The 230686-nt window shown below is 36.6% G+C and carries 222 protein-coding genes, 1 tRNA gene, 1 other RNA gene, 5 pseudogenes and 1 riboswitch (2 of these 230 cut by a window edge); of the genes and pseudogenes, 52 read left to right on the top strand and 177 right to left on the bottom strand.

Annotated elements, in window-relative coordinates; translation table 11 throughout:
• From EGX95_RS24245 to EGX95_RS24320, 16 genes are all read right to left on the bottom strand, one after another.
• On the bottom strand, positions 1-1087 hold the 5' portion of the coding sequence (locus EGX95_RS24245) for an ABC-F family ATP-binding cassette domain-containing protein (protein ID WP_000054842.1). The gene continues 461 nt to the left of window position 1, outside the view; 1087 of the gene's 1548 nt are visible here — the first part of the coding sequence; the start codon lies at positions 1085-1087; its stop codon lies beyond the left edge, outside the window.
• A gap of 436 nt (positions 1088-1523) precedes the next feature.
• Complete coding sequence (speG, locus tag EGX95_RS24250; protein WP_000076825.1) at positions 1524-2039, bottom strand: spermidine N1-acetyltransferase; 516 nt, start codon at positions 2037-2039, stop codon at positions 1524-1526.
• A 142-nt stretch (positions 2040-2181) separates the two neighbouring features.
• Positions 2182-2586, bottom strand: a complete 405-nt coding sequence (psiE, locus tag EGX95_RS24255; protein ID WP_000834704.1) for a phosphate-starvation-inducible protein PsiE — start codon at positions 2584-2586, stop codon at positions 2182-2184.
• A gap of 49 nt (positions 2587-2635) precedes the next feature.
• A complete protein-coding gene (locus EGX95_RS24260) occupies positions 2636-3595 on the bottom strand; it encodes a nuclease-related domain-containing protein (RefSeq protein ID WP_000635752.1) in 960 nt (319 codons plus the stop codon).
• A gap of 327 nt (positions 3596-3922) precedes the next feature.
• The gene (locus EGX95_RS24265; protein WP_000590066.1) at positions 3923-4675 is read right to left on the bottom strand and encodes an iron ABC transporter ATP-binding protein; all 753 of its coding nucleotides are present in this window, start codon (positions 4673-4675) and stop codon (positions 3923-3925) included.
• On the bottom strand, positions 4672-5736 hold the full coding sequence (locus EGX95_RS24270) for an iron chelate uptake ABC transporter family permease subunit (RefSeq protein WP_000631129.1): 1065 nt from the start codon (positions 5734-5736) through the stop codon (positions 4672-4674). The genes EGX95_RS24265 and EGX95_RS24270 overlap by 4 nt, the downstream gene beginning before the upstream one ends.
• Positions 5733-6749 carry an ABC transporter permease gene (locus EGX95_RS24275; RefSeq protein WP_000041830.1) on the bottom strand — a complete coding sequence of 339 codons (1017 nt, stop codon included), beginning with the start codon at positions 6747-6749 and terminating at the stop codon, positions 5733-5735. Before EGX95_RS24275 ends, EGX95_RS24270 begins: the two co-directional genes overlap by 4 nt.
• 19 nt (positions 6750-6768) lie before the next feature.
• Positions 6769-7782, bottom strand: coding sequence for a siderophore ABC transporter substrate-binding protein (locus tag EGX95_RS24280; protein ID WP_000753432.1), 1014 nt, complete (start codon positions 7780-7782; stop codon positions 6769-6771).
• A gap of 346 nt (positions 7783-8128) precedes the next feature.
• The gene (locus EGX95_RS24285) at positions 8129-8806 is read right to left on the bottom strand and encodes a response regulator transcription factor (protein WP_001250236.1); all 678 of its coding nucleotides are present in this window, start codon (positions 8804-8806) and stop codon (positions 8129-8131) included.
• A gap of 577 nt (positions 8807-9383) precedes the next feature.
• A complete protein-coding gene (locus tag EGX95_RS24290; protein WP_000576402.1) occupies positions 9384-11237 on the bottom strand; it encodes an FtsX-like permease family protein in 1854 nt (617 codons plus the stop codon).
• A gap of 15 nt (positions 11238-11252) precedes the next feature.
• A complete protein-coding gene (locus EGX95_RS24295) occupies positions 11253-12014 on the bottom strand; it encodes an ABC transporter ATP-binding protein (protein ID WP_000047325.1) in 762 nt (253 codons plus the stop codon).
• Positions 12015-12056: 42 nt separating this feature from the next.
• Positions 12057-12416 (bottom strand): YxeA family protein, encoded by a 360-nt coding sequence (locus EGX95_RS24300; RefSeq protein WP_000709439.1) that lies wholly within the window; start codon positions 12414-12416, stop codon positions 12057-12059.
• Positions 12417-12667: 251 nt separating this feature from the next.
• Complete coding sequence (locus EGX95_RS24305; RefSeq protein WP_000718089.1) at positions 12668-14176, bottom strand: sensor histidine kinase; 1509 nt, start codon at positions 14174-14176, stop codon at positions 12668-12670.
• A complete protein-coding gene (locus tag EGX95_RS24310; protein WP_000032498.1) occupies positions 14160-14864 on the bottom strand; it encodes a response regulator transcription factor in 705 nt (234 codons plus the stop codon). The genes EGX95_RS24305 and EGX95_RS24310 overlap by 17 nt, the downstream gene beginning before the upstream one ends.
• A gap of 41 nt (positions 14865-14905) precedes the next feature.
• Positions 14906-15505 carry a DedA family protein gene (locus tag EGX95_RS24315; RefSeq protein ID WP_000418900.1) on the bottom strand — a complete coding sequence of 200 codons (600 nt, stop codon included), beginning with the start codon at positions 15503-15505 and terminating at the stop codon, positions 14906-14908.
• Positions 15505-16083 (bottom strand): class I SAM-dependent methyltransferase, encoded by a 579-nt coding sequence (locus tag EGX95_RS24320; RefSeq protein ID WP_001159674.1) that lies wholly within the window; start codon positions 16081-16083, stop codon positions 15505-15507. The genes EGX95_RS24315 and EGX95_RS24320 overlap by 1 nt, the downstream gene beginning before the upstream one ends.
• 511 nt (positions 16084-16594) lie before the next feature.
• On the opposite strand from EGX95_RS24320, the gene EGX95_RS24325 reads away from it, so the two are divergent.
• The gene (locus EGX95_RS24325; RefSeq protein ID WP_000459140.1) at positions 16595-17491 is read left to right on the top strand and encodes an exosporium leader peptide-containing protein; all 897 of its coding nucleotides are present in this window, start codon (positions 16595-16597) and stop codon (positions 17489-17491) included.
• A gap of 385 nt (positions 17492-17876) precedes the next feature.
• Here EGX95_RS24325 and EGX95_RS24330 read toward each other — a convergent pair.
• Positions 17877-18352, bottom strand: a pseudogene (locus tag EGX95_RS24330) (ABC transporter permease); the annotation flags it as partial.
• A pseudogene (locus tag EGX95_RS30845) lies at positions 18339-18440 on the bottom strand (ATP-binding cassette domain-containing protein); the annotation flags it as partial. The pseudogenes EGX95_RS24330 and EGX95_RS30845, both read right to left, overlap by 14 nt.
• Between EGX95_RS30845 and EGX95_RS24340 the strand changes: the two are divergent.
• Positions 18424-18603: pseudogene (locus EGX95_RS24340) on the top strand (spore germination protein); the annotation flags it as partial. The pseudogenes EGX95_RS30845 and EGX95_RS24340 sit on opposite strands and share 17 nt — an antisense overlap.
• Before the next feature lie 757 nt (positions 18604-19360).
• On the opposite strand, the gene EGX95_RS24345 reads toward EGX95_RS24340, so the two are convergent.
• Positions 19361-19729, bottom strand: a complete 369-nt coding sequence (locus tag EGX95_RS24345) for a DUF3888 domain-containing protein (protein WP_000911826.1) — start codon at positions 19727-19729, stop codon at positions 19361-19363.
• Between the two features lie 322 nt (positions 19730-20051).
• Here EGX95_RS24345 and EGX95_RS24350 point away from each other — a divergent pair, with 322 nt between their 5' ends.
• A complete protein-coding gene (locus tag EGX95_RS24350) occupies positions 20052-20246 on the top strand; it encodes a hypothetical protein (RefSeq protein ID WP_000464520.1) in 195 nt (64 codons plus the stop codon).
• Positions 20247-20529: 283 nt separating this feature from the next.
• Positions 20530-20634, top strand: a complete 105-nt coding sequence (locus tag EGX95_RS31180) for an exosporium leader peptide-containing protein (RefSeq protein ID WP_372684180.1) — start codon at positions 20530-20532, stop codon at positions 20632-20634.
• A gap of 133 nt (positions 20635-20767) precedes the next feature.
• On the opposite strand, the gene EGX95_RS24355 is transcribed toward EGX95_RS31180, so the two are convergent.
• The 4 genes and pseudogenes from EGX95_RS24355 to EGX95_RS24370 all read right to left on the bottom strand — a co-directional run bounded on the left by EGX95_RS24355 (position 20768) and on the right by EGX95_RS24370 (position 24195).
• Entirely contained in the window at positions 20768-20962 is a 195-nt protein-coding gene (locus EGX95_RS24355; RefSeq protein WP_000237383.1) for a hypothetical protein, read from the bottom strand.
• Positions 20963-21101: 139 nt separating this feature from the next.
• A pseudogene (locus EGX95_RS24360) lies at positions 21102-21317 on the bottom strand (deoxyuridine 5'-triphosphate nucleotidohydrolase); the annotation flags it as partial.
• Positions 21318-21894: 577 nt separating this feature from the next.
• Positions 21895-22740: an AraC family transcriptional regulator gene (locus EGX95_RS24365; RefSeq protein ID WP_000383877.1), complete on the bottom strand. Its 846-nt coding sequence runs from the start codon at positions 22738-22740 to the stop codon at positions 21895-21897.
• A 348-nt stretch (positions 22741-23088) separates the two neighbouring features.
• Entirely contained in the window at positions 23089-24195 is a 1107-nt protein-coding gene (locus tag EGX95_RS24370) for an ArsR/SmtB family transcription factor (protein ID WP_000510642.1), read from the bottom strand.
• A 111-nt stretch (positions 24196-24306) separates the two neighbouring features.
• Here EGX95_RS24370 and EGX95_RS24375 point away from each other — a divergent pair, with 111 nt between their 5' ends.
• The 3 genes from EGX95_RS24375 to EGX95_RS24385 are packed head-to-tail and all read left to right on the top strand — an operon-like array spanning position 24307 to position 27532.
• A complete protein-coding gene (locus tag EGX95_RS24375) occupies positions 24307-25203 on the top strand; it encodes a ThiF family adenylyltransferase (protein ID WP_000917705.1) in 897 nt (298 codons plus the stop codon).
• Positions 25200-26141 (top strand): methionyl-tRNA formyltransferase, encoded by a 942-nt coding sequence (locus tag EGX95_RS24380; protein ID WP_000615897.1) that lies wholly within the window; start codon positions 25200-25202, stop codon positions 26139-26141. The genes EGX95_RS24375 and EGX95_RS24380 overlap by 4 nt, the downstream gene beginning before the upstream one ends.
• A complete protein-coding gene (locus EGX95_RS24385) occupies positions 26141-27532 on the top strand; it encodes an MFS transporter (protein WP_000370711.1) in 1392 nt (463 codons plus the stop codon). Before EGX95_RS24380 ends, EGX95_RS24385 begins: the two co-directional genes overlap by 1 nt.
• 123 nt (positions 27533-27655) lie before the next feature.
• Here EGX95_RS24385 and EGX95_RS24390 read toward each other — a convergent pair whose 3' ends face one another.
• Positions 27656-28480: an isocitrate lyase/PEP mutase family protein gene (locus EGX95_RS24390; protein ID WP_000997902.1), complete on the bottom strand. Its 825-nt coding sequence runs from the start codon at positions 28478-28480 to the stop codon at positions 27656-27658.
• A gap of 97 nt (positions 28481-28577) precedes the next feature.
• Here EGX95_RS24390 and EGX95_RS24395 point away from each other — a divergent pair, with 97 nt between their 5' ends.
• On the top strand, positions 28578-29261 hold the full coding sequence (locus EGX95_RS24395; RefSeq protein WP_000355289.1) for an ArsR/SmtB family transcription factor: 684 nt from the start codon (positions 28578-28580) through the stop codon (positions 29259-29261).
• Positions 29262-29808: 547 nt separating this feature from the next.
• On the opposite strand, the gene EGX95_RS24400 is transcribed toward EGX95_RS24395, so the two are convergent.
• Positions 29809-30747, bottom strand: coding sequence for a DUF418 domain-containing protein (locus EGX95_RS24400; protein ID WP_001168473.1), 939 nt, complete (start codon positions 30745-30747; stop codon positions 29809-29811).
• Between the two features lie 264 nt (positions 30748-31011).
• Here EGX95_RS24400 and EGX95_RS24405 point away from each other — a divergent pair, with 264 nt between their 5' ends.
• Positions 31012-31662 carry a CPBP family intramembrane glutamic endopeptidase gene (locus EGX95_RS24405; protein WP_033670318.1) on the top strand — a complete coding sequence of 217 codons (651 nt, stop codon included), beginning with the start codon at positions 31012-31014 and terminating at the stop codon, positions 31660-31662.
• A gap of 263 nt (positions 31663-31925) precedes the next feature.
• On the opposite strand, the gene ssrA is transcribed toward EGX95_RS24405, so the two are convergent.
• The 7 genes from ssrA to EGX95_RS24440 form a co-directional block, all read right to left on the bottom strand.
• Positions 31926-32280: a transfer-messenger RNA gene (ssrA, locus tag EGX95_RS24410) on the bottom strand.
• A 126-nt stretch (positions 32281-32406) separates the two neighbouring features.
• The gene (gene smpB / locus EGX95_RS24415) at positions 32407-32874 is read right to left on the bottom strand and encodes an SsrA-binding protein (RefSeq protein ID WP_001123901.1); all 468 of its coding nucleotides are present in this window, start codon (positions 32872-32874) and stop codon (positions 32407-32409) included.
• A gap of 125 nt (positions 32875-32999) precedes the next feature.
• A complete protein-coding gene (gene rnr / locus EGX95_RS24420; RefSeq protein WP_000391093.1) occupies positions 33000-35420 on the bottom strand; it encodes a ribonuclease R in 2421 nt (806 codons plus the stop codon).
• Between the two features lie 142 nt (positions 35421-35562).
• On the bottom strand, positions 35563-36303 hold the full coding sequence (gene estA / locus EGX95_RS24425; protein ID WP_000761976.1) for a carboxylesterase: 741 nt from the start codon (positions 36301-36303) through the stop codon (positions 35563-35565).
• 161 nt (positions 36304-36464) lie between these two features.
• Entirely contained in the window at positions 36465-36698 is a 234-nt protein-coding gene (gene secG, locus EGX95_RS24430; RefSeq protein WP_000557262.1) for a preprotein translocase subunit SecG, read from the bottom strand.
• 94 nt (positions 36699-36792) lie between these two features.
• Positions 36793-37485 carry an LrgB family protein gene (locus EGX95_RS24435; RefSeq protein ID WP_000078304.1) on the bottom strand — a complete coding sequence of 231 codons (693 nt, stop codon included), beginning with the start codon at positions 37483-37485 and terminating at the stop codon, positions 36793-36795.
• Positions 37482-37850, bottom strand: coding sequence for a CidA/LrgA family holin-like protein (locus tag EGX95_RS24440; RefSeq protein WP_000673222.1), 369 nt, complete (start codon positions 37848-37850; stop codon positions 37482-37484). Before EGX95_RS24440 ends, EGX95_RS24435 begins: the two co-directional genes overlap by 4 nt.
• 426 nt (positions 37851-38276) lie before the next feature.
• Here EGX95_RS24440 and EGX95_RS24445 point away from each other — a divergent pair, with 426 nt between their 5' ends.
• Entirely contained in the window at positions 38277-39227 is a 951-nt protein-coding gene (locus tag EGX95_RS24445; RefSeq protein WP_001125031.1) for a nucleoside hydrolase, read from the top strand.
• 51 nt (positions 39228-39278) lie between these two features.
• Here the strand turns inward: EGX95_RS24445 and eno are convergent, their stop codons facing one another.
• From eno to EGX95_RS24490, 9 genes are all read right to left on the bottom strand, one after another.
• Entirely contained in the window at positions 39279-40574 is a 1296-nt protein-coding gene (gene eno / locus EGX95_RS24450) for a phosphopyruvate hydratase (RefSeq protein ID WP_000103957.1), read from the bottom strand.
• A 30-nt stretch (positions 40575-40604) separates the two neighbouring features.
• Positions 40605-42134: a 2,3-bisphosphoglycerate-independent phosphoglycerate mutase gene (gene gpmI / locus EGX95_RS24455; RefSeq protein ID WP_001231150.1), complete on the bottom strand. Its 1530-nt coding sequence runs from the start codon at positions 42132-42134 to the stop codon at positions 40605-40607.
• Complete coding sequence (gene tpiA / locus EGX95_RS24460; RefSeq protein WP_001231037.1) at positions 42131-42886, bottom strand: triose-phosphate isomerase; 756 nt, start codon at positions 42884-42886, stop codon at positions 42131-42133. The genes gpmI and tpiA overlap by 4 nt, the downstream gene beginning before the upstream one ends.
• 32 nt (positions 42887-42918) lie before the next feature.
• Positions 42919-44103: a phosphoglycerate kinase gene (locus EGX95_RS24465; protein ID WP_001036343.1), complete on the bottom strand. Its 1185-nt coding sequence runs from the start codon at positions 44101-44103 to the stop codon at positions 42919-42921.
• Between the two features lie 139 nt (positions 44104-44242).
• A complete protein-coding gene (gap, locus tag EGX95_RS24470; protein WP_000161231.1) occupies positions 44243-45247 on the bottom strand; it encodes a type I glyceraldehyde-3-phosphate dehydrogenase in 1005 nt (334 codons plus the stop codon).
• Positions 45248-45273: 26 nt separating this feature from the next.
• A complete protein-coding gene (cggR, locus tag EGX95_RS24475) occupies positions 45274-46302 on the bottom strand; it encodes a gapA transcriptional regulator CggR (RefSeq protein ID WP_001258187.1) in 1029 nt (342 codons plus the stop codon).
• Positions 46303-46437: 135 nt separating this feature from the next.
• A complete protein-coding gene (locus EGX95_RS24480) occupies positions 46438-46683 on the bottom strand; it encodes a glutaredoxin family protein (RefSeq protein WP_000869738.1) in 246 nt (81 codons plus the stop codon).
• A 9-nt stretch (positions 46684-46692) separates the two neighbouring features.
• Entirely contained in the window at positions 46693-48000 is a 1308-nt protein-coding gene (gene rpoN / locus EGX95_RS24485) for an RNA polymerase factor sigma-54 (protein WP_000647983.1), read from the bottom strand.
• 258 nt (positions 48001-48258) lie between these two features.
• Positions 48259-48334, bottom strand: a tRNA-Arg gene (locus tag EGX95_RS24490).
• 203 nt (positions 48335-48537) lie between these two features.
• Between EGX95_RS24490 and EGX95_RS24495 the strand changes: the two genes are divergently transcribed.
• From EGX95_RS24495 to clpP, 8 genes are all read left to right on the top strand, one after another.
• The gene (locus EGX95_RS24495; RefSeq protein ID WP_000216164.1) at positions 48538-48744 is read left to right on the top strand and encodes a DUF1657 domain-containing protein; all 207 of its coding nucleotides are present in this window, start codon (positions 48538-48540) and stop codon (positions 48742-48744) included.
• Positions 48745-48837: 93 nt separating this feature from the next.
• On the top strand, positions 48838-49323 hold the full coding sequence (locus EGX95_RS24500; protein ID WP_001170597.1) for a YhcN/YlaJ family sporulation lipoprotein: 486 nt from the start codon (positions 48838-48840) through the stop codon (positions 49321-49323).
• A gap of 29 nt (positions 49324-49352) precedes the next feature.
• Positions 49353-49829, top strand: a complete 477-nt coding sequence (spoVAC, locus tag EGX95_RS24505; protein WP_000095403.1) for a stage V sporulation protein AC — start codon at positions 49353-49355, stop codon at positions 49827-49829.
• Complete coding sequence (gene spoVAD / locus EGX95_RS24510; RefSeq protein WP_123805763.1) at positions 49830-50846, top strand: stage V sporulation protein AD; 1017 nt, start codon at positions 49830-49832, stop codon at positions 50844-50846.
• Complete coding sequence (gene spoVAE / locus EGX95_RS24515) at positions 50843-51193, top strand: stage V sporulation protein AE (protein ID WP_000575919.1); 351 nt, start codon at positions 50843-50845, stop codon at positions 51191-51193. The genes spoVAD and spoVAE overlap by 4 nt, the downstream gene beginning before the upstream one ends.
• A 9-nt stretch (positions 51194-51202) precedes the next feature.
• Entirely contained in the window at positions 51203-51409 is a 207-nt protein-coding gene (locus tag EGX95_RS24520) for a DUF1657 domain-containing protein (RefSeq protein ID WP_000215908.1), read from the top strand.
• 20 nt (positions 51410-51429) lie between these two features.
• Positions 51430-52299 carry a DUF421 domain-containing protein gene (locus EGX95_RS24525; RefSeq protein WP_097648714.1) on the top strand — a complete coding sequence of 290 codons (870 nt, stop codon included), beginning with the start codon at positions 51430-51432 and terminating at the stop codon, positions 52297-52299.
• A 241-nt stretch (positions 52300-52540) separates the two neighbouring features.
• The gene (clpP, locus tag EGX95_RS24530; protein WP_001049162.1) at positions 52541-53122 is read left to right on the top strand and encodes an ATP-dependent Clp endopeptidase proteolytic subunit ClpP; all 582 of its coding nucleotides are present in this window, start codon (positions 52541-52543) and stop codon (positions 53120-53122) included.
• Between the two features lie 314 nt (positions 53123-53436).
• Here clpP and EGX95_RS24540 read toward each other — a convergent pair whose 3' ends face one another.
• From EGX95_RS24540 to EGX95_RS24655, 24 genes and pseudogenes are all read right to left on the bottom strand, one after another.
• The gene (locus EGX95_RS24540; protein ID WP_000250307.1) at positions 53437-53685 is read right to left on the bottom strand and encodes an HPr family phosphocarrier protein; all 249 of its coding nucleotides are present in this window, start codon (positions 53683-53685) and stop codon (positions 53437-53439) included.
• A 23-nt stretch (positions 53686-53708) separates the two neighbouring features.
• Positions 53709-54659 (bottom strand): DNA-binding protein WhiA, encoded by a 951-nt coding sequence (gene whiA / locus EGX95_RS24545; RefSeq protein WP_000006561.1) that lies wholly within the window; start codon positions 54657-54659, stop codon positions 53709-53711.
• 89 nt (positions 54660-54748) lie between these two features.
• Positions 54749-55702 carry a gluconeogenesis factor YvcK family protein gene (locus EGX95_RS24550; protein ID WP_000712175.1) on the bottom strand — a complete coding sequence of 318 codons (954 nt, stop codon included), beginning with the start codon at positions 55700-55702 and terminating at the stop codon, positions 54749-54751.
• A gap of 3 nt (positions 55703-55705) precedes the next feature.
• Entirely contained in the window at positions 55706-56587 is an 882-nt protein-coding gene (rapZ, locus tag EGX95_RS24555) for an RNase adapter RapZ (protein WP_000138457.1), read from the bottom strand.
• A 20-nt stretch (positions 56588-56607) separates the two neighbouring features.
• Positions 56608-57066, bottom strand: a complete 459-nt coding sequence (locus tag EGX95_RS24560) for an NUDIX hydrolase (RefSeq protein ID WP_001190080.1) — start codon at positions 57064-57066, stop codon at positions 56608-56610.
• A gap of 228 nt (positions 57067-57294) precedes the next feature.
• A complete protein-coding gene (locus tag EGX95_RS24565; RefSeq protein ID WP_000455203.1) occupies positions 57295-58101 on the bottom strand; it encodes a DUF368 domain-containing protein in 807 nt (268 codons plus the stop codon).
• Between the two features lie 165 nt (positions 58102-58266).
• Positions 58267-59223, bottom strand: a complete 957-nt coding sequence (trxB, locus tag EGX95_RS24570; protein WP_001288072.1) for a thioredoxin-disulfide reductase — start codon at positions 59221-59223, stop codon at positions 58267-58269.
• A gap of 84 nt (positions 59224-59307) precedes the next feature.
• Positions 59308-60819 carry a tetratricopeptide repeat protein gene (locus EGX95_RS24575; protein ID WP_000517735.1) on the bottom strand — a complete coding sequence of 504 codons (1512 nt, stop codon included), beginning with the start codon at positions 60817-60819 and terminating at the stop codon, positions 59308-59310.
• Between the two features lie 145 nt (positions 60820-60964).
• Positions 60965-61471, bottom strand: coding sequence for an acyltransferase (locus tag EGX95_RS24580; protein WP_001255080.1), 507 nt, complete (start codon positions 61469-61471; stop codon positions 60965-60967).
• Between the two features lie 23 nt (positions 61472-61494).
• Entirely contained in the window at positions 61495-62145 is a 651-nt protein-coding gene (gene ppaX / locus EGX95_RS24585; RefSeq protein WP_000700963.1) for a pyrophosphatase PpaX, read from the bottom strand.
• Between the two features lie 67 nt (positions 62146-62212).
• Positions 62213-63025 carry a prolipoprotein diacylglyceryl transferase gene (lgt, locus tag EGX95_RS24590; protein WP_000924232.1) on the bottom strand — a complete coding sequence of 271 codons (813 nt, stop codon included), beginning with the start codon at positions 63023-63025 and terminating at the stop codon, positions 62213-62215.
• Between the two features lie 24 nt (positions 63026-63049).
• On the bottom strand, positions 63050-63979 hold the full coding sequence (hprK, locus tag EGX95_RS24595) for an HPr(Ser) kinase/phosphatase (protein WP_001127250.1): 930 nt from the start codon (positions 63977-63979) through the stop codon (positions 63050-63052).
• Positions 63980-64135: 156 nt separating this feature from the next.
• Positions 64136-64516 carry a phage holin family protein gene (locus tag EGX95_RS24600; RefSeq protein ID WP_001267308.1) on the bottom strand — a complete coding sequence of 127 codons (381 nt, stop codon included), beginning with the start codon at positions 64514-64516 and terminating at the stop codon, positions 64136-64138.
• A gap of 112 nt (positions 64517-64628) precedes the next feature.
• Positions 64629-65010: pseudogene (locus EGX95_RS24605) on the bottom strand (DUF4275 family protein).
• A gap of 58 nt (positions 65011-65068) precedes the next feature.
• Positions 65069-67945, bottom strand: coding sequence for an excinuclease ABC subunit UvrA (gene uvrA / locus EGX95_RS24610; RefSeq protein WP_000045568.1), 2877 nt, complete (start codon positions 67943-67945; stop codon positions 65069-65071).
• Positions 67946-67950: 5 nt separating this feature from the next.
• A complete protein-coding gene (gene uvrB, locus EGX95_RS24615; protein WP_000441048.1) occupies positions 67951-69927 on the bottom strand; it encodes an excinuclease ABC subunit B in 1977 nt (658 codons plus the stop codon).
• Between the two features lie 275 nt (positions 69928-70202).
• Positions 70203-70823, bottom strand: coding sequence for a hypothetical protein (locus EGX95_RS24620; RefSeq protein WP_000062166.1), 621 nt, complete (start codon positions 70821-70823; stop codon positions 70203-70205).
• Complete coding sequence (locus EGX95_RS24625) at positions 70820-71581, bottom strand: MerR family transcriptional regulator (RefSeq protein WP_000260367.1); 762 nt, start codon at positions 71579-71581, stop codon at positions 70820-70822. Before EGX95_RS24625 ends, EGX95_RS24620 begins: the two co-directional genes overlap by 4 nt.
• Positions 71582-71681: 100 nt before the next feature.
• Positions 71682-71909 (bottom strand): hypothetical protein, encoded by a 228-nt coding sequence (locus EGX95_RS24630; RefSeq protein ID WP_000524119.1) that lies wholly within the window; start codon positions 71907-71909, stop codon positions 71682-71684.
• A 16-nt stretch (positions 71910-71925) separates the two neighbouring features.
• The gene (locus EGX95_RS24635; protein ID WP_000043107.1) at positions 71926-72318 is read right to left on the bottom strand and encodes a hypothetical protein; all 393 of its coding nucleotides are present in this window, start codon (positions 72316-72318) and stop codon (positions 71926-71928) included.
• Positions 72315-72536 (bottom strand): hypothetical protein, encoded by a 222-nt coding sequence (locus EGX95_RS24640; protein ID WP_001150191.1) that lies wholly within the window; start codon positions 72534-72536, stop codon positions 72315-72317. Before EGX95_RS24640 ends, EGX95_RS24635 begins: the two co-directional genes overlap by 4 nt.
• Before the next feature lie 18 nt (positions 72537-72554).
• Positions 72555-72944 (bottom strand): hypothetical protein, encoded by a 390-nt coding sequence (locus EGX95_RS24645; RefSeq protein WP_001000179.1) that lies wholly within the window; start codon positions 72942-72944, stop codon positions 72555-72557.
• 11 nt (positions 72945-72955) lie between these two features.
• The gene (locus tag EGX95_RS24650) at positions 72956-73153 is read right to left on the bottom strand and encodes a helix-turn-helix transcriptional regulator (protein WP_000538359.1); all 198 of its coding nucleotides are present in this window, start codon (positions 73151-73153) and stop codon (positions 72956-72958) included.
• A 242-nt stretch (positions 73154-73395) separates the two neighbouring features.
• The gene (locus EGX95_RS24655; protein WP_000438457.1) at positions 73396-74418 is read right to left on the bottom strand and encodes a YeiH family protein; all 1023 of its coding nucleotides are present in this window, start codon (positions 74416-74418) and stop codon (positions 73396-73398) included.
• A gap of 151 nt (positions 74419-74569) precedes the next feature.
• Between EGX95_RS24655 and EGX95_RS24660 the strand changes: the two genes are divergently transcribed.
• From EGX95_RS24660 to EGX95_RS24675, 4 genes are read left to right on the top strand one after another with little or no spacing between them, the layout of a single operon-like run.
• On the top strand, positions 74570-75463 hold the full coding sequence (locus EGX95_RS24660; RefSeq protein ID WP_123805765.1) for a LysR family transcriptional regulator: 894 nt from the start codon (positions 74570-74572) through the stop codon (positions 75461-75463).
• A 51-nt stretch (positions 75464-75514) separates the two neighbouring features.
• Entirely contained in the window at positions 75515-75883 is a 369-nt protein-coding gene (locus EGX95_RS24665) for a MerR family transcriptional regulator (RefSeq protein ID WP_001219201.1), read from the top strand.
• Positions 75884-75887: 4 nt separating this feature from the next.
• Positions 75888-76433 carry a flavodoxin family protein gene (locus tag EGX95_RS24670; RefSeq protein WP_000497632.1) on the top strand — a complete coding sequence of 182 codons (546 nt, stop codon included), beginning with the start codon at positions 75888-75890 and terminating at the stop codon, positions 76431-76433.
• Between the two features lie 2 nt (positions 76434-76435).
• Positions 76436-76795, top strand: coding sequence for a hypothetical protein (locus tag EGX95_RS24675; protein ID WP_000186327.1), 360 nt, complete (start codon positions 76436-76438; stop codon positions 76793-76795).
• Between the two features lie 248 nt (positions 76796-77043).
• Here the strand turns inward: EGX95_RS24675 and EGX95_RS24680 are convergent, their stop codons facing one another.
• The 16 genes from EGX95_RS24680 to EGX95_RS24755 form a co-directional block, all read right to left on the bottom strand.
• Positions 77044-77355, bottom strand: coding sequence for a YbjQ family protein (locus tag EGX95_RS24680; protein WP_000637525.1), 312 nt, complete (start codon positions 77353-77355; stop codon positions 77044-77046).
• 67 nt (positions 77356-77422) lie between these two features.
• Complete coding sequence (locus EGX95_RS24685; RefSeq protein WP_000944630.1) at positions 77423-79138, bottom strand: ABC transporter ATP-binding protein; 1716 nt, start codon at positions 79136-79138, stop codon at positions 77423-77425.
• A gap of 273 nt (positions 79139-79411) precedes the next feature.
• On the bottom strand, positions 79412-80614 hold the full coding sequence (locus EGX95_RS24690) for a PDZ domain-containing protein (protein ID WP_033670100.1): 1203 nt from the start codon (positions 80612-80614) through the stop codon (positions 79412-79414).
• 91 nt (positions 80615-80705) lie between these two features.
• Positions 80706-82190 carry a S41 family peptidase gene (locus EGX95_RS24695; RefSeq protein ID WP_001998618.1) on the bottom strand — a complete coding sequence of 495 codons (1485 nt, stop codon included), beginning with the start codon at positions 82188-82190 and terminating at the stop codon, positions 80706-80708.
• Positions 82191-82260: 70 nt separating this feature from the next.
• Positions 82261-83154, bottom strand: a complete 894-nt coding sequence (gene ftsX / locus EGX95_RS24700; RefSeq protein ID WP_000645019.1) for a permease-like cell division protein FtsX — start codon at positions 83152-83154, stop codon at positions 82261-82263.
• Entirely contained in the window at positions 83144-83830 is a 687-nt protein-coding gene (gene ftsE / locus EGX95_RS24705; protein ID WP_000594317.1) for a cell division ATP-binding protein FtsE, read from the bottom strand. Before ftsE ends, ftsX begins: the two co-directional genes overlap by 11 nt.
• Positions 83831-84119: 289 nt before the next feature.
• Positions 84120-84443 carry a cytochrome c551 gene (cccB, locus tag EGX95_RS24710; protein WP_000727968.1) on the bottom strand — a complete coding sequence of 108 codons (324 nt, stop codon included), beginning with the start codon at positions 84441-84443 and terminating at the stop codon, positions 84120-84122.
• A gap of 443 nt (positions 84444-84886) precedes the next feature.
• Positions 84887-85985, bottom strand: a protein-coding gene (gene prfB, locus EGX95_RS24715; RefSeq protein ID WP_096334510.1) for a peptide chain release factor 2 whose coding sequence is annotated in 2 segments (ribosomal slippage) — positions 84887-85912 and positions 85914-85985 — 1098 coding nt in all. Because the reading frame shifts where the segments join, the coding sequence is not laid out codon by codon here.
• A gap of 144 nt (positions 85986-86129) precedes the next feature.
• Entirely contained in the window at positions 86130-88637 is a 2508-nt protein-coding gene (secA, locus tag EGX95_RS24720) for a preprotein translocase subunit SecA (RefSeq protein WP_000579382.1), read from the bottom strand.
• A gap of 275 nt (positions 88638-88912) precedes the next feature.
• Entirely contained in the window at positions 88913-89455 is a 543-nt protein-coding gene (gene hpf / locus EGX95_RS24725; RefSeq protein ID WP_000671191.1) for a ribosome hibernation-promoting factor, HPF/YfiA family, read from the bottom strand.
• Between the two features lie 320 nt (positions 89456-89775).
• Complete coding sequence (gene cspC / locus EGX95_RS24730; protein ID WP_001162041.1) at positions 89776-89973, bottom strand: cold shock protein CspC; 198 nt, start codon at positions 89971-89973, stop codon at positions 89776-89778.
• Between the two features lie 126 nt (positions 89974-90099).
• Positions 90100-90804, bottom strand: a complete 705-nt coding sequence (locus EGX95_RS24735) for a ComF family protein (RefSeq protein WP_002028884.1) — start codon at positions 90802-90804, stop codon at positions 90100-90102.
• A complete protein-coding gene (comFA, locus tag EGX95_RS24740) occupies positions 90804-92153 on the bottom strand; it encodes an ATP-dependent helicase ComFA (protein WP_000900493.1) in 1350 nt (449 codons plus the stop codon). The genes EGX95_RS24735 and comFA overlap by 1 nt, the downstream gene beginning before the upstream one ends.
• A 126-nt stretch (positions 92154-92279) precedes the next feature.
• A complete protein-coding gene (locus EGX95_RS24745) occupies positions 92280-93737 on the bottom strand; it encodes a C40 family peptidase (RefSeq protein ID WP_000499503.1) in 1458 nt (485 codons plus the stop codon).
• Between the two features lie 147 nt (positions 93738-93884).
• A complete protein-coding gene (locus EGX95_RS24750) occupies positions 93885-94199 on the bottom strand; it encodes a winged helix-turn-helix transcriptional regulator (RefSeq protein WP_000400857.1) in 315 nt (104 codons plus the stop codon).
• Between the two features lie 173 nt (positions 94200-94372).
• Positions 94373-95215 (bottom strand): DegV family protein, encoded by an 843-nt coding sequence (locus EGX95_RS24755; protein ID WP_000844764.1) that lies wholly within the window; start codon positions 95213-95215, stop codon positions 94373-94375.
• A gap of 239 nt (positions 95216-95454) precedes the next feature.
• Between EGX95_RS24755 and EGX95_RS24760 the strand changes: the two genes are divergently transcribed.
• Both EGX95_RS24760 and EGX95_RS24765 read left to right on the top strand, forming a co-directional pair.
• Positions 95455-96090 (top strand): YigZ family protein, encoded by a 636-nt coding sequence (locus tag EGX95_RS24760; protein ID WP_000926695.1) that lies wholly within the window; start codon positions 95455-95457, stop codon positions 96088-96090.
• A gap of 74 nt (positions 96091-96164) precedes the next feature.
• Positions 96165-97298 (top strand): LCP family protein, encoded by a 1134-nt coding sequence (locus EGX95_RS24765; protein WP_000392774.1) that lies wholly within the window; start codon positions 96165-96167, stop codon positions 97296-97298.
• Positions 97299-97331: 33 nt separating this feature from the next.
• On the opposite strand, the gene wecB is transcribed toward EGX95_RS24765, so the two are convergent.
• Positions 97332-98447: a non-hydrolyzing UDP-N-acetylglucosamine 2-epimerase gene (gene wecB, locus EGX95_RS24770; RefSeq protein WP_000140134.1), complete on the bottom strand. Its 1116-nt coding sequence runs from the start codon at positions 98445-98447 to the stop codon at positions 97332-97334.
• 74 nt (positions 98448-98521) lie between these two features.
• Positions 98522-99892 carry a UDP-glucose dehydrogenase family protein gene (locus tag EGX95_RS24775; protein WP_000287647.1) on the bottom strand — a complete coding sequence of 457 codons (1371 nt, stop codon included), beginning with the start codon at positions 99890-99892 and terminating at the stop codon, positions 98522-98524.
• A 489-nt stretch (positions 99893-100381) separates the two neighbouring features.
• Here EGX95_RS24775 and EGX95_RS24780 point away from each other — a divergent pair, with 489 nt between their 5' ends.
• The 3 genes from EGX95_RS24780 to EGX95_RS24790 all read left to right on the top strand — a co-directional run bounded on the left by EGX95_RS24780 (position 100382) and on the right by EGX95_RS24790 (position 105173).
• Positions 100382-101455 (top strand): glycosyltransferase family 4 protein, encoded by a 1074-nt coding sequence (locus EGX95_RS24780; RefSeq protein ID WP_000378309.1) that lies wholly within the window; start codon positions 100382-100384, stop codon positions 101453-101455.
• A 200-nt stretch (positions 101456-101655) separates the two neighbouring features.
• Positions 101656-102393, top strand: a complete 738-nt coding sequence (locus EGX95_RS24785) for a polysaccharide deacetylase family protein (protein ID WP_000597163.1) — start codon at positions 101656-101658, stop codon at positions 102391-102393.
• Positions 102394-102497: 104 nt separating this feature from the next.
• Complete coding sequence (locus EGX95_RS24790) at positions 102498-105173, top strand: sigma-54-dependent transcriptional regulator (protein ID WP_000820982.1); 2676 nt, start codon at positions 102498-102500, stop codon at positions 105171-105173.
• A gap of 177 nt (positions 105174-105350) precedes the next feature.
• Here EGX95_RS24790 and exsM read toward each other — a convergent pair whose 3' ends face one another.
• Entirely contained in the window at positions 105351-105764 is a 414-nt protein-coding gene (exsM, locus tag EGX95_RS24795) for an exosporium regulatory protein ExsM (RefSeq protein ID WP_000207029.1), read from the bottom strand.
• Between the two features lie 189 nt (positions 105765-105953).
• Between exsM and EGX95_RS24800 the strand changes: the two genes are divergently transcribed.
• Positions 105954-107135: a chromate transporter gene (locus EGX95_RS24800; RefSeq protein WP_000429772.1), complete on the top strand. Its 1182-nt coding sequence runs from the start codon at positions 105954-105956 to the stop codon at positions 107133-107135.
• Between the two features lie 38 nt (positions 107136-107173).
• Here EGX95_RS24800 and chbG read toward each other — a convergent pair whose 3' ends face one another.
• The 5 genes from chbG to EGX95_RS24825 form a co-directional block, all read right to left on the bottom strand.
• Positions 107174-107878 carry a chitin disaccharide deacetylase gene (chbG, locus tag EGX95_RS24805; protein WP_000593482.1) on the bottom strand — a complete coding sequence of 235 codons (705 nt, stop codon included), beginning with the start codon at positions 107876-107878 and terminating at the stop codon, positions 107174-107176.
• A 49-nt stretch (positions 107879-107927) separates the two neighbouring features.
• Positions 107928-109253, bottom strand: coding sequence for a 6-phospho-beta-glucosidase (gene celF / locus EGX95_RS24810; RefSeq protein ID WP_000145767.1), 1326 nt, complete (start codon positions 109251-109253; stop codon positions 107928-107930).
• Between the two features lie 3 nt (positions 109254-109256).
• Positions 109257-109580: a PTS lactose/cellobiose transporter subunit IIA gene (locus tag EGX95_RS24815; RefSeq protein ID WP_000989050.1), complete on the bottom strand. Its 324-nt coding sequence runs from the start codon at positions 109578-109580 to the stop codon at positions 109257-109259.
• Between the two features lie 183 nt (positions 109581-109763).
• Positions 109764-111071, bottom strand: coding sequence for a PTS cellobiose transporter subunit IIC (celB, locus tag EGX95_RS24820; RefSeq protein ID WP_001168828.1), 1308 nt, complete (start codon positions 111069-111071; stop codon positions 109764-109766).
• Positions 111072-111087: 16 nt separating this feature from the next.
• On the bottom strand, positions 111088-111390 hold the full coding sequence (locus EGX95_RS24825; protein WP_001023567.1) for a PTS sugar transporter subunit IIB: 303 nt from the start codon (positions 111388-111390) through the stop codon (positions 111088-111090).
• A 383-nt stretch (positions 111391-111773) separates the two neighbouring features.
• Here EGX95_RS24825 and EGX95_RS24830 point away from each other — a divergent pair, with 383 nt between their 5' ends.
• Positions 111774-112883, top strand: a complete 1110-nt coding sequence (locus EGX95_RS24830; RefSeq protein WP_046951906.1) for a polyamine aminopropyltransferase — start codon at positions 111774-111776, stop codon at positions 112881-112883.
• Between the two features lie 27 nt (positions 112884-112910).
• A complete protein-coding gene (gene speD, locus EGX95_RS24835) occupies positions 112911-113282 on the top strand; it encodes an adenosylmethionine decarboxylase (RefSeq protein WP_000456819.1) in 372 nt (123 codons plus the stop codon).
• A gap of 92 nt (positions 113283-113374) precedes the next feature.
• Here speD and EGX95_RS24840 read toward each other — a convergent pair whose 3' ends face one another.
• From EGX95_RS24840 to EGX95_RS24860, 5 genes are all read right to left on the bottom strand, one after another.
• A complete protein-coding gene (locus EGX95_RS24840) occupies positions 113375-113779 on the bottom strand; it encodes a DUF3021 domain-containing protein (protein WP_000460270.1) in 405 nt (134 codons plus the stop codon).
• Between the two features lie 3 nt (positions 113780-113782).
• Entirely contained in the window at positions 113783-114232 is a 450-nt protein-coding gene (locus EGX95_RS24845) for a LytTR family DNA-binding domain-containing protein (protein ID WP_000868207.1), read from the bottom strand.
• Between the two features lie 133 nt (positions 114233-114365).
• On the bottom strand, positions 114366-114683 hold the full coding sequence (locus EGX95_RS24850; RefSeq protein WP_000379638.1) for a PTS sugar transporter subunit IIA: 318 nt from the start codon (positions 114681-114683) through the stop codon (positions 114366-114368).
• A 9-nt stretch (positions 114684-114692) separates the two neighbouring features.
• A complete protein-coding gene (gene celB, locus EGX95_RS24855) occupies positions 114693-115994 on the bottom strand; it encodes a PTS cellobiose transporter subunit IIC (RefSeq protein WP_000617774.1) in 1302 nt (433 codons plus the stop codon).
• A 14-nt stretch (positions 115995-116008) separates the two neighbouring features.
• Complete coding sequence (locus EGX95_RS24860) at positions 116009-116311, bottom strand: PTS sugar transporter subunit IIB (RefSeq protein WP_001023546.1); 303 nt, start codon at positions 116309-116311, stop codon at positions 116009-116011.
• Between the two features lie 223 nt (positions 116312-116534).
• On the opposite strand from EGX95_RS24860, the gene EGX95_RS24865 reads away from it, so the two are divergent.
• The 3 genes from EGX95_RS24865 (at position 116535) to EGX95_RS24880 (ending at position 119581) form a co-directional block, all read left to right on the top strand.
• A complete protein-coding gene (locus EGX95_RS24865; RefSeq protein ID WP_000649370.1) occupies positions 116535-117752 on the top strand; it encodes a dicarboxylate/amino acid:cation symporter in 1218 nt (405 codons plus the stop codon).
• A gap of 248 nt (positions 117753-118000) precedes the next feature.
• Positions 118001-119158 carry an acyltransferase gene (locus EGX95_RS24875; protein WP_000194311.1) on the top strand — a complete coding sequence of 386 codons (1158 nt, stop codon included), beginning with the start codon at positions 118001-118003 and terminating at the stop codon, positions 119156-119158.
• Positions 119159-119200: 42 nt separating this feature from the next.
• On the top strand, positions 119201-119581 hold the full coding sequence (locus EGX95_RS24880) for a VOC family protein (protein WP_000609840.1): 381 nt from the start codon (positions 119201-119203) through the stop codon (positions 119579-119581).
• A 53-nt stretch (positions 119582-119634) separates the two neighbouring features.
• Here the strand turns inward: EGX95_RS24880 and EGX95_RS24885 are convergent, their stop codons facing one another.
• The 4 genes from EGX95_RS24885 to EGX95_RS24905 all read right to left on the bottom strand — a co-directional run bounded on the left by EGX95_RS24885 (position 119635) and on the right by EGX95_RS24905 (position 127743).
• Positions 119635-120453, bottom strand: a complete 819-nt coding sequence (locus tag EGX95_RS24885; RefSeq protein ID WP_000827782.1) for a class C sortase — start codon at positions 120451-120453, stop codon at positions 119635-119637.
• Positions 120454-120571: 118 nt separating this feature from the next.
• Positions 120572-122266, bottom strand: a complete 1695-nt coding sequence (locus tag EGX95_RS24890; protein WP_063246823.1) for a SpaH/EbpB family LPXTG-anchored major pilin — start codon at positions 122264-122266, stop codon at positions 120572-120574.
• Between the two features lie 23 nt (positions 122267-122289).
• The gene (locus tag EGX95_RS24895) at positions 122290-125217 is read right to left on the bottom strand and encodes an isopeptide-forming domain-containing fimbrial protein (protein WP_001028699.1); all 2928 of its coding nucleotides are present in this window, start codon (positions 125215-125217) and stop codon (positions 122290-122292) included.
• 525 nt (positions 125218-125742) lie between these two features.
• Complete coding sequence (locus EGX95_RS24905; protein WP_123805767.1) at positions 125743-127743, bottom strand: YhgE/Pip domain-containing protein; 2001 nt, start codon at positions 127741-127743, stop codon at positions 125743-125745.
• A 135-nt stretch (positions 127744-127878) separates the two neighbouring features.
• Between EGX95_RS24905 and EGX95_RS24910 the strand changes: the two genes are divergently transcribed.
• Entirely contained in the window at positions 127879-128763 is an 885-nt protein-coding gene (locus EGX95_RS24910; RefSeq protein WP_000421897.1) for a LysR family transcriptional regulator, read from the top strand.
• Between the two features lie 47 nt (positions 128764-128810).
• On the opposite strand, the gene EGX95_RS24915 is transcribed toward EGX95_RS24910, so the two are convergent.
• Complete coding sequence (locus EGX95_RS24915) at positions 128811-129896, bottom strand: hypothetical protein (RefSeq protein WP_001231568.1); 1086 nt, start codon at positions 129894-129896, stop codon at positions 128811-128813.
• A 91-nt stretch (positions 129897-129987) separates the two neighbouring features.
• Complete coding sequence (locus EGX95_RS30570) at positions 129988-130137, bottom strand: hypothetical protein (RefSeq protein WP_000283184.1); 150 nt, start codon at positions 130135-130137, stop codon at positions 129988-129990.
• 253 nt (positions 130138-130390) lie between these two features.
• Between EGX95_RS30570 and cydA the strand changes: the two genes are divergently transcribed.
• The 3 genes from cydA to EGX95_RS24930 all read left to right on the top strand — a co-directional run bounded on the left by cydA (position 130391) and on the right by EGX95_RS24930 (position 134452).
• The gene (cydA, locus tag EGX95_RS24920) at positions 130391-131746 is read left to right on the top strand and encodes a cytochrome ubiquinol oxidase subunit I (protein ID WP_000381967.1); all 1356 of its coding nucleotides are present in this window, start codon (positions 130391-130393) and stop codon (positions 131744-131746) included.
• Positions 131739-132764, top strand: a complete 1026-nt coding sequence (locus EGX95_RS24925) for a cytochrome d ubiquinol oxidase subunit II (protein WP_000544181.1) — start codon at positions 131739-131741, stop codon at positions 132762-132764. The genes cydA and EGX95_RS24925 overlap by 8 nt, the downstream gene beginning before the upstream one ends.
• Before the next feature lie 329 nt (positions 132765-133093).
• Complete coding sequence (locus tag EGX95_RS24930) at positions 133094-134452, top strand: arsenic transporter (protein WP_000021134.1); 1359 nt, start codon at positions 133094-133096, stop codon at positions 134450-134452.
• Between the two features lie 254 nt (positions 134453-134706).
• On the opposite strand, the gene thiC is transcribed toward EGX95_RS24930, so the two are convergent.
• Positions 134707-136467 carry a phosphomethylpyrimidine synthase ThiC gene (thiC, locus tag EGX95_RS24935; RefSeq protein ID WP_000814468.1) on the bottom strand — a complete coding sequence of 587 codons (1761 nt, stop codon included), beginning with the start codon at positions 136465-136467 and terminating at the stop codon, positions 134707-134709.
• A gap of 113 nt (positions 136468-136580) precedes the next feature.
• Positions 136581-136696, bottom strand: a riboswitch (TPP riboswitch).
• A gap of 71 nt (positions 136697-136767) precedes the next feature.
• Positions 136768-138426: an L-lactate permease gene (lldP, locus tag EGX95_RS24940; protein WP_001099317.1), complete on the bottom strand. Its 1659-nt coding sequence runs from the start codon at positions 138424-138426 to the stop codon at positions 136768-136770.
• A gap of 296 nt (positions 138427-138722) precedes the next feature.
• Between lldP and EGX95_RS24945 the strand changes: the two genes are divergently transcribed.
• A complete protein-coding gene (locus EGX95_RS24945) occupies positions 138723-139040 on the top strand; it encodes a magnetosome magnetite crystal formation protein family (protein WP_001014100.1) in 318 nt (105 codons plus the stop codon).
• Between the two features lie 68 nt (positions 139041-139108).
• On the opposite strand, the gene EGX95_RS24950 is transcribed toward EGX95_RS24945, so the two are convergent.
• Complete coding sequence (locus tag EGX95_RS24950) at positions 139109-139600, bottom strand: metal-binding protein (protein ID WP_001139068.1); 492 nt, start codon at positions 139598-139600, stop codon at positions 139109-139111.
• Positions 139601-139650: 50 nt separating this feature from the next.
• Complete coding sequence (locus EGX95_RS24955) at positions 139651-140016, bottom strand: YkvA family protein (RefSeq protein WP_000435502.1); 366 nt, start codon at positions 140014-140016, stop codon at positions 139651-139653.
• Positions 140017-140561: 545 nt separating this feature from the next.
• Between EGX95_RS24955 and EGX95_RS24965 the strand changes: the two genes are divergently transcribed.
• From EGX95_RS24965 to EGX95_RS24990, 6 genes are all read left to right on the top strand, one after another.
• Complete coding sequence (locus EGX95_RS24965) at positions 140562-142490, top strand: LTA synthase family protein (RefSeq protein WP_000665330.1); 1929 nt, start codon at positions 140562-140564, stop codon at positions 142488-142490.
• 476 nt (positions 142491-142966) lie between these two features.
• On the top strand, positions 142967-143851 hold the full coding sequence (locus EGX95_RS24970) for a D-amino-acid transaminase (RefSeq protein WP_002028859.1): 885 nt from the start codon (positions 142967-142969) through the stop codon (positions 143849-143851).
• A gap of 210 nt (positions 143852-144061) precedes the next feature.
• Complete coding sequence (locus tag EGX95_RS24975) at positions 144062-145810, top strand: C40 family peptidase (protein WP_000760283.1); 1749 nt, start codon at positions 144062-144064, stop codon at positions 145808-145810.
• 345 nt (positions 145811-146155) lie between these two features.
• Positions 146156-147367: a NupC/NupG family nucleoside CNT transporter gene (locus EGX95_RS24980; protein ID WP_001051014.1), complete on the top strand. Its 1212-nt coding sequence runs from the start codon at positions 146156-146158 to the stop codon at positions 147365-147367.
• A 247-nt stretch (positions 147368-147614) separates the two neighbouring features.
• Positions 147615-148370, top strand: a complete 756-nt coding sequence (locus EGX95_RS24985) for a GGDEF domain-containing protein (RefSeq protein ID WP_000654292.1) — start codon at positions 147615-147617, stop codon at positions 148368-148370.
• A complete protein-coding gene (locus EGX95_RS24990) occupies positions 148367-149668 on the top strand; it encodes a glycosyltransferase family 2 protein (protein ID WP_000988772.1) in 1302 nt (433 codons plus the stop codon). The genes EGX95_RS24985 and EGX95_RS24990 overlap by 4 nt, the downstream gene beginning before the upstream one ends.
• A 146-nt stretch (positions 149669-149814) precedes the next feature.
• Here the strand turns inward: EGX95_RS24990 and EGX95_RS30975 are convergent, their stop codons facing one another.
• Both EGX95_RS30975 and opuD read right to left on the bottom strand, forming a co-directional pair.
• A complete protein-coding gene (locus EGX95_RS30975; protein ID WP_000833067.1) occupies positions 149815-149949 on the bottom strand; it encodes a hypothetical protein in 135 nt (44 codons plus the stop codon).
• 741 nt (positions 149950-150690) lie between these two features.
• Entirely contained in the window at positions 150691-152208 is a 1518-nt protein-coding gene (opuD, locus tag EGX95_RS25000) for a glycine betaine transporter OpuD (RefSeq protein WP_001230133.1), read from the bottom strand.
• Positions 152209-152872: 664 nt separating this feature from the next.
• Between opuD and EGX95_RS25010 the strand changes: the two genes are divergently transcribed.
• Both EGX95_RS25010 and EGX95_RS25015 read left to right on the top strand, forming a co-directional pair.
• A complete protein-coding gene (locus tag EGX95_RS25010) occupies positions 152873-153745 on the top strand; it encodes a cell wall-binding protein EntA (protein ID WP_000733323.1) in 873 nt (290 codons plus the stop codon).
• A 79-nt stretch (positions 153746-153824) separates the two neighbouring features.
• Positions 153825-154127: a DUF3910 family protein gene (locus EGX95_RS25015; RefSeq protein ID WP_001102547.1), complete on the top strand. Its 303-nt coding sequence runs from the start codon at positions 153825-153827 to the stop codon at positions 154125-154127.
• Between the two features lie 40 nt (positions 154128-154167).
• On the opposite strand, the gene EGX95_RS25020 is transcribed toward EGX95_RS25015, so the two are convergent.
• From EGX95_RS25020 to EGX95_RS25030, 3 genes are read right to left on the bottom strand one after another with little or no spacing between them, the layout of a single operon-like run.
• On the bottom strand, positions 154168-155547 hold the full coding sequence (locus EGX95_RS25020) for a zinc ribbon domain-containing protein (RefSeq protein ID WP_000666872.1): 1380 nt from the start codon (positions 155545-155547) through the stop codon (positions 154168-154170).
• Between the two features lie 13 nt (positions 155548-155560).
• Complete coding sequence (locus tag EGX95_RS25025; RefSeq protein ID WP_000271606.1) at positions 155561-157117, bottom strand: hypothetical protein; 1557 nt, start codon at positions 157115-157117, stop codon at positions 155561-155563.
• A gap of 5 nt (positions 157118-157122) precedes the next feature.
• The gene (locus tag EGX95_RS25030; protein WP_001281743.1) at positions 157123-157611 is read right to left on the bottom strand and encodes a zinc ribbon domain-containing protein; all 489 of its coding nucleotides are present in this window, start codon (positions 157609-157611) and stop codon (positions 157123-157125) included.
• A gap of 157 nt (positions 157612-157768) precedes the next feature.
• Here EGX95_RS25030 and EGX95_RS25035 point away from each other — a divergent pair, with 157 nt between their 5' ends.
• Complete coding sequence (locus tag EGX95_RS25035; protein WP_000939163.1) at positions 157769-159388, top strand: SWIM zinc finger family protein; 1620 nt, start codon at positions 157769-157771, stop codon at positions 159386-159388.
• Positions 159372-162128 carry a DEAD/DEAH box helicase gene (locus EGX95_RS25040; protein ID WP_000610072.1) on the top strand — a complete coding sequence of 919 codons (2757 nt, stop codon included), beginning with the start codon at positions 159372-159374 and terminating at the stop codon, positions 162126-162128. The genes EGX95_RS25035 and EGX95_RS25040 overlap by 17 nt, the downstream gene beginning before the upstream one ends.
• 24 nt (positions 162129-162152) lie before the next feature.
• Here the strand turns inward: EGX95_RS25040 and EGX95_RS25045 are convergent, their stop codons facing one another.
• Positions 162153-162638 (bottom strand): VanZ family protein, encoded by a 486-nt coding sequence (locus EGX95_RS25045; RefSeq protein ID WP_001080714.1) that lies wholly within the window; start codon positions 162636-162638, stop codon positions 162153-162155.
• A 110-nt stretch (positions 162639-162748) separates the two neighbouring features.
• Here EGX95_RS25045 and EGX95_RS25050 point away from each other — a divergent pair, with 110 nt between their 5' ends.
• Positions 162749-162973, top strand: a complete 225-nt coding sequence (locus EGX95_RS25050) for a DUF1659 domain-containing protein (protein WP_000257702.1) — start codon at positions 162749-162751, stop codon at positions 162971-162973.
• A gap of 67 nt (positions 162974-163040) precedes the next feature.
• Positions 163041-163256: a DUF2922 domain-containing protein gene (locus EGX95_RS25055; protein ID WP_001197595.1), complete on the top strand. Its 216-nt coding sequence runs from the start codon at positions 163041-163043 to the stop codon at positions 163254-163256.
• A 19-nt stretch (positions 163257-163275) separates the two neighbouring features.
• Here the strand turns inward: EGX95_RS25055 and EGX95_RS25060 are convergent, their stop codons facing one another.
• Positions 163276-163674: a DUF4359 domain-containing protein gene (locus EGX95_RS25060; protein WP_000747726.1), complete on the bottom strand. Its 399-nt coding sequence runs from the start codon at positions 163672-163674 to the stop codon at positions 163276-163278.
• A gap of 194 nt (positions 163675-163868) precedes the next feature.
• Here EGX95_RS25060 and EGX95_RS25065 point away from each other — a divergent pair, with 194 nt between their 5' ends.
• The gene (locus tag EGX95_RS25065; RefSeq protein WP_001001401.1) at positions 163869-164375 is read left to right on the top strand and encodes a competence protein ComK; all 507 of its coding nucleotides are present in this window, start codon (positions 163869-163871) and stop codon (positions 164373-164375) included.
• A gap of 55 nt (positions 164376-164430) precedes the next feature.
• Here the strand turns inward: EGX95_RS25065 and EGX95_RS25070 are convergent, their stop codons facing one another.
• From EGX95_RS25070 to nuoA, 51 genes are all read right to left on the bottom strand, one after another.
• On the bottom strand, positions 164431-164901 hold the full coding sequence (locus EGX95_RS25070; RefSeq protein WP_000801289.1) for a sigma-70 family RNA polymerase sigma factor: 471 nt from the start codon (positions 164899-164901) through the stop codon (positions 164431-164433).
• A 216-nt stretch (positions 164902-165117) separates the two neighbouring features.
• Complete coding sequence (locus EGX95_RS25075) at positions 165118-165786, bottom strand: YknW family membrane protein (protein ID WP_063246634.1); 669 nt, start codon at positions 165784-165786, stop codon at positions 165118-165120.
• Positions 165787-165899: 113 nt separating this feature from the next.
• Positions 165900-167102, bottom strand: a complete 1203-nt coding sequence (locus tag EGX95_RS25080; RefSeq protein ID WP_000054372.1) for an ABC transporter permease — start codon at positions 167100-167102, stop codon at positions 165900-165902.
• Positions 167099-167779, bottom strand: a complete 681-nt coding sequence (locus EGX95_RS25085; protein WP_000631616.1) for an ABC transporter ATP-binding protein — start codon at positions 167777-167779, stop codon at positions 167099-167101. The genes EGX95_RS25080 and EGX95_RS25085 overlap by 4 nt, the downstream gene beginning before the upstream one ends.
• Positions 167776-168969 (bottom strand): efflux RND transporter periplasmic adaptor subunit, encoded by a 1194-nt coding sequence (locus EGX95_RS25090; RefSeq protein ID WP_000249049.1) that lies wholly within the window; start codon positions 168967-168969, stop codon positions 167776-167778. Before EGX95_RS25090 ends, EGX95_RS25085 begins: the two co-directional genes overlap by 4 nt.
• Before the next feature lie 240 nt (positions 168970-169209).
• Entirely contained in the window at positions 169210-170544 is a 1335-nt protein-coding gene (locus EGX95_RS25095; RefSeq protein WP_000477605.1) for an MFS transporter, read from the bottom strand.
• A gap of 19 nt (positions 170545-170563) precedes the next feature.
• Positions 170564-171598 (bottom strand): ABC transporter substrate-binding protein, encoded by a 1035-nt coding sequence (locus EGX95_RS25100; RefSeq protein ID WP_001225634.1) that lies wholly within the window; start codon positions 171596-171598, stop codon positions 170564-170566.
• Positions 171595-172377 (bottom strand): DUF3919 family protein, encoded by a 783-nt coding sequence (locus EGX95_RS25105; protein WP_000826595.1) that lies wholly within the window; start codon positions 172375-172377, stop codon positions 171595-171597. The genes EGX95_RS25100 and EGX95_RS25105 overlap by 4 nt, the downstream gene beginning before the upstream one ends.
• A gap of 66 nt (positions 172378-172443) precedes the next feature.
• Positions 172444-173874, bottom strand: coding sequence for a HAMP domain-containing sensor histidine kinase (locus EGX95_RS25110; RefSeq protein ID WP_000054047.1), 1431 nt, complete (start codon positions 173872-173874; stop codon positions 172444-172446).
• Between the two features lie 11 nt (positions 173875-173885).
• A complete protein-coding gene (locus EGX95_RS25115) occupies positions 173886-174557 on the bottom strand; it encodes a response regulator transcription factor (RefSeq protein WP_063246636.1) in 672 nt (223 codons plus the stop codon).
• Positions 174558-174671: 114 nt separating this feature from the next.
• Entirely contained in the window at positions 174672-175508 is an 837-nt protein-coding gene (locus EGX95_RS25120) for an SGNH/GDSL hydrolase family protein (protein ID WP_063246637.1), read from the bottom strand.
• A 98-nt stretch (positions 175509-175606) separates the two neighbouring features.
• Positions 175607-176515, bottom strand: a complete 909-nt coding sequence (locus EGX95_RS25125; RefSeq protein WP_063246638.1) for a polyisoprenyl-teichoic acid--peptidoglycan teichoic acid transferase TagU — start codon at positions 176513-176515, stop codon at positions 175607-175609.
• A 127-nt stretch (positions 176516-176642) separates the two neighbouring features.
• Positions 176643-177668, bottom strand: a complete 1026-nt coding sequence (locus tag EGX95_RS25130) for a GDP-mannose 4,6-dehydratase (RefSeq protein ID WP_063246639.1) — start codon at positions 177666-177668, stop codon at positions 176643-176645.
• Positions 177643-179019, bottom strand: coding sequence for a UDP-glucose dehydrogenase family protein (locus tag EGX95_RS25135; RefSeq protein ID WP_063246640.1), 1377 nt, complete (start codon positions 179017-179019; stop codon positions 177643-177645). The genes EGX95_RS25130 and EGX95_RS25135 overlap by 26 nt, the downstream gene beginning before the upstream one ends.
• 547 nt (positions 179020-179566) lie before the next feature.
• Positions 179567-181072, bottom strand: coding sequence for a polysaccharide biosynthesis protein (locus EGX95_RS25140; RefSeq protein WP_063246641.1), 1506 nt, complete (start codon positions 181070-181072; stop codon positions 179567-179569).
• 261 nt (positions 181073-181333) lie between these two features.
• Entirely contained in the window at positions 181334-182185 is an 852-nt protein-coding gene (locus tag EGX95_RS25145) for an ATP-grasp fold amidoligase family protein (RefSeq protein WP_064774827.1), read from the bottom strand.
• Between the two features lie 259 nt (positions 182186-182444).
• Complete coding sequence (locus EGX95_RS25150) at positions 182445-183590, bottom strand: hypothetical protein (protein ID WP_063246642.1); 1146 nt, start codon at positions 183588-183590, stop codon at positions 182445-182447.
• Positions 183591-183768: 178 nt separating this feature from the next.
• The gene (locus tag EGX95_RS25155) at positions 183769-184860 is read right to left on the bottom strand and encodes a glycosyltransferase (RefSeq protein ID WP_063246643.1); all 1092 of its coding nucleotides are present in this window, start codon (positions 184858-184860) and stop codon (positions 183769-183771) included.
• A complete protein-coding gene (locus tag EGX95_RS25160) occupies positions 184857-186077 on the bottom strand; it encodes a glycosyltransferase family 4 protein (RefSeq protein ID WP_161484622.1) in 1221 nt (406 codons plus the stop codon). The genes EGX95_RS25155 and EGX95_RS25160 overlap by 4 nt, the downstream gene beginning before the upstream one ends.
• 85 nt (positions 186078-186162) lie before the next feature.
• Positions 186163-186813, bottom strand: a complete 651-nt coding sequence (locus tag EGX95_RS25165) for an acetyltransferase (RefSeq protein ID WP_063246645.1) — start codon at positions 186811-186813, stop codon at positions 186163-186165.
• On the bottom strand, positions 186810-187469 hold the full coding sequence (locus tag EGX95_RS25170) for a sugar transferase (protein WP_063246646.1): 660 nt from the start codon (positions 187467-187469) through the stop codon (positions 186810-186812). Before EGX95_RS25170 ends, EGX95_RS25165 begins: the two co-directional genes overlap by 4 nt.
• Positions 187469-188584 (bottom strand): DegT/DnrJ/EryC1/StrS family aminotransferase, encoded by a 1116-nt coding sequence (locus tag EGX95_RS25175; protein WP_063246647.1) that lies wholly within the window; start codon positions 188582-188584, stop codon positions 187469-187471. The genes EGX95_RS25170 and EGX95_RS25175 overlap by 1 nt, the downstream gene beginning before the upstream one ends.
• A gap of 23 nt (positions 188585-188607) precedes the next feature.
• Positions 188608-190419, bottom strand: coding sequence for a polysaccharide biosynthesis protein (locus EGX95_RS25180; protein WP_063246648.1), 1812 nt, complete (start codon positions 190417-190419; stop codon positions 188608-188610).
• Between the two features lie 59 nt (positions 190420-190478).
• On the bottom strand, positions 190479-191360 hold the full coding sequence (gene bpsC / locus EGX95_RS25185) for a UTP--glucose-1-phosphate uridylyltransferase BpsC (RefSeq protein WP_063246649.1): 882 nt from the start codon (positions 191358-191360) through the stop codon (positions 190479-190481).
• Between the two features lie 246 nt (positions 191361-191606).
• Positions 191607-192374: a tyrosine-protein phosphatase gene (locus EGX95_RS25190; protein ID WP_063246650.1), complete on the bottom strand. Its 768-nt coding sequence runs from the start codon at positions 192372-192374 to the stop codon at positions 191607-191609.
• A gap of 110 nt (positions 192375-192484) precedes the next feature.
• Entirely contained in the window at positions 192485-193186 is a 702-nt protein-coding gene (locus EGX95_RS25195) for a CpsD/CapB family tyrosine-protein kinase (RefSeq protein ID WP_001207186.1), read from the bottom strand.
• Positions 193176-193919 (bottom strand): YveK family protein, encoded by a 744-nt coding sequence (locus EGX95_RS25200; RefSeq protein WP_063246651.1) that lies wholly within the window; start codon positions 193917-193919, stop codon positions 193176-193178. The genes EGX95_RS25195 and EGX95_RS25200 overlap by 11 nt, the downstream gene beginning before the upstream one ends.
• A gap of 276 nt (positions 193920-194195) precedes the next feature.
• Positions 194196-194873, bottom strand: coding sequence for a CpsD/CapB family tyrosine-protein kinase (locus EGX95_RS25205; RefSeq protein ID WP_063246652.1), 678 nt, complete (start codon positions 194871-194873; stop codon positions 194196-194198).
• A 366-nt stretch (positions 194874-195239) separates the two neighbouring features.
• Positions 195240-195674 carry a 3-hydroxyacyl-ACP dehydratase FabZ gene (fabZ, locus tag EGX95_RS25210; protein WP_000931956.1) on the bottom strand — a complete coding sequence of 145 codons (435 nt, stop codon included), beginning with the start codon at positions 195672-195674 and terminating at the stop codon, positions 195240-195242.
• 423 nt (positions 195675-196097) lie between these two features.
• On the bottom strand, positions 196098-197099 hold the full coding sequence (locus tag EGX95_RS25215) for a rod shape-determining protein (protein WP_000457987.1): 1002 nt from the start codon (positions 197097-197099) through the stop codon (positions 196098-196100).
• 161 nt (positions 197100-197260) lie between these two features.
• Positions 197261-197533 (bottom strand): sporulation transcriptional regulator SpoIIID, encoded by a 273-nt coding sequence (gene spoIIID / locus EGX95_RS25220; RefSeq protein ID WP_000544012.1) that lies wholly within the window; start codon positions 197531-197533, stop codon positions 197261-197263.
• A 307-nt stretch (positions 197534-197840) separates the two neighbouring features.
• On the bottom strand, positions 197841-197975 hold the full coding sequence (locus EGX95_RS25225) for a hypothetical protein (RefSeq protein WP_000008903.1): 135 nt from the start codon (positions 197973-197975) through the stop codon (positions 197841-197843).
• 141 nt (positions 197976-198116) lie between these two features.
• Positions 198117-199022, bottom strand: coding sequence for a stage II sporulation protein SpoIIQ (locus EGX95_RS25230; RefSeq protein WP_001214942.1), 906 nt, complete (start codon positions 199020-199022; stop codon positions 198117-198119).
• 161 nt (positions 199023-199183) lie between these two features.
• Positions 199184-199888 (bottom strand): ABC transporter permease, encoded by a 705-nt coding sequence (locus EGX95_RS25235; protein ID WP_000144475.1) that lies wholly within the window; start codon positions 199886-199888, stop codon positions 199184-199186.
• Positions 199888-200730 (bottom strand): ABC transporter ATP-binding protein, encoded by an 843-nt coding sequence (locus EGX95_RS25240; protein WP_000170838.1) that lies wholly within the window; start codon positions 200728-200730, stop codon positions 199888-199890. Before EGX95_RS25240 ends, EGX95_RS25235 begins: the two co-directional genes overlap by 1 nt.
• Positions 200731-200911: 181 nt before the next feature.
• Positions 200912-201919: a LytTR family transcriptional regulator DNA-binding domain-containing protein gene (locus tag EGX95_RS25245; RefSeq protein ID WP_001185954.1), complete on the bottom strand. Its 1008-nt coding sequence runs from the start codon at positions 201917-201919 to the stop codon at positions 200912-200914.
• Between the two features lie 98 nt (positions 201920-202017).
• Positions 202018-203037 carry a stage II sporulation protein D gene (gene spoIID, locus EGX95_RS25250; protein WP_000672637.1) on the bottom strand — a complete coding sequence of 340 codons (1020 nt, stop codon included), beginning with the start codon at positions 203035-203037 and terminating at the stop codon, positions 202018-202020.
• Positions 203038-203245: 208 nt separating this feature from the next.
• Positions 203246-204550, bottom strand: coding sequence for a UDP-N-acetylglucosamine 1-carboxyvinyltransferase (murA, locus tag EGX95_RS25255; protein WP_000411260.1), 1305 nt, complete (start codon positions 204548-204550; stop codon positions 203246-203248).
• Positions 204551-204589: 39 nt separating this feature from the next.
• The gene (locus EGX95_RS25260) at positions 204590-205294 is read right to left on the bottom strand and encodes a YwmB family TATA-box binding protein (RefSeq protein ID WP_000767904.1); all 705 of its coding nucleotides are present in this window, start codon (positions 205292-205294) and stop codon (positions 204590-204592) included.
• A 51-nt stretch (positions 205295-205345) separates the two neighbouring features.
• A complete protein-coding gene (locus EGX95_RS25265) occupies positions 205346-205582 on the bottom strand; it encodes a DUF1146 family protein (RefSeq protein ID WP_000940742.1) in 237 nt (78 codons plus the stop codon).
• Between the two features lie 213 nt (positions 205583-205795).
• A complete protein-coding gene (gene nuoN, locus EGX95_RS25270; protein ID WP_002081244.1) occupies positions 205796-207310 on the bottom strand; it encodes an NADH-quinone oxidoreductase subunit NuoN in 1515 nt (504 codons plus the stop codon).
• A 7-nt stretch (positions 207311-207317) separates the two neighbouring features.
• The gene (locus EGX95_RS25275; RefSeq protein ID WP_000998915.1) at positions 207318-208820 is read right to left on the bottom strand and encodes an NADH-quinone oxidoreductase subunit M; all 1503 of its coding nucleotides are present in this window, start codon (positions 208818-208820) and stop codon (positions 207318-207320) included.
• Complete coding sequence (gene nuoL / locus EGX95_RS25280) at positions 208817-210679, bottom strand: NADH-quinone oxidoreductase subunit L (protein ID WP_000568208.1); 1863 nt, start codon at positions 210677-210679, stop codon at positions 208817-208819. Before nuoL ends, EGX95_RS25275 begins: the two co-directional genes overlap by 4 nt.
• A gap of 29 nt (positions 210680-210708) precedes the next feature.
• Positions 210709-211023, bottom strand: a complete 315-nt coding sequence (nuoK, locus tag EGX95_RS25285; RefSeq protein WP_000100084.1) for an NADH-quinone oxidoreductase subunit NuoK — start codon at positions 211021-211023, stop codon at positions 210709-210711.
• Positions 211016-211540 (bottom strand): NADH-quinone oxidoreductase subunit J, encoded by a 525-nt coding sequence (locus tag EGX95_RS25290; protein WP_001012803.1) that lies wholly within the window; start codon positions 211538-211540, stop codon positions 211016-211018. The genes nuoK and EGX95_RS25290 overlap by 8 nt, the downstream gene beginning before the upstream one ends.
• Positions 211537-211956 (bottom strand): NADH-quinone oxidoreductase subunit NuoI, encoded by a 420-nt coding sequence (gene nuoI / locus EGX95_RS25295; protein ID WP_000677191.1) that lies wholly within the window; start codon positions 211954-211956, stop codon positions 211537-211539. The genes EGX95_RS25290 and nuoI overlap by 4 nt, the downstream gene beginning before the upstream one ends.
• A gap of 25 nt (positions 211957-211981) precedes the next feature.
• Positions 211982-212983, bottom strand: a complete 1002-nt coding sequence (nuoH, locus tag EGX95_RS25300) for an NADH-quinone oxidoreductase subunit NuoH (protein ID WP_000573430.1) — start codon at positions 212981-212983, stop codon at positions 211982-211984.
• Positions 212983-214083: an NADH-quinone oxidoreductase subunit NuoD gene (gene nuoD / locus EGX95_RS25305; RefSeq protein ID WP_000621449.1), complete on the bottom strand. Its 1101-nt coding sequence runs from the start codon at positions 214081-214083 to the stop codon at positions 212983-212985. The genes nuoH and nuoD overlap by 1 nt, the downstream gene beginning before the upstream one ends.
• 3 nt (positions 214084-214086) lie before the next feature.
• Positions 214087-215352, bottom strand: coding sequence for an NADH-quinone oxidoreductase subunit C (locus tag EGX95_RS25310; RefSeq protein WP_001283193.1), 1266 nt, complete (start codon positions 215350-215352; stop codon positions 214087-214089).
• The gene (nuoB, locus tag EGX95_RS25315) at positions 215349-215867 is read right to left on the bottom strand and encodes an NADH-quinone oxidoreductase subunit NuoB (RefSeq protein WP_000236331.1); all 519 of its coding nucleotides are present in this window, start codon (positions 215865-215867) and stop codon (positions 215349-215351) included. Before nuoB ends, EGX95_RS25310 begins: the two co-directional genes overlap by 4 nt.
• The gene (nuoA, locus tag EGX95_RS25320; protein WP_000179273.1) at positions 215858-216226 is read right to left on the bottom strand and encodes an NADH-quinone oxidoreductase subunit NuoA; all 369 of its coding nucleotides are present in this window, start codon (positions 216224-216226) and stop codon (positions 215858-215860) included. Before nuoA ends, nuoB begins: the two co-directional genes overlap by 10 nt.
• 268 nt (positions 216227-216494) lie before the next feature.
• Here nuoA and EGX95_RS25325 point away from each other — a divergent pair, with 268 nt between their 5' ends.
• Positions 216495-219224, top strand: a complete 2730-nt coding sequence (locus EGX95_RS25325; RefSeq protein WP_000744974.1) for a putative bifunctional diguanylate cyclase/phosphodiesterase — start codon at positions 216495-216497, stop codon at positions 219222-219224.
• 74 nt (positions 219225-219298) lie between these two features.
• Here the strand turns inward: EGX95_RS25325 and EGX95_RS25330 are convergent, their stop codons facing one another.
• The 15 genes from EGX95_RS25330 to glyA all read right to left on the bottom strand — a co-directional run.
• Positions 219299-219952 carry a DUF975 family protein gene (locus EGX95_RS25330; RefSeq protein ID WP_000622456.1) on the bottom strand — a complete coding sequence of 218 codons (654 nt, stop codon included), beginning with the start codon at positions 219950-219952 and terminating at the stop codon, positions 219299-219301.
• 49 nt (positions 219953-220001) lie between these two features.
• Positions 220002-220796, bottom strand: a complete 795-nt coding sequence (locus tag EGX95_RS25335) for a DUF975 family protein (protein WP_000578800.1) — start codon at positions 220794-220796, stop codon at positions 220002-220004.
• A gap of 132 nt (positions 220797-220928) precedes the next feature.
• Positions 220929-221330 (bottom strand): F0F1 ATP synthase subunit epsilon, encoded by a 402-nt coding sequence (gene atpC, locus EGX95_RS25340; protein ID WP_000847211.1) that lies wholly within the window; start codon positions 221328-221330, stop codon positions 220929-220931.
• Between the two features lie 20 nt (positions 221331-221350).
• Entirely contained in the window at positions 221351-222757 is a 1407-nt protein-coding gene (gene atpD / locus EGX95_RS25345; protein ID WP_001032591.1) for a F0F1 ATP synthase subunit beta, read from the bottom strand.
• Between the two features lie 119 nt (positions 222758-222876).
• Positions 222877-223737 (bottom strand): F0F1 ATP synthase subunit gamma, encoded by an 861-nt coding sequence (atpG, locus tag EGX95_RS25350; RefSeq protein WP_000157696.1) that lies wholly within the window; start codon positions 223735-223737, stop codon positions 222877-222879.
• 408 nt (positions 223738-224145) lie between these two features.
• Positions 224146-225654 carry a F0F1 ATP synthase subunit alpha gene (atpA, locus tag EGX95_RS25355; protein WP_000027518.1) on the bottom strand — a complete coding sequence of 503 codons (1509 nt, stop codon included), beginning with the start codon at positions 225652-225654 and terminating at the stop codon, positions 224146-224148.
• An 11-nt stretch (positions 225655-225665) separates the two neighbouring features.
• Positions 225666-226208 carry a F0F1 ATP synthase subunit delta gene (gene atpH / locus EGX95_RS25360; protein WP_000064683.1) on the bottom strand — a complete coding sequence of 181 codons (543 nt, stop codon included), beginning with the start codon at positions 226206-226208 and terminating at the stop codon, positions 225666-225668.
• On the bottom strand, positions 226205-226711 hold the full coding sequence (gene atpF / locus EGX95_RS25365; RefSeq protein ID WP_001142617.1) for a F0F1 ATP synthase subunit B: 507 nt from the start codon (positions 226709-226711) through the stop codon (positions 226205-226207). The genes atpH and atpF overlap by 4 nt, the downstream gene beginning before the upstream one ends.
• 129 nt (positions 226712-226840) lie before the next feature.
• Positions 226841-227059 (bottom strand): F0F1 ATP synthase subunit C, encoded by a 219-nt coding sequence (gene atpE / locus EGX95_RS25370; protein ID WP_000052064.1) that lies wholly within the window; start codon positions 227057-227059, stop codon positions 226841-226843.
• Positions 227060-227115: 56 nt separating this feature from the next.
• On the bottom strand, positions 227116-227835 hold the full coding sequence (gene atpB / locus EGX95_RS25375; RefSeq protein ID WP_000399870.1) for a F0F1 ATP synthase subunit A: 720 nt from the start codon (positions 227833-227835) through the stop codon (positions 227116-227118).
• Between the two features lie 7 nt (positions 227836-227842).
• Positions 227843-228235, bottom strand: a complete 393-nt coding sequence (locus tag EGX95_RS25380) for an ATP synthase subunit I (RefSeq protein WP_000567600.1) — start codon at positions 228233-228235, stop codon at positions 227843-227845.
• On the bottom strand, positions 228235-228459 hold the full coding sequence (locus EGX95_RS25385; RefSeq protein ID WP_001171223.1) for an AtpZ/AtpI family protein: 225 nt from the start codon (positions 228457-228459) through the stop codon (positions 228235-228237). The genes EGX95_RS25380 and EGX95_RS25385 overlap by 1 nt, the downstream gene beginning before the upstream one ends.
• A 26-nt stretch (positions 228460-228485) precedes the next feature.
• Positions 228486-228599, bottom strand: coding sequence for a DUF4024 domain-containing protein (locus tag EGX95_RS25390; RefSeq protein WP_000232961.1), 114 nt, complete (start codon positions 228597-228599; stop codon positions 228486-228488).
• 378 nt (positions 228600-228977) lie between these two features.
• Positions 228978-229607, bottom strand: a complete 630-nt coding sequence (gene upp / locus EGX95_RS25395) for a uracil phosphoribosyltransferase (protein ID WP_000517539.1) — start codon at positions 229605-229607, stop codon at positions 228978-228980.
• Between the two features lie 271 nt (positions 229608-229878).
• A protein-coding gene (glyA, locus tag EGX95_RS25400) for a serine hydroxymethyltransferase (protein ID WP_000349817.1) crosses the window boundary here: on the bottom strand, positions 229879-230686 show its 3' portion. It continues 434 nt past the right edge of the window; only the last 808 of its 1242 coding nucleotides appear in the window; the start codon falls outside the window, past its right edge; its stop codon occupies positions 229879-229881.

The following is a 230686-nucleotide window of genomic DNA, read 5'->3' on the forward strand; positions in this document are numbered from 1 at the left end:
ATAAAGTAGATTTCCCTACTCCATTGAAACCTGTAATAACAAGTTTTTGCCCACCCATTACTGAAAAATTCAACTTTGGTAAGAGCGCGAAATCGTAGCCAACTTCAAGGTTCTTTACTTCAAGAACTGTCTGAACTGAAATGGGAAGTTCCTGAAAATGAATAGACGGCTTATGAGTAAAACTTGGCGGCGCAATTCTTTCCATACGTTGCAATTGCTTTCTACGTCCTTGTGCTATTTTTGAATTCACTCCAGCAATATTTCTACGAATATACTCTTCCGTTTTTTCAATTTTCTTTTGCTGTGCATAATATTGGCGAATATAATCTTTTCGCAAATGCTCCTTTTGTCTTACAAAATCTGAGTATTTGCCGTAATACTTCTTCACCGTTCCAAACTCTACATCACATATGCAAGAAGTCACTTTTTCTAGAAACTCAAAATCATGTGACACGACAATAAACGCCCCTTCAAAATTCATCAAATAATTAGCAAGCCATTCAACATGCTCTTTATCAAGAAAGTTTGTCGGTTCATCTAGTAATAAAATATTAGGCTCTTCTAATAAAAGCTTTGCTAAAATTACCTTTGCACGTTGTCCTCCGCTTAATTCACCAATAACACGATTCATCCCAATCGCATCAATACCTAAACCGGCTGCCACCTTATTTATGAAGCTGTCTACTGAATAAAAATCACGAGCCTCGAGCAGTCCTTGCATTTCTGCCGCTTTTAATAGTTGATTTTCATCTCCAGTCATCGCACTTTCTTCATATAACTTGTTCATTCTATCTTCCATTTCATACAAATCATTAAAGGCTCTCTTTAAATATTTTGAAATGGTATAACTCTCATCAATTTCTGCGTATTGATCAAGATGTCCGATTTGAATATTAGGTTGCCACTTAATGCTCCCCTTATCAGAAATAATTTCCCCCACCAATATTTTCATTAACGTACTTTTTCCTGCACCATTCTGTCCAACAATCCCCATATGTTCCCCTTTATGCAAATCAAAAGAAGCATTTTCGTATAATACTTTATCTATAAAACTATGTGATAAATTTTCAACTTTAAGTAAACTCATTTTTATTCCTCTTTTCCTGAAATTAAAAAAGCAGAGAGATAGCGTCATTCGACACTAGCCCTCTGCTTCGTGGTTTTTTCCATACTACTCCAATTTACAGTAAAAACTCATTGGAATAATATACACAAAGGGCCATAGACAAAGCATTGTCTATGGCCCCTTAATCTATTTTATACATCAGCTAAATAACCATAACGAAATAAGCATAGGTAGACTATACTTTTTTCAAAAAATTATTCAGCCGATGAATATAGAGGTTTTATCCCCCTTGATTAAGCTCCGTACAACGCTTCACCGTATACATTTGTGCGGAGCAAAGTTTTCTAATGAGTTTTACAAATTTTATATAAAGCATGTTCTGCACCTTCCTTAATACTTAAAAGGGATTTTAGCATACAGTTTTATGAAGCGTCAACATTACTTCAAAATCATTCAACTACTTATTTTCAAAATATTGCTTCTGAAACATACACATTCTTATGGCATTATGATAGTTACCATCAACGAAAAACTCGTCTAACAGTTCACCTTCTACCATAAATCCAACCTTTTTATAAACATGTACCGCTTTTTCATTTTCCTTATCCACCACTAAATAAATCTTATGCATATTTAATACAGAAAAAGCGTAATCCATCGCTAACCGCGTCGCTTCCGCTGCATAACCGTATCCTTGATAATTCGGGTCAATAATGATTTGGAATTCTGTTCTACGGTGAATATAATCGATTTCCACTAACTCAACTAACCCAACCATTTCATTATCTTTTTCAACGATAAATCGGCGTTCACTTTGATCGTGTATATGTTTATCGTATAAGTCTTGCAGCTCCACAAATGCCTCATACGGCTCTTCAAACCAATACGACATAATATGTGCATTATTATTCAGTTCGTGTACAAACTTTAAATCTTCTCGCTCTAATGGACGCAATTTCAATTCCTGACTCATTTCTATAACCTCCAAGTAAAAGAAACCTCTTCATTTAATTTCTCAATTTTTTTCAATTTCAAACGCCCTAATTTCATTGTAAACTTTCAAGTAACTTTAAGGTCAAGGTATAAAAAAGTAGTGCAAACTTATGTCTGCACTACTACTCTTTTCTCAAATCTCTCATATTCGATATGTATAAAGCAATAACTAAAACAAGAATTGCTCCTGCGTATAATAACGTCTCCATCGGTTCCTCATGAGACACAATAATCAATCGAATTAAGGCTGTAATTCCGATATAAATAAAATAACGTAACGGGAAATGATAGTTCGATTTAAAATACTTAATGATTAATGCTATGAACTCGAAGTATAAGAAATAGACGATGATACTTTCAACTAATTTATATGACGTATACTTCTTTGCTGAAAATATGTATTGAATAAAAGTAATCGTCTCATTAATTAAAAAGATAGATAAGACAATGGATAATATAATTAGCGCTATATTTAATATCCACTGTAAAACACTCGCGATAAAATGATCAATATTGAATGATTTCATTTTCTCATTAAACTCCCCTTCGTATAAGTACTTATTCATTATAGCAAAATTATAATTGGAGGTGGGTTAAATCATAGGTTCGTCCTTTGTTGGTGCCGGTGTGTGGGATGTTCATTGTTTGGAGGAGTCTTTTGACAGTCGCACTCGATTGAACGTTAAGAAATTTCTTCAACTGCATATTTGTACAAGTGTCACCAATAAGAAGTACGTAATCTTTTAAAGCAAACTCATGCGCCACTTTAGAGATAGCTTTACAGTTCGAACAATACCAGCCTTTTTTCAATTTAAACATTGGTAGTACAGAACATACCTCACATTGTACACCGTGTAACAACTCTTCTTTTTTAATTTTAAATTGTTCAAGAATATTTTGCCGTAATGGAGCATGGTTGGCTACTATTTGACGAATAAGAATATCTACATTTTTTATAGCTTTTTTCTTATATTTACTCTCAAACCATTTGATTTTATTAGGTAAATTTGCACTGTGGATAATTATATTAAGGAGATTATCATCTGAAGCTTTAATAATAGTTCGGGGGTTACTAATCACAACAAGTGATTCAATTGGAAAACGAGAAAATCCATTTAGACTCAACCATTTCCTAAGCTGTTCCTCTTGTCTTTTCACTTGTAGAATTGGATCTGGAAAGCCTTCTGAATTTCCCTCTGATATTCTAATAAGTTGATTAAACTTTGAATCAAATAGTAACGTACCTGCTATATTTTTTATTTCGAGGAAAAGAAGAAAATATGCTGAAATGATAATCGTATCAATTTGAAAATGGTAATTTTGATCAAACAACCTTATATCGTGCAAAATACGATATTTTTCCTCCGAGAGAAAACTTAGCGGATAATTAATAGCTTGTTCACCTTTATAACCAGCCTTATGCTTCGCCAAACTTTCTACAATCATATCTCGTTTCGGATGATGAGCTGGTAATCGCCTAAATAACGCTTCTAATTGCCGTAAATAAATCGGCATTTGCCGTTCTTTCACAATCATCTTTAGCCCTCCCCAAAATATATCGACGATTTTTCAAATATATCGACGATAACTCACAATATATCAACGATTTTTTCATTATATCGACGATTCGACATAGAATATCGACTTACCGACAAAAAACGACACAACAAGTACTCATAAACAGTATATCACCACATCTAAAATCGCACTGTAAGCATAATGTTACTCCTCTCTTTTGATTACGACATTTTAAAAACGAGAGAATCACATTCACCTTATGTAAAATAACTTTTTTATAAATGCAATCGCAAAAAAACTGCTGCCTACAAAATATAGACAGCAGCTACAGTATACATTTTATAACTAATAAACAGCAATCGGCCCATAAGGACCTTTAATAATCTCTATTTTTGTTTCAAAAATATCTGTCAAAAGTGTTGAGTCCATAACTTCTTCTACTGTTCCAAAAGCAGCAATTTGTCCATCTTTCATCGCACAAATTTTATCAGAGTATTTAGCTGCAAAATTTATGTCATGCATAACAGTCAAAATTGTTCTTCCAAATTCATTAGCCGCACGTCTCAAATGCTCCATCATTTGAACAGATCGAGCAACATCAAGGTTATTTAGCGGCTCATCCAAAAGTACATATTCAGTCTCTTGGCACAATACCATCGCTACATATGCCCTTTGTCTTTGACCACCAGAAAGCTCATCTAAATATCTATTCTCTAAATTCGTTAAATCTAGGAAGTCGATATATTTAGAAATTATAACTTCATCCTCTTTCGTTAATCTTCCTTTTGAATAAGGAAAGCGCCCAAATCCAACTAATTGTCTAACAGTAAGCCTCGTTACAAAATGATTTTCTTGTCGCAATATAGTCAAAACTTTTGCTAAGTCTTTTGATTTGGATTCAGAAACATCCATATTTGCTACTTGGATTTGACCTTCATCCATATCTAAAAGTCTTCCTATCATCAAAAGTGTCGTAGACTTTCCAGCACCATTTGGTCCAATTAAAGAAGTAAAGCCCGCTTTTGGTATTTCAATATCCAAAGGTCCTATTTTTACCTTATCAGTATAGAACTTTTTAACATTATCAATTTTTATCATAAAGCCCTCTTCCTTAAAACTATAGTTAAGAATATAATTCCACCAAATAATTCAATAATAACTGAAACTACACCTTGAGCATGGAATACATGATACATTAAAAAGTATGCGCTCGTCATTATTAAAAATCCGATTGCAAAAGCCATTGGGAAAATATATCTGTGATCATACGTCGATGCCGCCTGATAACTCAAAGTTGCTACTAAAAATCCATAGAAAGTAAGTGGCCCAATTAGAGCTGTTGAAATAGACATTAAAATAGCTACTAATACAAGCGTATAAATTACACTAGGTTGATATTTAACTCCAAAAGAAGTAGCAACATCCTTTCCTAGCGACAAAACATTCAAATTCTTAGAATGAGCAAAAATTAATACTGCTACAATTATGATCATCGGAATTACAATAGGAAAATAGGCAGGATCTGCATGATTAACAGAGCCAAATAATTTCGCTTGCAAAATATCAAACTCTGAAGGCGCTAGTAGTTTTCTCATGAAAGTTGACATAGAATTTAGTCCAGTGCCAATGATAATCCCAACTAAAAGCATAAGTTGTAAATTCCCGTATTTACCGGAAAGTAGCCATCCATAAAGTATCAAACTCATGAGGACCATAACAACGACTTGAAATAAAAATGATCCAATTCCATTAAAATTGATCAATGCACTAGCACCAAAGAAAAATATTGTGCTCGTATGAATTGCTGAATACAGTGATTCGAAACCTAAAAGCGAAGGAGTAATAATCTTATTATTCGTAATGGATTGGAAAGCAACTGTCGACAAGCTATGGCAAACAGCTGCAATAATCATTGCAACAATAGCTACAATCCTTCTCTTAACAACTGGGATAAAAGAAGGTGAATCTATCGGAACTGGATTGTTATACACTAAAAGTCCATATGAAGAAAGGAGGCCTAAAGCAATCAATGTTATCAGTACAATCCAATAACGTCTTGCTTCCTTCTTAGAACGAAAAGCGCTAGCTGATCTACTTTCATTATGAAGGCTAGAATCGACTTCGACATTTTCTTTATTTCTATAATCTAATGTGATCATCGTAGCCTCCTTGGTTTTCTTTTTCTCAATAAAATAGTAATAAACACGACTGCTCCTACTGATGCAAGTATTAAAGAAACAGGTAATTCAAAAGGCTTTATAATTGTTCGAGAAATGATATCACAGGCAGTTATTGTCCCCATTCCGATCAGACACACCCAAGGTAAATTACTTCTAAGATCATCACCTCTAAACATGGAAACAATATTTGGAACAATTAACCCTAAGAAAGGTAAATTTCCAATAACAGCTGCAACAATTCCAACGGCAAAAGAAATAAGGGCCGTTCCAAAAAGAACAATTCGGTTGTAATTAACTCCAAGGCTTGTTGCAACATCTTCTCCTAGTCCAGCTAAAGTCAATCTATTCGCATACATAAAAATAAGCAAAGTAACGATAACAATCAGCCATAAATATTCGTATCTTCCCACCTGAATGTTAGCAAATGAACCTACAAACCAAGTTTCAATACTTTGCGTCATTTGAAAAAGGAGTCCCAAAAAAGTAGACACTGCAGAAATAACTGCTCCAAGCATCAATCCAATAATCGGGACAATTAAAGACGAACGGAGCTTAACTCTTCTTAAAAATAGAAAGAAAATCATAGTTCCTATAAAAGAAAAAATGATTGCACCAGTCATTCTTTGAACTAAAGTTGGGGCAGGAAATAGTAAATACACAAAAAGCAGGCCTAAGCCTGACCATTCAATAGTCCCCGTTGTAGTAGGTTCAACAAATCGATTTTGTGTAATAAGTTGCATGACGAGCCCTGCCATCGCCATTGCAGCTCCAGTAAGCATTAATGCAACTGTTCTCGGAACACGAGTGATGAAAAACATCTCCATTCCGTCCTCTTGTCCACGTATATCATAAACGCCAGTAAACAGTGATATAATCCCTAAAATTATAACAACTATAATCGCTATTATAAAAGATTTTGTCCATAATTTATTGTGATTATAAAACTGGGGTTGAGAAATATTCTCAACCCTAGAAATTATATTTTTTGACACTGCTTCGTACTCCTTTACACTACTTAGCTAAAGTTTTTGCAAGATTTCCAAATAACTCTATATAAGTTTGAATTGATTCATTTGTGTAAGTATCTGCTGGTGCATAAATAACTTGTTTTTTAGAAACAGCAGTTGTGTTTTGAAGAGCTGGTGATTTAGAAATAACATCCTGAGCAGGAGCTGACTTAGCTGCATCAGATGTTGCAGCATCACGATCTAATACGAACAGCCAATCAGGATTTGTTTGTGCAATAGCTTCAACAGAAACGTCGTCACCTTTATGACCTGCAGTAGAATTAGAAACTTCTAATGCTGGAGTCCAACCGAAAATTTCATACATTGGTCCCCAAACACGGCCAGAGTGCGGCGCAGCAAAACCGATATTACCACCAGTAACGATAACACTCATAACTTTATCTTTTCCATTATAAGCAGATTTTGCATTTTCAATAGATTTATCAAAATCAGCTACTAATTTTTTAGCTTCTTTCTCTTTATCAAAGATTTTTCCTAAAGTAACAGTAGAATCCTTAAGTCCTTTTACTAAGTTTTCTCCAGGCTTAGTAGCCTTCTCAGAAACATCAACATTAAGATCAATAACTGCTGCATTTGGTACTAATTTTTTGATTTCTTCGTAATGGCTAGCAAATCTTTGACCAACAATTACAAGGTCAGGGTTTGCAGCGGCAATAATTTCAAGATTTGGCTCACGGTGATTCCCAATATTTTGAACTTTTTCATCCTTTTTATATGCTGAATCAGCAGGCATGATATCCTTTGGAGCAGCCGCTAATTTAATTCCCCAATCAGCTAAAGTTTCAAACGTTCTATTATCTAAAGCAACTACATTCTTTGGATTTACAGGAACAGTAACTTTTCCATGCGCATCAGTGATTTCAACCGTTTTTGGCTTATCACTACCATTATCTTTAGTAGCCTTCGAAGTTTCTTTACCTGAATCTGAGCAAGCTACTAACATTAAAGTGAAAATTGCTAGAATACTTACTAATTTTAAAAGCATAGTTTTTTTCATACGTATACTCCTTATTATGTAATTTATTTCGAAAATGATGACTTCCAAAGATTGAATTAGATAATAACTGCTATTCACCTAAATCAATATTGATAATCATTTTCATTTGAATATCCTGTAAATAAGTATAGTCATTAATTATGTGAAAATCTTGTGAATGGTGTGAGTTAATAAAATTAAAAATAAATTTGATACAGTCTCAACTAATGCGCAGCAGATCCATCCCCCACACCTTATAAAACATGGTTTCTACTGCAAAAAAATGACTATTTCCTGATAGCAATCTTCTTTTTATAGTTTCTGTCTTTTCATATTTCACAGAAACTACTTTATGATCTTATTTTTATCATTCAACCATTGAATAGCCTCTGCCATGTATTGTTTGAATATATCTATTTTTCTTCTCACACTTTAACTTTTTTCTTACATACCCAATATATAAGTCTACTACATTTGGATTTACGACTACGTTATGTCCCCAAACTTGGTTCAAAAGCATTTCACGGCTCAATATTGTATTTTTATTCTTGATTAAAAATACAAGTAAATCGTACTCACGCTTCGTAAGCGAGAGATTTTTACCACCTTTTTTCACAATATTGCTAGATGCATCAACAAAGAGATCTTTAAACTGATAAAAGGTTATCTCATTTTGCTGGTTACAGTTACTTCTCCTTAAAATAGCTTGCACCCTTGCTACTAATTCTTCTTTCGCAAATGGTTTTCTTATATAATCATCAGCTCCAGCTTGTAACCCTGCTACGCAATCCTTGCTAGAAATATTGTCGGTCACAATAATGATGGGTGTCATTTTAACAAGTCGTATTTTCCTGCAAATTTCCGGTCCAGATATGCTTAATGAATCCCAATCTAATATAATAATATCCCAATCTTGTTCATATGCTATATTTAAACCTTCGTTTTCATTGTGAAGTTTTAAAATGAAATGGCCTTCTTCCTTTAAACCGCTTACGATTTTCTTTGCTAAAGACCGTTCATTTTTAATTACTAACACCTGCCTCACCGATGGTTCACCTCTACTTCAATATAACTTAGTTACATAAAAAATTATTTAAGATTTATAAATATTAAACCCCTAAAAAATCCATTAAAACAGCTTATTAGGAGAACTCTATATAATCTTACAATAGGTATAGATAGAAACACAAAACATATTAAGATTTGAATAAATTGATTTTATTGATAAAAACTCACCAATCGGGCGTTTACGATCAGCTATAGTATCTACCTGCTTATCATCCATAACCATTTCTTCATTTTCTATTTCAAGAAACCAGCCCCATTGCAGAAAACTAAAAAACAAACATTTGACTGGGTGGTGCAAAAGAAAAATCAACCGTAATTTTCTCTAAACTAATTGGGAAAGAATATAAAAATATATCTGTTGCGTAGTGAGATACACGTTTTTCTACTTCTAAAAACAAAAAGAACTATAACCTCACCAACCTGGCAAAGTTATAGTTCATATCATACAAAATGTAACTCTACCCAAAAGTTACCACAAGTACAATAAAACAATACTGTTATTCTGTCACCTCCAACCATAAAAATACCGAGTAGGATATACTCGGTATTTTTTACTATCGTTCTTTCGGAAGAACAATTCCTTTATATAATTGAACTGTTACAAAATAGTAAATGGAATAAATAACTACAAAAATCAGAATTGGTAACCAAATACGGAAATATGGATCGATTAATATAAATCCTAAAATTTTCATACCTAGTAGAACATGTACAATTCCTACTATAGCTGGGAACAAGAATACAAAGAATAACTCTTTATAGATAGACTTTGTTAATAATTCATGGCGAACACCAATTTTACGTAGCATTTCATAGCGCACAATGTCTTTTGAAGCACCGGAAAGTATCTTAAACATTAAACAACTTGCCATCATCGCAAGGAAAGCAATACCTAAGAAGAAGCCCATAAATATCGTTCCGCTAGCACTAGCATTTACTATATTATACATTTGATATTTACTAAATATATCCTCAAGTTTGACGTTTTTATATTTAACTAGCTGCAACTCGTCAATTTTTTTCCATTTGTCTAAATATGATTCAAAATCATCCGTCTTTCCAATTAACACTATGTTTTCTTTTTCTTGTATTTTATCGTACATTTTTTTATCTACTATTTTTTGTATTTTGTCATTATAACCTAAATAACTTGGATAAATGCTATATAAGGCTTGATTCCACTCATCTGGAATGATACTTATATTCTCTTTATTTTCTACAGCGTATTTGGGAATTGCTCCTACGGGAAGATTTTGAGAAACTCGTTTTACTTTCCCTCTATCTTCTTTTTTATTTCCAAGATTCACAAGTGGACTTTTTTTCTCTAGATCTTCTTTTAAACTATATATATATTTCTCATCCACTTTATAACGATATTCATTCTTTTCATTAAATGTAATACCATCTACAATTTTCTTTTCTTCTGTTGTTGGATTATGAATGACTACATCGTATATCACAATATCATCAGTTGATTTCATTATATTATTTTTGAACGCCATTCCACCTGAAATTGCTCCGGCACCAAGTGCTACTAACATTGCTACTGTCGCAAGTACCTTCGTTAAACTGTTAATACGGAAGTTTAATTGAGCAAATGTAAAAGCATTAAGGCCTTTTTCACTATAATTTTTATTGCTTTTCAACTTCTTAATAATAAGCGGAAGAACAGAAGCAAATAACATATACGTTCCTGCGGTAGTTGTTAACATTGCAATCATAAAGCCTTGCTCTTCAAGTTTATTTATATAAATCATGGAAGCATAGCCCGCTCCTAATAAAAGAACAGCAAAAAATGAAATTACCCAAGTCCACTTTCCATTGCTTATTGTACGTTCTGCTGAAGCGTCTGCATGTACAAGTTGCAGAACAGAAGTTCTTGATAATTTCACACTATTCATAATGGCAGATAGTACGAATATCACCAAGAAAAACATAAAGGTAACTAACATCGATGGTAGGTAAAACGCTTGATAACCATCTATAGTGAAATCTAATTGCTTCATAAGGAGCTTACCTACCCCTTGCGAAAACCCTATTCCTACTGTTAGTCCAATTACTAAGGATACTGCGCCGATTACAATTGTTTCCAGAAACATAAGCGTTGTAACCTTATGCTTTTTTGCCCCTAACATCATATACATCCCAAATTCTTTTTGGCGAAGAGACATTAAAAAAGAATTTGCATATAGAACATAAAAGAATGTAATGATTGCTAATAGGACTGTGCCAGTTTGGAAAACAGGCTCAATTGACCGAAAAGAAGTACTTGCTTTAACAAATGCCTTATTTAAAGCTAACGTTTGAAACATGTAAAAAATTGAAATTGACATAACAAGACCAACTAATAAGACAATATAATCTTTTAGTTTACTTTTTAATCCTGACATAGAAAGTTTAAATATCATAATGTAGTTCCTTTCTTATTCTTTAGATGTACCAAAATCCGCCAGTACATCTAAAATTTCTTTATAAAATGATTCTCGTGTACTATTACGATGAATCTCTTTGTACAACTTACCGTCTTGAATAAATAATATACGCTGGCAATAACTCGCACTATATGCATCATGAGTAACCATCATAATGGAAACATCTTGTTTTTCGTTTAAATTTTTCATTGCTTCTAAAAGACTTGTTGCATTTTTTGAATCAAGCGCTCCTGTCGGCTCGTCCCCTAATATAATTGCTGGTTCATGCACAAGTGCACGTGCTGCTGCCGAACGTTGCTTTTGTCCACCAGATACTTCAGATGGATACTTTCGAAGAATTTCTGTAATCCCTAACATTCCCGCTACTTTTTCTACTTTTGGTCCAATCTTTTTAGAAGCAATACCTTGTAATGAAAGTGGCAATGCAATATTTTCATAAATTGATAGATTTTCGAGCAAGTTAAAATCTTGAAAAATAAAACCTAATTTTTGAGAACGGAAATCTGAAAGTTCTCCTTGTTTCATTTTTGTGATATCGATACCAGCAATCTCAATAATACCTCCAGTTGCTGCATCTAACGTTGAAATTACATTTAATAATGTTGTTTTTCCTGATCCGGATGGTCCCATGATTCCAACAAATTCACCTTCTTGAATCGAGAACGATACATCTCGTAAAGCATGCGACTGATTCTCGCCTTTTTTACCGTACACTTTTTGAACATTTTTTACGTTTACAACTGATTTGCTCATTATATTCTCCTACCTTTTCTTTTTACTTGAAATATCCATTATTTATTGTTTTAGTTTTTCCTTTGCTTTTTCAGGAACTTTTTCTTCTTGTACTTCTTCGTATTTATAAACATACTTTCCTTTTACATGAACTTTTAAATAGTTATCTGGAAACTCATCTTTTCCATTAACACCCACTTTAATTGTGTTCTCATTACCTGATTCATCAACCCCGTTTAACACATAATAGAATCTTCTACCCTCGTGTTCAGGATCAGGTTTCGCTTTACCTTCTGTATGAACGTATACATCTTTTTCTTTTACCAGTGGATTAAATCTATCTATTGTCTCTCCACCTACATAAGTTAATAATCCACCTCCTACAACAATTAATCCTGAAACTGCAATCAATGCTTTTTTCATTTTCTTTTCCACCTTTTTTCTTATTTGATTTATTTTGTTATCATCTATTCTTTTAGAATGAATATACTCTCTAACACATTTTTTAGTATAAAGAGTGTTTCTTAACAAAAAGTGAGATAGTTTCTTAAGTTTTTCTTAACAAAAAATTTCACATTAAAAAAAAGAACTCTTTTTATAAGAGTTCTTTTTTTGCAATACAAGTACATATTTAATTTGTTTCGGCTATCTTGAATAATAATAGAAATACGCTGTTAATCTGCAGCAATAGGTAGCGAAATAATAAATTGTACCAGTCCATCTTCATATTTTGCTCGAATATCTCCACCTTGCATATCAACTATGCTTTTAGCAATCGCTAGTCCCAGGCCAGACCCCTCCGCGACTCTACTTCTTGACTGATCCTTTTTATAAAAGCGTTCAAATAAATGTTCCAGCTCTTTTTTTGTAAATTCTTCACTTGGATTTTTCACAGAAATTTGAATGGTTTCTTTTTGTCGTTGTAGAGAAACTTTAATTTCTCCTTCATCCTTACTGTATTTAATTGCATTCATTAATAAATTATCAAATACACGAACAATTTTCTCCGGATCAACTACAGCATGTATTCGTTCTTCTGGAAACTCTTTCGTAATTGAAAGACCATGTTCTTCAGCTTGGGGAACCAACTCTTCAATTAATTGATCTAACATTTCATTGATACATATCTCTTGTTTTTCTAGCACAATATTCTCATTCGTTAATTTTGTATACTCAAATAAATCTTCTATTAAATTTTTGAGTTGTTCAGATTTTGAAAAAGCAATTTTTATATACTCGTCATATTGTTCCCTGTTTTCATACTTTGCATCTTGTAATAAACGTAAATATCCCATGATAGAAGTAAGCGGTGTGCGTAAATCATGCGAGACATTTGTAATCAATTCATTTTTTTGTCGTTCAATTTCTCTCTCTTTTTCTATATTCACCATAAGTCCTTTGGCCATTTGATTAATATTTTTTGTTAACAAAGCCATTTCGTCTTGTCCCTTCTCTTCAATTCGATATGCTAAGTTTCCTTTTGCAATTTCATTTACGCCTTGTACCATTACTTCAATCTCTTTCATTTTTTTCTTAGTCATATAAAAGAAAGAAAAAATAAATACAATAACTCCTAAAAGTGTTGGGAAAACTCCCTCTTTTATATCATAAGTAATAGATCCTTCTGGGATTCCGCTTACAAACATATATAAATTTTTACCTTCAACCGTTATTGGATAAAAGGTGAGGAACTCTTTACGCATTTCCTCTTTATTTGAAGCATCTTTATTAAATCTAACTTGATTTACTGCAAAATTCATTACATTGCTAATTGTATTATGCAAATTAATTTCTACTTCTTGTGCTTGCTTCGTTTTATATAAAACCTTTCCAGTTTCATCTGTAATCAATACTTTTAAAGCAGTTGTATCCTCTTCAGCCTTACTATTAATTATTTCTTGTAGGCTATTTATTTTATTCTCGCTTATTGCTTTTTCTGCAATTTGCTTTGCTTGAAAGTTAATAATCTTCATACCAGTACTGTAGTCAACATAAGCTGTTGAATTTACTCCTTCAGCAAGTGGAGCTGCGGCCCTTGATACAACAAACCCTAGTAATGCACAGAGAAAAAAGGTTGTAATGAGCTGTATTCTAATACTTTTTAAAATATAACATTGCAATTTTTTAAACATCCTTTTAATTTTATTATTCAAAGGATGAAATAATTTAAATATCTTTTTCAATTTTATATCCTACTCCCCAAACAGTTTTAACGTACCGAGGTTTTCTCGGGTTTTCTTCAATTTTTTCACGTATTTTCCGAATATGTACCATCACGGTATTATCAGATTGAAAAGCTTCCTCTTTCCACACTCTTTCATAAATTTGTTCTGCACTCATTACCATTCCTTGATTGCGAGCAAGTAATTCTAAAATAGCAAACTCCCTCGGCGTTAATTTTACTACTTGATCAGCGATAGTTACTTTATGTGTCGTTACATTGATTTTCATATCTCCAATTTCAACTTCGTTTTCATTTTGTACGCTTATTCCACCATTCATTTTCATGTATCTTCTAAGCTGTGACTTAATTCGAGCAATGAGTTCTAATGGATTAAAAGGCTTTGTAACATAGTCATCTGCACCTGTTGTTAGTCCTAAAATTTTATCCATATCTTGCGTTTTTGCAGATAACATAATAATAGGCATTTCTGCTATTTCTCTCACCTTCATACACATGTGGATGCCATCAATTTTGGGCATCATAATATCAAGGACAATTAAGTGCACCTCGTTTTTCTTTAGTAGTTCTAACCCTTCTTCTCCATCTTCAGCTTGCAAGACCCTATATCCCTCATTTTTTAAATAGATGGCGATGAGTTCTCGAATCTCCTTCTCATCATCCACTACCATTATTGTTTCTTTACTCATAAAATCTCCTCCGATGTAAATTCCAAAACTTATGCTTTTCTCTATTTACTTACCGTAGTACTTCGTTTTTGTATATATACATACCAAATACAAGCAACGATAAGGACAATACCCCCAAAATAAATACCATATTCTGTCGTAATTTCTACAATTGTTTCTATATGATTTCCAAATAAGGAACCAAGTAAAAAATAAACAAGTGTCCACACAAAACCCGTTGTATATGAATATAGAGCATATTTTCTATAGGACATGTTGTTCATGCCTACTAAGTAAGGGATAATGTGTCTAACGACAGGTATAAAGTAGCTGGTTACTAATGCATAATGTCCGTATTTATCAATCATTTTTTGTGATTGTAGCAAATACTTTGCCTTTTTCTTTTTCATTAATTTATCAAGTACCTTGGTACCAAATACTTTGCCCAATAGATAACCTAAAGAAAGTCCAGAGACAACTCCTAAATAAGTTAACAAAAAGGCTGGAATTACACTTAATATACCCACTGATGATACAAAACCACCGCTCATAACAATCATTTCATCTGGAATTGGCATACCGACAATACCGAGCCATAAACAGAAGAATAAAGCGGTGTAACCATACTGCTCAATATAAGACAATAATTCATGTAATTCCATTATGCATATGCTCCCCTCACCGATTTTTTACAACTAAAGACATAGGCTGGTGGGAAGTTAAACCAAACTTTTTTTAATTGGATATCTGGAAAAAAGGCTTCAATAAATCCTTTTTTGACCAGTGAATATTGAAAGGTAATAAACTTTCCATTCTCACGTAACGACTCCATCACGTTATTTAAAATACGTGATGATTCTTCTTTTGGCAAGGAAGTGAAAGGTAATCCTGATAATACATAATCCACACCGTTTATTTGTAACTCTTCCACATACTTTTGAATATTTTCAGCTGATCCATGTATGACTACGATACTTGCATCATCCTCATATTGCTTCTGTAACTTTTTGAAAAAAACTTCATTAATTTCAATTAGAATAAATGTTGTTCTTTTCTTTTTCCTCTTCATAATCTCTTTCGTAAAAGATCCTGTTCCTGGCCCTAATTCTACAATACATTTTGCCACGTCAAAATCGATTGCATCTACCATTGCTTTTGCTAATATATTAGAGCTTGGTGCAATTGCCCCTGTGTTTTTCGGATGTTTTATAAATTCACTTAAAAATGTAATAAATTGCATCTCTATCTCCTCGTTCATTTGATTTGGTGTGAAGTAGATTTCAGTATAAATTTTAATTCTTAACAAATATCGAGGAGGATTCTTAAGTTTTTCTTATTTTTTTAATTTGTACTAAAAAAAGCATTCATCTAATTAATAGATGAATGCAAAAAGGAAAATGTAAACATATAAACTACAACTCTTACAGTAGTTCTTATTTAAGTACAAGAAAACAGTTAGTTCGTTGACAAATTGTGCTTAAACGAACAATTTGCTTTATTTGACAAGGTAATCCATTGCCCATCAACTCATGGATATAAAATCGCTTTATTTGATAGGCATGTTGTGAAATGCTCACAAGAACAAGCTTTATTAAAAGTCTATATACCTCTTTCAAATGGGTGCACTCTTTGCTTCAGAACCAGATTTACTATTGATACAGAAATACTATCATTGAATCATCATGAAACACACAATAGTAAAGATATAGCATATTATATGGTAATAAAGTATATCTGTAGGAGGTAGTTTCGTGTTTGATGAAAACAAAATACTTCAAGCTAATATATTTAATTCAAATTTAATTGGCCCTACACTTCCACCAATTCCACCATTTACTCTACCAACAGGCCCAACGGGAGAGACAGGCCCAACTGGGGCAACAGGCTCAACTGGGGCAACAGGCTCAACTGGAGCAACAGGTACAACTGGGGCAACAGGCTCAACTGGGGCAACAGGCTCAACTGGAGCAACAGGCTCAACTGGGGCAACAGGCTCAACTGGAGCAACAGGCTCAACTGGGGCAACAGGCTCAACTGGAGCAACAGGCTCAACTGGAGCAACAGGTCCAACTGGGGCAACAGGCTCAACTGGAGCAACAGGTCCAACTGGGGCAACAGGTCCAACTGGGGCAACAGGCTCAACTGGGGCAACAGGCTCAACTGAAGGTTGCCTTTGTGATTGCTGTGTTTTACCTATGCAGAATGTGTTACAACAACTTATTGGGGAAACTGTGATTCTTGGCACTATTGCAGACGCACCCAACGTTCCCCCTCTTTTCTTTTTATTTACTATCACTTCCGTAAATGATTTTTTAGTTACAGTTACAGATGGTACCACATCCTTTGTGGTCAATATTTCTGATGTAACAGGTGTAGGATTTTTACCACCAGGGCCATCTATAACATTACTTCCGCCTGTAGACTCAGGATGCGAGTGTGATTGTCGTGAACGACCAATTAGAGAATTACTAGATACGCTTATTGGTTCTACAGTGAATCTTTTAGCAAGTACTGGTTCTACTGCAGCAAGTTTTAACGTGGAACAAACAGGTCTTGGTATAGTTCTAGGTACTTTACCTATAAGTCCAACTACAATCGTTAGATTTGCTATTTCAACCTGCAAAATTACAGCTGTGAACATTCTCTAAAATCTAGAGATGTATAGTGAAAATGGAAGCAAATACTCATCAGGTTAAAATTTTATTACACCCCCAGAACGAAATTTTTAGGCTTTCTTATAACGAAAAAGCTTATTTCTCGTTTTGGGGCTTGATGGATGGGTGGTGCTACCCATTCTAGTGAAGGTCCTTGCGTGAACCTACTTACACAGGTCTTTACGTACTCAAAAAAACAGTCTATTGAAATAGTCCGTTCTTAGGTAAACGATATAATTTTAGATTTTTTACACTAGAACCAATTGTTTATGGATCGTAGTGCGAGTCCATTTCTTATTTCCAGTTTTCTTGTCCTCCTTCAAAATGATCAATAAATGGGAGCGGATGATGTTGACACTCCATATAAATCATATTTACGTTAATCTTCTTTCGGAAGTAAAATTCTTTTATACAATTGAACTGTAATCAAGTAGTAAATTAAGTAAATCACTACGAAAATGACAAGTGGTAACCAAATTCGGAAGTACGGATCAATCAAAAGCGGAGCGAACATGTTCATACCAACTAATATATGTACAATACCCACAATTGCCGTTACTAAGAATATGAAGAATAGCTCTTTATAAATCGATTGTGTTAATAATCCCCGGCGGGCACCGATTTTACGAAGCATTTGATAACGTGTGCTGTCTTTCGATGCGCTAGATAGAATTTTAAACATTAGGAAACTTGCCATCATTGCTAAGAACGCAATTCCAACGAAGAAGCCCATAAACATGAATCGCTGGCCATACCATGACTCTGATTATACATTTGATACGTAATACCTAATTCTTCCGCTTTTACATTTTTATATTTCGCTACCTGTAATTCATTAAGTTTTTTCCATCGTTGAAATTACATTTAATAATGTCGTTTTACCAGAACCAGATGGTTCCATAATTCCGATAAACTCACCCTCTTGAAGTAACGGTTCTTTCAACTTAGGTGATTATTATAACGTTTCTCCAAAATAAAATACAAAAGCTTATAATGGTTCAGGTGCATCTAACGTTGCTTTTGTTCTCAATACATTTAACGGTGTTAGTGTTACAAACACATTCGACTCTGATGTTGCCGTTCAAAGCCAAGTTGGAACTGCCTAAATTTATTCATTTCTTTCTTCTAACCTTGAATTAAACTCACTATTCCGTTAATGCTGTAAATACAGTTTCTGATTTCCCTTCATACCCGAGGGCTTAGCGGCTAGTTTTTACTAGCTGCTCTTTTATTCGGTTATTGCTTCTGTTTCTTAAAGAAATTCTTTAACTATATTTCCCTATTAAGGACAAATTCTTTAATAAGTCTCGAATAAAATAAATAATTTGACATATAATATCTATGCATCTAGATTATTATCTCTGTATGGAGCAGTTAGGCTGGGCTAACTGTTCTTTTATTGAATAAATTTCTCAAAAGTGTTAACAATATAAGTACACCAAGGTTGAATACGAATGACCATTTCGTTCTTCTTATTCACCAGGGCAGTTAGCTCTTGCTAGTTGCCTTTTTTAGTTTGCCCGAATTAAGTCTCAAATTATGTCCCATACTAAAAATGAGTGATACAGCTTGAATTCACAGTGGTCTCTGTAATGTTCTTTCCCTTTCTTTGAGGGATGAGCAGTTAGCGCTTGTTAACTGCTCTTTTGTGTTGAGCAAATAATGAAATTTTGTTCTTATTTCTTTTTCAAATCATATACTTCTAACCTAGACGTTACGCTCATAAGAGTTACCTCCTATCTGAAAGAGCACTGATGCATGGTGCTCTTTTTTAAATTCCTTATTTTTACAAAATGAAATTTTTATTATATTTTTCAATTCAAATATCCTTCTCATCAATGTATGAAAAATATCACTTCTTCTTTAAGCATCTTTATGAACAAAATTTATAACCTTTACTCCACTTGGATTTATATTAAAAGTAATAGTTTCTATGCCATTCGGAGGGTTATGAGCCCCTATATAAGTTTTATATTGAACTGTAACAATAAAATTAAAGTTTTCTTCTGGGAAACGTTCAATTTTTATAATTTTTGTGTCCGTTAAACTATACTGATGATCTGGTCCAAGCTTGCTTCTGATTACTTGACTTGCATATGGTGCTAATAAAGTATTATAAGAATCATAAAACTTTTGATCATTACTATTAACCGCTTTGATATCTAACGGATTTAAAAATGAAACCGTCATTACAATTCCAAAAAACAAACCTATCACTTTACCTTTTAACACATAATCACCCTTATTTAATTTGGATATCCGTTAACCTCTCCAGCATAAGAGATGACTATTCTTCATCCTTATCTAACTTCTTTTATTCAAATAGCGTTTTTATTAAACATTTTTTCACACTTTATTTTTAACTCCCATATACTTATACGGACTATAAAAAAACACACAATTTAGTTCTTGGTCAAAGAGCGCCATACGCCCTAATGGTGCTCTTTCTATTCAAATAAGGATTTTGTATAAAACTGCGTTATTAGCACAAGCCATTACTTCACATAAATAATAAGGTATTTCTATATTCAGAATACAGAAAGGAATGTTAAACATGTTCTTTGCAGCTACGCTTCAAGACATTTACGAAATTGATGATGATTATCTTATAACTTGTAAAATAGATAATCATTCTAAATTTAACTTTGTAATTTCTAAAGATAAGGTGCATGGCACTCCATTTATAGGTGCACATATTTCAGGTAACTATGATGATAATAAAGAGATAACGAATATCTTTATTGGATAAATGACATACATTTTTTGATATCAAATATTAATTTTGTTTAAACTTCATTAACCGTATTGATTCCTTTGCATACATTACAATCACAAGGAATTCTACAGGTTTCCCTAGGCCAGTTACCTTGCATTCCTTGTGGAAATAACCCGTTATAACTAGCGGGTTATTTTATTTTTGATTACAAGATAACTATTTTGTTAAATTTCATAAATTCAACCGCTTGTCCATTTCACTTTTCTATATCATTGCATTTACTATTAGTAGAACGATTTTTTTCAGGTGAATTATATTGGACGAGTTTTTATCCTCCAATGCATTAAATCCGGCTTCAATAGGACCTACACTCCCACTGGTTCAACGGGTACTACTGGCGCTACTGGAAGTACTGGATTGACCGGGCCTACTGGATTTAATCTTCCTGCCGGAACTGCTTCTATTACCTTGACTTCTAACCAAACTACAGCGTGCGTATCCACCCAAGGAAATAATACTTTATTTTTTTCTGGTCAAGTATTAGTAAACGGTATTCATACTCCAGGAGTAGTAGTCAGCTTTTCATTTAGTAACCCGGCTCTTGTTTTCGTGGTTCCTCTTGCCGTTATCACAAATGCTTCAGGTAACTTCACTTCGGTATTTCTAGCGGCTAATGGACCTGGAACAATAACTGTTACTGCTTCACTACTTGATTCTCCAGGAACAATGGCTAGCGTCACTATTACCATTGTAAATTGTCCATAATGATTGGACTAAGAAATCTATATAGTAAGATGGGAACTGTAAATCAGTGCTCTTTTTTCATCTGGATATTCCTTTCAAATGAAATCTTTAATTTAAACTTACATAATAAAATTCAACTTTGTCTTACTTCGTTCCCGTAGATCCAAATCCGCCAACACCTCGTTCACTAACCAATAGCTCGACCACCTTAACAAAATGAGCTGTTACCACTGACGCTATGACGTCTTGAGCGACGCGTGTACCTTTTTCAATTACATGAGCTTTCATAATTAAACTTAATGGTCTTTCAGTGTTATCTACCAACACTCCAACCACTCCATGATAGCCACTATTCCATGTTCATACACCCACGGTAATTTTTAATTTAGGTATTGAAATTCTCTAAATCTCGATGTATTATATCTTTGTATTTTCTCAGTTCCTAGGCCGAGAAAAGATCATCACTTCTGAAAGGCCCCAAACTCCAGAGGTTTCTTTTTATTTACTTGAACCCATTTTCAAATTATTGTATTATATTTTCAGGTCTTACTTATATAAATCATTATCAGGAGAATCTGCAGGTTTGTAGGTTCTTTTTATATTTTTTCAAATATAAATTAATGTGGTGCTATCCCAGCTATATTTATTTGGAACATCTAAATGTGGAGGTGCATTATATATGAGGGAATTATCTTTCTTCCATCATATATAATGTCTTGGTCAATTGGAGAAGGCTACGGAAACAGTCGGTCTTCATACGAAAAATGAATCATAACAAAAGCATTACTTGAAGTATGCTTTTGTTATGATTGGTAAATTGTTTTTTCGCGAGGATTAAATATTAAAAATTCGTATCATATCCATTCTCATATATCAATAATGTTTAATATCCCTAATTTAAATTTATTATTTCAACGGATGGAAAATAACGCTAATTTTATTTTAATATAACAGGAACCCAAAGTTCATGCCTTGGTTTATGTTTTGGGCCGTAATAGCATTCTATACATGGTAAATTTGCAAGTTCATACTTAGAAGTTGGGACCCACTCAGAGTATAAACGTTTCCATGCATCCACTATATTCGGGAAAACTGCCCATGTACTTACTGGAATAACAAGGGTCTCCATATCAGTTGGTACTTCTCCATCGTATCTTACCCCCATAAAGTAGGAAAACTCTTCATCTGTTATAGCAGCATCTTTTCCGCAAACCCCCAAAAGACTTTCCAGTTTGCATTTTGGATCTTCCCATGACATATCTATCAATTCTTGCATAAACCCATCTTTTTTCGCATTGTTCCAAAGTGTAGGGATTTTTTTAAAAGCACTGCTTGTCTTTACGCTCTTACTTTTGCCTACAATTCTTAGTTCAAAATCAAGGTTTTCAATCCTGTACTCCATCTCGGTATCTCCTTTTATAGAAATTTGAAAGGAAATTTTCGGAAAAGCTTTTAACTGTACTCCTTTATTACGAGCGTTAGAAGGAGTTATTCCATGCATTTTTTTAAAAGCACGCGAGAAAGCATCAGAAGAAACATAACCATATTTAATAGCTACATCAATAATTCGAATATCACCTTTTTGAATTTCAAATGCTGCAAGAGTTAAACGTCTTCGTCTAATATATTCCGAAAGTGATACACCTGAAATTGATGAAAACATCCTGGAGAAATGAAACTCAGAGCAACTAGCTGCCTTTGCAATTTTCTTATAATCTATGTCTTCATCCAAGCTATTTTCGATGTATTCTAATGCATTATTCATTCTTTCTAGCCAATCCATAAGTTTACTTCCTTTCAAGGATTTACTTTAATACATAACAAACAATAATAACCGACATTTCATGCCTAAAAATGTTGGTACAAAAAATACACTCTTTAATATATAGTGCATTCTTTTCAGATGTTTTTTTCTTTATCTGAAGAAACTATTATTCAAGAAAAGGTCTTAAATATTTTACCTATAAAGTTTATAATCTACCCACTTATCATAACTTTCTATAATTGCATCTAATTTGTTTTCATACTAACTTTTGAACATATCATTTATGTTTTGAAATTAAATTTTGACATTTATTTGCGCACCTTTACCTAGTGTTGCTAATACAGCGATAATTAAAATTTTGTCACATTAGGTTACTGTGGCTTCCATAATTAGCTTTGAAAGAATTTGAATAATATTTTTTTGGCTTTTATATAATACATATTTCCCATCTTTTTTACTGGTAACTAAATTCGCCTTTTTTAGTACTTGAAGGTGTCTAGAAACCGCACCCTCGCTCAAATGACAAATTTGTGCCAAGGATTGTGTAGTTAATGAACGTTCCTGTAATATCCTCAAAATTTGCAACCTAGAAGGCTCCCCTAAAGCTCGATAAATATCTACCATTTTTTCAATAGGTTGCTCTGGAAATGCCTGTTTTCTTGCTACTGAAGAATCATAAACAATAACAACCCCCTCTTTTATTTCGTCTACAAAAAAATGTGGCCAAACAAAATAACTAGGCATAAAAATAATAGATTCATCACTTTTCATCTGATAAATTGTTTTAAATGGTTTGTGAAGATACAATTTATTTTTATTATCAATCCAATAAATGCGCTCTGAGGATAAAGAAGCAATAAATGCTGAAAATCCTTTTGTTTTCAGTAAGGTAGTTTGCTCTACAATTTCATTTAATAATTCACTCTTTAAATCTTCCCATATAGCCGAGAAAATTGTTTGATAATAATCTGTTAGAAAATTTAGCAACCTATGGAATACAAAGGTTGGTCGCCTCTTTAAATCTTCGAGTATATCACTCTTATTACTGAAAGCAAAATCTGTCCATTCAATCCCTTTAGCTAAACTAGGTATAAATCGATTCTCCCTGTGTTCAAAGACAAGTGTTAACTCATGTAGAATCTTACGAGCATTTTTAACAGTTAATTTTTTAGCAAGTAATTCTATCTCCTCTTCAATTGTGAATACAGATTTGTAGATTCCAGGAAGAAGCGTGGGTGGAACTCCTAGTTCAAAGCATAGATTAAAATATTGTAGATCCTTCTGCATATCATTTGTTAAGTTTTTTTTAGCTTCAATAACCCATGGTAAGTGGATCCCGTGATGTTTTGGATTGTTTAATACATGCATGCTTCGAAACATTTCATTCAAAGGTGAAAAGGAAAACTGAATACGTTGTAAAAGTGTTTCCTTATTATTTGCTATATAAGGCGGAAATATAATTTCAATTCCCATTTCATTGATCTCTCCTTAAACGATTTGATAAAAACGAAATCGATAGATTATTAAGATAATTTTATTTTATCATTACATTGAAAGCAAAAACACTTAAGGAGGAAAATTATTATGTTGAAGCAAAATGAAAGACTTATGTACAAATCTGAAGCATTTGATAACGCGATGTATTGGGAACGCGTAAACCGAAGCCTTGGATGGCTAGGCAGTACCGAGGAAGAACAAGTACAAAGACAGAAAAAACTACGTGATGCTGTTGTTGGAATTGCAGGAACTGGTGGTATCGGAGGAGCACTTGCCGCACGTCTTGTTAGAATGGGAGTAAGAAATCTGAAACTTGCAGATCCAGATTCATTTGATGTTACGAATATGAATAGACAAATGGGTGCTGATTTGGATCATCTAGGAAAAAACAAAGCTGAAGTTGTTGCTGAAATGACTTACAATCTTACGAAAGATGTAAACATAGAGGTATATCCAGAGGGGATTACTCCTGAAAGTGCTGAAGAATTTATGAAGGATTGTGATTACGTTTTAGACCAGATGGACTTTTATGAAATTCGTAACCGATATGCATTACATCGTGCTTTTCGAAAATCCGATCGTTGTAAATTCATGTTAAAGGTTCCTACAGTTGCACATGGTACATATATTTATAAATACACAAAAGATTCTATGCCTATCGAAGAAGTATATGGAATTCCCGAAGATGCTACAATGACTCCAGAGGTTATTAAAAGACTTATGGAACGCCTTATCCCTGAAATGCCTTCATATCCAAGTAAAGAAATGTTAGATCATTGGTTTATCGACTTGGAGAGAATGCCTATTTTTGCTGGATGCCCACCGCTTGCAGAAGGTGTTTTAGCAGAGCGATTAGCATTAGCTATTACAGAACTTGATCAATTGCCAGGTGCTCAGCAATTACCAGTTCAACCTGGATACGCTATGTTTGATACTATGGCTTGGCAATCTAAAATAGTTCATGGTAAGTGGTGGTCTGAATGATCCAACCTGTAACTAAAGTCGTTTTATTCTCAGAAGTAAATTCGAAATTTGGTTTACCGTTTCTTGAGGAATTAATACAAGAGCCTTCTATTTCCGTAGAGGCTCTTGTAACTAGTCCCGAAGGAAAGTTATGTTCTTATTATATTGGAGAACCTGATCAAGTTGATTTAGAAAAAGAAGCCAAAGACATTGGAATTCCCGTGTTACGACCGGATAAACTGAATGATTCTAACACAATAGAATTATTAAAAAATTATAATGCTGATTATTTTATTATTGCTAACTACCAAAAAATATTAAAAGAAGATATTTTATCTATCCCAAAAGAAGATACTATAAATTTTCATCCAAGCCCATTACCTAGGTATGCTGGATTAGCACCTTTTTTCTGGATGGCTAAAAATGGAGAAAAAGAAGGTGGTGTTTCATGTATCCAAGTTGTGCCAGAGATTGATGCTGGTCCTATTTTAGCTCAAATGCCTGTTGTTATGTCAGGGACTGAAACATCTTTAGAAATTCGAGAAATACATTTTAAACAATCCATTATTTTGCTAAAACAAGTTCTTCAAAAAATTAAAAATAAAGATTTCACTTCAAAATTGCAGTTATTATCTGATCGAACCTATTATAGTCAGCCAAAAGAAGAAGATTATTTTATAAATTGGGAGCTGGATACAGAATCCATACTCCGTACTATTCGCGCTGGGTATCCACAAGGGGCTTTTGCATTTAATCAATATAATGAAAAAATCCGGATATTACATGCTGAAAGAACAGATTATCCACAACAAATTCAAAGTATTGGTATATTTCGTGAACATAACGATAAAATTCTTGTTTCTACAAAAGATGGATGGCTTCATTTACAAACGATTATTAATGACGTTTTATCAACCAGCACACAAATAGAACATAATGAACAGGTAGTGTCAATTTAATGGATAATACAAATGTGGTTATAAATCGTAAACTTTCTCTTTTTAGTGAAAAGTTAGTCATCCTGATTGCTGGTATCGGGATGTTTTTATCAACTTTAGATACAGGGATTATTAACATTGCTCTACCTTATTTAGAAAAAGAATTTCATTCAACAGTAACTATAACAGCATGGAGCGTTACCATATATGTTATGGCACTGAGTGCAACTATTCTTTTATTTGGAAAAATTAGTGATCGTGTAGGTCGTTTTCGAATATGTTTATATGGTTTTTTCATATTTTTAATTAGCTCTATACTATGTGGATTAGCTCAAGAGATGTGGCAATTAATTGTATTTCGTGCTATTCAGGGTGTTGGTGCCGCTGCATTACAGGCTACATCTGCTGCACTTATTACAACTCTTGTCAGTCCTGAAAATCGCAATCATGCATTAGGTACTTTAGGAGTAATGATAGGTTTAGGACCAATTTTAGGTCCTACAGCAGGTGGACTTTTCATTTCATTAGGAAGTTGGCGATGGATTTTTTGGATTAACATCCCATTATGTTTAATAGGTTTGTGGGCTTGTTATAAAATTTCTCGATTTATAAAAGAGGAAAAACATCCAGCTCCTATTGATGTGTTAGGAAATATATACTTTACTTTAAGTGCCTTGTTATTTCTTTTCAGCTTATCTCATGGAGCAAACAAAGTAATGGGAAGTATACCTAATTGGGGGTATATAATCGCTTCTATTATTTTATTAGGTATTTTCATATTCCATGAATCCAACACTAAGCATCCTATTATAGATGTACATTTATTTCTTAAGTCAACCTTTATTGTTCCAATACTTGCAACGATAGGATTTGGAGTGGCATCAGCAATTATTTTTATCGTCCCTCCATATTTTTTACAGAATTTCACGTCGTTAACTCCTTTACAAACAGGTTTTGTTTTACTATCAGCCCCACTTGGCCTAGTAATTTTCTCAAGAATAGCTGGGAAATTCATGGGACGCTTTGGAACAACCTTATTTATGAGCATAGGTTTAGGAATTATGTTTATAGCATTTGTAGGCTTAAGTTTTATTGAACCACAGTGGTCACCCTATCTATTAGCTAGTGTATTGTTTCTATACGGTATTGGAGGCGGCATTTTCCAACCAGCAAATATTGCTTCAATCATGGCATCTGTTACAAAAGAAAAACAAGGATCCATTGGAGCCGTACAACGCATGTTACAAAATGTTGCAATTGCCTTTGGTGCAGCAGTTGCCGCAACATTCATGAGTACACAAAGCTATTTAGGAACAGACGGGCTTATCCAAGCCTTTCGATATTCATGGTATATCGCAGGGGGATTATTACTCTTCAATATCTTATGCTTCTTAGGATACCGAAAATCTTAAAATCATAACAAGCTTTTCAGTAACAAAAACCGATTTACCTAGGGATAAATCGGTTTTTGTTTAATTAACTGTTTGGTAAAAGTCTATTCAACTAAAATTATAAACGCTTGAATTAAATATCACTTATTTTTTATGAAGAAATCCCATCATATCTTCATAGGATATAACTTCATTAGTAATGGTTTCATACTGCCCTTTCGTAATTACTTCCGATGCAAGTTTTCGTAAAGTAGAAATAGTAGCTCTATATGCTCCAGATCCAAAACTTATTCTACTAACCTTTAAACATTCTAAATCTGTAATAGATGGTGTAGAGTCATGAACCAAAACATTAAGTGGTAAATTTATTTTTTTAGTAAACATGTGAATTTGTTCTTTCTGAGCTAATCCAGGGATGAAAATTCCATCTGCCCCAGCATCTTTGTATGCTTGTGCACGTTTCATCGTCTCTTCAAATCTATTATTGTTAAGTATGTATGCATCCGTACGTGCATTTATAAAGAGAGGAACCCCTTCTGAAATAGACACATTTTTAATACTCTCAATTTTCTTTTGCTGATATGCCGTATCGTATAAGGAACATATATGATTTTTCTTACTATCTTCTAAGTTTATCCCTACAACACCGCTAGCTATAATTTTTCTTACATTCTCTAATACTTTTTCAATTGTTTCACCATATCCAGATTCTATATCTGCACTGACAGGAATATTTACAGATTGAGTAATTTTCTCGATAACATCAAGCATGGATTCAAATGGCAGTTGCTCACCATCACTATAACCTAAGGATGCCGCAATTCCTGCACTAGTTGTTCCTATAGCTCTATAGTTTAAGTCTTCATATATCTTTGCACTCATAACATCCCAGGCGTTTGGTAAAATTAATATGGAAGAATCGTGATGATAATCATTAAATATCTTTGATTTCATTAAAATGTCATTCAATTTATCTTCCCCCTAAAATAATAATCTTGTAACAATTTTACCATTTTGGAAATTAGGTTAGCATGGAAATATACTTATTTTATTAGGAGTGTGAAAAATGGATATTTCTAAAGTGGATTTATTACTTCGTTCTGATTCAAGAGTACATATATTAGCCTATTTATTAGACGGTAAAGCCTATCCTGCTAGTGAATTAGCTCATGTTGCCAAGATAAAACCTAAAACAGCTACCTACCACCTATCAAAAATGAAAGAGGAAGGAATCCTTTCTATAGAAAAACACGGAAAACATAGTTATTACAGGCTTTTCAATTCCGAAATATCAAAAATTCTCGAATCACTTCTTGTAATTAGTCCTCAAGAAAAAATCAAACCATTGCGTCAATCATCTCAATCAAGCGAATTAAGATGTGCTCGCACCTGCTATAATCATTTGGCTGGAAAGTTAGGTGTGGCTATTACAAATTCCATGTTAGATAAAGGATACTTAATCAAAAATGATTTATATTTTCATATAACGAAGACTGGTCAAGAATTTTTTAAAGAACTCGGGATTGATTTGAATGAATTTAAACAAAAGCGTAGCATCTTAGCAAAGGCTTGCTTAGATTGGACTGAAAGAGAACATCATCTTGCTGGGAGCCTAGGAAATGCACTTTTAGAAAAATTATTAGAATTAAATTGGATTCAAAGAGTATCAAAGTCACGAGCAATCAAAGTTAATCCAGATGGTAGAAAAGAATTAGAACAAATATTTTCTATAAATATTACGCAAAATTAACTTTATGTTGTAAAGTTTTTTCTTAGTGTGCTTTTTTCTGAAAATACTGATGGTATACCTGTTAATAAAGTTTCATCCCGTATGTTTTTAATAAACAAATTCATTGAAGATGCCATTACCCCAAGCCAATATTTTGTAACATTCCTTATCCTACTTATATTTCTATACTCATAAGGTTTTACAGATTACAAGAAATAGTTACTAAAAACATTCCCAAATAGCTTTCAGATAACCTGTTATATGTTGTGCACATGTAATTAATTTTGACCAGAATTGAAATCTTCAAATTCATTCTCTTACTAAATACAGGTACGAAAAATGATTAGAGAAAAAATTTACCGAAACAATTCGAGAAATACTGGACCTTGTAAACTTGCTTAAATGTGACAAGAAGAAATAATGTTGTAGTTGAAAGATTTTACGTATATTAGTATCTCATCTTTGGAAACTAAATAAAAAGATGAAATTATTTATCTGAATTCCATCTTTTTATTTTAGATATTTTTTGCCTTTAACGCAGCATTAATTTAAAGGTTTCTTCTATGAATTAAGAAGCTTTAGATGTTGTTTTCCATGACCAATAAGTCCATTTTCGAAGTAAGTTCTCCAACGGTCCATATTTAAACTTCTTTAAAAATAATGAACTGATAAAACATTGGATAGAATAGATTATGAACGCAACAAAAATCAAATTGATTGAATCTAAATTTTTGAATAGCCCAATATGATATCCGCATACAAAAATAACAGTTTGCATAATATAATTTGTTAATGAAGTTTTCCCGACATTTTCAAACCATTTAAAAATTTTCATTTTAGAGAAATGGATAAATATCAAAGAAAAAGCTGCAATATAACCTATTGCTAAAAGTAATGCTCCAATATTTAATACGAATAATGACCACTTATTTTCAAAAATCATAATACTAATATATTTCATACTTAAAGCAATTGGAATTAAAATAAGACCTCTTTTATACCATACATATTCTTGTTCTAAACACACAAATACATTCTTTTTTGCAGCAGCCATGCCAAATAAGAATAGTGGCATTGTTTGTGAATTAGTAATTATTGATAGTAAAAATAAAGAAATTCCGATTATTATTAAAGTTCTTGGTTTCTTTTCAATTATGAATAACAGTAAAAAGCCAATGATACCATACGTGAGAAGAACATCTCCTTGCCATAAAGTAGCATGAAGAGTGCCTAATAATATAAGCATTGCAAATCTTCTGGTTAGATGCCACCTTACGTGCTTGTTCCTTCTTTTTAAAGATTCCACTAGTTTTATAAGAGAGTATCCAAATAGAAATGTAAAGATTGGCATAAAACTGCCTTCCGTTAGAATCTTAATAAATTTTTTTACTTGATCATTAGGTGTATCTAAGACACCATAACTGTAAATCACAACATTTGCTAATAAAATTCCTAATAAACTAAAACCTCTTAAAGCATCTATTATTCTAATTCTTTCTTTTTGCACAATGAATAATCCTCATTTCGTTTTTTTTTCATAATAAAATAATCTTCTTATTATTTTTTTTTGTTTTTCTTAAGAAATCCTTAACTTTATAGTAGCTGTATACTGAAGTGAAAAATTGTTTGAATTTAGAACCATAAATTTATCGCAATTATACAACGATATTAAACAAAAATTATTGTACTCGTTGTAATCACCATTAATTAGGAGGGATATATGTTACTATATATTTGTAATTCACAAAACAATAAGAAAGAAGGTGTTATTGTGGAAACAAGGATTATAGAAACTGAGAAGAAAATTGATTCAAAATCTCTTTTGGCTTTGGGGTTATTAATCATTTCCGGCATTGTATATCAACTTTTTTCATTTGTAGGGGGTATACCTGGATTATTAAGAATGATTATTGAAGCTTCATGGAATCTTATATTATGTGGAATTATTGGATACTATTTTTTAGGTAAAATATCATTAGAGCAATTTAAACATTTTAATTTTAAGACATTACTTTGGGGGATACCTTTAACGATTATCGTGGGTATGGGTTCCACCTCAATATTCAACTACATTTTTGAACCTGCAACTCAAAATTCTGTCGCTGAAGTAATAAGTATTTCTATGATTTTATTCCGTGTACCATTTATGTTAATGGGCGAAGAGTTGATTTGCACGAATATAATTATTGCATTACAAAAATTAGGATTGAAATTTGGTACAGCATCAATAATATGTAGTGTTTTATTTGCTTTGTGGCATATTCCTGCCTATGGTTTCGTGCCACTGCAGTTATTAATAACTATAATCCCAGCTAGATTAGCACTAAATTATATATGGAAAAATTCAAAGAGTGTTTGGGTAAGTTGGATTTGCCACTTTGTTTTCGATATTTTAGGTTTTTTGCCAATGCTTTTTAAATAAAAAATAACTCTACTTATAAATAACAAACAATAACATAAACAAAAAAAGAACCTTAAGGTTCTTTTTTTACTTATTCTTATTCAGAACATGTAAGGATAGCATCATATCGCTATCAAGCTAATAAAATAAAGGTATGCATTTTCACTATTGGATTCCTATCTTTGGAACCATAAATTTGCCACAAACAAAAAGAACCATAACCTCGCCAACCTAGCAAAGTTATGGTTCATATCATACAAAATAAAAAACCACCAAATATGTATTGGTGGAGACGGTGGGAGTCGAACCCACGTCCAAAAATATCGGCACTTAAGCTTCTACGAGTGTAGTCGATATATTAGCATTTCGCGAACTCTTCGGCCTATCGACAGGCTTCCAAGTTGCTAGTCTGGTTATTCTCTTCCTTTGTCCTCAGACGGCGAACTCCGGCGTAGTCCACTTAGTTTGAGTCCCTTACCCTACCACATGGACGATGGAGGGAGGAACCTTTAGTGCAATTAAGCAGCTAAAGAAAGATTGTTTTGTTTGCCAATTATAGGCTTTGACGTTTTAACGAGGCCGATCCCCTCGACTCGCAACCTAAGCTCGAACTATCCCTGTCGAATCCGTAACGTCCCCATGATAAAAATGGAGCATACGAAGAAAATTTCGTGATAGCTACTAAGAGCTGTTTTTCAATGTGCAACAACCTTACATAAGTTATTATAACATACGCGCGCCGTTTTACAAATGTAAATATCTGTATTACATCTTTTGACGATCACGGAACGCGCGTGCAATTTCACGTTTTGCTTCTTTCTCTTTTAAATCGTGACGCTTATCATATTGTTTCTTACCTTTTGCTAAACCAAGTGCCATTTTCGCAAATCCATTTTTCAAATAGATTTTTAGTGGAACTAATGCATATCCTGTTTCTTTTGCAGCTCCTGCTAATTTATCAATTTCTTTTTTATGCAGAAGTAACTTTCTCGTACGAAGCGGATCGTGGTTGAAACGATTTCCTTGCTCGTACGTACTAATATGCATATTATGAACCCATACTTCACCATTATGTACACGTGCAAACGCATCTTTCAAGTTCACGCGTCCAGCGCGAATCGACTTAATTTCCGTTCCTTGAAGGACAAGCCCTGCTTCGTATGTTTCTTCGATGAAATAATCATGAAATGCTTTTTTATTTTGTGCGATAACCTTACCTGAACCTTTTGGCATATAACGTCCCTCCTCTATTTTTACTATTGTAACAAATGTAAACAAAAAGCGAAAGTGGCTCGCTCTCAAGTCACCAATAAAAAGAAAAAGGCCCCGCTTTTCATCAAAGCGAAGCCACCCTCTTCTTACTTACGCTTTTTCTTCTTCTTCTTGAATCCTGGTACGTTTTCGAAGAATGCTTTTTTCTTCTTGCCGTTACCATCTTTTTTCCCTGGTTGGCTAGCGGACGCGGATGCAGATCCTCTTCCTTTACCTTTGCCACCACGGTCAAATTTTCTACCTGTGCCACGTTCTCCGCCGCGCTCATTACTGCGTTCGCTACGTCCGCCGCGTTTCTTTCTGCCTGTTCTTGGCTGTTCGATAACGACTGGGCGGTCTTTGAACTTACGACGAGGCGTACCTTTCATGCCAACGATTTCAAAGTCGATTGCACGCTCGTCTTTGTTTACGTTAATAACGCGAATTGTAATTTCGTCACCGATGCGGAATACGTTACCTGTACGTTCTCCGATCATTGCGAAATGCTGCTCATCATAACGGTAGTAATCATCCGTTAAGTAGCTAACGTGTACAAGACCTTCAATTGTATTTGGAAGCTCTACGAATAAACCGAAGTTTGTTACAGAGCTAATCATACCGTCATACTCTTCGCCGATCTTATCAAGCATATATTCTGCTTTTTTCAGCTCGTCTGTTTCACGTTCTGCTTCAACTGCACGACGCTCCATATTAGAAGAGTGCTCTGCAATCTCAGGTAATTTTTCACGCCATTTTGCTTGTGTTTCATTGTCGACTTTACCGTTAATGATGTATTCACGAATTAATCGATGAACAATCGTATCTGGGTAACGACGAATTGGTGATGTGAAATGTGTGTAGAACTCAGTTGATAAACCGAAATGTCCTAAGCTTTCTGCATCGTAACGTGCTTGCTTCATAGAACGAAGCATTACTGTCGAAATGACTACTTCTTCTGGTTGCCCTTGAACCATTTCAAGAATTTGTTGTAGCGCACGAGGGTGTACTTCATTTGCACGTCCTTTTACTGCATATCCGAAGTTCGTTACAAACTCGAAGAAACGCTCTAACTTATCTTCTTTCGGATCTTCATGGACACGGTACATGAATGGTACGTTCATCCAGTGGAAATGCTCTGCTACTGTTTCGTTCGCGACAAGCATAAATTCTTCAATTAACTTCTCTGATACAGAACGATCACGCATAACAACGTCTGTCGGTTTTCCTTCTTCATCTACTAATACTTTCGCTTCTTTAAAGTCAAAGTCGATTGCCCCGCGGCGCATACGTTTTTCACGTAAAATTTGTGCCAATTGGCCCATCTCTTTAAACATCGGTACGAGCGGCTCATAGCGTTTATTTAATTCTTCGTCCTCATCTTCTAAAATGCTTCTTACGTCAGCATACGTCATACGCTCTGTCGTTTTAATTACACTTTGGAAAATCTCGTGTTTAACAACGTCACCTAAATTATTGATTTCCATTTCACAAGATAACGTCAGACGGTCTACTTTCGGATTTAATGAACAAATACCGTTAGATAGACGATGCGGAATCATCGGAATTACACGGTCAACAAGATATACACTCGTCGCTCTTTCCGCTGCTTCTACATCAATTGGAGAACCTTCTTGAACGTAATGACTTACGTCCGCAATGTGAACACCAAGCTTGTAGTTACCGTTCTCAAGTTTCGTTACTGTAACAGCGTCATCTAAATCTTTTGCGTCTGCACCGTCAATCGTTACGATCATTTGGTCACGTAGGTCACGGCGATCTTTTAAATCTTCTTCTGAAATCGTTTCTGGTACACTGTTTGCGTGCTCCATCACTTCTTCAGGGAACGCTAAAGGCAAATGATGTTTATGGATAACAGATAAAATATCTACTCCTGGATCATTTTTATGACCTAGAATTTGAATAACTTCACCTTCTGCACTTAAACGATTCTCTGGATAGCTCGTAATTTTCACAACTACTTTATGACCTTCTACAGCACCCATTGATGCGCTTTTCAATACGAAAATGTCACTTGTCCAGCGTTTATTGTCAGGTATAACAAATCCAAAGTTTTTCGATTCTGTATATGTACCAACTAACTCTTTCGTTCCGCGTTCTAAAATGCGTACAATGGAACCTTCTTGACGCGAACCACTCGATTGGGAACTAAGGCGTGCTAATACTGTATCGCCGTGAAGTGCACCGTTTAATTCTGTAGGCGGGATGAAAAGATCATCGTCTCCTGTTTTCTTCTCGTCTGGTACAACAAATGCAAAACCACGCGCATGTCCAATTAACTTACCACGTATTAAATTCATCTTTTCAGGAAGACCGTAACGGTTGCTACGAGTACGAATAACAAGTCCCTTTTCTTCCATCGTTACAAGCGCCTTTACAAAATCTTTAAAGCCCTCAGAACCTTCAATTCCAAATGCCTCTTCTAACTCTTGTATCGTTAGCGGTTTATACGCTTCTTCTCTCATAAATAATAACAACTTATCAATATGTTCTTGTATGATTTCTTCCAAGCAAAAATACCTCCTTTAAAACCTTATATTATTTAGTGTATCCGAAAGATAGGGGATGTATAAAGCGAAACTTCAATACGCCCCTTATGATTTTTACAGTTTTCACAAAAAATTCCTTATGAAAAAAAGAGGCAACTAGATCTTACCAATCTAGTTGCTCCAAGAAGTTATATACATCCTCATGTAGCTCGTCACGCTGCTTATCAAGTGTAATGACATGCGTAGAGTCTTCATACCATTTAATGTCTTTTAACGTTGATTCTACACCGTTATAAATAATGTTCGCACTATCTGTATTAATCATTTCATCATGACGCGCTTGTACAACAAATGTTGGTGCATAAATCATGTCCACATTGTTACGTACGTCAGCAATTAATTGTTGTAATGCTTTTAATGTATTCATCGGTGTCTTTTGGAATTCCAACATTTCTTGTTCGATTTGCTCTGGTGATTTTTGCTCACGCTTTTTATATTCGCGGGCATATGCCAATATACCTTGGTACATCGTTTCTTCACTCTTAATATACATTGGTGCACACATTGGTACTACACCTAAAACCGGTACTGTATAACCTAATTTTAGTGAAAATACTCCGCCAAGTGACAATCCAACGACAGCAATTTTCTCAAAACCTTTATCTTTTAAAAGCTGATATGCCTCCGTTACATCTTGCCACCAATCTTCAGGACCTGTATGAACAAGCTCTTCTGGTGGTACACCGTGCCCTTTATAAATTGGGGCATGACAAGTGTAGCCTTTCTTTTCTAAGAAACGCCCTAACATACGTACATCAGCTGAGTTTCCTGTGAATCCATGTAGTAATAAAACAGCGCGGTCTCCACCCTCAAATGTAAATGGTTTCGGAGATGCTAATTTCATCATGTACTTCTCCTCTTTCTCTTCTGTAATCTAGTCGTATTCTTTCTATATCTAGTGTACCATATTTATATTTCTATAATCTAATTAGAAACATCTTTCAAATGGCAAAACAAAAAAAGAAGAACCATTAGTACATCTTACTAACGCTTCTTCTTTCAATTCTATAAGTTTAAGTACGTAACACCAATTGTTAATGCGAAGAACAATACAGCTAAAACAATTGTAATACGGTTTAATACCGCTTCAATTCCACGTGCTTTTTGCTTACCAAATAATTGCTCTGCACCGCCTGAAATTGCACCTGAAAGGCCTGAGCTATTACTAGACTGCATAAGTACCATAACAATCATTAAAATCGATACAATAATAAGTAAAACGGATAATAACGTATGCACTTGGCGTACCTCCTACAAAGATTCAGTTATTGTAACTGTAGCATAAATTCTATAGAAAAGCGAGAGCTATAAGGTTGCTCTCGCTTTTCTTCCATTACATGAACATCATTGCAAATAGCGGCCCGAGCAAACATGTCAAAATCGCTGTTAATGTCATTGTTACCGATCCAATAACCCCTTCATGTTCATTATTTTTCATCGCTCTCATCACGCCCATAATATGAGAAGCACATCCAAATCCGATACCTTTACCAACTGAGTTTGTAACGCGGCTCCATTTTAATAAAAGCGGGCCGGTAATCGTTCCCGTAATACCTGCAATAACAACGAAGGCTGCTGTTAATGACGGTACACCACCAACTTGCTCTGAAACACTCATCGCAACTGGCATTGTCACTGATTTTGGTAAAGAAGATAAAATTAAGCTTTTATCTGTTCCCATAAGTGACGCAATAGCAAAGTCACTTGCAATGGCAACTGTTGTACCTACTAGTACCCCGCCGGCAATCGGTACAACATATTTTTGAAGAACGTGGCGTTGCTTATAAAGAGGAATTGCAAATGCTACAACACCGGGTCCAAGTAGCTTTGCAATCCAGCCACCACCACTTTCCATATAATGTTGATATGGTATATCAAGCACGATAAATAGGAAAGCCATTAATCCTGTTGCTACAAGCATTGGAATGGTGAATGGTGTTGGAAATAATTTATAGATTTTTTTAGATAATTGATATAATAGCACCGTAAAAAGAACCCAACCGATCCCGATTAATATTTGACTCATCGCGACTCTCTTTCCTTTCTATTCGCAAGATATTGTCCTGTATGTCCTGCGACAATAATAATTAAAAATGTACTCGCTACAACTGTAATGAAAAGAGAAATTCCTTTACTCATAAAAAAAGCACCGTAATTCATTAGGCCAAGCGTTGGCGGAATTAATAAAAACGGCATAATAGCAACGAGTGTTTCTGCTCCTAAATCGAACCATTTCACTGGAAGAACTTTTAGGCTAAGTAAAACAAGTAAGAGGAACATTCCAATCAAACTTCCTGGGATCGGAATATTTAACATTTCTTGTACCCAAGTTCCAACCATATAAAAAACGTAAAGAGCAGCAATTTGGACAAGAATCTTTGTAAATTTCATGTTCATCATCCCTCTTGTTTATACGATCTTCTGTTAATATCTTTATCATAGTATAAATTGTAAAAAGCTGCAATTTATCAACTTGACAGCAAAAAACGCCTATGTTATACGCTTACAACCTTGATATGACTACATTTTCAACAGAAAATTAAGTCAAAAACCTTGACCTAATATAAGAAGTTTTTATTTTCTGAATTTTAAAGGTTGTTATTTCAATAAAATAATCTTTTTACCTTTAAGCTTACATATATATAAAGTGAAACTTTAATCAGTGGGGGGTTCTTTATCCCCCACTGATTATCAGCCCTCACCAATCGGACTTTAATGGGCAGCCCGACCCCACCTAAATTCTTTGCTTTCGCTGAATTTTGAGGTGGGGGTCTTACTGCCCATTAAAGTGGGATAAACAAGATAGGTGGTGAATATATGCCCAAAAAAGTTCTCATTTTTTGTGATCCTGGCATTGATGATACGATGGCTCTCCTCTTAGCGTTCTTTATCGATGAAATAGAAATCATCGGCATTGTTGCTGATTACGGCAATGTTCCAAAAGAGATGGCCGTACAAAATGCTCATTTTCTTAAGAATGAAACAAGGAATAGAAATATTAAGATATTCGGTGGTTCAGAACGCCCTCTTACTGGTGCCCCGCCTGCTTTTTTTACAGAAGTACACGGGAAACAAGGGCTTGGGCCAATTATTCCAAATGGGAATGTGACTAACGGAGAAATGGAGAATTTCTTTGAAGTGATTCCTCTTATTGAACAGTATAAAGATGAATTAATCATTGTAAGTTTAGGAAGACTTACCTCTCTAGCAATTTTATTTATCATGTGCAAACAGTTAATGAAACAAATTAAATCTTACTACGTAATGGGCGGTGCCTTTTTACATCCTGGTAATGTCACCCCTATTTCTGAAGCAAACTTTTATGGCGATCCTACTGCCGCTAATATAGTCCTTCAATCCTCACCTAACATGTACATCTATCCATTAAACGTCACCCAATATTCCATCATTACACCAGAAATGGCTGAGTATATTGAAGCAAAAGGAAAAGCCCCACTCGTCAAACCGTTATTCGATCATTATTACTACGGCTATTATAAAAATGCTCTACCACATTTAAAGGGTAGCCCCTTCCATGACACAATGCCAATACTCGCTTTACTTGATAACTCTATGTTTACGTATCACAAATCCCCTATCGTTGTCATGACAGAATCCTCTGCACAAGGAGCAAGCATAGGGGAATTTCGTTCTTTAGTGAACCAAAAACCATTTATTGATTGGCCGGGTCATCAAATTGCAATTGATTTTGATTATAACAGTTTCTTTAAACATTTCATGTCACTTATGACAGGAGAACAATTTTAGCATAAAAAAAACAGACCGTGATTTCTCACGGTCTGTCGTTATTTTCTACAATTATCGTTTGATGTTGTAGAAAGATTTGATACCATCGTAAACAGCGATTTCGCCTAGTTCGTCTTCGATGCGTAATAATTGGTTGTACTTAGCAATACGGTCAGTACGGCTCATAGAACCAGTTTTGATTTGGCCAGCGTTAGTTGCAACTGCGATGTCAGCGATTGTAGCATCTTCAGTTTCACCAGAACGGTGAGATACAACTGCTGTGTAACCAGCACGTTTAGCCATTTCGATAGCTTCGAAAGTCTCAGTTAAAGTACCGATTTGGTTAACTTTAATTAAGATTGAGTTAGAGATACCTTTTTCGATACCTTCAGCAAGTTTTTGAGTGTTAGTTACGAATAAATCGTCACCAACTAATTGTACTTTGCTTCCAAGACGCTCAGTTAATAATTTGTGACCATCCCAGTCGTTTTCGTCTAAACCATCTTCGATAGAGATGATTGGGAAGTCTTTGCAAAGCTCTTCGTAGAAATCAACCATTTCTGCAGAAGTTAAGCCAGTACGGCCTTCGCCTGCAAGGTCATATTTACCAGTTTCTTTGTTGTAGAACTCAGAAGAAGCAACGTCCATTCCTAAGAATACGTTCTCGCCAGCTTTGTAACCAGCTTTTTCAATAGCTTCGATGATTACTTCTAATGCTTCACGGTTAGAACCAAGGTTTGGAGCGAATCCACCTTCGTCACCTACTGCAGTGTTAAGACCTTTGTCATGTAATACAGCTTTAAGTGCATGGAATACTTCAGCACCCATACGGATTGATTCTTTGAATGTTGGAGCACCAACTGGTAAGATCATGAACTCTTGGAAGTCTACGTTGTTATCAGCGTGAGAACCACCGTTGATGATGTTCATCATTGGAGTTGGTAATTGTTTTGCATTGAATCCACCAAGGTAACGGTATAATGGAAGACCTACGAAGTCAGCTGCTGCGTGAGCTACTGCCATAGATACACCAAGGATAGCGTTAGCGCCTAGTTTACCTTTGTTTGGAGTGCCATCTAATTCGATCATAGCACGGTCGATACCAGCTTGGTCAGTTACGTCGAAACCAACGATTTCTGGAGCGATAATTTCGTTAACGTTGTTTACTGCGTTAACAACACCTTTACCAAGGTAACGAGATTTGTCACCGTCACGTAATTCTACTGCTTCGTGCTCACCAGTAGATGCACCACTTGGTACGATAGCGCGTCCGAAAGCGCCGCTTTCTGTGTAAACTTCTACTTCTACAGTTGGGTTACCACGAGAGTCAAGGACTTCGCGAGCATAAACATCAATAATTGTTGACATAATAAATTCTCTCCTTTTTATATAAGCAAATTATTTAATAATTGTTTTACCTGTCATTTCTTTCGGTTGCTCAACACCAAGAAGTGTAAGCATAGTTGGAGCGATATCACCTAAGATACCACCTTCACGTAATTCTACGTCGTTCTTAGTAACAATGAAAGGAACCGGGTTAGTTGTATGAGCTGTCATTGGCTCTCCGTCAGAAGTTAATTCTTCGTCAGCATTACCATGGTCAGCAGTAATAAGTGCCACACCATCTTTTGCAAGAATCGCTTCTACAACTTTTCCTAAACATTCGTCAGTTGCTTCTACTGCTTTAATTGTTGGTTCCATCATCCCAGAATGGCCAACCATATCACAGTTCGCAAAGTTAAGAATGATAACATCATGTTTATCATTTTCGATTTCATTTACTAAAGCGTCCGTTACTTCGTAAATGCTCATTTCAGGTTTCAAGTCATACGTTGCAACCTTCGGTGAGTTAATTAAGATACGCTCTTCTCCTGGGAATTCAGCCTCACGACCACCGCTAAAGAAGAATGTAACGTGCGGATACTTTTCAGTTTCCGCGATGCGAAGTTGCTTTAATCCCGCTTGCGCAACAACTTCACCTAAAGTGTTATCAAGGTTCATTGGCTTGAATGCCACGTAACCATCTACTGTTTCACTAAAGTGTGTCATACATACGAATTCTGGAATGTGAGGTACTTTTTCACCACGATCGAACTCACGGAAGTCTTCGTTTGTAAATACACGAGCAATTTGAATTGCACGGTCTGGACGGAAGTTATAGAAGATAACTGCATCATCATCATTGATTGTTGCAACTGGCGTGTTATCTTCGTTAACAATTACAGACGGCAATACGAATTCATCGTAGATACCATTTGCATAAGAGTCTTCTACACACTCTTCTGCTGATTTATAAGTAGGTCCTTCACCATTCACCATAGCACGGTAACATTTTTCTACGCGATCCCAACGCTTGTCACGGTCCATGGAGTAATAACGACCAGAGATAGTCGCGAATTGTCCTACTCCTGTTTCTTTAATTACTTCATTTGTTGCATCAATATAGCTTTGTGCTGTTTTTGGTCCAACATCGCGGCCATCTAAGAATGCATGAATGTATACTTTCTCAACGCCTTCTTTAGCTGCTAAGCGAAGAAGAGCAAACATGTGGTTCATGTGACTGTGCACACCACCGTCAGAAAGTAAACCGAATAAATGAAGTGCAGTACCTTTTTCTTTTACGCTTTTAATTGCACTTTGGAACGTTTCGTTCTTATCGAACTCACCTTCACGGATTGCAACGTTTACGCGTGTTAAGCTTTGATATACAATGCGGCCAGCACCGATATTTAAGTGACCAACCTCAGAGTTACCCATTTGACCTTCTGGAAGACCTACTGCCTCGCCACAAGCTGTAAGCGTTGTGTGAGGGAATTTGTTCCAGTAACCATCAAAATTAGGTTTCTTAGCTTGTGCTACAGCATTCCCGTAAGTTTCTTCACGAAGTCCGAAACCGTCAAGAATGATTAAAGCTGTTGGCTTTCTCATTTTACCGCCCCCAGAAGACCTAAGAACGAAGCAGGCTCTAAGCTAGCACCGCCAACTAAAGCGCCGTCGATGTCAGATTGTGCCATGTACTCTTTAATGTTTTCTGGTTTTACGCTACCGCCGTATTGGATACGAACAGCTTCTGCAGCAGCTGGAGAAACAGCTTCTGCAACAACTTTACGGATGTGCGCACATACTTCGTTTGCATCTGCAGAAGAAGAAGATTTACCTGTACCGATAGCCCAGATTGGCTCATAAGCGATAACAGTTGCTTTAACTTGCTCTTCAGTTAAACCTGCAAGTGCTTTTGTCACTTGACCTGCTACTAGATCAAATGTTTTTCCGCTTTCGCGCTCTTCTAAAGTCTCACCACAACATACGATTGGTGTTAAACCATGTTCAAATGCTGCGATAGTCTTTTTGTTTACTGACTCATCTGTTTCAGCAAACATTTCACGACGCTCAGAGTGGCCAAGTACTACATAGCCAACTTTTAAGTCGCTAAGTGCTACTGGGCTAATTTCGCCAGTGAACGCACCATTTTTTTCGAAGTGCATGTTTTGTGCACCTACTTGTAAATCAGTTCCTTCAGTCGCTGCTACAAGGCGCTCTAAGAATAGAGCTGGAGAGCAAACTACTGCATCAACAGCTGAAGCTGCTGGGATTTGACCTTTAACTTCCTCTACGAAGCTAACTGCTTCAGATAGAGTTTTATTCATTTTCCAGTTACCTGCGATAATTGGTTTACGCATGCTTTGCACCGTCCTTTTTCTTTGGCTGCTACTTATTTGTCGTTAAGACAAACTACACCTGGAAGCTCTTTACCTTCCATGAATTCTAATGACGCACCGCCGCCAGTAGAAATGTGGCTCATTTTATCAGCCATACCGAATTTTTCAACAGCTGCTGCAGAGTCACCACCGCCGATAACAGAGTATGTACCTTCTGCATCTGCTAATGCTTGTCCTACTGCTTTTGTACCTTGTGAGAATGGAGTCATTTCGAATACACCCATTGGTCCATTCCATACAACAAGCTTAGAGTTTTTAATTACATCTGCATAAATTTCACGTGTTTTAGGACCGATGTCCACGCCTTCCCAGTTAGAAGGGATAGAATCGATATTAACGATTTTAGTTGTTGCAGTTTCAGAGAATTCCTCAGTGATTACAACATCAACTGGCATGTAGAAGTTTACGCCTTTTTCTTTTGCAAGTTGCATAAATTCTTTTGCTAGTTCAATCTTGTCGTCTTCACATAGAGATAGACCAATTTCATGACCTAAAGCTTTAACGAATGTGTAAGCAAGTCCGCCACCGATGATTAAGTTATCTACTTTGTCTAATAGATGACGAATTACACCGATTTTATCTTTTACTTTCGCACCACCGATGATAGCTGTGAATGGACGATCTGGGTTAGAAAGTGCTTTTCCAAGAACATCTAACTCTTTTTCCATTAGTAAACCAGATACTGCTGGTAGGTAGTCCGCGATACCTGCTGTAGAAGCATGAGCACGGTGAGCTGCACCGAATGCATCGTTTACGAAGATGTCAGCAAGAGCTGCAAATTCTTTCGCAAGTTCTGCATCGTTCTTTTCTTCGCCCGCATAGAAACGTACGTTTTCAAGAACTAATACGTCGCCTTCGTTCATTGCTGCAACCATTTCTTGTGCAACTGGTCCGAATGCTTCGTCTGCTTTTTTAACATCTTTACCAAGAAGCTCGCCTAAACGTGCTGCTACTGGAGTAAGACGTAATTCTTCTACTACTTGACCTTTTGGACGGCCTAAGTGGCTTGCTAAAATAACTTTCGCACCTTGCTCTACTAAATATTGAATTGTAGGAAGAGCTGCACGGATACGAGTTTCATCTGTAATTTTGCCTTCTTTCATAGGTACGTTGAAGTCAACGCGGCAAAATACACGCTTACCTTTTAAATCTACGTCACGAATTGATTTTTTGTTCATTGGATTTCCCTCCGACTACTAGTTAGGATTGACAAAACCCACTCAAAAGCTTAACACATTTGCTTTTAAAACGAAAGAAGAGAGAGAGGGAACAAACCCTCTCCCTCGTTTTGTCATTGATAACTTATATAATTAAGAATTAAAGACCTTTTGAAGTCATGTAAGCTGCTAGGTCTACTACGCGGTTAGAGTAACCAGTTTCGTTATCGTACCAAGAAAGTACTTTAACCATGTTACCTTCCATTACCATTGTAGATAATGCATCGATTGTAGAAGAAGCTGTACATCCGTTATAGTCGATAGATACTAATGGCTCTTCGCTGTATCCAAGGATACCTTTTAATTCGCCTTCAGCTGCTGCTTTGAATGCTGCATTTACTTCTTCAACTGTTACTTCTTTATCAAGTTCAACAACTAGGTCAACTAGAGAAACGTTAGCAGTTGGAACACGTACAGCGCCACCGTTTAATTTACCTTTAAGTTCTGGTAATACTAATGCTACTGCTTTAGCTGCACCAGTAGATGTTGGGATCATGTTTTCAGCTGCTGCACGAGCACGACGTAAATCTTTGTGTGGTAAGTCTAAGATTTGTTGGTCGTTAGTGTAAGAGTGAATTGTTGTCATCATTCCGCGTTTTACGCCGAATTTTTCGTTTAATACTTTAGCGAATGGAGCTAAGCAGTTTGTAGTACAAGAAGCGTTAGATACTACGTTGTGGCTAGCTGCATCGTATTGTTCGTGGTTAACACCCATAACTACAGTGATATCTTCGTCAGAAGCTGGAGCTGAGATGATAACTTTTTTAACTGATCCACCTAAGTGTTTTTCAGCGTCTGCTTTTTTAGTGAAACGGCCAGTAGATTCTACTACGATTTCTACTCCGTAGTCGCTCCATGGTAATTGTGCTGGGTCACGCTCAGCGATAACTTTAATTTCTTTACCGTTAACAACGATGCTGCTTTCGTTAGCAGATACTTCTGCGTTTAAAGTTCCGTGAACTGTGTCATATTTTAAAAGGTGAGCTAAAGTTTTAGCATCTGTTAAGTCGTTGATTGCTACTACTTCTACCTCTGGGTTGTTAAGTGCTGCGCGGAATACGTTACGTCCGATACGTCCAAATCCATTAATACCAATTTTAGTCATTTGAATTTCCTCCTTGGGGGATTATATTAAAGGGTAATACCCTTTGTTAACTGTTTTGCTGCACCTTCATCTGTAATTAGAATTGAAGTGTGCCCTTGTTTAATTACAGCCTGTATTGCCTTTGCCTTTGAAGAACCTCCAGCGACTGCAACAACGTGAGATACATTTTGTAAATCCTCTAGTTGCATACCAACTGTTCTTACTTTATGAACAACATTTCCTTGTTCATTAAAGTAGTAACCGAAAGCTTCGCCAACTGCTTCGCTTGCCTGAATCTTTAACCAATCTGCTTCTGAAGTATTTCTGCGACGTGCCATTGTTAACGCATCACCTATTCCATGAATGACGATATTGGAAGATCGAATCAACTCAAGAACTTCTTTCACGGAAGGCTCTGTCACAATAGACGCATATGCTTCGCTGCTAACATGGTCTGGAACATACAATAAGCGATAATTACTCATCGTATTTTGCGCCATCTTGGCACAAATAGTATTGGCTTCTAACTCGACGCCTTCTCCAATTCCACCACGTGCTGGGACAAATAGCATATGTAAATCTTTGCAATCAAGCTGCATCATGTCCGCAACAGCAGCTAGCGTAGTCCCTCCAGCCACAGCAACGATATTATTCGCTGTCAGACGGTCTTTTATACAAGTCACACAAGCACGGCCCATCTCCAGTTTGACCCAAGGTGATTCATCACTATCACCAGGGACAACGAAAACTTCATCCAAGTCTAATGTTTCCTTAAGTTGCTTTTCTAAAACCTTTAACCCGGAAATTTCTTTCATAAAGTCTTCCAAAGCAAGAACTAAAGCTGTTCCTTCTTCTGTCAATGTCATTCCAGAAGAAGCGACGTGAACTAAGTTTTGTTCTTTCAAAACTTGAACTTCACTTCGCAATACTCGTTCTGTCATACCGAGACTTGCTGATAAGTTTCTTCTTCCAATTGGCTGCATGAGCCTAATGTATTGAAGAATTTGCATTCTCGTTTGCATAACAGGTAGCAGATCAGGTAATAATTTTTTTGTGTTCTGAATCCATGAGCGCATATCTTTTCTCCTCACTACATCGGTTCATTTTCCCTCGTGGTCACTTTACGTCCCGTAGTGACATTTTGTGTCCCACATAGGTTAAAAAAATAATCCCTGCTACGTGTATTATTGTAACAGGAGATAGAAACTTATTCAACTCTTAACTGCATTCTTTATATAGTTTATTATGACACCTTTGTGAATGTTACCATATTCTACTTGTTTTCCGTCTATTTCTACAACCGGAATCATTAGGTGATATTTTTCTAAAAGGTCATTATCTTCATATATATCTATTTCCTCAATTTGAAAAGAATATTCACATTGTACTTCCTGTAAAACTTGTTTCGCCTTCACGCAAAGGCCACAATCATTTTTTGTATACAGTACAACTTTCATCTTCTTCACCTATCCGATTGTTTTTCGTAATGACGACGCTGGGATGTGCATTTGCTCTCTATACTTCGCCACTGTTCTTCGAGAAATAACGATTTCATGCTCTTCTTCTAACAATTTTGAAATCTTTTGATCTGAAAGTGGCTTTTTCTTATTCTCTGCCTCAACAAGCGTTTGAATAAATTGTTTTACACGCTTTGTAGAAACTGCTTCATCTTCAGTAGTCGAAACGGCATTACTAAAGAACGATTTCATCTCAAATAAACCGTGTGGTGTTTGCACATATTTATTTCGCGTTGCACGACTAATTGTCGATTCATGCACGCTTAACTCTTCTGCTACTTCTTTTAAAGCAAGTGGCTTTAAATACTCTGGACCTTTCCAGAAGAAATCACGTTGTTTTTCCATAATAATGGTCATCACTTGCAGAAGGGTTTGTTTTCTCTGTTTTAAACTACGCATAATCCACTGCACATGCTGATACTTTTCTGATACGTAAGATGCCACTTCACTTTCACTATTATTAAGAAGCGCACTATATTCAGAATGAATTTCAATTCTTGGCATATTTCTCTCGTTCATTTGTAAAACGAGACGATCACCATCTTTTTTCACCGCCATATCAGGTACAATATAAAGTGGTTTATCAGAAGAAAACGCAAGACCTGGTTTTGGTTGTAATGACGTTATACAATTTACAGCACTCTGTAATTCCTCATTACTACACTTCAACACTTGAGCGAGCTTTCGCCAATCTTTCTTCACGAAATAAGCGAAATGATCCTCTATAACCTCTTCCGCTAATCCATTCCGCCTTTGTAAGCGCTTCAATTGTAAGGTTAGACATTCCTGAATATTACGCGCCCCTACCCCTGCTGGCTCGAGTGATTGGACAAGCTCTACAGAGCGGTCGACTACATGAAGCGGTGCGGAAAGAAGATTTGCTAACTCTTCGTTCGTCTCTTGTAAATACCCATTTCCATCCATGTTCATAATAATGAAAGAAGCTACTTTTCGCTCTTCTTCCTCTATTTTATAATACTGTATTTGATTTAATAAATGTTGCTGAATCGTTGTAGAATCCACACTGTAGATTTCCATCTGATTCTCGACTTGTTTGCTGGTACTTTTACTTGTGTTAGAGCTCTTTTTCTTCTCCCTCTCAAAACCACCTAACTCAATAAGGGGATTCTCTAACGATTGCTCATACAAAAACTCCGATAATTCTTGTACATTATACTGGAGCATTGTAATCGCTTGCCTTAACTCTTGTGTCATTGCCAAACGTAAGCTTTGTTCTTGTAAAAGACTTGCCTTCAAACTAATCTCCCCCTTGTTTCTATTGTACAATAAGTTTGGTAAAAGGAGAATGCTATCACAGACACCCATTCCAAAATATTATTAATTTATATGTATTAATGAGATTTACAACTTAAAACCGAAATTTGAATAATATTGAAAGAAAATAATAACGGAATTAATTTATAACCAAGTACTAATAGTAAATCTTATTATCAGATATAACAAGAGGGAAATAAAAAAGTCCTAACCTACAAAACGTAAGTTAGGACTTTTTGACGCGCCCAGAGGGATTCGAACCCCCGGCAGACGTGGTACCGGAAACCACCGCTCTATCCGACTGAGCTATGGGCGCATGGTTATAGAAAACACTTCATTTTCTTCTCATAATAATAGCAATAAAATCCATCTAAATCAATAAAAATATCCCCGTAATCCTTTATGACGCTTAGTTATGAGTATATTAACAAAGCACCCCCCTAAATTTTCCAATCATAAATTCACCCCAACTCACAAATTATAATCTTTGAATTGATATTCCAAAGGAGGCTTCATTCAATGACTGTAATTACGAAATTAAAACAAACTGTTTCTGGATTAAAAAGTGCACAAGCTAGCTTAGAGGGATTCGCTCTTGATACGGATAACCAACAAGCTAAGCAACTTTTCCAAACAGCTGCACAGCAAACACAAACGATTATCGATTCTTTAAACCCACGCGTTGAAGAAGTAAAACAAGAAGAACCACAATACTCACAGCAATAACGAATCAGTCTTGCTGTGAAATAGAAAAAGGATGATATGCAGTCATCCTTTTTCTATCACATTACATATTGCAATAGAAATGGAATGATAAATATGCAAAAACTCGGACTCATAACCGTATTATTTGCCCTTCTATTTAGCTCTTTTACCGGATGTGATAATAGTCCTTTAGATAAAAAAGTGAAAGAAGAAGCAAAACGAACGGAGAAAGAGAAAGGTCCAAAGTTAACAAAAACGAGTATGGAATCCTTTAATCAATCTATATCACAAGGAGCCAAGAAAAGAGCTCTCACTATGGATGAAATTATAAAAAGTACAGCAGTAAATTCAAATTTAGATCTCTACATAGCAGTTACACCTGAGCATCACGAAAGATTTGGATTAAAACCTCTCCGTAAGAAGCTCCAAAAGCAGCTAAGTGATGAGCACCCCACTTTCGATGTTCGTGTAAGTACAGATAAAAAAATCTTTATGTTACTTGAAAAGCTTGAAAGAAAAATTAAGGAAAAGAAAATATCTAAAGATGAAATTAATAAACAATTAAAATTCATTGGGAAAAAAATGGAGTCTAACACTTAACGCTTTTTAAAAGAAAAGGAAGGTTTGCAATGTCTAGTAAAGATAAAAACTTAACCCCTGTGCAACAGGAATATAAAAAATTCGAGCAAGAACGCGAACCGAAGCGTCCTGTCTTAAAAAACTGTATAAAAGCCTTTTTCGTTGGTGGTTTCATTTGCCTAATTGGGCAACTCATTTCTACTTTTTATATTACGTATTTCGATTTCACTGAACGCTCAGCAGGGAATCCAACAGTCGCAACTCTTATTTTCATCTCCATGTTATTAACTGGATTTGGTATATACGATCGGTTTGGTCAATTTGCCGGAGCAGGCACAGCTGTACCTGTCACTGGATTTGGTAACTCCGTTATTGCCGCATGTATCGAACACCGCACAGAAGGTTTTGTACTCGGCGTTGGTGGTAACATGTTTAAATTAGCTGGTTCTGTTATTTTATTTGGTGTATTTTCCGCTTTCGTCATCGCACTTATTAAAACGATTCTCGTTCAATGGGGAGGGCTATAAATGTTACAAGGACACCGAACGTGGGTATTTGAAAACAAACCAGTTATTATTTCGACGGGAGTCGTTGGCGGGCCGTTTGAAGCTAAAGGCAAAATTCCAGAAGACTTCGATACCCTCCATGAAGATTTATGGCTCGGACAAGATTCCTATGAAAAAGCACATAAAATTTTGTTCGAAGAAGCTTGTAGCCGCGCCACTGAAAAAGCAGAACTTCGTAAAGACGATATCCAATTTGTACTCGCAGGAGATTTAATTAATCAAATTACCCCTACAAGCTTTGCTTGCCGTACACTGGGCACTCCTTATCTCGGACTATTCGGCGCTTGTTCTACTTCTATGGAAGGTTTAGCACTTGGGGCGAGTATCGTAAATGCAAAAGGCGCAAAATATTTATTAACTGGTGCATCCAGTCATAATACAGCTGTAGAAAAACAATTCCGCTATCCTACCGAATACGGCGGACAAAAGCCACCTACTGCACAGTGGACAGTAACTGGAGCAGGAGCCGCTATTTTAAGTGATACTGGAAACGGCCCTAGGGTAACATCAGCCACAATCGGGCGAGTGGTTGATATGGGATTAACAGATCCGTTTAATATGGGAGGCGCAATGGCTCCAGCCGCCGTCGATACAATTGAGGCCCACCTACGCGAACGCCAAATCGACGCCTCTTACTACGATTTAATCGTAACCGGTGACCTCGGACATGTCGGCCGCGAAATTGCTTATGACTTATTACATAAACACGGAACAAAAGTAACGAGCGAACAGTTTCAAGATTGCGGGCTGCTCATTTATAGAGAAGGGCAACCTGTCATAGCTGGGGCTAGTGGACCAGGATGTTCCGCAACAGTCGTGTACGGTCATTTATTAAACAGAATGAAAAGAGGAGAGTTCAAAAAAATACTTGTCGTTGCGACAGGCGCTTTACTATCTCCACTTACATTCCAACAAGAAGAAACGATTCCGTGCATCGCTCACGCCGTTTCAATTGAATTCGGAGGTGCAACGCAATGATTTTTTTCTGGGCTTTCGTCATTGGCGGACTCATATGTGTAATCGGCCAACTTATGTTTGATGTCGGCAAACTAACACCCGCTCATACAATGGCAACACTCGTTGTTGCTGGAGCTATATTAGATGGATTCAATTTGTATGAACCATTAATTGACTTCGCTGGAGCTGGGGCAACCGTACCTATTACAAGCTTTGGTAATGCCCTCGTTCACGGCGCAATGGAAGAAGCCGCAAAACATGGCATCGTTGGCGTTATTACCGGCATGTTTAAAGTAACAAGCGCCGGTGTATCCGCAGCTATTATTTTCGGCTTCATCGGAGCATTGCTATTCAAACCGAAAGGATAAGGTGTTTGTATGACAGTTATTGCTAGTGTTAAAACCTGCCTTGCTAGTGTAAGGGGGGCTCAAGCAAGTTTAAGCTCCCTTTCTTTAAATTCACAAGATGAAGAATCAAAACGTGTATTTCATGAATGTATGTTAGAAATGGACAGCATCATCGCTGATTTACAGAATAGAGTTTCAGTATTAGAACGTGAAGAACCTCAATATAAAGGGTTTTAAGTAGACTGGAGGAACTGACTATGTCTCACCTACCGGAATGGACACTTGTCATTCTTCGCTCTGTATTCATATTAATTATTTTATTCGCTATTACGAAATGGTTAGGGAAAAGACAAATCTCTCAGCTCTCCTTCTTTGAATACATAGCCGGAATGACAATCGGTGACATCGCTGCCCAAGTATCTACAGGGCTCGATTCAAAATTTTTTCACGGCGTCTTTGCGATACTCATTTTCGCTGTGGTACCTTTTTTAACAGGAATCCTCTCTTTAAAGAACAAAACAGCTCGGGACTTCTTTGAAGGGAAATCTACCGTATTAATAAAAGACGGAAAGATACTCGAAGACAACTTAAAGAAAGAAAAATATACAAGTGATGAATTACTGGAACTTCTCCGTGGAAAAGGTGCTTTCAGCGTAGCTGATGTTGAATTTGCTGTCTTAGAACCGAGCGGAGAATTAAATGTATTATTAAAAAAAGATTCCCAGCCACTTACAGCAAAAGACATCGGTTTAAAAGTAGCAAACGAAAAAGAACCACAAACTGTTATTATGGATGGCAATGTCTTAGATGAACCGCTATCCGCAAGTGGACATAACCGCGCTTGGCTACATGCTGAACTAGAAAAGCTCGGTGTTGTTATCGAAAATGTCTTTCTCGGTCAAGTTGATTCATACGGACAACTAACTATCGACATTTATAATGACAAACTACAAATGCCTTCTCCTCAAAACAAACCTTTATTATTAGCATCATTAAAAAAATGTTATGCTGATCTTGAACTATTTTCCTTAGAAACAAAGTCGAAATCAGCGAGCGAAATGTATAGTAAAAACGCGAAACAAATCGAAAAGATTTTAAATAAAGTAACCTATCTTTTAAAAGAATAGATATCGAAAGAACGCTTCAGTCAAAAGGCGTTCTTTTCTTTTTTTCTACAGTTTTTATAACGTTTAAATTTATGTAATTCGGTTATGATGTTGAAGATACATAAGCAGGGAATTTCAAAAACATAGCGAATATTTCATGGTACAACTACATATTTTTTTGATTTAAAGTGGTTTCGTTTGACCTTTATTGACCATAATTGTATTATAAGACTAAGAAAGCTTTATAAGGAGGAAATAACAGATGAATTTAATTCCTACAGTAATTGAACAAACAAATCGTGGAGAACGCGCTTACGATATTTACTCTCGACTATTAAAAGACCGCATCATTATGCTTGGTAGCGCAATTGATGACAACGTAGCTAACTCAATCGTTTCCCAGCTTTTATTCTTGGAATCTCAAGATCCAGAAAAAGATATTCACATCTACATCAACAGCCCTGGTGGTTCTATCACAGCAGGTATGGCAATTTACGATACAATGCAGTTTATTAAACCGCAAGTATCAACAATCTGTATCGGTATGGCTGCATCTATGGGTGCATTCTTACTTGCAGCAGGTGAAAAAGGAAAACGTTATGCACTTCCAAACAGTGAAGTAATGATTCACCAACCACTTGGTGGTGCACAAGGTCAAGCGACTGAAATCGAAATCGCTGCTAAACGTATTCTATTCTTACGTGAAAAACTAAACCAAATTCTTGCTGACCGCACAGGTCAACCACTTGAAGTGCTACAACGCGACACAGACCGCGACAACTTCATGACAGCAGAAAAAGCTTTAGAATACGGTTTAATCGATAAGATCTTTACAAATCGTTAATAGATATTTAAAGCGGAAGCGGCTTATTTAGAGTCGCTGGAGCTGGATACATAAAAAAGCGCCTATTACAGGGCGCTTTTTTATAGTTAAATCTCCGCACGAACATACCCCACTCAGTATCCCTCTAAATATATCGGCGATTTTTCAAATATATCGACCGTAACTCCAATTATATCGGCGATTATTTTAATATATCGACGTTTCGACACAACTTATCGACTTACCGACAATTCTCGACAAGAACGCACATCTCACATACCCCCACCAACAAGCCCCAAACAACAAAAAAGCTATCGCACATGCGCGATAGCTTCTTATTGTACATATGCAGCTAGTGCCTCTAAAGCCTCTTCTGCATCTGAACCTTCTGTTGTAATTGTTATCATGCTACCAGTACCAATTGCTAAGCTCATAATCCCCATTATGCTCTTTGCATTTACTGTCTTCCCATCTTTCTCGATGAAGATATCTGCATGAAAGCGATTGGCCTCTTGTACAAACAACGCAGCCGGACGTGCTTGTAAACCGTTTTTTAATGAAACCTGAACTCTTTTTTGAACCACAGCTCCATTTCCCCTTTAACCTATTATTTTTTTGCTACCGTTTCCCCCGCGCGTAATTTCTCTGCAATATCATCGATTTTACGCAAACGATGATTAATACCCGATTTACTAATTTTCCCCCCGGATACCATCTCACCTAACTCTTTCAATGTTACATCTTGATAATCTCTTCGTAATTGCGCAATTTCTCGTAGTTTATCCGGCAATATATCAAGGCCAACCGTCTCATCAATATAGCGGATATTTTCAATCTGCCTTAGCGCTGCACCAATTGTTTTATTTAAATTAGCTGTTTCGCAGTTCACTAAACGATTTACAGAATTACGCATATCACGTACAATTCGAATGTCTTCAAATCTTAAAAGTGCATTATGAGCACCTATAATATTTAAAAACTCTGTAATCTTTTCTGCTTCTTTCAAATACGTAATGTACCCTTTTCTTCTTTCCAACGTCTTACTATTTAAATCAAATCCGTTCATCAGTTCACATATAGCATCATTATGTTCCTTATATAACGAAAAGATCTCTAAATGATAAGATGATGTTTCTGGGTTATTTACTGAACCACCTGCTAAAAATGCACCACGTAAATACGATCGTTTACAACATTTCTTCTCAATTAATTCTTGTGATATATTTCGAATAAATGAAAAGTCATCTCGAACGATATGAAGATCAGCTAATATTTCGCGCGACTTCTCAACAAGCCTTACGATATATACATTGTTTTTCTTCAATCGCATTTTTTTACGAACAAGTAATTCTACCGTCACGTCATATCCTTTTTTCAAAAGCGTATAAATCCTTCTTGCAATTGCCGCATTTTCCGTTTGAATATCGATTGATAGACGACGATTTGAAAAAGAAAGCGATCCGTTCATTCGAAGTAACGCTGATAATTCTGCTTTCTCACAGCATTCCTTCATCTCCAGATTCGTCAACTCTTTCTTTGTTTCTGATGCAAATGACACAGTCAACACCTCCTTATACGATTATTGTGGAACAAAAATCTTGTCCTATATGAAATGAGGAGCGTTACCTCAAACGAGGCAACGCACATCTACAACAGTGAATATAAAATAGAAGCTAGTTTTAATGTATCGTGTCTTACAACACGGTCATCATACTTCGCTAATTGATCTTGAATCACATTAATATTATTTTCAGTAAAACGCTCTTCATCTACTACAACTGGCGCTGACATTTCTTCCTCATATAACTGACGTAATTCACAAGGAATATCACGGTTATTTACAATTGCAGTATCGATAAATGGTTCACCTAAATGATCATGTAACGCCTGCACATGATCAAACGCAGTATATCCCATCGTTTCACCAGCTTGCGTCATAACATTACACACATATACCTTCTTCGCTTTTGCAGCAAGAACAGCGTCCCCAATTTTGTTAACAACTAAATTCGGTAATATACTCGTATACAAACTTCCTGGACCGAAAACAAGTAAATCAGCTCGTTTAATCTCAGTCAACGTTTCATGTAACGGCTCTACATCTTCTGGAGTTAAAAAGACACGGTTAATTTTCTTTCCGAAATAAGGAATCTTTGATTCACCTGTTACAATTTCTCCGTCTTCTAGTTCCGCATGTAGTACTGCACTTTGATTCGCTGCTGGTAATACACGTCCTCTAACATTTAAAACTTTACTCGTTTCTGTAATAGCATGGAAGAAGTCTCCTGTAATCGAAGTCATACCTGCCAATAATAAATTTCCTAACGCATGACCTTTCAGCCCATCTCCCGTTGTGAAACGATGCTGAAATAAAGCTTCCACCAGTGGCTCTACATCTGATAACGCAACAAGTACGTTACGAATGTCACCTGGGGGTGGAATTTCTAGCTCATCACGTAATCTACCTGAACTGCCACCATCATCAGCGATTGTAACAACTGCTGTAATATCAACCGGATATTGTTTTAATCCTCGTAATAAAACAGAAAGTCCCGTTCCGCCTCCCATGATAACAATTTTAGGTTTTCTCTCTTTTTTCATCCCTTAATGACCCTTTCTCTTCTCCACATCACGATGAGATACATGAACGCTATACTCTGGTTTCAAATGTTTCCCAAGGTATTCTGTAAGCGTAACAGAACGATGCTGTCCACCTGTACATCCAATTGCAATTACAAGTTGACTCTTGCCTTCTCTCTTATAATGAGGCAGCATGAAAGTGATAAGATCAGTCAATTTCTCTAAAAACTTATGCGTCTCATTAAATTTCAGCACATACGATGAAACTTCTTCATCTAGTCCTGTTAATGGCTTCATATGTGGAATGTAATATGGATTTGGTAAAAAACGAACATCAAATACTAAATCTGCATCAATTGGAATACCGTACTTAAATCCAAATGACATAACATTTACACGAAATGCTTGCTCAGTTTCAGTTGAAAATAGGTGAACAATTTTTTCACGTAATTCTTTCGGTTTTAAATCAGATGTATCAAGCACAATATTCGCGCGTGCCTTCATATCTGTTAATAAATTACGCTCTGCTTCGATTCCCTTTAACGGCAGACCAGTTGGTGCAAGTGGATGCGAGCGTCTCGTTTCTTTATAACGAGTTACAAGTGTGCTATCTTTCGCATCTAAGAATAAAATATGAGGAATAATCCATGTACGTTCTGATAAATCATCAAGCGCTTCCCATAAATGTTCGAAAAACTCTCGGCCACGTAAATCAATACCAAGTGCTACTTTATTCATTTTTCCTTTTGAATCCGCCATAAGCTCAATAAACTTTGGCAATAACATCGGTGGTAAATTATCCACACAGAAATATCCTAAATCTTCAAAACTTTGTAAAGCTACTGTCTTTCCAGCTCCAGACATCCCTGTAATAATTACCATTTTTATATCATTATTCTCTGTCATCGTATCCTCTCCTTGACGGTTTAACTCGGATCTAATCGATATGAAAGCAACTCAAAATCTGGGGTATATACAAATGTACCGTAGATTATGCCATTTCCTTTAATTAAATAATCAATAATGTGATAATCTCCTGGTGCCATTGCTAAATCATCAATTTTATCAAATGTATGCCAACCAATGATGCCTTCTTCGCTCTCTAGTTTGTTTTCTCCTGCAAAATCTGTCGCTAAAAAGGAGAACATCATCCATTCAGAAACAACTTTATCACCTTCTTGGATGACAAAGGTGAAGACCCCCTTTAACGCTGGGTTCTTTAAATAAATACCTGTTTCTTCACGATACTCGCGAACAACGGAATCTCTTACCGTCTCACCACGCTCCATTTTCCCGCCTGGTGCAACCCACCAATTCCGGCGAGGTTTTTGGAGTAAGAGTACTTCATTATCTCTAATTAACACACAGTTTGTCACTCTTTGCATGTTTCTTCACCTCAGCTACTTGCAGCAAATTTCTCACTGCATACTCATTTCATTATACTATCAAAAACAGTTTGCTACAACGAAGGAGCCAGTCCTCTTCCGCTAAGCATATGCTACTCAACAATTTTAAAAAAGCTTTCTATAACAAGCAATGTAAATGCCTGGACTTTCAATGTATAGCATGAAAAATCCCCTTAACGATTTTTATCGCCAAGGGGATTAAAGCCGTTATTTCTTACCGAAATAAGTAACAATCGCAAATCCTAAAATAAAGGTAATAATTGAACTTATAATTGAAAACCCTCCAGTTGGAATACCAGGGAACACAATTACAATCGAACCGATAACTAGTCCAATAATTGCCGCAAATGTCATACTTTTATAACGATCTAATAAGAAGCTAATTCCTTTACTACTTACAACAAACCCTACCATAACACCAGCACCAATAACTGCAATTAAAGGTAAGTTGAGTGTCGTTAAAGCATTAATTGCTGTCGGATACACACCAATAATTAATAAAATAAACGATCCACTAATTCCAGGAAGTAACATAGCCATACTAGCCATCCATCCTGCGAAAAATAAACCAATTGCATTTAAAATTGTTAACGTTGTAATTGGATCTGCTGTCTTATCTGGTTTAAAGAAAGCTGTGATGGCAACAAGAATTGCTGCAACTATTAATAAAACAATGTGCTTACCTTTAAACGACGACTTTGCATCAGCTTCTCTCATTAACATCGGCAATATACTAATAATTAAACCGAGGAAGAAAAATTGAGTCGGTTCATAATGATTTGCAAGTAAATATTTAATAACGTGACTTAACGTTAAAAACGCTGCTGCCACACCAGCTGCAAGTGGAATTAAAAATCCTAAATGTTTTTTCCATTCACGACTAAAGAATCCACTAATTGCCGCAAGCAATTGTTCATAAATCCCTAACACAACAGCGATTGTACCGCCGCTCACACCAGGAATTAAATCACTAACGCCCATACAAAATCCACGATATATATTACGCCATTCCATACTGAATAAATTCCTCATTTCTTATAGTGATTTTTTCCGTAAAGTCCAGTATATCAATAAGAAAGCTTATAATCCCAATATTTTTTGACAAAACTTTGACATTTTCACACAAAAAAAGAAGAAAGCTCCTATCGGTAGCTTTCTTCTCAAAAGGTATGTTATCCCTTATTTTTCTGATACAGTTTTTAGTTCCTCTAATAATTCTTCTACGTAATGTTGTGCACTTTGTGCTGCAATACTACCGTCACCTGTTGCAGTTACAATTTGACGTAGCATTTTTTCGCGAACATCACCTGCTGCGAAAATACCAGGAACTTTCGTTTCCATACGCTCGTTTGTTTCAAGGTAACCATTTTCATTTGTAATACCTAGTTCAACAAATGGTTTTGATAGTGGTAACATACCGATGTATACGAATACGCCGTCAGTTTTGACTTCTTTCTCTTCTCCACTGTTTACATCTACAAGTGTTACACTTCCTACTTTACCATTTGCTTCGTTAATTTCTTTTATCGTGTGGTTCCAAATGAAGTCTACTTTTTCATTTTGGAAAGCACGATCTTGTAAAATTTTCTGTGCACGAAGTGTGTCACGACGGTGAACGATCGTTACTTTTGATGCGAAACGTGTTAAGAACACACCCTCTTCAACAGCAGAATCTCCGCCACCAATAACTACAAGTTCTTTACCTTTAAAGAATGCGCCATCACATACCGCACAATATGATACACCGCGGCCGCCAAGTTCTGTTTCACCTGGTACACCAATTTTTTTATACTCTGCACCACTTGCAACGATAATTGCACGTGCTTTATATTCTTTTTTACCAGCAATAATTGTTTTGTATTCTTTACCATCGATGACTTCTTTCACATCACCGTATGCATATTCAGCACCAAATTTCTTCGCATGCTCAAACATTTTATTTGATAAGTCTGGTCCTAAAATGGACTCATAACCTGGGTAGTTTTCTACATCTTCTGTATTTGCCATTTGTCCGCCTGGAATACCACGCTCAAGCATTAATGTGCTCAAATTCGCACGAGATGTATATACTGCAGCTGTCATACCAGCTGGTCCTGCACCAATAATAATGACATCATAAATTTTTTCTTCCGACACACTATTCACTCCTATCCATTCCTACACAATTAAGTTACCCTCATTATACTGTTCGCATCATTTTTTTCCCAATGATTTGCTTATCTATGTGTGCGTACGCTTAACAGCTTGCACATACTTTCGAACAGTCGCTACAGATACATTATACACATCTCCGAGCTCCGACTGTGTCATCTTATTTCCTTGTTCACTGCGTACGATATATTCAACCGCAGCTGACCAGCCGTATACATTTGTAAAAACTGCCCCAGATGTATATAAACGTATGAACGTACAAAACCAAAATTGTAAACACTCTTCGATTAATTCATCATCTTTTTTCGTATAATTGTATAAAGCATCCGCGATTCGCGCGCACTGTTCAAATTGCTGTAAATCAGCTGGAATACTCTTATGGCTATTCAGTAAAAAGAAATACTTTGCAAGTTGCGATACGATCGGAACACCATTCTTCGCCTGCGTTACATCAAAGAAGAATCCAACCTTCTCTGGCGTTGATAATTCATTCATTAAATATAAAGCTAGCATTTGTTCCTCTAGCGTCGCACTTTGCTGAAATGATTTTCGTAATTCTTCAAATAACACGTTTTGTCCTTCATCCGCTAAATTCAATGCATTCCACGGTTCTTTTCCCTTTTTATCAGGGTGCAATTCTACAACATGTTGCCACATTTTTTCAGCTACTTGCTGATCTTTCACCATATACGCAGAATATGCAAACCAATAATAAAAACTAACGTCTCCTTCGTATCCTTGACGCTTTAATAATTTGAACCATTTATATGCAGGCTCGAAATGACCAATTGTTGCAAGTGTCGTCCCAAGTTTCAAACGATGTTCAAACGAAATCGGATATACCGAAACTAACTGTCCTGCTAACGCCTCTACTTGTTTATGCTCTCCAATTGAATATAGAAAAATAAGCGTATTACAAAGCGCATGTATATTACCTGGATTTTTCTCTAAAATCATTTCCGTTAATTTCAGTGCCTTATCTACATTACCAGATTGAAAATGCGCAATAGCTAAATTATTATGCCCCGACCAAAATTCCGGATAGTCTTTCGTAACAATTTCTAATGTAGCAATTGCTTCTTCCAATTGTCCGTTACGAATATAACGATTGGCTTCTTCCTGCATAACAATTAAATCATCTTCATCCTCAATCTCTTCCGCACCCATCGCTTCTTCTTCCATAATTTCAAGTAATTCTAATGTATCTTCTACGAATTCCTTCTCTTCTGCAACTTCTAAATAGCGATCCGCATACTTCTTCGCCTGCTGAAATAGCCCCATATACGCATAATTATTTGCAATAAAATAATAACACTGTTCAAGTTCTGGATTAGATCTAACAAGCTTAAAGAAGGTTTGATTTGACTCTTGATATTCACCAGCCTCAGATAATACTGTTGCTAATTGACATAAAATAAACGGCTCCTTCTCACTTTGTGCCGCTCTTCGAAAATATTTAATTGCATCTTGCAATTTTTGTCCTTTGTAAGCCCTCATCCCTTTTTTATAAAAGAAGTCCGCTAATTGATTAAAAGAGATAACTTGTCCGTTCTCCTTATATATTCTTTGATTTTTCCCCATATATCCTCCAGTTTTTTGTTTTCTTCGTTCACACATTCTTCTATCTATAAGTATAAACGATTCCGTAAAAAACAAAACAGTATATTATACTCAATTATTTCCTTTTTATTCATTAAAAAAGAAGAGAAATGTTACATTTTTAGCATCAACCTTCTCTAGCATCCATTTCTTCTTTTGTATAAATAACACGCATTGGATTTCCACCTACGAAAGCACCACTCGGTACATCTCTATGAACAAGTGTGCCAGCTGAAACAATTGCGCCATCTCCAATTTTCACACCCGGTAATATCGTTGTATTCGCTCCAATCATCACTTCATTTCCTACGATGATCTCTCCGAGTCGATATTCACGAATTAAATATTCATGTGCTAAAAGCGTTGTATTATAGCCGATAATCGAATTTTCTCCCACAGTTATCTTTTCCGGGAACATAATGTCCGGCATTACCATAAGCGCAAACGATGTTTTCTTTCCTACTTTCATCCGCAAAAATGTGCGGTATAACCAATTCTTGACCGATAAAAAAGGTGTATAACGTGCAATTTGGATAATCATAAAGTTTTTCATTACCTTCCAAAAAGACACTGTTTTATACACATTCCATAATGAATTTTCTCCTGAAACAGGATAGCGCGTTGTCCGTCGCACTTCACTCGCTCCTCTACTTATCTTTACGAACGATTCATGTCGGACAAAATCGGCAATAAATCACTCATTTTATCTAGCATAAAGTCTGGCTTGTAAGCCTCTAAATACGCTCTACCTTTCAATGTCCATGAAACCGCAGCTGTTTTCGTACCTGCATTTTGTCCACCAACAATATCATGATGATTATCCCCAACCATCAATGCTTCTTCTGGTTTCGCATCTAATAACTGAAGCGCTTTTTGAAGTGGCTCTGGATGTGGTTTCACATGCTCTACATCATCAATTGTTACGACAACATCAAAGAACTCATCAAGCTTTGATAGCTTTAGGCCCATCTCAACGGTTTGTCTCGCTTTCGTTGTAACAATACCAACTTTATAACCTTGTTTCTTCAACTCTTGAACTGTTTCATATACAGTTTCATATTCTTCCACTAGTTCATCATGATGATCATGGTTAAATTGACGATAACTCGTAATTAACTCTTCAACCTTACTTTCATCAATCTTACTGAAAGTATCATGCAAAGATGGACCGATAAATGGCAATACATCTTCACGCTTATATTGATCTGGATAATATGTATTTAAAGTATGTAAAAAAGAAGAAATAATAAGTTCGTTTGTATTAATTAACGTTCCATCTAAATCAAATAACACTGTATTTATTTTCATTGCCTTAGTCCTTTCTCTTTCCTGAATATGAAAGAAGCAGCATCTTATAATAAGATGCTACTTTTCTCTAATTTTCTAAATATCTTTTATCAGCTTGCCCCATTTTTCGTCTCACAATAATGAAAATAATAGAAATAACAACAAGTCCAATTGACATTACTTGTGCAATACGAAGTGGTCCTAGCATTAAACTATCTGTACGCAACCCTTCTACGAAGAAGCGTCCTACTGAATACCAAATTAAATATGTGAAGAATAATTCCCCACGGCGCAAGTTCACTTTTCGTAATGCGAGTAATAAAATGACACCTGCAAAATTCCATAATGATTCATATAAAAACGTCGGGTGATAGTAAACACCATCAATATACATTTGATTAATAATGAAATCCGGTAAATGAAGGCCTTCTAAAAACTGTCTCGTTACTTCATCACCATGCGCCTCTTGGTTCATAAAGTTTCCCCATCGGCCAATTGCTTGTCCTAGTAAAATACTTGGTGCAGCAATATCTGCCAACTTCCAGAATGAAACCCCACGGCGTTTTGCAAAAAGAATTCCCGTAATAACAGCCCCGATTAAACCACCATGAATCGCCAAGCCACCTTGACGAATATTAATAATTTGACTCGGGTTTTGCGCGTAATATTCCCATTCAAAAATAACATAGTACATTCTCGCAAATAGAATAGCGATCGGTACTGCAATTAATACAAGGTCAACAAATGTATCTTTTGGAATACCTAGCCTTTCTCCTTCACGAGTTGCTAGCCAAAGACCTAATAGCACACCTGTACCGATAATAATCCCGTACCAATAAACAGGAAACGGTCCAAGTTGGATAGCTACGCGGTCAAGCTGTGGTACAGAACCTAACAGCATATGTATGACCTCCCTCTCCAATGTTTACTCCTGATTTCCTAACTCAATCGCACTCATTAATCGTTCTGAGAACTGCTGTGCTGCATTGACTCCCATACGTTTTAAACGGAAGTTCATCGCTGCCACTTCAATAATAACAGCTAAGTTTCGACCAGGACGAACTGGAAGTGTAATCTTCGTAAGTTCTGTATCAATAATCTTCATCTTCTCTTCATCAAGACCTAAGCGATCATAATTTTTCTTTTGATCCCAAATTTCAAGGTTAATAACAAGTGTAATACGCTTATAATTTCGCACTGCCCCTGCACCGAATAACGTCATAACGTTAATAATGCCTAGACCACGAATTTCTAATAAATGCTCAATTAAATCTGGCGAGCTTCCAACTAACATGTCTTCATCTTCTTGGCGAATTTCTACACTATCATCCGCAACAAGGCGATGACCACGTTTTACAAGCTCAAGAGCTGTCTCACTTTTACCGACACCACTTTGTCCTGTAATTAAAACACCAACGCCGTAAATATCTACTAACACACCATGAACAGCTGTTGTTGGTGCTAACTTACCTTCTAAATAATTTGTTAAACGACTTGATAATCTCGTTGTCGTTTGAGAAGAGCGTAATAAAGGCATGCCCGATTCACGCGATGCTTGCAGCAACTCATCTGGTACATCTTGATTACGAGTTACAATAATACATGGCGTCTCCTCAGTACAAAGCGCTTTCATTCTCTCTTGTTTTTGCTCTGACGTTAACGTGTCAAAGAACGTCAGCTCCGTCTTTCCAAGAAGCTGCACGCGATCAGCTGGATAATATGTAAAAAATCCTGCCATTTCAATACCAGGTCGTGATAAATCACTTGTGTCAATCGGACGATGAATTCCTTCTTCACCACTTATTAACTCCAATTGAAATTGTTCAATTAAATCTTTTGTCCTTACTTTCGGCATATGTATAAACCTCCACTCCGCTGCGGGTTCAGTCTCATTTGATGTAAAATTCCATTCTACCGGATATTGTACCATTTTTTTCTGGAAACAAGAAATACGGTTTCTAATAAATAGAAAAAAACATTTCATACACATCATGAAATGTTTTTCTTTTTGTCATTTTCTCTTTTTTTCATATAAAGGTTCCACAATTGCCTTTTCAATAATCATATTAAAAATTGAAATACAAATTGCCGCAACGATCGCTACACCAAACCCTGATATATTAAATGCATCTCCTAATAATGAATCTGCTATTTTTAACGTAATCGCATTAATAACAATTAAGAAGAATCCGAAAGTTACAACCGTAATTGGTAGCGTAATTAAAATTAAAAACGGTTTTACGAACACATTTAAAACAGCCAAAATAATACTCGCAATAATTGCAGTTTGTATATTTGCTACGTAAAACGCGTCTGGTGCAATCCCTTTTAAAAGTCCCGATACAGCGATTAACACAACGCTATTTACAAGAAGTGATACAATCCATCTCATTTTCTTACACATCCTTTTAAACATATATATTTCATCATACGCTAATAGATAATAAACGCAAGTATCATCCAAATACTTATATCAACTTATTCTACTCTTCATGCTTGTATACCTACCAACATCTCTTTGCGAAATAAGGCCCACACCATCTATGCTCATGCGTTTTCACAAAGGTCCAAGTGAAATCTTTATCTACAATATAAATATCACCTTTATACATATCGTCCCCCTCACACAATATATCCTCCATATGTAATAAACTCGCATCTTTTATTAACAGTACCTCATCACAATGTTGATAGAATATGTAGCAATCCTTTTTCACTTCATTATGAAACGCGTTTTCCGCTTCTTCTCCCTCTAAACACTTCTTTTTCCTCATCACTTACATGATTTGCAAAGTTATCCTCCCAGTGCTTGCGAAAACATACACCCCAACTTTGAAACTCTCTCACCTTCATATTTTTCTTTCTTAAAACATCTATAAACTCCATGTTCTCCCCCTATGAACGAAAAACCGAGTGTCATTGCCACTCGGTTTTTCATAATACCTTATTGTGATAGTTCTACTTCTTTTATCTTCTCTTTCATTCTTGCTTTATCACGATTTAAAATCTCTTTTAAATACTTACCCGTATACGAGCGCTCTTCTTTCACTACTTGCTCTGGCGTTCCGGAAGCAACGATTTGTCCACCTTTGTCTCCGCCCTCCGGTCCAAGGTCAACGATATAATCCGCTGTTTTTATCACATCTAAATTATGTTCAATTACAAGTACCGTCTCACCACTCTCAACAAGACGTTGCAGCACTTCTAGAAGACGTGCAATATCATGCGCATGTAAACCAGTCGTTGGCTCGTCTAAAATGTATAGTGTACGTCCTGTAGAACGACGATGCAATTCAGAAGCTAATTTCACACGCTGTGCTTCACCACCAGATAACGTCGTAGCTGGTTGCCCTAATTTCATATAACCAAGTCCAACATCTACAAGCGTTTGAAGTTTACGCTTAATTTTTGGGATATTAGCAAAGAACTCTACCCCATCTTCAATTGTCATTCCTAATAATTCAGAAATGTTCTTATCTTTATATTTCACTTCTAACGTTTCACGGTTGTAACGTTTACCATGACAAACTTCACACGGCACGTATACATCTGGCAAGAAGTGCATTTCGATTTTAATAATTCCATCACCACGGCACGCTTCACAACGTCCACCTTTTACATTAAAGCTGAAACGCCCTTTTTGATATCCACGCACTTTCGCTTCATTCGTTTGGGCAAACACATCACGAATATCATCGAATACACCTGTATAAGTCGCTGGGTTAGAACGCGGTGTACGACCGATTGGCGATTGATCTATATCGATTACTTTATCTAAATGCTCAAGACCTTTAATCTCTTTATGAGTACCTGGCTTCGCTTTCGCTTTATATAACTTTTGCGCTAACGATTTATATAGTACTTCATTAATCATCGTACTTTTACCAGAACCAGATACACCCGTTACCGCTACAAACGTACCAAGCGGGAATGACATTTTCGCGTTCTTTAAGTTATTCTCCTTTGCACCGACGATTTCCACTTTTCGTCCGTCACCTTTACGTCTTTCAAGTGGAACTGGAATAAACTCTTTACCGCTTAAATACTTACCGGTTAGCGAATTCTCGTCTTGCATCACTTCAGCTGGTGTACCTGCTGATACGACTTGTCCACCGTGAATACCTGCGCCAGGCCCGATATCAAGTAAATAATCAGCTGCCATCATCGTATCTTCATCATGCTCAACAACAATTAACGTATTACCTAAATCACGCATTTCTTGCAATGTACGAATAAGACGATCGTTATCGCGCTGATGCAAACCGATAGAAGGCTCATCAAGAATGTAAAGTACGCCAGTAAGACGAGAACCAATTTGCGTTGCTAAACGAATACGTTGCGCCTCACCACCTGATAAAGTTCCTGCGGCACGACTTAACGTTAAATAATCTAAACCGACGTTCACTAAGAACCCAACGCGCTCCTGAATTTCTCTTAAAATTAAATGAGCAATTTTTTGTTGTTTCTCTGTTAGCTCCACACTTGAGAAGAATTCCTGTACTTCTTGAACAGAATATTTCGTTACATCAGCAATCGTTTTTCCGCCAACGAAAACAGCTAAACTCTCAGGCTTTAAACGTCCACCTTTACACTTCGGACAAGCTTGCTCTGCCATATACTTTTCCATTTGCTCACGAACGTAATCCGAACTCGTTTCACGATAACGACGTTCAATATTTGGAATAACACCTTCAAATAAAATCTCATTTTCCTTTACTTGACCAAATTCATTTACATAGCGGAAATAAACTTTCTCTTCACCGCTCCCGTACAATACTTTATCAAATAAATCTTTCGGTATATCTTTCACAGGCACATCCATATCAACGCCGTAATGATTACATACAGATTGTAAAAGCTGTGGGTAATATTGTGAACTTGTCGGCTCCCAAGGCGCAATCGCATGTTCATTTAATGATAAATCCCAGTTCGGAATAACAAGTTCTAAATCTACCTCTAGCTTTGAGCCAAGTCCATCACAAGAAGGACATGCACCGAACGGACTATTGAATGAGAACATACGCGGTTCTAATTCCCCGATTGAAAAACCACAATGCGGACAAGCATGATGTTCACTAAATAGAAGTTCCTCTTCTCCCATCACATCGATTAACACGCGGCCCCCGCCAAGCTTTAATGCACTTTCAAGAGAATCTGCAAGACGGCTTGCGATCCCTTCTTTTACAACAATACGGTCTATTACAACTTCAATGGAATGCTTCTTATTTTTATCTAACGCAATATCTTCAGACACATCAAGCATTTCACCATCAACACGTACACGAACATATCCTTGCTTCTTAATATCTTCAAGCACTTTCACATGTGCACCTTTACGACCAGAAACGATAGGAGCTAGCACTTGTAATTTCGTACGTTCAGGATATTCAAGGACGCGGTCTACCATCTGCTCTACTGTTTGTGATGTAATTTCAATGCCATGATTCGGACAAATTGGCGTACCAATTCGCGCAAATAATAAACGTAAATAATCATAAATCTCCGTTACCGTTCCAACAGTTGAACGCGGATTACGACTCGTCGTTTTTTGATCAATTGAAATTGCTGGTGACAATCCTTCAATCGTATCTACATCCGGTTTATCCATTTGCCCTAAAAACTGGCGTGCATACGCAGATAACGATTCTACGTATCTACGCTGCCCTTCTGCATAAATCGTATCAAATGCTAATGATGATTTCCCCGAACCAGACAATCCCGTTACAACGACAAGCTGATTTCTCGGAATGGTTACATCAATATTTTTTAAGTTATGTGCTCTAGCACCTTTTACAACGATAAAATCCTTGCTCTTACTCACTCTTTTCACCCTTCCGCTTTTAATTCTAATAGTAAATCTCTTAATTCAGCTGCACGCTCGAAGTCTAACGCTTTTGCTGCTTCTTTCATTTCTGCTTCCATCTTCGCAATTGTCTTTTCACGCTCTTTTTTCGTCATCTTCTTAGCTGGCGTTGCTTCATATGTTTCTGTCTCTTCAGCAGCTGTCGTTGCACGTATCACATCACGCACACCTTTTTGAATCGTTTTCGGCGTAATACCATGCTCTTCATTGTAAGCTTCTTGTATACTGCGACGACGCTTCGTTTCTTCAATCGCAATTCCCATCGATCTCGTTATACGATCTGCGTACATAATAACGCGGCCGTTTTCATTACGTGCTGCACGGCCAATTGTTTGAATTAATGAACGTTCTGAACGCAAGAATCCTTCCTTATCAGCATCTAAAATAGCTACAAGGGATACTTCTGGAATATCTAATCCTTCTCGCAATAAGTTAATACCAACGAGAACATCAAACTTACCAAGGCGAAGATCTCGTATAATTTCAATACGTTCTAACGTTTTCACTTCAGAATGCAGGTAATTCACCTTAATTCCTACATCTTTTAAGTAGTCTGTTAAATCCTCTGACATCTTCTTCGTTAAAGTTGTAATTAATACACGTTCATTTTTTGCAATGCGATCTTGAATTTCTCCTAATAAATCGTCAATTTGTCCTTCAATTGGTCGTATATCAATTGGCGGATCTAAAAGCCCTGTTGGACGAATAATTTGTTCTATTACTTCTGGCGACTGCTCTAATTCATACGGTCCTGGCGTTGCTGAAACGTAAATAACTTGATTCGTTTTCTCTTCAAACTCATCAAATGTGAGCGGCCTATTATCTAAAGCTGATGGAAGACGGAATCCATGATCCACAAGCACTTGCTTACGCGCTTGGTCCCCGTTATACATCGCTCTTACTTGCGGCACTGATACGTGCGACTCATCCATAACAATTAAGAAATCTTCCGGGAAATAGTCTAATAACGTATACGGCGTTGCACCCGCTGGACGAAGTGTTAAATGACGGGAATAGTTTTCAATCCCTGAACAAAAGCCCATCTCGCGCATCATTTCTAAATCATAACGTGTACGCTGCTCTATACGCTGCGCTTCTAACAACTTGCCGTTATCATTTAATTCCTTTAAACGCTCTTCTAGTTCTTTTTCGATATTTTCAATAGCGACCTTCATTTTTTCTTCACGTGTAACGAAGTGAGATGCTGGGAAAATTGCTACATGATCACGTTCTGCTAATACTTCCCCTGTTAACGCATTTACTTCGCGAATACGATCAATCTCATCACCGAAAAACTCAATTCGGATACAATGCTCGTCAAGTGATGCTGGGAAGATTTCAACTACATCTCCGCGCACACGGAATGTACCGCGCTTGAAATCAATATCATTACGCCCATACTGCACATCAACAAGTTCACGAAGCAATTGATTGCGATCCTTCTCCATACCAACTCGAAGTGAAACAACTAACTCGCGGTATTCTTCTGGAGAACCTAAACCATATATACACGAAACACTCGCAACGATAATTACATCATCCCGTTCAAATAATGCAGACGTTGCCGAGTGACGCAATTTATCAATTTCATCATTAATCTGTGCGTCTTTTTCAATAAACGTATCTGTTTGCGGCACATACGCTTCTGGTTGATAATAATCGTAATAACTAACAAAATATTCAACTGCATTATTTGGGAAAAAGTCTTTCAACTCACTATATAACTGTCCTGCTAACGTTTTATTATGAGCCATGACAAGCGTTGGCTTTTGCACTTCTTTAATGACATTTGAAATCGTAAATGTCTTACCCGTTCCTGTCGCTCCAAGCAACACTTGCTTTTTCTTTCCACTATTAATTCCCTCTACAAGCTTCTCTATAGCTACCGGCTGATCACCTTGTGGGGAATACGCTGAGACAATTTCAAATTGACGTTCCAAGAAAATCCGACCTCCTCATAAAAATCTGTATTATTATTTTACCACGAATGCCCATAAAAAACCTAAAAAAACGAACAGATATTCGGTAAAGTTTTCGACAATATATATAGAAAAAGGAAGGAGAGTACACTTCCTTCCTTATCAAATCTTCTTCCGCATGAACAAACAATAAGCACCACACTAATTAAGATTCCACTTCATTTAAAATCAGCTCTTTTTCCTACTGTCATCCTCTCCTATACAAACTATCGGTATACTAAAAAAGCTACTTTCCTCTAAGAAAGTAGCTTCTCTTTCCCCTTCTCCTTCTTCGGAAAAAGAACATATGAAAATGAAATAACTGTATCCACTAAAAGTATAATCGCCCAAACTTGGCTAACCCGACTCGCTGCTTTATTTAAAACAATTCCCGTTTCTAACCAATTACGCCATTGTTCAACCGGGGCAAGACCGTACAGAAAGAAAAAGAAAATATGCACAACAACAAACAAACTAAGGTGCAATACCCAATTTTTTATTTCCTGCTTCGCATAAGCCATACCTGTTAATTCTACCTGTTCTTCTATAATAGGCGCCGGCTCATTCCGCCATTTCGCAACTAATTTTTGCGCAAATATATCAAGCTTCTTCAAATCCTTTTTCCCGTAAAAGACTGCATACAATAAAATGATTACAGTAATGATTTGAAAGTTAGAAAACTTTCCTGTTTGATAATAGTCCACTACCCCTAAAGTTAAAATAAACACTTCATTTACGAGTAGCACAATTCCCATAATAAAACTCGCCTTTTTCAAACGAAATCCGTAACGGAGTAAAAAGAAACCGATAGCCGCTAACCAAAATACAATTTCTGCCCCAATTAAAAAATACCAACGATATTCTGCGAGCATACTCATTTAGCCCTCTCCTTTTCATCATAGATACGAAAAGCTTCATCCATATATAGTAAAAGTTCTTCTTCAATCGGATACAGACTCATTTTCTGTGAATCTTCCTTCGATTTTCTAACTTCCCATAACTTATCTAAAAACGCTTCATCACCATTAGCCATTTCTAAACATTTCTGCATTAATCTCTTCGTTGCCCCTTGTACCTCATCACTAGCTACTTCTTTACCGTCTTTCATAAAAGTACGGAATTGCTTTAATAAATCTACCCATTCTAAAACATTCGGATCTTCCTTACTCATGTTTGGTAAATTATGAAGCAATTTTTGTTCTTCCTTTGAAAATACTTCATTTTGAAATATTTCACGTATACGAGAAGACTGCTTCGAAAGCTGAATCAGTTCAAACATAACTTTCCAATCGAGTTCTCCTTCCACATCTACCGAATAAACAACTGCTTGTAAAACACTCTCCATTCGATTAAATTTCTTTTGTTCTTCTTGTACAAACCGAAGTTGTTTTTCAAGCGAATTTTTTAAATCTAGCTCACCTTTTACTAACATATTCGCAGTTTCTTTTAATGAAAATCCCATTTCCTTTAAAAACAAAATTTGTTGCAAACGAATAACGTCCGCTTCACTATATAACCGATGTCCACCCTCTGTTTTACCACTCGGCTTTAATAAATCTATTTGATCATAATAACGTAATGTACGTACCGTAACCCCTGTTTCTCTCGTCAATTGTTGAATTGAAATCACTACCATCACCTCTTCTCCTTCATTATAAAAGATGACGTTACGTAACTTTCAAGTGTTTTGTAAAAAAAATACAAAAGGCTGTTTATATGCTTCGTATAAACAGCCTTTACGGAAATAACCCCTTTTGCACAGCACGACCACAAAATAAAATAAGTGCCCCAACAACAACACTCGTTGCTGTTTTATGATAATGAGCTGAAACTAATAAATAATACGATAAACCTACAGTACCAAGCATGATACAAATACTCGGCACTGGATTATGAGAGAAGTTCTGCATTCCCCAAAACAAAGCAAAAATAGCCGTAGCGACACATAATACTGGTAATCCCATCCCAGTTCCCCTTTTTCTATCTATTCCTTGTTGCTAACACGCTCGTCGATGCCATACTTATTAATAGACCAAAAATAGCAATATATAATAACTCATTTACATGTACTACTGGCCTGTCTAAATACTTATTTACACAAAGATACATAATGAACAAGAAAACGAAGCTTGTCATACTAATCGTAAAATATGACTTCATCTTATTCACAACTCGCTCATCAATCGACGGTATTCCCTCTTCTTTCAAACGCTTCTGTTCTCTATATTCCGCAATGCCATATAAAATGACTAGTGCTACATTCGATATGAAAATAGTTCTCCATGAAATACTTAACATTATTAAACTCGCATTTAAAATAAGCTCCGCTAAAAATAAACTTCCTATAAACCTTATAACATCTTGCTTACTCATACATGATCCGCCTCTTTTTGATTTCTATACTTCCACTTCGGCCAATAGTTCACAAGAAAATACACCCACAGTCCTAGTACAAATAAAACAAACGGCATACCAGCACTTCCGTAAACAATTAAATTGTACAAACTCCATATGGCTAAACTAATCGCTAAAAACAACCCTAAATATTTAAACGCTTTATCTGACTGAAATCTCTCAAACTCATCTTGCATTTTTCATTCCTCCTATCACTATGCTCGTTTGCCTACCATAACTCCTATGATGAGACTACCCGCAAATAAGGCACTGCATATCAGAAATATTTCTTGCACTGGTATAACAGTCCTGCCTATTACTTTACTCGCAACAATATAAATAATAAGAAACAGAAATGCGAATACAAATGAGACGTTTACATGCTTTTTTATATTTTCATTTACTCGCTCATCTATATCGGGAAGTTCTTCTTTTCTGTACTTACGATTTTTGTAATTTGTATACAACACTAGAAATACAATCGCTAAAATATTACTACATACGAGCGGTAAAATTGGTATAGCCGGATTCATAATATGAACTATAACGTCTCCCAAAAACAATCCAAAAGTCGCACCGATCACTAACTTTTTCGTATCGTTCATTTTTCCTCCCCTTACTCTAGCGTAAATATTTCTTCCACCTTCACTCCAAAATATTTGGCAATTTTTAAGGATAACTCTAGACTCGGATTGTAATGATGGTTTTCAATCGCCACGATTGTCTGCCGCGTCACCTGCATCGCCTTTGCCATTTCAACTTGCGTTATATGATGTTGCTTTCTTAATTCTTTAATTTTATTTTTTACACCCATAGGCTCCACCTTCAAAAGTAAAGATATCTTTACTTGAATTATAAATATTTTCCAATTATAAGTAAAGATATCTTTACTTATAATTGGAAAATATTTCACTGAACATCCACTCTAACAAAGTACAAGAGTAATTCAATTTATATCGGCGATTTTTCAAATATATCGACTTACTGACGTCCGTAGCAAGATAAGCATAAGAAAAAGCTGTCCCTAAATACCTTCGGGAACAGCTTTCTCCTCTACTACATAAATCCTAACGCATATACAAGAACATATCCAAGCACCGATAAGCAAACCGAGCCAATTAGCCCTGCCACGAATGCTTTGCTTCCTAACTTACGGAACGTTTTAAACTCTATATTTAAGCCAAGCCCTGCCATCGCCATTGCGATAAGCATATAAGCGATGACTACAATATATCCCGCAACAACTTCTGGAATCACGCCAAGAGAATGCACCGCACTCATCGCTAAAAATCCGAAAATGAACCACGGAATTGGAAGGTCGCGCCATGATCTTTTTTCCTTGCTTCCCTCACTCTTACCAAACCATAGACCAATTAAAATCGCTACTGGTACAAGCATTGCAACGCGCGTTAACTTCACGATAACTGCGATGTCTACAGCCGTGCTTCCTCCTGGCGCCGCAGCTGCGATAACATGAGCGATTTCGTGCAGCGTCGCACCCGAGAATACACCGTAGCCGTACGGAGAAAAGCCAAGCACTGGATATAATAGCGTATAAATAAGCGTAAATATCGTACCTAAAATAGCAATGATTGCAGCCCCAACTGCTGTTTCATCATCTTTTGCTTTCACTTGCGGCGCAATTGCCACGACCGCTGCCGCCCCGCAAATTGCTGTTCCACATGCTGTTAAAATCCCAAGTTTCTTTTCTACCTTAAATACTTTTGTTAGTCCATATACAACGAAAATCGTGAATGTAATAACCACCGCTGCAATGACCAATACTTTCGGCCCTGCCTTCGCAATATCAACAAGATTTAATCGCATTCCAAGTAAGATAATCCCAAAGCGAAGCAACTTCTTACTCGCAAAGTTCGTCCCCGCAATTGCTTCATGAGGGACTCCAATTGCCGCACGCCAAACCATCCCAATTAGAATAGCAATTACTAATTGTCCCATAATATTTAAAAATGGAAGCTCCGCTAAATATTTCGCCACGATTGCGATTAATAGTGTAATCCCAATTCCTTGCGAAAATCCAAAACGCTTCTTCTTTTGTATAACAAGTGTTTGTTCCACTTTGAACCACTCCAATAATCGTATTGGAACATGCATGTTCTTTCTACTTACATTATAAGAGAGTTTCTATAATAAGTTTAATACCAATACCAAATCTCTATCATCAGAAATACTTATGATAAGATGATAGAAAAAGAAAGGAGCAGATAATATGAACGTAGACATTTTAAAAATTTTTGTTACTGTCGTTGAGCAGAAACATTTCTCCCGTGCAGCAGAATTATTAAACCTTTCACAGCCTGGCGTAAGTATGCACATTCGCAACTTAGAAAACGAATTTGGAACTACACTCATTCAGCGATCCCCGAAGCACGTTCAAGTGACCGAGGCCGGAAACATATTATATATACACGCAAAGCAAATGCTCTCTCTTTACGAAGATGCCAAACAAGAAATTAACGAACTACATAACGTTGTAACAGGAACGCTTCGCATCGGTGCTAGTTTTACAATTGGCGAATACTTACTTCCAAAAATACTCGCTAATTATGCCAATGAAAATCCACGCGTCGAAGTTCATACCTTTATTTCAAATACAGAAGACGTTTTGCAAAGCCTTCGCTCTAATCAAATTGATATCGGCTTAGTGGAAGGGCAAGTCGTATACGCCGACGTTGATGTTGAAACGTTTATGCAAGATGAAATGAAACTCGTCGTCCCGCCAAACCATCCACTACTCCGCACAAATGAAATAAATGAAAGGACACTCCAAGATCAAGTGTGGGTATTAAGAGAAAGCGGTTCTGGAACACGTGCTTATAGTGATCTCTTTATTCATCAACACCATTTAAAAATGAAACGATTCTTTACCTTTAGTAGTATCCAAAGTGTAAAGGAAGCTGTCGCTGCCGGGCTTGGCATCGCTATCCTTTCTGATTGGACTGTACGGAAAGAGCTACTGGCAAAAGAACTATTCCACGTCGAAGTTCCAGATGAACAACTCATCCGTCCATTCTCCATCGTGCGCGGCAAATATTTTATTCCGTCTAAAGCTATTCAAGTGTTTCTAAATCATGTAAATTCTTTTGCGAAAAAACAGCATTGACCTTCACATTAGTGTGAAGGTTTACAATACATGTAAAAGGAGTGAAACGCATTGCGAATTGGGGAGTTATCAAAAGAAACTGGCGTTAGCGAAAGGTCACTAAGACATTACGAAGAAAAGGGATTGCTCCCTTCGAAGCGCCTCGCAAATGGCTATCGTGATTTTGACGAAAGTGCCATCGAAAAAGTGGAGCTTATTCAAATGTACTTACAAATTGGCTTAAATTTAGAAGAGACGGCAAGGATGCTGCGCTGCCTTGAAATTGAACCGCACTTATACGACAATCCGTGCAGCAGCATCCTTACACTTTATGAAGATAAACTTAATGAAGTAACAAAGCAAATCTCATTGCTTTCCAATATTCAAACGAATTTGCAAAAACACGTTTCACTCCTAAAACAAGCAAAAGAAAAGGAATGATTACATGTTTGTTATACACGGCAGTTCAAGACAAAATGGAAATACGGAAGCTTTAACACATATGATGGTTGATGGAATTGAAACAGAACAAATTTATTTACGTGATCACACAGTCTATCCTATTACAGACCAGCGTCATGATGCAGAAGGATTCCAACCTGTAGATGATGACTACGAGCAGTTAACGAAACGCATGTTAGAGCACGACACAATTATCTTTGCTACACCATTATATTGGTACGGGATGAGCGGTCATATGAAAAACTTCGTCGATCGCTGGTCACAAAGCTTGCGCGATACATCTCTTCATTTCAAAGAAAAAATGAAAGGTAAAAAAATGTACATTGTTATCGTTGGCGGCGATAATCCGAAACTAAAAGCATTACCGCTTATCTCCCAGTTCCAATACATCTTTGATTTTGTTGGTTCATCATTTGAAGGTTATATTATTGGGGATGCGAATGGATTAGATGAAATTCAAAATGATGCTGAGGCGATAGCTAAGGCACAAGTTTATAATAACGAATTCAAAAATCACAAGCTGAAATAAGTTTGACAAACTATTTAGACTTAGCGACGCAAGAAGAATTAGAAAGCATGTTACAAGAGTATCCTGGCACTATACTTTTCATCAGCCATGACCGTGCCTTCATTCGTTCTGTTGCAGACCATATTCTACAAGTAGATGAGAGTGAACCAAGAGTATTCCACGGTAATTACGAGCAATACACAAACAGAACAACCGGGGATTCTGTAAACGTTACTGAACAAGAATTATTACGATTACAAACAAAATTAACAGAAATCATCGGCCGAATTTCCATACCAAATCAGCACGATGACATCAAATCTCTCGAACAAGAATACGAAACATTATTAGTTCAAATCCAGAAATGTAAAGAAGCACTCTAATGTCTTCCCTATATATCGACGGGACCTGCCGCATTTCCCAAGAAATATTGAAACTTCGACATATAAAGTAAAAAGCCGTGCACCAGCACGGCTTTTTACTTTATCCCGCATTAACGGGCAGTAAGACTCCCACCTCAAAATTCGGTTAAGGCAAAGAAGGTAGATGGGAGACCAACTGCCCGTTAATGCCCGATTGGTTCAACTAATAATCAGTGGGGAACAAACACCCCACTGATTAAAGTTTCACTTTATATACGAACAGCAGTCCCGCTCACCGCGACCATTAACATCCCTTCGCGAACTACTTCGTAATCCACGTCGATGCCAACAATTGCATTCGCATTTTTTTGTCTTGCGAGAGTTTTCATTTCTTCCATTGCGATGTCACGTGCTTCTTTCAATTTGCTTTCGTAAGCGCCTGAGCGACCGCCGACAACGTCACGAACAGAGGCAAAAAGATCACGAACGATATTCGCGCCCATAATCGCTTCTCCATTGACGATATCGATATACTCAATAATTTCTTTTCCTTGAATTGTAGACGTTGTTGTTACAATCATACTTTATTTCCTCCCATATGAGATTTCCATCTACTTATATGGTGTGCTAATTGGGCAAAAATTATATTTACGAACTAAATTGCGCTTCGTATAATCTGCTATATCCTCCGCCTTGTTCAATTAATTCATCATGTGAACCTTGTTCTGCAATCCCATCTTTATTTACAACGACGATTCGATCTGCATTTTTAATCGTTGCAAGCCTATGAGCGATAACTAATGTTGTACGACCGACAGATAGTTCAGCAAGTGATTTTTGAATCGCAAGTTCCGTCTCTGTATCTAGCGCAGAAGTTGCTTCATCTAATATTAAAATTGGCGGATTTTTCAAGAACATACGAGCAATCGCTAAACGTTGCTTCTGTCCGCCTGACAGTTTCACGCCGCGCTCACCGATAACAGTATCTAAACCGTCTGGTTGTGAGTAAATTAAGTCTTCTAATTGCGCACGTTTTACTGCCTGCCAAATTTCAGCCTCTGATGCTTTTAAATTTCCGTAAGCAATGTTTTCACGAATTGTTCCTGAGAATAAGAACACATCTTGCTGCACAATTCCAATTTGCTTACGGAGTGAAGATAACGTCATGTCTTTCGTATCAATACCATCAATTTGAATCGATCCAGATGATTGCTCATAAAAACGTGGTAATAGGCTACATAACGTCGTTTTCCCAGCTCCAGATGGTCCAACGAACGCAACCGTTTCACCTGCGTGGATTTTCAAACTAATATCATTTAAAATCGGTTCTTTATTTTCATAACCGAACGTAATGTTGTTATATTGAATATCACCGTGTACATGCCTCACTTCCATTGCATCTTTAGAGTCCACAATATCTGGCTCTGTTTCAAGAAGCTCTACATACCTTTTAAAACCGGCGATCCCTTTCGGATAGCTTTCGATTACCGCATTAATTTTTTCAATTGGACGGAAAAAAATATTCGTTAATAGAACGAATCCGATAAATCCACCGTACGTTAATTCTCCTTGCAGAACAAACCACGTACCACATATTAAGACGAAGAGCGTTACGAGACGCATAAGCATATAACTAATTGACGAATTTAGCGCCATAATTTTATACGCCATTAATTTCGTTGTACGGAAACGAGCATTATTAACAGCAAATTGCTCTTTCTCAAACTTTTCATTTCCGAATGCTTGTACAACGCGGATACCACCAACGTTGTTCTCAATACATGCATTGAAATCAGCAACATCTGAGAATAAACGTCTAAATGTACCTGTCATTTTTTTATTGAAGTAAAGTGCCAACCATAATAAGAATGGAATAACGAAGAACGTTAATAGCGCTAACTTCCAGTTGATCATCATCATAAATGAAAATGCCCCAACTAAAGTCATTACGGCGATAAATAAATCTTCTGGCCCGTGGTGAGCAATTTCCCCAATTTCCATTAAATCGTTTGTAAGGCGTGAAATTAAATGACCTGTTTTATTATTATCAAAAAATCTGAATGATAGCTTTTGAATATGATCAAATAATTTCTGCCTCATATCCGTTTCAATGTTAACGCCAAGCATATGCCCCCAATATGTAACAACGTACTGTAAGCCTGCATTTAACATATACACTCCAAGTAAGCCGACACAAGCCCATAAAATAAGCGTCCAGTTTTGCCCTGGCAATAACTTATCAATAAATTGATTTACGATAAGCGGGAAACCAAGTTCTAGTAATCCTGCGACGACCGCACAAGAAAAGTCGAGTATAAATAAACCTTTATACGGTTTATAGTAAGAAAAAAATTTACGTAGCATATCTTCCCTCCATTTTCCAAAATTAAAAAGACTCCCTAAATGATAACCATTATCAAATAATTATTCAAGTTATCCGTCTATGAAACTGAAAATAAGCTTTGCAATAGTTGTCGTTTTTGGCCGGAAAGTCGATATATTCGAATAATCGCCGATATATTTCAAGTTGCGCTGATATATTCGGAAAATCGCCGATATAAATTTCATTTACTAACTACCTTCCCCCGCCCCAAAAACAAAAAAAGGTATCACCACAAGGTGATACCTTTTCTTCTATTACATCGCTTCCGAATCCCACTCATGCTCCTGCTGAACAAACACAATACCTAATTCGTGATGTCCACCAGCGTATAATGCCGTTTGAGCAAGGCGAAGTTCTCCATTTGTATCTAAAACTTCTAACTTACAAAATGCTCCTGTCGTCTTCGTTTGAAGCGCATCATAAAATTCCTCAGCACTTCTTGGAATGACTCCATTTACTTTCGTAATCATTTCTCCAGGCAGTAAATTCAGCTCTGCTCCAATTGTATTTGGAATTGTATCTAGTACAACGAGTCCATCATTACGTGCAGCGAAGTACGCTGGTCTTGTTTCATCCGCAATTTTCTCTTGCATGGAAATTGTAAAACGTCCAAGCATTGCAACGCCCATTGCAATAATGGCAAGTACGTGCCACCAATAACTTGCGATTCCTAAAACAAGCACAAGTCCTGCTAATCCGTACACACGTCTTCCTGTAAATAATAAAGCTTCCGTCGGCTCATAACTTCTAATCCTTCTCATAAATCCAATTAAAAATGGAACGAGGAATAAAGAATATGTATCAGAACCGATTGAAACGACAGGCCACCATGAAATAAACTGCGTTACTGCGTCACCTGGTACGAGAATAAAAATAGGAACGATCCATAAACGCTTTGATTCGTGTAAACCAATCTTTAGTCCACGCTTACCCTTCCTAATCTTCGGCGTCGAATATCCTACTGCATTTTTAGAAATCAACAAGCCCTCTACAACGAGCATAATGCCTAGCAAAATAGCAAGGGACACAATTGTATTCTCTTCCCCTTCCCCAAGCTGTAAGAAGGAAACTGGTAGCTTAGAAGATAATAGAACACATACAATCGCGATACTATATGTATAAGCTGCTGATAAATATCGATACATAGCAGTTAATCCAAACAGTAACGTCCAAAGTAAAATGGCCCATAAGCTCGCTTTAGAAACAACAAGTCCGAGCCCAATTGTAATAATAGATACTACTAATCCGTATTTAACTCCCGCAAATAAAGATGTTCGCAGTTCAAACCAAATATCATAAACTTTAAAAGAAAAATCTTTTCGTTCTCGTAACATACGTAAGTATCCAACGAAGATACTACTTATTAAAAATACATAGACAGCAGGGTGTAAGAAAAAACGTCCAACTGCCCGCATTATTTCAAAAATCCATGCCTCCACGAACCCATTCACCACCATTTATATCATTCTTTCTTTTTATATTATCATAACTGGACAAACGTTTGTTTAACACAAAAAAATACAGGCAGCAAACTGCCTGTATTTCTTTTTATTTCGCCATTAATTTTAATGCTGACTGTAATTGTAGATCATTTTCTCCAGAACGGATTTTTTCAATAATTTTCGTTTGAATCGCCTCAGCTGTCTTTTTGTCGAGCTGTCCTGTCGCTTCCATCTTATTCGCATTTTGGAATGCTTTCAGGGCTGATTCTGTCTCTTTACTAAAGTAGCCATCTTCACGTCCTGGTACATACCCTAAACTCTTAAGCATTTCTTGGGCATGTTTTACTTGTACATCATTTGCATTGTATGAAAGTGTCTTTTCAATTTGAATTGGTGTCGCATGATAATAATCTGGTTGTTTCACTTCTACAGTTGGCTTGATTCCTTTTTTATGAATCCAGTTTCCATCCGGTGTTAACCATTTGAACATCGTTAATTTGATATTGCTACCATCTTTAAATGGAACAGCTTGCTGAACAGTACCTTTGCCAAACGTTTTTTCACCAATTAAATCGTATCCTTCTCCCTCTTTTAGCGCACCCGCTAAAATCTCTGAAGCAGAAGCACTTCCATTATCAATTAATACTGAAATTGGATATGGCTTTCTCTCTTTTAGTTCCGTAGAGAATTTCTTCTTCTCACCATTTCTTTGCTCTACTTGTAGCATCGGCTTTTTATCCGTCATAATTTCTCCTAGTATCTCTTCTACACTATTTAAGTAGCCACCTGGATTACCACGTACGTCAATAACTAAGCCTTTTATGTTTTTCTTCTCTAACTCTTTTAACTGATCCTTAAATTCTTTCGCTGTATTTTCAGCAAAAGAAGTGATTTGCATATAACCGATATCTTTTCCACTCTCTTGTTTCACAGAGCTAAACACTGTGAAGATTGGAATTTTTTCACGCTTAATTTTAAATACAATCGGATCAGCTACTCCTGCACGCTTAATTTCAATCGCAACAGTCGTTCCTTTTTTACCACGAATCTTTAATACTGCTTCTTCACGTGATAAATCTTTCACACTATTTCCATCTACAGATAAAATTTGGTCATTCGGTTTAATTCCAATCTTTTCTGCTGGTGAGCCTTTAATTGGAGATACGATAATAAGCTTACCGTCCGTTTTGTTCACCTCAGCCCCAATCCCTTCTAACTCGGGATCAAGCGATTCACTAAACTGTTTAGCCGTTTCTTTATCCATATACGTGGAATAAGGGTCCTTCAGCGTAGACAACATGCCTTGTATTGCACCTTCGACTAATTTTTCATCTTTCACGTCTTCCACATAACGTGAATCAATTAGTGCATACGCCTCATTAATTTTTGCCAAATTCCCTTGCGCAGTGCTAGCGTTTCCATTCGAAATTGTTTGCGTTACTTCTGCTGGGTTAACCCCAAATAAAGACATACCCGCAAACATTCCGCCAGCACCAATTAAAAATGCAACAACCATTCCAATAATTGCAACTCTACGTTTCAATGCGGAATTCCCCTTTCCAAAACACACAGGTGGTGTAGCAAAAGGCATCACACAGTGTGTGATGCCTTTACCTATTTCTACTATATGATAAGCTTGTACGAATTATGTTTGCAACTTTTTATACTTTTAAGAAGCGACGAATTGACATTACACTTCCCCACATACCGATTAAAGCCCCGATTAACACTAGTAAACCAGCTAATTGGAATACGAATGGGCTGTATGGTAGAAGTTCGAAAATTGTTCCGCCAAGTTTTTCGTTAAACACACCTTGCAACGAATTATACGTAACTAGAATTAAGCCAATTGGAATAATTGATCCTAATACTCCTAGGAATAATCCCTCTAATAAGAACGGCCAACGAATAAACCAGTTTGTTGCACCTACAAGTTTCATAATTTCGATTTCTGTACTACGAGCATAAATTGTAATTTTAATTGTATTAGAGATTAAGAACATCGCTGTGAATAAAAGACCAGCAATTAACACAATCCCGATGTTACGACCAGTTTTTACAGTATCAAATAATCGTTCAACTTGCCCTTTTCCGTACTGAACATTACTTACAAACTGCATTTTTTCAATCTTTTTCGCAATTGTTGCTGTATCTGTTGGTTCTTTTGCTTTTACAACGAATACGTTTTTAAGTGGGTTATCTTGTTCAAATAACTCAAATGTCTTTCCGCTATCGCCTAAGCTTTTAATTAAACGTTTTAACTCTTCTTCTTTAGAAGAATATTTAATAGAGTCTACTTTTGCAATCTTACTCATATCATCTTCTAATTTCTTTTGATCAGCTTCTTTTGCTGCTGGATCAATGTGTACACGAATTTCTACATCTTGCTCTACTTTCGTCGCAAAATGGTTCATATTCATAATCGCTGTTAAAAAGACACCTACAAGTAATAATGTAACTGTTACTGCACTAACAGAAGCAAACGTCATCCATCCGTTACGTGATAGATTCTTTACACCTTCTCGCAAATGTCGACTAAGGGTCTTAGCCTTCATATCCGTATCCTCCCTCCATCTCATCTCGAACAATTTTTCCGCCTTCAATCGCGATTACACGATGACGGATTGTATTTACGATATCTGCGTTATGTGTCGCCATAACGATCGTTGTACCACGCTCATTAATGCGCTTGAAAATCTTCATAATATCAAGAGCTGTTTCAATATCTAAGTTACCTGTTGGCTCATCGGCAATTACAACCTTTGGTCTATTAACAATTGCTCTCGCAATCGCAACACGTTGCTGCTCCCCGCCTGAAAGTTCGCTTGGAAGTGCGTCTGCACGATCTTCAAGACCTACAAGACCTAACACTTCTGTTACACGCTCACGAATTGCATCTGGCTCTTCTTCAATTACTTCTAAGGCAAACGCAACATTCTCATATACCGTTAATTTAGGTAGTAATTTAAAGTCTTGGAAAATCACGCCTAATTGACGACGGAAATATGGAACGTCTCTTTCTGCTAATGACTCGATAGTAAGACCATTTACATTAATTGATCCTGTAGATGGCTTCTCTTCACGATACATCATTTTAATAAATGTAGATTTTCCGGCTCCACTCGGTCCAACTACGTATACAAACTCGCCTTGTTTAATGTTAACTGTGAGACCAGCAATGGCTTTCATACCATTCGGGTACTCCTTATAAACATTCGTCATTTTTATCATTATTTATCACCCAATACTTAATGATTTTTTTCGAAATACTTTTCTGTACATTTGAAAATAAAAGCTAAACCTTTATTCTCTTTTAAACCACTCTTGTTGAAGGTAGTCTACTTATACTCTTTTTCTAAGCAATACTACTCTATGTAATATATTTCAGCAAAATTCTACAAACCTCATTGTAACATCAAACGGTTTCCAGTTTGGATACATTTTTGTTACAGTTATGTTACATTCCAAAAAAAGGGAAACGAGTTGATTATATGAATCAACTCGTCCATTTTACCCCTTTTTATTTATGTTCAGCTAACCACTCAGCTACTTTTTTCGCATCTTCACCTTGAATAAGTCCTGGCGACATTGAACCGCGACCTTTTTTAATAATTTCTTCGATATCTGCAGCGTCGTACTTCCCGCCTACTTTTCTTAAATCAGGTCCAGTTGCTCCTGATAAATCTGTTGCGTGACACCCAGCACAACTTCTTTGGAAAATTTGTTCTGCACTGTCTGTACTTGCAGACTGGTTCGAAGGCTTACTCTCTTCTTTATTTCCACACGCTCCTAAAGCAAAAACGACTGATGTTCCTAGCGCAATAGCCAATAATTTCTTTTTCACTTCTATCGCTCCCCATTGTTGATATTCTTTTCATTCCTAACACACTCATTTTCATTATAAGCATTATCTTTATATAGAAAAACTAAGGTGTATTTCATATTCTTCAAAAATAAAGTGAGAACCCTAATGATATAAAGCTTTTATAAGTTGTTTCAATTCTGTGAACAACTTATAAACTTCTATAAAGGATTCTTTTTGAACGGGAATTTAGAAAAATTCTGTAGAAAGCCTTACTCTATTGCCAATCTGTTTTACTATTTTCTACTTTTTACAAAACAATATACAACATTGTATGCTACATATAATCCCATCAAAAAGAGAAGTTGTCGTTTCCAACTTCTCTTCCTCTGTACTTCATCCATATAAATAAAATAGCACTCTTTATGTCCTCTATATCCTCAACGTGCGCCAACAATTTTGTTGGCTTTTTTTCACTTAGCTTATTAGATGCGAGAACGTAAGTAAGCATCAATAAACGGATCAATTTCTCCATCCATAACTGCTTGCACATTACCGACCTCTGTATTTGTACGGTGGTCTTTCACAAGAGAATATGGGTGGAATACGTAAGAACGGATTTGGCTACCCCATCCGATTTCTTTTTGTTCTCCGCGAATTTCATCTAACTCCGCTTGTTGCTCTTCTAATTTCTTTTGATATAATTTCGCTTTTAACATTTTCATCGCATGCTCACGGTTTTTAATTTGAGAACGCTCTGACTGACACGTTACAACCGTATTTGTCGGTGTATGCGTAATACGAACTGCTGAATCTGTCGTATTGACGTGCTGTCCACCTGCTCCACTTGCACGATACGTATCAATTTTCAAGTCTTCTGTACGTATTTCAATTTCAACTTCATCATTGAATTCAGGTACAACTTCACAAGATACGAACGATGTATGACGACGGCCTGAAGAATCGAATGGTGAAATACGTACAAGACGATGCACACCTTTCTCAGCTTTTAAATAACCGTAAGCGTTATGACCTTTAATTAATAAAGTAACGCTCTTAATACCAGCTTCATCACCTGGTAAGTAGTCAACAGTTTCTACTTTAAACCCACGTTTTTCAGCCCAACGTGTGTACATACGTAATAACATAGAACCCCAGTCTTGTGACTCTGTTCCACCTGCACCTGGGTGTAATTCTAAAATGGCGTTATTTTTATCATAAGGATCACTTAATAGTAACTGAAGCTCATACTCATTCATTTCTTGAATTAAGCCTTTTACTTCTGATTCAAGCTCCTCATGTAAATCTTCATCATACTCTTCTTTTAAAAGTTCATGCGTTATTTCTAAATTTTCGAATGTCTCATCTAACTGACGGAAACTCCCAACCATATCTTTTAACGCATTTGCTTCGTTAATGACAGCTTGTGCGCCTTGTTGGTCATCCCAAAATCCTGCGCCCATCATTTTTTCTTCTAATTCTGCAATTTGTTTCTCCTTAGTAGGGAGGTCAAAGAGACCCCCTAAAAGCCGCTAATCTCTTAGCCATTTTCTCTAATTCCTGTCTAATTTCTACTAATTCCATTTCCTTCACCTCTATGTAATTGCTGTTACTTTCGCATGAAAACAAGGGAAACTCTCTCCACTTATGACGGAGAGAGTTTAATCCTTCTTAATTATACATTTTTGATGTAAAAGTTTGCAAAGCAGCCTGGGCTACCGCCCTATATTACTTCCCAATGCCACAGCAGTTTTTATATTTTTTACCACTACCACATTTACATAAATCGTTGCGGCCCACTTGGTCACCTTTTACAACTGGTTTTTTCTTCGCCTCTTCGCCATCGCTAGATGGGTGAACAGCTTCACCTTGAACAACTTCTTGACGCTCTAAGTTTTGTTCAATTTCAGCTTTCATAATGTAACGAGAAATTTCCTCTTCAATAGAAGCAATCATTGATTCGAACATTGCGAACCCTTCCATTTGATACTCACGAAGTGGATCAATTTGACCGTAAGCACGTAAATGAATACCTTCACGAAGGTGATCCATCGCATCGATATGCTCTGTCCATTTCGTATCTACAACACGGAATACAACAACTTTTTCGAACTCACGCATTTGCTCTTCTGGCATAAGCTTCTCTTTTTCGTTGTAACGCTCTATTAATTTCGCGATAATTGGCTCGCTCATTTCCTCTGGAGCAAGGCGACGTAATTCTTCTTCTTTCACATCTCCTTCTTGCAGAAGGTTTGTATTTAAGTAGTCAACAAGACCTTTAATGTTCCAATCTTCTTCAATTTCCTCTTGTGTATGAAGTGCAACCGCACGCTCTACTGTAGATTTCATCATACCTTCAATAATACCGCGTAAGTTCTCAGACTCCATTACCTCTTGACGCTGTTTGTAAATAACTTCACGTTGCTGACGAAGTACATCATCATATTGTAGTAACTGCTTACGTGCATCATAGTTATTTCCTTCTACACGTTTTTGCGCAGATTCTACTGCACGAGAAACCATTTTACTTTCGATTGGCTGAGAATCATCCATACCAAGGCGATCCATCATCGCTTTCATATTATCAGAACCGAAGCGACGCATTAGTTCATCTTCCATTGATAAGTAGAACTGCGTAACACCTGGGTCCCCTTGACGACCAGCACGACCACGTAACTGGTTATCAATACGACGACTTTCGTGACGCTCTGTACCGATAACGGCTAAACCAACGTTTTTCACATCGTCTCCAAGCTTAATATCTGTACCACGACCTGCCATGTTCGTCGCAATCGTTACAGCGCCTTTTATACCTGCTTCTGCAATGATATCCGCTTCACGCGCATGGTTTTTTGCATTTAAGATGTTATGACGTACACCTTTACGCGTTAACATTTTTGAAATAAGTTCTGACGTTTCGATCGCAACTGTACCGACAAGAACTGGTTGCCCTTGTTTATGACGATTTACAATATCCTCAACAACAGCATTAAATTTACCTTCCATTGATTTGAAGATTAAATCTGCACGGTCATCACGAATAATCGGTTTGTTCGTTGGAATTACGATAACGTTCATATTATAAATGTTACGGAATTCCTCTTCCTCTGTTTTCGCTGTACCAGTCATACCAGATAACTTTTCGTACATACGGAAGTAGTTCTGGAATGTAATTGTCGCAAGCGTCATACTTTCATTTTGAATTTCTACGCCTTCTTTTGCCTCGATAGCTTGGTGTAACCCTTCGCTATAACGACGACCTTTCATAAGACGACCAGTAAATTGGTCTACAATTACGATTTCGCCTTCTTGTACAACATAATCTGTATCACGATGCATAACAACGTGCGCACGAAGTGCCTGATTAATATGGTGAAGAAGCGCTACATGTTTTAAATCAAATAAGTTTTCAATATGGAAAGCTTTCTCCGCTTTCGTAATACCATCTTCTGTTAACATTACATTTTTCGTCTTCACATCAAATGAATAATCTTTTTCATTTTCTAACGTACGAACGAATGCATTTGCAAACATGTACAGCTCTGTTGATTTTTGAGCTTGTCCAGAAATAATAAGTGGCGTACGCGCTTCATCGACTAAGATAGAATCGACTTCATCGATAATAGCAAAGTGCAGTGGGCGTTGAACGCACTGCTCTTTATATAAAACCATGTTGTCACGTAAGTAATCGAATCCAAGCTCGTTATTTGTGCTATACGTAATATCAGCAGCATAAGCCTCTTGTTTCTCTTCGCGTGACATACTGTTTAAATTAATTCCTACTGTTAATCCTAGGAACTCATGAAGTTGTCCCATTTCGCTCGCATCACGTTGTGCTAAATATTCATTGACTGTAACAACGTGAACACCTTTTCCTGTTAAAGCATTTAAATATACAGGTAATGTAGATGTTAACGTTTTACCTTCACCCGTTTTCATCTCAGAAATATTCCCTTCATGTAAGGCAATACCACCCATTAACTGTACACCATACGGACGCATTCCAAGAACACGAGTCGCAGCTTCACGAACAACCGCAAAAGCTTCAGGTAGTAAATCATCTACTGTTTCACCTTTTGTTAGACGTTCTTTAAATTCAAGCGTCTTCCCTTTTAATTGTTCATCAGTTAATGGCTTAATAGATGACTCTAATGCATCAATTTGCTCAACTGTTTTCTGCATACGTTTAATTTGGCGTTGATTTACATCAAACACCTTTTTTAAAATACCGATCATAGGAAATACGCTCCTCTTTTTATTAAAATAAAACTTCCGATTGTTTTTTCTTTTTCTCTATTACAATCAGTCGTTATAAGAATCAAATGTATGTTATGCCAATTTTTCTCCTAATTAAAAAAACTAAAATGTATATACCTAATGATAATTGTAACACTTGTCTTATAACTATGACAACAATCGGCCGAATGTCTCGTTCTAAATTAAGAAAACTTTTAAAAAAAATCTATTTTCAGCAAAAAAAGCGCAGCCATTTCGGCTGCGCTTTTGAATTATTATTTAGTTTCGATTAAACCATATTTCCCATCTTTACGGCCATATACAACATTAGTTTCATTTGTATCAGCATTTGTGAAGACGAAGAAATTATGTCCTAGCATATCCATTTGTAAGATCGCTTCTTCAACGTCCATCGGTTTTAAATCGAATCGTTTTGTACGTACAAGTTCCAGTTGATCCTCTTCTACCTCATCCAGGACAGCTACTGCTTCTGGAAGGATAAAGTTCGTTTTCATAGAACCTTTCTCACGTAACTTACGATTTACTTTTGTTTTATGTTTACGAATTTGTCGCTCAAGTTTATCAACTACTAAATCGATAGCAGCGTACATATCGCTATTAGTTTCTTCTGCACGAAGTAATAAATCAGTAAATGGAATTGTTACCTCGACACGTTGCTTGTCAGAGTATACTTTTAAATTAACTTTAATCTCTGGGAATGTATCAAAATAACGCTCTAACTTACTTAGTTTTTTCTCTACATATTCCTTTAATGCTGGAGTTACTTCAATATTTTCACCACGAATGTTGAATTTCATAGATGAATTCCTCCTTTCAAGCCTATGTACTATAATTTCGACACCGGCTTAAAAACTCCTTCTAACTTTTTTAAAAAAATTAGTGGAATTGCGATTTTTTTATCGTTTTTTGTTGAAATGAAAAGATGCATCGTTTCTATCTTTATTTTATCCTATTAACATCGTGAATAACGAATATAACTGTGGACAATTCGTTACAGAAAAGAAACAACTTTTTGACAACTCCATTCATAACAAAAACCCCTTGCAAAAAACAAGAGGTTCTACCATATATATAACGTTGCCACAAACGCAGCTTTCTCTTCCCAAAAACAATATACCTACAGTTTTACAACATTAGCTGCTTGTGGTCCACGTGCTCCCTCTACAATATCAAACTCAACTTGTTGCCCTTCTTCTAATGACTTATATCCATCTTGTTGAATAGCAGAAAAATGAACAAACACATCATCACCGTCTTCACGCTCAATAAACCCAAATCCCTTTTCTGCATTGAACCATTTTACTCTTCCTTGCATGTTCATTCCATTCCCTTCACTCTAAAAATCAGGGCATTTGCCCCATAATTTCACTATAACGAATGACAACTTACGAAGTCAAAGAAGACTTATCGTCTTTTTATTATCTCTTTCGACAGTTACAGATCAACTTCTACAGAGCGTCAAACTAGAAACTTCGCTTGCTCCTTTATCATAGAAAAGACTTCCAATTTGTCTCACTGTAATTCCTGTCGTATATACATCATCAACAAGTAAAATATGTTGTCCATGAAACATCTCTTCTCTCTGAAAATAAAAAGGATTACTTCCCGAAAGCCTTTCTTTACGCGACTTCTTACTTTGCTTTTCTGTTTCCTTCCTTCTTAATGATGAATAAAAATTTTTGACAGGCAAACAAGCTGCTAATAACTCTGCTTGATTAAAACCTCGTTCATATTCCCGTTCCCTACTAAGCGGAACAGCAATAACGGTTGAAACGTCCGTAAAATACTTTTGAAATAACTCCCGAAAAGATTGATAAAAAATACGAACTAACTCCGCATCACCTCGAAACTTAAATTGCGCTAGTATACCTTTCATATCATCATTGTACACGTACAACGAACGATTTTTAAAAGGACGATATCCTTCCTCATTCCTCCATCTTACACAGTCCATGCAAATGTCATTTTCTTTATATCGAGTAGGTAAGTCATCTAAAGGACGACCACAATCCATGCAAATTCCTCCTATAATATAGGAAAGTTTTTGCTCACATCTATCACATACATATTTTTTTGGGGACCTTACAAAGAAGGTGTACCAACTAACTGTTTCCACCATATACTCATCACAAAGTAAACAATGCATTAATCGATCAATCCTTGTTCTTTCGCATTTTTGTTCATACTTTGAATATGTTTTTTCGCGCGTACCATTGCCTCTGTCTTACCGTAATGAAAATACATAACCTCACCATATGGCTCTTCAAAACTACGCCCCGCTCGGCCTGCAATTTGTACGAGCGCACTCTCTGAAAAAATTTCTTCTTCAGCTCCTAACACAGCCACTTGTAAGTTCTTCACAGTTACTCCTCTTTCTAAAATTGTCGTTGTAACTAATAACGGAATGTCTCCCTTTCTGAAAGATGCTACTTTTTCTTTTCTCATCGAATCTTCTGCATGCACGCCATCGATTCTATTATCCAACCCTTTCAACAACTGACTTATTTCTTCTATATATCGCACATGAGGAACAAATAAAAAAATAGGATACTTTTTGTTTAAGTTCATTTTTAACCATTGTAGTAACACGCGAGGAATTTTTTTATGATGGAGGCTTTTCTTCCAATTTCCGCACCAACTAAATAGAGGAACTGGTAACGGGTGACGATGGTATCGTCCTGACACAATAACACCTTTTTGTTTCCCCTTTCTGAAATTACGCTTCCATTTTTCATCAGGGGTTGCAGTTAAATAAATACGCGCTGCTTTCTCTTTCATTGCTTGCCTAACTGCATACTGTAACATTTGATCCGCATGATACGGGAAGGCATCAATCTCATCTACAATCATCACATGAAACGCTCTATAGTAACGTAACAGTTGGTGAGTCGTTGCAACGACTAACGCTGCATCTTTTTTATGATCTACACTCCCTCCGTATAAAGCAGCTACAGTTATACTTGGAAACACTTCTTGTAATCTCGGCGCTAATTCCAGTACAACGTCCGTCCTTGGCGTTGCGATACACACTCTTTCTCCTTTTTGGAGCGCCTCTTCTATACCGTAAAATAACATTTCTGTTTTTCCAGCCCCGCACACAGCCCAAATAAAAAAAGATTCTTTCTGCTTAATCGCTTCTATAACTCCTTGCGCCGCCAACTCCTGACCAATCGATAAAGCCCCATTCCACTGTAATGGATTTAGCTCCCTGTCTCCGTTTCTTTCATGAATTCCGCGAACAAGTACAGCACATTCACTAACTCTCCCCATCGTGATACACTTCCGGCAATACGCGCATGCTTTACCGCACCTTTTACATAAAAATGATGCAAATAGCCGCTGCTCTATATTTCCGCAGCGCTGACATATATATTTAGAAGTATTCTTCGTTATACCTTGTACACATACAACCTCTCCCCTCTTTTTCAAATCACTTAATTCTCTCCGTAAATCTGAAGAGAGTTCTTCTAATAGCAACTGTTTTCCACCAAGCATTAGCAATCACCTCCAGCACTACTATAAGCCTTTCTTATAATCTCGTAAAAACGCAAAAAAGCCGATAACCTACTTATAAAATAGTAAGCTATCGACTTTATACACGTTTTTTATTCAATTATAATCCTATAATCTACCGTAACCTAAGAAATGCTTTTGGTTGTAAGAGCTATTTACGCTACCGTAAGTAACACCTGTTGATTCATCAGCAGCATGGATCATTTGACCGCCACCAATATAAATACCAACGTGAGATACGCCTGCTCTGTAAGTACCTTGTAAGAAGATAAGATCTCCTGGTTTTGCTTCAGATGGGCTAATCTTTTGTACAGAGTTCCATAAACCTCTAGTATCTTGACGACCTAAACCGTAAACATAAGAGATTAAACCACTGCAGTCAAATCCACCATTTGAAATTGACGCACTACCCCATACGTATTTTAAACCTACTAAGCCTTTAGCTTTTTCAACAACATCTTGTCTTCCGCCACCATTGTCAGCTGGTACTACTGGGGCTGGTGTTGCTTTTTTCTCTTCTTTTTTCTTAGGCTCTTCTTTTTTATCTTGTCCGTCATTGTTTGCTGGAGCTGCCGGCTCTGCTTGTGTTTGTGCTGGCTGAGCTGGAGCCTGTGACGGTTGTGCTGGAGCTTGTGCTTGTGCTTGTGCTTGTGCTTGTTGTGCAGCTTGTTCTGCTTGTTTTTGAGCAGCAACTTCTTGTGCTGCTTTTTCTTGTGCTTCTTTTTCAGCAATTTGCTGTAATTTTAATGCCTGTTGTTCAAGCTCCTTCAATTGTTCTTCCGTACTTGTCATTGAAGTTACAACTGTATCCATTTTACCGCTTAAATCGTTTACTGCCGCTGCTTTTTTCGCTTTTTCAACATCAAGTTCTTTTTTAGCAGTTTCAATTTGAGCTTGTGCTTCTTTTAATTCTTTTTGCTTTGTTTTTACCGTTTCAACATCTTTTTTCACGTTCGCTTGATCTTCTTGTTGTGTTTTCATGATGTCTTCGTCAGACTCAAGAATTTTAGAAACTGAATTTAAACGATCAACTAAATCTGCAAGATTTTTAGAGTTTACAAGAACTTCTGTTACAACGTTTGTGTTTGGTTGCTCTTGAAGTGCAACTAAACGTTTTCTTAATAACTCCTCACGTTTTGCAATTTTCGTTTGTAATTCTGCAATATCTTTATTTTTCTTTTCGATTAATTGCTCAGTGTCCGCAACTTTTTTCGTTGTTTCATCAAGCTTTGCAGCATTCTCTTGAACAGACTTATCTAAACCTTGAATTGTTTTGTTTAAGTCATTCATTTGTTTTTGTAATTCATCACGTTCTTGTTGTTGTTTATGTAAAGTGTCATTTTGTGTATTAATTTGTGATTTCACGTCAGAAATTTTATCTTCAGCAAATACATTTGGTGTTAGTCCTGAAAACATTAACCCTGCCACTAATGCGCAAGATGCCATTTTTAGCTTTTTCATTTTATTTTTTACACCGCTTTCTTTTTTCTTTTTCCGTATATAACCTATAAAATTTATACCATAATTCGGGATTTTTTTTGCTAATGTTACGCTTTTGTAAAACAAATGTAATATTATATGTAACACTATCGCAAAATATGCATATTTTTGTATATATGTGTAGAGTTTTAAAAGGTTTTTATAAGCAAAGAAAAAAACGCAAGGTTTCCCTTACGTTTTATTAAATATACTAATACGGATGAAATCAAAACGTTATTTCATCCATTTCTCAGCCCAATTTTGGACTTCATCCATAACACTTTCTAACGCTTTTCCCTTGTCCGTTAAGCCGTACTCGATTCGAACTGGTACTTCTGGATAAACATTACGAACTACAATGCCTTCGCTTTCCAATTCCTTTAAACGCTCTGATAACATACGATCGCTCATATTCGGTATAATATCTGCGATTTCTCTAAAACGTTTTGACTCTTCCAGCAAAGATTTAATAATTAAGCCAGTCCATTTCTTACTAAGCAAAGTAAAAGCTGACTCAAACTTTGGACATAAACAAGAATTATGCTCCATATGTTTCACCTCTCTTCTATTATAATATAGTTTCTTGTAAAAAGTAAGTTATAAAACTTTCCTCATTATTTTATTTTACGTACATTTTACCATTTCCAAATATTAACTTGTCAACTTCACGTAAAATATCCGTAAAAAAACCCTCTTCCGAAAGAGAGCTTTTTATATCTTTATTACTTCGTATACCATCCAAGACCTAGTGCACCTTCACCTAAATGCGTTCCAATTACAGCACCGAAATAACCTGTGCGGATTGTAACATGAGGATATTTTGCTTCTAATTCTGCCTTCCATTCATTCGCTTCCTCTTCACGTTGTGCATGAATGATAACTGCTTCCATAGGTACACCTTTACTTGCTTGCTCATCAAAAATTTCAATGATACGTTTTAACGCTTTTTTACGCGTACGAATCTTTTCAAACGGGATAATGATTTTGTCTCTAAAATATAAAACCGGCTTTACTTGTAACAGACTACCGATGAAAGCTTGCGCACTATTTAATCGGCCTCCACGTTGTAAATGGTGTAAATCATCTACTACAAAATAAGCGTCCATCGTTTTCTTCATTTCATCAAAACGGGCGATAATCTCTTTTGGATCCTTCCCTTCGCTTGCTAGCTTTGCACCTTCACGCACGTAGAATCCTTGTACTTCACAACTAATTTCAGAGTCGTACGTATATACATCAATACCCTCTACCATTTGACCAGCTGTCGTTGACGTTTGATATGTACCACTAATCCCACTTGAAAGATGAATGCTAATAACTGCATCATAATCCTTAGATAATTCTTCATATAGCTCAACAAACTTTCCGATTGCTGGTTGAGAAGTTTTCGGAAGCTCTTCTTGCTCACGTACTTTTACATAAAAATCATCTGCTGAAATTTCAGCTTCTTCTTGATAAGATTCCGTTCCAAACACAACGTTTAATGGAATCATATATATATTGAGTTCATCACGAATATGCTTCGGTATATATGCTGTACTATCAGTAACAATAGCTGTTTTCATTTTCGTACCTGCCTTATAAAAAAGTTTTTATTTCCTAATTTTACACGAAAACTAAAAATGGTGCATCCATACATGAAAATGCGGGTTTGAAATTATACTTATCATCTCGACAAATTACAACAAAAAGGTAAAATACTCATCAAAAATTTCAGCTTATTTATAAAAAATGTTTGAATATAAAAACGCCCGCTTTTAAAATGTAAAGTACTAGTCATTTTGATGGATAGGGGCGTATACAAGTGTTATTACAATATTTAACAATAAAAAACTACGGTGAACACGAAATTGTTATTCAAAAATCAAGATTCATCTGTTATGTTAGTCGTGCTACAACCGAAGAAGAGGCTCAAGAATTCATACAAAAAATCAAAAAACAAAACTGGAATGCAACACATAATTGTTCTGCTTATTTAATTGGCGAACAAGATCAAATTCAAAAAGCAAATGATGATGGTGAACCTAGCGGTACAGCTGGCGTACCTATGTTAGAGGTACTAAAAAAACGCGGTTTAAAAGATACCGTCGTTGTCGTTACCCGCTATTTTGGTGGCATCAAACTGGGCGCTGGTGGATTAATTCGCGCATATGGAAAATGTACAAGCGAAGGCATTAATCATGTCGGTGTTGTCGAGCGAAAATTAATGCGTGTTATGCAGACCGAAATTGATTACACATTACTTGGCAAAATTGAAAATGAATTACGCAATTCAAAATATGCCATTAAAGATATACATTACCTCGAAAATGTCACATTTGATACGTATGTAGAAGAAGATGGAAAACAACCATTCACGGATTGGATGATTGAATTAACAAATGGGAAATGTACAATTACAGAAGGAGATATGTTGTACTTAGAACAAGATGTTATCTAAGAATAAATACTGTATCGCCTTTAAAGATTAATGTAGTGAATTACTTTCCTACAAATGAACTAAGGAGATTATATATGGAAGAACGTTATTATCATCTCCAAAATAGCAGAATAAAAAAGAAACGAAGAAGAAAGTTTTTCTACTTCCTTATTTTCTTATTTTTATTTGGCAGTGTAGGACTTTATATATTAAATTCCTACTCTTCTCTCATGGGGATGTATAGTGGTTTTACTCGTGAAAAATCGGATTTAAGAACCGAAGATGTAGAAATTACAAAGGAGCCTTTTACACTCCTTATTATGGGTATAGAAGATTATGCAACAGACGGTCAAAACGGTCGTACAGATTCATTAATGTTTGCGACAGTCAATCCGAAAACGCAAAAGATTTCGCTTATGAGTATCCCTCGTGATAGTCGCGTTCCAATTGTCGGAAAGAATAAAGAGGACAAAATTAACGCTGCGCATGCTTACGGCGGAGAAGAAATGGCAATCAAAACTGTCGAAGGTTTTCTAAAAGTGCCTGTCGATCATTATCTTAAAATTGATTTCCAAGGCTTTAAAGGTATTGTTGATGCTGTTGGCGGTGTTACTGTTGATGTCCCCTTCGATTTTTGGGAGCGTTCAGACGTGGATTACTACAAAAAAATCGAATTTAAGCAGGGACAACAAGAATTAAATGGTGAAGAAGCACTCGCTTACGTTCGTATGCGAAAGCAAGATCCGAATGGCGACTATGGCCGGGCTGCTAGACAAAGACAATTACTAGCTGCTGTTGTTCAAAAACTAAATTCCACCTCTACCGTATTTAAAATTAAAGATTTGACAGCAGTCGTTGGAAAATATATAAAAACTGACATTCCTATTTCTGATGGCCTTGCTCTTTACAAGAAACTTTCTGGGTTTGATCCTTCCACAATACAAACACTCAAACTTGAAGGAGAAGACAAAAAAATAGGTGGTATTTATTACTTCCTTCCAGATCCAAACGGTGTTGAGGCAGTACGTAACGAAATTAAAAAAGAACTAGGAGAAAAGGTAACCACGCAAGAAAATTCAACAACAAAAACGGAATCCACTCCTTCTTCAAATTCGAACTCTAACGAGAAAGCGAAGAAAGAAACGAATCAGAATCAGAACAAAACACCAACTGATCCCCCTCCTTCTACGAATGCTCATGCAGAGTGGATTATGAGAAATCAGCAATAAAACAGCCAAATCGCATGCGATTTGGCTGTTTTTTTATTTATTAAAATGTTTTAAGATTGCTTCTACAATACGCTCTGATGCACGACCATCACCGTACGGATTAGATGCTTTTGACATCTTATCATGAGCTTCTTTGTCTGATAACAACTCATCAGCAAGACTAAAGATTGTCTCTTCGTCTGTTCCCGCTAATTTCAACGTACCTGCTTCAATACCTTCTGGACGCTCTGTTGTATCACGAAGAACAAGAACCGGTACACCAAGTGACGGAGCTTCCTCTTGTACACCACCAGAATCAGTTAACATTAAGTATGAACGAGCTGCAACATTGTGGAAATCAATTACATCTAGCGGCTCAATTAAATGAATGCGGCCATGATCGCCTAAAATATCATTTGCAGTTTCACGAACAACAGGGTTCATATGAACCGGATACACAACTTGTACGTCTTCATGCTTATCAACAAGACGCTTAATTGCACGGAACATATTACGCATTGGCTCTCCTAGGTTTTCACGACGGTGAGCTGTCATAAGTACAAGACGATCACTTCCAAGTTTCTCTAGTACAGGATGACTATATGTTTCTTTTACAGTCGTTTTTAGTGCGTCAATCGCTGTATTTCCTGTTATGAAAATGCGTGATTCATCTTTATTTTCTTTCTGTAAGTTCGTTGCTGATTTTGCTGTAGGTGAGAAATGAAGATCTGCCATTACACCTGTTAATTGACGATTCATCTCTTCTGGGTATGGAGAATATTTATCCCATGTACGAAGTCCTGCCTCGACATGACCTACTGGAATTTGATTATAGAAAGCAGCTAAGCTTGCGATAAACGTTGTCGTCGTATCACCATGTACAAGTACGATATCCGGCTTCGCTTCTTTCATTACTTTATCCAAACCTTCTAAACCACGCGTTGTAATATCGATTAAAGTTTGGCGATCCTTCATAATATTCAAATCGAAATCTGGTGTAATTCCAAAGATACTTAATACTTGGTCTAACATTTGACGATGTTGTGCTGTTACAGTCACAATTGATTCAATTTTCTCTGGATGCTTTTGCAACTCTAATACAAGAGGTGCCATTTTAATTGCTTCTGGACGTGTCCCGAAAATTGTCATTACTTTTAAACGTTCAGTCATTTCATTGCCTCTTTTCTTTCACTAGTTACAAATCCTATTATGACATATAAGAATATACATGAATACATACCTTTTTAACGAATAACGGAAAAATCCCTCTTACAAATACGTTCTCTTCCAATAGAATAATAATCTATCTCTTGCTTCTTGACATCCTCATCAGTATAACAATTCCTTCCGTCAAATAAAATAGGTTCTCTCATAAGTTGGGCATACTTTTCTAACGGATAAGCCCGGATACTCTCCCACTCTGTCACGATAAAAGCCGCACTCGCTCCTCTAATCGATTCATCTATACATTCGCTATATTGTATAGCCTCCCCAAAGATATTTTTCATATTTTGAATCGCCTTCGGGTCATATAGCACTATGTCTGCACCTATATTCATTAATTCTTGTATCATAATAAGGGACGGTGCTTCTCTTATATCATCTGTATTCGGTTTAAATGCTGCTCCCAGCACTGCAATCCGCTTCTTGTTCATATTTATTACTTTCTTCGCTTTCTCAATCAATAATAGCTGTTGTTTATTATTTACTTCAATGACGGCTTTTAACAAACGAAAATCATGTGCCACATTCCCTGCAATTTGCACAAGCGCTTTCGTATCTTTCGGAAAACACGATCCCCCGTAACCAATGCCCGCATTTAAAAAAGACGACCCAATTCTCTTATCCATTCCCATTCCTTTTGCAACATCTAATACATTAGCTCCTACCTTCTCACATATATTTGAAATTTCATTGATAAAACTAATTTTTGTCGCTAAAAAGGCATTCGATGCGTATTTAATCATCTCTGCACTTTTTATATCTGTAACATACGTTTGCAAATGTAATTTACTATATAAATTCTCAACTTTTCGCGCCGCTTCCTCATTATCAGCTCCAATTACAATACGATTTCCCTGAAAAAAATCGTAAATCCCTGAACCCTCCCGTAAAAATTCGGGATTCGATACAATATGTAATTCATGCCTATTTTGTAATGTCTCCTCAATCCATCCCCTCATAGCACCATTCGTCCCTACAGGAACAGTACTTTTTGTAACAACAATAATGTCTTTAGTCGCATATGCTCCAATATCAAAACATGCATTTTGAATATATGTTAAATCTGCTGTCCCATCTAATAACGATGGTGTTCCAACTGCAATAAATATAAATTCTGCATCATAAAATGCTTCTTCTTTACTTGTTGTAAAAGTTAAACGATTATTCTCACACGCATCATGTATTAATTCATATAAGCCAGCTTCATAAATAGGCAGATCCCCTTGTTTTATCCGTTCAATTTTCTCATCATTTATATCAAAACATGTAACCGAATGTCCCAATACTGCCAATCCTACTCCTGTAATCAATCCAACGTATCCGGTACCTATTATCGTAATTTTCATTTCCTTTTCGCACAGGAATATACAATAGAAAATATACGAATACATAGAATTTCCCCTGTGCTTCCCCCTCTCACATTAAAAATGAGAAAACTCTTTTACTTCTTTATTATATGAATTGCATTCTTCATTCTTTTTTAAGTTTTTGTAAAATTAAATATTGTCCATAAAACCAATAGAAATTTTACCGAGATTAAAGCTGCACGTTCAGGCTTGAAAAATTCCCATATTTTAACACGGAACTTACTCATTTCTACGTGTAACACTTATAATATTGAAATAAAATTATTCGCTATTAAAGAGAAAGAGAAAATGTCATATTCCAAAGCCCAATACGATTAACCTTCTCAAACGATTCAACATTCTGTATACCATTGTCATATATTCTATCCGCTTCCATTTACCATAAAACGAAAAAAAGATTGAATTCTAATCTTTTTGTGATACCATATGTTATGAGCCTGTAAATAAACATCATAATTTTCAGATAAATATATTAAAAAAAATTACGTTAGACTATAAAAGGGTGGGGTATTAATGGACTCACAAGTGATTTATGCCATTTTGGCATCTTTCATCACTGTACTCGTCGTTACTCCTTTAGTTATTAAGTTAGCTTTTAAAATAGGAGCAACAGATAAGCCAAACGCGCGTAAAGTGCACCAAAAGATTATGCCTCGTCTTGGCGGGTTAGCAATATTTATTGGTGTGGCTGTTGGATTTGTTGTCGGTGGCTTATACGAACAAAGAATGTTATCGATAACGCTAGGTGCGATTATCATTGTAATCATCGGTATTTTAGATGATATGTACGAGTTATCTGCGAAGGTAAAATTCGGTGGACAACTATTAGTTGCCATTATGATTGTAAAAAGTGGATTATTAGTGCAAGTATTATATATTCCGATCCTCGGGGATACTGAACTTGGATGGCTTGCTTACCCAATTACAGTATTTTGGATTGTAGGTATTACAAATGCCATCAACTTAATTGACGGCTTAGATGGATTATCCGCTGGTATTTCATCTATCGTACTGGCAACGCTAGCATACATGGCCTTCACTAGCCCATGGGGTACTGGAACGGCTATCATTTTACCTCTAGCACTAATTGCACTTGCAAGTACAATTGGATTTTTATTCTACAACTTCCATCCAGCAAAAATTTTCATGGGAGATACAGGAGCACTATTTTTAGGATACTGTATTTCTGTTATATCGTTACTTGGATTATACAAAAGTGTAACGTTATTCAGCTTTATCGTTCCAGTTATCATTTTAGGCGTACCTGTATTTGATACGGCATTTGCAATTATCCGTCGTATCGTAAATAAAAAACCTATTTCAGCACCAGATAAATCGCATTTACATCACCGTTTACTTGCAATGGGCTTCTCACATCGCAAAACGGTACTAATTATATACGCGTTTGGTATCTTCTTTAGCGTAAATGCTATTATTTTTACTAGTGCAACATTATGGTTATCCATTATTCTTCTTTTCGTTTTAATCTTCTTTACAGAAATTATTGCTGAAGTAATTGGACTTGTACATGAACGTTACAAACCACTTATTTCCTTTTATAAAAAAGTGAAAAAACGCGAAGACTAATTGTAGTATAGCCTTTACTATTATGAAATATTCAAATAGCATCCTCTTTCTTATAAGAGGATGCTATTTTTTATTCATTATTTTACATTTCCAAAATATAGCTTGTTTGAGAGTTCCACTATTGGAGAAAGATATACATAATAAGAAAAGGATTATATTTTCTTTTTTACATCTTGATTGTCAAACTGAGGGTGAATGTTATGATCAAGCGAGTATTTCAATACATTATTTTATTTTTAACGATTACTATGTACGCGTCATCTCATGCAGGAGCAACTACCATTCCCCCTGCTGAACATCATCCAAATACCGAAACTACCTCTTCTACCAAAAAAATCGCGTACTTAACATTTGATGACGGACCAAACAAATATACTACACAAATTTTAAACATCTTAAAAGAAAAGAACGGAAAAGCAACTTTCTTTGTTATTGGTGGAAAAGTACCACATTATAAAAAGACAATGCAACGATTAATTAAAGATGGACATTATATCGGACTTCACAGTATGTCCCATGATGTAAAACGCCTTTACACCGGTGATCCATCTGCTTTAATTACAGAGATGGAACAAACACAAAGCATCGTTCAGCAAGTTACAAAATTAAATTCACATCTCGTTCGTGTCCCGTATGGTAGCATGCCTTATTTAAAAAAGAATTACCGTGATGCACTTGTATCAGCCCAGTATAAAATGTGGGATTGGACAATCGATACATACGACTGGAAAAGCTATGATAACCCTTCTGCCATACTAGAAAGGGTACGTAATCAGAGCGATGAACAAGTCGAAGTAATTTTAATGCATGATTCGAGTGTAACCGTACAAATACTGCCACAAGTAATTGATTACTTACAGTCACAAGGATACAAGCTTCTTCCCTATAATCCATCTTCTCATCTCGAAGTAAACTTTTGGAAAGACACAAGATTGTAACAGCTTTAGTGCCTATGTGCTAAAGCTGTTTTATTTTTCTCTTCCCACCCTTCCCATTTTTGTGTAAAATTTTAAATAGTGATGAAGTTTCGAGGTGAATAGAAATGAAACGAATAGATCTCATTTTTAACGCAATACAAAAAAGCAATTATACAGAAGGTGTAACTGCATCAGAACTCGCTACCCTGTTGCAGCTAGATCGAGCCAATGTAAGTAGCGACTTAAACAAACTCGTAAAAGATAAACGTTTATTAAAAACAAATACGCGTCCTGTTCGTTTTTATATAGAAACGAACACTTCGTTGGAAACGCATTCAAAAGAAGCAACTTCATTAGATACATTTGCAGTTGAAAATACGAGCCTTAAAATCGCAATCGAAAAAGCGAAAGCTTCTATTCTCTATCCTCCAAACGGTATGCATACTTTACTGCTCGGAGAAACAGGCGTCGGAAAATCCATGTTTGCTTCTTTAATGCACGAATATGCAATTGAAGTTGAACAGCTTCCTAAAAATGCACCATTTATTGTCTTTAACTGTGCTGATTATGCAAATAACCCACAGCTACTACTCGGGCAATTATTTGGGATTAAAAAAGGAGCGTATACAGGGGCAAGTGATCAAAAAGGGTTAATTGAAAAAGCACATGAAGGGATCCTTTTCTTAGATGAGGTACATCGCCTTCCTCCAGAGGGACAAGAAATGCTTTTCACCTTTATTGACCGCGGAGTATATCGCCGCCTTGGAGAAACAGAAAACGAACGTAAAGCACAAGTATTAATCATTACTGCAACAACAGAAGAACCAAATTCATTTTTATTAAAAACATTTACAAGACGTATACCAATGACTGTCACGCTGCCACCACTTCGTGAGCGTACACATAAAGAACGTTTTGCTTTACTGCAACTATTTTTCACAAATGAAGCAATTCGCTTGCGAAAAGAAATTCACGTTAGCCCGAATGCAATGCGTGCTTTCGTCTTTTACAATTGTCCCAATAACATCGGCCAATTAAAAACGGATGTACAAATTGCCTGTGCGAAAGCCTATTCTGACTTCGTGACAAAGAAACGTGATTCTGTCTATGTTTCAAGCACAGACTTACCTTGGTATATGAAAGAAGGACTATTCATTGAAAGAAAGAGCCGTCATCTATACCAAATACCGAATGAAACATTTATATTTACAGGTGATGAAGGTTGGAGTAATCATAAAATAGAAAATGAAAAACAGTCTTCTATTTACGATTATATTGACTATAAATATGAAGAACTTCAAGCTCGTGGTATTGAAGAGGAAGAATTAGAATTACTAATAGAAAATGATATTCAAAGCTTTTTCGTACAATATTTTAACCAAATGTCAAAAAAGACAAGTCATGAAAATGTTTTTAAAATTGTAGATCGTAATATCGTTTCCGTTTGTGAAAAAATTGCTGAACTTGCTGAAAAACATTTATCCAAAACGTTCGATGAAAAAGTATTTCTCGCTTTAAGTTTACATGTACAGACAACTCTACAACGTTTACAGGCCGGAAAACAAATTCATCACCCGCAATTAAATCAAATTCGTACGAAATATAAAGAAGCTTTTTCCGTAGCTATGCAATGCATTCAACTACTGGAAGACGAATTACAAATAACAATGCCTATCGATGAAGCAGGCTTTTTAACAATGTTCTTCGTTGTTGATCCAATTCCTGCCTCACAAACAGAAGTAAAAGTATTAATATTAGCGCACGGCAACGGCATAGCAACAGAAATGGCAAACGTCGCAAATGAACTGCTCGGCATTGACGAAGTAACCGGTATCGATATGCCGTTACATGAATCGCCGAAAGATTTCTTAGAGCGTGTGAAAGTGTATATGAAAACACTCCAAAATGTAAACGGGCTTCTCTTACTCGTTGATATGGGATCTCTCGCTTATATTGGTGATATATTAGAAACTGAGTTCAAAATTCCAGTGCGTGTTCTTTCCATGACAAGCACTCCACATGCACTAGAAGCGGCTCGAAAAGCTCAGCTTGGCTACTCGTTAGATGCATTATATGAAACGGTGAAGAACTTAACACCGTTTTACTTAAACGTACAAGAAGAAAAGAAAAAACCACTATCACCAATGAAATCTGTTATTTTGACAGCTTGTTTAACTGGGGAAGGCAGTGCTTTAGCTATTCAAAAAATGTTGGAGAACTATTTGCGATTTGACAAAGACTTAATTGAAATCATTCCGATTAGTATCGTCCATGAAAAAGATTTAACGAAAATGATTGAGAACATAAAAAAAGAGCGGAATATCATTTGTATTGTTACGAATTTTGATGTACAAGTGCCATGCTTAACGTATCATTTCCAAGACATTGTAAACTACACAGCGATTCAGCCAATTCAAGAATTAATTACGTATGAAGAAACATATGCAAAAATGGCTGATATCCTGGAACAACAAATGCAGCGTAACGACGGAGCATTACTTATCAAAACAATTCGTTACGCATTAAATACAATTCAAGAATTAATTTCCTTACAGCTAACTCCTGACAGTTTAATGGGTGTTATTCTGCATATGAGCTGTATGGTTGACCGTCTTCAAAAGGGAGAAAGCCTTCTCCCTCATCCAGATAAAGAGAAACGAAGACAAGATGAATACTGGATGTATATGAAAGTAAAAAAAGCATTGCAGCCAATTGAAAATACATTTGAAATACAAATACCTGATGACGAAGTGTTTTATGTTATGGACTTCTTCATTAAAAATCAGCCTGTAAAAAATTAATCGTGGCAGTTTTGTAATATATCGACCGTAACGCAGATTTCATCAGCGATTTTCAAAATATATCAGCGCAACTCGAGTTTTATCAGCGATTTTTCTAATATATCGATTTACCGTCAATAATCGCTAAAATTCGCACCTTATAACAGAAAAGGCTGTTCAATATGAACAGCCTTTTTGCTACTTCTTTACTTTCCTAATTCTCCCCCTTATTTCGCCCTTCTTATGGGACTTCGTATAAACATTTACATATACATTCGCCTGAATGATTTCTTGCAGTAAGCTATCAAACGCTCGCCCCTGTAAAGGCCCTTCAAAATCCCCCACATTAACTACACCAGTGACGACTCCTTCATTAACACTAATACCTTGCTTTAATGGACCAAATAAACTTAAAACAATTGGACCAATTTGGTTTGCTTTCCCTAAATGAATTTGGCATGATGTAACTTTTTCGATGTTTTTCAATATGACCCGATATTGCAACTTCTTTAAATCCTCACTAAATATAAACTCTGCTACGCCATAAGCTTCTGTATTTACAGGAGGTATTTCCCTCTTACCTGTTAACCTCGCAAAGAAATGTGTTGTCATACGGGCATTCTCCTTATATAAATTTCCCAGCACTACTTCTACTACTTTATGGTTTATACATAATCATTTATGACTTTTTCAAGTGTTAATTACGAAGAAAAGATTCACATAATCTTTACATTAGAATCGTTCCTTTTTCTTTACTACCTCTTGTATAATGCACTTAGAAAAACATTCTAGGAGGTCGTTTTGGAAAATAACAAATACACTTTTCACACATTATTAGAGATTTTTCTCGTCTCATTTAAATTAGGACTTACTTCGTTTGGTGGCCCCGTCGCCCATCTCGGCTATTTCCACCACGAATATGTACAAAAAAGAAAATGGATGGATGAACGAATCTATGGAGATTTAGTAGCACTATGTCAATTCCTCCCTGGTCCTGCTAGCAGCCAAGTCGGTATGGGCGTTGGATTATTAAGAGGCGGGGTATTCGGAGCTATTATTTCATGGATTGGGTTCACTTTACCGTCTGTGCTTGTTTTGGTTTTCTTCGCCTCATTCCTTAATCAGTTCGACCTTGGAAGTGCTGGCTGCATTCATGGGCTAAAACTTGTAGCAGTCGCTATTGTCGCTCATGCCATATGGGGAATGGCGCAAAAATTAACGCCAGACCGAAATCGTGCGACGATTGCAATTGCAACTGCCTCAATCGCCCTATTATGGCCAAGTAGCTGGACACAAGTCACTCTCATTATCATATCTGGCTTTATCGGCTGGCTTTTATATCGCAACGAACCAATTAGTCAATCTCAACATATAAAAGTACCTATTTCAAAAAAGATAGCAGTTTCTTGTCTCGTCTTATTCTTCGGACTATTACTACTGCTACCAATATTAAGACCGTTCTCTTATTACATCGCTTTATTTGATAGTTTCTATCGCTCTGGCGCACTTGTATTTGGAGGCGGACACGTCGTCCTCCCCCTTCTTGAAGGTGAGTTCGTACAAAACGGAATGATGACGAAAGAACAATTCCTAGCTGGATACGGATTAACACAAGCAATGCCAGGACCACTATTTACATTCGCCTCTTATATAGGAGCAGTGTTAAACGGGACGCTTGGTGCCATACTTGCAACAATTGCGATCTTTCTTCCTGCTTTCTTACTCGTTATTGGTGTTTTACCCTTTTGGGACAGTGTGAGAAAAATATCTTTCATACAAGACGCACTACTTGGAGTCAATGCGGCCGTTGTCGGTATTTTATTAGCAGCTTTTTATGACCCGATTTGGACAAGCACGATTATGAACGCTGTAGATTTTGTTTTTGCATCTCTTCTATTTTGCTTGCTCGCTTTTTGGAAAACACCACCTTGGGTTATCGTTATACTTGGAGCCTTTGGCGGATATATTCTATCCATTTTGTAAATAAAAAAAGACGGCATAATGTAGCCGTCTTTTTTCTATTAAAACTTTACAAGCTCTATTCCTTCAGGCAACTCACTCTCTGTTAAAATACGCAATTCTTTCACGCGATCCATTACGTAAGAAGAACGCTTCACAAGCTCTGGGTCAATATAAGCTGGATGAACCATAATTTCTACCGTTTGTTCACCTTGTACTCTTTCTTTTAACTTCGCAAAGTAATCTTCCGTCACACCATCTGCGTAAAAATCACTGTAAAATACGTCAGAAAATGGGCGTACTGCTCGCTCTTCTTCACAACGACGAATTGGAACATTATATTTAACAGCTAACCTTTCAAGAACATCGTGCAAAATTGGCAATCCATGCACGTGATGATGACTATCTAAATGAGTTGGTTTTAATCCGTAAGATAGGAATTTCTCAATTTGAGCAGTCCACTCTCTCTCAACTTCCTCTGGATTTACTTTCCCTTCCCATACGACACTTTGTTTATGAAACAATCCATCGCTACTTACAAGTGACGGTACATCTCCAAGAAGCGGTTTCCCTGCCGTTAATACGAGATGTACTCCTACCCCTAACGTTTTATACTCTTTTGCTAAGCGTACCGCATGCTCTGTTCCTGGCATATTCATCATCATCGTCGTTGAATTTACAAGTCCATTTATATGCCCATCAATAATACCGTAATTTGTACCTTCTGTAAGACCGAAATCATCTGCATTTACAATTAACTTAATCATCGTAATACCTCCTAATAGAATAAAAAAAGCGGGCTAAATAGCGCCGCTTTTATTTCTCTACCTTTTTGAAGAACTGCGGAAGATGTTCTTTATGTGCTTCCAACATTTCATCTAAAATTTGTTTTGCCACTTTATCTGATGGTACAAGTGGATTAATTGTCATAGCAAGCAGCGCTTTATGATAATCCCCTGTAACAGCAGCTTCAATTGTTGTGCGCTCAAATGATTTAATTTGTTGTACTAAACCGCGAACTGGTACTGGAAGGTCTCCCACTGCAATTGGTTTTGGACCTTCTTTTGTAATAATACAGTTCACTTCAACAGCAGAATCATGTGGCAAGCTTGCAATCGTTCCGTTGTTTCGTGTATTAACAGGCTGGATATCACCTTTATTATTATAAATAGACGTAATTAAGCTACATGCTGCGTCACTATAATAAGCGCCTCCACGTTTTTCTAATTGTGGCGGTTTAATATCTAAATTCGGGTCTTTATATAACTCGAATAAATCATCTTCTAATTGTTTTACTACTTCTGCACGTGTACCTTTTTCAACCGAAGCTTCTTTCTCTTCTTCTAGCATTTCACGTGTTTTGTAGTAGTAACGATGGTATGGACATGGAATTGCACGAAGGCCGCGAATAAAGTCAGGCTCCCAGTTAAGCGCAGCGATATTTTCCATCGTAATTTGCTTTTCCGGATCTGTTACAAGCTCTAATACACGATCCATTACACTTACGCCATCTAAATATACATCTAGTCCGTATACCATATGGTTTAAACCTGCGAAATCAACGTGGACACGACTTGCATCTACTTCAAGTAATCTCGCAAGACCCATGCGAATTCCGATTGGAACGTTACATAGACCAACTACTCTTTGAATATTTGTATAACGAAGAACAGCTTCTGTTACCATGCCAGCTGGGTTTGCAAAGTTAATTAACCATGCATTCGGACAAAGCTCCTCCATATCCTTACAAATATCTAAAATAACAGGAATCGTTCTCAATGCTTTGAATAAACCACCAGGACCATTCGTTTCCTGACCGATTACATCATATTTTAACGGGATTGCTTCATCTTTTGCACGAGCTTCTAATAAACCTACGCGAAGCTGCGTCGTTACGAAGTCAGCACCCTTTAATGCTTCGCGACGATCAAGCGTTAAATGTACCTCAATTGGCAAACCAGATTTTTTCACCATACGTTTCGCTAAGTTACCAACGATTTCTAACTTTTCTTTTCCTGCCTCAATATCTACTAACCAAATTTCACGAACAGGAAGCTCATCATAACGTTTAATAAATCCTTCAATTAACTCTGGTGTATAACTAGATCCACCGCCGATTGTAGCAATTTTAATTCCAGTCATGCTTTATTCCCCTTTCGCTTCAAGCTTTTTATAAAGATCGATAAACTCTGCTGCTAATTCTTTTACTGTAATCGCATTCATTAAATGATCTTGTGCGTGAATTAAAAGAACACTAATCTCTGTTTTTTCTCCTCTTGCTTCTGATTGTATGAGCTCCGTTTGGAAATGATGCGCTTCATTAATCGCTTCTTTCGCCTTTACCATCGCTTCATCAGCCTCTGCCATTTTCCCCTGTTTGGCAAATTGAAGTGCCTCCATCGCAAAGCTTCGTGCATTACCGCTATTTAAAATTAATTGGAATGGAATTTGTTCTGCTGTAGTCATCATAATTACCGCCCTCTCTATTATCGTTCAACCGATTTACATACCCCTTCAGTTTGAACATTTCTATTAAAATATTAATTTATGAATGATAGTTTGGTGTTCTTGTAGATGAGTCTCATCTTTTTGAACATGATATAAAGGTGATTGTTCTCACAGATAGTGTTATCTGTGAGAACAATTACTGTGTTACATAGGTACAGAGTTGTTATTTCCTTGTGCTGCTGCTTTTTCAGTACGAACAACAGAACGATCGCATAATACAACGAATGGATAATAGATTACCATCGCAATTACAAAGTTGAATAACTGTAGAATTGCGCCTGAAAGATGCCCACCTGTTACAAGATAACCACTAATAATTGGTGGTGTTGCCCATGGAATCATCGCAACTGTTTTTGGTACCCAACCAATAGATATAGCTGTATAAGAAGTAATTACTAATACGATTGGTGTTATGATAAACGGCAAGAATAAAACTGGATTTAAAATAATTGGTGTACCAAAGATTACTGGTTCGTTAATGTTGAATGCACCTGGACCAATTGATAAGCGAGATACACCGCGTAATTGTGCACTTTTTGCTACAAGTAATACAACTACTAAGAACGCTAATGTTGCACCAGAACCACCAAGATATACGAAAGTATCAAAGAATGGTTTTGTAACGATGTTTGGAACATCAAATGCAGATGTACCACCTTGGAATAACTTCATGTTTTTCTCTAATGCCGGTAAGTATAATGGCTCAATAATACCACCAACAATATTCGGACCATGTAAACCGAAGAACCAAAGAAGATGAACAAGGAGTACAATGACAATTGCACTTGGTAATGTCCCTGCTAAACTTTGCAGTGGTGATTGAATCGTATTAAAGATAAATTCATGAACACTTGTACCAGCTAATTTCACTGCTAATTGAATACCTGCAACTACTGTTAAAATAACAAATGCTGGAACTATAGCTGCAAAAGATCTTAAAACTGCTGGTGGTACTCCATCAGGCATTTTAAAAGTAATGTTTCTTTGTACGAAGAAACGGAATACTTCAGTAACAAGGAGTGCCACAATAATTGCTACGAATAACCCTTGTGCACCTGTCCAAACTAAGTTCAATCCGCCTTCTTTCGGTGTTGTTGGCGTAAGAATAATTAACGCACCAAATGAAATAATACCTGCTGACAAACCATCAACGCCGTAAGATTTTGCTAAGTTATAACTTGTTGTAAATGCTATGATTAGTGCTAGAATCGCGAAAGAACCAGTCCACATTCCACCGCCAACTTGTTTCCACGTTTCACCAAACAAACCTTTCATGAAATCTTGGAAAGCTTCAGATGGAAAACCATTAATTAGTGATGCCAGTGCACCAACTAAAATAAGTGGCATAACTGCAATAAATCCGTCACGGATCGCAGCTAAGTGACGTTGCGATCCGATTTTACCAGCGACAGGAACAATATATTTCTCCATAAATGCAATAAACTTTTGCATTTTGCTTCCCCCCTAATTATTTTTTAAGTGTTAATGCGTGATCTAAAACTGCTTCTCCATTCATCATGCCGTAGTGCATTGGATTGATAACGTCGATTCCAACGTTTTTCTCATCGGCAAGCGTTTTCATTGAAGACAGCATGTAACGAACTTGTGGTCCTAGTAATAATACATCTGCTTGATCGATATTTGTTTTTACTGCATCCCCAGATACAGCCCAAATCTTTCCTTCTAAACCGCGAGCTTTTGCAGCCGCTTCCATTTTTGTAACTAGTAAACTTGTAGACATCCCTGCTGAGCAACATAATAAAATATTCATTTGAAAATCCCCCTTGTGTAGTATAAAAAATTTATATTTTATTTATTTTTCTTTACGCTATTTATTAATGCAATTAGCGTGCCAACTTTTTAAAACCACTAAAATCAGCACTTTTTCGACTATTTCCTTTGTGTGTTAACGCTTTCAATTAGTGTGTCGATCAAAAAACACACAGTGTGTTATAAAACAACACGCTTTTAACACATAACTGTATGAAAATAGATTAGTGTTTAGTTGTCTAGTTGTGTTTAAAACAAAAAAAACACTAAAAAATTTTTTTAGCGTGAAAATCTATTAAAAAAACTCCTCTATCTATTGTCCAAGCAAACTCTACTAAATCACATAGAATAGAGTAAAGTAACACAATTCGAAAGGGGATTCCTATGCCAAAACATAGAAAACAAAGCAAAATAAAGATTTATAGAATAACAAGCTATAAAAAAGACAAACGTTCTGAATTAGACTCTAACAAATTTGAACTAGAACAGCAGAAAATAGAAAATAAGCAGGACAAGCACGGTAAACAAGGCAAACAGGACAAACAGGATAAACAGGACAAGCAAGCACAAACGGAAAATGTAGTCATAGTACCCATGGATTCACACAACCTAGATATATGGGATGAAATTTCTTTAAAAGAAATACAAGCTGGTGAACATACAAGTTTATTGAATGAAAAAAGCAATTATCAAAATATTCATTTGCTACAAGTAAGCGATATCCGTTTATATTTGGACAAGCAACTACAATTCAGTTCCGTCGATGAGCAAATTTATCATGAAGCTCTTGTGCATCCAATTATGTCAAAAGTAATTGATCCAAAACGTGTTCTCATATTAGGTGGTGGCGATGGTCTTGCCCTGCGAGAAGTTTTGAAATATGAAACTGTGCTACATGTAGACCTTGTTGATTTAGATGAGGTAATGATTAATATGGCACGTAATGTTCCAGAAATAGTATCTTTAAACAACAATGCATTTTTGGATAGTCGCGTGAATGTGCACGTATGTGATGCGAAAGAATTTCTAAATTCTCCTTCATCCTTATACGATGTAATTATTATTGATTTTCCTGATCCAGCAACAGAAATTTTAAGTACTTTATATACAAGCGAACTTTTTGCTCGGATAGCTACATTCTTAACAGAAGGCGGAGCATTCGTCTGCCAATCTAATTCACCTGCTGATGCACCTCTAGTATATTGGAGTATCGGTAACACAATTGAACATGCGGGATTAACTGTGAAAAGTTATCATACAATCGTTCCGTCTTTCGGAACTGACTGGGGATTTCATATTGCCGCTAATTCTGCCTATGTACTCGATCAAATTGAGCAATTATATGTAGTGCCAACACCTCGAACATTACCTTCTCTTCTTTCTCCTTTATTTCAATTTAGAGAAGAACATTTAGAACAACGTAATCTCGCTCTTTTAAACTCAGAATCGAATCTTGTCCTACATCAATGTTACAAACAGGAAATGGAATTTTAACAACATTATAGTAAGGAGCGCTACCTTATGGAATATTCTACTTTCGGTAAGCATATAATAGTAGATTTATGGGGAGTGGATTTTTCCCTATTAGATGATATTTACTTTTTAGAACATCATTTAGTTCACGCTGCTGATCAATCTGGTGCTCACGTTTTAAACGTAAGTACAAAAGAATTTAATCCGCATGGTGTTACTGTTTTAGTTTTACTATCAGAAAGCCACCTCTCTATTCACACTTATCCAGAAAAAAACTTTGCCGCCATTGATTGTTATACGTGCGGTACAACCGTTGAACCGCAAATAGCGATTGATTATATCGTAAGTATATTAAAACCAAATGAGATGCATATAAAAAAACTGATTCGTGGTATAGGAGAAATTGTTACTGTCGATTAAATATCACTCTTACTCATTTGTAAAAAGGAGGATTGTAAATACCATCAGTGGAACACATATTCCACTGATGGTCCAGACACATACATATTTTTTCACCTTAATTGATGATTTAATTTTTCTATTTTTCGCTTCCAATATAACGTCATCATCAACCATATAATGAAGTAAATAACAATAAAGCTTCCTATACAAACGAGAATTGGGCCGAAACGATTTGGAACCCACCCAATCCAAATGGCTGTAGGTAAAAATGTTCCTAGTAGAACAATAAAGTGAATCATCGTCTGCTTTAATATGCTCCATTCCTCCTTTTCAAAAATAAATGAAGCGAAAGAGAAGATAAGCCCTACTATATTGGCCGTAACTAAATACATAATTAATGTTTTTGTTTCTACTGTTTCCATTCCTTTTACATAACCAATCCATAAAAACAATAGACTATATACCATCGCCATCCCGAGTCCAAAGGCTATTTTATTAACTATTCTATCAAACATCTTTTAACCTCCTCCTATATTTAAAGCTTCTTTAATGAGCGGTACATATTTCCTTGAAACATATTCTTTCATTCCATTAGAAAAATGGGCACACATACTGCCACTAAAAGACATTTCAAAGCTTTTGACATGCCCTAAATTTGCAAGTATCGACTTAGAAAATCTAGCAAAATGCTTTGCAGCTAACTGCTCTTCTAATTCATATAGGCGAGCCTTCACCTCAAGACTCCCTTTCTTCGTTTGCGCCATAACTTTTCTCTCTTCTGTATAGAACCAATAAATATCATTTAAATTCAATAAATAATACTGCTGATTTAACACACCAACAATTTGATTCACATTCCCTCCTTCAATTATTTTTAAAATCTGCTGAATTTCATCTGTCACTTCTTTTGTTTTTATAATAATTTCTACTTCGTCTTGTGATGGGTCCAATTCGATGCGAACTTTCATCTACTTCCCACCCCCTTTACAACTTCATTTTTACATAAATTTGGAAATAATAAATAAAATTATGCGTAAGTGGTTCTCTTTTCGCCATAACAGTATCTTTACGAAACATAAAAAAACCTTGCATAAGCAAGGTTCATTCAGTCACTGACATCTTCCTATATAATTCTACAAATTCACTCGCTAATTCCTTCACCGTAATTGCATTCATTAAATGATCTTGTGCGTGCACCATCAGAAGGGTAACTTCGGTCTTTTCACCACCGGCTTCTTTCTGTATGAGATCCGTTTGTACACGGTGTGCCTCTTTTAATTCCTCTAACGCTTCTTGTAATTTCGCTTCTGCTTCTGTAAACTCTCCACGCTTCGCGCAATCAATTGCTTCCATTGAACAACTTCTCGCATTTCCCCCATGCAAGATTAAGTGAAAGGCCTTCGTTTCTATCGTATCCATTTTAGTTCTTTACTCCCCCTTTTCTTCCGCCACTTTTTGTTTATCCCATATTTTTAAGAACGGTAAATAAATGAAGAATGCAAGCGCAAAGTTAACAAGTTGTAAAACAACACCTGAAATTTTCCCACCTGATCCTAAATATCCACTAAATAGAATTGGTGTCGTCCAAGGAACAGCAGCACCGCTCGGACGAGCAACTAATCCCCATTCCATTGCAAAGTAAGAAACAATTGTTAACACAACTGGAACCAATATAAATGGAATTAATAAAATTGGATTCATGACAATCGGCATCCCAAAAGTTACCATCTCATTAATATTAAATATACCAGGCGCAATTGACAATCTACCTATACTTTTTAATTGCTGACTTCGGGCAAATAATAACATTCCTACAACTAAAGCAAGCGTTGCACCAGATCCGCCCATATAAATCCATAAATCAAAAAACTGTGCAGTAATCGTATTTGGTATATCTTGCCCTGCTTGGTAAGCAATTCGGTTTTGATCCATTAACGACAACCAAACGGGACTCATTACACCACCAACAATAGTAGCTCCATGAATTCCACATGACCAAAGAACATGAACGAGAATAACAGCTATTATTGCGCCCCAAAGACTAGCACCAAGTACACTAAGTGGTTCCTGTAAAATTTGCCCTACAATATTATGGATACTGCCAAAAGAAGTATTTTCTATAATTAAGCGTAAAAGCCAAATAACCGTTACAACAATAAATCCTGGAACAAGCGCGGCAAATGAACGTGTCACAGCTGGCGGAACTGTCTCTGGCATCTTTATAATTATCTTTTTTTGTACAATAAACCGATAAAGTTCAGTAGATATAAGTGCAATAATCATTGCTACAAATAACCCTTGGCTTCCCATTAATACAGCTGGGATAGCACCTTCTACAAGTACACTCTCTTTTGTACTTGGTATAATATATGCAACTTGAAATGGCGTCGCAAGTAAAAACGTCACAAGCGACAATGCCCCGGATGCTAAAGCGTCCACTTTATAATATTCTCCAAGTCTGTAAGCGATTCCAAAAACAGCTATTAAAGCCATTATATTAAAAGTTGCACTAACTGGATACCCCAAAGCCCTCTGCCAATTCTCCCCAAACAAACCTGCCATAAAATCATTATAACCTGGTATTGGTAAAGCACTAATGATGAGGAAAAATGATCCTATAATTAAGAACGGCATCGTCAATACAAGTCCATCACGAATTGCTAGCAAATGCCTCTGCTCTGCAACCTTTCCTGCTACCGGCATTACATATTTCTCTAAAAACCGTATCATCTATCCCACTCTCCTCATGGTTTCATTGACAAAGCTGCTTGCAAGATAGCTTCCCCATTACAAAGTCCGTAATGAACGGATTGAATGACATCAACAGGTACCCCTTTCTCCTTACATAATTCCTTCATTTTCGGTAATAAATAACGTACTTGTGGCCCAAGTAAAAGTACATCGGCTTTATCAATATGGCTATTTACTTCAGAACCTGATACAGCCCAAATCTTTACCTCTATTCCTCTTGCCTCTGCTGCTTTCTCCATTTTAGTAACAATCAAACTGGAAGACATTCCCGCTGCACAGCAAAGCAAAATATTCATCTCGCTTCCCTCCCCCTTCTTCTCAACCTAAATGATGGCGCATCCCTTACCACAACTAGGTTACAAATATATATGTCTAGATTTCCTGCTGTATGCCGAGCTTAAAAACAAAAATTTCTCGGTTTTCACGCTATTCCATCTATCCGTATTCTCCTAGTAAAGAGGACTTTAACTCGCTATAATAATTCAGTATGATTTTTTTAATTGATAGGAGGATATATTTATGAAGGCATATCGCTTTCCACTTATTTTATTATCTTCTATCCTAATTGGTGGTTTCATTGGTTATTTCATGGGTGCCGATGCAGTTGCTTTAAAGCCGCTTGGTGACATTTTCTTAAACTTAATGTTTACGATTGTTGTACCGTTAGTGTTCTTTAGCATCGCGTCATCTATTGCTAATATGGATGGATTAAAACGTTTCGGTAAAATTATGTCTAGTATGGCTGGGACTTTCTTATTTACAAGTATTTTAGCTGCTATTTTTATGATTATTGTCGTGAAAGTATTCCCGCCAGCACAAGGTGTTGTATTAGAACTAACCCAACCTGACAAAGCTGAAAAAGCAGTTAGTGTTGCAGATCAAATCGTCGGTATTCTAACAGTATCTGACTTCTCGAAGTTACTATCTCGTGAAAATATGTTAGCTCTTATTTTCTTCTCTATTTTAATGGGGATTGCAACTTCAGCAGTTGGTGAAAAAGGAAAACCATTCGCTACATTCTTACAAGCTGGTGCAGAAATTTCAATGAAAGTCGTATCTTTCATTATGTACTACGCTCCAATCGGACTTGCTGCTTACTTCGCAGCATTAGTTGGTGAATTCGGACCGCAGCTTCTTGGAACTTACTTCCGAGCAGCAATGGTATACTATCCAGCATCTCTCATTTACTTCTTTGTATTCTTTACGTTCTATGCATACCTTGCAGGTCGCAAGCAAGGTGTACAAGTATTTTGGAAGAACATGGTCTCTCCTACAGTTACATCTCTTGCAACTTGTAGTAGTGCCGCAAGTATTCCAGCGAACTTAGAAGCAACGAAGAAAATGGGTATCTCTTCTGACGTTCGTGAAACAGTTGTCCTTCTTGGATCTACACTTCATAAAGACGGCTCTGTTTTAGGCGGCGTATTAAAAATTGCTTTCTTATTCGGTATTTTCAACATGGAATTCGAAGGACCGAAAACATTAGCAATCGCACTTGTTGTTTCTCTATTAGTAGGAACAGTAATGGGCGCTATTCCAGGCGGCGGTATGATTGGTGAAATGTTAATCGTTTCTTTATATGGCTTCCCGCCAGAAGCATTGCCAATTATCGCAGCAATCAGTACAATCATTGATCCTCCTGCAACGATGTTAAACGTAACAGCAGATAACGCTTGTGCCGTAATGACAGCTCGCCTTGTAGAAGGTAAGAACTGGATCAAAAACAAATTTGCTTAATAGATAGAAAGAGGATGCTCGTTTTGAGCATCCTCTTTTTGTCGTTATTTGTTGATAAGTCGATATCCCTTGTCGAAACGTCGATATATTGAAAAAATCGTTGATATATTTGAAGTTATGAACGATATATCTGAAAAATCGTCGATATAATCCACTCCGCCACAAATTTGTTAAAATCTTCACAAATATTCCACATCCATTATCCATTCTCCGTACTATAATCATGTATGGAAAAGGAGATGGACATAATGACTCAAAGCGCACCAGAATTTAAAGTTTTGCAAAGCATTGCATTCCTTGCTGTCGTTTTGCAAAGTTCGTTATTATATACAATGAATCAAGGAAATGTCTTACTTGAGCAATCCCTCATTATGGGCATGCTATTTAACCTTGCAAAATTTTCAGCACCTGCATTCATATTTATCGTCGGCTTCCACTTAATTCGTCACTATACAAAGCAATTAGTATACAAAGAATATATTTCCGAAAAAGCTGCACATTTACTCATTCCTTATCTCTTCTGGTCTATTCTTTACTTATTAACAACAAACGATATGATCACATTACAAGGCGGAATAAAAAGTTTATTACTCGGAACAGCCGCACCCCATCTTTGGTATGTGATTATGATGTTTCAAATTCACCTACTGTTCCCTTTACTGTGCACACTATTTTATTGGTTTCAAAAACGAACAGAAAATAAAAAAGACATATATAAATATATGACCGTCTTTGCTTGCCTATATTTCCTCTTAATGTGGTATTCTTCGCACTACATTTTTAATGGCGAGAAATTGACTAGCTCAACCATTTTACATTATACAGACCGTTCCTTCTTCTTCTACTCATTCTATTTCGTCATGGGAGGAATCGCTGCTGTCGCACTAAAAGCGTGGCGTACATTTGTCATAAAACATATTCCGCTTATTACAATCTTATTTTTTATCTTATTTTTATTCATCAATTATGAGTTATTTAGTTTTTACGGAGCAAACTCTATTCATTTAACCGTTTCGACTTATTTAAAACCGTCTATGTTTTTATATATCGTATGCGAAATTATCATACTTTACGTGCTTTCTATTACAATCGTACAGAGACGCGGTTTCTTATATAAAGCTTTACGATTTATCGGGAATTACACATATGGTGCTTATTTAGCTCACTTTTTCTTCTTGCAACTATGTACAAAGTTTCTTTCTCTATTCACACTGCAAGAAAACACAATATTATATAGCCTATTATTATTTACAATAACAGCCACAATCTCGATTTCAGCAATGGTCATATGCAGTGCACTACCATTTCATACGTGGATTACAGGTCCTTCTCCTAGGGCAAATATGAGATGGGCGAAGATTGTACTTCGGAAAAATCACGAAAAGGTATTCAAACCATATCTTTGATATAATAGAATTCCATACACGAAAAGAAAGTAGGACACACCTATGATTAATCAAATTGGACAAATTATGTTATATGTAAATAATCAAGATGAAGCCATGCAATTTTGGACTGAGACAGTAGGATTCCAAATTATTGCGGAAGAAAATAACGGACAAGGTTTTCGCTGGATTGAAATTGCACCGTCAAAAGAAGCAGGAACAAGCATCGTTCTTCACGATAAAGAGTTAATTGCAAAGATGCAACCTGAATTAAACTTAGGTACTCCTTCACTTATGTTCTTCTCTAACAACTTAGATCAACTATATAAAGATCTTTCTAAGAAAAACGTTACTGTTGGACAAGTTGTAGATTTACCTACTGGCAGAGCTTTTAACTTTGCTGATAATGAAAACAATTACTTTGCGGTAATGGAACGCAAATAATAGGCCAAAAAATGGTTCTCCTTTCATACATATACATTGAAAGGAGAACCATTTTATATTTTCTCTATAGTTTTACGCTTCTTTCTTCTATATAAAGCAATTAGAAATGCACCTACAATGATAGCACCTGCTCCTATCATTCGTTTATCTACTCCAACAACTTCCTTAATCTTTTCTTTTTCCTTTTCGTCATACGGAACACGGTGTCCTCGAACGAGCAACCTATGCGTGTTTACACCATATGGCGTACATGTAATTAGTGTCACATAATCCTGATTTTCAGCTACTGTTAAATCATCCGTTTCTTCTGGTAGCACTACTTTAATTTGATCTACTTTATATGCTAATACTTTATCTAAAGAATGAATATAAAAAATATCCTCCTCTTTTAATTTATCCAAATCTGTAAATAATACAGCAGATGGCAACCCCCTATGTCCAGTCAAAATAGAATGTGTTCCTCCTCCGCCAACTGGCAAAGAGGAATTCTCTATATGACCTACCCCTCTACTTAAAACATCCTCAGACGTTCCATGATATATAGGAAGCTTCACATTAATTTTAGGAATTTCTACATAGCCCATTACTTCTCCTACATTCAACATATCTACGTAAGAACTGGAATTTCCACTCTTATCGGAACGAAATGGGTCTGTAACGGTCTGTCTCTCCTGTTGTAGTTTCTCATTGTACTCTTTCGCTTCTTTTTCTTTACGTTTAATTTCTTCCCTTTGCAGCTCTTTCACCTTTTTGTCATATGTACTTACTTCAGAATAATGCGCTCTTGTCGCTAACCAATTACTCACCGTCGGGTATAAAAAAATACTAAGTCCTACTAAAAAGATGCATCCAAAAATAATATTACGTTTCATAATATACCCCTTTATTATGCATATGTAGTTCCATTTATCTCGCTATTTACCTAGCAGTAAATAACGAAAAGAGGAAGATGTTCTTTCTCCCTCTTTTCTCCCTATACTCGTACGCTTATTAAGCTTTTCTTCTTAAGAACATAAACGCTGCGCCCATTAATACAAGGCCAACTACTGTGAAGAGAATTGTCCCAATTCCACCTGTTGCAGGAAGAATCCAGCCACTCTTATTATTTTCTACAGTTAATTTCACCGTTTGGTTATCCTTATCAATCTTAACTTTAATTGGCTCTCTTAATTTTTGATAAGATTTCACTTCACCTTTATCCGTATACTTCGGTGCTTCAATTTCAACGATTTCGTATTCACCGTAAGGAATGTTGTTCCAATTAATTATCCCATCTTTATCAGATACGCCGACAACGTCAACACCTTTTACTTTTACAACTTTACCATCTTTTCGTAATTCAAATTTCGCACCTTCTAAAGCATCTTTAGTTGCACCGTCAATTTTTTTCAATGAAATTTTGCCATCAGTTACGATAACCTTTACAGGAGGTGTTGTTGTTTCATCGTCTGGTGGTGTTACTTTATCACCAGTTTCATAATCGATTTTTGCTATATTTTCTATTACTGTTCCACCGTTAATATCTCCATTTACTTTCGCCTTGATTTGCAAATGTAGTTCTTTTTTATCTTTTAACGCTGCAAAATTCTCTACAGTCACTGTCACTAATTGACCTGCAGCAGTCTTTTCACCTAACGTCACTTTTACAACATCAGAAGATACTTTTTCACCATCAATTGTAACAACTGGTGTACCGATAATTGTTAATCTTAGATCCACGTTATCTGTTATTACGTATTTCTTGTACAGATGAATATCACCTGGTAGTTTCGTTTTAATGTCGTATGTGAATTCTTCATCTACGTTAATTGGTAAACCATTTAAATTACCGTTAATCTTCTTATCAATTGTCGGTTTTTTATAGTTTATAATTTTATCTAGTTTTACAATTTCCCCATAGCCTGCTTGACCGTCTTTAGGGAATGCACCTGATTTTTCAACTTTAAATTCATATTTTTTAGGATCTAAAACATACCCTTCTAGTGCTTTTGACTCTTTGAAATAATATTCTCCATACAATAAACCGTCAACGCGGATTTTACCATCCTTATCTGTCTTTAGATCCTTTAATTCTTTTCCTGCTTTATCTACTACTACTTTATCAGTCCCTTTATGATATAGCGTGAACTCTACATCTTTTAATGGTTTTCCTGCATCGTCTACTTTCGTTAATTCTACTGCTCCACGCTTGATTTCATTTTTTGGATAAATATGAACGTCGTAGTTTAATTTTTTACCTTCTTTATCAGTCATTGGGATATCAATTGTATATGGCTCTGTATTTATATTTACGTTATCTGGACCGCTAACTTCTTTCACTAAGTAACGACCGATTGGAAGGTCCTTAAAAGTTACTGTACCATCTTCACCTGTTACGTCGCTAATAGGTGTTGCATTGTCAACTTTCTCAACAGCTTCTTTTACAATTTCTCCATTTCTTTCAATCACTTTAAAAGTTGCAACTTTTACAACTTCATACTTTACTCCTTTTATCGGTGTTGCCCCTTCAGGAACTTTCTGACCAGGTTCACCAGTTCCTTCTTCACCTTTTTGTCCATCTTTTTCATGCGCATATTTATGAATCGTTAAAGACCCTTTTGTCGGAACCTCATTTGCTGCAAATGCACTTGGCAGCGTTGAAAGCATTAATATAAATGCTAAAACCATACTAAATACCTTTTTCATACTCGTATTGCCCCCTTTATATTTTATAAATTACTGTCCCCTTTTCGGAAATAGAGAAATAGCGTTAACACAATGAGCAATGTGCTAAATAAGTAAATGAGATTTGTTCCAAACCCTCCTGTATTCGGAATGACCCATTCACTCTTGTTGTTCTCTACTTTCAACTTTTGCAAAGGTGATGTAAGTTCTACATGAATTGATTCCTTCAAGATCATGTAACCTGTCGGTGCTTTTATTTCTTTAATTTCATATTTATCGAATAATAGCGGTTCAGAAATTGCTTTTCCACTTTCATCGGTTACTAATTTTCCGACTACATTTCCATCTTTATCGATAATTTGAAACTCTGCATTTTTCAGTTTCAACGTATGATCCTTTGCATCTACTTTTTCAATTTCAATCTTCCCTGACGGAGGAGGTTCCACTGCTATTTCTACTGATGGTTTTTGTGGAGAAATATTATCTCCTTTTACCGTACCTACGTTCAGTATTTTTTTATCTTCATAACCATCTTTTATCTTCACTTGAAATACGATTGTATGCCATTCGGTATCTTGAATGTCGCCTAGTTTCCCTATTACTTTTCCAGCCTTATAATGACCACTGTCAGTATCTTCGGCATCCGTTACTATATTGCCATCCACCCGAATTGATCCTGGTACATATTCCACACCTTCTGGCAATTGGTCTTCTACTAAAGAATTTCTTATGATGCTATCTTTGACTGTATTACGAACCTTAATCGTATATTCAATCGTATCTTTTACTTCATACTTCTTACCTTGTTGTAAGTTCTTTACTTCTTTCACTGATTCCACTTTCGGATTCTTATAATCTACTTTTACTAGTTTTTCAGGTTCCTGCGGTGTAATGTTCTCTCCCGTTACCTTCGCTTTATTTACTATTTCTTTCCCTGCTTGATTCGTTTTCACTTTCACATGGAACACTACTGTATGCCACTCTGTATCTCGAATATCTCCAAACTTCCCGGTTATTTTTCCAGTCTTATAATGGCCACTATCCCCATCTTCAGCATCTGTGACAACCTTCCCATCTATTCGAATCGTCCCTGGCACATATTCCACACCTTCTGGTAATGGATCCTCAATAATAGCATTGTTTATCACGCTACTCGCCACGTTATTACGCATTTTCACTGTATATTCAATCGTATCTCCGACTTCATATATGCTCTTACCTTGCTGTAAGTTCTTTGCTTCTTTTACCGTTTCTAGCTTTGGATCTTTCGGTTCTATTACAATAGATTTCTCTGGTTCTTGTGGTGTAATATTCTCACCTGTTATTTTTCCTATGTTACGAATCGTTTTATCTAACTGATCCAATTTTACTTTCGCTTGGAAGGTAACTGTATGCCATCCTGTATCTGTAATATCACCTAAATTCCCAATCACTTTACCTATCGTATAGTGGCCGCTATCTTGATCTACAGCGTCCGTCACCGCTTTTCCATCTACTTTAATGGTCCCTGGTACATAATCTACCCCGTTTGGTAATGAATCTTCTATTATAATCTTTTTCGCGATGCTATTCTCAATTTTGTTACGCATTTTAACTGTGTATTCAATTGTATCTCCGACCTCATACCTACTCTTACCTTGTACATTTTTCACTTCTTTAACCGACTCTATTTCAGGGTTTCTTGCAATAACCTCGTTTACAACTTCATTGGAATTTGTATATTCCTTTGAGCCCTTCAATAAGTTGCCATAATCTATTCTTGCCTTATTTGTAACTTGCTTTCCAATATAACTTGGTAAAGCCCTTACTTTAAATTGAACTGTAATTCCATTTGGATCCTCTTCTGTATTTTGTACATCGCCTAATTTAACAGTGACTTTTTTGTCTTTATAAAAGCCTGCATCATTATCTTCTGCATCTGTTATAGCTTTTTCGGTTCCATCAGCTTTTAGTTTTATGGAGCCCGGTACATATTCTGTTCCATCTGGAATCATGTCAGTGAACATTGCTTCACCAGCAACATCTCCGCCGTGGTTTTTAACGTTCACTGTATACGTCAACTCATCTCCCGCATACACTTTTCCTTCTGGACTTACAGATTTTGTTGCCGTAACACAAGGTTCTGTTCCTAGGAAAATATCATCTAGGAAATTTCCTACTGATAGGACATTTCCGTATGTTTTTACAGCCTCAAAACCAAATCGAGTTAACGTTTGACCTGCTGGAACTGTATAAGTCCCGCTATAGCGACCCCACGCTTTATTATCATCTTCCATCGTTTGAATAGTAGGTAAGGAAGTAATATTCGCACTTGCTGATCCGATACGAACTCGCATCGTATCTTTCCCATCTCTTCCCCTATGAGCTAATCTCCAATAAATCGTTTGCCCTGGAGTCGTTTTCACATCTTGATATAACATGCCAGGTTCCCTTGCATTTAGTTCGGCAAATTGCTCTCCTTCTGCTGGAAGTGGTGAAGGCAATGGTATTCTATCTCTCGTTCTCCAAATTTCAATTACTTTATAGCGATCTGTCGTTCTCCAGCCCTCTACATTATCTTGATCAATAAAGAAGTCTTTCGTTATCCTTGGCTTTTCAAATCCACCATTTTTAAGTACAACTCTATTTTGCTGAACGCACGTGTTATCTACTAAACTTGCTGGTGCAATATCTTTTATCCAGGAAGACGTCCCAATCCGTTCCTCTCCAACCTCTACAGGAATATCCTTTGCTACATTGTGCTCATAAGGTGGACCTGGATCAAAATCTTTCACAGCTTCTGGATTTGGCTGCTCTTTTACAGAACCTATCTCTATATCTTTCGGTTGTTCTGTTATAGAATCTGTCTCCGCATGCATCGTCATGTTGTCAATAAAACTGATAGGTATATCCGCGAACACTAATAAAAGCATCAACAGTACTAAAAAGGTTTTTTGTCTTCTTAGCTTCTTTTTTCGCCTCCATATGTTCATATACGATATCCCACTCCTCCCCAGACTTCTTGACTTATTACTACGGCATTTGCATTGTACTTTCCATGTCAAACAGGAAAATTAATTTACATCATTAAGAGTGAGGATCGGTAATTTCCAAAGGAACGCTTCATCCTTATATGTATAAGAAAATTTACTGAATGATCATCCAGTAAAAAGTTCAAACAAACCAACATATAAACTATGTATGTCTCCTTTTCCTACCTTAAAAACATTTGAATACCTTTCCCATCATGTAAAACAATGCCAATATTTAATTTGTACGTTCATTATATTTATTTCAAAAAAACTTTTCCATAATATTCTAACAATTGGCATACTCCAATTTTAGAATATTCAAAATACTTAAAGCGTACATATATAGAAAAACAAATTAATTAATCTCACCATACATCTCTTCTCTTATATAGGAACTGATGTATAAAAAAATAAAACAATGTGCTTTTTGCTACAAGAAAAGCAAAAAGAAGCCATCCAAAAAAAATCGGATAACTTCTTTTTATTTTAAGAAACTTTTTCTACATTCGTTTCCCTATGTTGTATATGGCTCGTGATCCAAGCAATTCCACCAGCAACAACGAGATAGCATAACAATATTAAAATTTGCATTTGTAATTGCGACCAATCTCCTAAAGAAATCACATCTTGTAGTCCTCTAAGAGAATGAGACATCGGGAGAAATTGTCCAATTTTGCTAAGAACAGCTATATTTAATTCTCCTGGGAAAGTACCCCCGCTCGTCGCTAACTGCAGGACAAGAAGCGTTACCGCTAAAAACTTTCCAACAAGACCAAATACTGTTACTAACATAAGAATAAACGTCATAAACGTAAAGGAAATAACGATACTTGATAAAACAAAGAGTGGCACACTTGCAACTTCTAATTTCATAACTCCTAGCACAACTACATCTACAAGCAATGCTTGAATAAGTCCAATTACATATACCAATCCTAATTTATTAATAAAATGTACTGTTCCACTTACTTTCATATTTTGTCTACGGCCAAGCGGTAAAATATTCGACGCCATAATTCCGCCAACATAAAACGCAAGCGATAAGAAATATGGTGCAATACCTGAACCGTAATTAGGTACGTCAGAAACTGTTGACTTCACTAATTGAACCGGCTCTGAGAACATCGTATTGCGTGCATCATCATTGCGAACATCTGCTATCTTCGCTGCACCCTCTCCTAATTTCGTAGAAAGTTCTTTCGCACCATCGTCAAGTTTAACAAGTCCGTTCGTTAACTGATCAACACCATGATTCAGCTCTGTTCCCCCGCTCGCAAGTTGATTGACACCTTCTTGTAATGATGTAAACCCAGTTCCCCATTTCGTAAATCCACTAGCTAAATTCGCCGCATTATCTGCTATCTTTTTCGTTCCAGCAATAGCCTCATTTAACTTAACTCCGAATGTATTTATACCTTCTTCAATCTTATGTTGACCATCCGCAAGCTTCTTTGCACCTTGCGTCAATTGTTGCTGGCTATTATTTAAGGTGTTTGTTGCTTTAGCTAATCCATTAGACGTAGCAATAATCTTTTGAAAAGCAGGGTCTTGCTGCACTTCTGGATGACTTTTCACGTACTCTTCTAATTGTTGTTTTACACTATCTGCTGCATTGTCCGCTTTCACTTGCCCTTCAGCAAGTTTCTCACTTCCGTTCACCCATTCATTTGTACCAGCACTTAATTCACTAACCCCTGATTGTAAAGTTTTTTCACCTTGTGTCAATAACTCCATCCCGCTATGAAGTGAGGTTGCTCCTTGACTTAGCCCATTTGCTCCGTCAGTTAAGGCAGATTGGCTAGAAGCAAGTTTGTCACTTCCCTCTTTCACTTTTGATGTCCCGTCACTTAAACGATGAATACCATCTGCGAGCTGATTTGCCCCATTTCTTGCATCTGTCGTTCCTTCATGTAACTTCCCAGCACCATGACTTGCATCATTCAACCCTTGTGCTAAGTCTTGAAACTTTGAAAAGACACCTTCTGTATAAGATTTCGTAATACTATTTGAAATTTTTGTTTTCATATTTTCAACAGCTGTCGTTCCAATTTGCGCTGCTACAAAGTTTTTACCCGGATTTACTTTGTACTGCAATTGTGCTGGTTCTGGTTTTTCATTCATAAGTGTACTTACCTTTTTAGAGAAATCGGCTGGAATCGTAACAACCATATAGTACTTATCTTCTTTTAGCCCTTCCTCAGCATTTTTTTCTGATACGAAATGAAAAGCCAGTTCCTTATTCTCTTTTAAATTTTTTACAAAATCGTCTCCTGCATGAATTGTTTTCTCATCCATCGCGGCACCTTTATCTAAATTTACAATCGCAACAGGTAATTTATCTAATCGTCCGTACGGATCCCAATATCCAGCTAAAAAGAATCCTGAATAAATTAAAGGAACGATTAATAAAAAAATTAAAGCGATACGTCCATGTTTATGGTGCCACATCGCTTTCCAATCTTTAAATATAAGTTGAATTCCTTTCATGAAACATACTCCTTCTCCAAATTTAACACCATTAGAATGGTTTAACAGATTTACTATACACGTCCATTTCCATACTGTATAATACATCTTTAATTATCAATTCATTCCTTTTGGTCTATAGAAAGGAGAGTCAAAATGGAACTTCTTCAACTAAAATACTTTCAAACAGTCGCAAGATTAGAGCATATGACAAAAGCCGCTGAAGAATTGCATATCGCACAACCTTCGCTCAGCAAAACAATTGCTAGATTAGAAAAGGACTTAGGCGTTCCGTTATTTGACCGCCAAGGGCGACAGATTACATTAAACGCTTTCGGGAAAGTATTTTTAAAACGAGTAGAGCGTATTTTTCATGAATTAAGTGAAGGCGAACGAGAAATTAAAGATTTAGCTGACTTACAACAAAGCTCTATTACGCTTGCTGTTTCTATTCCAAGAATATTACCAGAACTAATCGGTTCTTTTTTACTAGAACATCCTAACGTTCGATTCCAGCAATTTCTCGCATCTACTCCTTCTATGAAACGACAACTAGATAATATAGAAATTGACTTTTGTATTTCTTCTGTGCCAATTGAAGGCGAGGAAATTATTTGGGAGCCACTTATTACAGAAGAAATTTTCTTAGTCGTCCCTTCAGGCCATCGTTTATCAGGACGTGAAAGTATCTATCTGCATGAAGTAAAAGATGAACCGTTCATTAGTATGAACACTGGTTACGGATTTCGGCACTTAACGGATGAATTTTGTAAAGAAGCTGGCTTCACTCCACATATCGCCTTTGAAGTAGATGAACCAACCGTGATTAGCGACCTGATTAAGCAAGGCCTCGGCATCGCCTTTGTCCCAAGTTTAACTTTATTAAAAAACTCTACTTTAGCATTAAATAAGTTACGTATTATTGAACCAAATTGTGAGCGAACGATTGGGTTAAGCTGGTCAAAAAAACGTTACTTATCGAAAACTGCTCAGAAATTCCGTGAATTCGTAATTGATTACTTCTCCAATATTAGGACTTAAAATGATATTAAACAATAAAAGATGCCATCCCCATAGGGTGGCACCTTTTATTTTTCACTCTTCTCTAATTCTATTTCAGCTAAAAGCGGCAAAACATTATCAAAAATATGCGTATTGTTATTTTCGCCTGTTACATATCCACCGTAATATCTACTAAATACGTTGTCATTTCGGAATGTGGCCATATGATCATATAATTCCTTTGCGAAATTTGTATCACCTGTTTGTAGTACGTACAAAATCGTTAATCCGTAAGCGGCTGGCGATTCATAATTCACAGTTTGTTTTCCCGTTTCTAAATTGTAACGACCGTATAGCTTTCCATCCTCCTGGAATTTCTTCTTTATAAATTCCAAATAAGCATCTGAGGAAAGACCACCTAAACTACGATGATATGCAACGTATGATTGGTCAATAAGATTCACTTCTTTATCGTACGTAAATGTACCATCTTCTTTATACTCTTTCGGGAATGCCCATCCATGCCTTGGGTAATCTGCTAAAAATTGAACGACTTCCTCATATTGCTGAGCAGAAACTTTACCATACTTTTTCATATAAGAGAACGCGCGCGGATTTATATATGACGTTGTTGCAAAATCATTTTGTTTCCTTGCATCTGCATCATAATAATCAACATAATAATTATCCTTCTTATTATAACGAATTACAGCATCACTCAATTGATCTGCCAAGTTTTTATAGCGCTCTTCCTTGTACATTTCATAAGCGCGATATAACTGTTCTATAATACGAAGGTCATCAATAAGTGCATTTGTAGCTGACTGCATTTCTCCCTTTTCAGAGATTTTCCATAAAACAATTTGGTCCTTATGTACAAAGTTATTTTGAATAACCTTAACTTGTTCATCGAATAACGCTTGATCATCTTTATCCAATGTATATTGTAGCCAAAGTCCTGCTGATTCTGATAAAGCTTCACGGCCTTTCGCTTCACCGGTACCTGCTTTTGTATCTTCTAAACGATATGTAGCAAGCGTCCCATTTTCATTCATCATATGTCTTAAAATAAAATGCTCCGTACGGTTTCCTTGCAAAGCTGACCAAAATACAATTCCACCTAAAGCGATTAAAAGAATAACTCCAATCACTATATATATACGTTTCCGCAAACTTTTCACCTCCCTAGTAAGGCTATCCTTAATTTTACCAGAACATACGTAAATGTAAAAAAGACAATCTATTAGATTGTCTCCCGTTCCTCTATCCCTCACAAGCCTCTTTAGAAGGTCTATATAGCGATTCTACGAGTCGATCATACTCACTACGCGTAATCTCTTTATTATATAGCTTCAGTAATAAATCTCTATGCTCTTTTGAAAATGCCATCTTTTTAATGACTTCAGGATACATAAAACATCCTCTCCATTTCACATAAACTTCTTTACCCTAAAACAGAACTTATGTTCGCATAAAAGATTATAAAATATTCCTTCCTAAAAAACAAACAAAATATTATTAAACATTAACTTCTTTCTATTCATAATATTCAATCATCATATTAACATATCCATTTTTTAAATACATATATATTTTTGGTAGTTTTTTTGAATAAATCTTCCAATTCAATCAGAAAATAATGGCAAAAAAGAAGAGGAGTTTACATATGGATACGGTAACATTAGCAAGAGCATTTTTCGGTTCTTCACTAGCATTCCACATTATCTTCGCAACACTTGGTGTCGGACTTTCATTAATGATTTTTATAAGTGAAATACTCTATCACTGGAAGAAAGATTCCGACTACGCCATTATGGCAAAAAGATGGACAAAGGCCTTTGCCATCCTTCTCGGTGTAGCAATTCCAACTGGAACAATCGTTGGTGTGCAAATCTCACTGCTTTGGCCTGGTTTTGCCAAAATTGTTGGGCAGGTTATTTCTGTTCCCTTTCAAATTGAGATTTTCGCCTTCTTTTTAGAGGCTTTGTTCATGTCCATTTATGTATATGCAGCTGACAAACTACCTCCATTCATGAGATTAATCTCGCTATTCTTCGTCATGATTGGTGCCACGGCATCCGCCGTGCTTATTACATCGGCAAATACATGGATGAATACACCCGCGGGCTTTTCAATGGGACCAGATGGATCAGTTTTTAACGTTGATCCGTGGAAAGCTTTCTTTAATCCGAGTTTTGGCACAAGCGCATTCCACGTTGTGATTACAGCCTATGCAACTGGAGCTGCCGTCATTGCCTCTATCGCTGGATTTAAATTATTAAAGAGGAATTTAAGTAAACGTGAAGTGGCGTATCATAAAAAAGGGCTACTATTAGGACTCGTCGTAACATTTATTACAGGTGCTACGATGTGGCTTTCGGGACACGAATCGGCAATTGCCTTACATAAGCATTCCCCTGAAAAACTGGCATCTGCTGAAGCTTTATTTGAAACGACATCACATGCACCGTTATCCATCGGCGGAGTTGTAGATCCTAACACACTTGAACTAAACTATGCACTAGAAATTCCGAACATGCTTAGCCTACTAGTGGGACTAGACCCTAACACCGTCGTAAAAGGTCTAAATGAATTTCCACAAGAAACATGGCCACCATTTTACACACATACATTGTTCAATTTAATGGTTGGCACTGCTGCCTTTACCTTTGCAGTTGCAGCAATTGCCCTCTTATATTGGTACTTTGTTTACCGAAAAAAAGGGGCCGAACTACCGAAGTGGCTTCTTTGGGGAGCTGCCGCATGTGGACCAGTTATGATGCTTGGCATTGAATTCGGATGGATTTTCAGCTGTAGCGGTCGTCAACCGTGGACCATTTACGGTATGCAACGTACAGTCGACGCTTCTACACGCGCTGATTTTGTCGGTCCTTTATTTATTCTATTCATCATTTTATATATTGGACTCGGTATTTTAACAGTCTTTGTGCTACGGACATTCTTTAAGAAACATCCGCTTACAAATGATTTACATCACGAAGGAGGCGATTCTCGTGCATGAGGAAAGTATTGCAATCATCATCTTATGGGCCCTTATTTTCGTATACAGTATATTAGGATCCATCGATTTTGGAGCAGGTTTTTGGGGCATGGTATACGCAAAACATCCAACGCTCGCTGCCAAGCTTGCCAACCGATACTTATCACCGACTTGGGAAGTAACAAATACGTTTCTCGTCTTTGTCGTTGTCGCATTTCTTGGCTTCTTTCCGAAAGCAGCCTTTACTCTTGCGACAGTAATGTTCGTGCCCGTTATGTTAATTTTAGTACTCGTGGCAATTCGCAGTACATTTATGGTATTTGCTTATTCTCTGCCGAAGTACCAACACCTTCTTCGTATCATTTCAGGTATTACAGGGCTCTTAATTCCAGCTCTATTAATTACCGTTTTACCAGTTACAGAAGGTGCCTATATTACAATGTCTGAAGGAAAAGAAGTACTCCTATATGGAAAACTTCTTTCTAGTCCTGTTATTTATTGTTATATGCTCTTTGGACTAACTTCGGAACTATTTCTTTCCTCTCTCTTTCTTGCTGATTTTGCGAGAGAACAAGGTTCAGAAGATGCATATAGAATTTATAGAAGAAACGCGATTATCCTTGGTCCTGCAACGCTCGTTACGGCGATTATTGCCCTCGTTGTAATGGATCCGGAAACACACTGGCTTATGCAAGGGCTAATAAAGCAATTCACATGGTTTACAGTTTCTATCGTTTTATTCATTATCGGATACTCTTCTCTTTGGTGGACAAACAAGAAGTATGACACACTAGGATACCCTCGCATTGCCGTTTTAGCAGTCGTCGCTCAATATGCATTTGCAAGTTATGCTTACGGCGTTGCGCATTTACCGTATATTATTTATCCTGATGTAACTGTATTTACAAGCTTTACAACGGTCGAAACATTCTATGCATTGCTTATTCTATATGCAATTGGGATTGCAATTTTATTACCAGGATTTATTTTCTTCTGGAATTTATTCTTGAAGGATCGAACTTTTTTGAAGGAAAAATAATATTGTAGGGCCTGTTCCAAAAGGTATTTTGGGATGGGCTCCTTTTGTCATGTTTTGTCGATAAGTCGATATAATTTAAAAATCGCTGATATATCTCCATAATCACCTATATAAATTTTATTTACTATCTTACTGCCCCATTAATTTCTAGACTCCTCTCACAATAGTTATTTCACTAAGAGAGATACTTGTCCCATAACTTGAAAAACACATATTCATTGCACTCCGGTATACGTCTAGTTCTTCTTATTTTTTGCTGAATATACTACCAATACAAACCTTAAGACAAGCTACATTACTTTAAGGAAAAGTAGAAAGGTAGGTAAAATATGAGCATTGAAATATGGATTACTATTATTGTATTCTTCTTAACAATGATTGTTATCTTTTGGCGACCTCGTGGTTTAAATGAGGCGTGGCCGGCAGCAATTGGCGCTGGCATTATCCTGATTACTGGACTTGTATCAAAACCAGACGTCATGGACATTATTAGTAAAATTGGCGGTGCCTCCATAACAATATTAGCGACCATCGTTATGGCGGTTATATTAGAAAGCTTCGGATTCTTCCACTGGTCCGCAGCGAAACTTGCAAACTTAGCAAAAGGCTCCGGGCGCCGCTTATACTGGTATATTCAATTATTATGTTTTCTTATGACTCTTTTATTTAATAACGACGGTAGTATTTTAATTACAACGCCAATCTTAATTCTTCTCCTAAAAAATCTTCAATTAAAACCGCATCAACAAATCCCTTATTTATTAAGCGGTGCTTTAATCGCTACTGCATCTAGTGCACCAATTGGTGTAAGTAATATCGTAAACTTAATCGCATTAAATATCGTGAATATGACTCTTTATATGCATACTGCTATGATGTTTGTACCTGCAACATTAGGACTATTGTTTATGTCATGGCTTATGTATACGGTTTTGAAGAAAAAACTTCCGAAAAAATTGCCTGTTTCTTCATATGATATTGAAGAAATATTCTTCACGAAAAACTTTCATCCGTTAAAAGGAAAAAATTCAGTTGATACGAAACAAAAACGGACAAGGTTCATGCTAAAAGTATTAGGCTTCGTCTTCCTTATGCGCTGTCTTCTATTCGTTGCATCCTTCTTATCCATCCCAATCGAGATTGTTGCCGTACTCGGTTCACTCGTTCTTCTCATTTGGAGATGGTACTACTTACGAACGAACCCTGTCGACATTTTGAAAAAGACACCTTGGCACATTTTGATTTTTGCTTTCTCTATGTATGTCATTATTTACGGGCTCCACAACGCAGGATTAACAGCAGCGCTTGTCCAATGGCTTGAACCAGTTGTAAGTCAACATCTGCTTTATGCTAGCTTTGCAATGGGTGGACTCGTTTCTCTCCTCTCCAATGTCTTCAATAATCACCCTGCACTTATGATTGGTACCATTACGTTAACAGAAATGGGATTAGATCCAGTCACATTAAAAACTATCTATCTCGCAAATATCATTGGTAGTGACATCGGTTCACTATTATTACCAATCGGTACGCTAGCTTCTCTCATTTGGATGTATATCCTGAAACAAAACAAAATTAAAGTAAAATGGAAAGACTATTTAAGTGTATCCCTTATCGTTATTCCACTCACAACAGTCGTTACATTATTCCTCTTATTCTATTGGGTACATCTCTTCTTCGCCTTATAAAGTGAAACTTTAATCAGTGGGGGTTTTGTTCATCCACCACTGATTATCAGCCCTAACCAATCGGGCTTTTACGGGCAGTTGCCCCCCACCTAACTTCTTTGCTTCCGCTGAATTTTGAGGCGGGGGTCTTACTTCCCGCAAATAGCGGGATAAACAACAGAAGCCCGCTTTGCTACCGTCTTAGCAAAGCGGGCTTCTTCTATATTTAAGTTAGGTACTACAGTGTGATCAATCAAGTAAAGAGGTGTAACGTGTTATTGGTATAAATGACTACCAGTGTCTTTAAATTCTTTCGCTTTCTCTTTCATTCCCTTTTCAATTGCTTCTGTCGTTTCTAAATCATTTTCTTTCGCGTATTCACGAATATCATGTGAAATTCTCATACTACAAAACTTCGGTCCACACATGGAACAGAAATGAGCTGTTTTTGCGCCTTCTGCCGGCAATGTTTCATCGTGATATTCCATCGCACGTTCAGGATCTAAAGATAAATTAAATTGATCGCGCCAACGGAATTCAAAGCGAGCTTTTGAAAGTGCATCATCGCGCTGATGAGCCGTTTTGTGCCCTTTCGCCAGATCGGCCGCATGCGCAGCGATTTTGTACGTAATAACACCTTCGCGTACATCATCTTTATTCGGTAAACCTAAATGTTCTTTCGGCGTTACATAACAAAGCATCGCCGTCCCAAACCAGCCAATCATCGCAGCTCCTATTGCGGATGTAATATGGTCATAACCTGGTGCAATATCTGTCGTTAAAGGCCCAAGTGTATAGAATGGCGCGCCCTGACAAATATCAAGCTCTTTCTCCATATTTTCTTTAATTAAATGCATCGGTACATGCCCAGGCCCTTCAATCATCACTTGCACATCATGTTTCCAAGCGATCTTCGTTAATTCACCAAGTGTTTCAAGCTCAGAGAACTGTGCTTCGTCATTTGCATCTGCAATTGAACCTGGGCGTAATCCATCTCCAAGAGAGAACGAAACATCATACTGCTTCATAATTTCACAAATCTCTTCAAAATGAGTGTATAGGAAGTTTTCTTTATGATGGAATAAACACCACTGCGCCATAATCGAACCACCGCGCGAAACGATACCTGTCGTACGCTTTGCAGTAATTGGAATGTAACGAAGTAATACACCAGCGTGAATCGTAAAGTAATCTACGCCTTGCTCCGCTTGCTCAATTAACGTATCACGATACACTTCCCACGTTAAATCTTCTGCAATTCCGTTTACTTTTTCAAGAGCTTGATAGATCGGTACAGTTCCAACTGGTACAGGCGCGTTACGAATAATCCACTCACGCGTCGTATGAATGTTTTTACCTGTAGATAAATCCATAATCGTATCTGCACCCCAGCGAGTAGCCCATGTCATCTTCTCTACTTCTTCCGCGATAGAAGAAGATACAGCAGAGTTTCCGATATTTGCATTCACCTTCACGTGGAAATTACGTCCAATAATCATCGGCTCTGCTTCCGGATGGTTAATATTTGCTGGTAAAATAGCGCGACCTTCCGCAATTTCCTTACGAACAAACTCCGGCTCTACTCCTTCACGAATCGCAACATATTCCATCTCAGACGTAATGATGCCATTACGTGCATAATGCATTTGCGTAACATTTGCACCTTGCTTCGCTCTAAGCGGTTTGCGATCCATCTGCGGGAAAACAGGTGTATGTTTCGAAGCCACCTTCACACCGTCATCCTCTGGTTTTACTTCGCGCCCTTCGTATGCCTCTACATCTCCGCGCTCTAGGATCCAAGAGTGGCGCGGCGTTGGAATCCCCTTTTCCAGCTCCACTTTATACGCGGGATCCGTATAAGGACCGCTCGTATCATACACACGAATTGGCGGATTCGGGACGCCATTTGTATCGCTTTGTTCAATCTCACGCATCGGCACCTTCATACCTTCTCGTGGTCCATCCACATACACTTTCTTACTTCCTGGTAAACTCGATTTCAATTCAATTTGCTCAGCTGAAACAGACTGTTTCATAACCTTTGTTGCCCCCCTGTACGTGACAAGGACGAGATATTGCCAGCGTATGCCAAAATAAAAAGAGCCAGGTCCATAAAAAAATAAGGACCTGGCTCATAAAAGACATCATTATGTAAAGCCGTTAACTTCCCTACGCTGGTACGAGCCAGATCAGGTCCAAAGGGTTAAGAAGTTCACGCGCTTCTCTCTCAGCCTACGCATACGTTAGGCACCCCTAGTTTATCACTGATTTAATTTTCAATACTTTCCCATCATACACGATAATCTGAAAAATGCAAAGTTTATTTCTTTTGTTGTTTATGGAATCATCCACGTTAAATAATATGCCTGTACATACGTCATAATACCAACAATAATTACGAAGAATAAACTATGCTTCACTGTAAAGCGGAATAAATCTGATTCTTTCCCAGCAAGTCCAACTGCTGCACAAGCAATTGCAATCGATTGTGGAGAAATCATTTTTCCAGTTACACCGCCCGTTGTATTCGCTGCAACGAGAAGTACTTCAGATACACCGACTTGCTGCGCTGTAATTGCTTGTAAATTTGAAAATAATGCATTCGCTGAAGTATCAGACCCTGTTAAGAATACACCAATCCATCCTAAGAATGGTGAGAAGAACGGGAATAGTCCGCCAGTTCCTGCTAGTGCTAATGCTAGTGTAGAAGATAGCCCAGAATAGTTTGCAATAAATGCAAATCCTAATACAAATCCAATAGATAGAATTGGCATTTTTAATTCACTTAAAGTTTCTTTAAATGTTACTACTGCATCTTTTACACTCATTTTCAAAATAAACATGGAAATGATACAAGCAATTAAAATTGCTGTTCCCGTTGCTGATAATACATCAAACTTCAAAATTGCCTCGTAAGGCGTCGCTTTATTTACAATAGGCTCTGCTTTCATTACTAAATTGTGCAAGCCTGGAATTTCAAACTTAAATACAAGGCTTTCTAACGCGCCTCCTGGAACAAATAATGCTTTAAAGAAACTTTGGCTCCAAACCACTACCATAACCGTTAATACGATAAATGGAGACCATGCCTTTACTACTTTTCCTAACGTTAATTTCGGCATCGATGCCGCTGTTGTTGCAGCTGCTTCTCTATTTGCTTGCCCAGATTGATAAATTTCTTTCGGTTGCCATACTTTTAAGAACAGCGCTAAACTAACTAAACTTACAAGTGCCGACGTAATATCCGGAAGTTCTGGTCCTAAAAATGTCGCTGTTATGAACTGCGTAATTGCAAATGAGCTACCTGCTACAAGTAAAGCAGGCCACGTTTGTCTTACCCCTTTCAACCCGTCCATTAAAAATACGATAAAGAATGGAACAAATAATGATAAGAACGGTAATTGATGTCCAGCCATTTGTCCAATTTTATGTGGATCAATACCTGTTACTTGTCCAGCAACTGTAATCGGAATTCCCATCGCTCCGAACGCTACTGGTGCAGTATTTGCGATTAAACAAAGACCAGCTGCATATAAAGGATTTAACCCAAGACCTGCAAGAAGTGCTGCCGTAATCGCTACTGGTGCACCGAATCCCGCTGCCCCTTCTAAAAATGCTCCGAATGAAAAACCGATTAAAATAACGAGTAAACGGTGGTCATTCGTAATGGATAATACAGATGCACGAATCACATCGAATTGACCTGTTTTCACAGATATTTTATATAAAAATACCGACATAATGATAATCCAAGCAATTGGCCATAGTCCGTATAAAAAACCATATCCAGTCGCTGCCATTGCCATCGTGAACGGCATCTTATAAGCGAATAATGCCACTAAAATTGTAAGTACAACTGTAATAAATCCTGCCACATACCCCTTCATGCGGAAAACTGCTAAAGCTAAGAAAAAAAAGATAATCGGAATAAGTGCGACCGCCGCCGAAATCCAAATGTTTCCGAACGGATCATAAACTTGTGTCCATGTGTTCATTGTTCTCTCCCCCTAAAGAATCCCCTTTTAAATAGAATAACCTCATCAATAGACTATCAGGTCATCATACCTTTAAGCCTAAAATAAAAAAACGTTTAAGAAAACGTTTTCAATAACTTTCATTTATACTGTACCATAACAATTTCCGTTTAAAAAGATTTTTTTGAAAATTTTATTATTTAATATGAAAATCTTACAAAATCGTCACGTTGCTGTAATGTTCATCGATAGAAAGCTTGCCAAAACTATTGCATAATAATAGTATAACAACAGACATTATTCATGAGGTGATATATATGAATGGAAACAAAATATTAGCAGCTTTATCATACTTTAGTGTATTATTTGCCCCTATCTTATTCCCTATTATTGTGTGGATTGTGGGAGATGCTGAAACGAAACCACATGCAAAACGTGCTCTATGGACACACATTATCCCAAGTATCGCTACATTCATTGGCGTAACTATTTTAGGAATTATGGGTCTTGGATCTGATCAACCGGATGTAACACTGGGCATCGGTACAATGATTGTCTTATGTATTTGCGGAATCATTAGCTTATACTACTTCATTTGGAACATCGTAAAAGGTATTAAAGTACTGAAAGCTTAATCTCTTTTTAAACAAGCGTTTGATTAAAAAGAAAAACCGTCCCAAAATACCTTTTTGGGACGGTTTTTTTATCTTCTGCGTTTCTTCTTTTTTCTCATCATTTTCTTGCGACGCGTATTCACTTTATCCGCTATAATGTGAAGCGTGCTTGCAACAACAATTCCCATTACGAACGTTACAATTTCAACCTCATGTTTCTTCGCAATTTCTATTAAATTCCCGTCAAGCACGATTACATTTAATAGGAACAAAAACGGAGAAAACACAATTAACATGTATGCAATACGAATCGCATCACCAAGTATAATTGTGTGTGTAAAGAAGGAGCGATGCGGCATCACCTTCTTATACGGATACCAAAATATACGCAGGAATCCCCATTTATTATACGCATTACTATACGTATCTAAATCCGGTGTTAAAAATGTAGTACCTACTAAAAAGCCAATTGCAAAAGTTAATAAAAAATCAAAATTTGTTAGTCCATACGAAAAGAGCAGAAACAAAACAACCGGAAGGGATATTAAGTTTATTTTCGTATGCGTTCTTCCTGATGGCATAATGCACTTCCTCGCTTACGTTCGCCCTGTCACCATGTGACAGTTCTCACCTATTGATCTAATTTCTGATCGATAAAGGATGTGTCTATATCCGAACCAAACCATTCTGCCAACTTCACTCGCGCCTTATCTTTTACATCATCATCGACGTATAGCGACGCTTGTAATAACGCAGCCATTAACGCCCCTAAATCATCCGTATAACCAATTCCAGCAACGAAATCTGGAATCGCATCAATCGGTGCAATAAAATAAGCAAGTGCTCCAATTACAATAATTTTCACTCGTTTTGGAACATCTGGTTTCTGCAAAACGTAAAACAACAATAAACTTGCATAAATAACTGACTGCCCTGCTTGCTTTGCGACATGTTTTACTTTCTTCCAAAATGCTTCAACTGAAAATTTTTGCTCCATGTAAAGGCCTCCCTATTTTTTAAAAGAAATAAGCTACAATATGTTTTCAGTAAAAGTTCATCAAAATTACACATAATCTATCAATGAACTTTCATTGTAACAAACAAACTCAAAAAGAACAAGTGTTCGTTAATTTTTACATATTCCCCTTCATATAATAGATTTCTAGATAACCACTTACCCATTGTCATTTCTTATTTCTCAACAAGAGATTTTTCACTTTCACTTAACATTCTGCTCTACCTTTGTTATATTTTCTAGTTGACGGACATATAAACGAATGTTAAAGTTTTCTCTGGTAGTGACAAATCTCATACAAAAAATGTAAAATGTTATAGTGTTTCTCAGAAATGAATTTTGTTGTATAATACAGAAATGACGTTATGCTTATGAGTAACACAAGAAACTAAAAGGGTATGCATAGTTATAGTCGTATATGGGTGAATATAGAACCTCTAATTATGGCCAAGAAAACTATGTATTTTTTATTTTAGCATTTTTCGCTCCAAAATCGACCAAGCCTGATAGAGAAAGGGTGGAAATGAATGAAAGAAACCTTGAAATCACAATTTCAAAATGTGCGTTTCACTGCATTCGTAGCTTTAGCCTTATGGTTGAAGACATATCTTATTACACGCACAAGCTTTGATTTAAAACTTGAATCTTTCATGCAAGAATTCATTTTATTCCTGAGCCCATTAGCAGCATCATTACTGCTTGTTGGTCTTGCATTATTTGCAAAAGGGAAAAAACGTAACTATATAGCACTTGGAATTAATTTTGTCTTAACAATCGTTCTTGTTGGTAACGTAATGTTCTACGGATTCTACAATGACTTCGTTACTTTACCAGTACTAGGACAAACATCTAACTTCGGAAGTTTAGGTTCTAGTGTAAAAGAATTGTTTAACTACAAAATTATCCTCGCATTTGCTGATATTATCGTATTCTTCATTTTATTGAAGAAGATGAAGAATTTTGCACCGACAGAACGTGTAGCACGCCCAATGCGTTCCCTATACTTCGTGTCAACAATTGCTATTTTCTTCGCAAACTTAGGATTGGCAGAAGCTGAGCGTCCAGAACTATTAACACGTTCATTCGACCGCGTTATGCTTGTTAAAAACTTAGGTTTATATGTACACCAAGTGTATGATCTTGGCTTACAAGCAAAATCAAGTTCACAAAAGGCATTTGCTGACGGTAGTAAGTTACAGGAAACAGAGAACTACGTAAAAACAACGCAAAGCAAACCAGATCCAAATATGTTTGGTACTGCAAAAGGGAAGAACGTAATCGTTGTCTCTCTTGAGTCATTACAAACATTCTTAATTGGTGCAACAGTTAACGGACAAGAAGTTACACCATTCTTAAACCAATTTACGAAAGAAAGTTATTACTTTGATAACTTCTTCCATCAAACTGGGCAAGGAAAAACATCTGATGCTGAATTCTTAGTAGATACTTCAATGTATCCACTAGACCGTGGTGCTGTATTCTTCACACACGGTAACAACGAATACACAGCAACTCCAGAAATTTTACGTCAGCAAGGATACTACACTGCAGTATTCCACGCAAACAACGCAACATTCTGGAACCGTAACATTATGTATCCGGCACTTGGTTATGATCGTTACTACAACGAGCTTGACTATAAGATTACGCCAGAAACGAAATTAAACTGGGGATTAAAAGATATCGAGTACTTTGATCAATCTATCGATATGTTAAAACAAGTGAAGCAACCGTTCTATACTCGCTTCCTTACTTTAACAAACCATTACCCATTCACTTATGATGACAATACAAAATTAATTGATGAATACAATTCTGGTGATGGCGTATTTGACCGTTACATGGTAACAGCTCGCTACTTAGATGAAGCAATGAAACACTTTATTGAACGTCTAAAAGCAGAAGGTATTTACGACAACTCAGTTATCGTATTCTACGGTGACCACTACGGTATTTCTGAAAACCATAACCGTGCAATGGCACAGTTCTTAGGAAAAGAAGAAATTACTGCGTTTGACCATATGAACTTACAAAAAACACCGATGTTTATTCACGTTCCAGGTCAAAAAGAAGGTAAAACAATTTCAAAACCAACTGGTGAAATTGACATTAAACCAACTATTCTAAACTTACTTGGTGTAGATTCTACGAATGACGTTCGATTCGGTCATGACATATTCTCACCTGACAATAAAGGATTCGTTGTTCTTCGTGATGGTAGCTTCGTTACAGATAAGTACATGTACACGAACAGTACATTCTACGACCGTGCTACTGGCGAAGTTGTACAACTACCAAAAGAAGAATCTCAACCACTTATTGATCGTGCCCAAAATGAATTGAGCATGTCTGACAAAATCATTGAGGGTGACTTACTTCGCTTCTCTGAAAGCAACAAGATCAAAACTGGTGAAGTAAAGACAGCTATTAAAGAAGAAAAGAAGAGCGCTGAGTAATCTCAGCCTCTTTTTTTATATTCCTCCATACAATTACTTATATTCATTAACTTTAACATTACATAACCTTTACCAAATATTCATATAAAATTAATGAAGTATCTCTATAATAAAATATGTAAACGAGGTTCTATATATTTCTTATCTCTCATCTGTAATAAGATCCCTTAAAGAAATATGTGAATCGTTTATTTCTACTTTCTTATAATTGTCTTTCAATATGTTTTGTTTCCATACACAAAACATTCAATAAGACGATGTCCCTATGAAAGATAGCTACCCTCCTTGTGCAGCATTCCATAAGAATGTTGCTTTTTTTATTTAAAAGCAGGATTCTTATTTCTTATTTTCGAATTTGTATATACGAAATGCTGTAAATCACTACTACTTCTCTACCATTTACCAAAACATATACGTCATATGTAGAGAATTGCTTACATAAAAATTAGTATTGTGACTTCTTTACTTACGAAAGGATGGGATCGAAATTGGCATATGAAAGATTTGTACTTTGGAATGATGCAGTTATTGATACAACGAAACAAAAAACGTACATAGACCTTGAGGAAAGAGGCTTGCAGTTTGGGGATGGTGTCTACGAGGTTATTCGTCTATATAAAGGGAACTTTCACTTATTAGATCCGCATATCACAAGATTATATCGCTCCATGGAAGAAATAGAATTAACACTCCCTTTCTCAAAAGCGGAACTGATTACCCTACTTTATAAACTAATCGAAAATAATAATTTCCACGAAGATGGAACGATTTATTTGCAAGTATCTCGTGGTGTACAAGCTCGTACCCATACGTTCTCATATGACGTCCCTCCAACAATCTATGCCTATATTACAAAGAAAGAAAGACCAGCGTTATGGATTGAATATGGTGTACGTGCCATATCAGAACCGGATACGCGCTGGCTACGCTGTGATATTAAATCATTAAACTTATTACCGAATATATTAGCTACTACGAAAGCGGAACGAAAAGGTTGTAAAGAGGCCCTTTTCGTACGAAATGGTACTGTAACTGAGGGCAGCCACTCTAACTTCTTTCTCATTAAAAACGGAACTCTTTACACACATCCAGCTAATCACCTTATTTTAAATGGCATTATTCGTCAATATGTTCTTTCTTTAGCGAAAACCCTTCGTATTCCAATACAAGAAGAGCTTTTCAGCGTTCGTGATGTTTATCAAGCGGATGAATGCTTTTTTACAGGAACGACGATTGAAATTTTGCCGATGACTCATCTTGATGGAACCGTAATCCGAGATGGTCAAGTTGGCCCTATCACGAAAATGCTGCAACGATCATTTTCTCAGAGTTTGTTACAATCCAATATGTCATCTTCTTAAACACGAATAATTTCTATCCTTTCTACATTCAATATATGTATTTAAATGGAAATCAAGGTATAGATTTATGCCTTGATTTTTTCTTGTAATCTTTTTGTCATATTCAGATTCCCGCATAAGTCTTGACAGTAATCGACATGCTCTTTAGAATTTTTAACAGTTGGTAAATATTTCTTCACTACATTACAGACAGAAAGGAATCGACAAATTATGAAAAAATACCTTGCCGGTCTTGCGGCAGTGTCTGTAGCAGGAGGAGCAGCACCTACACTTGATAGTGTTCAAGCTGCCCCTGAACAAAATACACAAAAAGCTGCTACAACTGTCCAAGCTTCTGCATCAAACAGCTCATCTTATAAGGTTAACGCTGACGTATTACATGTTCGTGCAGGATCAAGTACTTCTCACGACATCATCTCGCGCGTTTATAACGGTCAATCACTAAACGTGATTGGCGAAGAAAATGGTTGGTACAAAATTAACATGAATGGAAAAACAGGCTTTGTTAGTGGTGAATTTGTATCAAAAAATGGTGCGAGCAATTCCAATGTAAGTACAACAGGTGGAAAGAATAAAGTTACTGCTGATGTATTACGTGTACGTACCGCTCCTAACACTTCTAGTTCTGTTTCAGGACGTGTATATGAAGGACAAACATTAAACGTAATTGGTCAAGAAAATGGTTGGGTAAAAATCAACCATAATGGACAAGTAGGTTATGTAAGTGGTGAATTTGTATCTGGCGTTTCTGCTAATACAGGTTCTTCAAACAACAATACGAATAATAACAACCAAGAATCTGTAAAACCAGCAAGCGGAAACTATACAGTAAATGTATCTTCCCTTCGTGTTCGTACAGGTCCTAGCACTTCTCACACAACTGTAGGTTCTGTTACAAAAGGACAAGTCGTACAAGTTGTTGGCGAAGTTCAAGATTGGTTCAAAATCAATTATGCAGGCCAAACAGCTTACATAAGCAAAGACTACGTAACAAAAGGCGGTTCTAGCGATAACGCTACACAAGGAAACAACCAAAATAATAACCAAAACAATAATGTAACTGTTCAAACTGGTGGTACTTACGTTGTTAACGCAACATCTCTACGCGTTCGCACAGGCCCTGCTACTTACCATAGCGTAATTGGTGGCGTATTAAATGGTACGACATTAAACGTAATTGGCTCTGAAGGTAGCTGGTTTAAAGTTAACTATCAAGGAAAAACAGGCTACGTTAGTAGCGAATTCATGAAATTCGTTAAAGGTGGCACTACTACTCCTGAGCAACCAAAACAACCTGAACAACCTAATCAAGGTGCAATTGGTGACTACTACATTAATGCTTCTGCCTTAAATGTACGTAGTGGTGAAGGTACAAATTATAGAATCATAGGCGCACTTCCACAAGGACAGAAGGTTCAAGTAATTTCTGAAAACTCTGGATGGAGCAAAATTAACTACAACGGTCAAACTGGTTATATCGGCACACGTTACCTTTCTAAAACACCAGTTGGCGGCGCAGTAGATAATAAGCCTAACAACAATCAAAATAACAATCAAAACAATAACAACAATAACAACAATACAGGTAATAATAGCGGCAACAGTTCTTCTATACTTGCATATGCAAAAGGAATGCAAGGCGTACCATACGTTTGGGGCGGAACTTCTGCTAACGGTGTGGACTGCAGTGGCTACATCTACCACGTATTTAAGAAATTTGGTCATAACATTAGCCGTCAAAGTGTTGCGGGATATTGGGGTAGCCTACCACAAACTTCAAATCCACAACCAGGTGACTTAATTTATTTCCAAAACACTTATAAATCAGGTCCTTCTCATATGGGTATTTACCTTGGGGGCGGATCATTTATCCAAGCTGGAGATAAAGGTGTAGCAATCGCTTCATTAAGCAATTCTTATTGGAGTAAGCACTTCTTAGGTTATACGAAAGCACCTTAAGTTATATTTTTAGAGCCTTCTAGATTACTAGAAGGCTCTTTTTAATGTGTATAACCTATTTCTTCAAAAAAATAATGTATCTATTTTCCTATTTCATACACTATATTCTACAATAATGATCCATAACGTTATCATAATGTATATTTTTACATAAAAAACATAACCTATTTCATGTCTAATCATTTTATATGTGTTTTTTTGAAGAATTTTCTTTTTATTTAAACTTTTTGTTAGACGTTTGACCTCTGATGTCCATTATGATAAGTTACTTAAGATGTTATATTTGCAGAAGTATAGACAACTGTTTTATACATTTTTTTACTATGAGGAAGGAGCATACACTGCATGAATCTTTTATGGGGAATTGGCGGCGTGATTGGAGTATTAGCAATCGCTTTCTTACTATCTTCCAACCGCAAAGCTATTAATTGGCGCACGATTTTAATCGCGCTAGCATTACAAATGTCATTTTCATTTATCGTATTACGATGGGATGCCGGAAAAGCAGGTTTAAAACACGCTGCAGATGGCGTTCAAGGATTAATTAATTTTTCTTACGAGGGAATTAAGTTCGTTGCTGGGGATTTAGTCAACGCAAAAGGCCCTTGGGGATTTATCTTCGTTATTCAAGCACTACTTCCAATCGTATTTATTAGTTCATTAGTAGCAATCTTATATCATTTTGGTATTATGCAAAGATTTGTTAGTATCGTTGGTGGCGCATTAAGTAAACTTCTTGGAACTTCTAAAGCAGAAAGTTTAAACTCAGTAACAACTGTATTTTTAGGACAAACTGAAGCTCCAATCTTAATCAAACCTTACTTAGCACGTTTAACAAATAGTGAATTCTTCGCTATTATGGTAAGCGGTATGACAGCTGTTGCTGGATCAGTTCTTGTCGGCTATGCAGCAATGGGTATTCCGTTAGAACACTTATTAGCAGCAGCAATTATGGCAGCTCCATCAAGTCTATTAATTGCGAAACTTATTATGCCAGAAACAGAAAAAGTAGATAATAACGTTGTACTTTCTACAGAGCGTGAAGATGCAAACGTTATTGACGCAGCAGCACGTGGTGCATCAGAAGGTATACAACTTGTTATTAACGTAGCAGCAATGTTAATGGCTTTCATCGCATTAATCGCTTTATTAAATGGCCTATTAGGATGGGTTGGCTCTTGGTTCGATATTAAACTTAGCCTTGATTTAATCTTCGGTTACTTACTATCACCATTTGCAATTTTAATCGGGGTTTCTCCTGGTGAAGCTGTACAAGCAGCAAGCTTTATCGGTCAAAAACTTGCAATCAACGAATTCGTTGCATACGCAAACTTAGGACCACATATGGCAGAGTTCTCTGCAAAAACAAATCTAATTTTAACATTTGCAATCTGTGGATTCGCAAACTTCTCTTCTATCGCAATTCAATTAGGTGTAACAGGAACATTAGCTCCTACTCGCCGTAAACAAATTGCACAATTAGGGATTAAAGCAGTTATCGCTGGTACACTAGCTAACTTCTTAAACGCAGCAGTTGCAGGTATGATGTTCCTATAAAATAAAGCAAGTCCCCTCTTTCTAAAGAGGGGACTTTTTATTTTCTTAGTATATATTAAATACTTTATGCCGAAATATAAAAACATTATGATACAATAATTATCAAGTCTGTTTATTTTTTCTTACAAAAGAGGGATACTACTTATTGTTGCTCTCTCAAAAAGAATATAGTCATCCGGTCTATTTCTTAATAATTGCGCATACTACAAGTATCCTTGTATGAATTATCTTTAAGGAGGAAAGTTTTGTGAAAGATAACTTCTATAAAGTCCTCTCTATGTGGATTTTACAAATTTTATTTTATTTTACAACTGTACATGTAACGCAATATGAGCATGCTCTCATTTTTACAATTATATATGTAATTGTTAATGTACTATTTCTATTTTTGCCTGATAAAACTGCATTTGTTTTCTTCATATTAGGAACCATTATTTCGGTATTCTACCTGTTCTACCAAGCATGGCTTTACTTATGGAGTACATCAGAACAATGGGAATACATTATTACTCACTTCCTAATGGCAGCAAATTTCTTCATTGTATATATCTCCACTCATCTATTAAAGAAGGTTATTCATGAAAATAAAGAATTAACCGAACGTGTGAGAACGTTAGAACAATACATCGGAGAATCGAAATTATTAACAAGACAAGAATTTGAGAGACGACAAGCATTATTAATCAATGCAATGAATCGTCGTAATGAAACAGGCGTTATGATTTATTTTGATTTCACTTCCTTTAGTAAATATACGAAGGAAAGTGTTATGGACCGTGTAGCTTCCTTATTAGTTGAAACGGTAAGAGCTGACTTTGACCTTGCTGCTAAATATGATAATAATACGCTCGTTATTTTATTACAAAATACAAATGAAGCCGGTGCTGACATTGTAATGAACCGCCTAAAGCCAAAAATGGAACAATGGCTTGCTGCTGAAGCGATCCAAGATATAAAAATTTCACGCGAGCAAATTGGGAACAAAGGACAGACGTTATTATGATGACACTCGTTATACTTCTTTTATTCCTTCTATTTTGCGTACTCGTTTTTTGGATCAGCATCACATTTTCAATTAAGTATGTACTTATTTTTACAGCCTTTCTATTCTCTGGCTTACTCGTTTACTATTCTTTCTTAACACTCGCAGGTTTAGTTCACCGAAGTAGGAAACGAAAAGATCGCACGCTAGAACATTACCCAAGCGTTGATATTTTAATACCAGCTCACAATGAAGGCGTCGTTATTAAGGATACTTTAGAGGCGATGGCAAAGATTGAATATCCAGGCAAACTAACTGTTTATTTATTAAACGATAACTCGCAAGATGAGACACCTGAAATTGGTGACGATTTTGACAAAGCTTATGCTCATATTCGTCACATTCGCGTTCCCCCTGGTGAACCAAAAGGAAAATCACGTGTATTAAACTATGGCCTTAGTATTTCAGATGGTGAATACTTCTGTGTTTATGATGCAGATAACCAGCCTGAACCACATGCACTGCGAATGCTTGTAGAACACGCTGAAACAACCGAGGATGCTGTTGGAGCTGTTGGGCATGTTCGTACTGTAAATGAAAAAAGAAACTGGCTAACACGAATGATTTCGTTAGAATTTCAAATCTTCCAGCTCCTTATGCAATCCGGACGCTGGTTACTATTCCAAACAGGTTCACTAACAGGAACAAACATGCTTCTTCGTCGCGCTGCATTAGAAGAGCTTGGCGGCTATGACCCTTATGCAATTGCTGAAGATGCTGAATTAACATTACGAATTACACAAAAAGGTTATCTCCTGCCAATCGTTCCAGAGTCAATTACATGGGAACAAGAACCTGAGCATTTAAAAATCCTTATTAAGCAGCGTACACGTTGGCTTCAAGGGAACTTGTACATTTTAGAAAAAATGTTTTCTTCATTAAGTTTCTTTAAAGGAAAACTGCTCGTCCATTCTTTACAACAAGTTTTAGTATATGTTGTATTTTGGTTATTCTTAATCATTTCGAACGTTTGGTTTGTAATTGGGTTACTCGGGATATTCCAAATTCAATATAGCATTCCGCTACTATTCATGTGGTATGTCGCATACATTACATATGTTTCTCAATTATTTAGTGCCCAGAGTGTGGAACGAACCTTTACACCAACTAATATTTTTATTAGTGTGATCATGTACTTTACGTACGCACAGCTCTTTACGTACTTATTCATTCGTAGCTTAATTTTATACTTACGTGCAAAGAGCAAGAAACAAGTCATTGGCTGGGATAAAACAGTTCGATTCAAAAAGGATAAATAATAAAAATAAGCACAGAGCGCCGTATGCTCTGTGCTTATTTATTGCCGTATAAAATATATATCAGACAATACCCCTTAGCTGAAAGTAATTTCACGTCCATCCCCCAACGAACGATCGACCTTCATTTATATACGAAAAAGTGATTGCTATTTTTGTAGAACCAATTGCTTCTCTTGTTGCTCTTTACGCGTTTCAGTCTTAGGTTCCGTGCTTTCTTGGACACTACGATGTGCCACACGTTTCAAACAAATATGCTTCCACTTTCTTTCGTAACGTTTCATTATTCTAGATGTCCCCCTTGAATACGCTTTAAAACTATTTGAAATCGCTTACAGGAAATAATATAGCACATATATATAAACGTGACAACACATTTCCGACAATTTTTTGTCAAAAATACGAATAGAATCCACCATATATCGAACATTGTCGAAATGTATCGATTTTTCTCCATATAAAAGGCATACTACTAATATATTGACACTCCCACGGCTAAAGCCGCAAGCTGACTAACGTCAGTGGGATTCTTGCTACCAAAGGCGACGTCTATTTCTAGTATCGCTGACGTGCAAGATTGCGGTGTGCCATCACCACTCCGTATCCAGTGCATCTAGCAGATACGGCACTCGTTCTATTACCAAACGAGTCAGATTTTGAGTTCTCAAATGTGTTTTAGCGTCTTGTACTTGACGACTCAATACATTTTACGGAGCAGAAGAATTTGTTACTCCAACCTCGTATGTATTCTGTTTTCAGAGAACAAGATTGTTTTAGAGACTTTCACTTGTCTGTTATGAAAATTATACCATTTCAAATACCCGATGTACAGAACATACTTTCGATATTTTATCTGTACATCGCATTTGACCTCACTATCATCCCACCCCTAAAGGGGGTACTATCGCACCGTAGTGGGCTTTCCTATTCGGAAAATCTGTAAAGTATTTTATTTCCCTTACTTGCAGTTCAAGTTCCTTCTATATAAAAAAGAGCTGATACATAATCAACTCTTTTTCCTTCTATTATTTATGACGCTTCATACGTCCTTCTTTTTGTAACTCTTTAAATAATGCTGCCATCATAAAGAAAATAACGAAGACGAATGGGAATGCTGCAATGATAGCTGCCGTTTGTAAGGCTTCTAATCCACCTACATATAATAAGATAGAAGCTAGAGCAGCTAAAACGATACCCCAGATCATTTTAATGCGATTTGGTGGATTTAAACTACCATGTGTCGTTAACATCCCTAAAACGAATGTCGCTGAATCTGCAGATGTAATAAAGAATGTAGAAATAAGAAGAATAGCTAGAACAGATAAAGCCGATCCAAAGCTTCCCATCTGGTCAAACATAGCGAATAACCCTACTTCTGTTCCCATCTCTTTCACTTTTTCAAAAATATGTGCATCACCGAACAGCTCCATATGAATACCAGTTCCGCCGAAAACAGAGAACCAAAGGGCACCAATTACGGTCGGTACGAGTAACACACCGATAACAAACTCACGAATGGTACGTCCTCGTGAAACACGAGCAATAAATGTACCTACGAATGGTGACCATGCAATCCACCATGCCCAATAGAAAATTGTCCACGATTGAATCCATTGGTTTCCACCTTCATCTAATGGACTTAATCGGAAACTCATGCTTGGTAATTCCTGAATGTAAGCACCAATTGTTGAGGTGAAGTAATTCATAATAAAGTTTGTTGGACCCGCAAATAATACAATAATCATAAGTGCAAATGCCAAAATAATATTCGTATTACTTAAATATTTAATTCCTTTATCAAGACCTGTTTGCGCAGATAACATAAATAACACTGTTACGATTGCAATAATAACTAACTGAGTCGTTAATGAATTCGGGATGGATGTTAAATAACTAACACCACCGGCAATTTGTTTTGCACCAAGACCTAATGATGTTGCCACGCCAAACACAGTCGCGAAAACAGCTAACACATCAAATAAATGAGCAATACGTCCATGGTCCCCGCCTTTAAATAACGGTCCTACTGTCGCACTAATTGTACTTGCTTTTCCTTTTCTAAAAGTAAAGTAAGCAATACAAAGCGCTACAAATGCATATAGTCCCCAAGGATGTAATCCCCAATGGAAAAATGAAAAACGCAGTGCAAGACGTGCACTTTCCTCAGTTGCACTCTCTCCAAACGGAGGTGCATACAAATGGTTTAATGGTTCCGCAACGCCCCAGAAGACTAAGCCGATACCCATACCAGCACTAAATAACATAGCAAACCATGTCATATAACTATAATCAGGCTCGTCATCATCTTTACCTAAACGAATAGAACCGTATTTCGAAACAATTAAAAAGATAGACACACCTAAAATAATAGAAACAGAAATAATATAGAACCATCCAAACTTACTAACTAATGCAGTTTGAATTGCGGTTGTTACATTTCCTAGGCTACCTTTTCCCATAATAGATTCGGGAATAATCCCCCAAAGTGTAAATGCAATACATAATGTTAATGAAACGATGAATGTTTTTGTCAGTTTCCTCATCAAATCCCCCTTCGTAGGTTTTACTTTTATAAATAACATTAATTCCGATATGTAAAATCGGATAGAAAACTATAATTTTGCGGTGATTTTCTTACTTTCACCTTCACCAACTAGAATTCTGATGGACAGCCTTACCTTCCGGATAATCTTTTCACTCTGCAAGAGCTATAAGATCGAAATACTGCTGTCAAATTGTGCGAGAAAAATGCGGATGGGAATGTATTTTCCCAAAAAAGGATGTGTTACAGATGTAAAAAAGGGCATTTTTCTTCCTTGCAACCCTTTCTTTTTGTAACAATTATGCGGTTTTTTTGCTAGTATATAGCACGTGTTTATAGTTTCACAAACGAAATGTTTATGTTTATATAACTATATTACCCATAAAACGGTAAAATACTCAAGGAATGTAATCGTTTAGTAAACATCATGTAACACTTATGTAATATTTTTATTTACGCCGAAAACAATATGTTGTATTAAATATTTTGAATATAATCAGAAACCTACTAAACATATAGAATGAAAAACGCTTTCCTCTATTTTTTGTTATATTACAGCATGTTAACGACTTATTACGAATGGTTTGTAATTGTGTGTTTTCCCGAAATCCGAAAAAATCTGTTGCTATAATGAGGACACGAAAACAAACGCAATGGAGGCTATCATGAAAAAATTAATTGGTATAGCAACAGCAGCAGTTTTTGGTCTTGGGATTTTCACATCATCTGCTAATGCAGAAACTGTTGTAACAACAGACGTACTAAATGTACGCGAAAACCCTACTACTGAATCAAAAGTTGTCGGTAAATTACTAAACGGTAATAAAATAGATGTTCAAAATACAGAGAACGGATGGTCAAAAATCACTTTAGATGGTAAAGACGCATTCGTAAGTGCAGAGTTCACTAAAAGCATCTACTACGTAACAGCTAACGTATTAAACGTACGTGCTGAAGCGAACACAAACTCAGAAATTCTTGGGACGCTTAAGAAAGATGATATGATTGAAACAACGAACCAAGTACAAAATGAGTGGTTACAATTCGAATATAATGGAAAAACAGCTTACGTTCACGTTCCTTTCTTAACAGGTACAGCACCTGTTATTGAGAAACAAGAACAACCTGCTCCTGCTAAAGCTGTAGCACCAGCTAAAGCACCTGCAGCACCAGCAAAACAAGCTGCTAAGCCTGCTGTAAAAGCTGCTAACACTAGCGCACCTGCTGGTGGTCGTGAGTTAACAGTTGTAGCTACAGCATATACAGCTCATCCGAGCGAAAACGGTGGCACATATGGCGGCCGTGTATTAACTGCAATGGGTCATGACTTAACGGCGAACCCAAACATGAAAATGATCGCTGTTGATCCGAAAGTAATCCCATTAGGATCTAAAGTATGGGTAGAAGGTTACGGAGAAGCTATCGCTGGAGATACTGGCGGTGCAATTAAAGGTAACCGTATCGACATCCTACTTGGATCAGATAGCGCTGCTCAAAAATGGGGCCGCAAAACTGTTAAAGTGAAAATTTTAAAATAACCAATGACTGCTAAAGCCAGTTCTCTTTGTTGAGAGCTGGCTTTTATTTTTTTATAATAGTTATAAGGAGGCTATACTCATGAATGTACAAGCAAAAGTAGACTGGATCGGTACACCAAAACCGTATATATATAAAGATAAAGTAACATATGACGCTACTTCTATTGATTTTTCACTCGCTGGCGACGACAATCGCTATAAATTAATTGTGCTCAAGTCTGAAGAAAATACACATTACAAATTTGTCCAATATGGAGTCAAACCCGGCTCACAAAAGCCATTCCCTATCGACATTCCATTTGAACAAAACATGTTACCAATTATAGAGCAAATATTACATGATCCATATGTACAAGCGATATTAAAAGAGACGCGCTTCTAATCGAAAAAAGACTATCTCAATCATGAGATAGTCTTTTGCATTAATGAGTTGGACCAGATACTTCCTCTGATTTCAACGTATTATTCGCTCCAAGAGAATGGTACAATATCTTTCCATTTCCATTCACAGTAACGATATGATCATTATTAAAGCTTTTGAACTTCACAGAGCCATCACCGTAACGAATATGATACTCTTCATATGTCGTTACTTTATATTTCGTAGCACTTTGACGCTCTACATTACGAATTTCCATTGTTAATAAATCTTCTGTAATTCCTTTTTTGTGTAAATACTGTATATAATCACGGTCTTCCTTGTACGATTTCCCGCTCTTATCATAATTATTTTCAATTAGGCTAAAATCATTTAATGAAATCGCACGCACATTATCATAAAGATGATTTCGTACAAAGTCGCCGACAGCCGAACTTGATGTTTCTTTCGGGAATTTTAAGTAATACGTGCTCTGGTCTCCGATTTTAACACTTTCAGATTTCATCACACCAAAATCAGTAGTTTTCTCTAAATGTACTTCTACTGTTTCATCTGTGGATACAGGACCAAGCTTATAACTTCCATAGCTTAATTTTCCACGTTTTTTTCCATTCACAAATACAGTTGCATCATTTTCATCAGAAGAAATGGTTACATAATTTCCTTCTAATGATAATGTCACATCCACTTTCGCCTCTTTTTCATCTGCCAAGTCCACTTCTTTTTCTGTTTCTAACTCAGTTAGTTCCGTCTTCGCTTTTGCCTTTACAACGTAAGAACCAGGGAAATATGGACCAACTTCTTTTGAAGTTTTATCACTCGATAACTCTGTCTCTTTCTTATCATTCACATATATTTCAGCGCTTTTCGCAGTTGTGCTTACATTCATATAATAAGATTTCATATTAAATTTATATTTCGGATATAAGAACCATTCTTTCCCGTCTTCTATAATTTGACCATCTTTAAATGATGCTTTATCACTTGCTAGTTTTTGATCTACTGTCTCTCTTTGTAAATAAGATAGCAGTTCTTTATTATAAGAAGGATTTTCTTTTAAATAACGGATATATCCTTTAATATCGTCAACTTTCACTTTCAAACTCGGATCATCTACTTTTACAAACTCATCAATTGCATTCGCATCTTTCTTTTGGAATGCTTCAATCATAGCATTGACCTGCTTTTCTTTCGAAAACTTGCTTGCTCCAAATTTATACGCACCAAACAATATAGCAAAGATAACAACAAAGCCTATAAGTAACATTATATTTTTCTTACTTTTCACTGGCTTTATTTCTCGTTGTACTTCTGAACGAGAAGAAGCTGCCTGATCAGCAATTACATCTACCTTACTTCCACACTCGGAACAAAAGTTCAAATGATCTGCAACTTGTTTATTACATTTCCCACAAAACTTCAAATGGCTCTCCCCCTTATTTTTTCCCTAACTTCATACCGGCGAATGTTAATGCGTAAGAAAGAAGAAAACTACCTACTATTAAATATAGCGTGCTACTTTGAATAGAAAACAATGGACCGGAAATCCCAGCAAATTCTTTCATCACTTCTTTACTCCCTGAGGCCTCAACATGAATTTTGGCCAATCCATTTACACAAAGCATCATCAAAGTATACACCACACTAAACACAGCGATAGTTACGTACATATTTTTCATCGGATATTGAGCCAATTTCATTCCAGCTCTAAATAGTAAAATACATGGTAATAAAATTAATAACCCCCACCAGTACATATAGGAATTAAAGTCATCAATTTCTTTTACTCGTTGAAGATTAGCTCCGTTAGCAATTTCCAAATCTTTTAATGACGTACCATTTATTGATATTCCTGACGTATAAGATAAATGCAATGGCCCTTTTTCCATTGCGTATCTTCTCATTTCTCTATCCATATCTCCCCATTCAATTGCTGTTGGAGCAAAGTGAGCCATATTCCACATGTATGGTGTTGCTTCTAATGAAATGAATGTTTTATATGTTTTCTCTGGAAAATCAATTGGTCCCACTGACTTTGAACTGCTAAATAAAATTGTAATAAGTATAATACCAAATGTAATAAGCAATCCTTTTAATACAGTTACCACACTATAATAAATAGATGTTGCATATGGAATACTTCGACTTATAGAAGATAATAGACGGTGTGGTCCTGCCTGAATACACATACCAATAAAGGTAAATAATAAACCAAATATAATGCCATACAATAAACTACTAACATGTGAATAACCAATACTGATTGTCATCGTTTTATAGAATTGAGAAATTGTCGTAGAAGAACTTGCGATAAAGCTGACAATACACAAGAAAACCCCATATACAATACCGATAATACTTGATGTTAGTAACTTCTCACGCCAAATAGCAGAAGGTTTGCTTCTCTCTACAAAGAATCCAATTCCACCTAATATAAGTGCTGGAATTGCTAACAAGATGAACAATGGGAAATGAAGGATAAATGACATCGCATATTCCCCGCTCCCACTAACTTCAAGGCCTATTAAATGATACATTAAAATTAATGGTGCTATACCGATGAAAGATTGATCAATAGTAGTCATATTCAGCATACCGTTCATCTTTGTAAGCATCGTTCTCACTAAATCGTTAATCGCCGCATCGACAATTAGGCTACCAATCCAACCGGCTATAAACATACATACGATTGCAAGCCCACCACCAAGTAAACCTTTTTTCAAAGTGCTGCCAGGTGGACTTACATGTAATTGTAAATTTTCGTCTGGTAATCTTGTTTTCATTTCTTTTTTCATAATACCTAATAAGGAATCCCCGCATTTCTCACAATATGTAGCGGTCCCTTTACTTTCCACTCCACAAGTTCGGCAATACTTTGAGTCTTTCGGTGCTAACAACGTAACTTCACTTTCTACACTACCTGTACTTGATCCATCATGTGTACAATAATTCGCTACATCCGATTGTTCTAAACCACAAGTTTTACAATACATGTTCCTCACTCCTTACTTTGCTTCATACCACAAACTGGACAGAATGTAGCCTCTGTTGCAATTTGTTCACCACATGAAGTACATGATTCATTTTCATCATTTTTTGATTGAAGGAGTAACTCATTTTCTTTCCCACACTGTCCACAAAACTTATCATTTACTGATAAGGGACCGCCACAGCTACATTGCCCTTTCTGTCCTTGATTCTGTAAATTAGCTATTTGCTTACGCGTATTATAAATAGCTACATCCAGCTCTTGTACTGGTTCTATAATATTTTTTAACACATCTACTCGAACTTCATCATTGCGGAGTTGCATATAGGCCATTTGACCAAGTTCCAGCAAAATTTCCGTTTTCGCCTGTAGTTTCTCTTGCGTAATTTTCTTTAATTGCGCAACCTCTTGAGCTACTTGTAATTTCATCTTCCCTTGCTCGATTCCCTCTTGCAATTTGTTCATACCGCTACCAAACTTCGATTGTAAATCTGACAAAACCTAATCCCTCCATAAATATATAGTAATATACAAAATTAACATTTTATATATTACCATGATTTTCAAGTAATGTAATCTAAATTTCATTTTTTCTGTTTTGAGCATTTTTTGTTTATAATGGTAAAGGAAAGAAATATGTGTACGGAGGAATATTATGCTGCAACACTCAATTACGAAAGATGAAATTATGATGATTGCGAATGAGTTCGTTCAAGGACTAGATCCACAGCAAACAGCTGATCAGGAACATGTCGCTACAGCTCGGCACCTATATCGTAGTGGTGTTGTCTACAACGTTGACTTTGATGGCTATACGCTATCAGGAACTGTAGATGCTGAAGGCAGCGTATATAGCGTCCATATCCCGATTCGTAACGTCGCTGAAAGCTATTGCGATTGCTTCGCACCAACGCAGTGTGAGCATATGCTCGCTGTGTTACTATCGGCAGCATCTAGTTTCGGGCAAGTAGGAGATGTATTAACTTTATTCAAAAATAATACGAAACCTTCCCTTCCTCCTATTCGAACTGCAAGACAAGTATTGCAATCATCAGCTTTTGAAGAAACGGATTATAAAAGTTGGCAATCATATTTTGATAACGAATATGAATCATTTAAAAAAGAACAAGCTCGGCTTACTTATAAACAAATGTATTTTCTTATGAGTATTTTTACGGACTTCTATACGAAACTCGAGCGGAAAGCCCCGCGTATCATTGTGATACATGAATTGTTCAGGTTACATGCAGCACTTTATTGCTTTCAAAAATTATTAGAAGAAATTCAGGACTTTGAAGCAAATAAAACGTATTCTTATCACCAGCCTGTTAACGTCGTTCGTCTCTTTGTAGATAAAGTGGAATCCATCGTTCGGGACTTACAATCAGAAGCGATTCCTTCAGAGTCTGAAGGAATTTTGCAAGAAACAGCTCGTCTCGTTCACGAAGTATTCTTCTCCACCGATGCCTATACGCAAGAGAGGTTCTTTATTTATCGTCACATATGGAGTGAACTGTTACACAATAACGAGCAACTACAAGAAGAAGAAAAACGAATCGATACGAAAATGAATCCACTTTCCAAAGCGTTAGCATCTTCTCATCTACTCTTTTTAAATGACGAAGATCGATTAGCGATGGACTTGCTAAAGAAACAACCTGCTTCTGTTGTAAGTCTGTACTTCTATTGGTTAGAGGAATTATTAAATGCAATGAAATGGGATCGTGCGAAAAACTGGCTTTCCTTTACGTATAAACAAGTGAAGAAAACGATACATGAGCACGAAAATACAATTTTCATAAAAGATATCGTTCGCTTATTCGTCATCATGTATGAAACATATGCAACCCATACAAATGAACAAGCAGGACTCGAAATGATTCTACAAGAGCTATTACCATATAGTTTCGCAAACTATGAGCAATACGTGCTTGCGAAAAAGCAGTATCGCACATGGGCAGAACTTCAGCTCTTACACGGTTTTGAAGCGATTGAACTTTTGAAAGAACCGCTGAAAGATATTGAGAAGGAAGCACCAGAAGCAGCCCTTCCTCTTTATCACCTTGCTGCTACCGAAGCTATTGAAGAGCGAAATCGCAAATCATATAGACGTGCAGTTCGTTACTTAAAGAAATTACGTACATTATATAAACGATTAAAGCGTACCGATGAATGGGATGCTTTCATTATTCACATCGCAAACTTACATTCACGTCTACGTGCACTACAAGAGGAATTACGGAAAGGAAAATTAATCGATGATCAATCAAACTGAAGTAACAATTAGGCTCCAGCACGTTAGTCACGGTTGGTTCCTTTGGGGAGAAGATGATAGCGGTACTCCATTATCCGTAACAAGTTGGAAACGAAATGCATTTACATGGCACTCCACTTCCTTCTACGGCACGTTTCTAAAAGAAGCAAGCTTTGAAGGAAGACAAGGTGTTATGCTAACAAACGCACAAGCATTTGAATACATCGCGAATAAACCGATGAACTCCTTTGCCCGTATTCAAATGAACGGCCCTATTACAGCACTTACGGAAGATGCGAACGAATTGTGGGATGCCTTCACAAGCGGTAGCTTCGTACCTGATATGGAGCGTTGGCCTAAACAACCATCTTGGAAAGTTCAAAATACTCCAATCGAAGATGAAACATTGGCATCTCTTTTCTCAGCTGCAGTAAATGAAAGCATATTACAAGATAACCGTTCAAATGACGGATGGGAAGATGCAAAGAGACTTTATGAACATTACGACTTTACGAAAAGACAATTAGACGCAGCACTACATGAAGAAGATTGGCTTCGAAAAATTGGTTACATTGAAGATGACCTTCCCTTTACAATCGGACTACGACTACAAGAGCCGCAAGAAGAATTTGAAATGTGGAAGCTTGAAACAATTGTTACACCAAAGCGCGGGGCACATCGCATATATGTATATGAAAGTATCGATTCTTTACCAAAACGATGGCACGATTATGAAGAACGTATTCTTGAAACACAAGAAAGCTTCAGTAAGCTCGTACCGTGGTTAAAAGAAGGGGATACATTCCGAAGTGAACTCTTTGAAACAGAAGCGTGGAACTTCTTAACAGAAGCAAGTAACGAATTACTCGCCGCAGGTATTACAATCTTATTACCATCGTGGTGGCAAAATTTAAAAGCGACAAAACCAAAATTACGTGTGCAACTGAAGCAAAATGCTACGCAAACGCAATCTTTCTTCGGCATGAATACACTCGTTAATTTTGACTGGCGCATTTCAACGAACGGCATTGATTTATCAGAAAGCGAATTTTTTGAACTCGTTGAACAAAACAAACGGTTATTCAATATAAATGGTCAATGGATGCGACTAGATCCAGCCTTTATTGAAGAAGTACGAAAGCTCATGAACCGTGCTGATAAGTATGGACTTGAAATGAAAGATGTCCTTCAGCAACATTTATCCAACACGGCTGAAACAGAAATTGTAGAAGAAGATAGTCCATTTAACGATATTGAAATTGAACTAGATGGATATTATGAAGAGCTATTCCAAAAACTATTGCACATTGGAGATATTCCAAAAATAGATGTCCCTTCTTCACTAAACGCCACACTCCGTCCGTATCAACAACATGGCATTGAGTGGTTATTATATTTAAGAAAGCTTGGATTTGGTGCATTGTTAGCTGACGACATGGGACTTGGAAAAAGTATTCAAACGATTACTTACTTACTATATATAAAAGAGAACAATCTCCAAACAGGTCCTGCCTTAATCGTGGCACCGACATCTGTTCTTGGAAATTGGCAAAAAGAATTTGAGCGTTTCGCACCAAATTTACGCGTTCAGTTACATTATGGAAGTAATAGGGCGAAAGGAGAATCATTTAAAGACTTCCTTCAATCAGCAGATGTTGTATTAACGTCTTATGCATTGGCTCAGCTTGATGAGGAAGAACTTAGTACGTTATGCTGGGATGCTGTTATTTTGGATGAAGCACAAAATATTAAAAACCCACACACGAAACAGTCTAAAGCAGTGCGAAACTTACAAGCAAATCACAAAATCGCATTAACTGGAACACCGATGGAAAACCGCCTTGCCGAGCTTTGGTCTATTTTCGACTTCATTAATCATGGATACCTTGGCAGCTTAGGACAATTCCAGCGCCGCTTCGTCTCACCAATTGAAAAGGACCGTGACGAAGGAAAAATCCAACAAGTTCAACGTTTTATCTCGCCGTTTTTACTGCGTCGTACGAAGAAAGATCAAACAGTCGCATTAAACTTACCAGATAAACAAGAACAGAAAGCTTACTGTCCACTAACTGGTGAACAAGCTTCCTTATATGAACAACTTGTTCAAGATACATTGCAAAATGTAGAAGGATTAAGCGGAATTGAACGACGCGGATTTATATTACTCATGCTGAACAAACTTAAACAAATTTGTAATCACCCTGCTCTTTATTTAAAAGAAACAGAACCGAAAGACATCATCGAACGTTCCATGAAAACGAGCACGCTCATGGAACTCATTGAAAATATAAAAGATCAAAATGAAAGTTGTTTAATCTTCACGCAATACATCGGTATGGGGAACATGCTAAAAGATGTGTTAGAAAAACATTTCGGTCAGCGCGTCCTCTTCTTAAACGGTAGTGTACCGAAGAAAGAACGTGACAAAATGATCGAACAGTTCCAAAACGGAACGTATGACATCTTCATTTTATCGTTAAAAGCAGGTGGTACAGGGTTAAACTTAACAGCTGCCAACCATGTCATTCACTACGATCGTTGGTGGAATCCAGCGGTAGAAAACCAAGCCACAGACCGTGCATATCGTATTGGTCAAAAACGTTTCGTTCACGTTCATAAACTGATTACAACGGGGACACTTGAAGAGAAAATCGATGAAATGTTAGAAAGAAAACAGTCATTAAACAACGCCGTCATTACAAGCGATAGTTGGATGACCGAACTATCTACAGATGAGCTAAAAGAATTACTTGGTGTATAAACAAAAGGAGCTAATCTCACAAGATTAGCTCCTTTTTCTATTCCAAAACCAATTACTTATTACAATCCCTGTTAATCCGCCGCACGTATCCAGTAATGAATCTTGCCACATCGGTGTACGATCTCCCGTAAACCATTGATGAATTTCATCAAATGTTGCGTATCCCGCAACGAAAAGGAGAGCGTATATAAAACACCTTTTTCTCGAACAACCTGATCGATGAAAAGCGTAATACGTCAATGAACCGAGCATAAAGAACACCATAAAATGAGCACCTTTACGAAGGAAAAACTCAATAAATCCGCCTACACCTTTATTTGCAATACTAACAGGTGTACCACCGCCGTAATCGATAGATACCCATGAAAAATGCTCTTTCACAAACTCCACATTTACATATTGTTCAATATCCGAACGCATATCCTGCTTTTTATACGGTTGTGCCGAGGAATAGAAAATCAGCCCCATCCATAGTAAAACAGGAATCCAAAATAACCATTTACGATTCATTCTTCCGAAACCCCTCTCTTATTCTTTTAAGAGTACCAAAAAAAAGAATAAATTTCACGCCAAAACATGACATTTGCATCCTATTTATATAGTGAAAGGGGGTGATAAACATGGCAGTCGAAACAATCGTAATGGATTTAACTTTACGTCTCGTCTTAAACAATGGATTAGATAAGAATGGAAAAACAGTTTTTAAGAACAAACAATTTAAGCGCGTAAAAACAAACGCAAACTTAGAGAAAGTACAAACCGTAGCTCGTGCTCTAGCTTCTCTACAAGCATCACCACTTCACGCTGTACAACTTGTTAGCACATCAGATCTTTCTAGCCTTTAAGGTGGCAATGTAATCAGTGGGGATGTCCCCACTGATTACAAGATAAATAAAAAGGAGGAAACAACGTATGCAAGTACTAGAATTAATTTTCGCGAAAGAAGATGGAAAAACAGTTGTCTTTTCTATCGAGAAGCCGATCACACCTATTGATGCACAAGTCGTAAATCAAGTAATGGATACGATCCTTGCCTCATCTGTATTTTCATCAATTAATGAAAATACCCGAAAAAAAGGAGCTCGTCTCGTAGAAAAGACTGTATCTGAAGTTCCCATTACCTTATAGACAAAAAGATGAATCTGCATCATTTTGCAGATTCGTCTTTTTTCTTCGGCATTTCAATTGGAATAAAGATTTTTGAAAAACCGACGCATACATATTTATAATGTTCTCCGCCGATATCAAATTCCGTCTTATATGTTGAGAAGAATATATAATCATCTCGCTTCGTATAATGATCGATTAATAATCCAACTTGCGGCTCAACATATTTTTTCGCCAACTTCTTACCAGCCGATGCTAAATCGCCAAGGAGACCCTCTTCATTTTCCTTTTGAACTTCATCTAGCTTCTTACTTACATCATTACGTTTCATAAACTGCTTTGCTGCCCAATCTGTATATTCACCTTTACTCGGATTACTATTTGCTAAATATACTAGAAGAACAACAACTAGAGCCATAATAATATACCTTTTCTTCATACTATCTCACCGCCTACTCTTTTCTATTTTCATATATATGTACAAGCGATGCAAATTAGAAAGACTATCATCTATTGATTGTAAACGAATAGCCAAAATTTACAATATGAAATGAAAGATTAACAATCAATTTACTTAATTCGTATATAATTATATCTAGAATTATTACCATTTATAAAGGGGGAATCAAATTTATGAATGAAGAAAATGATATTATTATTTCTAATTCTACAATGATGCTGGAACCATACAAGCACCCTTATTATCGTACCAAAATTATCGACAGTAGCGGGAACCATCTTTACTCCTGTCAAACTGCTCTCCAACTCATCAAGCAATCTTGTCTAGCCAATGTTCATTCTACTTATCAAGGCAGACGTAATGCAGTTCAAACAAACTTTAAGTTCAAACAAAATGTTCCAATTCCAATTAATCATAGAGAATATATTTGTGCTTTCCCAACAGAATCTCCTTCTTCTCCAAACTGTATATGGCTGTTTTATAATCATATAGATGACATAGAATTTTTGAAAAAAAGTAAAAAAGCTACTATTCATTTTTCAAATGGCACAACTACAACTATACATATCAGTCCCCATAAGTTAAAACAACAATTATTAAAAGCTGGATATGTATTATCACGTATGAACATGCAAGATTCACTACAATTTAAAAACCTCTTATTACATTTACTACCTTAACAAAATAAGTAGAATGGAAAGCAATATCCCTTGCCTTCCATTCTTATGATACTATTTATCCTCTTAAGCTATTTCGCATTTTCTCAAGCGCCTGCCGATATATCCACCTCACTTGATAATAGGTCATCTCTGTCTCTAAAGCGATTTCCCCCATCGTCTTTCCTACAAAAAAACGTTCAAAAATAATATACTTCTCCTTCTCATCTAATACACTCATAAAATCCTTCACTTTCATTTCAATATCTTCAAAACGAAAGATATCCTCATACTCTCCTACACATACACACTTTTCTTGCACTGTGAATTCTTTTTTCAACCTCTCTAATATATAACCACGTACCGTTACAACTGCATATGCAGGAAAACTCCCTTTCTCCGCATCAAACTTTTCATACGCATGCCAAAGACCGATTAACCCACATTGATAATACTCTTCATAATCTTGATAAATCCCTAACTTCTTTATTTGATTTACGATCATTCCCTCATACAAAACAACTGCCTCTTTAAAAGTCGCTGGTTTCACACAGTACCCGTTTCTAAAAGGTATACCTTTCTAATATTCCGCGGTACCTTCACAATATAAAAATAAAGAAAGGATTGCACTGTGGGTAATTTTAAATACTATCACTGAAATTTGAAATTACATGAAGTAGAATTTGAAATTCTGTTAGTGGTATTTGAAATAGGGGTAAAAATAAAAAAGGTGACTCCGAAGAGCCACCTTTTTTATTTTATTTCCTTATTGGAACATACCTTGTAAAGCTCCCATTCCAAGAGTTAAGACAAAGAAAACAATAGTAATAATTGTTGCCTGTTTTTTAGTTAAGCCTGCTGTAATTTGAAGACCTAGCCATGTAACCACATATCCCCAAATCGTAAACACTTCAAATTTACTTACAATACCTTTTACAACACCACTACTCGAGGCGAAAATTGGTCCTAGGCCAGTGTACATTTCTTGACCCGATCCACCTAAAATATAGGCTAAAATTATATTTATTAATACACCAATTAATGAAATAACACTTGAATATACAGTAATCGCCAATATTTTTTTATAAGAAGTATCATTGCTCATAAACACCATTAATACTTTATACACTACAGCACTTATTAAGAAACTAAATCCCATACCAAGAGCACCTACACCGAATCCCATACCATATGTCATTCCAGCTGAAACAGTAACACCTAGTTCCTTATTAAGCTTAATAGCTTCAGGTGTTAGAGAATATACATAAGCAGCAAATCCCCCAACAAGTCCACCTAATAAAACAAGTATCCAAAATGCACCCCAAACTGCATTACTAGTCTTCATTCTCTCAAACTGTTCACCTGGAGAAGTAATCATTCCAAATAATGATGGCTTTTTTGAACCTGCATCTTGCGTATTAATATTCGTTTCCATTATAACGCCTCCTTCTATTTATATAACCCGTTCTAACGGGCGGTTCACTTCCTCATATAGAGGCTACGAACCGCCCACTAGAACGGTAGTGTATAGTTCTACTACACTAGTAATTACTCATAACGTAATGCTTCAATTGGATCTAATTTCGCAGCTTTGTTTGCTGGAATTAATCCAAAGATAATACCAAGTGTCATAGAGAACAGTACGCCTCCAACGACAACTTCCCATGAAACGAGTGGTGGCCATTTTGCGAACGTGGAAACGATATATGCTCCGCCATATCCAAGACCAATTCCGATCAAACCACCTAGAAGTGTTAACATAACTGCTTCAATTAAAAACTGTAATAAAATTTTACTACGCGTTGCCCCAAGTGCTTTACGTATCCCAATTTCGCGCGTACGCTCCGTTACAGATACGAGCATAATGTTCATAACGCCAATACCACCAACGACTAATGAAATACCCGCGATACCACCGATAATCATCGTCATAATATTAGTTACCTTAGAAACATTTTCTTGGAATTCTTTTAAGTTTACCAGTTCATATTTACCTGGAATTTCACTTGGCTTACGACTATTTAATACATCAACAGCCTGTTTCCCAGCTGCTTCTAAATCGTCTACATTTTTAGCTTGAATTGCGATGTTTTGAATCTCATCTGTTCCGTATAAAACAGGCCATAACGTAAGAGGGATTAGCGCTTCTTCCATTTCAAATCCCATAAACTCATTATCAGAGGTATACACACCAACAATTTGCATTGGCTGCCCCTTCATCTCAATAATTTGTCCAACTGGGTTTACGTCCTTAAATAACGTTTCTTCTGTTTTTGTACTAATCATCACAACGTTATTTGCATGAGTAATATCTGATTCACTTAAAGTACGTCCCTTTACGACCTTTACTTTATTAACTGCAAAATATTCATTATCAAGACCAATAACATTCAGATTTGCCTTTTTATCATTTACATCAAGCACCTCTGAATTCCGGTTTGTCGTAATAACGTGTGAAACATCTTTCACTTGTTTTACTTCCAAAATATCCTCTTCCGTTAACTTTGGCATTTCAAATCCACCCATAGCAAACTCATCATTAATATCTGGTTGAAATTGAATTGGCATAAGATTATTACCACCAGAACCTGCGAATTTCGACTTCAGCATTGCTTCCCCGCCTTGCCCAATTGCAACGACAGTAATAATGGAACCAACACCGATAATAATACCGAGCATCGTAAGAGCTGAACGCAGTTTATGAGCTAAAATAGAAGAGAGGGCAATTTTTATACTATCTAGTAAACTCATACCGCACACCTTCTATCTTCTGTAATTTTCCCGTCTCGCAGTACAATGCGGCGGGAAGAATACGCTGCTACTTCCTCTTCATGCGTAACCATAACAATCGTCGTACCTTCCGCATTAAGCTTCGTGAAAATATCCATAACTTGCTCACCAGACTTCGTATCAAGTGCACCAGTCGGCTCATCGGCCATAATGAACGTTGGATTATTCGCAATCGCTCTTGCAATTGCGACACGCTGCTTCTGTCCACCTGACAATTCGTTCGGTAAATGATGCACGCGGTCCGCTAATCCAACTTTACCAAGCGCCTCTAAAGCACGCTGGCGACGTTCTGCTTTCTTTATGCCACCATATACGAGCGGAAGCTCAACATTTTCGACTGCTGAAAGACGCGGCAGCAAATTAAAGTGCTGAAACACAAAACCGATATATTCATTACGAATTAAAGCAAGCTTTGACTCGTCTGCTGTTAAGATATTCACATCATTGAGCATATATTCGCCTTCTGTTGGACGATCTAAACAGCCGATAATATTCATAAGCGTTGACTTACCAGAACCAGACGGTCCCATAATTGAAACGAACTCCCCGCCTTGAATTGTTAAACTAATACCATGCAAAATCGGCACTGCCAATTTTCCTTGATAATACGTTTTAGCAATATTATTTAACGTAATCATTTCTCTTTCACTTCCATTCCGTCATACACATCGTCGGAAGGATTTTTAACCACCTTTTGCCCCACTGTTACGCCTTCAGTAATCTCTGTCCAGTCTCCATCAGTAGAACCTTTTTTCACATTCTGTTTGCGAAGCTTCCCTTTATCCTCAACATAAACAAATGCATCATCGTCTTTTTCTACGATGCTCTTAGTCGGAACAGCAACCATCTTCTTATTCTCTAAATTTACTTGCAGAGAAACGTGATAACCTGGAGATAAACCATCTTGACTATCTAGACTTGCTTTATATGTATATTGAGACATATTTTGAGTCGCTTCACCCATACCGCCAGCTTGCGCCATCTCTGCACTTGTTGGGAATTCGCTTACCTCTGTAATTTTACCTGTCCACTTCTTCTTATTATTTGCTTTCGCAGTTACAGTAAATGTTTGATCCTTTTGAATTTGTGATTTTTGAAGCTCCGTTAACGTACCTTGAATTTGGAACGGATCTTTAGAAGCCACTTGTAAGAAGGCTTTCCCTTGACCACCTAACGCTTGAGATGAACTTTGCGCCGCATCCTTATCTAACTTTTGAACAACACCAGCAAAATTACTATAAATCGTAAGCTCTTTCTGCTTTTTACTTAACTCTTCTTTCTGCAACTTCCCTTTTTCTTTCTCAAGATCAGTTGTCTTTTGCGCTATCTCTAACTCACTTACTTGCTCTTCCATCGGATCTGTTACTTCTTTCCCAGCTCCGCTATCTTTCGCTTTCTTAATTTCTTTCTTCAGCGAATCAATTTTCTTCTTCCCTTGATCATAACGCATATCTGCCATCTTCTGATCAAGCTCAGCTTGCTTCATTTGAAGATTAATCTCTTCATTATCATAAGAGAATAACTTCGCACCTTTCTCAACCTCTTGTCCTTCTTTTACCTGAATATCTTTCACTTTTCCTTTAGTCGGATCCGCATAAAAACTTTCAATATTCCCAGGTTTCACCTGACCAGAAATTAACTTCGTATTATTCAGCTTACGCTCCGTTACCTTCTCGAAACTTACAGCATCAGCAGATGTTGATGCCCCCTTCTTCTTACCTTGCATAACAAAAATATTAACTGCTGCTACAATAACAATTAGTGCAATAACCCCGATAATAATCCATTTCTTCTTCTTGTTTGGAGTACGAACCGTATTTGGTACCATATTCTCTCTCCTTTTTATAACTTAATAGTTTAATATAAAAATTGTATAAAACTTTCTGAAAATGAATTACATATTATTACATTCTTTTTACAAAGTTTTACACATCCATTTATATTGTAACAAAAATTCCAATGATTAGAAATATGACATTATATCTTTTAAGATAGATTTAAGGAAAGATTATAGTAATATAAGAAAAGCTATCCAAAATAATAATTGGATAGCTTTTCAAACAAAATATTACGCCGCTTTAGGCGCTTTGCTTTCATGTCCACGTTGAACAATGAACAAGAAGATCGTTGATAAAATAGCACCTGTTAATAGTAAGATGAAGCATCCATCCCAGCCAGAACGATCAACAATAACACCGATTGCTGCGTTTGCTACAAGACTTCCGCCTACGTAACCGAACAGACCACACATACCAACTGTCGTACCTACTGCAAATTTTGGTACTAATTCCATCGCACTTAAACCGATTAAGAATTGTGGTACATAAATTAAACAACCGATAATAGAAACTGCAATACTTACAACAAGTATACTAGTTGCTTGCCAATATACAAACGTACCAATAACAACTCCGACCATACTAATGATACATAATGGCATACGTTTTCCTTTAAATAATTTATCACTTAAAAGACCAACGATTAATGAACTTGGAATTGCCATACCTTCAAAGATTGCATACGCCGCATGTGCTTCATTTTTTGAGAAACCTTTAACTGTCGTTAAATAAAGTGGAACCCAGTTAATAACGCCGAAACGAATTAAATAAACAAATGCATTTGCAATACATAAGAACCATACAAATTTATTTTTCACTACATACTTCATTAAAATTTCTTTTGGTGACATCTTGTTAGCATGATCTGCTTTTTCAAGATTTTCATAGTCATTACGATACTCATCAATTGGAGGAAGACCTTCTGATTCTGGTGTATCCTTCGCATTAATCCAAACAAGAACTGCAATTACCATTGCGATAATCGCTGGGAAAATAAACACGCCGCCTTGCCAATGGTTTTCACCAAAAATACCTACACCAATTCCGACAAGTGGTGGCACAAGCATTCCACCAACGTTATGTGAAATATTCCAAAGACCTGTTTTCGTACCACGTTCTTTCTTCGAGAACCATTTCGTCATAACGATACTACAAGGAGGTGCACCCATACCTTGTACAATACCATTCACAACAAGTAATGTAACGATCATCCCAAATGAAGATGCAAAACCGAAGCAAATATTTACAAGACCTGATAAGAATAAACCGACTGCGATAAAGCGCTGGGCGAAAGCTTTATCTGATAAATTCCCCATAAAGAACTTACTAAATCCATAAACAATTGCCATTACTGAACCTAGTAGACCAATTTGAGCTGTACTAAAACCATATTCTTGTACTAAATACGTACTTGATAACGTAAAGTTACTACGAACTAAATAATAAGCAGCATATCCAACTGAAATTCCGATTAACACACGAATACGTAGTAATCGATATACACGGTCGATCATATCCGCAGGCAATCTTTCAATTGCAGGTGCTGGCTTGAGCCATTTAAACATATTCTTTCGTCTCCTTTTCTCACTTCTGAGAGAGACGTTGTCTATTCCATATCTCGATTATTCCACTATTTGATATATGTTGGTTCGTTCTTCTAACCGGCTGTCCTTCTATTTCTTTCTCGTTCTTCGCAAACATCGTTGGTACGCCAAACGAAACCTTTTCTAAAATGTGACCCGCTTCTTCTGATAAACAATAATCAATAAATAAATCCGCAATAATACCATTCGGTGCACGCTTTAGTTTCGAAATCGCATTAACAGATAGCCCTGTTTGCTCAGGTACGATACTTACAACTGGAAAGCCTTGTTTTTGAAGCATTCTCTGATCTCCCATGAAATTGATGCCTATCATATACTCACCACTCGCAACAAGCTCTACTGGCATGTAACCATTCACCGTTACTTCACCAACTTGCCCTGCAAAGTTCTTAACATATTCTTTCGCTTCCTCTTCACCTACAGTATCAATAAGTGATTGAAAAAACGTATAAGCTGTTCCTGAAACATTTGGATCTGGCATAACAATCTTTCTCTTATATACTGGATTTAATAAATCTTGCCACCTTGATGGATAAGGAAGTCCGAGCGGGGCTAATTCTTCGTTCCACCGCTCTTTATTGATTGCAATTGCCAGCTTCTCTACTTCATAACCGTACCAATAACCATCTTTATCTTTCACAGTTTTTGAAATACGGTTCGCATGCTGAGTCGTAACAGGAATAGATAGATTTTTTTGCTTCATCATTTGATGCGCGTCTACCGTACCGCCAATAATAATATCCGCTTTCGGATTTCCAGCTTCCTCTTCTACCCTCCGAAGAAGCTCTTCTGTCGAAAGACGAATAAATTCATACGTACAGCCGCGTGGTTTACAAAATGATGAAAGCAACGCTTCCCCAACTTCCTCGCGAGCCGCTACATACGCAACAAGATGACGATCATTCAAAATAGGGAGACCACTTTTATTATATTTAATAGAGGTCGTATCTCGAGAGCAACTAGACATCGCTCCTCCAATTACTAGCAAAAAGAAGAAAAAGGCTATCTTTCTCATGACACATTCTCCTTTACAAATACATTTGCGAGGGAGCTTTTCATATACATGACATTCCCATTATTATCACCGAGATATTGCACAACAAAATACGATGGATACACAGAAATAGTAAGAATGTCTTCACGCTCATTCTTTATACGCTTACCAGTTTTATAAGCGGTAATATAAGCAATCGGTTCATTCTGTGATTGTAATAACTTCTGAATTTCTCCGTAATCTGTAATTTGCTTTGCATACCGAATCGAATCAAGTATGTGCGTAACATTCACCGCACGTTCTACATCACCTTGACGTACTATGACATCCTGTGCTGACGCAAAAAAATCATGAATACGTTCTGGTGTGTAATACAGGCTTAACAAATACGTTTGCAATGCTGAAATCATTGGATCCGTACCATTCTTTCCGTACATATCAGCCCCGTACTGGAACAAGTCACCTACTGCAAAAGTACGTTTCTGTCCATTCAAGTACGTTACTTCTCCAGTAAATACTTGTTCTTGATTCTTAGCTTCACTCGGATTGATTTGAATTCGGTCAAAGAATGAAACAATCGTATGCAAACGAACTTCATCCGTTATAACAATTTCTCCCCACTTTTCATGCCTAACCTTCATTTCAGTAGGCAGGGATTCATTCACTCTTTGTAAAACAGCTTGTTTGTCATTCACAATTGTGATCCGATTATATATTTGCTTCTCCATCACATAAAACAAAATAAGAGAAACAATGATACAAAAGACAAACATAAGAATTTGAAATGATAGCCTTTTCATTTCTGCCTACCTCCAAGATAAAAAAACGTTGTTTCGAAAATATCGCATAATTGTTTCATAAATGTATCATTTAACCGCTTTCAAGTTTTTTATGTCTTCCATCCGTCTCGGAAGTAAGAATGTAATAAATATGGTAGTACCAACCTCTTCACTACTCTCAATCCGCATACTTCCGCCCTGCTTATTCATAATCTCCTGACAAATATACAAACCATACCCATTCCCGTAACTAGAAGGAAGTACCTTCCCTTCTGGCGATTCATTCCACTCTGCCAGCACCCCTTCATCGATACCAATGCCATCATCATGAACAAACACCTTCGCCTCACGCTCATTTACAATGACATTCATACGAATTTGCGTAGCATCGCTATATTTTATCGCATTATCAAGCACATTTAAGAAAATCTGTTTCGTCTTATCGAAATCGGCAACAACATATACATCTGTTAACTCATTGATAACTTCAATCTCAAACTTCTGCAGACGAGGTTTCACGATTGAAACTGCTTCTTCGGCTAACTCCTTTATATTCACAACTGTAGGTGATATTTCAAACGTACTCGTTCCGTACTTTGAAGACTTAAGTAATTCCTCTACAAGTGATAATAAACGCTCACTTTCTACAGCTACATAACGCAAGCTCTCCTGTACATCTTCCTTCGCCTTTAACTTCGGAATTAAATCCACATAGCCAATAATCGCCGTTAGCGGTGTTTTTAGCTCATGCGTAATACGGTCTAAGAAATCTTTCTGCTTCTCTTTCTCTTCCTTCAATTGCTTAATATGTAGTTCAATCCCATCAGCCATCGCATTAAAAGATGCGGAAAGCTGCGCAATTTCCACATATTCATTTAGCTCAATCTTACTTTTATAATCACCATTCGCAAGCCGGTGCGCCATTTGTCTTAACTGATCAATCGGCTTATGAAGAGACTTTGCCAAACGAATTGCAAAGAAAATACCTGCAGCTACAAGGCAAAGAGACGTCATTAAAAACGTCCAACCGACATTTGTTAACACTTCCTTCTCACCCGTTAACTCATTTATAAAACGAACACTACCAATGACATCGTTTCCATAATACACTGGGCTTGAAAACAAAAGAATTGGAGCTGGGTCTCCCTCTTCAAACACATAAGATTTCTTCCCCTTCAAAGAACTCTCAATATCAATATTCCGATGAAGAAGCGCTCCCTTTTGCGTATCCGCCACAACATCTCCATTCTTCCCAATCATCTGTACACGGACATCCATGCGCTTCGCTAAATACGAAGCAATTAAAAGTGAATTCGGACCGAGCGTCTCTACCTCTGCTTCCTTCTCTAAATAATTCATCGTATAAATTTGTGCTTCTACACTTAACTTTTCTAAAGAATTTGCCGCATTATGATACATATTCTTCTCTAACGTAATATAAACAACTGCGTACAAAAGAACAAATATCGGGATTAACAGTCCAACGATTCCAAATACCATATTTCTTTTTAAAGACATACCATCACCACTTAACAATCCAGTTTATAGCCAACGCCATAAATTGTCTTAATATATTCCCCGCTACTCCCTAGCTTCTTCCGCAATCTTTGCACCATAATATCAACCGCTCTCGTATTTCCGATATACTCAAATCCCCATACTTTCTCAAGTAGCTCATCTCTCATAAATACACGCTGCGGATTGGAAACAAACAACTGACATAAATTAAACTCTCTGTACGTTAACTGAACCTCTTGTCCACTCACATGCACTTTTCTTTCCTTAGGACAAATCGTTATCTCTCCCGCCCCAATTACTTCATAGCTTACCGTTACCTCTTTCTTATTCACGCGGCGCGCCATATTCTTAACCCGAAGAATAAGCTCCGCATAATTAAACGGCTTCGTCACATAATCATCTGCACCAAGCTGCAAACCGAGCAATTTATCATTCATCTGACTCTTCGCAGTTAACATGAGCACTGGAATATCCCGATCCTTCTCCCGGAACAAACGAAGTAACTCATACCCATCTGTATCCGGAAGCATAACATCCAAAATCAAAACATCCGGCCCTTCATTCCATCTCTCTAAAACTTCTCTCCCGTCAGCCGCCGTAAGCACTTCATATCCTTCCATCTCAAGCTGCATCCGAATCAAATTACGAATACTCGACTCATCATCCACTACAAGTATTTTCATTGTTCTCCTCCTTCCATCCTGTATTATAGTACAGTTTAGTATAGCAAAAATCTTATAAAAAAAGAGAGGGTATTGTCGAACATATGTTGAACGACAATACCCTCTCCCCTTTTATTATTTAGCTACAAAATAATCCGTTACATATTGTGCCCAAACTTCATGACCTTTAGCAGTTGGGAAACCAAACTCTTCTTTTAAGTATGGTAGGATAGCCTTCGTTGTTGCATCTGGCCACGCTCCCCAATGATCAATATATGTATAATTATTTTGCATCGCAAATTGTTTTAACGCTTCAATCGCTTTCGGATAATTCTTCGCACCATACACTGGGTTTGGTGGTTGAATCATAATCGTAGCACCCTTCGCACTAGTAGAAAGTGCTTGAACAAACTTCTGCGTACTCGCAACAGAGTTCCCGTTACCAGTTTTACCGTTATCAGTAATAAATGGTGGCTCAAATAAAATCACATCTGGATTCTCTTTCGCAATCTCTTTATCACGCTTATTTGCAATCAGCTCGTCTGTGCTCTCACCCTTATATTCCTTTACAGTCACATTCCATAAACCTTTACCGTAAGCAGTTTCTAAATTAGACGTTAACTTAGCTGCCCAAGCACCTTTTTCAGATGAAGAAGCTTCATCCCCAACAATAACAAGATTTACTGCTTTTTTCTCCTCAGCAGCTTTCTTTAACTTCTCTTTCACTGCATCTGGCAAGTTCTTCGCGTATGCCTCATTAAAAGATGATTTCGCATCTTGTTTTTTCTCTTTCTTTTTCTCTTTCTCTTCTTTCTTCGCTCCGCTATCTTTCACTTCAGCCTTTGTTTTCGTTACTTCACTCGTCTGCCCTATTGCATTCGCAATCTTCTTATTCCAGTATAATTTACCGCTCACAACCGAAGCGACAAACAATACAAAAATAACTAGGACAAGTACTGCTTTCTTATTCATCGATTCACCTCATCTATTATTCTCACAACATATAATACTAATATAAATTCACGCAAAAATAAACCCAACTCCTACCAAAGGAGTTGGGTTATTACATATTACTTAGTCACTTCAAGGTGCGCTCTTAACTTATTCGTTAAATCTTGTTTTGCTGCATCTGGAACATAGTAGTACCAAATACCATCAGCGGCTTTGTGACCGTCACCTGGAATTTGAATATCCTCACTATTTTTCAAGCAATCTTTATAGTTCTTTTGCATATCAAACATTTGATCTTGCGTTAAGTTTGTTTTCACGTTCTTTTGAATCGCTGTTAACACATCACCATAGCTTGATAAAGAAGAGAAGCTTGCACCCTTCTTAATAACAGCCTGCATTACTTGACGTTGACGCATTTGACGCCCGAAGTCGCCGCGTGGATCTTCCTTACGCATACGTGTGTAGGCTAGGGCTTGGTCACCTGTTAAGTGGATATTTCCTTTTTGAAGGTGCTTCCCTTCAAGAGAAAACTCTAAATCATTATTTACATCCACACCACCAACCGCATCAACAATGTCTTTAAAACCTTCCATATTCACTTCAATATAATAATTGATAGGAACATTTAAGAATTTTTCTACTGTCGCAACAGACATATCTACGCCACCAAATGCATAGGCATGGTTAATTTTATCACTTTTCCCTTTTCCAACGATTTCTGTATATGTATCACGTGGGATACTTACTGTTTTCATTGAATTATTTTTAGGGTTTAATGTGATGACCATTAAAGAATCTGAGCGACCTTTATCTTCACCGCGTTCATCGGCTCCTATTAATAAGATAGATACTGGTTCAGATTTATTAATTTTTTCTTCTTGTTTATTACCTTCATCACGCTTTAACGGTTTATGAACTTCTTCTAATGTCTTTGAGACTTTTGAGTACACATTATAAGCATAGATTCCACCGCCTATAATCATTACTCCTATAACCCCTAGTATCCATAATAGGATTTTCTTTTTCATTGCGATAGACCTCTTCTTTCCATTATTCCGGATTTCCCCAGATAATACAAATACTAATTTAGTCTATTATACTAGGAATGATATTCTATAACTAGTATATTATCATTCAAGTACCGTAGGCTTTTAATTATTTTACTTTATAGTAATCTACATACCAATTAGTAAATTCTTGTAATCCCTTTTCAATAGATGTCTCAGGTTTAAAATCAACAGCTTTCTGCAATAAATCTGTCGATGCGTAAGTAGCCGGTACATCCCCTGGCTTAATAGGTTCAAAATCTTTTTTAAACTCTACTGCTCTTCCTAATGAGTTACTCAATGCTTTCTCTAATGCTTTAATAAATACCATCAACTTTTCAGGGTTATTATTACCAATATTAAATACTTTATGCTTTACATCTTCTACAGGCGGATTGCTTAAAAGGCGTTGAATTCCCTCAACAATATCATCTATATAAGTAAAGTCGCGATATAAATCATTTTCAAAGTCACCATTATTAAATATCTTAATGGATTCATCATTGAAATACTTATTTGTAAAACCAAAGTAGGCCATATCCGGACGCCCCATTGGCCCGTACACTGTAAAGAATCGTAATCCAGTTGCAGGAATCTTGTACAAGTGACTATACGTGTGTGCCATTAACTCATTTGATTTCTTAGTGGATGCATAAAGTGATACCGGATTATCTACAAAATCTGTTTCCTCAAACGGTACCTTTTTATTAGCACCATAAACTGAACTAGATGATGCATATACAAGATGATCTACTGGATAATGTCTACATGCTTCAATAATATTATAAAAACCAATAATATTACTTTGAATATATACATCAGGATTTTCAATTGAATACCTCACACCAGCTTGTGCAGCTAAATTCACCACAATATTTGGCTTGTACTCTTCAAAAAGTTTATTAATTGTATCCTTATCCGAAATATCGCCTTTAATAAAAGTAAAGTTCTCATATGGTTTAAGGTTCTCTAAACGAGCGTATTTAAGATTCACATCATAATAATCATTTATATTATCAATACCTATTACTTGGCACCCTTGTTCTAGTAGCTTTTTAGAAAGAAAGTATCCTACAAAGCCCGCAGCCCCAGTAATAAGATATTTTTTACTAATATCTAGAGGTTTGTAATTCAATATTATTCAACTCCTTCATATATTCCCTACTTGTTGATTTCCTACCAATAGAATGATATTCTATTCCCACTTCTTGCATTACTTGAACATCATATATATTTCTTCCGTCGTAAATTAATGGTGTTCTCATTAACTTCTTATACATCTCTGGAGTTAACGCCTTCACTTCGCCCCACTCGGTGAAGATAAAGCAAACATTTGCCCCGTCTAATGCCTGTTTAACATCTGTAACATATGTGATATTTCCATTTTTATTTTTTCCTTCTGGATACACTTTCGCAAAGTTATTGGCACCGACTGGATCAAACGCATAAATGTCTGCACCTTGCTCTAATAGTAGAGGAATATTTTCAAGAGAAGCAGCTTCTCTTAAATCATCTGTACCAGGTTTAAATGTCAAACCTAATACCGCCACTTTAAGACCATTAAAAGTAATTAATCTTTGACTCGCTTTTTTGTATAATAAAGTCTTTTGATCTTTATTCACATCGATTGCAGCTTTTACCGTTCTTAATTCGTAACCATTTTGTCTCGCTAAATAGTCTAATGCTTTTGTATCTTTAGGGAAACATGATCCACCAAAACCAATACCTGCGTTTAAAAACTTACTTCCAATACGCTCATCAAAACTCATACCTTTTGCAACATCTTGAATATCTGCTCCGACCAACTCACAAAGGTTTGCAATATCATTCATATAAGAAATTTTAAGAGCAAGGAAATCATTAGATGCATACTTAATCATTTCAGCTGATCGTCTATTAACTGAAACGATAGGTAAATGAAATGGTTTATAAAGATTTGTTAATATCTCTTCAGCCCATTTACTTTCTGTACCAATAACAATTCTTTCTGCATATAACGTGTCATGAACAGCAGAACCTTGCGCTAAAAACTCTGGATTTGATGCTACTTCTACTTTCACATCATTAACTAAAAAATCTTGAATAAACTGCTCAACTTTATCGTTCGTTCCAATTGGAACAGTGGATTTTACAACAACAAGGCAATCTTTTTCTACACTTTCAGCAATCTGTTTTGCAACAGTCGCAATGTATGAAAGATTCGCAGAACCATCAGCTTGTTCAGGAGTTCCTACACCTATAAAAATGGCATCTGCATCTTTATATGCTGATTTATAATCAGTTGTATAATTAATTCTGCTAGCTGTATAGTTTTTCTGCATTAGCTCCTCTAAATCAGCCTCATATATTGGAGAAATGCCAGATTTCATTAATTGTACCTTTTTTTCATCAATATCAACACAAGTTACTTGATGACCAACTTCAGCAAAACATACCCCTGCTACTAGGCCAACATAGCCTGTTCCTGCTACTGCTATTTTGTACATTATTACACCGCCCTTTATTTTTATGCTTATTTACCTTTTCAATAATAATTGGAATAAAGCTTTTATTTAACAATCAGTTTATTAATTTCACAGTACTATAGCAACAAGAATTGGTTCACTAGGATTCCAAAGTAATACTATTTGACTAGACTTGAAAAATAACCGATACCCATAACTAAAAAGATAGAGTACTTTTAAGAAATAATTAACTTTAGTTTCCTTACCAAATTCATATACGTGGTATTCAAAATGAAGCTTGGAACTACCCCATATTTACAAAAAACTTATAAATCGATAAACCTCGACTTATAACAAGCACCCAACCACAATGTTGGGTCTGCAAAAAGTAAGTCACAATGACTATTTTCCGATTTTATAAGAGAAACATCTCTATAAAGTAATTCTTTATAATAAAAGATAAACCAATTGGTAATGTTTCAGTTGATTTACCCCTTACATACTAGAAATACATTTCAATAAATATACTTTCTTAATAAAAAATACTGTTTTCAATTCTTATCGAACTAATTTCTCCAAAAACCTCTTGTCATATTCTACGAATCGCTATAGTTATTTTACGCATGAACAATAATAAATCACTTTTAAAGAATATAAATTTGTAGAAAAAGACTACAACTGTAGCAATTATAAAAACTTCAATAGCACGCAATCCCCACATAAAATAATTACTTATTTCAAAGCTAGGAATAAGGCTTACTAAGAAAACTATTGTAGCAACCTCAGCAATACAAGAAAGTAGCCTCTTTATAACTACTCTTATACTACGATTTAATATATGTTTTGAGGAATATAACGCATATTGAAATGTTCGAAATACCATAGCGCATAAAGTCCCAATTGTTACACCAATGAGCCCTAACTTTTGCACAAAGATTATGGAAATAGTTATATTCATTAATGATTCAAATATAGCACCGTTTCTAGTTTCCTTAAAATGTCCAACCGCTTCAACTAAATCATCATAAGGAATTCTAATGCAATAAAAGAACATACTTGCCGATACCATATAACCAAATAAAGGCCTATAATAATTAACATCATTAACCCCTTTTGTATAAACCATAACAAATGGAACTATGAGTAGAGCTGTACATGTAAAGGCAATCGTAGCTGCAGTAAATAAGAAAAACTCATATATTCGGAAATTTTCCGAAAGCGCCCTATCCTCTTTATTCGCAATCATATTACCTAATGCTGCTCCAATTCCTCCAGAAAGGGTAAGTATTAGTGTTCTTATACCATTTACAACTAAATAATAAACTGTATATACAGATATTTGCCACACTGTTGAGAAAATAGTCAAAATAACCAAATCAGTATTATTGTTGACAAATACAGCTATTTCCTGTGTAAAAGCACTCCATCTTTGAGAAATAGCAGATAGATCAGGAGTCACATTTTTTATAATATGATAATGTTTATGGACATAAAGTATTAATAATATCGGATTCAAAGTATAAACGGCAGTAATACCCAATTGAACAATATGAATAGAACCACCCAAGTTTATTATAATTATTGTAACAATAGTACTTAATATTATTGTTATTATTTGTATTATAGAATAAATGTAATTTCGTTGATCAGCTAATAAGAGCATCTGATATGTAATACCTAAATAGTTCTGAATAACAGTACTTGCACCCATAATTAAAACAAGGCTAAAAGTAAATAACCATCCAAATTCACCATCTATAATAAACGGATATACAAAAGCAAAACATATTAAACAAGCTGCAAAAATTAAGGCAATCTTTTTCATAAAAAGCATTGTCGCATATAAAATCTCACTAATTTTTGTAATATTATTTTCTGCTAATGGTTTATAAAGTGCTGCTCTAGTAACCGCTGCTATTCCCGCTTTTAGTAAAACAATAGTGTTTAGAAATTGCAATATTGAAGCAGTCAATCCATTATAATTCGAACCAAAATTTGAAATAATTAGCCATGGAAGTAAAAAGCCGCAAATCATATTAACGGCTTCACGAATCAAACCTATTGATGAATTAAGTAATATCTTCTTACTACGCAAACGTTTATATCCTCTCAAATAAATTAATATTTCTGTTAGATTTACTACTATTGTAATAATTTGACCTTTATATCGCTCCCCCGTGACGTGACTGATGCATTAGATGGTACTTTTCCATTAATTATACATTCAGCACTAATAACACAATTATCACCAATTGAAAGTTCCTCACCATAAATTGACGCTATCGATACCTCATATAATATAAAATATTTTCATTACTATACGAGTTACCAATATCAGTTAATAATTCTTTTCATTTCACTTTTTTAAATCAATCATATCTCCCAATAAGATATCATCTTTTTCATTTAAGAAAGGTACAAACCCTGAACCGTCATAAAAAGTCATTTCCCCGAAGTAAAGTTGTCCATTCACAAAATACCAATCGACCCTTACGTGGATTATATTTGTTGCTAAAACCTCTGATAAATGAATCATTTCATCAAGAAAATTCGGTTTTTCCATAGGAGTTTCAGTGAGTTTGATCCCTTGAGAAATACCCATATTATTCCATTCCAAGTCATAGAAATCCTGTGTGTAATTTTCGGAACCTCTATTACTGTGAACTTGGATCAACCTTGCTTTGCCGTTAAAACACAAAACCTTATAATCAATCAAAGATTGATTACTTGGATCTTCTAAATATTTTTCGGCAATGATAAGAGGTTTAACATTTTTATATGGCCATTCTCTCCCATAATAATAAGCATTTTGCTTTAAATGACTATTAAGTTTCTTAACTATCCCTTGTACATCGATTTTACTTTTATCCTTACAAATGACTACACTTTTGGAATCATGGTTGCATTTTAATACGAACTGCTTGGGCAGCTTTTCAAAATCTATTTCAGAAGCATCTTTCCAGACCCCTATTAGTGGAACTAAATACCTCTCACCAATTTTCTCTTTAATATAATTTCTAACTTCATATTTATCAACTAATCTTGTATATTCAGAATTACGATCATTGATTTTTAACCATTGCAGCTTTTCATTAAATGTTCTTGGGTTTTTTAAATCTAAGTTTTTCCTTATATTTTTATAAAATATAATTTTTAAATATAACGAATCGGGTATAATTTGAAATAACCTGATTAATAAAGATTTCATATTTTTCTCCTTTTGGATAATAATATCGAATTGTTTATACACTTTATTTTTGTATCTATTATTCTAAAAGAACATACTTGTAACTACTCTGTCCCCTATAAAAAGAGCAGGAAGACAGAAAAACCTACAAGGAAAATGACTAATCTGTTTTTATTATTATTATGTTGAATGACAGCTCTCACCATAAAATATGGTGGTATGTCCATGTACCACCACTAAAACAAAAACAAACAAAGCAAAACTTGATCTACCAAATTTCTCAATTAAGGGTATAGCTCAGCAGGTACAAAAACTTAAAACTAGTTAGATTTCCACGAGTACAAGCTATAAAAAGAATTATACAAGAGAGAATAAAAACAAACTGTCTAAAATTAATTTTTATTATTTTGTTATACCGACTCGATTCTAGTACATATGCAAGTAGTGGAATTGCTATAATAGACAAAAATATTACAAACCTGTGAAAAGTATTATATTCAATTGAGAATACAATTAGTAGTACAGCAATATATTTACAAAAAACTAATAATTTTTGTATATTATGTAAATCACCCTCTATTTTAATAAACCTAGCTGTTAAAGAAATTAAATAAAATATAAATAATAGGCTTATCCCTCCTATTAAATACTCCCAAAAATACCAATAAGTTCCCGAAGATACGTAATCTTTAGTTTTTTCAAAACTAGCTAAAAGATATTCCCTACCAAAGATATATAAAATCGGTATTACAATTAGCACAAATAAAACCTTCGAGAACTTCTGATAATTATTTTTACTCTTTTCAATTACAAGGTAGCCAAATCTAATTATTACTAATACCAATACTGCAGGATGTATCAATGATACCAACACATACCATACTATATTCTTAAATATAGACTTACCTTCAACCATCTCCTTATAAACAAAAACAGCTACAAACGAAAATCCAAGCATTGTCCTTATCCCTGAAATAACTTCTATTAATACACCTAAAGACATGAAAAAAAACAGTATGAGCGCTCCATCAGTTGAAGACACCTTATACCTAATAACACTTTTTTTTAGTATATAAAAAACGTTACTATAAAAAATAAACGCTGTAAGAGCAGGCAATAAACCATCTATCTTAGTTTTACCGATTAAATACATATACAACAAGTTAATTGGGGTTGTAGAATTTAACATTTCATTCCATAGCTCAATGGAATTTAAGCTCCCCCAAATGTGCATTATTGGTATTAATCTATATAAATCTGCTCCCGAAGATGGAACAAAAAAGAAAGACATTGTAGATAATATTAATGTATAAAAAAATAATATTTTACCTATATATTTGTTTCCTAGCTTAGATATTAAAAAACACATTATCCAAAGTATTAGCACATAGGTAAAAAGAGAAATAATTCTTTCGGTAAGGTACAATTTAACTCTCCCCATTTTCAGATTTCTATCAATAGATGCTACAACGTTAAAACTTTTGTATCACTAAGACTTGTATTAATAAAGGGAATAACATACAATTAACGCTAATTATGTTTACTATACTTCTTTTATAAATTAGTATTCTATCAAATAATTAAACTTAATTACGCTATTCACTTTAGTTATCTTTTTTAATTAATTTATTATACACACTATGACTTTTTTTGGCTAAAGCATCCCAATCGTAACTTCGAGATAGTTCTATTGCACTGTTCCCTTTTTCTTCGATTTCACTTTTTTCACGAATAAGTCTTTTTATAGCTATAACTATACTCTCTATTTCAGTTTCAGCAATCCATCCTGCATTATTGCTTTCAATTTCCTTAGCCATATTTGTGCCAGTCGTTACAAGAGATGGTAATCCATATGATAATGCCTCAATTAAGCCCATTGGATGTCCCTCAAATCTTGAAGTTAAAACAAAAAAATCACTATCCAAAAGTACAGCTTCTTTTTCACTATCATAAATTCCATCTTTCACTTTTATAATATTGTCTAAACCATGTTTAACAATTAAATTAGTTATCTCATTTTTTGAGCCGTTTTGATCCTTTCCATAAATGTCAATTTGAATAACTCCATCTATTTCATTCTTTAGTTTTGAACAAGCCTCTATAAGTAAGTCTATCCCTTTATGAAAAACATGCAATCTTCCTATAAAAACTCCTTTTAAGGGAGAACGTTCTCTAAAAGTATTCTTTATTGTTTTGACATAAGTACCATTAGGAATTATCAAATGATTTTCATTCCACCAATCACCAGAATCTCGATATTCTGCTTGATTCAAGTACTGGATAGCACGTGCATTCTTTATAAATTTGTTGAAAATTAATTTGTTTGAAATTTTCTTTTTAAGAGATTTAATTTTTTGAGCTCCTCTTGTTAATGAGCCCCTTGGAATTATAATATATGGTATATTGCGTTTAACAAGATCTTTTGAAATTAGATAGTAATCTATAAAATAAACTCCTTGGAATACAACTAAATCCGGAGAGTTATAAGGGGCAGGGAGCTCCGATATTTTTTTCGAAGAAAAATCCTTAGTATTACCATATTTTATGTTTTTAGTATCATTTTTTTTATATGTAGAGTTCAAATTATACCAAAAAACTTTATCAATTCGGCTTTGACTTTCTATTTGAGCGGGCACACTGTACGTAAACCCTGCTGCCTTATTTCCAGAAAGGCAGGAAATGTATACAATATTCAACTTAGTTCCTCTCCCATTAAATTGCTTATTTTATTATATGTTTTTTCTCTGTCAAATAAAGTTTCTGCTAGTTTACGATTATTTTTTCCCATCTCTCTCTTTAATTTCTCGTCGTTAATTAAAGCAATAAGTTTTTCAGATAAATCTAATGCACAACCATTTATACAATTAAATCCTGCCCTGTAGCCCTCTACAAGTTCTTTATATTCATTAGATTCCTGAGTATTTAATACAGGTAAGCCTGCAGCCGCATAGTCACCTACTTTGTTTATAATACTACCTGCAGATCCCTGCTTTATTGGGTTCACCGCTATATCACAAGACTTTAAAATTCCAACCATCTTATCATACCCTAATCTACCAGGAAACACTGCATTTACCCCAAGCTTTTTAGCATAAGTCTCAAATTTAGACTTATGTGGTCCATCTCCCATGACGACAAATTTAATATTATTTATCCCTTTATCTTTTACTATCTTTAAGGCATCTATTACACTACAAATATCATAACTATGTCCCAATGTTCCTATATAAACAAGCCACATTTCATTATTAGGTTTATCTGTTAGCTTATTCTGCTCAGCCAAATTATCAAAATATGCTAATTCGGTACCTAGATAAATCCCGAGAGCATCTATACCCTTATTATTTGCCTTTAGTGCTCTATCAGCATAAGTTTGGGAAACTGCTACAATTTCATCTGCAGTTGAGTAAATATACTCAGCTTTTCTTTTCATTGGGTAGAAGATAATATCCTTAATTACTGGGATATTAAATACCATTTTAAATGCCTCTGGCCATAAATCTTGAACATCAATAATAAACCGAATATTATGTTTTTTTGCGTATTTCGCGGCTGTCTTTGCTACATCTAATGAAGGAACTGCACAATAAATAACATCAGGTTTTTTCCTATTACTTAAGTATTTTCGTAAATTCCGCCCCATTACATAATGACTATAAAAACGTTTAAACGAAACATTTTTAGTGTACCCTGGTTCTTTTAGCATCGTTAGCTTATAGCTTATACTTTGTTTCTGTTCATTTGTTACATTTCGTTGCTTTTTAGTTCTATGTGAGAAATTTGTTGTTACAATTTCAACATTGGCCTTTTGTTTATCTATCTTTTCTGCTATATAATTAAATCTCCCATTGCCTACCTCACCTGGTACTTGTGTAAAGTGAGCTATTATTAAAATGTCCTTCACTTTTTTCACCCAATCTCTATATATGCGTCGAAAAGATTCAACTTTTCCACTAATACCCATACCATTATTTCATTAGATAACTAAGCCCTAGAATTTAGGAATTTACTAAGGTTTTCTTCTCCTTTGCAGGAACCCCAACATATAAATAATTTGGTTTAGTATTTTTCGTCACTACAGTCCCCGCACCTAATACTACATTTTCCTCAATGGTTAAGCCTTGTATTATCGTAGCACCTGTTCCAACCATGGATTTTGACTTTAAATTAACATTTCCTGATACCTTACTTCCAGGCATAACTGTTACATAATCTAACATCAACACATCATGACCTAAAGTCGACCCTATATTAATATGCGAATGATTTCCCATCTTACATTCAGGATTAATAACAACACCTGCACATATAATATTTCCGTCTCCAAGTTTTGTATAATTACTAACTACCGCGCTTGGATGGATTAAATTTACCCATTGAACATCATTTAACTTTCTTGAAATATGCTCTCTTATTTCTCCATCAGCAATTGCTATAACACCATGTATTTTTTGTTGTTTTGACAACTGCTTAATATAATCCGTATCTCCAATTACTTCATATCCTAAAACTTCGGTACCAACTAAGCTTTTATTATCATCTACAATCCCTAATAGCTTATACTCTGGATTTATTAAATTTAACTGTTCAATAATTTCAATTACTTGTTTACTAAAACCGCCACTTCCAATAACTACTAGATCTTTCATTTTCCAACCTCATTTTTATTTATGCCAATTTTTTTTGAACCTTTAAATTTTGTGTCTTTAATATTATTATTGAAATTAATTCCTTCGCGTATGAAAACTTTCTTAATAGTTAACAAAATAATTTTAATATCATTGCTAAAACTAACACTTTCTACATATTTGACATCGAGGTCAAATTTATCTTCCCAAGATAAAGAGTTCCTTCCTGTTGCCTGTGCTAGGCCGGACAAACCTGGTCTCACTTCATGTCTACGCTTTTGATGGGAGTTATAGAGAGGTAAATATTCAACCAATAGAGGCCGAGGGCCTATAATTGACATATCACCCTTAATAATATTAAATAACTCTGGTAATTCATCTAAGCTTGTACTTCTCAAAAGCTTTCCAAATCTAGTGTACCTCATCTCATTAGGCAGTAACTCCCCATTTTCATCTCTTTGATCTGTCATCGTCCTAAATTTATACATCATAAAAATCTCTTCATTAAGACCAGGTCTTTCCTGCTTAAAAATCACCGGACTCCCAAGATTTATTCTCACAAGCAAAGCAACTATTAAATAAACCGGACTAAGAACAAGAATAGCAATCAAAGAAAGAATGAAATCCATTGGTCTCTTTATAAATCTCCCATAAATACTTCTTTTAGAATTCTTCATTATTTCAACCACAATCCCTTAATAATCTCTACTACTCTAGCCAAATCTTTATCCGTCATTTTTGTATCACTTGGTAAACAAACACCATTCTCGAAAAGTCTTTCTGATACATCTGTACCAACAAAATCATATTTCTCAAAGAATGGTTGTAAGTGCATAGGTTTCCAAACTGGTCTAGATTCAATATTTTCTTTTTCAAGAGCTTCCATTACATCAATTGGGCGAATCCTACCGTTTAGTGTCATAGAACTTAGCCAATAGTTTGGTTCGTTCCACTCATTACTAGGCATAAATTCAATACCTTCAAGCCCTTCTAATTCTCTCTTATAAAAATCAAATATGTATCTTTTCTTCTGAACCCTTTGATCTAACACTTTAAGCTGTCCTCTACCAATACCAGCAACTACATTACTCATGCGATAGTTAAAACCTAATTCACTATGTTGGTAATGTCTTGCTTGATCTCTACTTTGAGTAGCCCAGAACCTTACCTTTGAAACTCTTTCTTCATTATTAGAAACGAGCATACCACCACCAGAGGTTGTAATAATCTTATTTCCATTAAAAGAGAAAATACCATAATCACCAAAACTTCCAGTATGCTTCCCTTTATAGTACGTTCCTAAAGATTCCGCAGCATCTTCAATTAAAGAGACATCATATTTTTTACAAAGTGCAACAATCTTATCCATATCCGCAGAAAGACCATATAAATGAACTACTATAACTGCCTTTACGTTCGGATATTTTTTAAAAGCTTCTTCTAAAGCTTTAGGACACATATTCCAAGTTTCATAGTCACTATCTATGAAAACGGGAGTAGCATTTTGATAAATGATAGGGTTGGCAGTAGCTGAGAATGTAAGTGTTTGGCAAAAAACAATATCTCCCTCCCCTACTCCCGCTGCTTTTAAAGCCAAATGAATTGCAGCTGTCCCAGAGGACAGTGCTGCAGCTTCTTTAGAACCAACTTTCTCGGCTAGTTCTCTTTCAAATCCGTTTACATTTTCCCCAAGTGGCGCAATCCAATTTGTATCGAAAGCTTCCTTAACATAATGCATTTCATAACCTTCATCACTCATATGTGGTGATGAAAGAAATATTCTGTCTCCCATTTAAAAAACTTCCTTCCCTTAAATTAGTTGTTTAGATTAACTTTATTATTTGCAATATCTAATAATCTTTCTCTTATTTCTTCTTTACTAATTCCTTCAAAATCATTCATAAACTGTCTTAGAATTGCTTGATCCATTAAAACAGCCTTTCCTATGTGAATTTTAGGGAATATTTGCTCTGGATGAATCTCACCCTCATTCAATAACTCTTCATACATTTTTTCACCTGGTCTTAATCCAGTAAATTCAATTCCAATTTCCTCAATAGAATACCCCGAAAGGGTAATTAAGTTTTTAGCTAAATCCACGATCTTTACTGGGTCTCCCATATCGAGAACAAATAATTCCCCACCTCTAGCTAATGTACCAGCTTGAATTACTAACCTAGAAGCTTCTGGTATTGTCATAAAGTAACGAATCATATCAGGGTGAGTAACTGTTACAGGTCCGCCTTTTTGAATTTGTTTCTTAAATAACGGGATTACACTCCCCCTACTTCCAAGGACGTTACCAAACCTAACAGCTACAAATCGCGTACCTGTACTTACAGACGCCATATGTTGAACAAGCATTTCAGCAAATCGTTTTGTAGCCCCCATTACGTTCGTTGGATTTACAGCTTTATCTGTGGAAACCATAACAAACGTATTTACTTTAAATGTATCTGCAGCTTCTGCAACATTTTTTGTGCCAAAAATATTGTTTTTTACAGCCTCTTCAGGATTACGTTCCATTAAAGGTACATGTTTATGTGCCGCTGCATGATATACGATATATGGCTGATGTTTTTTCATGATTTCAAAGATTTTATGTCTATCTTGAATATCAGCAATTTCTGTCGTAATTTCAACCATATCTTTATAAGTAACTCGCATTTCCATTTCGATATTATAAATGCTGTTTTCACCATGTCCTAAAAGTACGATTTTTGCTGGTTTATACTTCATCACCTGACGGCAAATTTCTGATCCGATTGATCCGCCAGCACCAGTTACTAAAATTGTTTTACCCGCAATTTTTTCTCCAATCCCTGCATCATCTAATTGGATTGGCTCTCTTCCTAATAAATCTTCCACTTGTACATCTCGGAATTCATTAACAGAAACTTTGCCATCTAAAAGATCTTCAAGCATCGGTACAATTTGCGTTTTCGCCTTCGTTGTTCTACACTTCTCAAAAATCTCATTTATTTGCCCTCTATTTAATGAAGGGATTGCAATAATGATATGTTCTATATCATTATCTTCCACAATTTCTTGAATGTGATTTGTTGTACCAATAACCGGCACATTATAAATTTCTAATTTTTGTTTATTTCTATCATCATCAACAAACGCAATTGGATATAAATCTGCTTCTTTATTATGTTGTAATTGACGCACTACCATCGTTCCTGCTGAACCCGCACCAATAATTAATGTTCGTTTTTTATCAGTAGCTTTTGTAATATATGTATCACGGAACATACGCCATACAAAGCGAGAACCACCAATTAATAATAAGTGTAGCATCCATGCGATTGCTAAAATTCGAACATAAACATCATGATTTATAATTTGTTGAACAATTGCTGTTACTAAAATTGATAGCGTAATTGCCTTAAATATTTGCTTTAGCTCTCCAATACTTGCATATTCCCATGCCTTGTTATACAACTTATAAATAGCTGCAAAAACATGATGACTACACAATAATGTAATAGAACTAATAACTACTGTCATAGGAATTTTGTTTAATACATTTGGATGTATAAACCAATAACTTAAATACACGGCAGTTAATACGATAAATGAATCTAATAAAATTAATAATGAGAGCCGTCTTCGATAACTCAATATACATGTTCCCTTCTTTATATAATTCTTATCTTATTCATAATAAAAAGGACATTCTCTTATGAATGTACCTCTTCCTTTTTTACAAGTTCTTTCATATATTTCATCAACTCTACATTTAATTCTTCATTTTGTAGTGCCATCTCAATCGTCGTCTTAATAAATCCAAATTTCTCCCCAACATCGTAACGCGTACCTTCAAAGTCATAAGCAAATACACGTTGAACTTCATTTAATCGTTGAATTGCATCTGTCAATTGGATTTCCCCACCAGCACCTGTTTGTTGATTTTCAAGGAACATAAAGATTTCTGGCGTTAATACGTAACGTCCCATAATTGCTAAATTTGATGGTGCTGTACCTTCTGCTGGTTTTTCAACAAATTGACGCACTTGATAACGGCGTTCATTTTTTTCAATTGGATCGATAATACCGTAACGATGTGTTTCGTTTTCAGGTACTGTTTGTACACCAATAACTGACGACTGTGTACCTTCATATTGATCCATCAATTGACGTAAACAAGGTGTTTCAGCTTGTACAATATCATCACCAAGTAATACCGCAAATGGCTCGTTTCCAATAAATTTGCGTGCACACCATACTGCGTGACCCAAACCTTTTGGCTCTTTCTGTCTTATGTAATGAATATTAATTTTTGAAGAAGCTTGTACTTTTTCTAGCATCTCATGCTTTCCTTTTTCAAGTAAGGTTTGCTCTAATTCAAAGGAATGATCAAAATGATCCTCAATAGCACGCTTTCCTTTTCCTGTAACAATAATAATATCTTCAATTCCTGATTCTATCGCTTCTTCTACTATGTATTGAATTGTTGGTTTATCAACAATGGGTAACATTTCTTTCGGCATTGCCTTTGTTACCGGTAAAAATCTTGTCCCCAGTCCCGCAGCTGGAATAATTGCTTTTCTTACTTTTTTCAAATCTAGTACCCCCAAATCATATTGTTATATCCATATGTAACAATAACAAAAACCCTATCTATGGAGTTATAGTTATAACTCCATAGGTAGAGTTTCTACAGTAAATAAATTATGGGCATCTAACCCATCCTCACGTCATACTCCCGACGACAAGCGTCTAAGGTAGGTTCGAAATAAAAATTTCTACCCACAGCACGACCGAGTGCCTCCGTTGATAACGGTTAGGAGACATCACCAATTCTTTATTTAAAAAATACCAAACAATTTTTTACGACGAATTTGTTCTGGATCTTCTTTATAAATTGCTTTCCCGCTAATGATTAAATACGGATTCTCTCTTAAATCATTCATAACAGTTGCACCGAATTCTTTCTCTATTAGTTCATAGCTTTCTGCTAAATGAAATCCTCTTGACGTTGTGTTATGTGCATCTGATGCAACCATATGTGTTAAATTGTGTTCAACAAGTTGTAGTGAAAATTTTTTAATTTTTTTCCCGAATTTACCTAGGAGACTTCCTGCCGTCACTTGTGTTAAAGCTCCCTTATTTACGAGGTTATATAACTTATCTGGCCGCTCAATTAACTCGGCATTACGTTCGGGATGAACGATAATTGGGATCATTCCTTTTACACGTAGTTCATAAAATAGTTGTTCTGTATAACGAGGTACATGATTAGATGGAAATTCAATGAATATGTATTTGTTTGTTTCATTTAAAGTAACGATTTTACCAGCTTCATAGTCTTCTAATAAATCACCGTATAACCTGACCTCTTGCCCCGGTAAAATGGTAAGTGGAATATTATGTTGTTGTAATTCATCAGTTAATTGCTTCACTTGATGAATAATAGAAGTACGCTCATTTACATATTTTCCATTTTGATGATGTGGTGTTGCGACAATTGTATGTATTCCTTCTGCCACAGCTTGCTGTGCCATTGCTAAGCTATCAGTTACTGTTTGTGCACCGTCATCGATACCAGATAAAATATGGCAATGTAAATCAATCATTTGTTTTGTCCTCCCTCGCTTATAGTAATCTTTTTTCCCTTGAATATGAGGGATCCCTCATATTCAAGGGAAAAAAGGAGATATGTTCTTCCCATATCTCACTCTTTTCATTAATTTGCACCGTAGTAATAATATAAGCCATGTTCACGTTCACGATCGTTCAGAACAACACCTAACAATTTACCTTTTGCAGATTCTAATAATCCTTTTGCTTTTAGCGCCGCTTCCTTTTCTGTTGCTTCACTACGTACGACAAGAATAGATGCATCACATACATTTGCCATAATTTGCGCATCCGTAACAGCTAAAATCGGTGGTAAATCGAAAATAACTAAATCGTACGTACTGTATGCTTGTGCCAGAAGCTCCTGCATTGATTTTGAGCCTAACAATTCTGCTGGATTCGGTGGAATTGGCCCACACGCTAAAAAGTGTAAATTCTCTACAGATGTAGTTTGTACACATTTTTCTAAACGCTCACTATGTGTTAATACGTTCGTCAATCCGAAAATATTATCAACTTGGAACATTTGATGCATCGCCGGTTTACGCATATCTGCATCAATTAATAATACTTTCTTACCTTGTTGAGCAAATACAACTGCCATATTCGCTGTCGTCGTTGTTTTCCCTTCACTTGGGTTCGCAGACGTTACCATTAATGAATGTAAATTTGTATCAACAGACGCAAACTCAACATTCGTTCGAATATTACGATATTGTTCGGAAATTGGTGATTTCGGTTGTTGATGAGCAATTAATTGACGACGTTGACGATGATTCTTTTTCTTTTTAAATAAATTAAGAGCCAATTGTTTGTCCCCTCACTTTTCTTGATGATGGAGCGTGCGATTTCACACTTGGTGTTTCTTCATCCATGCGAGCTACAATACCTAACACTGGTAAACCAAGTAAGTTTTCTACATCTTCTTCTTTTTTCACTGTGTTATCTAAGTATTCTAGTAAGAATGCAAGACCAACTGCAGCCATTAAGCCAACAACGAAGGCAATTGCTACATTTAACATTGGACGTGGTTTAATCGGAGATTGATTTTCTGCAACTTCCGCTTTAGATAGTACTGTTACGTTATCCACGTTCATAATTTTTGCAACTTCACCTTTAAATACATCTGCAGTAGCATTTGCAATATCACGAGCTAATTTTGGATCTTTGTCCTCAGCTGTTACAGAGATTACCTGTGAATCTTTTTCATTCGCAACATTAATCTTTCCTGTTAACGCTTGCGCTGTCATATTTAAATTTAATTTTTCATTTACTTGTTCTAAGATTACTGGACTTTTAATAATAACCTTATATGTATTCGTTAATTGAATATTCGTTTGAATCTCACCAGCTTGGAACATTGCACCCTCTTGCTTTTTCTGGTTAACAAGAATTTGCGTCGAAGATTGATAGATTGGTGTCATAAAGAAGAAGCTAATGATAGCACTTACAATGGCTGCACCAAAGGCGATTACGAGGATCATTGCTAAACGTTTTTTTAAAATATGAAATAACTCTTTCAAACTAATTGTTTCTTCCATAAGTTCCTCCAACTTTCTAAAATTTGCACATAAGAAAAATTATAACATATAAACCTTACATTTTTTATTTTGATTGATTTCGTTCGACATTTATTCACATCAAGCACATATAATCTTACAAAATAATCTTAAATCTGACAACACATTCCAACAAATTTCCAAAATTTCCATTATATCATGTTTTTTTATATAATGCAATTATATACTTTACAAAAATTCGAAAAAGCCGATAAAATTATTTATCAGCTCAGAATTTACTATTCTACACATTATTTCCTAATAATATCCATATTGTTCCTTTTCTTCTCTCTTATCGTTTAAAACGACACCAAGTTGTTTACCAGATGCCTTGTCTAATATTTGCTTCGCTTTTACGATTTTATCTTTTTCTGTTTTTTCACTACGTACGACCAGTACAATTCCATCACATTTATTTGCAAGTATTTGTGCATCGGTAACCGCAAGGACTGGTGGTGTGTCGATTAAAATAATATCAAACATGTTATATGCTTCTAGTAATAGCTCGTCCATTGCCCGGCTACCTAATAGTTCAGCCGGGTTTGGCGGGATTGGACCTGAAGTCATTAAGTATACATTCTCTATATCTGTTTTTTGAATGCATTGCATCAATTTTGCTTGTCCTGATAATAGGTTCGTTAAGCCATTAGGGCTATGAACAGCAAATAAGTTTTGAATTGTTGGCTTACGCAAGTCAGCTCCGATTAGTAAGACTTTCTTTCCTTGTTGTCCGAAAACAACTGCTAAGTTCGCAATTGTCGTTGTTTTCCCCTCGCCTGGATCTGCCGAAGTAACAATAATAGAACGAACATGATTATCTACAGATGTAAATTCAATATTTGTACGGATGTTACGGTACTGTTCCGCAATACGTGACTTAGGCTCTTTATGTGTAATTAATTGTCGTAATGGTTTTCTTTTTTTTCTCCCGAACATGGTATGATCTCCTCTTTTCAAAATGCGACACTTTCCCCTTTATCTCTCTATGTTCGATATGCTACGCTCATTTTTCATTTTTTTATACTGTTAATTTCCCCCATCACTTTCCTCTACACTTCATCATAACCAATCATAATAAGCTTTGTCCTAGCTCATACCCTTTATAATGTGACAACCGCGTCTCTATTTTTATCGCGCTATCATTTATCTTAGTTTCAAGATATTTATAGCGTCATTATATACGAACTTCCATTCATTTACAACAAGAATTCTGATTAATCTGTATTTTAATATTTCGGATAAAAGATATATAAATTAAAAAAATTCTCCTGCATGTTGCAGAAGAATTTTTTTAATTCACATCTATTCTTTTTTATCACCAATCGCAAATGTAATTTCAGCTTCACAAGCAATTTCACCATCTACTGTTGCGATTGCTTTTCCTTTTCCGATTGGACCACGTACACGTGTCATTTCTACTTCTAGACGAAGTTGATCACCTGGACGTACTTGTTTTTTGAAACGACAATTGTCGATACCTGCGAAGAAAGCAAGTCTTCCGCGGTTTTCTTCTTTCTTTAATACAGCAACTGCTCCAACTTGTGCCAATGCTTCTACAATAAGTACACCAGGCATAACTGCGTAGTCAGGGAAGTGCCCGTTAAAGAATTCTTCGTTTGCGGATACATTTTTAATTCCAACCGCTCTTTTCCCTTCATCTACTTCTAATATTTTATCAACAAGTAAAAATGGATAGCGGTGAGGAATGATTTCTTTAATTTGTTCTATATTTAGCATATAACAATCGCCCCTTTTGTAATATTGGTCTTACCACTTGGACATATTGTCTATTATCCCATTTTGTTTATTGTTTGTCATTATAAAGTGAAACTTTACTTCCTATTTATAAAAAAATGCATACACTCTATTCTCTTAAAATAGTTGCATATCCTTGCAACTGACACGGAGGTAGAAAAGAGTGTATGCCCAGATTAGGGAAAGGCAATATGTATTAACACATGATTTGCCTTAATGTCGTATTCGACTCATTATATTATAAACGTTTTCAAATACGGAAATATTAAATTTAACCATATATATGAATATTTTACCTATATTCTTCGTTTTTCTTTATTTTTCTTCTATTTTCTCAAAAAATCGAAATAAAAAAATAAAAATACAAAAAAAAGAACTAAGGTTTACACCTTAGTTCCTTTCACTTTATCGTAAAGCACGCTTTGGTAATCTATCGATATTCTCTAACATAATACCTGTACCAACCGCAACGCAGTGCATTGGGTTTTCAGCAATTAATACTGGTACTTTTAGTTCTTCTGCTAGGAGCATGTCAATGCCGTGTAGTAAAGCTCCACCGCCTGTTAGAATGACACCGCGGTCGATGATGTCCGCTGATAATTCTGGTGGTGTGCGCTCTAGTACGCCTTTTGCAGCTTGTACAATAACAGCTGCATTTTCTTTTAATGCTTCTGTAATTTCTTCTGAGCATACTGTAATTGTGCGTGGTAAACCTGTTACCATGTCACGTCCGCGAATTTCAAGTTCTTCGCTACGTGCACCTGGGAATACTGTACCAACTTTAATTTTAATATCTTCTGAAGTACGTTCTCCGATTAATAGCTTATACTTACGTTTAATGTAGTTTAAGATCTCCATATCAAACTTATCGCCAGCCATTTTGATAGAGGAAGAGGTAACAATATCACCCATAGATAGTACAGCGATATCCGTTGTACCTCCACCAATATCAACAACCATGTTACCGCTTGGTTGGAAGATTTCCATACCAGCACCAACTGCGGCTACTTTTGGTTCTTCTTCTAAAAATACTGTTTTACCACCTGAACGTTCAGCAGCCTCACGAATTGCTTTTTGTTCTACTGATGTGATATTTGTTGGACAACAAATTAAAATGCGAGGTTTTGAAAAGAAGCTCTTTACGTCCAATTTGTTAATGAAATACTTTAACATTGCTTCTGTAATTTCGAAATCTGCGATTACACCATCTTTTAGTGGACGAATGGCTACAATATTACCAGGCGTACGTCCCACCATACTTCTTGCTTCTTCACCTACTGCTAATACTTTACCTGTGTTACGATCAATAGCAACAACAGATGGCTCATTTAATACAATACCCTTACCTTTAACATGGATCAATACGTTAGCCGTACCTAGGTCAATTCCGATATCTCGCGCAAACATTCCCGTTTTTTCCTCCTCGATATTCAAAATCAGGTTACACCCGAATTCTTTTACACCTAATTTCTGATTTTATCATAAATTTAACAGAAACGTAATATTCGCAAAAAGAATTCTTCTGAAAAATATTACCGAATTGAAACGGAATGTTTACGATCGCATATTTATTGACGTACCGGCTTTTCTACATCTTCTTTTCTATACTTTTGCTTTGTTGCTTCTCCGCCTCTTAAATGACGAATAGACTTATGATAATCAAGAATTTCTTTCACTTCATTTGCGAGCTCTGGATTAATTTCTGGTAGACGTTCCGTTAAATCTTTATGGACTGTACTCTTTGATACCCCAAACTCCTTTGCAATGACACGCACTGTCTTTCTTGTCTCCACGATATACTTACCAATCTTGATAGTTCTCTCTTTGATGTAATCGTGCACACCACTCGCCTCCCTAAATTGGATGTGAGAAGGGTGAAATGAGCCTCGCTGCATACGACTTAGAAGTAAGTGTGAGTGCTGTTTGTAAGCGTTAAACATTCTTGGATTTATAATGAAATGATTCACGATTTCTCACCTCAAACACTCTCTTTGCTTTGGTTTATACCATTGTATTGCCCGCACTACTGATATATGCTACATGTTCACTATTTTTGCGGACTAAGTTAAGAAAAATTACGTTTTTTTGTGAGAAATACGTTAACAGTGACTATTTTGGCGAAAAAAATGACCCCTTGTATACAAGGGGTCATTCTTCTCGCTCTAACTCTTCTTCTAACAATTGATGGTGGGGAACCTCTTTCTTACCGGCAATGTAATAATATAAAGTAAATAAAACAAACAATAAAATAATAGCAGTCGACAGAACAAACAAAAATGACACAGTATCCCCTCCTTTTTGTAATATATATTCGAGAATCTCGTCATTTTTCCTTGTTATTGCAACTTTTTTCTCGAAATTGAGTATTTTTATATGGAAATAAAAAAATCAGCTCTCCTAGTGAGAACTGATTTTTTCACTTTCTTATTCTTGTGAAGAAGAACTGTTAGATGATTCTGTAGAACCATTTGTTGATTTTTCTTCTTTCTGCGGTTCTTCTTTTTTGTCACTAGTTGAACCGCTAGTTGATTTCTCTTCTTTTTGAGACTTGTCTTCTGTTTTACTTTCTGGTTTCGTGCTCGTTGACTTTTCTTCTTTTTGAGATTTGTCATCAGCTTTTTTACCAGAAGCGTTCGTTGCCTTTGCAGCACCTGCATCAGCTTTAATTTCTGCTACTGACTTATTTAAGTAGCGCTCAGGGTTCACAGCCACATTGTCTTTACGTACTTCAAAGTGAACGTGAGAACCTGCTTCTTTATTCATTGCACTTAGACCGGATTTTCCTAATACTTCACCTTGTACAACTCGTGCACCTTTTTCTACTTTTACACTGCCTAAGCTTTGATAAGAAGCTGCTACACCATTTCCGCTATCAACTGTTACAACATAACCAAGAAGTGAATCTTTTTCAGCTTTCGTTACTGTACCACTTAAAGCAGCTGTAACATTGAATTCTTTTCCATTCTTCGCAGCAATGTCAATTCCTTTGTTCGGGGAATATGTGTTGTTATAAAAGACAAGTGCTTTTTCTTGTTCCGCCTCAGTTGCTGCATCTTCATAGAACTTCTTCTGTACAACTACTTCCGCATTAGCAGGAGCTGGCATTTTCACTACTTCTGAAGACTTCGTTACTGGTACTGCTGGATCTTCCGTTTGTGTATACGGCGTTGCTTGATCTTGGTTCGGAGTCTTCTTCGGATTAGCTCCTTGGAACCATAGCGCAACCATTAAGATTACCGCTGCACAAGCAATGTATAGTGCCGGAAATACCCATCTTTTTTGAAATAAATGTACTACCTTTTGCGACTTTTTATTATTTCTTCCTCGCATTCCATCATCACCTCAGCAATCATTTTGAACAATATTCACGCATCCTATACAACCTATAACTAATTACTTTTCGACAAAATCTGTAAAAATATGTATAGGAATTGTAAAATTTCCGAGGAAATGATAGAAAAAAGAAAAAACTGAGCATTTCGGCTCAGTTTTTAATCTAATTGTTTCTTTTTATACACGATTAAACATGCAATAAGTGAAATAACAAGCCAAGCTCCAACATTTATCATATGGCCACTAATACTACTAAATCCTGCACCCTCTACTAAGCTTTTAATTGCCTTTTCGAGATGAGATGTTGGAAGATAACTAATCATTGTCTTAATTACTTTATTTTCAACCATTGGCTCAAATTGTACAGCTAAATACATCGTCATTAATATTGGCATTCCAATTAGTGATGTTTGTGGGACAGACTCAGCTAGTAATCCAATCATCGTTCCAATTAAAGTAAATAGAATTGTTCCACATAAGAAAACAAATGCTAGTAATAAGAAATTTCCACTTAATTCATCCAAAATGAATAAGTTTACAATAGAAATACCTAACGTTAAACATACTGTTAATATACTTTTCCCAAAAAGAACTTCAACAGATGAAGCTGGTGATAGCATTAACACACGTAACGTATTCTTTTCTTTCTCTTCTGCGATTACCATTGATTGAACAAACCCTGCAACAAATAGAAAGGCCATTAAAGTAATAATGCCAACCCCTGCACTCCCTTGTCCAAACCTGCTATATATAAATGCAAATATAATTGGTAAAGATGCCATTAGCAACACTTGTGAATTCGTCTTAAAATCCTGTACTTCTTTTCTAAAAATAGCTGATACACGTCTCATTGAAAATGTCATTATAATCCCCTCCCAGTAACTTCAATAAAGATATCGCCTAGCGTTGGTTCGTGTGAATGAATCGATAGTAACTCGCCTTTTTTCATCCATTCTGAAATGCGTTTTGCACCTAATTCATCTTTTTGTACCGTTTCTTTCTTCTTATCCTTTAACACGACTTGTATTTGATCTTTCGCGTATTTTAAGCGAAGGTTCTCTGGTGTATCAAGCGCTACAATTTCTCCGCCGCATAGAAAGGCAATGCGGTTACAAAGCGTTTCTGCTTCGTCCATATTGTGCGTCGTTAAGAAAATTGTCGTTCCTTCTTTATTTAAGTCTTTTAAGATTTTATGAATGTTTTGTACGTTAACTGGATCAAGTGCAGATGTCGGTTCGTCTAAGAAGAGGATATCTGGTTTATGAAGGATTGCTCTAGCTAATGTGACGCGCTGCTTCATTCCTTTTGATAATTTCTTTACTAATGTTTTTTTATCATCTAATAGATTCACTTGCGCTAGCACTTCATCGATTCGTTCTTTTTTACAATCGTATAAGTCACAAAATAATAGTAAGTTATCATAAATGCTAAGCCTTTCATATAAGCCACTGTTGTCTGTTAAAATACCAATTCGTTTATAATCGATGCTGCTTGGCCCTGTAATATCTTTCCCTAATACTTTTACCGTTCCAACGCTATGAAGTAATTGAGAAGTTAATATTTTTACTGTCGTCGTTTTCCCAGATCCACTCGGTCCGAGGAATCCAAAAATTTCTCCTTGCTTCACCTCAATATTTACATTTCGAAGTGCCGTTTTTTCATTGAAGCTTTTCATTACATCTTTCATTTCAATTGCCAATGTCATCTCGTCATCCCCTTTGTTTTTTGCTTTTATAGATGAAAGTCGCTTTAGCGCTTTTCGTTTGTTTGTTTCGCTTTTCTTGACTCCATCATATGAAAATCAAAGGGTTTACGCAGTAAAATACCGGTAAAAGGAGTATTTTTACCGGTGAATGAATCGTATTTTGAGCTTATTGGAGTACTTCTTATAGCCCAATTACACCTTTCAACTCATCCATTCGTCCTTTCGAAAGCGGAATTGAACTTTTTCTTTCGTCGTCTAAAATTAAGCTGAAACTGTTACGAGTCCAAGTAATTACTTCTCGTACTCTTTGTAAATTCACAAGGTAAGAGCGATGACATCTAAAGAAACCAAAACCTGTTAATCTTACTTCTAGTTCACTTAATGTTAATGCGCATACGAAATCCCCTTCACGAACATGAATATGTGTCACTCCGTTTTGCGTTTCAATGAAATGGATTTCCATCGGGTCTAATAAAATGATTTTATCGTTTACTTTCGCTGGTATTCTTTCTAACTTCATTTGCGGAATCATTTGAACGACTTTTTCTTCATCGACCTCTTCTGCTTCCTCTTGTTCGATTTCTACTTTTTTCACACCATCATTGTTTAATATGTATACATCTTCTGTTAACGAAAGGGCGTCCGATAGAAACGATGATGTAATAAAAATTGCCTTTCCTTGCTCTTTCATTTTCATAATTGCTTTTCGAATCATAATCGTACTCTCTGTATCTACATTTTGCTCCGGCTCTTCCAAAATAACTAAATCCGGATTATGGATCATAACTCGTCCAATATGAAGACGACGTTTCTCTGAAAATGATAGTTTTTCTATTTTAACGTTTAATTTATCTAAAAGGCCGACATATTGTACAACTTCTTCTATACTCATATTTGATTCATACAGCCCTAATAAAAACTTATAGTATTCCTTTACCTTCAAACGATCATATGCTTCATCTTTCAAAAAACAAAAGCCGATGCGAGAATAATTTCTCTTTCCAATCGCTTCACCTTCAAATAGCACATTGCCAGTTGAAGCTTCTTCCTCACCAATAATAATGCGGTGCAATACTTTAGCTGTATGGTTATTACATTGCAAAACAACACATTGCCCCTTCTCAACCTTTAGTTCAACTGCCGGTAACTGGTTCGTCTTACCTAACTGTTTCAACTCCAGTAACGCCATTTTGTCTCCCCCAAATACTTTTTATCTTATTATACCAAACAATTAATGGAAAATTATGATATTTTAAACAAAAAGCAGGTGCCAGGAGACCCTGACACCTACTTCTTCACCATCAACTTACCTTCATAATCGTTCATCGTCTTTATTTCAACGCCTTTGTAGTAATGAGCGACGATATCTGTATATTTCTTGCCTTCTGCTGCCATGCCGTTCGCGCCGTATTGGCTCATGCCAACGCCGTGACCGAAGCCCTTCGTCGTAACAACGATTTTATCTCCCTCTTGTTTCCACGTGAAATCAGAGGAGCGTAAATCTAATTTGTCACGCACATCTCTTCCGGTTAATGTTTTCCCTTGAAATGCTACATCTTTTACACGTTTTCCTTCCGTACGCCCTTTAATATCGCCAACTTTTCCGTCTGCTAACACTTTCACACCGAGACGTTTTTGAAAGTCAGCTACGGTAAAGGTTTGCTCACTCGTAAATTTCGGAGAAGCTTGATCCCACGGACTATCTACACTCTTTAAGTACGGATAATCATTTCCCCAATAATCGGCTGCATTTTCTGTCCGGCCATTACTCGTTGAGAAGAAGGATGCTGAGATTGGCTTTCCCTCATACGTTAAAACTTGTCCTGCGGTTTTCGAAACAGCTTCTTCGATTTTCTTCAAATTATTTTCGTAGTTATTGCCCCATTGTTTTTTCAATTCTTCTTTGCTTTTGTACACTTGATCTTTCACCGTATCTGTCACGTCCGCATTGTTTTTCTTACCTCCGCTTAGCATACGCTGCACGACAAATGTTCTCGCTGCTAATGCCTGCGCCTTTAGCGCCTCTATTTCAAAACTGGCATTCATCTCAGAAGCTACTACACCGGTCACATACTCCTCCATAGGTAATGACTCTACCTTTTTCTGTTTCTCGCGATATACAGCAACTTGAACCGCTGTATCCACTTTCCCTGGAGCTGGTATACTTTCTATCGCTGGAGGAGTTTTAGAAGCTGCTTTTTCCTCTACTTTTGCTTTCGCAAACGGAATCACAAGAGCAGCAGGTACAATGATAACGAGCGCTATGAGAAGCGCTACTGTAATAAAAAGTGGCTTTGAAAATTTCATCTTATTTCCCCCAATATGAAAAAGCTTTACTCCATTCATTCTTATGGAACAACTCTTTCTTTTAGAACATACTTAAGGGGAACCATATAAAACAAAAATTTTCTAAATATTTTTACTGGTACGTGCATAAGTATAGAATTTCTTGACTATAACAGTAATAAGCCCAAAAAAATAGCCTCTATGTCAAAAGACATAGAGACTATTTCAATTAAGCGTGAAGATCAGAAACTTCTTGTTCTTTCACTTCTTCTACTTTTTCGTTTACACGTTCAATAGTTGCACCTAATGCAGCTAATTTCTTATGGAAGTTTACATAGCCACGGTCAAGATGTTTTAACTCAGTTACACGAGTGTAACCTTCTGATACTAAACCAGCTAAGATTAATGCAGCTGCAGCACGTAAATCAGTTGCTGCTACTTCAGCACCTTGTAAGCTGTTTGGACCGTTCATAATAACAGAACGACCTTCGATTTTAATATCAGCATTCATACGACGGAATTCTTCAACGTGCATAAAGCGGTTTTCAAATACCGTTTCTGTAATCATACTTGTTCCTTCAGCTTGTAGTAATAATGCCATCATTTGTGATTGCATGTCTGTTGGGAAACCTGGGTGAGGCATAGTTTTAATATCAACCGCTTTTAACTTATCTGGGCCGATAACACGTACACCTTCATTTTCTTCGATAATTTTAACACCCATTTCTTCCATTTTCGCTGTAATTGAGCGTAAATGTTCAGGTACAGCATTTTCAATTAAGATGTCTCCACCAGTAATTGCCGCTGCAACCATGAATGTTCCCGCTTCAATACGGTCAGGAATAATAGAGTGGTTTGCACCATATAATTTATCAACGCCTTCGATACGAATCGTTCCAGTTCCAGCTCCGCGTACTTTCGCTCCCATCGCATTTAAGAAGTTAGCTAAGTCAACGATTTCTGGTTCTTTCGCTGCGTTTTCAAGGATTGTTGTCCCTTTTGCTAATGTAGCTGCAGACATAATGTTTTCTGTCGCGCCCACGCTTGGGAAGTCTAAATAAATTTTAGCTCCTTTTAGTTCTCCCTCAACGTATGCCTCAACAAAACCGTTACCAACCTGTACTTTTGCTCCCATTGCTTCGAAGCCTTTTAAATGTTGGTCAATTGGACGTGAACCAATTGCACATCCACCAGGAAGTGCAATACGAGCACGACCGTTACGTGCTAATAAAGGTCCCATTACTTGAACAGATGCACGCATTTTACGTACATATTCAAATGGCGCTTCAATGTTTAGCTCTTTAGAAGCATCGATTGTTACTTTGTTATTTTCAAATACGACTTCAGCATTTAAATGACGTAATACCTCATTAATTGTGTATACATCAGACAAAACTGGTACTTCAGATAGTACATTCTTTCCATCACTCGCTAATAGGGCTGCAGCGATTATAGGTAATACAGCATTTTTTGCGCCCTCAACACGCACTGTGCCGTTTAACCGCTTTCCGCCACGGACGATGATCTTTTCCAAATTATTCCCCTCCGTGTCCTTTTTTCAGTATCTATTCACTCAATACTCAGAAGTTATGATCGGTGTGCCAACCACAATTGTATCTTTGTTGTCTGTAGAACGTATTGCTATTTGCACATTTATTTTCTCTCTATTTGTTGAAAGAGCGTCATCCCACTTTTTATTGTATGCGGAGACTGACACAAATGCTCTTTCTTCTATCTGTTCGATCGCTCTTGCTGAAAGATCTTTCAAAACCTGATTGGTTTTATTTTGCAAAACACCTTCAATCTTATCATTCAGTACACCTTGAACACAAGTGTAAATTATAGGTTTTTCACTAAAAATTTTATTCGTTTTCTGAATATACTTCGGGTCCCATTTCGCCCCGCTTACTTCAAAGATAATGAAAGTGTTTTCTTTAGTATTTTCCTTACTCCAAGTTACTACTACTCGTTCTTCATAGGAAGAAAATTTTTTATAGGATGTAGCTTTATATCCATCTGGAGATTGCTCTAATTCCCACTTTTGAATATTCGCCTTGTCCTTCACATCGTTTAACAACTTTTGAAACGTATGTATATTAGAAATCGTTTTTGTTTCTCGCGCTAGCCATGACCATTTCTCTACTTTAGCATCATTTTTCTCTACAGCTGCGATCATGCTCTCCATCTTCTGTTCATCGCTTATCGGTTTCATCTCTCTATATCCAACCAAAAATAAAACAACACTAAGTGCAACAATAAGAATGGCTTTAAGCTTCAATTTCATCCCCTCCTATCCCCATTGTTAACGGAGATTTGAGGTTCTATACACTTACTTTACTAAATACGTTAAACTCTTTGAATAGCCTAAATAATCAAGGAAAAAGTTACTTACAGATGTCCCAATTGCAATTGTAATTAAGATGAGTAATACTCTCGTCTGCATCACCTTTCCAGGCTTCATTAAACGCTCAATGTGAATACCTTGTAAGGCCCACCACGTAATGGTAATAAACAATAAATGCGAAACGATGGCAATCAGTGCTTGTTGCCCTAAAAGATGTGCCAAAAAACCGACCCCTTTTTACCTAGCTACTACTTACGAAATCTTATAAAAACGATACCATAATAAGTAGAAGCCACACTTTTTCAAATACAAATAAGCATCTTACATGTTACATCGTAATTTTTCTCTTTAAAAGCGTATACTTATATGCATCTTCAATTGTAATTCACACAAAATAAAAAGCGCAGAGTAACGACTCCACACCTTTTATTTTCACTATTGTACCACGTTCCCTAAGAAGAAGAAATCTTTCATTAATGGAAAATATTCATAAAAGAAATTGTATCCAATCATCGGCATAATCCCTAGTATTACAATCGAAATTGCGCAAAGGCTCATCACAACCTTTATATTGAGTGGCAAACGAATTTTCTCTTCTACTTCTCCCGTACGGAAAAACATTTGCTGTAAAATACGGAAATAATATACGAATGAAATGACTGTCGTCCCCATCATAATAGAAGCTAGTACGTAATGAGCTGGCTCTACATGAAGGGCCCCTAAAAAGATGTTAATTTTCCCAATGAAACCAGCTGTTCCTGGTATCCCCGCTAGCGATAAAATAAAAATCGTCATCACGATTGCTGTAAATGGCGACCTTTTATATAATCCGGTGAAAATGGTGATATTTTCTTTGTCGCTTTGTAAGATTAAGGCGTGGATAATTGCAAACACGCCTATATTCATAAGCATATACGCAAGCATGTAAAACCACATGCTATCCATCGTAAATGGCGATAATGCTACAAGCGGTACGAGTAAATATCCTGCATGCGCGATTCCTGAATAAGCAAATAAGCGTTTTACGTTATATTGCTTTAATGCGACTACATTTCCAATAATCATCGTAATACTAGCTAGCACAGCGATGTATATGCTCATACGTCCATATAAAGATTGCATGTCTCCTTGCACCGATACACTTGCAAAAACCATGAGGAACAGACGCATAATGAGTAAGAACCCAGCAATTTTAGAAATTGTTCCAAGAAAAGCAGTAACAGGTGTAGCCGCTCCCTCATACACATCAGGCGCCCACATATGAAACGGCACTGTAGCAATTTTGAATGAGAGCCCAACGAGTAATAGTAAAAATGCAAGAGCTAGCAATAATTGAATGCCACCAGCCAGTTCCCCAGCAAATACCTTTTGCATATCCACAATATTAGTTGATCCTGTGATGCCGTATAAATAACTCATTCCAAAGAGCGTAATTGCCGTTCCAATTCCTCCATTAATGACATATTTCATTGCTGCCTCATTTGATGCACGGTTCTTTTTTCGTATTCCTACTAAAATGTAGGAAGAAAGTGAAAGCAATTCTAAACCGACGAAAAGTGTAATGAAATCAACGCTAGAAGCCATAAACATCGCCCCAAGGAGCGCCATTAAAAATAAGTAATAATATTCTCCCTTATCTTCAATTGGATTTTTCTTATCATCGCTCATTGCGATGCATAAAATGAGAGCAGCCCCGCCTAACAACAACGTTTTAAATCCTTTTGAAAATCCATCTAACACAAACGATCCATTTAAAATATCTCCCGCTGGTTCACCGTATAGCGTAATTAATGATACGATCGCTAATACGATAGCTGCGATTGCACCAAGCGCTACATACCTATGGTTCAGCTTAAAAAACAAATCACATATGGAAAGAAGGATGGCAGCTCCGAGAATGATGAATTCTGGCACCATGAGATGCCATGATAAGCTAAGTAACGTATTCATATCCACCCTACTTCACCCCCAATGTTTTCAATGTATTTTGAAGCGGATCCCCTAGTATTTCTGGCATTACTCCAATTGCAATAATACAGAAGATAAGTAGCAAAATCGGGACATACTCCCATCCGTGTATATCAGCTTTCGCTTCCCACTCTTTCTTACCAAATGTTACTTGAAGGGTTGCTCTTAATACGTATACAGCGGTTAAAATGATGCCAAGTACTCCGGCCGCAGCAATAACTGGCTCCGCTTGGAATAAACCGAGAAAGGCAAGAAACTCGCTAACAAATCCAGACATTCCCGGCAATCCAAGCGATGCCATTCCTCCCGCTAAGAAGAAACCGCTAAGTACTGGTACACTTTTTGCAAGTCCGCCAAGCGCTGTAATATTTGATGTTCCAAAACGCTGTTCTATAACACCAAGTAAGAAAAAGAGTAAGGCTGCAATTAAACCGTGCGAAACAACTTGGAATAAAGCGCCTTGTGTACCTGGTGCATTTAACGCCGCAAGGCCCATTAATACAATACCCATATGCGAAATACTAGAATAAGCAAGCACCTTCCGAAAGTCTGTTTGAATGAGCGCTAAGAAGGCTCCGTACAATAAATTGATAACTCCTAAAATCGCAATGAGCGTTGCAAACTCGCGAAAGTATTCCGGAAATAGTCCCTGTCCGAAGCGGATTATACCGTATGCTCCAATCTTCAGTAAAACACCTGCATGAAGCATAACGACAGCCGGATGTGCTTCAATATGTACATTGACCATCCAGCGATGTAACGGGAAAACGGGTAGTTTAATCGCAAAAGCAATCATTATGCTAAGAAACAAGCCGAACTGTAAGCTATTTGGGACAGCCATTCCTCCACCAGCACCTACACTCGTTAATATTTCTTTAAGCTCTGTAATATTTGTTGTACCTGTTTTCGCAAATAAAACCGAGAAAACGATAAGCAAAATAGCGGAGCCAATACCGTTATATATTAAATAACTATAAGCAGCCTTTTCACTCGACAATTTCCCCCACTTCCCAATTAATAAAAACATCGGTGGCAATGTAATTTCAAAGAAGATAAAGAACAACATTAAATTTTGAGCAGCGAAGACACCGAGCATCCCTATTTCTAACATGAGTAATAGCATATAAAATGCTTTCAAATTCCTTTTAATCGTAAATGCCGCAATTGCTGCAAGCATCGCTAGAAGGGCCGTCAGTACCATCATAACGAGCGATAAACCATCAATACCAAGTTCGTAATAAATGGAAAACCACCTTTTATCCACCGCTGCAAAATCCCCAAATTTAATCCATTTCACTTTTTCATCAAATAGAGACAAACTCTTTCCGGAAGCATATGTACAAGCGAGGACGATAGCCATTCCGAATGGAAGCACCGTTCCAAATAAACCGAGCGCTCGCACTGTACGCGATTCTTTTTTCGGTGTTAATGTAAGTAAGAGAATTCCTAAAAGCGGGGAAAAAATGAAGAACGTTAATAACAAATCATTCATCGTAAATCCCCTCCCGTATAGAGCAAAATAATGAAGAGTACTGCCAGTGAAACAGCTGTTACAGTCCCGTACACTTGTACATTTCCGTTTTGGAGTCTAGAGCCAATTGCACTTATCCCTTTCACTAAACTCCCTATTAAAACGGCAATTCCTTCGACTACATACACTTCAAATAGGCGAAGCACATGAGCGATTCCTTTCGTAATAGGAAGCACCGTCATATTGTATAGTTCATCCACATAATATTTTTCTTTCAAAAGTTTATAAAGAGGCGAGTCCTCGCCACCAGCCCAATCTCTAGCAATAGATTTCTTGCCATATATGACATATGCAAGAGCAATCCCTGTCAAAGAAACGAGCGTCGCAACAATCATAATCCAAACTGGTCCGTGTGCCTCTCGCACTTTAAACGCTACATCTTTCGTAAGCCAATCCCCGAGAAACGTTCCAAACCACGGTGTATTTATATAGCCTGCCACGACTGCAAGAACGCCAAGGACAATCATCGGATACGTCATGATGCGGGGCGATTCATGCACATCTTCCTTCGTCTTCGCTTCCCCAGTAAAGACAAGAAAGTATAGGCGTAACATGTAGAACGCTGTTAGGAATGCTGCAAGTATCGCTAAGACGAATAAAACATAATTGCCGTTCATCCAAGCTGCAGCTAAAATTTCATCTTTACTAAAGAAACCGGAAAGGAGTGGCACACCACTAATTGCAAGAGTACCGATTAAAAATAAGGCACCTGTTACTTTCATCTTCTTCTGTAAACCGCCCATTTTATTAATGTTTTGCGTATGCACTGCATGAATGACACTTCCTGCTGCCAAAAATAGTAGCGCTTTAAAAAAAGCGTGTGTCGTTAAATGGAACACACCAGCTACATAACCGGCAGATCCGAGTGCAAGCATCATATACCCGAGCTGGCTAACTGTAGAATAAGCAAGTACTCTCTTTATATCCGTTTGTACAAGACCGATGGAAGCTGCAAAGATTGCAGTGAAGGCGCCAACAATTGCTACCGTCTGCATCGCCACCGCACTTGCTGAAAATAGCGGAAACATCGTTGCCACTAAATATACGCCAGCTGCGACCATTGTCGCCGCATGAATAAGTGCCGAAACAGGCGTCGGCCCTTCCATCGCATCCGGTAACCACGTATGAAGCGGGAACTGACCTGATTTCCCCATCGCCCCGATAAAAATTAATATCGCCGTTATTGTAATCATTGTCGGAGTCAGATCACCCGTATGAATCGCTCTAAAAATTGCGTCATATTCAAAACTACCTGCATGCCAGAAAATTAAGATCATCCCAATAAATAAACCGACATCGCCAATACGTGTCATAATAAAAGCTTTTTTCGCAGCAGCCTTCGCTTCTTCTTTAAAGAAATAAAAACCGATGAGTAAGAACGAACCAAGGCCGACTAACTCCCAAAATATATAAAGCTGTAATAAATTCGGTGATATAACAAGCCCGAGCATCGCAAATGTAAAGAGTCCTAAATAGGCATAAAAGGTTGGTAATCTTTCCTCACCTTTCATATAACCTTTCGAATACACGTGTACAAGTAAACTCACAAGTGTAACGATAAACAACATTAAAGCCCCTAATGCTGTCACTTCAAAGCCAAATGATATATCAATATCTCCAGCTCTAAGCCATACCCACTTATGCTTCACTGGTACTGTCGTAAATCTTTCTATTAATACAAGTACCGCAAATATAAAGGAGAGAAAGACGAAGAAAATACTAAGTACACTGCTTCCTTCTCTAATTTTCTTCCCGAATATAATTAATAACAAAAACGAAACAAGCGGGAAAAGCGGTATGAGCCATGCATAATCGATCATTGTTTCCTTCCCCCTTTTCGGTCACAATGTTATCCTTTGAGCGTATCCATTTCATCTACATGAACTGTCGTACGATTACGATATAAAGCAATTAAAATGGCGAGTCCTACCGCCGCCTCCGCTGCTGCTACGGCCATCGTAAACAGAGAGAAAATTTGCCCTGTTACATTTGGGAACAAACCTAATTTACTAAACGCTACTAAATTTAAATTGACTGCGTTAAGCATTAATTCAATACAAACTAATACAATCACTGTATTTCGCTTCGTTAAAGCTCCAAATAAACCGATGCAAAATAAAATAATCGCAAGCGTTAAATATGCAGAAGCAGGAACGCTACTCATTGGAATCCTCCTCTTTCTCATCCTTCTTCGCAAGAATAATTGCGCCAACAAGTGCTACAAGTAAAATAACTGAGGTTAGCTCAAATGGAATAATATATTTTGAATAGAGAAGTGTACCGATTTGAAGTGTGTTTTTTTCATGGAGAGGTAAACTTCCTTGTGTGCTTTCATTTGCAAAATCAATATTGTTAACAGCGAAATACATAACTGCCCCAAATGCTACAACCGCAAAGAAGATAATCCATTTTCGAAGAGTAAGACGAGATTCATTTTCTGCATTATGTTTCGTTAACATAATGCCAAAAATCATAATAATGGTGATCGCACCCGAGTAAAGTAAAATTTGTGCAACCCCGATAAATTCAGCTGATAAAAGAAAGTACAAACCTGCAATGCTGAGAAATGTCAGAACGAGAGCTAGCATCATATGCATGACTTTCGTTAAATTCAACATAAGAACGCCGCCGATAATTGCAGACAAGGATAGTATAAAGAATGCTATAAACTCGCCATTCATGCTTTATTCTCCTTCCTGACGTTTTCATCGTTTTCATCGAGCCACTGCAAATTTTTAAATAAGTCATCTCGTGAATATTCCGCGAGTTCAAAGTTATTTGTCATAACAATCGCCTCTGTCGGACAAACTTCTGTACATAAATCACAAAGAATACAAATTTCAAAATTAATATCGTACGTGTCGATAATTTTTCCTTTTTTCGTAGGATCCGGATGTTTTTTCCCCGTTAACTGAATACAGTCTGTCGGACAAATGTTGGAGCACTGGTTACAAACGATACACTTTTCTGGATAAAACTTTTGAATCCCTCGAAAACGATCTGGCAATGGCAACGGTTGATTCGGATAATCATAAGTCACCTTCTTCTTACTCAAATTGCTTAGTGTATATTTTAATCCTTTAAATAGCCCTTTCATCTCTTACTGGCACCCCCTTCATAGATTAGAAGAATAACTCCTTAATCAATGCCGTTAAGAAAATATTTGCAAGTGCAATTGGCAATAATACTTTCCAGCCAAACTCCATTAACTGATCACCTCTTATACGCGGAAACGTAACGCGGAACCAAATTAACAGAAAAACTACACTGCTAAACTTTAAAGCAAACCATACGGCACCTGGGATGAAGCCAAGGAACATAACTGGATTCCATCCGCCTAAAAAGAGCACAGTAATTAAAGATGCCATCCCGAAGAAATATACGTACTCTGAAAGCATGAAAAACGCCCAGCGAAACCCTGAGTATTCCGTATGATATCCAGAAACAAGCTCCGACTCAGCTTCTGGTAAATCAAACGGCGTCCTATTTAACTCTGCTACCGCTGCGATTAAAAATACGACGAAACCGATTGGTTGCACGAAAATGTACCAAACATTCTCCTGCGCTGCTACGATTTCATTTAAATTTAAGCTACCAGCTAACAAAACGATCCCAATTACACTCATTACGAGCGGAATTTCATAAGAAATCATTTGCGCCGCTGCGCGCATCCCCCCTAAAAGGGAATATTTATTATTCGATGCCCATCCTCCGGTTACGACACCAATCGTCGTAATGCCAGAAACAGCAATGTAATACAGTAAACCTACGCCAATATCTGCGAACTGAAATTTATCAGTAAACGGGATGACTGCAAGCACCATAAATGCTGGAGCGAATGCAATGACAGGCGCTAATATAAATAACGGTTTATCTGCCGCCTTCGGAATACTATCCTCTTTCAGTAATAGTTTTAAAACATCGGCTACCGTTTGCAGCAGACCAAACCGGCCTCCAACTTGGTTTGGCCCAATCCGCCCTTGCATAAAACCCATCACTTTCCTTTCTGCCAAAATACCATATGTAACGAAGCCAAGGACTGCAAATAATAGGAGCACCGCTAATCCGAAAAAAATGAAGAAATTCGTCCAGCTAGAAGGTGATTGTAAGAGCGTTTCAATCATTAGCCATCAACCTCCCCAAGTACAATATCCACTCCACCTAAAATCGTAATTAAATTGGCGATGTTTTCACCTTTCAATAACTTCGGTAAAATTTGCAAATTGTAAAAAGACGGCCTGCGAAACTTCAAACGGTATGGCTCTTTCTTTCCGTCACTAGCAATATAGCAACCAATCTCTCCTCGCGGCGACTCTATACGGACGAATGCTTCCCCTTTAGGAGCCTTAATAATCTTCGGTACTTTCGCAAGTACTGCTCCTTCTTTCGGGAACTGCTGGACAGCTTGCTCGACAATTTTTAAGGACTCCTCAATTTCCTGCATGCGGCAAACGTAGCGATCCCAAGCATCTCCCACGCTCCCAACAGGAATATCGAAATCAAAACGGTCGTAAATGGAGTACGGTTCATCCTTGCGAAGATCCCAGTTTACTCCGGTGCACCGCAAATTCGCTCCGCTTAAAGAATACGAAATTGCATCTTCTTCGCTATATATACCAACGCCTTTTACACGATTTAAGAAAATCTCATTGCCACTAACGAGATCATGGTAACCCGCCAATTGCTCTCTCATATACGGAACAAATTCTTCCACTTTTTCAATCCAACCGTCCGGCGCATCCCACTTTACACCGCCGACTCTCATATAGTTAAAAGTAAGCCGGGCACCGCATAATTCGTTTAATAAATTAATAATCATCTCCCGCTCACGGAACGCGTATAAAAACGGGCTGACCGCTCCTATATCTAGAAGATTTGTCCCCCACCAAACGAGATGACTTGCAATCCTTCCAAGTTCCATTGCAAGTACTCGCAAGTATTCGGCTCGCTCCGGGATTTCAAGCCCCATCATCGTCTCTACAGCATGGCAAATGACGTAATTATTCGTCATGGCTGATAAATAGTCCATCCGATCTGTATAAGGGATAATTTGCGTATACTGTAAGCTCTCCGCAATCTTTTCGGTCCCGCGATGCAAATATCCAATAACCGGTGTAGCTTCTTTAATAATTTCCCCGTCAATCTTAATAACAAGCCTGAACACACCGTGCGTACTTGGATGCTGAGGACCTACATTCAAAAGCATTTCTTCCGTACGGATCATTAGCTACACCTCCACATCATACGGCTCATAATCTTTCCTAAGCGGATGTCCTATCCAATCATCGGGCATTAAAATACGCGATAAATTCGGATGTCCCTTAAATACAATACCGAGCAAATCATACGCTTCCCGCTCTGGCCAGTCCGCCCCTTTCCAAAGCGCTGTCACTGATTCTACTTGCGGCGCTTCCCTATCCAGCTTCACCTTTACCGCTACTGACTGTTTCTTTCCATATGAAAATAAATGAACATACACTTCCATATGTGTCACAAAATCCGTCGCATGTAACTCTGACATATAATCAAATGCAAGTTCCTCATGGGATCGCAGTAACTCCATTACTTCATAATATTCCGAGGGCTCCACTACAAGAGTTGGCACATCTTTGGAAAGTTTATTAATGTAGCAATCTACTAAAGCACCCTCTCCTACTTTTCCCTTAATAACTTCAACATACTGATTTAAATACGGTTGATTCACAGATGGCTCTTCCTGCTTCGCTTCCTCTTCCTTCTTACCTTCAGCACCCTTCGTCTTCGCCCTTGCAGCCGCTGCCGCTTTCGCCTTCGCTGCTGCAATTGCCTTCGCCTTTTCATCTCCCGAATCCCCATCACCTTGCGAAGCTTTCTGCTTTGCTAGCGCCGCTGCTTTTGCTTTCGCGGCGGCGACTGCCTTCGCTTTCGCCTTGGCCTTTTCTTCTTCCGTCACTTCTTCTGTTCCTTCTCTTTTTTGCTTCGCTAACGCCGCTGCTTTCGCTTTTGCGGCTGCTGCTGCCTTCGCCTTTGCTTTGGCCTTTTCTTCTTCTGTTCCTTCTTCTGTTCCTTCTCTTTTTTGTTTCGCTAACGCCGCCGCTTTCGCTTTTGCAGCCGCTGCTGCCTTCGTCTTCGCTTTGGCCTTTTCCTCTTCCGTTACTTCTTCTGTTCCTTCTCTTTTTTGTTTTGCTAACGCCGCCGCTTTCGCTTTTGCGGCTGCTGCCGCCTTCGTCTTCGCTTTGGCCTTTTCCTCTTCCGTTACTTCTTCTATTCCTTCTCTTTTCTGTTTCGCTAACGCCGCCGCTTTTGCTTTTGCCGCCGCGGCTGCACGTCGTTTTGCTTCTTCTATAGTCATATCGTCATTTTTTGGTAGCGCTTTCTCTTTTTCGCGATTTTCTTCCTCAAGTTTACTTATTTCCCCACCATGTTTCGCAACGAGACGCTTTCTCGCCTCTTCTTTCGCACGCCTAGCCGCTTCTCTTTTCAAATCCTCTAAATCTTTGTTTGGATCACTCATTTATTCGTCACCTGCTTCCCCGTCTTTGCCTCGTAACGAATTTTTTCTTTTAATTTATTAATTCCATAAATTAAAGCAGCGGGATTGGGTGGGCAACCAGGGATATACACGTCAACTGGTACAATTTGATCTACACCTTTTACAACAGCGTACGAATTTACATATGGACCACCTGCTGTCGCACAAGATCCCATTGCAATAACCCATTTTGGTTCAGGCATTTGATCATATAAGCGCCGAACAATAGGAGCCATCTTCTTCGTTACCGTTCCCGATACAATCATAACGTCCGATTGCCTTGGTGAAGTCCGAAAAAATGACCCAAATCGATCTAAATCATAATGTGATGAACCTACTCCCATCATTTCAATTGCGCAACATGCCAGTCCGAATGTCATTGGCCATAAAGAATTACTTCGCGCCCATCCTTTCAACTGTTCCAATGTAGAAAAAAAGATATTTCGTTCTAATTCCGCTCGCTCATTTGGATGTAATTCCTCAAAATTTATAACCATTGTAACACCTTCTTTTTCCAAGCATACGCTAACCCAACTAGCAACATTACAACAAAGATGAGCATTTCAATCAATGCAAATAAACCGAGCTTGTCATATGCAACAGCCCATGGATATAAAAATAAAGTTTCTACATCAAAGATGACAAACAATAAAGCAAAAATATAGTAACGAGCATGAAACCGAATATTTGCATCATGAAAAGGCTCAATCCCACTCTCATACGTCGTCGCTTTCGCTGCACTTGGTTTATTTGGGCGCAGCATCCTTCCTAATGTAAGAGCCACTACCGGAAGCAATATGCCTAATAGCAAGAAAATCAAAACGATCATATAACTATTTTCATATACACTTGCCATTGTGAAACCCTCCCCCCTAAATTAAGAACAAGTTCACTTAGTAAACAATATGTCCTAGTTGCAGTAATTATTATTTTTAAATTTTTCTAAATAATGCAACTATTTTAATCATTATAGCAAACTTCAAATTCCTATGTCGATATGTTGGGGACAGAAACGAGAATTATTAAAATCTATTTTTATAACTGGCTATACCTGTGCAAAATAAGTATAGAAACTATAAAAAATAAAAAGAGGAATTTATATGTATATACCGTGGGTGAGATAAATGAAAAAACAAACACATGTAAGCATTCTTATAAGCATTATATTGTTATCTATAATGATTCATTACGTAACAATGCCTTTTCTATATGAATACTCATTTCCTTTTCAAATATTAATTGGTATGAGTACATTATTCATTGATATTATCGCTTGTAGTTATATACTTTATTTTTCAAACTTGAAAGAAGGGTTACCTCGTTTATTTTGGACCATTTTATGTGTTGGAACCCTCTCTTATTTCATTGGTGATATCGTCGTTGCCTATCAACGTTTAATTTTAAAGGACTACTATACATTCGTTGATCCGTCTGATTTTTTTTATCTACTTTTTTTAATTAGCTTTGCATTTGCCTTTCTATATGAAATCATTTATAACCGAGATTTATTAGAAAAGCTTTTTATGATATGTGATATTTGTATTATTGTTACAGCACAGTTCACTTTAAGTTACTACTTACTTATTGAACGAACCATTCACGTTTCTTCAACATCCTATATCGACATATTTGTTCAACTTACCTATCCAATGACCGATTTACTCTTTTTTCTCATAGGAATTAACCTTTTATTCAAACCACTTTCCTTATTACCGAAAAAAGTTGGTGCGCTCCTTGGTAGTGCTTTAATTTTGTATGCGACTACAGATGCGATTTATGCTTATATCAAATACTTCACACCCGAATATTCTATGTTTACAATTACTCCTCTCTATCAAGTAACTTTAGTGCTAGTAGCAATTGCCTGTATTCTTCATACAAAAGAACCTGAAAGACAAGAACAAGTGCTATTAACACCTAAACTTGGGGAATCAATCCGATTATCGTTACCTTATATTTCTGTCGTAATGCTTATTGTTTTCATATTAGTCGAATACGTTTTTGCGCCTATTGTAGTAATCGGGCTTATGATAACTTTCTCCTTCGTTCTCATTCGCCATAGTTTAGTTCGAAAGCAAAATAAAATATTATTATTAGCCCAAATGCAATTCAACTCAGAACTTGAAAAACAAATTGAACTGCGTACAGAAGATTTAGTAGAACAAAAAAATGAACTATATCATAACCAACAAATGTTTAAATCTTTATACGAGCATCATCCAGATCCAATCTTCACATTAGATTTATACGGTAATTTTCTTAAAGTGAATAACGCTGGTACGACTTTACTCGGTTATCAAACGAATGAATTATTAAATCAGCCTTACTATTCACTTACGTATGAAGAAGATTTGGAAGAAATCATTAATGCCTTTCATCGCGTAAAAAAGGGGAAATCTATTTCTTTAGAAATACGGGCATATCATAAAAATAGAGATATTTACTACTTGCATGTGACAGCTGTTCCTATCTTTTTAAAGGATCATATTTCTGGAGTGTATTTAATGATTAAAGATATTACGGAAAGCAAACAACAACAAGAACAAATTAACTTTCTAGCCTATCATGATACACTAACAGAGCTTGCAAATCGACGTGCATTTCATCAATATGTAGAACAAGCAATTGCGCGATCCAAAATATCAAAAATGCCTTTTGCTGTTATGTTTCTTGACCTAGATCGCTTTAAAGTTATTAACGATACCCTCGGTCATAGGGTAGGAGACCTTCTATTAATTGCAGTAGCAAAAAGACTCGAAAGTATAGCGACACCAAATATGAAGCTTGCCCGATTAGCTGGAGATGAGTTCACAATCCTAATCGAAAATTATAAAAAGAGGCCAGATGTAAAAAAAATAGCTGATACAATTGTAGCAGCCATGAACGAACCATTCGAAATTGAAAATCAACATTTACAAATCTCACCGAGCATCGGGATAGCCATATACCCTGAAGCAGGTGAAGATCCATTATCGATTTTACAGCATGCTGATATGGCCATGTACGAAGCAAAAAATAAAGGGAAAAATGGTAGCTCTCTGTACACGAAAGAATTGTATAAAAAAATGGAAAGAAAAGCTCGAATTGAAAAAGATTTACCACTCGCTTTAGTAAACGAAGAATTTTATCTTGTCTATCAACCACAAATTGATATTACTACGAAAAAGATTATTGGTGCTGAAGCATTACTACGCTGGAAACACCCACTCCTTGGTGACATTCCGCCATGTGAGTTCATTCCAATTGTAGAGGAGACTCCTCAAGTCATTCCACTTGGTCATTGGGTATTAAATGAATCTTGTCGTCAGCTAAAAATATGGCATACTTTTGGCTACAAAGATTTAAAAATAAGTGTTAACTTATCAGCTAAAGAGTTCCAGCAAAATAATTTAATCGAGAACATTTTACAAATAATAACAGACGTTAAAGTCGATCCAAAAGATGTAACACTTGAATTAACAGAACGAATTGCAATGATCGATGAAAAGGAAACGTTATCAAAGCTAAAACAATTAAAGGAATATGGTATTCAAACGTCCATCGATGACTTCGGAACCGGCTATTCTTCTCTTGCTTATTTATCCATTTTCCCTATTGATACATTAAAAGTACCGAGAGAATTTACACAACTCGCCGATCATCGCCCTGAAGAAAGGGCCATCGTTTCCACTATCCTTTCTCTTGCAAATACGTTAAACCTATCTGTCGTTGCTGAAGGAATTGAAACAGAAAAACAACTTAAGTTTCTACAAAAGAACAACTGTAAATATATGCAAGGTTACTATTTCAGTAAACCACTTACTAGTCATCAATTTATAAAATTTCTACAAAAAACACCTAGTATGAACCAATAACTCATACTAGGTGTTTTTATCATGCTATTTGCGGACTACAAAGCTATTCATCGACGCAGAGTGTCCGACTCACTTTATAATGTCGGAATTTTTTTCTCGTAATATTCCTCTGCAATCTCTTCATAAAAAGCTGCTGACGTCGTATAAAAATATGGAATTAGCCATAAGAATCCAATCCCGAGTGTAATACAACTTAATATAAACCAACCAATAAAACTCAAACATAAAATGAAATACTCCATCTTATGTCCATCCATCATACGACGGCTTTCTGTAATCGCTTGATTTATAGAATACTCAGGGTGATCATTTATGATAAAGTACGTCATCGCATAAGAAAATGATTTAATAATGCCTGGAATAATAAATAGTAAAAACCATAAAAACAGATAAATATTTACTACTATATATAATAAAAATGACTTTATAAACTTACTTCCCTCTGTAAACCATCTGAATATATGCCCAATACGCGCCTCTTTTTCACGAATAATATGCAGCGCTAAACAATAACCACCTAGCGTTAATGGACCTACTATCAATATTGTAATGACGTCTACTGAAAGTGAGCTTTTTACTTCTTTCCAATCCCAAACCTGAGCAAAAATGAAATCAATACTTAAACTAAAAGCTGAAATAAGAATCGAAATCAGTAATGTTGCCCCGACAGCTAAGCCCCATTTCCCTTCTAATGAATCCAGCGCTTCTCCTTTTAAATCACTAATCATGTTTAGCCTCGCCTCCTATACACAATAATTCTATTAGTATAGCATACTCCTACTGCAATTCACCCTTTGAAATATAGCGGTAAAAATGCGCTGTCGTTGTACTCACGTACGGACTAAGCCATAGAAAACCTATTCCAAGTGTAAAAATCGCTAAAATAGCCCACCCTATAAAGCTTAGCCATAAAAGAAATAGATCTAATTTATGCCCCTTCATCAGATTCTTACTTTCTTTCATTGCTTGCGAAACACTGTATTCCGGTTTTTCAACCATCACATAATATGTCATCGAATATGAAAAATACAAAATAGCCATTACAATAAACGAAATAGCTAATAAAATAAAGAAAACAATTATAAATGATGGATTTGCATTCTCATCAAGAAAACCTAATAGCCCAAATACAATCGTTCCTAACATCGGAACCCATGTACCTGTATATAACAAAATTGCAAGCATAGCCCACATTGTTTTCATCATTCTTTTAAAGCCACGAAATCCTTCAAATAAATAATCCACTCTAGCATCTTCTCGTTTGCTTATTTGTAGAAACAAATTCGTATGACCATATGTGGTAATGCCATAAGCCGCATAACTTAAAATTATCATAAGGCAGTAAAAAACCCCAAACGTAATAGCAGCTCCAATTGCCATTGTTTCTTCTTCAATTGAACCAGTTAAAATAGATGCTAAAATAAATATTATAACTCCTGGAATTAATACTATAAGCATTACAGCCATTGAAACGACGTAACTTACAATATGATATAAAATCGTTGATCCAACACCTAGTCCCCATTTTCCTTTTAAAGAGTGCAATGCTTCTCGCTTCATTTCACCGATCATTTATTCATCCCCTTTATAAATTGTTGTACATTCTCTACTTATACGAGCACCAATATAATTATACCATTTTTGTAAAATTATCCATTAACTACATAAAAAAAATCCGTAAAGGCTTTGCCTTTACGGATTTTTTTATTTCATATCGGAAACGTTTAAACGGTTCACAGCGCGTTGTAATGCCATTTCTGCACGTTTAAAGTCAACATGTGCTTGTTTATCTTGCAGACGTTGCTCAGCACGACGCTTCGCTTCATTTGCACGATGGATATCGATATGGTTTGCTTCTTCAGCAGATGATGATAATACAGTTACTTTATCTGGACGAACTTCGATAAAGCCACCACTTACCGCTACATAATCAGTGTGTCCACCATTTTTCAGACGAACTGCACTAATTTTTAATGGTGCAACAGTTGGAATGTGACCTGGTAAAATCCCCATTTCCCCACTCTCTGCTTTTACACTTACCATTTCTACTTCTTTTTCGTAAACCGGTCCATCAGGAGTTACAATACTGACTGGAAATGTCTTCATACTTCGTCCCTCCTAAGGCCTTACGCCATCATTTTCTTCGCGTTTTCAATAACTTCTTCAATGCCACCAACTAAGCGGAATGCATCTTCTGGAAGGTCATCATATTTTCCTTCTAGAATTTCTTTGAAACCACGAACTGTGTCTTTTACAGGTACGTAAGAACCTTTTTGACCTGTAAACTGCTCCGCTACGTGGAAGTTTTGAGATAAGAAGAATTGAATACGACGAGCACGATGTACAACTAACTTATCTTCTTCAGATAACTCATCCATACCTAAGATAGCAATGATATCTTGAAGCTCTTTGTAACGTTGTAAAGTTTGCTGTACTTGACGAGCCACTTCATAATGCTCTTCTCCTACGATTTCTGGAGAAAGTGCACGAGATGTAGATGCTAATGGATCTACGGCTGGGTAAATACCCATTTGTGTTAAACGACGCTCTAAGTTTGTTGTTGCATCTAAGTGAGCGAACGTTGTAGCTGGTGCTGGGTCAGTATAGTCATCGGCTGGTACATATACCGCTTGGATAGACGTGATAGACCCTTTATTTGTAGATGTAATACGCTCTTGTAATTGACCCATTTCTGTTGCAAGTGTTGGTTGGTAACCTACCGCAGATGGCATACGGCCAAGAAGGGCAGATACTTCAGAACCTGCTTGCGTGAAACGGAAGATATTATCGATGAACAGAAGTACGTCTTGTCCTTGCTCATCACGGAAATATTCAGCCATTGTTAAGCCTGTTAATGCAACACGTTGACGTGCTCCAGGTGGCTCGTTCATTTGTCCGAATACCATCGCAGTTTTCTTAATTACGCCAGAATCGCTCATTTCGTGGTATAAGTCATTACCCTCACGAGTACGCTCACCTACACCAGCGAATACAGAGATACCACCGTGCTCTTGTGCGATGTTGTTGATTAACTCCTGAATTAATACTGTTTTACCTACACCGGCACCACCGAATAGGCCGATCTTACCACCCTTAATGTAAGGAGCAAGTAAGTCTACTACTTTAATACCAGTTTCAAGAATTTCTACTTTAGTAGATAATTCTTCGAATGCAGGTGCTTGACGGTGAATTGGATCACGACGTACATCCGCAGGAACCTCACCATCTAAGTCAATAGCATCACCTAATACGTTAAATACGCGACCAAGTGTTGCATCACCAACTGGTACAGAGATTGCTTTACCAGTATCTTCTACTTCTGTGCCACGAACAAGTCCATCTGTGGAAGACATCGCAACTGTACGAACTGTATCATCACCTAAATGAAGTGCAACTTCAAATGTTAAGTTAAGTTCACCGTTTTCGTTGCTCTGTTTTACCGTAAGGGCGTTGTAGATTTCTGGTAGCTTTCCGCCATCAAACTTAACGTCTACAACCGGACCCATGATTTGCGTAACGCGCCCTTTATTCATCGGGTTCCCTCCTAGCTTTCTTTTAATTAGCCAACTTTCTACGAACAGTTAGCTTTTCATTTTTTATTAGTTTATAGCTTACGCGACTCTTTTGACAGAGCCGCCTACGCTTTTTATTACTATTCTAACGCTGCTGCTCCACCAACGATTTCCGTAATTTCTTGCGTAATCGCTGCCTGACGCGCACGGTTGAATGAAAGTGTAAGTGAATCGATAACTTCCATTGCGTTGTCTGTAGCACTCTTCATTGCTGTCATACGCGCTGCGTGCTCACTTGCTTTACCGTCTAGTAATGCACCGTACACTAAGCTTTCTGCGTATTGTGGCAATAGTACTTTTAAAATTTCTTCTTCAGAAGGTTCGAATTCATAAGCTGTCGTCGGTTTATCAGACGCCACATCAGTAAGCGGTAAAATTTTATTTTCCGTTACTTCTTGTGAAATTTTACTTACGTAATGGTTGTAGTAAATATACAGCTCATCATAAGCACCATCTGCGAACATCGCAATTGCTCGAGAAGCAAGGTCTTTAATATCAGTAAATGATGGGTGGTCAGATAATCCAACTACTTCATCAATGATGTTAAAGCCGCGACGTTTTAAATAATCACGTCCTAGTCGTCCAAGCACAATAATTGAATATTGGTTTGAATCCATATTATGACGTTCACGAATTACGTTACTTACTGTACGTAATACGTTACTGTTATAACCACCTGCTAGTCCGCGATCAGATGTAATAACGATGTATCCTGTACGCTTTACAGGACGCGCATTTAGCATTGGATGATTAATTCCTTTACTTCCTTGCGCAATGCTCGCTACTACTTCTTGAATCTTTTCCATATACGGAACGAAAGATTTAGCATTTTGCTCTGCACGGTTTAACTTAGATGCAGATACCATCTCCATCGCTTTCGTAATTTGACTCGTTTTCTTTGTCGAGTTAATCTTCGCTTTTATATCGCGTAAAGATGCCACAGGTTTTCACCACCTTTTTTCCGGAAGTTGGCACGATTAGTAAGAATCCTCTTCCTAATCTACGTTGCAAGATATTCTTGCTCATGATTGAAGGAAAAGAATAGGTGCACCTACTCTTTTCCTTTACATAACCGTCAGCAATCTCAGAAATTGAGATGCCTTTATATATTATCTAGCTCCAGCGGCTTGAATGCTCGGTGGCTTCACTTCTTCCTACGAGGCAAAAACCGCCTCTTCGTCAGAAGCTCCATCCCCCTCACATTCAGGACGAGCCGCTTCCGCTTTTATTAATCTAGTTCCGCCTCCTAGCCCCTTTCGTCTAAGAACCTTCCCCACGAGAAGGTAAAAATCACCTTCTGTGGGAAAGAACCTTAGCCGATGGGGCTAAACAGTCGGCTTCACTTTTTATTACTCAGAAGCTACGAATACTTTTTTAAATCCGTTAATTGCTGCTGCAAATTTGTCGTCATCCGCAAGTTTCTTAGTTGTGCGGATTTCTTCTAATAAGTCAGTCGCATTAGAATCTAACCAAGCATGGAATTCTTCTTCGAAACGAGTGATATCTACTACTGGGATATCATCTAGGAATCCACGTGTTAAAGCGTAAAGAATGATAACTTGTTTCTCTACACGTAACGGTTTGTGTAATCCTTGTTTTAATACCTCAACAGTACGAGCACCACGGTTTAGTTTCGCTTGAGTTGCTTTATCTAGGTCAGAACCGAACTGAGCGAACGCTTCTAACTCACGGTAAGATGCAAGGTCAAGACGAAGTGTACCTGATACTTTACTCATTGCTTTAATCTGAGCAGATCCACCTACACGAGATACAGAAGTACCCGCATCGATCGCTGGACGTACGCCAGAGAAGAATAGGTCAGATTGTAAGAAGATTTGTCCATCCGTAATTGAGATTACGTTTGTTGGGATGTAAGCTGATACGTCCCCTGCTTGTGTTTCGATGAAAGGTAGTGCAGTTAAAGAACCGCCGCCTTTTGCATCACTTAATTTTGCTGCACGCTCTAATAAGCGAGAATGTAAGTAGAATACATCCCCTGGGTAAGCTTCACGACCTGGAGGACGACGTAATAGTAATGACAGCTCACGGTAAGCTGCTGCTTGTTTTGATAAGTCATCATATACTACTAATACGTGTTTACCATTGTACATGAACTCTTCACCCATTGTTACACCAGCGTAAGGAGCTAGGTATAATAATGGAGCTGGTTGAGAAGCAGATGCAGTTACAACGATTGTGTACTCTAATGCACCATGCTTACGTAGTGTTTCTACTACGTTACGTACAGTTGATTCTTTTTGTCCGATAGCTACGTAAATACAAATCATATCTTCATCTTTTTGGTTAATGATTGTATCAAGCGCAACTGCTGTTTTACCTGTTTGACGGTCACCGATGATTAACTCACGTTGACCACGGCCAATTGGTACAAGAGCGTCAATCGCTTTAATACCTGTTTGAAGTGGCTCATGAACAGATTTACGATCCATTACACCTGGTGCTGGACTTTCGATTGGACGAGTGTTTGTTGTATTGATTGGGCCTAAACCATCAACTGGTTGACCTAATGGGTTTACAACACGACCAATTAGTTCTTTTCCTACTGGTACTTGCATGATGCGACCAGTACGACGAACTTCGTCACCTTCACGGATTTCTGTGTAAGGTCCTAAAATGATAATACCTACGTTGTTTTCCTCTAAATTTTGTGCTAGTCCCATAACGCCGTTAGAGAACTCTACAAGTTCACCAGCCATAACGTTATCAAGACCATGAGCACGCGCGATACCGTCACCAACTTGGATAACTGTACCAACATCACTAACTTCGATTTCAGACTGATAGTTCTCGATTTGTTGCTTTATCAGTGCGCTAATTTCTTCAGCTCTGATGCTCATGTGCTTCACCCCTATCTATTCTTCATTAATTCACGCTGAATACGTGCTAATTTTCCTTGTAAACTTCCGTCATAAATGCGATTTCCAATACGTACTTTAATGCCGCCTAGTAAATCTTCATCTACAACATTTTTTACGCGAATTGCATCTTTTCCTGTTCTCTTTGCAAATGCTTCTGCAATGTTAAGCTTCTCTTCTTCCGATAGAAGACGAGTAGAATATACAGTTGCGTCCGCTACGTTACGTTCTTCATTAGCAAGAACAACATATTCATCTGCAATTTCAGGTAAGATATCAATGCGCTTGTTATCAATTAAAATATATAACGTATTTAAAATAGATTCAGAAACAGACCCGAATACGTTTGCAAGAAACGTTTTCTTTTGTTCCTTTGAAATGTTCGGTTGCGTTAAAAAGCTATGTAGTTCTCCGTTCTTTACATAAACGTTTTGTACAAGGCGTAATTCCTCTTCAAACATTTCTAATACGTGTTTTTCTTTAGCAATTTTAAAAAGAGCGACAGCATAACGTTTTGCTACAATCCCATTGCTCATCGCGCTTCTCCTACTTCTTTAATATAATCGCGAATTAACTTCACTTGATCTTCTTCTTTTAATTCTTTTTCAATTACTTTAGAAGCAATTTGAACAGATAAAGAAGCAACTTGTTCTTGTAAAGCAGCAATCGCTTGCTCTTTTTCGCGTTGAATTTCTTGTACAGCAGATGCTTTAATTGATTCTGCTTCTTCTTTCGCAGCAGCAACAATAGCATCTTTTTGATCTACAGCTTGTTTTTTCGCTCTTTCGATTAACTCTTGTGCTTCAACACGTGATTGTTTTAACATTTCACGTTGTTCTTCTACTAACTTCTTCGCTTCAGCGTTACTTCTTTCTGCAGCGTCGATTTCATTAGTAACATGCTCTTCACGTTCTTTCATAATCCCCATTAAAGGACCCCACGCGAATTTGCGTAGCATTACTAATAGAAGTAAGAAAATGAACAATGTATAAGCAATCGTTCCAAATGGAATGGCAGCCCCTAATAATAAAGTTGGCACAAGGATTCACTCCCTTCAAAATATCTAAATTGATCATATGAAAAAAAAAGACATACGTTTCGTTCATAAAGCAATGGCGAAGAAAGTTCGGAAAAACACTCTTCGCCATCTATGTAAGGGGAGTCTCCCTTATTTGTTCATTACGATGAATGCAATAACTACACCGATGATTGGAAGTGCCTCAACTAAAGCAACCCCGATGAACATAATTGTTTGAAGTGCGCCTTTTAATTCTGGTTGACGAGCAACACCTTCGATTGTACGTGATACGATAAGACCGTTACCAATACCTGCACCTAATGCTGATAAACCAATTGCAATTGCAGCTGCGATTACACCTAAACTCATTTAATTTGTCCTCCTTTGTATTATAAAAAAATAAATTTTTTCTTACTTAAATTATATTAATGGTCATGACTTACTTTATGAGCCATATAAACCATCGTTAACATAACGAAAATAAATGCTTGGATTGATCCAACGAATACACTGAATCCCATCCATGCTAACATCGGCACAAGTGCACCTAATGCTCCAAGGAATGATGCTCCGCCCAGCTTAGCAAGTAATCCTAATAAGATCTCACCTGCATAAATGTTACCAAATAAACGAAGACCTAACGTTAATGTGTTAGCAAACTCCTCAATAACCTTTAATGGGAATAAGAATTTCATAGGTTGGAAATAACCTTTTACGTATTCTTTCGTACCCTTCATCTTAATTCCATAATAATGGGTGAGGGTAACTACCATCACGGCTAATGTTAATGTAACTGCTGGATCAGACGTTGGTGATCTCCACCATGCAATATGTTCGCCAGCTTCAGTTGCTGAATACATGAATGGTAAACCAAGGAAGTTCGATACGATGATAAACATGATAAGCGTAACGCCAAGCGTTAAGAAACGTCCACCTGTTTTCCAGTCCATCGTACTATTGATAATCCCTTTCACGAAGTCAAACACCCATTCCATGAAGTTTTGCATTCCTGTTGGGCGAAGAGCTAAGCTGCGAGTTCCGATAACAGCGATTAAGAAAACAATAACTGCTGCTACAGTAACCATCATAACTGATGACAAATCGAACGTTAAACCTAGAAATTCAACTAATTTACCGTGTTCCACTAGTAATTCACCTCTCTTCCCTGCTCTTATACTCTAAATAAAGAAAATCTATGATCATGACAAGGTATCCTGTCAGCAATCCTACACCTAAGCCCCACATCGCAATTAACTCTTGATATTTGGCTGCAAATAAAATTAATAACCCAATCGTGGCGAATCTTGAATATGTACTTACCGCTGTCGCCTTAAACTTCACGTTTTCTCCATTTGTCACGCGATCCAACAGCTTGTCTGTCCTACGTGCAATGATGCGCAAACTAAGAAAACTGAAAATCGTTCCGATAATCAGTCCAAGAAATACATCCTTGTAAGAGGTGAATCCCCATCCTAGCACTAGAAGCGCAAGCAAGTAGTACATATATTTCTTTTGTCTTTGGACAAGTCCATGTACGTCTATCATCATTGCTCTCCCGAATAGTAATGTCGAATGAGTCGAATCATTGCGTATACCCCTGTTCCTAATCCGAGTAATAACCCTATAATAAGAAACAATGGAAACGTTCCAACCTTATTATCAATCCACTGCCCACCAAAGATCCCAACAAGAATAGAACCGACTAACTGAGCAAGAATACCTGACATTAAAGCATAAGCTTTTATATGGCTGCGATCGTTTTTTTGCAAGGATTCATCCCTCCAATATGTAACCCTCATTCACGATGTGTTAATAATAACTCATTTTTTTGCATAAATCCTATACAAAATAAAAAGTTTACATTTTCGTCACGGAATAGATGTATTTTTGTCACTGAAAGCCCTACCATCTATCCCCGTTGTTAGCATACAATAGGGTATTAACAGTGTCAACGAGAAATCGTAAAAAATCAAAAAATTTGAGTATTAGTCATTTCCTCCCAAAAATGAAAACGTTCCCCTTCTAAATACTGGTTAGAGATATGCAATTTCTAACAGTTTTCTCTTTATAATAGAAGGAAATGTTCACAAGTTTGTCACTATTATATTTTTACGATATAATGCTTTCCTTCCATAATATAGTGCTCTTTAGACGTAAGACTTCTATATTATATGTGATGTGTATGCAACTTATGTTGTATATACTATGTATATTTATCCTCTCCCCTCCCCTACTTGCTTACATCAAAAAAGACGAGCTGAGGAATCCCCCCTGCTCGTCAGTTGTCTTACTTCGTTCCGAATAAACGGTCACCAGCATCACCAAGACCTGGTACTACATATCCGTGGTCATTTAATTTCTCATCTAATGCTGCTACATAAATATCAACATCAGGATGTTCTTCTTGTACTACTTTTACTCCTTCTGGAGCTGCAACGATACACATTAATTTAATTTGTTTTGCGCCGCGCTTTTTCAGAGAGTTAATTGCTTCAGCTGCAGAACCACCTGTTGCTAGCATCGGATCTAGTACGATAAAGTCACGCTCTTCTACATCCGTTGGAAGTTTCACATAGTATTCTACCGGTTGCAATGTTTTAGGGTCGCGGTATAAGCCAACGTGTCCTACTTTTGCTGCTGGAATTAATTTCAGAATTCCATCAACCATTCCTAAACCTGCACGTAAAATCGGAATTAAACCAAGTTTTTTACCAGCGATCACTTTTGTTGTCGCTTTGCTTACAGGAGTCTCAATTTCAATGTCTTTAAGTGGAAGGTCGCGAGTAATTTCAAAAGCCATTAAGCTTGCTACTTCGTCCACTAATTCACGAAAATCTTTCGTACCTGTATTCTTGTCGCGAATATATGTAATCTTATGTTGAATTAACGGGTGATCAAATACATACAGTTTTCCCATGTGAATCTCTCCTTTAGATGATATTCATGCGTTTGCACGCTTTTTTACACTATTTACGATTGTAAAGAAAACGCTACTAATATTCAAGGGCAAATTTGGAAAAGTCATGATTTCCGATGAATCTATCTAGTATCTTTACCAATTATGGGAGCTGTATCCTTCATTATATCGCCAAAATTTATTCATCATTTGTATACATACTTAAAGAACAATATATGTCCACAAAAAAAACTGCCAAAACAATTATGTCTCAGCAGTCTTCTTCAATCTATTATAGATTTGGATACATTGGGAATTTGCTCGTTAACGCTTCTACACGCTTACGTGCTTCTTCTAATGCAGCTTCATTTTCATGATTTTTTAATGTGTAAGCAATAAGTGACGCAATTTCATCCATTTCTTCTAAACCGAAACCACGAGATGTTACAGCTGCTGTACCGATACGTACACCACTTGTTACAAATGGGCTTGCTGTTTCAAATGGAATTGTATTTTTGTTCACTGTAATACCAACTTCGTCTAATACGTGCTCTGCTACTTTACCTGTGATCTCTAGGTTACGAACATCAATTAGGATTAAGTGATTGTCTGTTCCACCAGAAACAAGTGTAAGTCCTTCTTTTTGAAGACCTTCAGCTAAGCGGTTCGCATTGTTAATGATATTTTGTGCATATGTTTTGAAATCATCTTGAAGTGCCTCACCAAACGCAACAGCTTTTGCAGCGATTACGTGCATAAGTGGACCACCTTGAATACCAGGGAAGATTGATTTATCAATTTGTTTTGCAAATTGCTCTTCACATAAAATCATACCACCACGTGGACCACGTAATGTTTTATGTGTTGTTGTTGTAACGAAATGTGCATGTGGCACTGGATTTGGATGTAAACCAGCCGCTACTAAACCTGCGATATGTGCCATATCAACCATTAAGTATGCGCCCACTTCATCTGCAATCTCACGGAATCGTTTGAAATCGATAACACGAGGGTATGCACTTGCACCTGCAACGATTAATTTTGGTTTATGTTCTTTCGCTTTTGCTAATACATCATCGTAATTAATACGGTGAGATTCA

Origin of the sequence: Bacillus sp. FDAARGOS_527, from assembly GCF_003812125.1 — a bacterium.
In the GTDB taxonomy this organism is placed as follows: Bacteria; Bacillota; Bacilli; order Bacillales; family Bacillaceae_G; genus Bacillus_A; species Bacillus_A paranthracis.

What these genes read in the sequence shown, in the direction of transcription:
- EGX95_RS24840 (WP_000460270.1), bottom strand. Translation starts at nt 113,779, where the DNA reads ATGTTTGATAGAATAGTTAATAAAATAGCCTTTGGACTCGGGATGGCG.
- EGX95_RS24395 (WP_000355289.1), top strand. Translation starts at nt 28,578, where the DNA reads ATGGATATTTCTAAAGTGGATTTATTACTTCGTTCTGATTCAAGAGTA.
- EGX95_RS24550 (WP_000712175.1), bottom strand. Translation starts at nt 55,702, where the DNA reads ATGAAAAAAGAGAGAAAACCTAAAATTGTTATCATGGGAGGCGGAACG.
- EGX95_RS25275 (WP_000998915.1), bottom strand. Translation starts at nt 208,820, where the DNA reads ATGAATGATTTGTTATTAACGTTCTTCATTTTTTCCCCGCTTTTAGGA.
- speG (WP_000076825.1), bottom strand. Translation starts at nt 2,039, where the DNA reads ATGAGTCAGGAATTGAAATTGCGTCCATTAGAGCGAGAAGATTTAAAG.
- tpiA (WP_001231037.1), bottom strand. Translation starts at nt 42,886, where the DNA reads ATGCGTAAACCAATTATCGCAGGTAACTGGAAAATGAATAAAACTCTA.
- atpC (WP_000847211.1), bottom strand. Translation starts at nt 221,330, where the DNA reads ATGAAGACATTTCCAGTCAGTATTGTAACTCCTGATGGACCGGTTTAC.
- speD (WP_000456819.1), top strand. Translation starts at nt 112,911, where the DNA reads ATGGAATATTCTACTTTCGGTAAGCATATAATAGTAGATTTATGGGGA.
- EGX95_RS25325 (WP_000744974.1), top strand. Translation starts at nt 216,495, where the DNA reads ATGAAAAAACAAACACATGTAAGCATTCTTATAAGCATTATATTGTTA.
- opuD (WP_001230133.1), bottom strand. Translation starts at nt 152,208, where the DNA reads ATGAGGAAACTGACAAAAACATTCATCGTTTCATTAACATTATGTATT.
- EGX95_RS24645 (WP_001000179.1), bottom strand. Translation starts at nt 72,944, where the DNA reads ATGAACGATACGAAAAAGTTAGTGATCGGTGCGACTTTTGGATTGTTT.
- EGX95_RS24890 (WP_063246823.1), bottom strand. Translation starts at nt 122,266, where the DNA reads ATGAAAAAGGTATTTAGTATGGTTTTAGCATTTATATTAATGCTTTCA.
- EGX95_RS25330 (WP_000622456.1), bottom strand. Translation starts at nt 219,952, where the DNA reads ATGATTAGTGATTTAAAAGGAGAAGCGCTGGATTCATTAGAAGGGAAA.
- EGX95_RS24295 (WP_000047325.1), bottom strand. Translation starts at nt 12,014, where the DNA reads ATGAGCAAATCAGTTGTAAACGTAAAAAATGTTCAAAAAGTGTACGGT.
- EGX95_RS24350 (WP_000464520.1), top strand. Translation starts at nt 20,052, where the DNA reads ATGTTCTTTGCAGCTACGCTTCAAGACATTTACGAAATTGATGATGAT.
- EGX95_RS24280 (WP_000753432.1), bottom strand. Translation starts at nt 7,782, where the DNA reads ATGAAAAAAACTATGCTTTTAAAATTAGTAAGTATTCTAGCAATTTTC.
- EGX95_RS25015 (WP_001102547.1), top strand. Translation starts at nt 153,825, where the DNA reads ATGAATGTACAAGCAAAAGTAGACTGGATCGGTACACCAAAACCGTAT.
- atpH (WP_000064683.1), bottom strand. Translation starts at nt 226,208, where the DNA reads ATGAGCAATGGGATTGTAGCAAAACGTTATGCTGTCGCTCTTTTTAAA.
- EGX95_RS24955 (WP_000435502.1), bottom strand. Translation starts at nt 140,016, where the DNA reads ATGGAGCAAAAATTTTCAGTTGAAGCATTTTGGAAGAAAGTAAAACAT.
- EGX95_RS24990 (WP_000988772.1), top strand. Translation starts at nt 148,367, where the DNA reads ATGATGACACTCGTTATACTTCTTTTATTCCTTCTATTTTGCGTACTC.
- EGX95_RS24830 (WP_046951906.1), top strand. Translation starts at nt 111,774, where the DNA reads ATGCCAAAACATAGAAAACAAAGCAAAATAAAGATTTATAGAATAACA.
- clpP (WP_001049162.1), top strand. Translation starts at nt 52,541, where the DNA reads ATGAATTTAATTCCTACAGTAATTGAACAAACAAATCGTGGAGAACGC.
- EGX95_RS24950 (WP_001139068.1), bottom strand. Translation starts at nt 139,600, where the DNA reads ATGCCATCAGGAAGAACGCATACGAAAATAAACTTAATATCCCTTCCG.
- EGX95_RS24560 (WP_001190080.1), bottom strand. Translation starts at nt 57,066, where the DNA reads ATGCAAAGAGTGACAAACTGTGTGTTAATTAGAGATAATGAAGTACTC.
- EGX95_RS25010 (WP_000733323.1), top strand. Translation starts at nt 152,873, where the DNA reads ATGAAAAAATTAATTGGTATAGCAACAGCAGCAGTTTTTGGTCTTGGG.
- EGX95_RS24270 (WP_000631129.1), bottom strand. Translation starts at nt 5,736, where the DNA reads ATGATCACATTAGATTATAGAAATAAAGAAAATGTCGAAGTCGATTCT.
- EGX95_RS24660 (WP_123805765.1), top strand. Translation starts at nt 74,570, where the DNA reads ATGAACGTAGACATTTTAAAAATTTTTGTTACTGTCGTTGAGCAGAAA.
- EGX95_RS24845 (WP_000868207.1), bottom strand. Translation starts at nt 114,232, where the DNA reads ATGAAAGTTCGCATCGAATTGGACCCATCACAAGACGAAGTAGAAATT.
- EGX95_RS25135 (WP_063246640.1), bottom strand. Translation starts at nt 179,019, where the DNA reads ATGTACAAAATAGCAGTAGCAGGAACAGGCTATGTTGGCCTAGTAGCA.
- estA (WP_000761976.1), bottom strand. Translation starts at nt 36,303, where the DNA reads ATGAAATTAGCATCTCCGAAACCATTTACATTTGAGGGTGGAGACCGC.
- atpA (WP_000027518.1), bottom strand. Translation starts at nt 225,654, where the DNA reads ATGAGCATCAGAGCTGAAGAAATTAGCGCACTGATAAAGCAACAAATC.
- lgt (WP_000924232.1), bottom strand. Translation starts at nt 63,025, where the DNA reads ATGCTGTTAGGTTCTGTACCACAGCTTGACCGCGTAGCTATCCAACTT.
- EGX95_RS25120 (WP_063246637.1), bottom strand. Translation starts at nt 175,508, where the DNA reads ATGAATAAGAAAGCAGTACTTGTCCTAGTTATTTTTGTATTGTTTGTC.
- thiC (WP_000814468.1), bottom strand. Translation starts at nt 136,467, where the DNA reads ATGAAACAGTCTGTTTCAGCTGAGCAAATTGAATTGAAATCGAGTTTA.
- upp (WP_000517539.1), bottom strand. Translation starts at nt 229,607, where the DNA reads ATGGGAAAACTGTATGTATTTGATCACCCGTTAATTCAACATAAGATT.
- EGX95_RS24750 (WP_000400857.1), bottom strand. Translation starts at nt 94,199, where the DNA reads ATGGAGCATAATTCTTGTTTATGTCCAAAGTTTGAGTCAGCTTTTACT.
- EGX95_RS24945 (WP_001014100.1), top strand. Translation starts at nt 138,723, where the DNA reads ATGAATGGAAACAAAATATTAGCAGCTTTATCATACTTTAGTGTATTA.
- EGX95_RS24500 (WP_001170597.1), top strand. Translation starts at nt 48,838, where the DNA reads ATGCAAAAACTCGGACTCATAACCGTATTATTTGCCCTTCTATTTAGC.
- EGX95_RS25035 (WP_000939163.1), top strand. Translation starts at nt 157,769, where the DNA reads ATGCTGCAACACTCAATTACGAAAGATGAAATTATGATGATTGCGAAT.
- EGX95_RS25110 (WP_000054047.1), bottom strand. Translation starts at nt 173,874, where the DNA reads ATGTCTTTAAAAAGAAATATGGTATTTGGAATCGTTGGACTGTTAATC.
- EGX95_RS25235 (WP_000144475.1), bottom strand. Translation starts at nt 199,888, where the DNA reads ATGACATTTTCAATGAGACGTGTATCAGCTATTTTTAGAAAAGAAGTA.
- EGX95_RS24265 (WP_000590066.1), bottom strand. Translation starts at nt 4,675, where the DNA reads ATGATAAAAATTGATAATGTTAAAAAGTTCTATACTGATAAGGTAAAA.
- EGX95_RS24630 (WP_000524119.1), bottom strand. Translation starts at nt 71,909, where the DNA reads ATGGGATTACCAGTATTATGTGTCGCTACGGCTATTTTTGCTTTGTTT.
- EGX95_RS24875 (WP_000194311.1), top strand. Translation starts at nt 118,001, where the DNA reads ATGACTCAAAGCGCACCAGAATTTAAAGTTTTGCAAAGCATTGCATTC.
- rapZ (WP_000138457.1), bottom strand. Translation starts at nt 56,587, where the DNA reads ATGACAGAGAATAATGATATAAAAATGGTAATTATTACAGGGATGTCT.
- EGX95_RS25230 (WP_001214942.1), bottom strand. Translation starts at nt 199,022, where the DNA reads ATGCGAGGAAGAAATAATAAAAAGTCGCAAAAGGTAGTACATTTATTT.
- EGX95_RS25085 (WP_000631616.1), bottom strand. Translation starts at nt 167,779, where the DNA reads ATGATTACGTTAAATAATATTGCTAAAACGTATTATCAAGGAAAATTG.
- EGX95_RS24575 (WP_000517735.1), bottom strand. Translation starts at nt 60,819, where the DNA reads ATGGGGAAAAATCAAAGAATATATAAGGAGAACGGACAAGTTATCTCT.
- EGX95_RS25175 (WP_063246647.1), bottom strand. Translation starts at nt 188,584, where the DNA reads ATGGGAGACAGAATATTTCTTTCATCACCACATATGAGTGATGAAGGT.
- spoVAD (WP_123805763.1), top strand. Translation starts at nt 49,830, where the DNA reads ATGTTACAAGGACACCGAACGTGGGTATTTGAAAACAAACCAGTTATT.
- EGX95_RS24290 (WP_000576402.1), bottom strand. Translation starts at nt 11,237, where the DNA reads ATGATATTTAAACTTTCTATGTCAGGATTAAAAAGTAAACTAAAAGAT.
- EGX95_RS24375 (WP_000917705.1), top strand. Translation starts at nt 24,307, where the DNA reads ATGTTGAAGCAAAATGAAAGACTTATGTACAAATCTGAAGCATTTGAT.
- nuoK (WP_000100084.1), bottom strand. Translation starts at nt 211,023, where the DNA reads ATGAGTAGCGTTCCTGCTTCTGCATATTTAACGCTTGCGATTATTTTA.
- EGX95_RS25165 (WP_063246645.1), bottom strand. Translation starts at nt 186,813, where the DNA reads ATGAAAGATCTAGTAGTTATTGGAAGTGGCGGTTTTAGTAAACAAGTA.
- EGX95_RS24780 (WP_000378309.1), top strand. Translation starts at nt 100,382, where the DNA reads ATGGACTCACAAGTGATTTATGCCATTTTGGCATCTTTCATCACTGTA.
- smpB (WP_001123901.1), bottom strand. Translation starts at nt 32,874, where the DNA reads ATGCCAAAAGGTTCAGGTAAGGTTATCGCACAAAATAAAAAAGCATTT.
- EGX95_RS25045 (WP_001080714.1), bottom strand. Translation starts at nt 162,638, where the DNA reads ATGAATCGTAAATGGTTATTTTGGATTCCTGTTTTACTATGGATGGGG.
- EGX95_RS25190 (WP_063246650.1), bottom strand. Translation starts at nt 192,374, where the DNA reads ATGATTGATTTACATTGCCATATTTTATCTGGTATCGATGACGGTGCA.
- EGX95_RS24635 (WP_000043107.1), bottom strand. Translation starts at nt 72,318, where the DNA reads ATGAGTAAGCAAGATGTTATAAGGTTTATAGGAAGTTTATTTTTAGCG.
- EGX95_RS24695 (WP_001998618.1), bottom strand. Translation starts at nt 82,190, where the DNA reads ATGCCTTTTGCTACACCACCTGTGTGTTTTGGAAAGGGGAATTCCGCA.
- EGX95_RS24850 (WP_000379638.1), bottom strand. Translation starts at nt 114,683, where the DNA reads ATGGATACGATAGAAACGAAGGCCTTTCACTTAATCTTGCATGGGGGA.
- EGX95_RS25090 (WP_000249049.1), bottom strand. Translation starts at nt 168,969, where the DNA reads ATGGTACCAAATACGGTTCGTACTCCAAACAAGAAGAAGAAATGGATT.
- gpmI (WP_001231150.1), bottom strand. Translation starts at nt 42,134, where the DNA reads ATGAGAAAGCCAACAGCTTTAATCATTCTTGACGGTTTCGGACTTCGT.
- EGX95_RS25240 (WP_000170838.1), bottom strand. Translation starts at nt 200,730, where the DNA reads ATGACATTGGCAATTGAAATGAAAGATGTAATGAAAAGCTTCAATGAA.
- comFA (WP_000900493.1), bottom strand. Translation starts at nt 92,153, where the DNA reads ATGCTTGGTGGAAAACAGTTGCTATTAGAAGAACTCTCTTCAGATTTA.
- EGX95_RS25095 (WP_000477605.1), bottom strand. Translation starts at nt 170,544, where the DNA reads ATGTTTAAATGGCTCAAGCCAGCACCTGCAATTGAAAGATTGCCTGCG.
- EGX95_RS25100 (WP_001225634.1), bottom strand. Translation starts at nt 171,598, where the DNA reads ATGAGAAAGATAGCCTTTTTCTTCTTTTTGCTAGTAATTGGAGGAGCG.
- EGX95_RS24355 (WP_000237383.1), bottom strand. Translation starts at nt 20,962, where the DNA reads ATGGTAATAGTGACGCTAGCCATTGTTCCTGGAGAATCAAGTAGTGAA.
- chbG (WP_000593482.1), bottom strand. Translation starts at nt 107,878, where the DNA reads ATGATTAAGTTAATTGTAAATGCAGATGATTTCGGTCTTACAGAAGGT.
- EGX95_RS24260 (WP_000635752.1), bottom strand. Translation starts at nt 3,595, where the DNA reads ATGATTGTGAAAGAACGGCAAATGCCGATTTATTTACGGCAATTAGAA.
- ppaX (WP_000700963.1), bottom strand. Translation starts at nt 62,145, where the DNA reads ATGAAAATAAATACAGTGTTATTTGATTTAGATGGAACGTTAATTAAT.
- psiE (WP_000834704.1), bottom strand. Translation starts at nt 2,586, where the DNA reads ATGAAATCATTCAATATTGATCATTTTATCGCGAGTGTTTTACAGTGG.
- exsM (WP_000207029.1), bottom strand. Translation starts at nt 105,764, where the DNA reads ATGACAACACATTTCTTTGCGAGGTTAACAGGTAAGAGGGAAATACCT.
- EGX95_RS24310 (WP_000032498.1), bottom strand. Translation starts at nt 14,864, where the DNA reads ATGAGTAAAGAAACAATAATGGTAGTGGATGATGAGAAGGAGATTCGA.
- EGX95_RS30975 (WP_000833067.1), bottom strand. Translation starts at nt 149,949, where the DNA reads ATGAAACGTTACGAAAGAAAGTGGAAGCATATTTGTTTGAAACGTGTG.
- atpE (WP_000052064.1), bottom strand. Translation starts at nt 227,059, where the DNA reads ATGAGTTTAGGTGTAATCGCAGCTGCAATTGCAATTGGTTTATCAGCA.
- EGX95_RS24860 (WP_001023546.1), bottom strand. Translation starts at nt 116,311, where the DNA reads ATGAATATTTTGCTTTGCTGTGCAGCGGGAATGTCTTCCAGTTTGATT.
- EGX95_RS25200 (WP_063246651.1), bottom strand. Translation starts at nt 193,919, where the DNA reads ATGGAAGAAACAATTAGTTTGAAAGAGTTATTTCATATTTTAAAAAAA.
- EGX95_RS24980 (WP_001051014.1), top strand. Translation starts at nt 146,156, where the DNA reads ATGAATCTTTTATGGGGAATTGGCGGCGTGATTGGAGTATTAGCAATC.
- EGX95_RS24465 (WP_001036343.1), bottom strand. Translation starts at nt 44,103, where the DNA reads ATGAACAAAAAATCAATTCGTGACGTAGATTTAAAAGGTAAGCGTGTA.
- EGX95_RS24495 (WP_000216164.1), top strand. Translation starts at nt 48,538, where the DNA reads ATGACTGTAATTACGAAATTAAAACAAACTGTTTCTGGATTAAAAAGT.
- EGX95_RS24380 (WP_000615897.1), top strand. Translation starts at nt 25,200, where the DNA reads ATGATCCAACCTGTAACTAAAGTCGTTTTATTCTCAGAAGTAAATTCG.
- EGX95_RS25215 (WP_000457987.1), bottom strand. Translation starts at nt 197,099, where the DNA reads ATGTTTGCGCGAGATATCGGAATTGACCTAGGTACGGCTAACGTATTG.
- EGX95_RS24905 (WP_123805767.1), bottom strand. Translation starts at nt 127,743, where the DNA reads ATGAAAGGAATTCAACTTATATTTAAAGATTGGAAAGCGATGTGGCAC.
- EGX95_RS24620 (WP_000062166.1), bottom strand. Translation starts at nt 70,823, where the DNA reads ATGAGTATGCTCGCAGAATATCGTTGGTATTTTTTAATTGGGGCAGAA.
- EGX95_RS24755 (WP_000844764.1), bottom strand. Translation starts at nt 95,215, where the DNA reads ATGAAAACAGCTATTGTTACTGATAGTACAGCATATATACCGAAGCAT.
- EGX95_RS24965 (WP_000665330.1), top strand. Translation starts at nt 140,562, where the DNA reads ATGAAAGAAACCTTGAAATCACAATTTCAAAATGTGCGTTTCACTGCA.
- EGX95_RS25145 (WP_064774827.1), bottom strand. Translation starts at nt 182,185, where the DNA reads ATGAAATCTTTATTAATCAGGTTATTTCAAATTATACCCGATTCGTTA.
- nuoN (WP_002081244.1), bottom strand. Translation starts at nt 207,310, where the DNA reads ATGAATACGTTACTTAGCTTATCATGGCATCTCATGGTGCCAGAATTC.
- EGX95_RS25290 (WP_001012803.1), bottom strand. Translation starts at nt 211,540, where the DNA reads ATGAATGGCGAGTTTATAGCATTCTTTATACTATCCTTGTCTGCAATT.
- EGX95_RS25115 (WP_063246636.1), bottom strand. Translation starts at nt 174,557, where the DNA reads ATGAAAATACTTGTAGTGGATGATGAGTCGAGTATTCGTAATTTGATT.
- EGX95_RS24445 (WP_001125031.1), top strand. Translation starts at nt 38,277, where the DNA reads ATGCCCAAAAAAGTTCTCATTTTTTGTGATCCTGGCATTGATGATACG.
- lldP (WP_001099317.1), bottom strand. Translation starts at nt 138,426, where the DNA reads ATGAACACATGGACACAAGTTTATGATCCGTTCGGAAACATTTGGATT.
- EGX95_RS24640 (WP_001150191.1), bottom strand. Translation starts at nt 72,536, where the DNA reads ATGCAAGATGAGTTTGAGAGATTTCAGTCAGATAAAGCGTTTAAATAT.
- EGX95_RS24435 (WP_000078304.1), bottom strand. Translation starts at nt 37,485, where the DNA reads ATGAGTCAAATATTAATCGGGATCGGTTGGGTTCTTTTTACGGTGCTA.
- spoIID (WP_000672637.1), bottom strand. Translation starts at nt 203,037, where the DNA reads ATGAAATTTTCAAAGCCACTTTTTATTACAGTAGCGCTTCTCATAGCG.
- EGX95_RS24975 (WP_000760283.1), top strand. Translation starts at nt 144,062, where the DNA reads ATGAAAAAATACCTTGCCGGTCTTGCGGCAGTGTCTGTAGCAGGAGGA.
- EGX95_RS24865 (WP_000649370.1), top strand. Translation starts at nt 116,535, where the DNA reads ATGAAGGCATATCGCTTTCCACTTATTTTATTATCTTCTATCCTAATT.
- cydA (WP_000381967.1), top strand. Translation starts at nt 130,391, where the DNA reads ATGGATACGGTAACATTAGCAAGAGCATTTTTCGGTTCTTCACTAGCA.
- nuoD (WP_000621449.1), bottom strand. Translation starts at nt 214,083, where the DNA reads ATGATCCGTACGGAAGAAATGCTTTTGAATGTAGGTCCTCAGCATCCA.
- hpf (WP_000671191.1), bottom strand. Translation starts at nt 89,455, where the DNA reads ATGAAATTCAACATTCGTGGTGAAAATATTGAAGTAACTCCAGCATTA.
- EGX95_RS25080 (WP_000054372.1), bottom strand. Translation starts at nt 167,102, where the DNA reads ATGAGTTTACTAGATAGTATAAAAATTGCCCTCTCTTCTATTTTAGCT.
- EGX95_RS24525 (WP_097648714.1), top strand. Translation starts at nt 51,430, where the DNA reads ATGTCTCACCTACCGGAATGGACACTTGTCATTCTTCGCTCTGTATTC.
- EGX95_RS24930 (WP_000021134.1), top strand. Translation starts at nt 133,094, where the DNA reads ATGAGCATTGAAATATGGATTACTATTATTGTATTCTTCTTAACAATG.
- EGX95_RS25105 (WP_000826595.1), bottom strand. Translation starts at nt 172,377, where the DNA reads ATGAAAAGGCTATCATTTCAAATTCTTATGTTTGTCTTTTGTATCATT.
- fabZ (WP_000931956.1), bottom strand. Translation starts at nt 195,674, where the DNA reads ATGCTAAATATAGAACAAATTAAAGAAATCATTCCTCACCGCTATCCA.
- EGX95_RS24880 (WP_000609840.1), top strand. Translation starts at nt 119,201, where the DNA reads ATGATTAATCAAATTGGACAAATTATGTTATATGTAAATAATCAAGAT.
- EGX95_RS25075 (WP_063246634.1), bottom strand. Translation starts at nt 165,786, where the DNA reads ATGGAAACGAATATTAATACGCAAGATGCAGGTTCAAAAAAGCCATCA.
- EGX95_RS24815 (WP_000989050.1), bottom strand. Translation starts at nt 109,580, where the DNA reads ATGATGACTACAGCAGAACAAATTCCATTCCAATTAATTTTAAATAGC.
- cggR (WP_001258187.1), bottom strand. Translation starts at nt 46,302, where the DNA reads ATGCGCTCATGGATTCAGAACACAAAAAAATTATTACCTGATCTGCTA.
- EGX95_RS24690 (WP_033670100.1), bottom strand. Translation starts at nt 80,614, where the DNA reads ATGGTGGTGAATGGGTTCGTGGAGGCATGGATTTTTGAAATAATGCGG.
- EGX95_RS24790 (WP_000820982.1), top strand. Translation starts at nt 102,498, where the DNA reads ATGAAACGAATAGATCTCATTTTTAACGCAATACAAAAAAGCAATTAT.
- nuoL (WP_000568208.1), bottom strand. Translation starts at nt 210,679, where the DNA reads ATGATCGATTATGCATGGCTCATACCGCTTTTCCCGCTTGTTTCGTTT.
- EGX95_RS24565 (WP_000455203.1), bottom strand. Translation starts at nt 58,101, where the DNA reads ATGGAATGGCGTAATATATATCGTGGATTTTGTATGGGCGTTAGTGAT.
- EGX95_RS24825 (WP_001023567.1), bottom strand. Translation starts at nt 111,390, where the DNA reads ATGAATATTTTATTATGTTGCTCAGCAGGGATGTCTACAAGTTTACTA.
- wecB (WP_000140134.1), bottom strand. Translation starts at nt 98,447, where the DNA reads ATGACTGAACGTTTAAAAGTAATGACAATTTTCGGGACACGTCCAGAA.
- EGX95_RS25060 (WP_000747726.1), bottom strand. Translation starts at nt 163,674, where the DNA reads ATGAAGAAAAGGTATATTATTATGGCTCTAGTTGTTGTTCTTCTAGTA.
- EGX95_RS24785 (WP_000597163.1), top strand. Translation starts at nt 101,656, where the DNA reads ATGATCAAGCGAGTATTTCAATACATTATTTTATTTTTAACGATTACT.
- EGX95_RS24895 (WP_001028699.1), bottom strand. Translation starts at nt 125,217, where the DNA reads ATGAACATATGGAGGCGAAAAAAGAAGCTAAGAAGACAAAAAACCTTT.
- EGX95_RS25050 (WP_000257702.1), top strand. Translation starts at nt 162,749, where the DNA reads ATGGCAGTCGAAACAATCGTAATGGATTTAACTTTACGTCTCGTCTTA.
- spoVAC (WP_000095403.1), top strand. Translation starts at nt 49,353, where the DNA reads ATGTCTAGTAAAGATAAAAACTTAACCCCTGTGCAACAGGAATATAAA.
- hprK (WP_001127250.1), bottom strand. Translation starts at nt 63,979, where the DNA reads ATGCCGAAAGTAAGGACAAAAGATTTAATTGAACAATTTCAATTGGAG.
- celB (WP_001168828.1), bottom strand. Translation starts at nt 111,071, where the DNA reads ATGCAAAAGTTTATTGCATTTATGGAGAAATATATTGTTCCTGTCGCT.
- EGX95_RS25025 (WP_000271606.1), bottom strand. Translation starts at nt 157,117, where the DNA reads ATGTATTGTAAAACTTGTGGTTTAGAACAATCGGATGTAGCGAATTAT.
- EGX95_RS24970 (WP_002028859.1), top strand. Translation starts at nt 142,967, where the DNA reads ATGGGATCGAAATTGGCATATGAAAGATTTGTACTTTGGAATGATGCA.
- EGX95_RS24765 (WP_000392774.1), top strand. Translation starts at nt 96,165, where the DNA reads ATGGAAGAACGTTATTATCATCTCCAAAATAGCAGAATAAAAAAGAAA.
- EGX95_RS30570 (WP_000283184.1), bottom strand. Translation starts at nt 130,137, where the DNA reads ATGTATCCTGAAGTCATTAAAAAGATGGCATTTTCAAAAGAGCATAGA.
- EGX95_RS24685 (WP_000944630.1), bottom strand. Translation starts at nt 79,138, where the DNA reads ATGCTACGTAAATTTTTTTCTTACTATAAACCGTATAAAGGTTTATTT.
- EGX95_RS24440 (WP_000673222.1), bottom strand. Translation starts at nt 37,850, where the DNA reads ATGAAATTTACAAAGATTCTTGTCCAAATTGCTGCTCTTTACGTTTTT.
- secA (WP_000579382.1), bottom strand. Translation starts at nt 88,637, where the DNA reads ATGATCGGTATTTTAAAAAAGGTGTTTGATGTAAATCAACGCCAAATT.
- EGX95_RS25125 (WP_063246638.1), bottom strand. Translation starts at nt 176,515, where the DNA reads ATGAAAAAGAAAATCCTATTATGGATACTAGGGGTTATAGGAGTAATG.
- EGX95_RS24300 (WP_000709439.1), bottom strand. Translation starts at nt 12,416, where the DNA reads ATGAAAAAAGCATTGATTGCAGTTTCAGGATTAATTGTTGTAGGAGGT.
- EGX95_RS24680 (WP_000637525.1), bottom strand. Translation starts at nt 77,355, where the DNA reads ATGATTGTAACAACAACGTCTACAATTCAAGGAAAAGAAATTATTGAG.
- EGX95_RS25065 (WP_001001401.1), top strand. Translation starts at nt 163,869, where the DNA reads ATGAATGAAGAAAATGATATTATTATTTCTAATTCTACAATGATGCTG.
- EGX95_RS25335 (WP_000578800.1), bottom strand. Translation starts at nt 220,796, where the DNA reads ATGATCGGTGAAATGAAGCGAGAAGCATTGCACTCTTTAAAAGGAAAA.
- eno (WP_000103957.1), bottom strand. Translation starts at nt 40,574, where the DNA reads ATGTCAACAATTATTGATGTTTATGCTCGCGAAGTCCTTGACTCTCGT.
- gap (WP_000161231.1), bottom strand. Translation starts at nt 45,247, where the DNA reads ATGACTAAAATTGGTATTAATGGATTTGGACGTATCGGACGTAACGTA.
- nuoA (WP_000179273.1), bottom strand. Translation starts at nt 216,226, where the DNA reads ATGGCAAGTGTATATGAAAATAGTTATATGATCGTTTTGATTTTCTTG.
- nuoB (WP_000236331.1), bottom strand. Translation starts at nt 215,867, where the DNA reads ATGGTTATAAATTTTGAGGAATTACATCCAAATGAGCGAGCGGAATTA.
- ftsE (WP_000594317.1), bottom strand. Translation starts at nt 83,830, where the DNA reads ATGATAAAAATGACGAATGTTTATAAGGAGTACCCGAATGGTATGAAA.
- EGX95_RS25055 (WP_001197595.1), top strand. Translation starts at nt 163,041, where the DNA reads ATGCAAGTACTAGAATTAATTTTCGCGAAAGAAGATGGAAAAACAGTT.
- EGX95_RS24365 (WP_000383877.1), bottom strand. Translation starts at nt 22,740, where the DNA reads ATGGATTGGCTAGAAAGAATGAATAATGCATTAGAATACATCGAAAAT.
- EGX95_RS24625 (WP_000260367.1), bottom strand. Translation starts at nt 71,581, where the DNA reads ATGGTAGTGATTTCAATTCAACAATTGACGAGAGAAACAGGGGTTACG.
- EGX95_RS25170 (WP_063246646.1), bottom strand. Translation starts at nt 187,469, where the DNA reads ATGAAGAATTCTAAAAGAAGTATTTATGGGAGATTTATAAAGAGACCA.
- EGX95_RS24775 (WP_000287647.1), bottom strand. Translation starts at nt 99,892, where the DNA reads ATGTATTCGTATATTTTCTATTGTATATTCCTGTGCGAAAAGGAAATG.
- nuoI (WP_000677191.1), bottom strand. Translation starts at nt 211,956, where the DNA reads ATGAAAGGGCTATTTAAAGGATTAAAATATACACTAAGCAATTTGAGT.
- EGX95_RS24650 (WP_000538359.1), bottom strand. Translation starts at nt 73,153, where the DNA reads ATGGGTGTAAAAAATAAAATTAAAGAATTAAGAAAGCAACATCATATA.
- EGX95_RS24520 (WP_000215908.1), top strand. Translation starts at nt 51,203, where the DNA reads ATGACAGTTATTGCTAGTGTTAAAACCTGCCTTGCTAGTGTAAGGGGG.
- EGX95_RS24735 (WP_002028884.1), bottom strand. Translation starts at nt 90,804, where the DNA reads ATGCATTGTTTACTTTGTGATGAGTATATGGTGGAAACAGTTAGTTGG.
- celF (WP_000145767.1), bottom strand. Translation starts at nt 109,253, where the DNA reads ATGACTGGAATTAAAATTGCTACAATCGGCGGTGGATCTAGTTATACA.
- EGX95_RS25245 (WP_001185954.1), bottom strand. Translation starts at nt 201,919, where the DNA reads ATGGCGTTACTGGAGTTGAAACAGTTAGGTAAGACGAACCAGTTACCG.
- EGX95_RS25380 (WP_000567600.1), bottom strand. Translation starts at nt 228,235, where the DNA reads ATGATAGACGTACATGGACTTGTCCAAAGACAAAAGAAATATATGTAC.
- EGX95_RS24885 (WP_000827782.1), bottom strand. Translation starts at nt 120,453, where the DNA reads ATGAAACGTAATATTATTTTTGGATGCATCTTTTTAGTAGGACTTAGT.
- EGX95_RS24315 (WP_000418900.1), bottom strand. Translation starts at nt 15,505, where the DNA reads ATGGAATTACATGAATTATTGTCTTATATTGAGCAGTATGGTTACACC.
- EGX95_RS24480 (WP_000869738.1), bottom strand. Translation starts at nt 46,683, where the DNA reads ATGAAAGTTGTACTGTATACAAAAAATGATTGTGGCCTTTGCGTGAAG.
- EGX95_RS24370 (WP_000510642.1), bottom strand. Translation starts at nt 24,195, where the DNA reads ATGGGAATTGAAATTATATTTCCGCCTTATATAGCAAATAATAAGGAA.
- celB (WP_000617774.1), bottom strand. Translation starts at nt 115,994, where the DNA reads ATGATACGGTTTTTAGAGAAATATGTAATGCCGGTAGCAGGAAAGGTT.
- EGX95_RS24385 (WP_000370711.1), top strand. Translation starts at nt 26,141, where the DNA reads ATGGATAATACAAATGTGGTTATAAATCGTAAACTTTCTCTTTTTAGT.
- EGX95_RS25040 (WP_000610072.1), top strand. Translation starts at nt 159,372, where the DNA reads ATGATCAATCAAACTGAAGTAACAATTAGGCTCCAGCACGTTAGTCAC.
- EGX95_RS24600 (WP_001267308.1), bottom strand. Translation starts at nt 64,516, where the DNA reads ATGAGATGGATTGTATCACTTCTTGTAAATAGCGTTGTGTTAATCGCT.
- EGX95_RS25310 (WP_001283193.1), bottom strand. Translation starts at nt 215,352, where the DNA reads ATGAGTGATCCAAACAAAGATTTAGAGGATTTGAAAAGAGAAGCGGCT.
- atpD (WP_001032591.1), bottom strand. Translation starts at nt 222,757, where the DNA reads ATGAATAAAGGGCGCGTTACGCAAATCATGGGTCCGGTTGTAGACGTT.
- spoVAE (WP_000575919.1), top strand. Translation starts at nt 50,843, where the DNA reads ATGATTTTTTTCTGGGCTTTCGTCATTGGCGGACTCATATGTGTAATC.
- EGX95_RS24670 (WP_000497632.1), top strand. Translation starts at nt 75,888, where the DNA reads ATGTTTGTTATACACGGCAGTTCAAGACAAAATGGAAATACGGAAGCT.
- EGX95_RS25205 (WP_063246652.1), bottom strand. Translation starts at nt 194,873, where the DNA reads ATGTTCGGGAGAAAAAAAAGAAAACCATTACGACAATTAATTACACAT.
- cspC (WP_001162041.1), bottom strand. Translation starts at nt 89,973, where the DNA reads ATGCAAGGAAGAGTAAAATGGTTCAATGCAGAAAAGGGATTTGGGTTT.
- EGX95_RS24910 (WP_000421897.1), top strand. Translation starts at nt 127,879, where the DNA reads ATGGAACTTCTTCAACTAAAATACTTTCAAACAGTCGCAAGATTAGAG.
- nuoH (WP_000573430.1), bottom strand. Translation starts at nt 212,983, where the DNA reads ATGATTGAAACGCTCTTACAATCACCTTCTAGCTGGACGAATTTCTTC.
- EGX95_RS24320 (WP_001159674.1), bottom strand. Translation starts at nt 16,083, where the DNA reads ATGCAATTTATTACATTTTTAAGTGAATTTATAAAACATCCGAAAAAC.
- EGX95_RS25390 (WP_000232961.1), bottom strand. Translation starts at nt 228,599, where the DNA reads ATGGTAGGGCTTTCAGTGACAAAAATACATCTATTCCGTGACGAAAAT.
- ftsX (WP_000645019.1), bottom strand. Translation starts at nt 83,154, where the DNA reads ATGAAGGCTAAGACCCTTAGTCGACATTTGCGAGAAGGTGTAAAGAAT.